Source organism: Pseudomonas sp. BIGb0381 (genome assembly GCF_024809815.1).
Lineage (GTDB): Bacteria > Pseudomonadota > Gammaproteobacteria > Pseudomonadales > Pseudomonadaceae > Aquipseudomonas.
Window position 1 is genome coordinate 1 of the sequence record NZ_JANUEN010000007.1, and the last position, 230,686, is coordinate 230,686.

The 230,686-nt window shown below is 61.3% G+C and carries 206 protein-coding genes and 2 pseudogenes (1 of these 208 cut by a window edge); 100 read left to right on the forward strand and 108 right to left on the reverse strand.

Annotation, left to right across the window (positions count from 1 at the left end; genetic code table 11):
- A partial coding sequence (locus M2397_RS18810) for an AlgP family protein (protein ID WP_259244237.1) occupies positions 1 to 757 on the reverse strand: 757 nt, incomplete at its 3' end.
- A gap of 192 nt (positions 758 to 949) precedes the next feature.
- Between M2397_RS18810 and M2397_RS18815 the strand changes: the two genes are divergently transcribed.
- Positions 950 to 1,627, forward strand: a complete 678-nt coding sequence (locus tag M2397_RS18815; RefSeq protein ID WP_145337433.1) for an FKBP-type peptidyl-prolyl cis-trans isomerase — start codon at positions 950 to 952, stop codon at positions 1,625 to 1,627.
- Between the two features lie 54 nt (positions 1,628 to 1,681).
- Here M2397_RS18815 and rsd read toward each other — a convergent pair whose 3' ends face one another.
- The 8 genes and pseudogenes from rsd to M2397_RS30565 form a co-directional block, all read right to left on the reverse strand.
- Positions 1,682 to 2,140 (reverse strand): sigma D regulator, encoded by a 459-nt coding sequence (rsd, locus tag M2397_RS18820; RefSeq protein WP_131697611.1) that lies wholly within the window; start codon positions 2,138 to 2,140, stop codon positions 1,682 to 1,684.
- A gap of 209 nt (positions 2,141 to 2,349) precedes the next feature.
- Positions 2,350 to 2,871: a disulfide bond formation protein B gene (locus tag M2397_RS18825; RefSeq protein WP_131697612.1), complete on the reverse strand. Its 522-nt coding sequence runs from the start codon at positions 2,869 to 2,871 to the stop codon at positions 2,350 to 2,352.
- Positions 2,872 to 3,108: 237 nt separating this feature from the next.
- Positions 3,109 to 4,350 carry a heme biosynthesis protein HemY gene (locus M2397_RS18830; RefSeq protein ID WP_131697613.1) on the reverse strand — a complete coding sequence of 414 codons (1,242 nt, stop codon included), beginning with the start codon at positions 4,348 to 4,350 and terminating at the stop codon, positions 3,109 to 3,111.
- Between the two features lie 5 nt (positions 4,351 to 4,355).
- Positions 4,356 to 5,480, reverse strand: a complete 1,125-nt coding sequence (locus tag M2397_RS18835) for a uroporphyrinogen-III C-methyltransferase (protein WP_259244238.1) — start codon at positions 5,478 to 5,480, stop codon at positions 4,356 to 4,358.
- 18 nt (positions 5,481 to 5,498) lie between these two features.
- Complete coding sequence (locus M2397_RS18840) at positions 5,499 to 6,257, reverse strand: uroporphyrinogen-III synthase (RefSeq protein ID WP_145337430.1); 759 nt, start codon at positions 6,255 to 6,257, stop codon at positions 5,499 to 5,501.
- Complete coding sequence (gene hemC, locus M2397_RS18845; RefSeq protein WP_131697614.1) at positions 6,254 to 7,195, reverse strand: hydroxymethylbilane synthase; 942 nt, start codon at positions 7,193 to 7,195, stop codon at positions 6,254 to 6,256. Before hemC ends, M2397_RS18840 begins: the two co-directional genes overlap by 4 nt.
- Positions 7,196 to 7,332: 137 nt before the next feature.
- Positions 7,333 to 8,079, reverse strand: coding sequence for a LytTR family DNA-binding domain-containing protein (locus M2397_RS18850; RefSeq protein ID WP_131697615.1), 747 nt, complete (start codon positions 8,077 to 8,079; stop codon positions 7,333 to 7,335).
- Positions 8,076 to 8,192: pseudogene (locus M2397_RS30565) on the reverse strand (sensor histidine kinase); the annotation flags it as partial. The pseudogene M2397_RS30565 and the gene M2397_RS18850, both read right to left, overlap by 4 nt.
- Positions 8,193 to 8,581: 389 nt before the next feature.
- On the opposite strand from M2397_RS30565, the gene argH reads away from it, so the two are divergent.
- Positions 8,582 to 9,976, forward strand: a complete 1,395-nt coding sequence (gene argH, locus M2397_RS18855) for an argininosuccinate lyase (RefSeq protein WP_131697616.1) — start codon at positions 8,582 to 8,584, stop codon at positions 9,974 to 9,976.
- Positions 9,977 to 10,016: 40 nt separating this feature from the next.
- On the opposite strand, the gene M2397_RS18860 is transcribed toward argH, so the two are convergent.
- Complete coding sequence (locus tag M2397_RS18860; protein WP_405046452.1) at positions 10,017 to 10,160, reverse strand: hypothetical protein; 144 nt, start codon at positions 10,158 to 10,160, stop codon at positions 10,017 to 10,019.
- A gap of 91 nt (positions 10,161 to 10,251) precedes the next feature.
- Between M2397_RS18860 and M2397_RS18865 the strand changes: the two genes are divergently transcribed.
- The 3 genes from M2397_RS18865 to M2397_RS18875 all read left to right on the forward strand — a co-directional run bounded on the left by M2397_RS18865 (position 10,252) and on the right by M2397_RS18875 (position 13,895).
- Positions 10,252 to 10,536, forward strand: coding sequence for a hypothetical protein (locus M2397_RS18865; protein WP_065926681.1), 285 nt, complete (start codon positions 10,252 to 10,254; stop codon positions 10,534 to 10,536).
- 95 nt (positions 10,537 to 10,631) lie between these two features.
- Positions 10,632 to 10,886, forward strand: a complete 255-nt coding sequence (locus M2397_RS18870; RefSeq protein WP_145337429.1) for a TIGR02647 family protein — start codon at positions 10,632 to 10,634, stop codon at positions 10,884 to 10,886.
- A gap of 168 nt (positions 10,887 to 11,054) precedes the next feature.
- A complete protein-coding gene (locus M2397_RS18875) occupies positions 11,055 to 13,895 on the forward strand; it encodes a class I adenylate cyclase (RefSeq protein ID WP_145337428.1) in 2,841 nt (946 codons plus the stop codon).
- Here the strand turns inward: M2397_RS18875 and rnk are convergent.
- The 3 genes from rnk to cyaY all read right to left on the reverse strand — a co-directional run bounded on the left by rnk (position 13,892) and on the right by cyaY (position 14,987).
- Positions 13,892 to 14,302, reverse strand: coding sequence for a nucleoside diphosphate kinase regulator (rnk, locus tag M2397_RS18880; protein WP_131697619.1), 411 nt, complete (start codon positions 14,300 to 14,302; stop codon positions 13,892 to 13,894). The genes M2397_RS18875 and rnk overlap by 4 nt on opposite strands.
- 131 nt (positions 14,303 to 14,433) lie before the next feature.
- Positions 14,434 to 14,652 (reverse strand): DUF1289 domain-containing protein, encoded by a 219-nt coding sequence (locus M2397_RS18885; protein ID WP_131697620.1) that lies wholly within the window; start codon positions 14,650 to 14,652, stop codon positions 14,434 to 14,436.
- 2 nt (positions 14,653 to 14,654) lie between these two features.
- Entirely contained in the window at positions 14,655 to 14,987 is a 333-nt protein-coding gene (gene cyaY, locus M2397_RS18890) for an iron donor protein CyaY (protein WP_032884360.1), read from the reverse strand.
- A 238-nt stretch (positions 14,988 to 15,225) separates the two neighbouring features.
- On the opposite strand from cyaY, the gene M2397_RS18895 reads away from it, so the two are divergent.
- The 6 genes from M2397_RS18895 to M2397_RS18920 are packed head-to-tail and all read left to right on the forward strand — an operon-like array spanning position 15,226 to position 19,811.
- Positions 15,226 to 15,396 carry an LPS translocon maturation chaperone LptM gene (locus M2397_RS18895; protein WP_010207449.1) on the forward strand — a complete coding sequence of 57 codons (171 nt, stop codon included), beginning with the start codon at positions 15,226 to 15,228 and terminating at the stop codon, positions 15,394 to 15,396.
- A gap of 9 nt (positions 15,397 to 15,405) precedes the next feature.
- Positions 15,406 to 16,653 carry a diaminopimelate decarboxylase gene (lysA, locus tag M2397_RS18900; RefSeq protein WP_259244239.1) on the forward strand — a complete coding sequence of 416 codons (1,248 nt, stop codon included), beginning with the start codon at positions 15,406 to 15,408 and terminating at the stop codon, positions 16,651 to 16,653.
- 3 nt (positions 16,654 to 16,656) lie between these two features.
- The gene (gene dapF, locus M2397_RS18905; protein WP_131697622.1) at positions 16,657 to 17,487 is read left to right on the forward strand and encodes a diaminopimelate epimerase; all 831 of its coding nucleotides are present in this window, start codon (positions 16,657 to 16,659) and stop codon (positions 17,485 to 17,487) included.
- Between the two features lie 13 nt (positions 17,488 to 17,500).
- Complete coding sequence (locus M2397_RS18910; protein ID WP_131697623.1) at positions 17,501 to 18,217, forward strand: DUF484 family protein; 717 nt, start codon at positions 17,501 to 17,503, stop codon at positions 18,215 to 18,217.
- Positions 18,218 to 18,219: 2 nt separating this feature from the next.
- The gene (gene xerC, locus M2397_RS18915; protein WP_131697624.1) at positions 18,220 to 19,119 is read left to right on the forward strand and encodes a tyrosine recombinase XerC; all 900 of its coding nucleotides are present in this window, start codon (positions 18,220 to 18,222) and stop codon (positions 19,117 to 19,119) included.
- Positions 19,116 to 19,811 (forward strand): HAD family hydrolase, encoded by a 696-nt coding sequence (locus M2397_RS18920; RefSeq protein ID WP_259244240.1) that lies wholly within the window; start codon positions 19,116 to 19,118, stop codon positions 19,809 to 19,811. The genes xerC and M2397_RS18920 overlap by 4 nt, the downstream gene beginning before the upstream one ends.
- 196 nt (positions 19,812 to 20,007) lie before the next feature.
- On the opposite strand, the gene sutA is transcribed toward M2397_RS18920, so the two are convergent.
- The 4 genes from sutA to glnK form a co-directional block, all read right to left on the reverse strand.
- A complete protein-coding gene (gene sutA / locus M2397_RS18925) occupies positions 20,008 to 20,343 on the reverse strand; it encodes a transcriptional regulator SutA (protein ID WP_131697626.1) in 336 nt (111 codons plus the stop codon).
- 102 nt (positions 20,344 to 20,445) lie between these two features.
- A complete protein-coding gene (locus M2397_RS18930) occupies positions 20,446 to 20,871 on the reverse strand; it encodes a secondary thiamine-phosphate synthase enzyme YjbQ (protein WP_065938004.1) in 426 nt (141 codons plus the stop codon).
- Positions 20,872 to 21,070: 199 nt separating this feature from the next.
- Positions 21,071 to 22,408 carry an ammonium transporter gene (locus tag M2397_RS18935; RefSeq protein ID WP_131697627.1) on the reverse strand — a complete coding sequence of 446 codons (1,338 nt, stop codon included), beginning with the start codon at positions 22,406 to 22,408 and terminating at the stop codon, positions 21,071 to 21,073.
- Between the two features lie 34 nt (positions 22,409 to 22,442).
- Positions 22,443 to 22,781: a P-II family nitrogen regulator gene (gene glnK, locus M2397_RS18940; RefSeq protein WP_002555808.1), complete on the reverse strand. Its 339-nt coding sequence runs from the start codon at positions 22,779 to 22,781 to the stop codon at positions 22,443 to 22,445.
- Between the two features lie 421 nt (positions 22,782 to 23,202).
- Between glnK and M2397_RS18945 the strand changes: the two genes are divergently transcribed.
- On the forward strand, positions 23,203 to 23,463 hold the full coding sequence (locus tag M2397_RS18945; protein WP_027608312.1) for an accessory factor UbiK family protein: 261 nt from the start codon (positions 23,203 to 23,205) through the stop codon (positions 23,461 to 23,463).
- A gap of 216 nt (positions 23,464 to 23,679) precedes the next feature.
- On the forward strand, positions 23,680 to 25,176 hold the full coding sequence (locus M2397_RS18950) for a YifB family Mg chelatase-like AAA ATPase (protein ID WP_145337425.1): 1,497 nt from the start codon (positions 23,680 to 23,682) through the stop codon (positions 25,174 to 25,176).
- Between the two features lie 60 nt (positions 25,177 to 25,236).
- Here the strand turns inward: M2397_RS18950 and M2397_RS18955 are convergent, their stop codons facing one another.
- Together M2397_RS18955 and M2397_RS18960 are read right to left on the reverse strand one after the other, a co-directional pair.
- A complete protein-coding gene (locus M2397_RS18955; RefSeq protein WP_259244241.1) occupies positions 25,237 to 27,213 on the reverse strand; it encodes a methyl-accepting chemotaxis protein in 1,977 nt (658 codons plus the stop codon).
- Between the two features lie 178 nt (positions 27,214 to 27,391).
- Positions 27,392 to 28,312, reverse strand: coding sequence for a LysR substrate-binding domain-containing protein (locus tag M2397_RS18960; RefSeq protein WP_131697630.1), 921 nt, complete (start codon positions 28,310 to 28,312; stop codon positions 27,392 to 27,394).
- Positions 28,313 to 28,464: 152 nt separating this feature from the next.
- Between M2397_RS18960 and M2397_RS18965 the strand changes: the two genes are divergently transcribed.
- Entirely contained in the window at positions 28,465 to 29,877 is a 1,413-nt protein-coding gene (locus M2397_RS18965) for a NorM family multidrug efflux MATE transporter (RefSeq protein ID WP_131697631.1), read from the forward strand.
- Here the strand turns inward: M2397_RS18965 and M2397_RS18970 are convergent.
- Complete coding sequence (locus M2397_RS18970; RefSeq protein ID WP_131697632.1) at positions 29,874 to 31,547, reverse strand: bifunctional diguanylate cyclase/phosphodiesterase; 1,674 nt, start codon at positions 31,545 to 31,547, stop codon at positions 29,874 to 29,876. The genes M2397_RS18965 and M2397_RS18970 overlap by 4 nt on opposite strands.
- Before the next feature lie 255 nt (positions 31,548 to 31,802).
- Between M2397_RS18970 and rep the strand changes: the two genes are divergently transcribed.
- Positions 31,803 to 33,812 carry a DNA helicase Rep gene (gene rep, locus M2397_RS18975; protein WP_027608306.1) on the forward strand — a complete coding sequence of 670 codons (2,010 nt, stop codon included), beginning with the start codon at positions 31,803 to 31,805 and terminating at the stop codon, positions 33,810 to 33,812.
- Between the two features lie 58 nt (positions 33,813 to 33,870).
- Entirely contained in the window at positions 33,871 to 34,443 is a 573-nt protein-coding gene (locus M2397_RS18980) for a xanthine phosphoribosyltransferase (RefSeq protein ID WP_145337423.1), read from the forward strand.
- Between the two features lie 136 nt (positions 34,444 to 34,579).
- Here the strand turns inward: M2397_RS18980 and M2397_RS18985 are convergent, their stop codons facing one another.
- From M2397_RS18985 to dadA, 6 genes are all read right to left on the reverse strand, one after another.
- Entirely contained in the window at positions 34,580 to 36,502 is a 1,923-nt protein-coding gene (locus M2397_RS18985; RefSeq protein ID WP_184745189.1) for an acetyl-CoA hydrolase/transferase family protein, read from the reverse strand.
- A gap of 136 nt (positions 36,503 to 36,638) precedes the next feature.
- A complete protein-coding gene (locus tag M2397_RS18990) occupies positions 36,639 to 37,052 on the reverse strand; it encodes a cytochrome c5 family protein (protein ID WP_090401453.1) in 414 nt (137 codons plus the stop codon).
- A 181-nt stretch (positions 37,053 to 37,233) separates the two neighbouring features.
- On the reverse strand, positions 37,234 to 37,782 hold the full coding sequence (locus M2397_RS18995) for a cupin domain-containing protein (protein ID WP_003176893.1): 549 nt from the start codon (positions 37,780 to 37,782) through the stop codon (positions 37,234 to 37,236).
- 116 nt (positions 37,783 to 37,898) lie between these two features.
- A complete protein-coding gene (gene alr, locus M2397_RS19000; RefSeq protein ID WP_259244242.1) occupies positions 37,899 to 38,972 on the reverse strand; it encodes an alanine racemase in 1,074 nt (357 codons plus the stop codon).
- Positions 38,973 to 39,052: 80 nt separating this feature from the next.
- The gene (locus M2397_RS19005) at positions 39,053 to 39,406 is read right to left on the reverse strand and encodes a RidA family protein (protein ID WP_017135862.1); all 354 of its coding nucleotides are present in this window, start codon (positions 39,404 to 39,406) and stop codon (positions 39,053 to 39,055) included.
- The gene (gene dadA, locus M2397_RS19010) at positions 39,378 to 40,679 is read right to left on the reverse strand and encodes a D-amino acid dehydrogenase (protein WP_131697635.1); all 1,302 of its coding nucleotides are present in this window, start codon (positions 40,677 to 40,679) and stop codon (positions 39,378 to 39,380) included. The genes M2397_RS19005 and dadA overlap by 29 nt, the downstream gene beginning before the upstream one ends.
- Positions 40,680 to 40,835: 156 nt before the next feature.
- Here dadA and M2397_RS19015 point away from each other — a divergent pair, with 156 nt between their 5' ends.
- Entirely contained in the window at positions 40,836 to 41,324 is a 489-nt protein-coding gene (locus M2397_RS19015; protein WP_003206849.1) for an Lrp/AsnC ligand binding domain-containing protein, read from the forward strand.
- Here M2397_RS19015 and M2397_RS19020 read toward each other — a convergent pair.
- Positions 41,321 to 41,674, reverse strand: a complete 354-nt coding sequence (locus M2397_RS19020; protein WP_003176897.1) for a YkgJ family cysteine cluster protein — start codon at positions 41,672 to 41,674, stop codon at positions 41,321 to 41,323. The two genes, M2397_RS19015 and M2397_RS19020, sit on opposite strands and share 4 nt — an antisense overlap.
- Positions 41,675 to 41,789: 115 nt before the next feature.
- On the opposite strand from M2397_RS19020, the gene M2397_RS19025 reads away from it, so the two are divergent.
- Positions 41,790 to 43,082 (forward strand): FAD-binding oxidoreductase, encoded by a 1,293-nt coding sequence (locus M2397_RS19025; RefSeq protein ID WP_131697636.1) that lies wholly within the window; start codon positions 41,790 to 41,792, stop codon positions 43,080 to 43,082.
- Here the strand turns inward: M2397_RS19025 and M2397_RS19030 are convergent, their stop codons facing one another.
- On the reverse strand, positions 43,083 to 43,307 hold the full coding sequence (locus tag M2397_RS19030) for a DUF1127 domain-containing protein (RefSeq protein WP_131697743.1): 225 nt from the start codon (positions 43,305 to 43,307) through the stop codon (positions 43,083 to 43,085).
- A gap of 166 nt (positions 43,308 to 43,473) precedes the next feature.
- Here M2397_RS19030 and M2397_RS19035 point away from each other — a divergent pair, with 166 nt between their 5' ends.
- Together M2397_RS19035 and M2397_RS19040 are read left to right on the forward strand one after the other, a co-directional pair.
- Positions 43,474 to 44,898, forward strand: coding sequence for a PLP-dependent aminotransferase family protein (locus tag M2397_RS19035; protein ID WP_167655934.1), 1,425 nt, complete (start codon positions 43,474 to 43,476; stop codon positions 44,896 to 44,898).
- 62 nt (positions 44,899 to 44,960) lie between these two features.
- Complete coding sequence (locus M2397_RS19040) at positions 44,961 to 46,529, forward strand: phospholipase D family protein (protein ID WP_167655933.1); 1,569 nt, start codon at positions 44,961 to 44,963, stop codon at positions 46,527 to 46,529.
- A gap of 12 nt (positions 46,530 to 46,541) precedes the next feature.
- Here the strand turns inward: M2397_RS19040 and M2397_RS19045 are convergent, their stop codons facing one another.
- Together M2397_RS19045 and M2397_RS19050 are read right to left on the reverse strand one after the other, a co-directional pair.
- Complete coding sequence (locus tag M2397_RS19045; protein WP_259244243.1) at positions 46,542 to 47,684, reverse strand: MFS transporter; 1,143 nt, start codon at positions 47,682 to 47,684, stop codon at positions 46,542 to 46,544.
- Between the two features lie 148 nt (positions 47,685 to 47,832).
- A complete protein-coding gene (locus M2397_RS19050; RefSeq protein WP_167655932.1) occupies positions 47,833 to 49,326 on the reverse strand; it encodes an aldehyde dehydrogenase in 1,494 nt (497 codons plus the stop codon).
- A 234-nt stretch (positions 49,327 to 49,560) separates the two neighbouring features.
- Here M2397_RS19050 and M2397_RS19055 point away from each other — a divergent pair, with 234 nt between their 5' ends.
- Positions 49,561 to 49,923, forward strand: a complete 363-nt coding sequence (locus M2397_RS19055; protein WP_259244244.1) for a cupin domain-containing protein — start codon at positions 49,561 to 49,563, stop codon at positions 49,921 to 49,923.
- Between the two features lie 69 nt (positions 49,924 to 49,992).
- On the opposite strand, the gene rpmG is transcribed toward M2397_RS19055, so the two are convergent.
- Positions 49,993 to 50,148 (reverse strand): 50S ribosomal protein L33, encoded by a 156-nt coding sequence (gene rpmG / locus M2397_RS19060; RefSeq protein WP_003176906.1) that lies wholly within the window; start codon positions 50,146 to 50,148, stop codon positions 49,993 to 49,995.
- Positions 50,149 to 50,159: 11 nt separating this feature from the next.
- Positions 50,160 to 50,393: a 50S ribosomal protein L28 gene (gene rpmB / locus M2397_RS19065; RefSeq protein ID WP_003176907.1), complete on the reverse strand. Its 234-nt coding sequence runs from the start codon at positions 50,391 to 50,393 to the stop codon at positions 50,160 to 50,162.
- Positions 50,394 to 50,851: 458 nt separating this feature from the next.
- On the opposite strand from rpmB, the gene M2397_RS19070 reads away from it, so the two are divergent.
- Positions 50,852 to 52,444: an ABC transporter substrate-binding protein gene (locus M2397_RS19070; protein ID WP_131697642.1), complete on the forward strand. Its 1,593-nt coding sequence runs from the start codon at positions 50,852 to 50,854 to the stop codon at positions 52,442 to 52,444.
- A 29-nt stretch (positions 52,445 to 52,473) separates the two neighbouring features.
- On the opposite strand, the gene radC is transcribed toward M2397_RS19070, so the two are convergent.
- On the reverse strand, positions 52,474 to 53,148 hold the full coding sequence (radC, locus tag M2397_RS19075) for a DNA repair protein RadC (RefSeq protein WP_131697643.1): 675 nt from the start codon (positions 53,146 to 53,148) through the stop codon (positions 52,474 to 52,476).
- 143 nt (positions 53,149 to 53,291) lie between these two features.
- On the opposite strand from radC, the gene coaBC reads away from it, so the two are divergent.
- The 4 genes and pseudogenes from coaBC (at position 53,292) to argB (ending at position 57,548) form a co-directional block, all read left to right on the forward strand.
- Positions 53,292 to 54,500: a bifunctional phosphopantothenoylcysteine decarboxylase/phosphopantothenate--cysteine ligase CoaBC gene (gene coaBC, locus M2397_RS19080; RefSeq protein ID WP_259244245.1), complete on the forward strand. Its 1,209-nt coding sequence runs from the start codon at positions 53,292 to 53,294 to the stop codon at positions 54,498 to 54,500.
- Between the two features lie 5 nt (positions 54,501 to 54,505).
- Positions 54,506 to 54,961 carry a dUTP diphosphatase gene (dut, locus tag M2397_RS19085; RefSeq protein ID WP_053127661.1) on the forward strand — a complete coding sequence of 152 codons (456 nt, stop codon included), beginning with the start codon at positions 54,506 to 54,508 and terminating at the stop codon, positions 54,959 to 54,961.
- 241 nt (positions 54,962 to 55,202) lie between these two features.
- A pseudogene (locus M2397_RS19090) lies at positions 55,203 to 56,624 on the forward strand (phosphomannomutase/phosphoglucomutase); the annotation flags it as partial.
- 18 nt (positions 56,625 to 56,642) lie between these two features.
- On the forward strand, positions 56,643 to 57,548 hold the full coding sequence (gene argB, locus M2397_RS19095; RefSeq protein ID WP_017846055.1) for an acetylglutamate kinase: 906 nt from the start codon (positions 56,643 to 56,645) through the stop codon (positions 57,546 to 57,548).
- 79 nt (positions 57,549 to 57,627) lie between these two features.
- Here argB and pyrE read toward each other — a convergent pair whose 3' ends face one another.
- Positions 57,628 to 58,275: an orotate phosphoribosyltransferase gene (pyrE, locus tag M2397_RS19100; RefSeq protein ID WP_027608288.1), complete on the reverse strand. Its 648-nt coding sequence runs from the start codon at positions 58,273 to 58,275 to the stop codon at positions 57,628 to 57,630.
- 82 nt (positions 58,276 to 58,357) lie between these two features.
- On the opposite strand from pyrE, the gene M2397_RS19105 reads away from it, so the two are divergent.
- The gene (locus tag M2397_RS19105) at positions 58,358 to 59,137 is read left to right on the forward strand and encodes an exodeoxyribonuclease III (RefSeq protein WP_003195493.1); all 780 of its coding nucleotides are present in this window, start codon (positions 58,358 to 58,360) and stop codon (positions 59,135 to 59,137) included.
- Positions 59,138 to 59,195: 58 nt separating this feature from the next.
- Here M2397_RS19105 and M2397_RS19110 read toward each other — a convergent pair whose 3' ends face one another.
- Both M2397_RS19110 and rph read right to left on the reverse strand, forming a co-directional pair.
- A complete protein-coding gene (locus M2397_RS19110) occupies positions 59,196 to 59,564 on the reverse strand; it encodes a DUF4870 domain-containing protein (RefSeq protein ID WP_131697647.1) in 369 nt (122 codons plus the stop codon).
- A 22-nt stretch (positions 59,565 to 59,586) separates the two neighbouring features.
- On the reverse strand, positions 59,587 to 60,309 hold the full coding sequence (gene rph / locus M2397_RS19115) for a ribonuclease PH (protein ID WP_124411079.1): 723 nt from the start codon (positions 60,307 to 60,309) through the stop codon (positions 59,587 to 59,589).
- A gap of 216 nt (positions 60,310 to 60,525) precedes the next feature.
- Here rph and M2397_RS19120 point away from each other — a divergent pair, with 216 nt between their 5' ends.
- From M2397_RS19120 to M2397_RS19145, 6 genes are all read left to right on the forward strand, one after another.
- Entirely contained in the window at positions 60,526 to 61,389 is an 864-nt protein-coding gene (locus tag M2397_RS19120; protein ID WP_131697648.1) for a YicC/YloC family endoribonuclease, read from the forward strand.
- A gap of 10 nt (positions 61,390 to 61,399) precedes the next feature.
- Positions 61,400 to 62,020 (forward strand): guanylate kinase, encoded by a 621-nt coding sequence (gmk, locus tag M2397_RS19125; protein WP_131697649.1) that lies wholly within the window; start codon positions 61,400 to 61,402, stop codon positions 62,018 to 62,020.
- A gap of 167 nt (positions 62,021 to 62,187) precedes the next feature.
- Complete coding sequence (gene rpoZ, locus M2397_RS19130; protein WP_017735757.1) at positions 62,188 to 62,451, forward strand: DNA-directed RNA polymerase subunit omega; 264 nt, start codon at positions 62,188 to 62,190, stop codon at positions 62,449 to 62,451.
- A 60-nt stretch (positions 62,452 to 62,511) separates the two neighbouring features.
- The gene (spoT, locus tag M2397_RS19135) at positions 62,512 to 64,617 is read left to right on the forward strand and encodes a bifunctional GTP diphosphokinase/guanosine-3',5'-bis pyrophosphate 3'-pyrophosphohydrolase (RefSeq protein WP_015886535.1); all 2,106 of its coding nucleotides are present in this window, start codon (positions 62,512 to 62,514) and stop codon (positions 64,615 to 64,617) included.
- Positions 64,618 to 64,641: 24 nt separating this feature from the next.
- On the forward strand, positions 64,642 to 65,022 hold the full coding sequence (locus M2397_RS19140) for a RidA family protein (protein ID WP_003176922.1): 381 nt from the start codon (positions 64,642 to 64,644) through the stop codon (positions 65,020 to 65,022).
- Between the two features lie 56 nt (positions 65,023 to 65,078).
- Entirely contained in the window at positions 65,079 to 65,822 is a 744-nt protein-coding gene (locus tag M2397_RS19145) for a hypothetical protein (RefSeq protein ID WP_259244246.1), read from the forward strand.
- Positions 65,823 to 65,886: 64 nt separating this feature from the next.
- On the opposite strand, the gene M2397_RS19150 is transcribed toward M2397_RS19145, so the two are convergent.
- Positions 65,887 to 66,738, reverse strand: coding sequence for an SDR family oxidoreductase (locus M2397_RS19150; RefSeq protein ID WP_259244247.1), 852 nt, complete (start codon positions 66,736 to 66,738; stop codon positions 65,887 to 65,889).
- 187 nt (positions 66,739 to 66,925) lie between these two features.
- Between M2397_RS19150 and exbB the strand changes: the two genes are divergently transcribed.
- The 6 genes from exbB (at position 66,926) to M2397_RS19180 (ending at position 73,694) form a co-directional block, all read left to right on the forward strand.
- On the forward strand, positions 66,926 to 67,897 hold the full coding sequence (gene exbB, locus M2397_RS19155) for a tonB-system energizer ExbB (protein ID WP_145337415.1): 972 nt from the start codon (positions 66,926 to 66,928) through the stop codon (positions 67,895 to 67,897).
- A gap of 6 nt (positions 67,898 to 67,903) precedes the next feature.
- A complete protein-coding gene (gene exbD, locus M2397_RS19160) occupies positions 67,904 to 68,329 on the forward strand; it encodes a TonB system transport protein ExbD (protein ID WP_003195519.1) in 426 nt (141 codons plus the stop codon).
- The gene (locus M2397_RS19165; protein ID WP_131697653.1) at positions 68,326 to 69,075 is read left to right on the forward strand and encodes an energy transducer TonB; all 750 of its coding nucleotides are present in this window, start codon (positions 68,326 to 68,328) and stop codon (positions 69,073 to 69,075) included. Before exbD ends, M2397_RS19165 begins: the two co-directional genes overlap by 4 nt.
- Before the next feature lie 142 nt (positions 69,076 to 69,217).
- Positions 69,218 to 70,138: a hydrogen peroxide-inducible genes activator gene (locus tag M2397_RS19170; RefSeq protein ID WP_015886540.1), complete on the forward strand. Its 921-nt coding sequence runs from the start codon at positions 69,218 to 69,220 to the stop codon at positions 70,136 to 70,138.
- Between the two features lie 8 nt (positions 70,139 to 70,146).
- The gene (recG, locus tag M2397_RS19175) at positions 70,147 to 72,222 is read left to right on the forward strand and encodes an ATP-dependent DNA helicase RecG (protein WP_145337414.1); all 2,076 of its coding nucleotides are present in this window, start codon (positions 70,147 to 70,149) and stop codon (positions 72,220 to 72,222) included.
- Between the two features lie 77 nt (positions 72,223 to 72,299).
- Entirely contained in the window at positions 72,300 to 73,694 is a 1,395-nt protein-coding gene (locus tag M2397_RS19180; protein WP_259244249.1) for an aminoacyl-tRNA deacylase and HDOD domain-containing protein, read from the forward strand.
- A gap of 75 nt (positions 73,695 to 73,769) precedes the next feature.
- Here M2397_RS19180 and M2397_RS19185 read toward each other — a convergent pair whose 3' ends face one another.
- The 13 genes from M2397_RS19185 to tagH all read right to left on the reverse strand — a co-directional run bounded on the left by M2397_RS19185 (position 73,770) and on the right by tagH (position 91,265).
- Positions 73,770 to 74,144, reverse strand: a complete 375-nt coding sequence (locus M2397_RS19185; RefSeq protein ID WP_058424462.1) for a hypothetical protein — start codon at positions 74,142 to 74,144, stop codon at positions 73,770 to 73,772.
- A 124-nt stretch (positions 74,145 to 74,268) separates the two neighbouring features.
- Positions 74,269 to 75,192, reverse strand: a complete 924-nt coding sequence (tagQ, locus tag M2397_RS19190; RefSeq protein WP_167655927.1) for a type VI secretion system-associated lipoprotein TagQ — start codon at positions 75,190 to 75,192, stop codon at positions 74,269 to 74,271.
- A gap of 84 nt (positions 75,193 to 75,276) precedes the next feature.
- A complete protein-coding gene (locus M2397_RS19195; RefSeq protein ID WP_131697657.1) occupies positions 75,277 to 76,986 on the reverse strand; it encodes an SUMF1/EgtB/PvdO family nonheme iron enzyme in 1,710 nt (569 codons plus the stop codon).
- Complete coding sequence (locus M2397_RS19200; protein WP_259244250.1) at positions 76,979 to 78,163, reverse strand: ABC transporter permease; 1,185 nt, start codon at positions 78,161 to 78,163, stop codon at positions 76,979 to 76,981. The genes M2397_RS19195 and M2397_RS19200 overlap by 8 nt, the downstream gene beginning before the upstream one ends.
- Positions 78,163 to 78,867, reverse strand: coding sequence for an ABC transporter ATP-binding protein (locus tag M2397_RS19205; protein WP_131697659.1), 705 nt, complete (start codon positions 78,865 to 78,867; stop codon positions 78,163 to 78,165). Before M2397_RS19205 ends, M2397_RS19200 begins: the two co-directional genes overlap by 1 nt.
- Positions 78,867 to 81,848, reverse strand: a complete 2,982-nt coding sequence (locus M2397_RS19210; RefSeq protein ID WP_184745209.1) for a serine/threonine-protein kinase — start codon at positions 81,846 to 81,848, stop codon at positions 78,867 to 78,869. The genes M2397_RS19205 and M2397_RS19210 overlap by 1 nt, the downstream gene beginning before the upstream one ends.
- On the reverse strand, positions 81,845 to 82,564 hold the full coding sequence (locus M2397_RS19215) for a PP2C family serine/threonine-protein phosphatase (protein ID WP_131697661.1): 720 nt from the start codon (positions 82,562 to 82,564) through the stop codon (positions 81,845 to 81,847). Before M2397_RS19215 ends, M2397_RS19210 begins: the two co-directional genes overlap by 4 nt.
- Entirely contained in the window at positions 82,565 to 83,218 is a 654-nt protein-coding gene (tagF, locus tag M2397_RS19220; protein WP_131697662.1) for a type VI secretion system-associated protein TagF, read from the reverse strand.
- Positions 83,215 to 86,715 (reverse strand): type VI secretion system membrane subunit TssM, encoded by a 3,501-nt coding sequence (tssM, locus tag M2397_RS19225; protein ID WP_131697663.1) that lies wholly within the window; start codon positions 86,713 to 86,715, stop codon positions 83,215 to 83,217. Before tssM ends, tagF begins: the two co-directional genes overlap by 4 nt.
- The gene (locus M2397_RS19230) at positions 86,712 to 88,001 is read right to left on the reverse strand and encodes a DotU family type VI secretion system protein (protein ID WP_167655922.1); all 1,290 of its coding nucleotides are present in this window, start codon (positions 87,999 to 88,001) and stop codon (positions 86,712 to 86,714) included. The genes tssM and M2397_RS19230 overlap by 4 nt, the downstream gene beginning before the upstream one ends.
- Positions 88,002 to 88,007: 6 nt before the next feature.
- Positions 88,008 to 89,342, reverse strand: coding sequence for a type VI secretion system baseplate subunit TssK (tssK, locus tag M2397_RS19235; protein WP_131697665.1), 1,335 nt, complete (start codon positions 89,340 to 89,342; stop codon positions 88,008 to 88,010).
- Positions 89,343 to 89,360: 18 nt separating this feature from the next.
- Positions 89,361 to 89,870 (reverse strand): type VI secretion system lipoprotein TssJ, encoded by a 510-nt coding sequence (tssJ, locus tag M2397_RS19240; RefSeq protein ID WP_131697666.1) that lies wholly within the window; start codon positions 89,868 to 89,870, stop codon positions 89,361 to 89,363.
- Between the two features lie 51 nt (positions 89,871 to 89,921).
- Complete coding sequence (gene tagH / locus M2397_RS19245) at positions 89,922 to 91,265, reverse strand: type VI secretion system-associated FHA domain protein TagH (protein ID WP_259244251.1); 1,344 nt, start codon at positions 91,263 to 91,265, stop codon at positions 89,922 to 89,924.
- Positions 91,266 to 91,659: 394 nt separating this feature from the next.
- Between tagH and tssA the strand changes: the two genes are divergently transcribed.
- The 12 genes from tssA to M2397_RS19305 all read left to right on the forward strand — a co-directional run bounded on the left by tssA (position 91,660) and on the right by M2397_RS19305 (position 109,178).
- Entirely contained in the window at positions 91,660 to 92,679 is a 1,020-nt protein-coding gene (gene tssA / locus M2397_RS19250) for a type VI secretion system protein TssA (RefSeq protein WP_259244252.1), read from the forward strand.
- Between the two features lie 54 nt (positions 92,680 to 92,733).
- Complete coding sequence (gene tssB / locus M2397_RS19255) at positions 92,734 to 93,240, forward strand: type VI secretion system contractile sheath small subunit (RefSeq protein ID WP_017135823.1); 507 nt, start codon at positions 92,734 to 92,736, stop codon at positions 93,238 to 93,240.
- A gap of 2 nt (positions 93,241 to 93,242) precedes the next feature.
- On the forward strand, positions 93,243 to 94,739 hold the full coding sequence (gene tssC, locus M2397_RS19260) for a type VI secretion system contractile sheath large subunit (protein WP_053127606.1): 1,497 nt from the start codon (positions 93,243 to 93,245) through the stop codon (positions 94,737 to 94,739).
- A 169-nt stretch (positions 94,740 to 94,908) separates the two neighbouring features.
- On the forward strand, positions 94,909 to 95,397 hold the full coding sequence (locus M2397_RS19265) for a type VI secretion system tube protein Hcp (RefSeq protein WP_015886558.1): 489 nt from the start codon (positions 94,909 to 94,911) through the stop codon (positions 95,395 to 95,397).
- Between the two features lie 90 nt (positions 95,398 to 95,487).
- Positions 95,488 to 96,003 (forward strand): type VI secretion system baseplate subunit TssE, encoded by a 516-nt coding sequence (tssE, locus tag M2397_RS19270; protein ID WP_027608263.1) that lies wholly within the window; start codon positions 95,488 to 95,490, stop codon positions 96,001 to 96,003.
- Positions 96,000 to 97,859, forward strand: coding sequence for a type VI secretion system baseplate subunit TssF (gene tssF, locus M2397_RS19275; RefSeq protein WP_065937972.1), 1,860 nt, complete (start codon positions 96,000 to 96,002; stop codon positions 97,857 to 97,859). Before tssE ends, tssF begins: the two co-directional genes overlap by 4 nt.
- The gene (gene tssG / locus M2397_RS19280) at positions 97,823 to 98,866 is read left to right on the forward strand and encodes a type VI secretion system baseplate subunit TssG (RefSeq protein ID WP_053127603.1); all 1,044 of its coding nucleotides are present in this window, start codon (positions 97,823 to 97,825) and stop codon (positions 98,864 to 98,866) included. Before tssF ends, tssG begins: the two co-directional genes overlap by 37 nt.
- Positions 98,859 to 101,531, forward strand: coding sequence for a type VI secretion system ATPase TssH (tssH, locus tag M2397_RS19285; protein WP_259244254.1), 2,673 nt, complete (start codon positions 98,859 to 98,861; stop codon positions 101,529 to 101,531). The genes tssG and tssH overlap by 8 nt, the downstream gene beginning before the upstream one ends.
- 157 nt (positions 101,532 to 101,688) lie before the next feature.
- Positions 101,689 to 103,629, forward strand: a complete 1,941-nt coding sequence (locus M2397_RS19290; RefSeq protein WP_131697671.1) for a type VI secretion system Vgr family protein — start codon at positions 101,689 to 101,691, stop codon at positions 103,627 to 103,629.
- 15 nt (positions 103,630 to 103,644) lie between these two features.
- Positions 103,645 to 104,079, forward strand: a complete 435-nt coding sequence (locus M2397_RS19295; protein WP_065946491.1) for a DcrB-related protein — start codon at positions 103,645 to 103,647, stop codon at positions 104,077 to 104,079.
- 12 nt (positions 104,080 to 104,091) lie between these two features.
- Positions 104,092 to 108,555, forward strand: a complete 4,464-nt coding sequence (locus tag M2397_RS19300) for an RHS repeat-associated core domain-containing protein (RefSeq protein WP_259244255.1) — start codon at positions 104,092 to 104,094, stop codon at positions 108,553 to 108,555.
- Positions 108,556 to 108,590: 35 nt separating this feature from the next.
- The gene (locus tag M2397_RS19305; protein WP_259244256.1) at positions 108,591 to 109,178 is read left to right on the forward strand and encodes an immunity 26/phosphotriesterase HocA family protein; all 588 of its coding nucleotides are present in this window, start codon (positions 108,591 to 108,593) and stop codon (positions 109,176 to 109,178) included.
- 104 nt (positions 109,179 to 109,282) lie between these two features.
- Here M2397_RS19305 and M2397_RS19310 read toward each other — a convergent pair whose 3' ends face one another.
- The 3 genes from M2397_RS19310 to M2397_RS19320 all read right to left on the reverse strand — a co-directional run bounded on the left by M2397_RS19310 (position 109,283) and on the right by M2397_RS19320 (position 111,102).
- Complete coding sequence (locus M2397_RS19310) at positions 109,283 to 109,558, reverse strand: HU family DNA-binding protein (protein ID WP_003213368.1); 276 nt, start codon at positions 109,556 to 109,558, stop codon at positions 109,283 to 109,285.
- 191 nt (positions 109,559 to 109,749) lie between these two features.
- On the reverse strand, positions 109,750 to 110,898 hold the full coding sequence (locus M2397_RS19315; protein WP_131697675.1) for an NAD(P)/FAD-dependent oxidoreductase: 1,149 nt from the start codon (positions 110,896 to 110,898) through the stop codon (positions 109,750 to 109,752).
- A 36-nt stretch (positions 110,899 to 110,934) separates the two neighbouring features.
- Positions 110,935 to 111,102 carry a rubredoxin gene (locus M2397_RS19320; RefSeq protein ID WP_003213373.1) on the reverse strand — a complete coding sequence of 56 codons (168 nt, stop codon included), beginning with the start codon at positions 111,100 to 111,102 and terminating at the stop codon, positions 110,935 to 110,937.
- Positions 111,103 to 111,299: 197 nt separating this feature from the next.
- On the opposite strand from M2397_RS19320, the gene M2397_RS19325 reads away from it, so the two are divergent.
- Positions 111,300 to 111,863, forward strand: coding sequence for a chorismate lyase (locus M2397_RS19325; RefSeq protein ID WP_145337396.1), 564 nt, complete (start codon positions 111,300 to 111,302; stop codon positions 111,861 to 111,863).
- The gene (gene ubiA / locus M2397_RS19330; RefSeq protein WP_145337395.1) at positions 111,863 to 112,753 is read left to right on the forward strand and encodes a 4-hydroxybenzoate octaprenyltransferase; all 891 of its coding nucleotides are present in this window, start codon (positions 111,863 to 111,865) and stop codon (positions 112,751 to 112,753) included. Before M2397_RS19325 ends, ubiA begins: the two co-directional genes overlap by 1 nt.
- A 32-nt stretch (positions 112,754 to 112,785) precedes the next feature.
- Here the strand turns inward: ubiA and M2397_RS19335 are convergent, their stop codons facing one another.
- Positions 112,786 to 113,166, reverse strand: coding sequence for a hypothetical protein (locus M2397_RS19335; RefSeq protein ID WP_145337394.1), 381 nt, complete (start codon positions 113,164 to 113,166; stop codon positions 112,786 to 112,788).
- A gap of 154 nt (positions 113,167 to 113,320) precedes the next feature.
- Between M2397_RS19335 and phoB the strand changes: the two genes are divergently transcribed.
- The 3 genes from phoB to M2397_RS19350 all read left to right on the forward strand — a co-directional run bounded on the left by phoB (position 113,321) and on the right by M2397_RS19350 (position 116,984).
- On the forward strand, positions 113,321 to 114,010 hold the full coding sequence (gene phoB, locus M2397_RS19340; protein ID WP_003176964.1) for a phosphate regulon transcriptional regulator PhoB: 690 nt from the start codon (positions 113,321 to 113,323) through the stop codon (positions 114,008 to 114,010).
- Between the two features lie 76 nt (positions 114,011 to 114,086).
- The gene (gene phoR, locus M2397_RS19345) at positions 114,087 to 115,373 is read left to right on the forward strand and encodes a phosphate regulon sensor histidine kinase PhoR (RefSeq protein ID WP_205885705.1); all 1,287 of its coding nucleotides are present in this window, start codon (positions 114,087 to 114,089) and stop codon (positions 115,371 to 115,373) included.
- A 270-nt stretch (positions 115,374 to 115,643) separates the two neighbouring features.
- A complete protein-coding gene (locus M2397_RS19350) occupies positions 115,644 to 116,984 on the forward strand; it encodes a hemolysin family protein (protein WP_131697680.1) in 1,341 nt (446 codons plus the stop codon).
- A gap of 3 nt (positions 116,985 to 116,987) precedes the next feature.
- Here the strand turns inward: M2397_RS19350 and M2397_RS19355 are convergent, their stop codons facing one another.
- The 7 genes from M2397_RS19355 to M2397_RS19385 form a co-directional block, all read right to left on the reverse strand.
- A complete protein-coding gene (locus M2397_RS19355) occupies positions 116,988 to 117,659 on the reverse strand; it encodes a M23 family metallopeptidase (protein WP_145337393.1) in 672 nt (223 codons plus the stop codon).
- Positions 117,660 to 117,916: 257 nt separating this feature from the next.
- A complete protein-coding gene (locus M2397_RS19360; protein ID WP_131697682.1) occupies positions 117,917 to 118,828 on the reverse strand; it encodes a response regulator in 912 nt (303 codons plus the stop codon).
- 168 nt (positions 118,829 to 118,996) lie between these two features.
- Complete coding sequence (phoU, locus tag M2397_RS19365) at positions 118,997 to 119,758, reverse strand: phosphate signaling complex protein PhoU (RefSeq protein ID WP_184745221.1); 762 nt, start codon at positions 119,756 to 119,758, stop codon at positions 118,997 to 118,999.
- Between the two features lie 70 nt (positions 119,759 to 119,828).
- Complete coding sequence (gene pstB, locus M2397_RS19370) at positions 119,829 to 120,662, reverse strand: phosphate ABC transporter ATP-binding protein PstB (protein ID WP_027608247.1); 834 nt, start codon at positions 120,660 to 120,662, stop codon at positions 119,829 to 119,831.
- 133 nt (positions 120,663 to 120,795) lie between these two features.
- Complete coding sequence (gene pstA / locus M2397_RS19375; protein WP_131697683.1) at positions 120,796 to 122,466, reverse strand: phosphate ABC transporter permease PstA; 1,671 nt, start codon at positions 122,464 to 122,466, stop codon at positions 120,796 to 120,798.
- Positions 122,467 to 122,481: 15 nt separating this feature from the next.
- The gene (locus M2397_RS19380) at positions 122,482 to 124,515 is read right to left on the reverse strand and encodes an ABC transporter permease subunit (RefSeq protein ID WP_178116729.1); all 2,034 of its coding nucleotides are present in this window, start codon (positions 124,513 to 124,515) and stop codon (positions 122,482 to 122,484) included.
- 386 nt (positions 124,516 to 124,901) lie between these two features.
- Complete coding sequence (locus tag M2397_RS19385) at positions 124,902 to 125,888, reverse strand: phosphate ABC transporter substrate-binding protein PstS (protein WP_017135798.1); 987 nt, start codon at positions 125,886 to 125,888, stop codon at positions 124,902 to 124,904.
- A 384-nt stretch (positions 125,889 to 126,272) separates the two neighbouring features.
- Between M2397_RS19385 and M2397_RS19390 the strand changes: the two genes are divergently transcribed.
- Together M2397_RS19390 and M2397_RS19395 are read left to right on the forward strand one after the other, a co-directional pair.
- Positions 126,273 to 127,331, forward strand: coding sequence for a helix-turn-helix domain-containing protein (locus M2397_RS19390; RefSeq protein ID WP_184745223.1), 1,059 nt, complete (start codon positions 126,273 to 126,275; stop codon positions 127,329 to 127,331).
- On the forward strand, positions 127,328 to 127,819 hold the full coding sequence (locus tag M2397_RS19395) for a type II toxin-antitoxin system VapC family toxin (protein ID WP_131697686.1): 492 nt from the start codon (positions 127,328 to 127,330) through the stop codon (positions 127,817 to 127,819). The genes M2397_RS19390 and M2397_RS19395 overlap by 4 nt, the downstream gene beginning before the upstream one ends.
- 105 nt (positions 127,820 to 127,924) lie before the next feature.
- On the opposite strand, the gene M2397_RS19400 is transcribed toward M2397_RS19395, so the two are convergent.
- Positions 127,925 to 129,214 (reverse strand): MFS transporter, encoded by a 1,290-nt coding sequence (locus M2397_RS19400; protein WP_131697687.1) that lies wholly within the window; start codon positions 129,212 to 129,214, stop codon positions 127,925 to 127,927.
- Between the two features lie 411 nt (positions 129,215 to 129,625).
- On the opposite strand from M2397_RS19400, the gene M2397_RS19405 reads away from it, so the two are divergent.
- Both M2397_RS19405 and M2397_RS19410 read left to right on the forward strand, forming a co-directional pair.
- A complete protein-coding gene (locus M2397_RS19405) occupies positions 129,626 to 130,030 on the forward strand; it encodes an acyl-CoA thioesterase (RefSeq protein WP_003176975.1) in 405 nt (134 codons plus the stop codon).
- 57 nt (positions 130,031 to 130,087) lie between these two features.
- Entirely contained in the window at positions 130,088 to 130,987 is a 900-nt protein-coding gene (locus M2397_RS19410) for a D-hexose-6-phosphate mutarotase (RefSeq protein WP_259244257.1), read from the forward strand.
- A gap of 24 nt (positions 130,988 to 131,011) precedes the next feature.
- Here the strand turns inward: M2397_RS19410 and M2397_RS19415 are convergent, their stop codons facing one another.
- From M2397_RS19415 to M2397_RS19435, 5 genes are all read right to left on the reverse strand, one after another.
- Positions 131,012 to 131,548, reverse strand: a complete 537-nt coding sequence (locus tag M2397_RS19415; RefSeq protein WP_041161056.1) for a DUF3299 domain-containing protein — start codon at positions 131,546 to 131,548, stop codon at positions 131,012 to 131,014.
- A 78-nt stretch (positions 131,549 to 131,626) separates the two neighbouring features.
- Complete coding sequence (locus M2397_RS19420) at positions 131,627 to 131,872, reverse strand: GlsB/YeaQ/YmgE family stress response membrane protein (protein WP_005792540.1); 246 nt, start codon at positions 131,870 to 131,872, stop codon at positions 131,627 to 131,629.
- A 105-nt stretch (positions 131,873 to 131,977) separates the two neighbouring features.
- Positions 131,978 to 133,063, reverse strand: a complete 1,086-nt coding sequence (locus M2397_RS19425; RefSeq protein WP_131697689.1) for a 5-(carboxyamino)imidazole ribonucleotide synthase — start codon at positions 133,061 to 133,063, stop codon at positions 131,978 to 131,980.
- 11 nt (positions 133,064 to 133,074) lie between these two features.
- The gene (gene purE, locus M2397_RS19430) at positions 133,075 to 133,566 is read right to left on the reverse strand and encodes a 5-(carboxyamino)imidazole ribonucleotide mutase (RefSeq protein WP_003176980.1); all 492 of its coding nucleotides are present in this window, start codon (positions 133,564 to 133,566) and stop codon (positions 133,075 to 133,077) included.
- A gap of 237 nt (positions 133,567 to 133,803) precedes the next feature.
- Complete coding sequence (locus M2397_RS19435) at positions 133,804 to 134,712, reverse strand: LysR substrate-binding domain-containing protein (protein WP_010566930.1); 909 nt, start codon at positions 134,710 to 134,712, stop codon at positions 133,804 to 133,806.
- A gap of 182 nt (positions 134,713 to 134,894) precedes the next feature.
- Here M2397_RS19435 and aspA point away from each other — a divergent pair, with 182 nt between their 5' ends.
- From aspA to M2397_RS19470, 7 genes are all read left to right on the forward strand, one after another.
- On the forward strand, positions 134,895 to 136,319 hold the full coding sequence (gene aspA, locus M2397_RS19440; protein ID WP_025854459.1) for an aspartate ammonia-lyase: 1,425 nt from the start codon (positions 134,895 to 134,897) through the stop codon (positions 136,317 to 136,319).
- A gap of 392 nt (positions 136,320 to 136,711) precedes the next feature.
- Positions 136,712 to 138,157: a sodium:alanine symporter family protein gene (locus M2397_RS19445; RefSeq protein WP_131697690.1), complete on the forward strand. Its 1,446-nt coding sequence runs from the start codon at positions 136,712 to 136,714 to the stop codon at positions 138,155 to 138,157.
- A 77-nt stretch (positions 138,158 to 138,234) separates the two neighbouring features.
- A complete protein-coding gene (locus M2397_RS19450) occupies positions 138,235 to 139,212 on the forward strand; it encodes an asparaginase (protein WP_259244259.1) in 978 nt (325 codons plus the stop codon).
- A 107-nt stretch (positions 139,213 to 139,319) separates the two neighbouring features.
- Entirely contained in the window at positions 139,320 to 143,930 is a 4,611-nt protein-coding gene (locus tag M2397_RS19455) for a hypothetical protein (RefSeq protein ID WP_259244260.1), read from the forward strand.
- Positions 143,931 to 143,992: 62 nt separating this feature from the next.
- Positions 143,993 to 144,985 (forward strand): AraC family transcriptional regulator, encoded by a 993-nt coding sequence (locus tag M2397_RS19460; protein ID WP_259244261.1) that lies wholly within the window; start codon positions 143,993 to 143,995, stop codon positions 144,983 to 144,985.
- Between the two features lie 130 nt (positions 144,986 to 145,115).
- Positions 145,116 to 146,150 carry a histone deacetylase family protein gene (locus M2397_RS19465; RefSeq protein ID WP_184745235.1) on the forward strand — a complete coding sequence of 345 codons (1,035 nt, stop codon included), beginning with the start codon at positions 145,116 to 145,118 and terminating at the stop codon, positions 146,148 to 146,150.
- Positions 146,147 to 147,238: a polyamine ABC transporter substrate-binding protein gene (locus tag M2397_RS19470; protein ID WP_184745237.1), complete on the forward strand. Its 1,092-nt coding sequence runs from the start codon at positions 146,147 to 146,149 to the stop codon at positions 147,236 to 147,238. Before M2397_RS19465 ends, M2397_RS19470 begins: the two co-directional genes overlap by 4 nt.
- Before the next feature lie 97 nt (positions 147,239 to 147,335).
- On the opposite strand, the gene M2397_RS19475 is transcribed toward M2397_RS19470, so the two are convergent.
- Positions 147,336 to 148,877 (reverse strand): PLP-dependent aminotransferase family protein, encoded by a 1,542-nt coding sequence (locus M2397_RS19475; RefSeq protein ID WP_259244262.1) that lies wholly within the window; start codon positions 148,875 to 148,877, stop codon positions 147,336 to 147,338.
- A 90-nt stretch (positions 148,878 to 148,967) separates the two neighbouring features.
- Here M2397_RS19475 and M2397_RS19480 point away from each other — a divergent pair, with 90 nt between their 5' ends.
- The 3 genes from M2397_RS19480 to M2397_RS19490 are packed head-to-tail and all read left to right on the forward strand — an operon-like array spanning position 148,968 to position 150,740.
- Positions 148,968 to 149,606: an FMN-binding negative transcriptional regulator gene (locus tag M2397_RS19480; protein WP_131697697.1), complete on the forward strand. Its 639-nt coding sequence runs from the start codon at positions 148,968 to 148,970 to the stop codon at positions 149,604 to 149,606.
- Positions 149,603 to 150,049 carry a GNAT family N-acetyltransferase gene (locus M2397_RS19485; RefSeq protein WP_131697698.1) on the forward strand — a complete coding sequence of 149 codons (447 nt, stop codon included), beginning with the start codon at positions 149,603 to 149,605 and terminating at the stop codon, positions 150,047 to 150,049. The genes M2397_RS19480 and M2397_RS19485 overlap by 4 nt, the downstream gene beginning before the upstream one ends.
- A 10-nt stretch (positions 150,050 to 150,059) precedes the next feature.
- Positions 150,060 to 150,740: a GNAT family N-acetyltransferase gene (locus M2397_RS19490; RefSeq protein ID WP_027608228.1), complete on the forward strand. Its 681-nt coding sequence runs from the start codon at positions 150,060 to 150,062 to the stop codon at positions 150,738 to 150,740.
- 3 nt (positions 150,741 to 150,743) lie between these two features.
- Here the strand turns inward: M2397_RS19490 and M2397_RS19495 are convergent, their stop codons facing one another.
- Positions 150,744 to 151,643 (reverse strand): homocysteine S-methyltransferase family protein, encoded by a 900-nt coding sequence (locus M2397_RS19495; protein WP_131697700.1) that lies wholly within the window; start codon positions 151,641 to 151,643, stop codon positions 150,744 to 150,746.
- A 112-nt stretch (positions 151,644 to 151,755) separates the two neighbouring features.
- Here M2397_RS19495 and M2397_RS19500 point away from each other — a divergent pair, with 112 nt between their 5' ends.
- From M2397_RS19500 to M2397_RS19510, 3 genes are all read left to right on the forward strand, one after another.
- Positions 151,756 to 152,577, forward strand: coding sequence for an ABC transporter substrate-binding protein (locus M2397_RS19500; protein ID WP_131697701.1), 822 nt, complete (start codon positions 151,756 to 151,758; stop codon positions 152,575 to 152,577).
- Positions 152,574 to 153,377: an amino acid ABC transporter permease gene (locus tag M2397_RS19505; RefSeq protein ID WP_371920965.1), complete on the forward strand. Its 804-nt coding sequence runs from the start codon at positions 152,574 to 152,576 to the stop codon at positions 153,375 to 153,377. The genes M2397_RS19500 and M2397_RS19505 overlap by 4 nt, the downstream gene beginning before the upstream one ends.
- Positions 153,378 to 153,544: 167 nt before the next feature.
- Complete coding sequence (locus M2397_RS19510; RefSeq protein ID WP_167655903.1) at positions 153,545 to 154,855, forward strand: autotransporter domain-containing protein; 1,311 nt, start codon at positions 153,545 to 153,547, stop codon at positions 154,853 to 154,855.
- Between the two features lie 83 nt (positions 154,856 to 154,938).
- On the opposite strand, the gene oadA is transcribed toward M2397_RS19510, so the two are convergent.
- Together oadA and M2397_RS19520 are read right to left on the reverse strand one after the other, a co-directional pair.
- The gene (gene oadA, locus M2397_RS19515; RefSeq protein ID WP_167655902.1) at positions 154,939 to 156,747 is read right to left on the reverse strand and encodes a sodium-extruding oxaloacetate decarboxylase subunit alpha; all 1,809 of its coding nucleotides are present in this window, start codon (positions 156,745 to 156,747) and stop codon (positions 154,939 to 154,941) included.
- Positions 156,748 to 156,758: 11 nt separating this feature from the next.
- Positions 156,759 to 158,174: an acetyl-CoA carboxylase biotin carboxylase subunit gene (locus tag M2397_RS19520; RefSeq protein WP_003213442.1), complete on the reverse strand. Its 1,416-nt coding sequence runs from the start codon at positions 158,172 to 158,174 to the stop codon at positions 156,759 to 156,761.
- Between the two features lie 195 nt (positions 158,175 to 158,369).
- Here M2397_RS19520 and M2397_RS19525 point away from each other — a divergent pair, with 195 nt between their 5' ends.
- On the forward strand, positions 158,370 to 159,344 hold the full coding sequence (locus M2397_RS19525; RefSeq protein WP_131697704.1) for a LysR family transcriptional regulator: 975 nt from the start codon (positions 158,370 to 158,372) through the stop codon (positions 159,342 to 159,344).
- Here M2397_RS19525 and M2397_RS19530 read toward each other — a convergent pair.
- The 3 genes from M2397_RS19530 to M2397_RS19540 form a co-directional block, all read right to left on the reverse strand.
- On the reverse strand, positions 159,274 to 159,471 hold the full coding sequence (locus tag M2397_RS19530; RefSeq protein WP_074848013.1) for a PA3496 family putative envelope integrity protein: 198 nt from the start codon (positions 159,469 to 159,471) through the stop codon (positions 159,274 to 159,276). The genes M2397_RS19525 and M2397_RS19530 overlap by 71 nt on opposite strands.
- Positions 159,472 to 159,695: 224 nt before the next feature.
- The gene (gene hexR, locus M2397_RS19535) at positions 159,696 to 160,562 is read right to left on the reverse strand and encodes a transcriptional regulator HexR (RefSeq protein WP_010168370.1); all 867 of its coding nucleotides are present in this window, start codon (positions 160,560 to 160,562) and stop codon (positions 159,696 to 159,698) included.
- A 161-nt stretch (positions 160,563 to 160,723) separates the two neighbouring features.
- Positions 160,724 to 163,597 (reverse strand): EAL domain-containing protein, encoded by a 2,874-nt coding sequence (locus tag M2397_RS19540; RefSeq protein WP_259244263.1) that lies wholly within the window; start codon positions 163,595 to 163,597, stop codon positions 160,724 to 160,726.
- A gap of 279 nt (positions 163,598 to 163,876) precedes the next feature.
- Here M2397_RS19540 and uvrD point away from each other — a divergent pair, with 279 nt between their 5' ends.
- From uvrD to M2397_RS19555, 3 genes are all read left to right on the forward strand, one after another.
- Positions 163,877 to 166,060 carry a DNA helicase II gene (uvrD, locus tag M2397_RS19545; RefSeq protein WP_131697706.1) on the forward strand — a complete coding sequence of 728 codons (2,184 nt, stop codon included), beginning with the start codon at positions 163,877 to 163,879 and terminating at the stop codon, positions 166,058 to 166,060.
- A 189-nt stretch (positions 166,061 to 166,249) separates the two neighbouring features.
- Positions 166,250 to 167,119 (forward strand): Tim44 domain-containing protein, encoded by an 870-nt coding sequence (locus M2397_RS19550; protein WP_131697707.1) that lies wholly within the window; start codon positions 166,250 to 166,252, stop codon positions 167,117 to 167,119.
- Positions 167,120 to 167,254: 135 nt separating this feature from the next.
- A complete protein-coding gene (locus M2397_RS19555) occupies positions 167,255 to 167,662 on the forward strand; it encodes an SMI1/KNR4 family protein (protein ID WP_017739032.1) in 408 nt (135 codons plus the stop codon).
- A gap of 75 nt (positions 167,663 to 167,737) precedes the next feature.
- On the opposite strand, the gene M2397_RS19560 is transcribed toward M2397_RS19555, so the two are convergent.
- On the reverse strand, positions 167,738 to 169,501 hold the full coding sequence (locus M2397_RS19560; RefSeq protein WP_131697709.1) for a cation:proton antiporter: 1,764 nt from the start codon (positions 169,499 to 169,501) through the stop codon (positions 167,738 to 167,740).
- Between the two features lie 291 nt (positions 169,502 to 169,792).
- Here M2397_RS19560 and M2397_RS19565 point away from each other — a divergent pair, with 291 nt between their 5' ends.
- Positions 169,793 to 170,278 carry an acyl-CoA thioesterase gene (locus M2397_RS19565; RefSeq protein ID WP_003177014.1) on the forward strand — a complete coding sequence of 162 codons (486 nt, stop codon included), beginning with the start codon at positions 169,793 to 169,795 and terminating at the stop codon, positions 170,276 to 170,278.
- A gap of 26 nt (positions 170,279 to 170,304) precedes the next feature.
- On the opposite strand, the gene pdxY is transcribed toward M2397_RS19565, so the two are convergent.
- Complete coding sequence (gene pdxY, locus M2397_RS19570; RefSeq protein ID WP_027608215.1) at positions 170,305 to 171,177, reverse strand: pyridoxal kinase PdxY; 873 nt, start codon at positions 171,175 to 171,177, stop codon at positions 170,305 to 170,307.
- 117 nt (positions 171,178 to 171,294) lie between these two features.
- Here pdxY and M2397_RS19575 point away from each other — a divergent pair, with 117 nt between their 5' ends.
- Positions 171,295 to 171,690: a DUF3301 domain-containing protein gene (locus M2397_RS19575; RefSeq protein WP_065926772.1), complete on the forward strand. Its 396-nt coding sequence runs from the start codon at positions 171,295 to 171,297 to the stop codon at positions 171,688 to 171,690.
- Here the strand turns inward: M2397_RS19575 and M2397_RS19580 are convergent.
- Genes M2397_RS19580 through dksA form a run of 4 tightly spaced genes read right to left on the reverse strand, consistent with a single transcriptional unit; the run spans position 171,684 to position 174,972 of the window.
- Entirely contained in the window at positions 171,684 to 172,646 is a 963-nt protein-coding gene (locus tag M2397_RS19580; RefSeq protein ID WP_259244264.1) for a GTP-binding protein, read from the reverse strand. The genes M2397_RS19575 and M2397_RS19580 overlap by 7 nt on opposite strands.
- 44 nt (positions 172,647 to 172,690) lie before the next feature.
- A complete protein-coding gene (locus M2397_RS19585) occupies positions 172,691 to 173,335 on the reverse strand; it encodes a DUF1826 domain-containing protein (protein ID WP_259244265.1) in 645 nt (214 codons plus the stop codon).
- Complete coding sequence (gene zigA / locus M2397_RS19590) at positions 173,335 to 174,540, reverse strand: zinc metallochaperone GTPase ZigA (protein WP_167655897.1); 1,206 nt, start codon at positions 174,538 to 174,540, stop codon at positions 173,335 to 173,337. Before zigA ends, M2397_RS19585 begins: the two co-directional genes overlap by 1 nt.
- Before the next feature lie 27 nt (positions 174,541 to 174,567).
- Complete coding sequence (gene dksA / locus M2397_RS19595) at positions 174,568 to 174,972, reverse strand: RNA polymerase-binding protein DksA (protein WP_131697713.1); 405 nt, start codon at positions 174,970 to 174,972, stop codon at positions 174,568 to 174,570.
- A 127-nt stretch (positions 174,973 to 175,099) separates the two neighbouring features.
- Here dksA and M2397_RS19600 point away from each other — a divergent pair, with 127 nt between their 5' ends.
- Positions 175,100 to 175,468: a hypothetical protein gene (locus M2397_RS19600; RefSeq protein WP_053127519.1), complete on the forward strand. Its 369-nt coding sequence runs from the start codon at positions 175,100 to 175,102 to the stop codon at positions 175,466 to 175,468.
- Here M2397_RS19600 and M2397_RS19605 read toward each other — a convergent pair.
- Positions 175,465 to 176,676 (reverse strand): N-acetylmuramoyl-L-alanine amidase, encoded by a 1,212-nt coding sequence (locus tag M2397_RS19605; protein ID WP_145337380.1) that lies wholly within the window; start codon positions 176,674 to 176,676, stop codon positions 175,465 to 175,467. The genes M2397_RS19600 and M2397_RS19605 overlap by 4 nt on opposite strands.
- Before the next feature lie 128 nt (positions 176,677 to 176,804).
- On the opposite strand from M2397_RS19605, the gene folE2 reads away from it, so the two are divergent.
- From folE2 to M2397_RS19640, 7 genes are read left to right on the forward strand one after another with little or no spacing between them, the layout of a single operon-like run.
- Entirely contained in the window at positions 176,805 to 177,695 is an 891-nt protein-coding gene (folE2, locus tag M2397_RS19610) for a GTP cyclohydrolase FolE2 (protein WP_131697715.1), read from the forward strand.
- Positions 177,692 to 178,360, forward strand: coding sequence for a metal ABC transporter ATP-binding protein (locus M2397_RS19615; RefSeq protein ID WP_131697716.1), 669 nt, complete (start codon positions 177,692 to 177,694; stop codon positions 178,358 to 178,360). Before folE2 ends, M2397_RS19615 begins: the two co-directional genes overlap by 4 nt.
- The gene (locus tag M2397_RS19620; protein WP_053127510.1) at positions 178,360 to 179,226 is read left to right on the forward strand and encodes a metal ABC transporter permease; all 867 of its coding nucleotides are present in this window, start codon (positions 178,360 to 178,362) and stop codon (positions 179,224 to 179,226) included. Before M2397_RS19615 ends, M2397_RS19620 begins: the two co-directional genes overlap by 1 nt.
- Before the next feature lie 11 nt (positions 179,227 to 179,237).
- Positions 179,238 to 180,116 carry a metal ABC transporter substrate-binding protein gene (locus tag M2397_RS19625; protein WP_145337377.1) on the forward strand — a complete coding sequence of 293 codons (879 nt, stop codon included), beginning with the start codon at positions 179,238 to 179,240 and terminating at the stop codon, positions 180,114 to 180,116.
- Entirely contained in the window at positions 180,113 to 180,526 is a 414-nt protein-coding gene (gene hisI / locus M2397_RS19630; RefSeq protein ID WP_083236315.1) for a phosphoribosyl-AMP cyclohydrolase, read from the forward strand. Before M2397_RS19625 ends, hisI begins: the two co-directional genes overlap by 4 nt.
- Entirely contained in the window at positions 180,523 to 181,083 is a 561-nt protein-coding gene (locus tag M2397_RS19635) for a DapH/DapD/GlmU-related protein (RefSeq protein WP_131697719.1), read from the forward strand. Before hisI ends, M2397_RS19635 begins: the two co-directional genes overlap by 4 nt.
- A gap of 3 nt (positions 181,084 to 181,086) precedes the next feature.
- Positions 181,087 to 182,424, forward strand: a complete 1,338-nt coding sequence (locus M2397_RS19640) for a dihydroorotase (RefSeq protein ID WP_259244266.1) — start codon at positions 181,087 to 181,089, stop codon at positions 182,422 to 182,424.
- Between the two features lie 21 nt (positions 182,425 to 182,445).
- Here the strand turns inward: M2397_RS19640 and M2397_RS19645 are convergent, their stop codons facing one another.
- Entirely contained in the window at positions 182,446 to 182,967 is a 522-nt protein-coding gene (locus tag M2397_RS19645) for a DUF3617 domain-containing protein (RefSeq protein WP_092355965.1), read from the reverse strand.
- A 130-nt stretch (positions 182,968 to 183,097) separates the two neighbouring features.
- On the opposite strand from M2397_RS19645, the gene cls reads away from it, so the two are divergent.
- Complete coding sequence (cls, locus tag M2397_RS19650; RefSeq protein ID WP_167655893.1) at positions 183,098 to 184,537, forward strand: cardiolipin synthase; 1,440 nt, start codon at positions 183,098 to 183,100, stop codon at positions 184,535 to 184,537.
- 77 nt (positions 184,538 to 184,614) lie between these two features.
- Here cls and cfaB read toward each other — a convergent pair whose 3' ends face one another.
- From cfaB to hflK (M2397_RS19690), 8 genes are all read right to left on the reverse strand, one after another.
- Positions 184,615 to 185,799 carry a C17 cyclopropane fatty acid synthase CfaB gene (gene cfaB, locus M2397_RS19655; protein WP_259244267.1) on the reverse strand — a complete coding sequence of 395 codons (1,185 nt, stop codon included), beginning with the start codon at positions 185,797 to 185,799 and terminating at the stop codon, positions 184,615 to 184,617.
- Positions 185,800 to 185,887: 88 nt separating this feature from the next.
- Positions 185,888 to 186,676, reverse strand: a complete 789-nt coding sequence (locus tag M2397_RS19660) for a DNA-binding domain-containing protein (protein WP_131697723.1) — start codon at positions 186,674 to 186,676, stop codon at positions 185,888 to 185,890.
- Positions 186,667 to 187,512: a DUF692 domain-containing protein gene (locus M2397_RS19665; protein WP_259244268.1), complete on the reverse strand. Its 846-nt coding sequence runs from the start codon at positions 187,510 to 187,512 to the stop codon at positions 186,667 to 186,669. Before M2397_RS19665 ends, M2397_RS19660 begins: the two co-directional genes overlap by 10 nt.
- Positions 187,513 to 187,578: 66 nt before the next feature.
- Positions 187,579 to 187,830, reverse strand: a complete 252-nt coding sequence (locus M2397_RS19670; RefSeq protein WP_065937926.1) for a hypothetical protein — start codon at positions 187,828 to 187,830, stop codon at positions 187,579 to 187,581.
- A 117-nt stretch (positions 187,831 to 187,947) separates the two neighbouring features.
- On the reverse strand, positions 187,948 to 189,834 hold the full coding sequence (locus M2397_RS19675) for a cation-translocating P-type ATPase (RefSeq protein ID WP_259244269.1): 1,887 nt from the start codon (positions 189,832 to 189,834) through the stop codon (positions 187,948 to 187,950).
- Entirely contained in the window at positions 189,831 to 190,865 is a 1,035-nt protein-coding gene (hflK, locus tag M2397_RS19680) for a protease modulator HflK (RefSeq protein ID WP_259244270.1), read from the reverse strand. Before hflK (M2397_RS19680) ends, M2397_RS19675 begins: the two co-directional genes overlap by 4 nt.
- On the reverse strand, positions 190,862 to 191,851 hold the full coding sequence (gene hflC / locus M2397_RS19685) for a protease modulator HflC (RefSeq protein ID WP_259244312.1): 990 nt from the start codon (positions 191,849 to 191,851) through the stop codon (positions 190,862 to 190,864). The genes hflK (M2397_RS19680) and hflC overlap by 4 nt, the downstream gene beginning before the upstream one ends.
- Positions 191,852 to 191,860: 9 nt before the next feature.
- Positions 191,861 to 193,765, reverse strand: coding sequence for a protease modulator HflK (gene hflK, locus M2397_RS19690; RefSeq protein ID WP_259244271.1), 1,905 nt, complete (start codon positions 193,763 to 193,765; stop codon positions 191,861 to 191,863).
- 318 nt (positions 193,766 to 194,083) lie between these two features.
- On the opposite strand from hflK (M2397_RS19690), the gene M2397_RS19695 reads away from it, so the two are divergent.
- The 9 genes from M2397_RS19695 (at position 194,084) to pbpC (ending at position 208,586) form a co-directional block, all read left to right on the forward strand.
- A complete protein-coding gene (locus tag M2397_RS19695; protein WP_053127483.1) occupies positions 194,084 to 194,707 on the forward strand; it encodes a CDP-alcohol phosphatidyltransferase family protein in 624 nt (207 codons plus the stop codon).
- A gap of 10 nt (positions 194,708 to 194,717) precedes the next feature.
- A complete protein-coding gene (locus M2397_RS19700; protein WP_259244272.1) occupies positions 194,718 to 196,472 on the forward strand; it encodes a bifunctional alpha/beta hydrolase/class I SAM-dependent methyltransferase in 1,755 nt (584 codons plus the stop codon).
- A 2-nt stretch (positions 196,473 to 196,474) separates the two neighbouring features.
- On the forward strand, positions 196,475 to 197,773 hold the full coding sequence (locus tag M2397_RS19705; protein ID WP_259244273.1) for a phosphatase PAP2/dual specificity phosphatase family protein: 1,299 nt from the start codon (positions 196,475 to 196,477) through the stop codon (positions 197,771 to 197,773).
- Positions 197,763 to 198,206: a hypothetical protein gene (locus M2397_RS19710; RefSeq protein WP_131697731.1), complete on the forward strand. Its 444-nt coding sequence runs from the start codon at positions 197,763 to 197,765 to the stop codon at positions 198,204 to 198,206. Before M2397_RS19705 ends, M2397_RS19710 begins: the two co-directional genes overlap by 11 nt.
- 9 nt (positions 198,207 to 198,215) lie before the next feature.
- Positions 198,216 to 198,836 (forward strand): 1-acyl-sn-glycerol-3-phosphate acyltransferase, encoded by a 621-nt coding sequence (locus M2397_RS19715; protein ID WP_259244274.1) that lies wholly within the window; start codon positions 198,216 to 198,218, stop codon positions 198,834 to 198,836.
- A 1-nt stretch (position 198,837) separates the two neighbouring features.
- Entirely contained in the window at positions 198,838 to 199,770 is a 933-nt protein-coding gene (locus M2397_RS19720) for a phosphatidate cytidylyltransferase (RefSeq protein ID WP_032885177.1), read from the forward strand.
- Between the two features lie 438 nt (positions 199,771 to 200,208).
- Positions 200,209 to 200,409, forward strand: a complete 201-nt coding sequence (locus tag M2397_RS19725; RefSeq protein ID WP_131697733.1) for a DUF3077 domain-containing protein — start codon at positions 200,209 to 200,211, stop codon at positions 200,407 to 200,409.
- A 94-nt stretch (positions 200,410 to 200,503) separates the two neighbouring features.
- Entirely contained in the window at positions 200,504 to 206,308 is a 5,805-nt protein-coding gene (locus M2397_RS19730) for an alpha-2-macroglobulin (RefSeq protein WP_259244276.1), read from the forward strand.
- Positions 206,289 to 208,586 (forward strand): penicillin-binding protein 1C, encoded by a 2,298-nt coding sequence (gene pbpC / locus M2397_RS19735; protein ID WP_259244277.1) that lies wholly within the window; start codon positions 206,289 to 206,291, stop codon positions 208,584 to 208,586. The genes M2397_RS19730 and pbpC overlap by 20 nt, the downstream gene beginning before the upstream one ends.
- On the opposite strand, the gene M2397_RS19740 is transcribed toward pbpC, so the two are convergent.
- From M2397_RS19740 to mnmG, 17 genes are all read right to left on the reverse strand, one after another.
- Positions 208,583 to 208,960: a hypothetical protein gene (locus M2397_RS19740; RefSeq protein WP_259244278.1), complete on the reverse strand. Its 378-nt coding sequence runs from the start codon at positions 208,958 to 208,960 to the stop codon at positions 208,583 to 208,585. The two genes, pbpC and M2397_RS19740, sit on opposite strands and share 4 nt — an antisense overlap.
- Before the next feature lie 60 nt (positions 208,961 to 209,020).
- On the reverse strand, positions 209,021 to 210,853 hold the full coding sequence (gene glmS / locus M2397_RS19745) for a glutamine--fructose-6-phosphate transaminase (isomerizing) (protein WP_131699637.1): 1,833 nt from the start codon (positions 210,851 to 210,853) through the stop codon (positions 209,021 to 209,023).
- Between the two features lie 10 nt (positions 210,854 to 210,863).
- A complete protein-coding gene (locus M2397_RS19750; protein WP_259244279.1) occupies positions 210,864 to 211,631 on the reverse strand; it encodes a DeoR/GlpR family DNA-binding transcription regulator in 768 nt (255 codons plus the stop codon).
- A gap of 228 nt (positions 211,632 to 211,859) precedes the next feature.
- A complete protein-coding gene (gene glmU / locus M2397_RS19755; protein ID WP_131699635.1) occupies positions 211,860 to 213,227 on the reverse strand; it encodes a bifunctional UDP-N-acetylglucosamine diphosphorylase/glucosamine-1-phosphate N-acetyltransferase GlmU in 1,368 nt (455 codons plus the stop codon).
- A gap of 123 nt (positions 213,228 to 213,350) precedes the next feature.
- Positions 213,351 to 213,767, reverse strand: a complete 417-nt coding sequence (locus M2397_RS19760) for a F0F1 ATP synthase subunit epsilon (RefSeq protein ID WP_003195825.1) — start codon at positions 213,765 to 213,767, stop codon at positions 213,351 to 213,353.
- 44 nt (positions 213,768 to 213,811) lie between these two features.
- A complete protein-coding gene (gene atpD / locus M2397_RS19765; protein WP_003177062.1) occupies positions 213,812 to 215,188 on the reverse strand; it encodes a F0F1 ATP synthase subunit beta in 1,377 nt (458 codons plus the stop codon).
- Positions 215,189 to 215,215: 27 nt separating this feature from the next.
- A complete protein-coding gene (gene atpG, locus M2397_RS19770) occupies positions 215,216 to 216,076 on the reverse strand; it encodes a F0F1 ATP synthase subunit gamma (RefSeq protein ID WP_003195829.1) in 861 nt (286 codons plus the stop codon).
- Between the two features lie 50 nt (positions 216,077 to 216,126).
- Positions 216,127 to 217,671 (reverse strand): F0F1 ATP synthase subunit alpha, encoded by a 1,545-nt coding sequence (atpA, locus tag M2397_RS19775; RefSeq protein WP_053127456.1) that lies wholly within the window; start codon positions 217,669 to 217,671, stop codon positions 216,127 to 216,129.
- A gap of 21 nt (positions 217,672 to 217,692) precedes the next feature.
- The gene (locus tag M2397_RS19780; protein ID WP_053127454.1) at positions 217,693 to 218,229 is read right to left on the reverse strand and encodes a F0F1 ATP synthase subunit delta; all 537 of its coding nucleotides are present in this window, start codon (positions 218,227 to 218,229) and stop codon (positions 217,693 to 217,695) included.
- A gap of 12 nt (positions 218,230 to 218,241) precedes the next feature.
- Entirely contained in the window at positions 218,242 to 218,712 is a 471-nt protein-coding gene (locus M2397_RS19785) for a F0F1 ATP synthase subunit B (protein WP_008439543.1), read from the reverse strand.
- Positions 218,713 to 218,767: 55 nt separating this feature from the next.
- On the reverse strand, positions 218,768 to 219,025 hold the full coding sequence (gene atpE, locus M2397_RS19790) for a F0F1 ATP synthase subunit C (RefSeq protein WP_002555987.1): 258 nt from the start codon (positions 219,023 to 219,025) through the stop codon (positions 218,768 to 218,770).
- 133 nt (positions 219,026 to 219,158) lie between these two features.
- A complete protein-coding gene (atpB, locus tag M2397_RS19795; RefSeq protein WP_017736231.1) occupies positions 219,159 to 220,028 on the reverse strand; it encodes a F0F1 ATP synthase subunit A in 870 nt (289 codons plus the stop codon).
- 16 nt (positions 220,029 to 220,044) lie between these two features.
- Complete coding sequence (locus tag M2397_RS19800; RefSeq protein ID WP_131699634.1) at positions 220,045 to 220,452, reverse strand: F0F1 ATP synthase subunit I; 408 nt, start codon at positions 220,450 to 220,452, stop codon at positions 220,045 to 220,047.
- A 148-nt stretch (positions 220,453 to 220,600) separates the two neighbouring features.
- Positions 220,601 to 221,473 (reverse strand): ParB/RepB/Spo0J family partition protein, encoded by an 873-nt coding sequence (locus M2397_RS19805; RefSeq protein ID WP_131699633.1) that lies wholly within the window; start codon positions 221,471 to 221,473, stop codon positions 220,601 to 220,603.
- A gap of 9 nt (positions 221,474 to 221,482) precedes the next feature.
- Entirely contained in the window at positions 221,483 to 222,280 is a 798-nt protein-coding gene (locus M2397_RS19810) for a ParA family protein (protein WP_015886651.1), read from the reverse strand.
- A gap of 18 nt (positions 222,281 to 222,298) precedes the next feature.
- A complete protein-coding gene (gene rsmG, locus M2397_RS19815) occupies positions 222,299 to 222,943 on the reverse strand; it encodes a 16S rRNA (guanine(527)-N(7))-methyltransferase RsmG (protein ID WP_065926803.1) in 645 nt (214 codons plus the stop codon).
- Positions 222,940 to 224,832 carry a tRNA uridine-5-carboxymethylaminomethyl(34) synthesis enzyme MnmG gene (gene mnmG / locus M2397_RS19820; RefSeq protein WP_131699632.1) on the reverse strand — a complete coding sequence of 631 codons (1,893 nt, stop codon included), beginning with the start codon at positions 224,830 to 224,832 and terminating at the stop codon, positions 222,940 to 222,942. The genes rsmG and mnmG overlap by 4 nt, the downstream gene beginning before the upstream one ends.
- A 563-nt stretch (positions 224,833 to 225,395) precedes the next feature.
- Here mnmG and M2397_RS19825 point away from each other — a divergent pair.
- The 3 genes from M2397_RS19825 (at position 225,396) to M2397_RS19835 (ending at position 229,377) form a co-directional block, all read left to right on the forward strand.
- A complete protein-coding gene (locus M2397_RS19825) occupies positions 225,396 to 225,902 on the forward strand; it encodes a sigma-70 family RNA polymerase sigma factor (protein WP_259244281.1) in 507 nt (168 codons plus the stop codon).
- On the forward strand, positions 225,902 to 226,846 hold the full coding sequence (locus M2397_RS19830; protein WP_167655883.1) for a FecR domain-containing protein: 945 nt from the start codon (positions 225,902 to 225,904) through the stop codon (positions 226,844 to 226,846). Before M2397_RS19825 ends, M2397_RS19830 begins: the two co-directional genes overlap by 1 nt.
- Positions 226,847 to 226,938: 92 nt before the next feature.
- On the forward strand, positions 226,939 to 229,377 hold the full coding sequence (locus M2397_RS19835) for a TonB-dependent siderophore receptor (protein WP_259244282.1): 2,439 nt from the start codon (positions 226,939 to 226,941) through the stop codon (positions 229,375 to 229,377).
- A gap of 60 nt (positions 229,378 to 229,437) precedes the next feature.
- On the opposite strand, the gene mnmE is transcribed toward M2397_RS19835, so the two are convergent.
- A protein-coding gene (gene mnmE / locus M2397_RS19840; protein WP_259244283.1) for a tRNA uridine-5-carboxymethylaminomethyl(34) synthesis GTPase MnmE crosses the window boundary here: on the reverse strand, positions 229,438 to 230,686 show its 3' portion. Its footprint extends 122 nt past the window's final position; 1,249 of the gene's 1,371 nt are visible here — the last part of the coding sequence; the start codon falls outside the window, past its right edge; its stop codon occupies positions 229,438 to 229,440.

A 230,686-nucleotide genomic window follows, 5' to 3' on the forward strand; every position in this document is an offset into this window, starting at 1 on the left:
CAGCAGCAGTTTTGGCAGCTGGCTTCGCGGCTGGTTTTGCTGCAGCGGTTTTAGCAACTGGCTTCGCGGCTGGTTTTGCTGCAGCGGTTTTGGCAGCTGGCTTCGCGGCTGGTTTTGCAGCAGCAGTTTTGGCAGCTGGCTTCGCGGCTGGTTTTGCAGCAGCAGTTTTGGCAGCTGGCTTCGCGGCTGGTTTTGCTGCAGCGGTTTTAGCAACTGGCTTCGCGGCTGGTTTTGCTGCAGCGGTTTTGGCAACTGGCTTCGCGGCTGGTTTTGCAGCAGCGGTTTTGGCAGTTGGCTTGGCGGCTGGTTTTGCAGCAGCAGTTTTGGCAACTGGCTTGGCGGCCGCTTTAGCCGGTGCACGAGCACCCAGCACTTTCGCTACGGCTTCCTTCACTCGACCAACGCCCTGGGCCAATTTCAGGCTTTCTTGAGCATCTTTTTTGAGTTGGGAAATGTAGGTGCGGGTTTCAGCTTGACGATCCTTGAGAGCATCCAGCAGGTCTTCGAGTTCTTTTACCGCGTCTTTGGCTTTGGCTTGTGCCTTGGCCTTGCCGGCAGTAGCAGCGTCTTGCAGTTTGGTGCGGGATTTATGCAGCTTTTCTTGCGCTTTACCGCGTTGTTTTTCCAGCTTGGCGAGCAGTTTTTCTGCATCGGCCAACGCTTGGGAACATGCGCTTTCCAGATGTTCGAGCAAGCTGCCCGAAAGTTGTTGGAGTAAATGCAACGGGGTATTTACAGGCTTCTGTTTGGCCGACATGGTTTACCTCCTGGCTGACGTGGGTGCGGCTCATACTAGCCCTCTGCTCTTACCGCCGCTAGGGCATGTTGACAGTATCGTTTGCGTTGCGTTGCAACGTGCGAAAATTCTTATCGATATAACGAAAACAAGCGGCACTTTTTACGCACCGGCACTGGCATAATCCGTCGCACTTTCGGCAGGAGAATGCCCATGTCGCGTTACCTTTTTCTTGTGCTGGGCCTGGCGATTTCTGCGGCCAATGCGAGCGAGCAATCACCGTCAAAAACCACGCCCCAAGACCAGCACGACCTCGCCTACAGCCTGGGCGCCAGCCTCGGTGAGCGTCTGCGCCAGGAAGTCCCGGGCCTGCAGATCCAGGCCTTGATCGACGGCCTCAAACAAGCCTATCAAGGCAAGCCGCTGGTGTTGGATAACGCGCGCATCGAACAGATTCTTGCCCAGCATGAGGCACAGGCCGAAGCCGACGTCCAAACCCCAAAAAGTGAACAGGCGCTCGCCGCCGAGCAGCAGTTTTTAACCAAGGAAAAAGCCGCGAAAGGGGTACGCGAGTTGGCCGATGGAATCCTGCTCACGGAACTGACACCCGGCAGTGGTAACAAGCCTGGCGCGAATGATCAGGTTCAAGTGAACTACGTTGGGCGATTGCCCGATGGCACGGTCTTCGATCAGAGCACACAACCCCAGTGGTTTCGCCTGGACAGTGTGATCAGTGGTTGGAGCAGCGCGTTGCAGCAGATGCCGGTCGGGGCCAAATGGCGCCTGGTGATCCCATCGACCCAAGCCTATGGTGCCGACGGTGCCGGTGAGTTGATCCCGCCCTATACGCCTCTGATATTCGAGATCGAATTGCTCGACACCCGTCACTGACCCAATAAAAAAACGGCGCGCCATGCGCACCGTTTTTTATCTCGCCAGCAATGATCAAGCCTGAGTGGCAGCTTCTTCCTTATGAGCGTTGTGGAGCACTTCGATCAGGCAATCTTCCAGTTCGAAACGCTCATGGAGCAGGCCACCCAACTCCTTGAATTTCTCAGCAACGCACTGGCCGGCATCACACAGGTCGGTGAACGCCAGCAGTTTCTCGGTAATGACATCGATGCGCGGATAAATAGTCTCGGCCAAGTCAAGACCACGCTTATCATCGAAGGCTTCCGCCTCTTTGGTCAGTTGCTCGTAGACACCGAAATGGCCAGCAGACACATAGTCCACCAACACTTCACAGAACTCCTGCAACGGCTTGCGATTCTCAGCCAGCGCCTCGGGCTTGGCGCCAAGAGCATCAAAGGCCCGAACCAGTTCGTGACGTGCCTTCAACCAGCTGTCGATCAGCTTGTGCACCCCACCCCAGCGTTCCTGAGCATTCTGACAACTTTCCAGCATGATGATCTCTCTTCCCTATAGGGGCGCTGCCGCCTGATGCCCACGCAACACTTCAAGGATAAAACAGCAGCGGGACAAGGCCGCGTCTGACAAACGGTTTCAATAACGCGTGCGGGCCAGATTATGCCCCCACGACTATGGCTTCAAGGTACGCAGGAGAGAAAGTTCATACAAGTGTTTAATCCCTTCCTACAAACTGCGGCCTCCGCTCAGCGCCTTGCTGAGCGCAACGGACGACTCAAAAACAGTCGGGAAAACTGCATGACACCGAGGATCAACATGCCCAGGAAGAACAGCAGGCTCCACTCGGGAAGGCTCAGGTCAAACAGCGTCCAGCTTATTTCCATGCAATCGACAGTGCCTTTGACCGTCAATTGCAACGCCTGCCACAGCGACAGGTTTTCGATCATGTGACTGAGACTGGGCCAACAATCGGCGGCTTGATCCGGTGCGGCATTTTGCAGCAGCACCTGCCGTACGGCGGTGATGGCACCCAACAACGCACATGCCATGCTCGTAAACCCATACAGGTAAAAAGTGGAGCGCCTGGGGTTGTGGAGGGCGGCGACCAGATTGATCAGCGTGAAGGCAGCCAGAAAGGCCCGCTGCATCTGACACAGGAAACAAGGGCGTAACGAGGCACCGAACTCAAGATAGAAGGACGCACCCAACGTCAGCGCACCCGCCATGAACGCAAGGAAAAACAAGGAGCGTGAAGGGGCCAAAGACATGCTTTATCCGCATCGCGAGAGGTAGGTCGTTACGTTAGAGGAAAGGCCTGACCCCTTTCAATACGCGCCAGAGCAGACGATTCCGTGAGAACGTAGGGACATCCCGTCAGAGGATGGAAGACTTGAAGCGCATTAGCGTAGGAGTATGCTTCAAAGCCTCTCAGGGCTGGCATATGCGCAGCATTGAAGGGCTGGCTGTCAGACGGATCTGAGCCAGCCCTCGACTTCTTTCCTACATCAAACTCGGGCAGGAACTGGCAGCGGAGACGCCAACAAGCGGTTATCCAATAAGCCCAGGCCTTCCTGGAACAGTTGGTTGCTGCGCTCAGTGTCGCCCAACTGGGCCAACAGCCGCGCCAATTCGGCACAGGCCTCGGGATTACGCTGTACCTGCAGGCTGCTTTCCAGGTAATCCCGCGCCTTGCCCCACAGGCTGTTTTGCAGACACAGACGACCCAACGTCAACAACAGGCTGGCATCGCCCGGATGGTCCTTGAGCCAGCCTTCGGCAAATTTCAATTGCCGGGCCGGGTCACTGCCGCGCAGCAGGCCGTAGAGACGAATCAGGTGGCTGTCGTAGCCGCGCTTGATAGCACCGCGCAACGCCTCCTCCGCCTTGGTATCGGCGCCCAATTGACGCAGTTGTTCGGCATAGGCCAAGACCAGTTGCGGCTCCTGGCGCTGGGCGGAAGTGAGTTGTTGCCAAGCCCGCTCAAGAGATTGCAAGCCGGCTTCGCCCTGCTCTTCGCGCTGGGCCGCCAGGCTCAGGTTCTCCCCCCAGGCACGACGCTCCAGTTCGGCCAATTCGCCGGCAGGCAACACCTTGTCCTTGCGCAGCTCCGGCAACAGACGGATCACCGACGACCAGTCGCCACGCTGCTGGTGCAGGCGCTGCAATTGGCGCAGCACTTGGCCGTTGTGGGGATGACGCTCGTGCATGGCCTGCAAGGTGGTGAGCGCGCCGTCAGTGTCGCCACGGTCCAACTGCAACTGCGCATGGCTCAAGGCAACCGCCAGCTCGGCTTGGGGCTGACGCTCCAGAGCGCGCTCAAGCAAACCGTCCGACTCTTCATAACGGCCCTGCTCATTCGCCGCCCGGGCCGCGCCCAGGTAGTACAGCAATGGCTGGCGCTCGGCTTCGGCGGCACGGTGCAGGTGACGTTCCGCACTGGCCCAACGTCCTTCGGCGAGGTCCATCTGGCCCTGTTCGATGGCAATCTGCACGCGGCGACTGCGGTTACGTCGCGACCACGGGTTAACCACGCCACCCGAGGTGGTGACCAGGCTCAGCAATACGCGGATCAAGTAGATGGCCAGGCCGAAGACAAACACCGCCACCACGGTAGCCCACAGGCTCGACTCGTAGTGCAGCACATGAGGGTAGGTAATCAGCACGTAGCCGGTGTGTTTCGAAATGCCCACAGCCAGTGCCAGGGCGATTGCAATCGCCAGCACCAGGATCACATAGAAACGCTTCATCGGCTCTACTCCTGCTTCGCCGACGTGGCCGCCGGCGTGGACGCTGCCTTGGCTTCGTCAGCAGACAAATGACGACGCTCGAGGTACGCCTGCACTGCGGCCAGGCTCGCCGCCAAATCGGGTGTCACTACCGAGACAGCTTTGGGCTCAAGCTCGGCGATACGCGCCAGCATCGCCTTGCTCTGCGGGTTGTCCTGGTTGAAGTTGTCCTGCAATACGCTGCGTGCTTCACCCAGCGAACGGCTGTACACCGCCGACTCACCATTGAGCGCCGCCCATTGCGCTTGTTCCAGGGCCAGGCTCAGGGCCAGGCGCACTTGGTTCAAGCCCTGGCCGGCAAGCAGCGGCCGGATGTTGTCATCAGGGTTGAAGTCGATGCGGAAGTAGCGGGAGATCTGCTCCCACCACTGGCTCCATCGGTTGTCGGTATCGGTGCTCGGGCGCCCCTGGGATGCGGGCTCGGTCAGTTGATACTCGGGGGCAATGGCCGCCAGTTGCACGACCTGATCACGCAAGGCCGCCAATTGCAGATACAGCCCGGTGCGGTCCGGCTGCTCAGTACTGCGCAACGCGGCAAGGCTCTTGGCCAACTGTTCGCGGGCAGCGTAGGAGCCTGGATCGCTTTGCTCGCGAAGAATCTCGTCGGCACCCTGGACCAGCGCCTGGGCGCTGTTGATGTCCTGCAAGGCAGACAAGCGCAAACTCGCCAGGCGAATCAAGTGTTCGGCCTCAGCCAAGCGCCAATCCTTGCGGCTGGCACCCAGCACGGTTTCCAGGCGCTGGCTCAAGCGCTGCTGGTCACCCTGCAACTGGGCCACCAGGCGACGGCGCTCCTCGAGCTCATCCGCACCCGGCAGCTGCGCCAGGCGTGCAGCCAGTTGCTGCTGGCTTTGCTTGAGGGTCTGGGATTGGTCGTCCAGGGTCTGCACTTGGCCCAGCTGTTGCTGGCTGCTGGCTTGCAGGGCACGGACCTGCCAGATCCCCCAACCGCCGGCGGCAACACCCGCAGCGCCAAGCAGCAGGGCGACAACTGCCAGGCCATTGCCGCGGCGCGGCGCGGTGACCGGTGACTCAACCGGCGCATCAAGTGCGGGTTGGGTTTCATCTTTAGGCAAGGCTGTTTCGCTCACGTATCCGTCCTTTGCGTATCAGAGAGTGGGAACGGCATGACTCCGTAACGCCACTAACAAAGCCGCGGCGCTCGCGCCGCGACAATCCACAACTTTTTCTGCGCCAGCGGCCCGCGCCATCTCGGCGACTCGGGGGCTGGGCACGAACAACGGCAGCTGTGCCACCTGTGGCCAATCGGGTCCGGCCAAGGCTTGCAGGTGCAAAAAACCCTGCCCACTGCTGACCACCAGGCCGTTCAAGCGTTCCAACTGGATGCGCCGGGTCAGTACACCCGTGTCGTAAGTCGGCAGGAAACGGCGATACAACTCCAGGTAGTCGACACTAGCACCTTGCTCGCGCAAACGCTCAGCCAGCAGCTCCCGCCCCCCCTCGCCGCGCAGGATCAAAACCCGCGCACCGGGCCGTGCGATAGCCTCGCGCAACGCAGGCAATTGAAGCAAGGCCTCGCTGTCGTCGCCGGTTTGGGGATAGTGAACGCAGAGGCCGTGATCAGCCAGGACCTGCGCGGTGGCCGCACCGACGCTGAACCACGACAGTTGCGGCCAGGCTTGATCCAACTGTTGCACGGCAAGCCGCGCGGCCGGTTTGCTCACCACGATCACCGCACAATAGCGGCCAAGATCGCCGAAGATGGCCTGTTGTTCGGGGGTAACGGGTAACGGCTCGATGTCCAGCAAAGGCAGGCTGCTGCTGAAGATACCGGCTTCGGACAACGCCGCCGCCAGGGCCGCCGATTCCTCGGCAGGCCGTGTCAGCAGCACTCGCCAGTCGGTCACTGCGGGCCGGCCTCGCCGTAGACCTTTTGCAGAATGGCGCCAGCCCCCTTGTCCAACAGCTCTTCAGCCACCTGGACACCCAGGGCGACGGCATCACGTTGCGGACCACGGACTTCGGCAGTCAGCAGAGTGCCCCCTTCCGGATCCCCAACCAGGCCACGCAGCCACAGGTTTTCACCTTCGAGCACGGCGTAACAGGCGATCGGCACCTGACAGCCACCGTTGAGGTGCTTGTTCAGGGCGCGTTCGGCCGTGACGCGCACTTCAGTATCGTGGTGATCCAGAGGTTTGAGCAGAGCGTGGATTTCACTGTCGGCGGTGCGGCATTCAATGCCCACGGCGCCTTGCCCACCAGCAGGCAGACTGTCTTCGACGCTGATGGCCGAGGTGATGCGGTCTTCGAAGCCCAAACGGATCAGGCCGGCGGCAGCGAGGATGATCGCGTCATACTCACCGGCATCGAGCTTGGCCAGGCGGGTGTTGACGTTGCCACGCAGGAAGCGAATCTGCAGGTCCGGACGACGGGTCAACAATTGTGCCTGGCGACGCAGGCTGGAGGTGCCGACAATGCTGCCCAGAGGCAAGTCATCCAAGGACGCGAAGGTGTTGGAAACGAAGGCATCACGCGGGTCTTCACGTTCACAGATGCAAAACAGGCCCAGGCCTTCGGGGAAGTCCATGGGCACGTCTTTCATTGAATGCACAGCGATGTCGGCTTCGTTTTCCAGCAGCGCTGTTTCCAGTTCCTTGACGAACAGGCCCTTGCCGCCGATCTTCGACAGCGGCGAGTCCAGCAGCTTGTCGCCGCGACTGACCATGGGCACCAGGGTCACCTTGAGGCCGGGATGGGCCTGCTCAAGGCGTGCTTTGACGTATTCGGCCTGCCACAAGGCCAGGGCGCTTTTACGGGTGGCGATGCGGATTTCGCGAGAGGACATGGATCAATCCGTACTGAATAGATACGGCAGATAATAACAGCTCAGGCAAATACGCTTTGATTTGAATCAGCAAGTGCGGGGCCTCCCTGGCCACGTCGCACCGGGATAATGAATACAGTCTCGCCAAAACCCCCGGGCTAAAGCTGCTGCATCATCTTGCGCACGCCGGCGACATGGCGTCGGCTGACAATTAACGCATCCCCGTTAAGCCCTTTGAGGAACAACTGAAAGTGCCCGAGGGGCGTGCGCTGCAGGCGCTCGATCCGCTCGCGGGCCACTAGCGCGTTACGGTGAATACGCACGAAGCGGTCACCGAACTCATCCTCAAGGGCCTTGAGCGGCTCATCTAGCAACACTTCACCGGCCTCATGTCGCAAGGTCACGTACTTGTGATCGGCAATGAAGTAGACCACCTGGTTCAAAGGGATCAGCTCGATGCCTTTGCGTGTGCGGGCACTGATATGGCTGCGCGGCCCGTTACCACTTTGGGCGGCCGGCTGGGTCAGGGCAGCAAGCTGGGTGCGGTTGGGGCGTTCAGCTTTCTTCAGGGCCCTGAGCAAGGCTTCGGCAGTCACCGGCTTGACCACGAAGCTGACACCACTGGCCTCCAGTGTCTGCGCGGCAAACTCTTCCTGCGCCGCAAATAACACCACGGCGGGTGGCGATTCGCGCTCACTCAGTCGGGCGGCAACTTGCAGGCCATCAAGGCCCGGCATGCGGATATCGAGCAACACCACGTCCGGCTTGAGGCTGTCGATCAACGTCAACGCCTCCTCTCCGCTGGTGGCACTCGGTTCAAGGACTGTATAACCCTCGAGATCACTGACCAAACGGCTCAGTCGCTCGCGGGCTTGGGGTTCGTCATCAACGATCAGGACATTCATATAGCGCTGGATTCCTGCGTGAGTCTCGCACAAGGATAGCGTAGACAGGTGCGGTGACTTGCGTCACAGCGATCCACGCTAAGACTAGCGCGAGCGGCAAAAAGTGCCCTGACAGCGGCACCCATATTTACCCGGACCTGTTCAATAGCGCCCAAGACCTGCTGCCTTCGGGCATCGTCGTAGGGTTTGCTGATGCACAATCCGAATACCCCCCTTTTAAATGGATAGTCAGGCTCTGACCGCATTACCCGACTTTGGTGCATTCACACACTATCAGTCCAACTGTAGACGCTCGCCGAGACGATATTGCTCAATCGTCAAATATCGTATCAATAAGCAGCTGCCTCCAGTCTCGTCCTGGACGCGGTCGGCGGCAAGGCACTTAGCCATCCTTTGCACAAATAAAAATGCCGACGACCCGCAGCACCGCCTCCAAGGGCAACCCTGTTATTATCGCCGCCACACTTTCATGCCTCTTAATAAGCAGACCACGAGCGAATCCATGAGCACCGACAAGACCAACCAGTCCTGGGGCGGCCGCTTCAGTGAACCCGTCGACGCCTTCGTCGCCCGCTTCACCGCCTCCGTCACCTTTGACCAGCGCCTGTACCGCCACGACATCATGGGCTCCATCGCCCATGCGACGATGCTGGCCAAGGTCGGCGTGCTGACCGACGCCGAGCGCGACAGCATCATCGATGGCCTGACCACCATCCGCGGTGAGATCGAAGCCGGTACGTTCGACTGGCGTGTCGACCTGGAAGACGTGCACATGAACATCGAGGCCCGCCTCACCGACCGTATCGGTGTGACCGGCAAGAAACTGCACACCGGTCGTAGCCGTAACGACCAGGTGGCCACCGACATCCGCCTGTGGCTGCGCGACGAAATCGACCTGATCCTGGCCGAAATCACCCGCTTGCAGAAAGGTTTGCTGGAGCAGGCTGAGCGTGAGGCGGACACCATCATGCCCGGCTTCACCCACCTGCAAACCGCACAACCGGTGACCTTCGGTCACCACCTGCTGGCCTGGTTCGAAATGCTCAGCCGCGACTACGAGCGCCTGGTGGATTGCCGCAAGCGCGCCAATCGCATGCCGCTCGGCAGCGCCGCCCTGGCCGGCACCACGTACCCGATCGACCGTGAGTACACCGCGCAACTGCTGGGCTTCGACGCCGTCGGCGGCAACTCTCTGGACGGCGTATCGGACCGCGATTTCGCCATCGAATTCTGCGCCGCCGCCAGCATTGCGATGATGCATCTGTCGCGTTTCTCCGAAGAGCTGGTGCTGTGGACCAGTGCGCAATTCCAGTTCATCGACCTGCCAGACCGCTTCTGCACCGGCAGCTCGATCATGCCGCAAAAGAAAAACCCCGACGTGCCCGAGCTGGTGCGTGGCAAGAGCGGCCGTGTATTCGGCGCACTGATGGGCCTGCTGACCCTGATGAAAGGCCAGCCTTTGGCCTACAACAAGGACAACCAGGAAGACAAGGAACCGCTGTTCGACGCCGCCGACACCCTGCGCGATTCGCTGCGCGCGTTTGCCGACATGATCCCGGCGATCAAGCCCAAGCATGCGATCATGCGTGAAGCGGCCCTGCGCGGTTTCTCCACGGCGACTGACCTGGCGGACTACCTGGTACGCCGTGGCCTGCCGTTCCGCGACTGCCACGAGATCGTTGGCCATGCGGTGAAGTACGGCGTGGACACCGGCAAGGACCTGGCGGAAATGAGCCTGGAAGAACTGCGCCAGTTCAGTGACCAGATCGAACAGGACGTGTTTGCCGTGTTGACCCTGGAAGGCTCGGTGAATGCCCGTAACCACGTGGGCGGTACCGCGCCGGCGCAGGTGAAGGCAGCCGTCTTGCGCGGCCAGGCCCTGCTCGCCAGTCGCTAAAAAAAATGTGTGAGGGGGGCAAGCCCCCTCACACACTTGATCACTTTTTGGCCGCATTCATCGCCATGAACGCCGGCATCGCTGCTTCCCTGTCCGCCGCCACCTTCTGCGCATTGGGCATGGCAGGCAGCCTCTCCAGAAACAGCTTCTCGCCCACCGCACAGGCGAGGTTCACGCTGTACATGAAGCCGCTGCAAGCGTTATAGCCCGCCTGGCCAGCAGCATCACCTGCCTGAATGGGGGTAGACTGGCGCCCTTTCCTTGAGGAGCCTGCCATGAGCGAGCCGACCGATATCGACAGCGACGAAGAAGAGTTCACCGAAAACACCTTGATCGAAGCGATCGAAAACCAGATCGAAAGCGACAACCCACCTGCCGCCAAGGCCACTTTCAACAAACTGACTCTGGTGGGTTATGAGCGTGAGGAGATCCTGAATCTCATGGCTCATGTGTTGGCTTTCGAGATCGACGCGATGCTGGATGATGACCGCGCATTCAATACCGAATGGTATGAAACAGCGCTGCGGGCACTGCCTGAGCTGCCTCCCGAAAAGGAATAATCCCGGCACACCGCAACACGCTGGACAGTTCGGCAAAGTGCGTTCACCTTATGGTCTGCTAGCCTCTAATAAATTTTAGAAAGTCTGGAGTCCTTATGTCGTATACCCCTGAGTTGGTTGCCGAACTGGAAATCCTTGCACTCTTCAACCTGGGTAGCTCCCAGGAAGGTCTGAAAGTCCACCAGACCGCCGCTCCCACTGCCATCGCTGCTGCCCGGCGCCTGTATGACAAAGACTTGATCGACCAGCCAGATGGCGGTTATCTGACCAGCCTTGGCCGGGATGCTGCCGAGCACGCACAAAGCCTGCTGACTATTCTGACGACCGCCGCGACCAAAGAAGCCGCCTGATACTTGATACCGCCCATGGAGTCCGCCCCGTGCGGATTCCGAGGGCGTTGCTGTGGGAACGAGAAAATTCTGACGTCAAAAACCATTTCCCTCTAAACCTCCTGCACTACTGAATGTAAACTCCTACATGGCCGCCCATGTCGGGCCCTGCGAGCCACCGAGTTCGACATGACCCGCACCCATGAAATCCGCCCTGACCTGGACGAAGGCATCGACCGCAAGGTGCTGGCCCAATTGCGCGCGCGCTTCATGGCCCTCAATGAAGGTCGCATGGCTCGTGCCGTCGAAGGGCTGACGCCGCGCCAGCAAAGCGTGCTGACCCTGCTGCCGCTGTTTTTTCACGTCAATCATCCGCTGTTGCCAGGTTACGTATCGGGCAGCACGCCAGCCGGGCTGTCGAACTTCGAGCCCGACGCCCAGGCCCTGACCGAAGCCCAGCGCTTGACCCGCTCGTTCTCTTACAAGCCGCGTCCGGTTAATCAACCCAAACCGATCCATGGCCTGTTCCTGATGGGCAGCCTCGGCACCCTGGCCCAGGCCGATCAGAGTGACATGGATGTGTGGGTGTGCCACGCCCCCGACCTGGGTGAAAACGAGCTCGCGGAGCTGCGCAAAAAATGCCAACTGCTGGAAGCCTGGGCCCTCACGATGGGCGCCGAGGCACACTTCTTCCTGATCGAGCCGACGCGCTTCGTACTCGGCGAGCGCGATACGCAGCTGAGCTCCGACGACTGCGGCACGACCCAGCACTACCTGTTGTTGGACGAGTTCTACCGCACAGCCATCTGGCTGGCCGGGCGCACGCCGATCTGGTGGCTGGTGCCGGTGTATGAAGAAACCCGCTATGCGGAATTCACCCACACACTGATCTCAAAACGTTTTATCCGCGCCGATGAAACCCTCGACCTCGGCCACCTGGCGCGCATCCCTCCCGGTGAATTCATTGGTGCCGGGCTGTGGCAACTGTTCAAGGGCATCGAGTCGCCGTACAAATCGGTACTCAAGCTGCTGCTGACCGAGGTCTACGCCAGCGAGCACCCGAACGTGCATTGCCTGAGCCTGCGCTTTAAGCGCGCGGTGTTCGCCAACCAGATGGACCTGGATGAGCTGGACCCGTACATCGTGGTGTACCGCCGTATCGAGGAATACCTCCGGGCACGCAACGAGCCCGAGCGCCTGGAACTGGTGCGCCGCGCCTTGTACCTGAAGGTCAACCGCAAACTCAGCGCCGGTCAGCGCAATGCCAGCTGGCAACGGCTGTTGCTGGAACGCCTGGCCCATGAGTGGGGCTGGGACCAGCGCCAACTGGCGCTGCTGGACAGCCGCAGCCAGTGGAAAGTACGCCAGGTGGCCTCCGAGCGCCGGGCCCTGGTCAGCGAGCTGAACTACAGCTATCGCTTCCTGACCCAATTCGCCCGTACCGAACAGACCGTCAGCCTGATCAACAAGCGTGACCTCAATGTGCTCGGTCGGCGCCTATACGCAGCCTTTGAACGCAAGGCGGGCAAAGTCGAATTCATCAACCCCGGCATCGCCCCGGACCTGGCCGAAGACACCCTGACCCTGGTGCAATCGCCCAACCGCAAGGAGCCCGGCCAGCACCACTGGGGCCTGTACAACGGCAACCTCACGGCCCTGGAGTGGGAGCACTTCGCGCCGATCAAGCGCAGCCGCGACCTGCTGGAAATGCTCACCTGGTGCCACCGCAACGGCGTCATCGACAGCAGCACCCGCCTGGCGCTGCACCCCGGCACCAGCGACATGACCGAATTCGAGCTGTTCAACCTGCTGGGCAGCCTGCAACAGACGATCGCCCTTCCCCTGGCCAGCGTTGATGAAGCGCGCCTGCTGCGCTCGGCGGTGCCCGAGGAAGTGTTGCTGCTGATCAACGTCGGCGTCGACCCACTCAAGCATCATCGCGACCTGAATATCCTGATGACGACGGAGCGCACCGATTCCCTGAGTTATGCCGGTGTGCGCGACAACCTCGTACTGACCCTGGACCAGGTCACCCTCAACAGTTGGAACGAGGTGATGGTCAGCCGCTACGACGGCCCGCACGCCCTGCTCGATTGCCTGCGCGACTACCTCAATCAACTGCCGTCAGATCACTTGCCACGCCTGCGGGTACGCTGTTTTTGCCATAACCGTGCGCAATTCATTGCCCAGCGCGTGGAAGAAGTCTTCGATACCGCGCAAAACCTGCTGCTGGGTCAAGGCAACCACCGCTACTTGCTCCAAGTGCAGCAGCACTATCACGTGATGGAGTTGATGCCGGGCCAGGCCACCCACGTATCGCTGGCGACCCAGGATGCACTGGTCGCCTATCTCAGCGAGGAGCTGGCCAGCTACAGCCCGCTGCATCTGGATGCCATGGCCCTGGAAGACCACGACCTGGCGCTGTTGCTGCCCATGGGCATGGCCGATTGCGTGCAGGTGTTCTACCGGGTCAATGAAGGCTTCGCCGAGCTGTATGTGCTGGATGAGTTCAACGCGCTCTGGCAGCAGAGCTTGCCGTTTCATGATGAGCAGAGCCTGTTGGCACCGCTGCAGCGCTTTTTGCAGTCGATCATCTATCGCCGGGAAGCGCTGTCGCCTTTGGATACGCAACAACCGTTGGGCGAGGTGCAAACCTTGTACTACCAACTGTTGCCGTCGGGAGGCACGCGCGCGCGCGGCGTCGAGCCGCGGCCGGCCCCGCAAAATCCCGCCAACAAACCGTTTTATGACGTGCAGGCGATTATCGGCAAGGCGGCGCAGGGCCAGGTGGGCATTACCCTGTACTGCAATCAGCGGGAATTTTCAGAACTGGAATTCGGCGACCAGCTCTTTGCCGTGGTCGCCCAGGAGATCGTCGGTCAACGCCGGGAAGCCGAGCGCTACCGCTGCTACATCACCGACCTCGACCTGTCGGGGCTGCTCGGTGATGTGCAAAGCCCAAGCAATTTGTATCTGCGCTACAAGGCCGAGCTGGAGCTCGCGCTGAATGAAGCGCTGAGCCAGATTTAGAGAGGGAAGGCACCGCCATCTTTCGGCTGGCCTTCAACGCTGAGCAGTTCAAGCTTGAGGGTCTTGCCACCCGGTGCCGGCCAATCGATGTGCTGCCCTACCTGCAAGCCAAGCAAGGCACTGCCCACCGGGGCCAGGACCGAAATCTTGCCTGCATCTGCGTTCGCATCTTTCGGGTAGACCAGGGTCAGGTGGTAGTCCTTGCCGCTGCCTTGCTCACGGCAATGAACGCTGGAGTTCATGGTCACGACCGTTGCAGGCACTTCATCGTGGCCAACCACTTCTTCGGCGCGGTCGAGTTCGGCTTGCAGCGCAATAACGCCCGGCTGCGTCTCGTCCATACGGTCGATCAATTGCTCAAGACGCTGCACATCAAGACGGGTGAGGATGATGGAAGGTGCGGTCATGATTCAGGCAGACTCCTTTTTTCTGCACAAAAAAGCAAAACCCCGCCAGGAAAAGGCGGGGTTCTCACGGGCCTCGATGAGTTGAGGCGTACCCGGACACTATCACAGCAGCGCAAATAAACAAGACAGGCTCAAGACGCCGCCTTGCGTTGCTCGGCCTGGGCCACGATCACTCGGCGCCGCTGATCATCGGCGGAGCGCCATTCACGGATGTCTTCCACATGGCGGAAGCAGCCGAGGCAGACTTTTTGCTCGTCCAGGCGACACAAACTGATACAAGGTGACGGCACCGCCGGGCTGACATTACTGAACAGCGGCTTGGGCGGGCGTACGAGTGCAGGCTGGCTCACGATCAGATCTCGTCAAAGTCCAGCTCGGCGCCGGTATATTCGTGGACCAGGCGCGTGAGCATCTCGCCCAACAACTCTTCACTCTTGTCGCACTGCCATTTGCCGCTTTCTTCGTCGTAGTCGAAGTGAACGCCACCGGAGCGCGCCGCCAGCCACAGCTGACGCAGCGGTTCCTGGCGACTGAAGATCAGTTGCTGGCCACTCTCGAACTTGACGGTCAGCACGCCGGCCGAGTTTTCCAGGTCCACATCCAGGCCGCTATCGTCAAAAATATCTTCCAGCGCCTGCTGGGTCGCATCCACCAGGTCGTGAAAACGGGCTTCGGTCAAACTCATTGTGGCAACCTCAAAAGTGTCTGGTTTTGCTCAAGCGCCGCACGATACGGGCGAGCCTCGCCGATTGCAAAGGATACCGATTTCAGCACGATTGACGGCGTGAAATATCCTCAACCAGCGTAGTCCGCTTCCCGACCATCTCGGCAAACCCCCGCCGGACGGGTATTTCAGCGCATAGGCAAGCTGGCGGGTGGTCGGTATACTCGGGCGCAATTAATGCATATTCAAGGATTTCGCCATGAAGCGCCTGATCTCTTCCCTTGCTGCGCTCGTCGCGGTCGCTTGCCTCGTTAGTGCCTGTGGTCAAAAAGGCCCGCTGTACCTGCCCGATGACAGCAAAGACCCGAATGAACAGGCGCAATCGTCGCAAAAGCCATCCAAAGCGCATAAGCACGACACCTACGAATAAGGGAACTCCATGGACGCTTTTAACTACCGGGACGGCGAGCTGTTCGCGGAAGGCGTGGCGTTGTCCGCGATTGCCCAGCGCTTTGGTACCCCGACCTACGTGTACTCCCGTGCGCATATCGAAGCCCAATACCGCTCGTTCACCGACCCTCTCGAGGGCGTACCGCACCTGGTGTGCTACGCAGTCAAGGCCAACTCCAACCTGGGTGTACTGAATGTCCTGGCGCGTCTGGGCGCCGGTTTCGACATCGTCTCCCGTGGCGAGCTGGAACGGGTCCTGGCCGCCGGCGGCCAGCCCGACAAGATCGTGTTCTCCGGCGTCGGCAAGAGCCGCGAGGACATGCGCCGGGCCCTGGAAGTCGGCGTGCATTGCTTCAATGTCGAATCCACCGACGAGCTGGAGCGCCTGCAAGTCGTCGCGGCCGAGGTGGGCGTTCGTGCGCCGATCTCCCTGCGCGTCAACCCGGACGTCGATGCCGGCACCCACCCGTACATTTCCACCGGTCTCAAAGAGAACAAATTCGGCATCGCCATTGCCGACGCCGAAGACGTGTACATCCGCGCCGCCCAGCTGCCGAACCTGGAGGTGCTGGGTGTCGACTGCCATATCGGCTCGCAACTGACCACACTGCCACCGTTCCTGGATGCCCTCGACCGCCTGCTGGCATTGATCGACCGCCTGGGCGAATGCGGCATCTACCTGCACCACATCGACCTCGGCGGTGGCGTGGGCGTGCGTTATCGCGATGAAGAGCCCCCGGCGATCGCCGACTATATCCAGGCCGTGCGTGAGCGCATCGAAGGCCGCGACCTGACGCTGATGTTCGAGCCGGGCCGCTATATCGTCGCCAACGCCGGCGTGTTGCTGACCCAGGTCGAGTACCTCAAGCACACCGAGCACAAGGACTTTGCCATCGTCGACGCGGCGATGAACGACCTGATCCGCCCTGCGCTGTACCAGGCCTGGATGAATGTCACCGCGGTGACGCCTCGCAACAGCGAAGTGCGCGCCTATGACATCGTCGGCCCGATCTGCGAGACCGGTGACTTCCTGGCGAAGGATCGTCAACTGGCCCTGGAAGAAGGCGACCTGCTGGTCGTGCATTCGGCCGGTGCCTACGGGTTTGTCATGAGTTCCAACTACAACACCCGCGGGCGTACCGCCGAGGTGCTGGTGGACGGTGATCAAGCGTTTGAAGTGCGTCGCCGCGAGACGGTAGCCGAGTTGTATGCTGGCGAAAGCCTGCTGCCGGAGTAAGCCATGCTGCTGCGTTTTACCAAGATGCACGGGCTGGGCAACGATTTCATGGTCCTCGACCTGGTCAGCCAGCACGCGCACATCCTGCCCAAGCACGCTAAACAGTGGGGCGACCGGCATACCGGGATTGGTTTCGACCAATTGTTGATCGTCGAGGCGCCAAGCAACCCGGAGGTGGATTTCCGTTATCGGATCTTCAACTCCGACGGCTCCGAAGTGGAACAGTGCGGCAACGGTGCGCGCTGCTTTGCACGCTTTGTGCTGGACAAGCGCCTGACCGCCAAGCGGCAGATTCGCGTCGAGACCAAGAGCGGTGTGATCGAGCTGGATATCCGCAGCGACGGCCAGATCAGCGTCAACATGGGCGCGCCACGCCTGGTGCCGGCGGATATTCCGTTCCAGGCCAGCGAGCAGGCCACCAGCTATGCAGTGGATGTCGACGGCAAGATCGTCGACCTGGCGGCCGTCTCCATGGGCAACCCCCATGCCGTGCTGCGGGTCAACGACATCAACACTGCGCCCGTGCATGAACTGGGGCCGAAGATCGAACACCACCCGCGCTTTCCGGCGCGGGTCAATGTGGGCTTCCTGCAGGTGATCGACCGTTCCCGCGCGCAATTGCGTGTGTGGGAACGCGGCGCCGGCGAAACCCAGGCCTGCGGTACAGGTGCTTGCGCCGCTGCCGTGGCCGCGATCAGCCAGGGGTGGATGGATTCGCCGCTGTTGATCGACCTGCCCGGTGGACGCTTGTCCATCGAATGGGCAGGCCCTGGCCACCCGGTGATGATGACCGGGCCGGCCTCGCGCGTATACGAAGGACAGGTCCGTCTATGAGTGAGCCAAGCCAATGACCGATAAGCCTCAAGTGCCCGCACAAGCAACCCCGAGCGAAAGTCTGGAGGCCGCTGCCGTCGCGGCGTACCTTGAGGCTAATCCGGACTTCTTCGTCGAACACGAAGAACTGCTGCCGGCCCTGCGCATCCCCCACCAGCGTGGCGATACCGTGTCGCTGGTGGAGCGACAGATGAAGATCCTGCGCGAGCGCAATATCGAAATGCGCCACAAGCTCTCGCACCTGATGGATGTCGCCCGCGACAACGACCGTCTGTTCGAGAAAACCCGCCGCCTGATTCTTACCCTGATGGACGCCGGCAGCCTGGAAGAAACGGTGATTGCCGTGGAAGACAGCCTGCGCCAGGACTTCCAGGTGCCTTTTGTCAGCCTGATCCTGTTCAGCGACAACCCGATGCCGGTAGGTCGCTGGGTCAGCGGCAACGACGCACAAACCGCGATCGGCGGCCTGCTTTCCGAAGGCAAGACCATCAGCGGCACCTTGCGCGAGCATGAACTGGACTTCCTGTTCGGCGCCGAACAGCGCAAGCAGATCGGCTCTACCGCCGTAGTCGCCCTCAGCCATCAAGGCCTGCACGGCGTACTGGCCATTGCCAGCCGCGATCCCGCGCACTACAAAAGCTCGGTGGGCACGCTGTTCCTGACCTATATCGCCGAAGTGCTGGGCCGAGTATTGCCGCGCTTCACCACCGCCCTTCGCGCGGTGCGCTAGCCATGGAACGGCAACTGGACGCTTATTGCGCTCACCTGCGCAACGAGCGCCAGGTGTCGCCCCATACGCTGGAAGCTTACCGACGGGACTTGAACAAGGTCCTGGCCTACTGCGAAAAACAGCAGATCGCCAGTTGGAAGGCCCTGGATATCCAGAGCCTGCGCAGCCTGATCGCAAGGTTGCACCAGGCGGGCCAGTCCTCACGCAGCCTGTCGCGCCTGCTGTCGGCGGTGCGTGGCCTCTATCACTACCTCAATCGCGAAGGCCTCTGCGACCACGACCCGGCCAATGGCCTGGCTCCGCCGAAAGGCGAGCGACGCCTGCCCAAGACCCTGGATACCGACCGCGCCTTGCAATTGCTCGATGGCGCCGTGGAGGACGACTTCCTCGCCCACCGCGACCAGGCGATCCTCGAACTGTTCTACTCTTCAGGCCTGCGCCTGTCGGAGCTGACGGGGCTGAACCTCGATCAACTGGACCTGGCCGACGGCCTGGTGCAGGTGCTCGGCAAGGGCAGCAAGACCCGGGTGCTGCCGGTAGGCAGGAAAGCCCGCGAAGCCCTGCAAACCTGGCTGCCGCTGCGCGCCCTGGCCAACCCGGTGGACGACGCGGTGTTTATCAGCCAGCAAGGCCGGCGCCTGGGGCCACGGGCCATCCAGGTTCGGGTCAAGGCCGCGGGCGAGCGCGAGCTGGGGCAGAACCTGCACCCGCATATGCTGCGGCACTCCTTTGCCAGCCATATGCTGGAATCGTCCCAGGATCTGCGCGCCGTGCAGGAACTGCTCGGCCATTCCGACATCAAGACCACGCAGATCTACACCCATCTGGACTTCCAACATCTGGCAACGGTCTACGACAGCGCCCATCCACGGGCCAAACGCATCAAGGGCGGCGACTCATGAGTATCAAGCTGATCACCTTCGACCTGGACGACACGCTCTGGGACAACGTACCCGTCATCATCGGCGCCGAAGCGTCGATGCGCGAATGGCTGGCCACCTACGCCGCCAAAGTTGGCGACCTGCCCCTGGAGCATTTTGCCAGCCTTCGCCAGCAGGTACTGCAACGTCATCCCGAACTCAAACACCGCATCAGCGTCCTGCGCCACCGAGTCTTGATGCATGCGTTTGAAGAGGCCGGTTACCCACAGCCTGAGGCCACGGAAATGGCCGATGTGTGTTTCGAAGCGTTCATTCACGCCCGCCATCAGCTCACGCCATTCCCAGAAGCCGAGCCGATGCTGCAAGCACTGCGCCAGCACTTTCTGCTGGGTGTGATCACCAATGGCAATGCCGATGTGCAGCGTGTTGGCCTGGCGGACTATTTTCACTTTGCGCTGCGCGCTGAAGATATTGGCATCGCCAAGCCGGATGCGCGGCTGTTCCAGGAAGCGCTGCAGCGCGGCGGAGTAGATGCCAGTGCGGCGGTGCATGTTGGCGACCACCCCGGGGACGACATTGCTGGGGCGCAGCAGGCGGGGCTGCGGGCGGTGTGGTTTAACCCGTCGGACAAGGTGTGGGAAGGGGATAAACTCCCGGACGCACAGATTCGCAGCCTGACGGAGTTGCCGGCGTTACTTCGTAGCTGGCAGTAATACGGGTGAGAAAAATGTGGGAGGGGGCTTGCTCCCGATAGCGGTGTATCAGTCTCCCGATGTATTGACTGACCTACTGTAATCGGGAGCAAGCCCCCTCCCACACTTGATTGGGGGGTGACCTGTAGCCGGTTATTACAGGCATGAAAAAACCCGCAGCGACGGCGGGCTTTTTCTTGCAAGCAGGTGGCTGACCTTAGATAGGTCGGCTGCCGTACTTGTTATCCGGCTTCTTGGGCGGGTCTGCAACCACATTGGGCTCGACTTCAACCACTTTGCCGCCTTTGGCAAGAAACTCTTCCATCGCACGGGCCAGCGCATCGCGCTCTTTATTCTTGGCTTCAACGCTCGGCAATTCATCTACCGAAACAGCAGCCTTGGCTTTGCCCTTGGCTTTGGGAGCCGCGTCATCGCCACCACCGTCATCGGCCTCGTCAGCAACGTCGTCAACTGCTGCCGCATCAAGACTATCTTCGGCCTCGTCGTCGTCACCTACTTCGAGGTCGTCGTTTTCCAGATCATCGTCGCTCATGTTCTACCTCATGACTTGCGAAAAGCAGATTAGTTATAGCCCAGCTTCATCCTCTGTCGAGGTCACCGGGGAAAAATCAACATCCACCGGATAACCAGTGGCTTATGCCCCATCACCGTGCAAGGTGGCGAGGACTTTACGAGCACCGCCATGATCACGGTGCTCGCCCAGATAAACACCTTGCCAGGTCCCTATCGCCAAGCGGCCGGCCTTGACCGGCAAACTCAGCTGGCAGCCCAGGAGACTGGCCTTGAAGTGCGCCGGCAGGTCATCCGGACCTTCGTCGTTGTGTTCGAACCCGGCGCGGCCCTGCGGCACCAGCGAGTTGAAAAAACGCTCGAAGTCACGACGAACCGCCGGATCGGCATTCTCGTTGACGGTCAACGAGGCCGAGGTGTGCTGCAGCCACAGGTGCAACAGGCCCACGCGGCAGGCCTTCAGTTCAGGCAAACCGGCAAGCAACTCGTCAGTCACCAGGTGAAAGCCCCGGGGCTTGGCCCGCAGGGTAATCAGGGTCTGTTGCCACATACAGTTCTCCGCCCATCGGCGCGCATTCTAGCGCGCTCTGGGAAAAAACAAAGTGCCGAATACGCCTACATGCCTGTAAGACATTCGCACGGTGGAAAGTGCATGACAAACTCTGCGCAAAAACCGGCACAGCTTGTTATGACTGACAAACGCCAGGCAAAAAAATGCCCGGCAAGCCGGGCATCTTTTTTTCGCGTACTTACAGGTTGTAGCCGCGTTCGTTGTGTTGCGCCAGGTCGAGGCCGACAGCCTCTTCCTCTTCGGTGACACGCAGGCCCATGACCATGTCCAGCACCTTGAGGATGACGTAGGTGACAATGGCCGTGTAGATCACGGTGAAGCCGACACCTTTGCACTGGATCCAGACTTGAGCTGCAATGTCAGTCACGGTGCCGAAGCCGCCCAATGCAGGGGCTGCAAACACACCGGTGAGGATCGCACCGACGATACCGCCGATACCGTGCACGCCGAATGCGTCCAGGGAGTCGTCATAGCCCAGTTTGCGCTTGAGGCTGGTGGCGCAGAAGAAACAGATCACACCGGCCACCAGGCCGATCACCAGAGCGCCCATCGGGCCAACAGTGCCAGCGGCCGGCGTAACGGCTACCAGACCAGCCACGACACCCGAGGCGATGCCCAGTGCGCTTGGCTTACCGTGAGTGATCCACTCGGCGAACATCCAGCCCAGGGCTGCAGCAGCGGTAGCAATCTGAGTCACCAGCATCGCCATACCGGCGGTGCCGTTGGCCGCAGCCGCAGAGCCGGCGTTGAAGCCGAACCAGCCAACCCACAGCATGGCAGCACCCACCAGGGTGTAGCCCAGGTTGTGAGGCGCCATTGGTGTGGTCGGGAAGCCTTTACGCTTGCCGAGCACGATGCACGCCACCAGGCCAGCAACACCGGCATTGATGTGCACCACGGTGCCGCCGGCGAAGTCCAGCACGCCCCAGTCCCATAGCAGGCCACCGTTGCCGCTCCACACCATGTGGGCGATTGGCGCATAGACCAGAGTGAACCAGATAGCCATGAAGATCAGCATGGCGGAGAACTTCATGCGTTCGGCGAACGCACCGACGATCAGTGCCGGGGTGATGATGGCGAAGGTCATCTGGAAGGTGATGAACACTGCTTCCGGGAACAGCGCAGCCGGCCCGGTGATGCTGGCCGGGGTCACACCCGCCAGGAACGCCTTGCCCATGCCGCCGAAGAAGGAGTTGAAGTTGACCACACCCTGTTCCATACCCGTGGTATCGAACGCGATGCTATAGCCGTAGACGACCCACAGGATGCTGATCAGGCCCGTGATGGCGAAGCACTGCATCATTACCGAAAGAATGTTTTTGGAGCGCACCATGCCGCCGTAGAACAGCGCCAGGCCTGGAATGGTCATGAACAGCACCAGCGCAGTGGATGTGAGCATCCAGGCGGTGTCGCCGGAATTGAGGACTGGAGCAGCCACTTCGTCTGCCGCCATGGCCAGGCTTGGCATTACGATGGACAACAGGGCTCCGAGCCCTGCGAATTTACGCAGAGTCATATTGTTTTCTCCTGGGGCGTTGGGGTTTGGCGGCTTAGATTGCGTCGGTATCGGTTTCGCCGGTACGGATGCGAATAGCCTGTTCCAGATTGACCACGAAGATCTTGCCGTCACCGATCTTGCCGGTGTTGGCGGCCTTGGTTATCGCCTCGATAACCCGGTCAAGATCCTTGTCGTCAATAGCGACATCAATCTTCACCTTCGGCAGGAAATCGACTACATATTCCGCGCCGCGATACAGCTCGGTGTGACCCTTCTGCCGACCGAAGCCCTTGACCTCAGTAACGGTAATGCCCTGCACGCCGATCTCGGACAACGACTCGCGTACATCGTCCAACTTGAACGGCTTGATGATGGCAGTGACTAGCTTCATGAAAACTCTCTCCCGAATTGGTGGACTTGCCCCAGGAAAACAAACCCGTCTCAAGTCTAAGCGCAGTGCCTGGCTTTGTAACGCATCGTCGCAGGGCAGTTGCCATTACGACGCCAGCGAACCACTGGTGACGAAACCTGTACCCCTGATCCGTCGGCGCACTGCATTCGTCACAGCGACTGCATCAGTGCATGGGTCATGATCGTCTAAGCAGAAACCTTGCCAGCTCCGTAAAAATCACTGAAATCAGTCCTTTGCCCACTCAAGCCCACCAGCGGGGCTATCTGGCGACGACAATGCGCACTAAAACAGCGCATAGCCGCCCAGCCTGATGCGCGAAAAGCGTGCGACTCAGACCGTAAAAAAGACTATAGACGCTGCGTGATACACTGCCCGCCAACAGTTTTCCGGAATATTCCCCATGCTCGCGCCCAAAGACCTCCTCGACGCCCTGAGCGGCCACGCCTCTCGTCTGTTCAGCGGCGACACCCCGCTGCCCCGCAATGAAATCGAAAGCCAGTTCAAGGCCTTGCTGCAAAGCGGTTTCAGCAAGCTCGACCTGGTGAGCCGGGAAGAGTTTGATAGCCAGATGGTGGTTCTTGCCCGCACCCGTGCGCGGTTGGAGAGCCTGGAGGCGAAAGTTGCAGAGCTGGAAGCGCGGTTGACCCCTCCTGCTGAATAAATGCGATCAGTGTGGGAGGGGGCTTGCTCCCGATGGCGGTGTATCAGCCGGTATCAATGCTGACTGAAACATTGCTATCGGGAGCAAGCCCCCTCCCACATTTGCTCAACCTTTTGTTCTGGATACGTTCTGTAAAACCTCCCCGCCTCGCTCTTCCCCACCTCGTCTACCCTTGAAAAACCGCAGGAAGCGGCCTCCCCTTTTCAAGGAACGAGCATGTCCCTCGCCATCGTCCACAGCCGCGCCCAGATCGGCGTCGAAGCCCCTGCCGTCACCGTCGAGGTGCATATGGCCAATGGTCTGCCGTCCCTGACGCTGGTGGGGCTGCCGGAAACCGCGGTCAAGGAAAGCAAGGACCGCGTACGCAGCGCCATTCTCAACTCCGCGTTGCAATACCCTGCCCGCCGGATCACCCTCAATCTAGCGCCCGCCGACCTGCCCAAGGACGGCGGCCGTTTTGACCTGGCGATTGCCCTGGGAATCCTGGCGGCCAGCGTGCAGGTGCCGGCGCTGATGCTCGATGACGTGGAATGCCTGGGGGAACTGGCGCTGTCCGGCGAGGTGCGCGCCGTGAAAGGGGTGTTGCCGGCGGCGTTGGCGGCACGCAAGGCCGGGCGCACCGTGATAGTGCCGCGGGCGAATGCCGAGGAGGCGTGCCTGGCGTCGGGGTTGAAGGTGATTGCGGTGGACCACCTGCTGCAAGTGGTGGCGCACCTGAATGGGCATGTGCCGATCGAGCCATACAAGTCCGATGGTTTGATGTACTTGAACAAGCCCTATCCGGACCTGAGTGAAGTCCAGGGCCAGCTCGCGGCCAAACGAGCGTTGCTGATTGCGGCAGCGGGCGCGCATAACCTTTTGTTCAGTGGGCCGCCCGGCACCGGCAAGACCTTGCTCGCCAGCCGCCTGCCAGGTTTATTACCGCCGTTGAGCGAACAGGAGGCGCTGGAGGTTGCCGCGATTCAATCGGTTGTAAGCCTGGCACCGCTGAGCCACTGGCCTCACCGGCCGTTTCGCCAACCGCACCATTCGGCATCAGGCCCGGCACTGGTGGGCGGCGGCTCAAAACCACAGCCAGGAGAAATTACCCTGGCTCATCATGGGGTGCTGTTTCTCGATGAGCTGCCGGAATTTGATCGAAAGGTGTTGGAAGTGCTGCGTGAACCGCTGGAGTCGGGGCATATCGTGATTTCCCGCGCTCGCGACCGAGTGAGTTTCCCGGCGCGCTTCCAACTGGTCGCGGCGATGAACCCCTGCCCTTGCGGCTATATGGGCGAACCCAGCGGGCGCTGTCGCTGTACGCCGGAGCAGATTCAGCGGTATCGCAACAAGCTCTCAGGACCGCTGCTGGACCGGATTGACTTGCACCTGACCGTGGCGAGGGAAACGACAGCGCTGAACCCGATCCAACAGATGGGCGAGGATACCGCCCATGCCTCAGCGCGGGTCGCCCAGGCTCGCGAGCATCAGCAAAAGCGCCAGGGCTGTGCGAATGCCTTTCTTGATCTGCCGGGGCTGCGCGAGCACTGCAAGCTCGCGAAGGTGGATGAAAGCTGGCTGGAAACGGCCTGTGAACGACTGACCCTATCGCTGCGCGCGGCCCATCGACTGCTCAAGGTGGCACGCACCCTGGCGGATCTGGATCAGGTAGATACCATTACCCGCGACCACCTGAAAGAGGCCCTGCAATACCGCCCGGCGGCGATCACTTAAGCTTGGCGCAGAGCCAAATGTGGGAGGGGGTAAGCCTCCCACATTTTGTACAGCGGTGGCTCAGCGAAACCGATCCACCTCATGGCGCAGGCTCGCCGCCAATGTCTCCAGTTCCTTGGCGGTAATCGCCAGGTTGGACACCACTTCCCGCTGCTCGCTGTTGGCAAGCGCGATGCTCTGCAGGTTGCTGCTGAGCAAGGTCGCGGTGCTGCTCTGCTCTTGGGTGGCGGTGGTAATCGCGGCGAATTGCTGGCCGGCCGAGCGACTTTGCTCGTCGATACGTGCCAGGGCCGAGGCCACGTCGGCGTTGCGCGACAGGCCTTCCTGCATCAGCGCGTTGCCTTGCTCCATGGTGCTGATAGCGTTGCCGGTTTCCTTCTGAATGCTCTGGATCATGCCGGAAATTTCATCGGTGGCTTCACGGGTACGCGACGCCAGGTTACGTACTTCGTCGGCCACCACAGCAAACCCACGGCCTTGCTCCCCTGCGCGGGCGGCTTCAATGGCGGCGTTGAGCGCCAGCAAGTTGGTCTGTTCGGCAATCGAGGTGATCACGCCGACGATCCCGCCGATTTCCTGGGAGCGCTGGCCGAGGGTGTTGATCACCGTGGCCGTGCTGTTCAGGGCGGTGGCGATGTGTTCCAGCGACGACGACGCTTCCCGCATCGAGGTGCGGCCAATGCGGGTCTGCTGGGCGTTTTCCTGGGCCAGGCGTTCGGTATTGCCCATGTTGTCGGCGATATTCAACGACGTGGCGCTGAACTCCTCTACCGCGCCGGCCATGCTGGTGATTTCGCCGGATTGCTGCTCCATGCCCTCATAGGCACCGCCGGACAAACCGGATAAGGCCTGGGCGCGGCTGTTGACCTCTTCGGCTGCGTTACGGATATGCGAGACCATGGTCGACAGCGCTTCGCCCATCTGGTTGAAGCTGCGCGCCAGTTGGCCGATTTCGTCATGGCTGGACACGTTCAAGCGCGCGCTCAGATCGCCCGCCCCCAGGGACTCGGCCTGACGCACCAGGTCACTCAGGGGCTGCAACTTGCTGCGCAGCAGCCAGACCGTGGCGCCCACCGCCAGCAACATCGCCAGCACGCTGCCGATCACCAGGCGAATACCCACGGCCCAGGTCACAGCGCGGATTTCAGCTTTCGGCATGCTCGCGACTACAGCCCACGGACCACCTTCGAACGGTACCGAAACGCTATAGAAATCTTCGTTCTTGTCGCTCCAGAAGCGGCCTTTGCCTGGGGTCTTGGCCAGGTCCAGCATCACCGCCACCGATTGATCCAGCGCCTGCACACCGGCGGGTGGCACCAGCCAGTGCTTTTGCTCATCCAGCAGCGCAAGGGAACCGGTCTGGCCAATTCGGAAACGCTTGAGGTTTTCGAATTGGGCGTTCTGCGCATCGGTGTAGTCAAAACCGATGAACAGCACGGCGATGACCTTACCGCCGCTGTCACGCACCGGGCTGTACTGGGTCATGTAGGAGCGATCGAACAACACCGCCCTGCCGATGTAGGTCTGCCCACCCACAACGCGCTGATAGGCCGGGCCCTGACGGTCGAGGACGGTGCCGATGGCGCGGTTGCCATCCTGCTTGGTCAGGGACGTGCTGATCCGGATGAAGTCGTCGCCACTGCGCACAAATACGGTGGCCACGCCGCCGGACATTTGCTTGAACTCATCCACTTCATCAAAGTTGTTATTCAGCACCTCGCTGCCCAGGTACAGGCTGGGCGTCTGAACACCGGCTACGGTCACGGGTTGGTCCGCATGCACGCTCAACCCGGCGCCGAAGCGCTTTTCAAACAGCCCGCTCAAACGCTGAGTGCTCTCGCGCAAGGTGCCGTGGAAGGTATTGAGCTGGTCGGCGAGCAGACGCGCCTCACTGGCCAGGTGTTCCTCGCGGGTGTCGAGGTTAGCGGAGTCGAGGGAACGCAAGGCAAACACCGTACTGCCGCTGATAACGACAGCCAGAATCACGGCTAACGCGAGGCCTAACTGGGAGGCAATCCGGGCGCGAGGTTGAGACATGACAGCTCCTGGCCGAGGCCAGGATCATCCTGATCTCATAGCGCTGCTCGGCAAATTATCTGATGGGAAACGTTGGTGCACGATAGTTCCAACACACCTACTTCGGCTGGCCGCAGCAATACTTGAGCGATTCACAGGGGTATGACGCAAACGGTTGCGAACCAACGCTTCCACCCCTTCAGTCGAGGCGCTCTACCGCAGGCAACACCATCGCCTGCACCTCGCCTTGCAGAAAATCCGCCAACCGTCGCAAGCGCTCGCCGCCAGGGCGGGTTTTTGGCCACACAAGGTAGTAATTTTCCCCACTGGCCACCGCCGTCGGCCACGGCAGGCTCAATCGTCCCTGGGCGACGTCTTCAGCCACCATCAGCAAATCGCCCATGGACACGCCGTAGCCCCGCGCAGCAGCGATCATGCCCAGCTCCAGGGTGTCGAACACCTGCCCGCCCTTGAGTGACACTTGGGACGACAGCTGCATGCGCTCCAGCCAGTTGCGCCAGTCTCGCCGGTCGGGCGTGGGGTGCAGCAATTCGGCGGTGGCCAGGCGCGCGGCATCCCAAGGTCCATCCTCCAGCAGGTTCGGCGCACCGACAGGAATCAACAGCTCCGGGAACAGGTAACGGGCCTCCCAATCCGCTGGAAAATGCCCATCGCTCAGCAGCACCGCACAGTCGAAAGGCTCCTGATTGAAGTCCACCTCGTCCACGCTCATCCAGGCGCTGGTCAGTTGCACCTCATTGCCCGGCTGCAGCGCCCGGAAGCGGCTGAGCCGCGCGAGCAGCCAGCGCATGGTCAATGTGGAGGGGGCCTTCATGCGCAGGATGTCATCTTCGGCATTCAAGGTATGGCAGGCCCGCTCCAGCGCCGCAAACCCTTCGCGCACGCCGGGCAACAACAGGCGCGCCGCCTCAGTGAGCTGCAAGGCGCGGCCGTTGCGCTGGAACAGGCGGCAGGCGAAATGCTCTTCGAGCGTGCGGATATGTCGGCTCACCGCACTTTGGGTAATCGACAGCTCCTCCGCAGCGCGGGTGAAGGAGCTGTGCCGGGAGGCCGCTTCAAAGGCACGCAACGCATAAAGAGGAGGAAGACGACGAGACATTGGGAAAGCTCCGACAGCACAGTGCTGAAACCCTACCAGAATCAATCAGACATGAGTTTTAATCATGCAAACCATCGCATTTATCCCTTTGTGCAATGGGCTGGAAGCGCCGAGAATCAACCCCTCCCCAACCCTCTGACTTTTTGAGCGTGATGATCATGCAGCATCCGGCACGTACCGAACTCTGGGCCATTCTGCGGCTGTCAGGGCCGTTGATTGCCTCACAGTTGGCACACATGCTGATGGTGTTGACCGACACCCTGATGATGGCGCGCCTGAGCCCCGAAGCCCTGGCCGGTGGCGGCCTGGGCGCGGCGAGTTATTCTTTCGTCGCGATTTTCTGCATCGGCGTGATTGCCGCCGTGGGCACCTTGGTTGCGATCCGCCACGGCGCGGGTGATATCGAAGGCGCCACCCGCCTGACCCAGGCCGGGCTGTGGCTGGCCTGGCTGATGGCCTTGGCGGCGGCCCTGCTGCTGTGGAACCTCAAGCCGGTGCTGCTGATGTTCGGCCAGACCGAAACCAACGTGCACTCGGCAGGGCAATTTCTGACCATGCTGCCGTTCGCCCTGCCTGGCTACCTGAGCTTCATGGCCCTGCGCGGTTTCACCAGCGCCATCGGCAAGGCCACTCCGGTGATGGTGATCAGCCTCGGCGGCACGGTGGTCAACTACCTGCTCAACCACGCGCTGATCGAAGGCATGTTCGGCCTGCCCAAGCTCGGCTTGATGGGCATTGGTTTAGTCACGGCCATTGTCGCCAACAGCATGGCGCTGGCGTTGATGTGGTACATCCGCAGCAACCGGGCTTATGCAGCCTACCCGCTGGGCACCGGGCTGCTGCGCCTCAACACCCAGTACTTGCGCGAGCTGTGGCGCCTGGGCCTGCCGATTGGCGGTACCTATGCGGTGGAGGTCGGGCTGTTTGCCTTTGCTGCACTGTGCATGGGCACCATGGGCAGCACGCAGTTGGCAGCGCACCAGATCGCCCTGCAAATCGTGTCGGTGGCCTTTATGGTGCCCGCGGGGATGTCCTACGCGGTGACCATGCGCATCGGCCAGCACTACGGCGCCGGGCAATTGCTGCATGCGCGCATGGCCGGGCGCGTCGGCATAGGCTTTGGCGCGGCAATAATGCTGGGATTTGCCGCCGTGCTGTGGCTGTTTTCAGACCCGCTGATTGGACTGCTAATCGACCACGACAACCCGGCGTTCCACGATGTGATCGTCCTGGCCGTCAGCCTGCTCGCCGTCGCCGCCTGGTTCGAGCTGTTCGACGGCGTGCAAACCATTGCGATGGGTTGCATTCGCGGGCTCAAAGACGCCAAGACCACCTTCCTGATCGGTGCAGGCTGCTACTGGTTGATTGGCGCGCCTTCAGCCTGGTTGATGGCCTTCACGTTGGGCTGGGGTCCCACCGGCGTGTGGTGGGGCCTGGCGCTGGGCCTGGCCTGCGCCGCGATTAGCCTGACCTGGGCGTTTGAAGCGAAGATGAAGCGGATGATTCGCCGGGAAGGCCAGGAGCCCGAAGCCGACACCGGCTTTCAGGCTGCACAGGTCGACTAGAGCCCCTCGCTCACGCAGGTGCGCTGGCCATTGCCGAAGGTCAGGTATTCCACCAACTCCGGCAACGGCAGCGGCTTGCTGATCAGGTAACCCTGGGCCTGGTCGCAGCCGAACAGCCGCAACAGCGCCAGTTGCTCGGGGGTTTCCACACCTTCGGCCACCACTTCCAGATTGAGGTTGTGCGCCAGGTTGATCATGGCGTGCACCAGCTTACGGTTTTCCTCACGCTCTTCCATGCCGCCGACGAAGCTCTTGTCGATTTTCAACAACGCAATCGGCAGGCTGTTGAGGTGCACGAACGATGAGAAACCGGTGCCGAAGTCATCCAGGGAAAACCGCACGCCCAAACGGCCAAGGGCGTCCATGGTCTGCTTGACCAGGTCACTGCGGCGCATCACGGCGGTTTCGGTCAGTTCGAATTCCAACCATTGCGCTTCCACGCCGCGCTCGCTGATCAGCCGGCTCAGCGTAGAAAGCAGCTGGCTGTCCTGGAACTGGCGAAACGACAGGTTTACCGCCATATGCAGCGGCGGCAGGCCGCGTTCGCGCAGGTCTTGCATGTCACGCAAGGCCCGGGAAATCACCCAGTAACCCAACGGTACAATCAGCCCACTCTGTTCGGCCAGTGGCACGAATTCACTCGGCGGCAACAGGCCACGCTCGCCGTGGCGCCAACGCACCAGGGCTTCCAGGCCAACGATATGCCCGTCGTCCAGGTCGAGGCGCGGCTGGTAATGCAGCTCCAGCTCATCGCGGCGCAAGGCACGGCGCAGCTCGCTTTCCAGGTCGGCCAGGCTGCGCGCGTTGCGGTTGATGCGTTCGTTGAAGATATGAAAGGTACAGCCCTGGGTGCTCTTGGCTTGCTGCATGGCGATATGGGCGTGCCACATCAGCGGGTCGGCGCCGGCACGCGCCCGGGCATGGGCCACGCCCAGGCTGCAGCCGATCAGCAGGCTTTCGCCATCCACCCAATAAGGCTCGGCCATGGCTTCGGTGATGCGCTCGGCCATCCACTCCGCACGCTGGGGCGCGCGACGCGTATCGATCAGCAGGGCGAATTCGTCGCTGCCCAGGCGCGCCAGTTGATCGCCGGCTTCGAGCTGGCTCTTAAGCCGCGAGACCACTTGCAGGATCAGGCGGTCGCCGGCCTGGTGGCCGAGGGCATCGTTGGCATGGCGGAAATTATCGAGGTCCAGGTGACCGAGGGCCAGGCCGCGACCTTCGTTCTCGGCCAACCGTGCGGCCAGCAGGGTCTGGAAGCCCTGGCGGTTGGCGATGCCGGTGAGCGGGTCCTGTTCGGCCAGGCGCTGCAGAGTGTTTTCCAGCACACCACGCTCACGCACATGGCGCAGGCAACGACGCAGGGTGTCAGCGTCCAACGCATTGCGGATCAGCCAATCACTGACGCCCAGCGGCGAAACCAGCGGTTCCTGCTCCAGCAACAACACGCACGGCAAGCTGCAACGGCCAGGGCCGGGTTGCAGGCTGGGCGTGGTCAACAGCACGGCGCTGTCGTCGTCGTCGAACAGACGACTCACCGAGTCCCAGTTTGGCGCGCTGATCAGCACAGCCCCATCGCCCATCGGCGCCAGGCACTCGCGCAACAACGCTGCCCACTCAGGCGTATCGGCCAGTAGCAGCAAACGCAAGGGTTCGACAGGCGTAGACAAGCTAGCTCCCTAGACTCTGCAAAAATTCGTTGGCGGCGGGCATTATGACGTGCGGCCTGATAATCACCAATGATAGGGGCTATCAAATACGCAGGCTGTAAGCAATTGTCTTAAAAACCCAGACATCCTGCGGCAAAGTATCAAAAGCGGCAAATTTAGATCGAGTGGTACGTCACACCGTCGATCCAGGGCAGCAGAATCTTGCCAGCCTGTTAAAATGCCCGCCCTTTTGAACAACGACTCCCTGAATTCCGTATGTCCCGACTCAATCCCCGGCAGCAAGAAGCCGTGAACTACGTCGGCGGCCCTCTATTGGTGCTCGCCGGTGCAGGCTCCGGCAAGACCAGCGTGATCACCCGCAAGATCGCGCACCTGATCCAGAACTGTGGCATCCGCGCCCAGTACATCGTCGCCATGACCTTTACCAACAAGGCGGCGCGGGAAATGAAAGAGCGCGTCGGCACCCTGCTCAAGGGGGGCGAAGGCCGTGGCCTCACGGTGTGTACCTTCCACAACCTGGGCCTGAACATCATCCGCAAGGAGCATGTGCGGCTGGGCTACAAGCCGGGTTTCTCGATCTTCGACGAGACCGACGTCAAGGCCCTGATGACCGACATCATGCAGAAGGAATACGCGGGCGACGACGGCGTCGACGAGATCAAGAACATGATCGGCGCCTGGAAAAACGACCTGATCCTGCCGCCCGAAGCCCTGGAAAATGCACGCAACCCCAAGGAACAGACCGCCGCCATCGTCTACACCCACTACCAGCGCACACTCAAGGCGTTCAACGCGGTGGACTTCGACGACCTGATCCTGCTGCCGGTGAAGCTGTTCCAGGAACACGCCGACATCCTCGAAAAGTGGCAGAACAAGGTGCGCTACCTGCTGGTGGACGAATACCAGGACACCAACGCCAGCCAATATTTGCTGGTGAAGTTGCTGATCGGCACGCGCAACCAGTTCACCGTGGTGGGCGACGACGACCAGTCGATCTACGCCTGGCGCGGCGCCCGCCCGGAAAACCTGATGCTGCTCAAGGACGACTACCCGTCCCTGAAAGTGGTGATGCTGGAGCAGAACTACCGCTCCACCAGCCGCATCCTGCGTTGCGCCAACGTGCTGATCTCGAACAACCCCCACGAGTTTGAAAAACAACTGTGGAGCGAGATGGGCCACGGCGATGAGATCCGCGTGATCCGCTGCCGCAACGAAGACGCCGAAGCCGAGCGCGTGGCCGTGGAAATCCTCAGCCTGCACCTGCGCACCGACCGGCCCTACAGCGATTTCGCGATCCTCTATCGCGGCAACTACCAGGCCAAGCTGATCGAACTGAAGTTGCAGCACCACCAGGTGCCGTATCGCCTGTCAGGCGGCAACAGCTTTTTCGGACGCCAGGAAGTGAAAGACCTGATGGCCTACTTCCGCCTGATCGTGAACCCGGACGACGACAACGCCTTCCTGCGCGTGATCAACGTGCCGCGCCGCGAGATTGGTTCTACCACCCTGGAAAAGCTCGGCAACTACGCCACCGAACGCAAGATCTCGATGTACGCCGCCACCGACGAAATCGGCCTGGGCGAACACCTGGACACGCGCTTCACCGATCGCCTGTCGCGCTTCAAGCGCTTCATGGACAAGGTGCGCGAGCAGTGCGCCGGCGAAGACCCGATCAGCGCCCTGCGCAGCATGGTCATGGACATCGACTATGAAAACTGGCTGCGCACCAACAGTTCCAGCGACAAGGCCGCGGATTACCGCATGGGCAACGTCTGGTTCCTGATCGAAGCGTTGAAGAACACCCTGGAAAAAGACGAAGACGGCGAAATGACCGTCGAAGACGCCATCGGCAAGCTGGTGCTGCGCGACATGCTCGAGCGCCAGCAGGAAGAGGAAGACGGCGCCGAAGGTGTACAGATGATGACCTTGCATGCGTCCAAGGGCCTGGAATTTCCCTATGTGTTCATCATGGGCATGGAAGAGGAAATCCTCCCGCACCGCTCCAGCATCGAAGCCGACACCATCGAGGAAGAACGGCGTCTGGCCTACGTGGGCATTACCCGCGCACGTCAGACACTGGCCTTCACCTTTGCCGCCAAGCGCAAGCAATACGGCGAAATCATCGATTGTGCCCCCAGCCGTTTCCTGGACGAGCTGCCGCCGGATGACCTGGCCTGGGAAGGCAATGACGACACCCCGACCGAGGTGAAGGCCGTTCGCGGCAACACCGCCCTGGCGGATATACGCGCGATGTTAAAGCGCTAGAATCGACTACTTTTTAATCTACTTTCGGCGCACAACCCGCCATTAGAGGAAGCTTTCCGTGGAAGCACTGCACAAGAAAATTCGCGAAGAAGGCATCGTGCTTTCCGATCAGGTACTCAAGGTCGACGCCTTTCTGAATCACCAGATCGACCCGGCGCTGATGAAACTGATCGGCGACGAATTCGCCGCGCGGTTCAAGGACGCGGGCATCACCAAGATCGTCACCATCGAAGCGTCGGGCATCGCGCCGGCAATCATGACCGGTCTTAACCTTGGCGTACCGGTGATTTTCGCACGCAAGCAGCAGTCCCTGACCCTGACCGAAAACCTGCTGTCGGCGACGGTGTATTCCTTCACCAAGAAAGTCGAAAGCACCGTGGCGATCTCGCCGCGTCACCTGACCAGCAGCGACCGCGTACTGGTGATCGATGACTTCCTGGCCAACGGCAAGGCATCCCAGGCGCTGATTTCGATCATCAAGCAGGCCGGTGCGACCGTTGCCGGTTTGGGGATTGTGATCGAGAAGTCGTTCCAGGGTGGCCGTGCGGAGTTGGATGCGCAGGGTTATCGGGTTGAGTCGCTGGCGCGGGTGAAGTCGCTGGCCGGTGGCGTCGTCACCTTCATCGAGTAATTTGCTACGAGGTGAACACGGATCAAAATGTGGGAGGGGGCTTGCCCCCGATAACAGTGGTTCGGCCAACACATTTGGGACTGATACGCCGCTATCGGGGGCAAGCCCCCTCCCACATTTGGCTTTGTGTTGGTTTTTAGTGTGCGGTTGCTTGTAAGCCAGCGAGCAATAGGCGCTGATAGAGATCCTCTTTCAGCCCCTCCGGTTTATCCAACCGCATCCGCCTCAAATGCGCTGGAAACGCCTCCGGCTCCGGTGCATCCAGTGCCGCCTTGCCCAACTCCAGAATCTCCGTCAGCTTGAATTTGCTCTTGAGCCAGTTCAAGGCGCGCAACAGATCCCGCTCTTCGTCCGTGAAATCGCTGCCCAGCGGATACTCCGGGAACAGCCGCCGATGCCGCGCCTGGATACCCTGGAGCCGCTCCGGGGTGTTGTCGCTGAAGCGAGGATCGAGCTGGAAATCCTTGGGCAACTTGCCAGCCTTTTGCGCTTGTTCGATCAAGTCGGCCTGGAAGCGTGAATCGGTGATGTTGAGCAACGCCTCGATCACCTTGACATCCGTCTGCCCACGCAGGTCGGCAATGCCGTACTCGGTGATGACGATGTCCCGCAGGTGGCGGGGAATGGTGCAATGCCCATACTCCCAGACGATGTTGGAACTGACCTCCCCCGCCGACTCACGCCAACTGCGCAGGATCAGGATTGAGCGCGCGCCCTCCAGCGCATGCCCCTGAGCCACAAAGTTGTATTGCCCACCCACGCCGCTGAGCACGCGACCGTCCTCCAACTGGTCGGCCACGCCTGCGCCCAGCAACGTCACCGTGATCGCGCTGTTGATAAACCGTGCATCCTGGCGCTGCAGTCGCTTGAGCGCTTCCTGGCCGTACAGCTCGTTGATGTAGCTGATGCGGGTCATGTTGAATTCCAGGCGCTTGGCGTGGGTCATCTCCTGCAAGCGCTGGTAAAAACTGCGCGGCCCCAGGAAGAAACCGCCGTGGATCGAAACGCCGTCGGGCTGCGCCGCATCGTCCAGCAAACCGGCGTTGGCTTGTTCCTGAGTGGCCACATCCGGGTAGACCTTGCGCCGGATAATCCCCGCATCCGCCAGCACCAGCAGGCCGTTGACGAACATTTCGCTGCAACCGTAGAGCCCACGAGCGAAGGGATCGACACCACCTTCACGACTGATCAGCGGGGCCCATTGGTACACATCCAGGTCAGTCAGTAGCAGGCGATAAGCTTCGTTATCGGCCTGGCGCGCCAGCAAAGCGGCGGTCAGTGCGTCGCCCATGGAGCCAATACCGATCTGCAAGGTGCCTCCATCGCGCACCAGGGTGCTGGCGTGCAAGCCGATGAAATGGTCCTGGAACCCCACCGGCATGTTCGGCGTGGAGAACAACGTGCTGCTGTCCTTTGCATCGATCAGGTAGTCGAACGCGTCCATGCCCAACTCGGAGTCGCCCGGCATGTACGGCAACTCGGTGTGGACCTGGCCAACGATCAAAACGGTTTCGCCCGCTTCACGGCGCTTGGCGATCATGGGCAGCAGGTCGAGGGTGATGTCGGGGTTGCAGCTCAGGCTCAGACGGTCCGGGTGTTCCGCGCTGCTCGCAACCAGTTGTGCCACCAGGTTCAGGCCAGCGGCGTTGATGTCGCGGGCGGCGTGGCTGTAGTTGCTGCTGACGTAATCCTGCTGGGCCGACGTGCTGTGCAGCAAACTGCCGGGCTGCATGAAGAACTGCTGCACATGGATATTCTTCGGGAGGCTGTCTGAGTGCAGCGCGGCCAGAAACTCCAACTCTGGGTAATCACCAAACACCCGCTCGATAAAGGGTTCGAGAAAGCGCTTCTGCAAGCCATCGCCCAAGGTCGGGCGGCCCAGGCTCAACGCGGTGTAAATCGTCAGCGCCCGCTCCGGCAGCTTGGCGATACGCCGGTACAACGCATTGGCGAACAGGTTGGGCTTGCCCAGCCCCAGGGGCATGCCCATGTGGATATGCGCCGGTAGCCGCGCGAGTACGTCGTCAACTGCTTGCTCGATTGAACACAACTGCACCATCCGACCCTCCTGAACATTCCATGATTAGGGGTTGGACAGAGAGTGGCGGGTCTTTGCTGCAAAGAACAGCCTCGAAACACAAATTACGGGCACAAAAAAGCCGCTCGTAAGCGGCGTTTTTGGCGAAGATCGGCGGTTACAGGCCGGACATCTTCTTGATTGCACCTTTAAGCTCATCATCCGAGCAATCAGCACAGGTGCCTTTTGGCGGCATGGCGTTGATACCGGTGATTGCCTTGGCCAGGATGCCATCGAGGCCGCCCTGGTGGTCGGCGCGCTCTTTCCAGGCCGCGGTGTCGCCAATTTTCGGCGCGTTCAACAGGCCGGTGCCGTGGCACGCGTTGCAGTGTTTGGCGATCACTTCATCTGGCGTTTTCGCTCCGCCGCCGCCGCCCGCTGCCACAGCGACTTCCATCCCCTTGCATTCCTGCCCCTGGACGCACACCTGGCCCACAGGCTCCAGGCGCTTGGCAATGTCGTCATTAGTCGCAGCTTGAGCGCTGACAGCCCATAGGGCCAGTACGGTTGCTGGTGCAGCCAGCATTTTCATAATTAGATTCACGCGTTCACCCTCAATGGTGGCTATTCACGCCTGCGGCCACGGTTTCGCAGGCGGCGAAAGTATAACGGTTAGCCCGTCCGGCCGAAACAACCCTATTAAACAAAGGGAGATTCAGTCTCGCGGAATGCTGCTCGGGTGTCTCTGCAACGCTGGCAGGACGCCTCTTTTGTTAAAAGTTCGCGGGTGTGGCTGCGCTGATTAGTCGCGCCGGCACATCGAACGGATTACGGAAACGATGGGGCTTGGTGCTTTCAAAGTAGTAGCTATCGCCGGCTTCGAGCACAAAAGTTTCAAGACCGACCACCAACTCCAAACGGCCTTCCACCAGAATCCCGGTTTCTTCGCCCTCGTGGGTGAGCATTTCTTCGCCCGTATCGGCGCCCGGCGGGTAGATTTCGTTGAGAAACGCGATCGCCCGGCTCGGGTGAGCACGACCCACCAGTTTCATGGTGACGGCGCCATCAGAGATGTCGATCAGCTCATTGGCTTTATAGACGATCTGCGTCGGTATTTCCTGGAGGATCTCCTCGGAAAAGAACTCGACCATGGACATGGGGATGCCGCCCAGCACCTTGCGCAAGGAACTGATCGAGGGGCTGACACTGTTTTTTTCGATCATCGAAATGGTGCTGTTGGTGACGCCCGCGCGCTTGGCGAGCTCACGCTGGGAAAGACCCTTCAGCTTACGGATGGATTGCAGTCGTTCGCCGACGTCCAATGCGGGAGCCTCCTAGGATTCTGGCTTTGTTGTAATTGAGCGTTATCATGGCGACAGCGTTCAGTATTTACAACACTTGGGCCTAAATCCCAGGGAGCGGTGTTCGTACCTGACGGTCAAGCGCCGGAATAGAGCCTTGGCACACGACGCAGGTTGCAGAAGATCTGGTACGGGATGGTCTCGGCGGCGACGGCGACGTCATTGGCGAGGATGGTTTTGCCCCACAGCTCCACGGTGGAACCAAGACCCGCCTCAGGGACGTCCGTCAGATCGATGCACAGCATGTCCATGGACACGCGACCCAGCAATTGGCTGCGCTGCCCCGCCACCAGCACCGGCGTGCCGGTGGGCGCATGGCGGGGGTAGCCGTCGGCATACCCCATGGCAACCACACCGATACGCATCGGTTTGGGCGTGATGAACCGGGCGCCGTAACCCACCGGCTCGCCGGCTGGCAGTTCACGCACGCAGATCACTTTCGATTCCAGGGTCATCACCGGCTGCAAACGCGCGGCCAAGGCCTGGTCCTCACCAAACGGTGTGGCGCCATAAAGCATGATGCCCGGACGCACCCAGTCGCTGGATACGCTCGGCCAGCCCAGCACCGACGGCGAGTTGCGCAGGCTGACCTCAGCCACCAGCCCTTGGCGCGCCGCATCAAACACCGCCACTTGCTCGTCGCTGCTGACGCAATCGAGCTCATCGGCGCGGGCAAAATGGCTCATCAACACAATCTTTGCGACTTTGCCGCTGGCCAGCAGGCGCTGGTAAGCCTCGTGGTAATCCTTGGGGTGCAGGCCAACGCGGTGCATTCCCGAATCCAGCTTGAGCCAGATGGTCAGCGGCTTGAGCAGGCTGGCCTGTTCGATGGCCTCCAGTTGCCACAGCGAATGCACCACGCACCAGAAATCATGCTCGACGATCAGCGGCAACTCGTCGGCTTCGAAAAAACCTTCCAGCAGCAGCACTGGCTCGCGAATACCGGCGGCGCGCAGCTCCAACGCCTCCTCGATACACGCCACGGCAAACCCATCGGCCTCGGCTTCCAGCGCCTGGGCGACGCGCACGGCACCATGGCCGTAGGCGTCGGCCTTGACCACCGCGAGGGCCTTGGCGCCCGTGACTTCACGGGCCAATTGGTAGTTGTGGCGCAGGGCTTGGAGGTCGATCAGGGCACGGGCAGGACGCATGGCGGCAGGCTTCTAGGCGGCAAAGTGAAGAAAAAACCGGCACCGATCAACAACCTCAGCACCGGAAGAGGGATCGTTGTTTAAGGCAGCGCGGCCACGACGGACAGCTCTACCAGAATTTCCGGTTCGCACAGCTTGGCCTCAACCGTGGCGCGGGCCGGGGCGACACCTTTGGGCAGCCACTTGTCCCACACCGCATTCATACCCGCGAAGTCGGCGTCGATGTCCTTCAGGTAGATCGTCACCGACAGCAGCTTGGTTTTGTCGGTGCCGGCCAGGTCCAGCAAACGCTCGATATTGGCCAGGGTTTCACGGGTCTGCTGTTCGATCCCGGCGTTCATGTCGTCACCGACTTGCCCGGCCAGATACACGGTACCGCTGTGAACAACGATCTGGCTCATGCGCTCATTGGTGAGCTGGCGCTGGATTGACATGCTTTGCGGACTCCTGGTGGTTGCCATAACGGGAAATATCGAGGCCTTCGGCGCTGATCTGCGGCGTTTTCTTCGCCATCAGGTCGGCCAGCAAGCGACCAGAGCCACACGCCATGGTCCAGCCGAGGGTGCCGTGACCAGTATTCAGGAACAGATTCTTGAACGGCGTGGCACCGACAATCGGCGTGCCGTCGGGTGTGGTCGGGCGCAGGCCGGTCCAGAAAGTGGCTTCGGTCAGATCGCCGCCCTGAGGATAAAGGTCGTTGACGATCATCTCCAGGGTTTCACGTCGCCGCGGGTTAAGCGACAGGTCAAAACCGGCTATTTCGGCCATGCCGCCGACGCGGATGCGGTTGTCGAAACGGGTGATCGCGACCTTGTAGGTCTCATCCAGAATGGTCGAGGTCGGGGCCATTGCCGGATTGGTGATGGGCACCGTCAGCGAGTAACCCTTGAGCGGGTACACCGGCGCCTTGATCCCCAGCGGCTTGAGCAGCTTCGGCGAATAACTGCCGAGGGCCAGTACGTAGCGGTCGGCGGTTTCCAGCTTGCCGTCGATCCACACACCGTTGACGCGCTCGCCCGCGTAGTCGAGGCGCTGGATATCCTGTTCGAAGCGGAATTCCACGCCCAGTTGCTTGCACATTTCTGCCAGGCGGGTGGTGAACATCTGGCAATCGCCGGTCTGGTCATTCGGCAGACGTAAAGCACCGGCAAGGATATCGGTGACGCTGGCCAGGGCAGGCTCAACGCGGGCGATACCGGCGCGATCGAGCAGTTCGAACGGCACGCCGGACTCTTTCAAAACGGCAATGTCTTTAGCGGCGCCATCAAGCTGGGCCTGGGTGCGGAACAGCTGCGTAGTCCCCAGGCTGCGGCCTTCGTACCCAATACCGGTTTCCGCACGCAGTTCGTCGAGGCAGTCACGACTGTACTCGGACAGGCGGACCATGCGCTCTTTGTTCACCGCATAACGGCTGGCGGTACAGTTGCGCAGCATCTGCGCCATCCACAGGTATTGGTCGATATCGGCGGTGGCCTTGATCGCCAGCGGCGCGTGGCGTTGCAACAACCACTTGATGGCCTTGAGCGGCACGCCCGGCGCGGCCCATGGCGAAGCGTAGCCTGGGGACACCTGGCCGGCGTTGGCGAAACTGGTTTCCATGGCAGCGGCGGGCTGACGGTCGACTACGACGACTTCAAAGCCGGCCCGCGCCAAATAGTAGGCACTGGTCACACCAATGACGCCGCTACCCAAGACCAGAACGCGCATTTTTATATCCTCATCGCGGGCTTGGCCGCTGACGTGTGTTATTCGAGCAATGATGGGCGCAGTATAAAAAGCAATCGCCAGTGCATTTCACTATATAAATGCCTATATTTGGCGACAATTCTCGGCAATAACCCTTTTCACAGAGGCGTATCCCCTATGCGTACCAACACCCAGACCAAGCGGGAGCTGGACAAGATCGACCGCAACATCCTGCGCATCCTGCAAGCCGACGGGCGAATTTCGTTCACGGAACTGGGGGAAAAGGTCGGGCTGTCCACCACGCCGTGCACCGAGCGGGTGCGGCGGCTGGAGCGCGAGGGGATCATCATGGGTTATAACGCGCGGCTCAATCCGCAGCATTTGAAGGGGAGTTTGCTGGTATTTGTCGAGATCAGCCTCGATTACAAATCCGGTGACACCTTTGAAGAGTTCCGCCGCGCCGTGCTGAAACTGCCCCATGTGCTGGAGTGCCACCTGGTCTCGGGTGACTTCGACTACCTGGTGAAAGCGCGCATTTCCGAGATGGCCTCGTACCGCAAATTACTCGGCGACATCCTGCTCAAGTTGCCCCATGTGCGGGAATCGAAGAGCTACATCGTGATGGAAGAGGTGAAAGAGAGCCTTAACCTGCCTATTCCTGATTAAACCAGCACCTGCCGGGTACTCGCCATGTACTCATGGATCTGCTTCTCCACCCGAGGGTGAATCAGCTCTACGGGCCCGCGCCCATTGGGGCATGGCAAGGTCTTCGTGGTACCGAACAGCCGACAGATCAGCGGCCGTTCGTCATACACGGTGCAGCCGTTGGGCCCCAGGTGCACGCAGTTCAGTTCATCCATCGCCGCGTCCTGCTCGGCAGCGGTCTTGCGCGGCAGGCGCGACATTTCCTCCGGCGAAGTGGTGACCGGCCCACAGCAGTCGTGGCAGCCGGGGACGCACTCGAACGAAGGAATCTGACGGCGCAGCGCGCTGATTTTCTGACTATTGCAACTCATCGAAACACGTACCGAACGGCGAATAGAGGTGGATTCTGAAGCAAAACGCCCTGCGCAGACAGCTTCGTCCGACCGCTGTATCCTGCGTCAAATTTTCCAAACAGGGATGCTCCCCATGACTGCCAGCGCCCGGCACACCGCTTCCTACTACGCCGCCAGCAGCGTACCGCAACCCGATTACCCAGCGTTGACGGGCGAAGTGAGCGCCGATGTGTGCGTGATCGGCGGCGGTTTCTCCGGGCTCAACACGGCCCTGGAGCTGGCGGAGCGCGGCTTCAGCGTGGCGCTGCTGGAGGCGCGCAAGATCGCCTGGGGCGCCAGCGGGCGCAATGGCGGCCAGTTGATTCGCGGTGTCGGTCATGGCCTGGAGCAGTTCACCAACGTGATCGGCACCGATGGCGTGCGCCAGATGAAGCTCATGGGTCTGGAGGCCGTGGAAATCGTGCGTGAACGCGTCGAACGCTACCAGATCCCCTGCGACCTGACCTGGGGCTACTGCGACCTGGCCAACAAGCCTCGCGACCTGCAAGGCCTGGCCGAAGACGCCGAAGAACTGCGCAGCCTGGGCTATCGCCACGAAGTACGTCTGTTACAAGCGAGCGACATGGGCAGCGTCATCGGCTCCGACCGCTATATGGGTGGCATGATCGACATGGGTTCCGGCCACCTGCACCCGTTGAACCTGGCTCTCGGCGAAGCCGCCGCCGCGCAGCAATGGGGTGTGCAGTTGTTCGAACAGTCGGAAGTCACGCGTATCGACTACGGCCCCGAGGTCAAGGTGCACACCACCCAAGGCACTGTGCGCGCCAAGACCCTGGTGCTGGCCTGCAATGCCTACCTGAATGGGCTGAACCCGCAATTGAGCGGCAAGGTGCTGCCCGCCGGCAGCTACATCATCGCCACCGAACCGTTGAGCGAAGCACAAGCCGCCAACCTGCTGCCGCAGAACATGGCGGTGTGTGACCAGCGCGTGACGGTGGATTACTTCCGCCTGTCCGCCGACCGCCGTCTGTTATTCGGCGGCGCCTGCCACTACTCCGGACGCGACCCCAAGGACATCGGCGCCTACATGCGGCCAAAGATGCTGCAGGTGTTCCCACAGCTGGCCGACGTGAACATCGACTACCAATGGGGCGGCATGATCGGCATCGGCGCCAACCGCCTGCCGCAAATCGGCCGCTTGGCGGACCAGCCCAACGTGTATTACGCCCAGGCCTACGCAGGCCATGGCCTCAACGCCACGCACCTGGCGGGCAAGCTGCTGGCCGAAGCCATCAGTGGCCAGCAGCAGGGACGTTTCGACCTGTTCGCCCAGGTGCCGCACATCACCTTCCCCGGCGGCAAGCACCTGCGCTCGCCGCTGCTGGCCTTGGGAATGCTCTGGCACCGCCTCAAAGAGCTGGTCTGATCAATCACGCCAGAAAGGCTTCAGGCCTTCCTGGCGGGCTTGCTCTGGGGTCAACCCGACATCGCGCAATTGCTCGCGGCTCAAGTGCAGCAAGGCCTTGCGCGTATGGCGGCGGTGCCAGAACAGACCCCAGCGGCTGATCTCGCGCGGCGACGTCGCCCGCTCTTGCCCAGCCTGCAATTCCTGACTGTGTAACATCAGCCGCACATCGCTCATGCCGTTCATTTTGCTGCCCCTCATTTGCTTGTTGCCATGAGTGACTAGAATGGGCGAGCAGGCAAAACCATTACAGATTCAACCCACCTTTATTAAATCCATACAGACACTGCCTGTACGCGGCTGAATCCTGTATTTTCCCCTTATCTGTACTGGTCCCCCGGGAGCGACCGCCATGACGCTTTACGTCAACCTCGCCGAATTGCTGGGCACGCGCATCGAACAGGGGTTCTATCGCCCCGGTGATCGACTGCCGTCCGTACGCGCCTTGAGCGTCGAGCACGGGGTCAGCCTGAGCACCGTGCAGCAGGCTTATCGGTTGCTGGAAGACAATGGCCTGGCGATGCCCAAGCCCAAGTCTGGGTACTTTGTACCGGTGGGCCGGGAGTTGCCGGCGCTGCCCGAGGTCGGCCGCCCGGCCCAGCGCCCGGTGGAAATCTCACAGTGGGACCTGGTGCTGGAACTGATTCGCGCCGTTCCGCGCAAGGATGTCATACAGCTGGGTCGCGGCATGCCGGATGTATTGTCACCCACCCTCAAGCCCTTGCTGCGCAGCCTGGCTCGCGTCAGCCGGCGCCAGGATCTGCCGGGGCTGTATTACGACAATATTCTCGGCTGTATGGAACTGCGCGAGCAAATCGCCCGACTGTCACTGGATTCCGGCTGCCAGCTGACTGCCGAGGACATCGTGATTACCACCGGCTGTCACGAGGCGCTATCCGCCAGCATCCACGCCATCTGCGAGCCTGGCGATATCGTCGCGGTGGACTCGCCCAGCTTCCACGGCGCCATGCAGACCCTCAAGGGCCTGGGCATGAAAGCCTTGGAAATCCCCACCGACCCGATCACCGGCATCAGCCTCGAAGCCTTGGAACTGGCGCTGGAACAGTGGCCGATCAAGGTCATCCAGTTGACCCCCAACTGCAATAACCCGCTGGGCTACATCATGCCGGAAGCGCGCAAACGCGCGTTGCTGACCCTGGCCCAGCGCTTTGACGTAGCGATCATCGAAGACGATGTGTATGGCGAACTGGCCTACAGCTACCCGCGCCCGCGCACCATCAAATCCTTTGACGAAGACGGTCGCGTGCTGTTGTGCAGCTCATTCTCCAAGACCCTGGCGCCGGGCCTGCGCATTGGCTGGGTCGCGCCCGGCCGGTACCTGGAGCGGGTACTGCACATGAAGTACATCAGCACCGGCTCCACCGCCACGCAGCCGCAGATCGCCATTGCCGAGTTTCTCAAAGGGGGCCATTTCGAACCCCATTTGCGACGGATGCGCACACAATACCAGCGTAATCGCGACGTGATGCTCGACTGGGTCAACCGCTACTTCCCTGCCGGCACACGCGCCAGCCGCCCACAAGGCAGCTTCATGCTGTGGATAGAACTGCCGGAAGGTTTCGACACCCTCAAGCTCAACCGCGTGCTGGTGGAACAAGGCGTACAGGTGGCGGTGGGAAGCATCTTTTCCGCGTCGGGCAAGTACCGTAACTGCCTGCGCATGAACTACGCTGCCAAGCCAACCGCCCAGATTGAAGAGGCCGTGCGCAAAGTCGGTGCTGCCGCGATCAAGATGCTGGCCGAAGTGGTGGACTGACCTTTCGCGAGAAAACGCCGTCATATGTCGACTACCGCCCTGACCTGGAAGCGACTCCCTTGATGATTCGACGGCTTTTACCGTTTTTCCTGTTGGGAGCCCTGGCCTTGAGCGGCTGCGCCACGGTGAGTACGCCGCGCATATCCAGCGATGCCCTGCCGGCCGCCCAGTCGTCGTTCGGCCGCTCGATCCAGGCCCAGGCCGCGCCGTATCAAGGACGCTCGGGCTTTCGCCTGCTACCCAACAGCAGCGAAGCCTTTATGGCCCGCGCCGAGTTGATCCGCAACGCCCAGACCAGCCTCGACCTGCAGTACTACATCGTGCACGACGGCATCAGCACACGGATGCTGGTGGATGAACTGCTCAAGGCCGCCGACCGAGGCGTGCGCGTGCGCATCCTGCTGGACGACACCACCAGCGACGGCCTTGACCAGATCATCGCCACCCTCGCCGCCCACCCCAAGATCGAGATTCGCCTGTTCAACCCTCTGCATCTGGGGCGCAGCACCGGTGTGACACGGTCAATGGGCCGTCTTTTCAATCTGTCGCTGCAACACCGGCGCATGCACAACAAGCTGTGGCTGGCGGACAACAGCGTGGCCATCGTCGGCGGGCGCAACCTGGGGGATGAGTATTTCGACGCCGAGCCCAACCTGAACTTCACCGATATCGACATGCTCAGCGTCGGGCCGGTGGCAGAACAACTCGGGCACAGTTTCGATCAGTACTGGAACAGCGCCCTGAGCAAACCCATTGATGACTTTGTCTCCAATATGCCCTCCAAAGGTGACCTGGCCGCCGCGCGCCTGGGCCTGGAAGCATCGCTGGCCGAGTCGCGCCAGCAGAAGCACGCGCTGTATGCACGCTTGCGCACCTACCAGACCCAGCCACGCATGGACACCTGGCGCCGCGAACTGATCTGGGCCTGGAACCAGGCACTGTGGGACGCGCCGAGCAAGGTCCTGTCCAAGGCCGACCCGGACCCGCACCTGCTGCTGACCACCCAACTGGCCCCGGAGCTGGAAGGCGTCAACCATGAGCTGATCATGATCTCGGCGTACTTTGTGCCAGGGCAACCTGGGCTGGTGTACCTCACCGGCCGCGCCGATGCGGGTGTGTCGGTAAGCTTGTTGACCAACTCCCTTGAGGCTACCGACGTTCCGGCGGTACATGGCGGCTATGCACCGTACCGCAAGGCGTTGCTGGAGCACGGCGTGAAACTCTACGAATTGCGCCGCCAACCGGGCGATCCGAGCGCAGGCAGCGGGCCGCACCTGTTTCGTCGCGGCACGTTCCGTGGCTCGGACTCGAGCCTGCACAGCAAGGCGATGATCTTTGATCGGACGAAGTCGTTTGTGGGCTCTTTCAATTTCGACCCTCGCTCCGTGCTGTGGAACACCGAAGTCGGCGTGCTGGTGGACAGCCCGGAGCTGGCGGAACACGTGCGCAACCTGGCGCTGCAAGGCATGGCGCCGGCCTTGAGCTACGAGGCGAAGTTGCAGGACGACAACGTGGTGTGGGTGACCGAGGACAACGGCCAACTGCATACCCTAACCCGTGAGCCGGGCAGTTGGTGGCGGCGGTTCAATGCCTGGTTCGCCACCTCGGTCGGCCTGGAGCGCATGCTCTAGGAACAGCGAGGATCAAGCCGGCTGAGCGGCACCAAATGCACCTTGGCGCAGCAACAGCACCACCAAACCCAAGGCCCCGACCGCCATCAGCAACGGCAGCGCGTGCCCGCTGATCCATTGGCTGCCGGCGCCGGCCACCAGCGGACCGATCAGGCAGCCGATTCCCCATAACTGCGCGATGTGGGCATTGGCACGCACCAGCGCATCGTCACGATAACGCTCGCCGATCAGAATCAGCGACAACGTGAACAACCCGCCAGCACTGGCGCCGAACAGCACCCATAGTGGCCAGATGAGCAGCGTGTGCATCAGCAATGGAATCGCCAGGCTCGATGCCAGCAACAGCAGTGCGCAACTCAAAAACAGCGTGCGTCGTGACAGATAATCCGCCAGCGCACCGATGGGCAGTTGCAGCAGGGCGTCACCGACCACCACCGTGCTGACCATCGCCAAGGCAATTTCGGCAGTGAACCCCTGTTGCAGGCAATACACCGGCAGCAGCGTCAGGATCATCGCCTCAAACGCGGCGAACAGCGCCACCGCCCAGGCAATCGCCGGCAGGCTCAGGCAGAAGCGCCACAAATCCGCGAAGGTCACGCTGAACGATTCGGCACTGGGCGCACCGGAGCGACCCAGCAATGCCAGCGGAGCCACCACCAGCAGGCCAACGCCGACCCAGAAACCATAGTCATGGCCGGTACCGATCACGCCCAGCAGCAACGGCCCCGAGAGCTGGCTCAAGGCATAACTGCAGCCATACAGCGCCACCAGCCGGCCACGCCACTGCTCCACCACCAACTGGTTGATCCAGCTTTCACCAAGGATAAACACGATGGTCAGGATCACCCCGATCATCAGGCGCAGCACCAGCCATATCGGGTAGCTGGGCAGAATGGCCAGCAAACCGATGGACACCGCACCGGCCCAAAGGCACAGACGCATGAGGTTCGCGGTGCCGAGCCAGGCGGCCAGGCGGCTGGAGACCTTGGCGCCAAGCAATACGCCAAAGGCCGGCATGGCGGCCATTACGCCAATAGCGAAACTGCCGTAGCCCCAGCCCTCAAGGCGCAGGGAGACCAGAGGCATGCTGACACCCAGGGCCAGGCCGACACTGAGCACCGAGGCCAGGACGGCGAAATAGGTCGCCCAACGCATTGCCACGCTCCTGTGGATAATCATGGGTTCACACAAAACAGTGTGGGAGGGGGCTTGCTCCCGATTGCGGTGGATCATTGAGCACTGTTAGTGCCTGACACACTGCTATCGGGGGCAAGCCCCCTCCCACATTTGCCTGCGGTGTTGCTTACAGCTTGATCCAGGTCGCCTTCAGCTCGGTGTACTTGTCGAACGCATGCAGCGACTTGTCGCGACCATTACCCGACTGCTTGAAGCCGCCAAACGGTGCGGTCATGTCGCCGCCATCGTATTGGTTGACCCACACGCTACCGGCGCGCAGGGCCTTGGCGGTGAGGTGCGCCTTGGAAATGTCCGATGTCCACACCGCAGCGGCGAGGCCGTATTGGGTGTCGTTGGCGATCTTGATCGCTTCTTCGGCACCGTCAAAGGTGATCACCGACAGCACCGGGCCGAAGATCTCTTCCTGGGCGATTCTCATGGCGTTGGTCACACCGTCGAAAATCGTCGGCTCGACGTAGGTGCCGCCCGTCTCTTCCAGGATGCGCTTGCCACCCGCCACCAACTTGGCGCCGTCGGCGTGCCCCGCTTCGATATACGAGAGCACGGTGTTCATCTGCTGGGTGTCCACCAGCGCACCAACGGTGGTCGCCGGATCCAGCGGGTTGCCGGGTTTCCAGCCTTTGAGGGCCTCAATCACCAGCGGCAGGAAGGTGTCCTTGATCGAACGCTCCACCAGCAGGCGCGAGCCGGCCGTGCAGACTTCGCCCTGGTTGAAGGCGATGGCGCTGGCAGCGGATTTGGCGGCAGCCTGCAGGTTCGGAGCATCGGCGAACACGATGTTTGGGCTCTTGCCGCCGGCTTCCAGCCAGACGCGCTTCATGTTCGATTCGCCGGAGCGGATCAACAGTTGCTTGGCGATCTTGGTCGAACCGGTGAACACCAGTGTGTCGACGTCCATGTGCAGCGCCAGCGCATTGCCGACGGTGTGGCCGTAGCCCGGCAGCACGTTGAACACGCCTTTCGGAATACCGGCCTCAACAGCCAGGGCCGCGATGCGAATGGCGGTGAGTGGGGATTTTTCGGACGGTTTGAGGATCACCGAGTTACCGGTGGACAGCGCCGGGCCGAGCTTCCAGCAGGCCATCATCAGCGGGAAGTTCCACGGCACGATGGCCCCCACAACGCCGACCGGCTCGCGGGTCACCAGACCCAACTGATCATGCGGGGTGGCAGCGACTTCGTCGTAGATCTTGTCGATTGCCTCACCGCTCCAGCTCAGGGCATTTGCCGCGCCGGGTACGTCAATGTTCAGGGAATCGCTGATCGGCTTGCCCATGTCCAGGGTTTCGAGCAGCGCCAGCTCTTCGGCATTGGCCTTGAGCAGCGCGGCGAAACGGATCATGGTGGCTTTGCGTTTGGCCGGCGCCAGGCGCGACCACACACCGGAATTGAAGGTGGCGCGGGCGTTTTCTACGGCGCGCTGGGCATCGGCGGCGTCACAACTGGCCACGCTGGCCAGCAGGCGACCATCGACCGGGCTGATGCATTCGAAGGTGTCACCGGAAACAGCAGCGGTGTATTCGCCATTGATGTAGGCGCGGCCTTCGATTTTCAGATCCTTGGCACGTTGTTCCCAGTCGGCACGGGTCAGGGTGGTCATGCGAGTGTCCTCCTCTTATTGAATATAAGGGCCAGGCGATGTCCCCCGGCAGCCTCAAAGAATGCTTGCCCGCCAGCCAGCCAGCTGTTCGGCTCAAAGGCAGCTGCCACCCTAAACCAGCGGCCGGGGATGTTTCAATATATTTGACATAACGCCGGTAAACGCCCTTGCGATGTTCATTTTAATAAACATAGACTTTGGGCTCTCCAACCCCAGGCCAGACGGGACACGCACATGAGCATCCAGGACATCGTCGACTTCAGCCAAGCCAACACCGCCCCAGACCGCTACCGCCCTGCCGCCGAAAAAATCCTCAAGGGCGATCCCGAACAAACGGTGTACAACCATTACAACAGCCCGTGCGGCCAGATGAACGCCGGGGTCTGGGAAGGTGAAGTTGGGCAATGGAAGGTCAACTATACCGAGCATGAGTATTGCGAGATCGTGCAGGGCGTCTCTGTATTGCGCGACACCGAGGGCAATGCGAAGACCTTGCGTGCTGGCGACCGTTTTGTAATCCCCGCCGGCTTCAACGGCACCTGGGAAGTGCTGGAGCCGTGCCGTAAGATCTACGTGGTGTTCGAGCAGAAAGCCTGATCAGTAAATCCGGCGCAAAAAAAAGCCCGTATCGTGAGATACGGGCTTTTTCACAAGGAGGAAAATCAATTACTTGATTTTGCCTTCTTTGTAGATCACGTGCTTGCGAACGCGCGGGTCGAACATTTTCTTTTCGAGCTTGTCCGGGGTAGTACGCTTGTTCTTGTCGGTAGTGTAGAAGTGACCAGTACCGGCGCTAGAGATCATTCGAATCAATTCACGCATGATAGAGCTCCTTAGATCTTGCCAGCGGCGCGGATTTCGGCCAGCACGACAGTGATGCCACGCTTGTCGATAATACGCATGCCTTTGGCAGATACACGCAGGCGAACAAAACGTTTCTCTTCTTCAACCCAGAAGCGGTGATGCTGCAGGTTCGGCAGGAAACGACGACGGGTTTTGTTATTTGCGTGGGAAATGTTATTCCCAGTCACCGGACCCTTACCGGTAACTTGACAGACTCTCGACATGCCTCAGCCCTCTAAAACCACATGCCCAACCCGGCATGGGTTGGCCGCTTAATCTCTCAGTCATTTGGCGCCAGGCGCCGCGTTTCTTTAGGGTCTTACCGGCTACACCTACAAGCGAAGGAACCGGGCCCCTAGAAAAGAGCGCTGCTTTATACCAGAAAGACCCATGTGCAACAACAGCCCGTGTATTTTTACCGGCGTAAATCTCGGCGACAGACGTCCGAACCGTTGCCAGGAGGGGCCGCTGTAACAGCCGACCGCTCGTCGCACAGATTGATTTACAGCGCTCGCGCACGCAGTTAAGCGCACGGCGAAACGCGCTGAGGCACCATCAAAACAGCATTTAGGGCAAAAGCACAGGCAAAAATGGGCTAGTCATTTATCAATCAGACCACTACGGTAGGACTTTTCCAGACTGCACTCGCAGATGGGCCTTCGATCTGCAAAGGAAACCGAACATGCGCCTCGCTGCCCTACCGCTATTGCTAGCCCCTCTATTTATCGCGCCGCTGGCCTCTGCCGCCAGCAACTTGAGCGTCTGCACCGAGGCCAGCCCCGAAGGGTTCGATGTGGTGCAATACAACTCGCTGACCACCACCAACGCCTCGGCAGACGTGCTGATGAACCGCCTGGTGGACTACGACGCGGCCAGCGGCAAACTGGTGCCAAGCCTGGCGGACAGTTGGGACGTCTCGCCGGATGGCCTGACCTATACCTTCAAACTGCACCCGGACGTGAAATTCCATCGCACCGAGTATTTCACCCCAAGCCGCACCCTGACCGCCGAAGACGTGCGCTTCAGCTTTGAACGCATGCTCGACCCGGCCAACCCTTGGCACAAGATCGCTCAGAGCGGCTTCCCCCACGCCCAGTCCCTGCAATTGCCAATACTGGTCAAGAAGATCGATGCCCTCGACCCGCTGACCGTGCGCTTTACCCTCGATCACGCCGACTCCACCTTCCTTGCGGCCCTGAGCATGGGCTTCGCCTCGATCTACCCGGCGGAATACGCCGACAAACTGCTCAAGGCCGGCACGCCGGAGAAGCTCAACAGCCAGCCGATCGGCACCGGGCCGTTCATCTTCAGCCGTTTCCAGAAAGATGCCGTGGTGCGCTACAAGGCCAACCCGGACTACTTCGCCGGCAAACCGGCTGTGGATAACTTGATCTTCGCCATTACCCCGGACGCGAACGTGCGCCTGCAGAAACTGCACCGCAACGAATGCCAGATCGCCCTGTCGCCCAAGCCCCTGGATGTGGGCGAGGCTGAAAAGGACCCCGCACTCAAGGTAGAAAAAACCGCAGCATTCATGACCGCATTCGTGGCCATCAACAGCCAGCACCCTCCACTGGACAAGCCCGAGGTGCGCCAGGCCATTAACCTCGCCTTCGACAAGGGCAGCTACCTCAAGGCCGTGTTCGAAGGCACCGCCGAAGCGGCCAACGGCCCTTACCCGCCCAATACCTGGAGCTACGCCAAGGACTTGCCGGGTTATCCACAGGACCTCGCCAAGGCCAAGGCCTTGCTGGACCGCGCCGGCCTCAAGGACGGCTTCAAGACCACCCTCTGGACGCGCCCCACCGGCAGTCTGCTGAACCCTAACCCGAACCTCGGCGCACAACTGCTGCAGGCGGACCTGGCCAAGATTGGCATCCAGGCCGAGATCCGCGTGATCGAATGGGGCGAGCTGATTCGCCGGGCGAAAGCGGGTGAACACGACCTGCTGTTCATGGGCTGGGCCGGCGACAACGGCGACCCGGATAACTTCCTGACCCCGCAGTTTTCCTGTGCGGCGGTTAAATCCGGCACCAACTTCGCCCGCTACTGTGATCCGGCGCTGGACAAGCTGATCAGCGCCGGCAAGACCACCAGCGAACAAGGCGTACGCAGCAAGCTGTATCAGCAGGCCCAGGCGCAGATCCAACAGCAGGCGCTGTGGTTGCCGCTGGCGCACCCGACGGCGTTCGCCCTGGCGCGCAAGAACGTCGAGGGCTATCAGGTGAGCCCGTTCGGGCGCCAGGACTTCTCGAAGGTCAGCGTCAAGCCCTGAGAACCAGTCCCGCCCCCCAGGGGGCGGGCTTACATCCAGCCATACTCCGCCATCGACAACGGATCACCGTCCCCCACGATGATGTGATCCAGTACCCGCACATCCACCACTTCCAGGGCCTTTTGCAGCAGCTTGGTCAATTTTCGATCAGCCGCGCTGGGCTCCGCGATCCCTGAAGGATGGTTGTGACACAAAATCAACGCCGCTGCGTTATAGGCTAGGGCGCGCTTGACCACTTGCCGGGGGTAGACCACGGCTGTGTCGATGGTCCCTTCGGACAACGCCTCGAACCCCAGCACACGGTGCTTTGAATCAAGAAACAGACAGCCGAAGATCTCGTGAGGCTCATGACGCAACAACGCCTTGAGGTAGTCGCGCACCGCCACCGGGTTTTCCAGCACCGAATCGCTGCGCAGGCGTTCGGCCAGATGGCGCCTGGACATTTCCAGCACCGCCTGCAACTGCGCGAACTTCGCCGGCCCCAAGCCCAATTGCTGGCTGAAAAGCGCCTGGCTGGCTTCCAGCAGCGGGCGCAAACCGCCAAATTGCGCCAGCAGATGGCGCGCCAGGTCCACCGCGCTCCTGCCGGTTACCCCGGTGCGTAGGAAGATCGCCAGCAATTCAGCATCGGACAGACTCGCCGCGCCCCACTCCAAAAGCTTCTCTCGCGGCCGCTCTGCCGCCGGCCAATCACGAATACTCATCCCACCTCCCTGTGCATGTGCGCCGCTGTTGCGGGGCGGACGCTGTGTTATCGTAGGCCCTCTTTTTTGCGTGCGATTTCACCTGGGGAGGGGGCATCGCAGGCGTCACTGAACTGGCTTCACTGAACTGGAAAGGCAAACCAATGCAGCGTCTGTATCGGAAACGCATCGTTCTCGGCGTCGGCGGCGGCATTGCCGCCTACAAGAGCGCAGAGCTGGTCCGCAGGCTTCTCGACCAGGGCGCCGAAGTGCGCGTGATCATGACCCGCGGCGGCAGTGAGTTCATTACCCCGCTGACCATGCAGGCCTTGTCCGGACACCCGGTTCACCTGGACCTGCTGGACCCGGCAGCCGAAGCCGCCATGGGTCATATCGAACTGGCCAAGTGGGCCGACCTGGTGCTGATCGCTCCTGCCACCGCCGACCTGATCGCGCGCCTGGCGCAGGGCATTGCCGATGACCTGCTGACCACCTTGGTACTGGCCACCGACGCCACCGTCGCCATCGCCCCGGCCATGAACCAGGCCATGTGGCGTGACCCTGCGACCCAGGCCAACACCCAACTCCTGCAAAGCCGTGGCCTCAAGGTGTTCGGCCCGGCCTCCGGCAGCCAGGCCTGCGGTGACGTCGGCATGGGCCGCATGCTCGAAGCCACCGACCTGGCACTGTGCGCCGCCGAGTGCTTCCAGCACCTGGCCCTGACCGGCAGGCACGTGCTGATTACGGCAGGCCCAACCCAGGAAAACATCGACCCGGTGCGCTACATCACCAACCATAGTTCAGGAAAAATGGGCTTTGCCTTGGCCGAAGCAGCGGTCGAGGCAGGCGCACGCGTGACCCTGATCACCGGTCCGGTGCACTTGCCGACCCCCGATCGCGTCACGCGAATCGACGTAGTCAGCGCTCGGGACATGCTGGCCGCCTGTGAGGCCGCCATCCCCTGTGACCTGTTTATCGCTTCGGCAGCGGTTGCAGACTACCGCCCGGAAGTCGTCGCCCCGCAAAAGCTCAAGAAAGACCCCACAAGCGGTGACGGCCTGCTCCTGCAAATGGTGCGCAACCCGGATATCCTGGCCACCATCGCCACGCGTCCGGACCGCCCGTTCAGTGTCGGCTTTGCCGCCGAGACCGAGCACCTGCTGGACTACGCCGCACGCAAACTGAAAGACAAAAACCTCGACCTGATCGTTGCCAATGATGTCGCCAACCCGAGCATCGGCTTCAACAGCGAGGAAAACGCCTGCAGCGTGATCGACCGCGAGCTGCACGCCACTCTTTTCGCCCAGACCAGCAAAGGCAAGATTGCCCGCCAACTGATCTCTTTTATCGCCCAACGGCTGAACCAGGTTTAATTTCCATGCACGCTTTGCAAGCCAAGATCCTCGACCCCCGCATCGGCACCGAATTCCCGCTGCCGGCCTACGCCACCCCAGGCTCCGCCGGCCTGGACCTGCGTGCGATGCTCAAGCAAGACACCGTCCTTGAACCGGGCCAGACCCTCCTGATCCCCACCGGACTGTCGATCTACGTCGGCGACCCAGGCCTGGCGGCGCTGATCCTGCCGCGCTCCGGCCTGGGCCACAAACACGGCATCGTGCTGGGCAACCTGGTGGGCCTGATCGATTCGGACTACCAAGGCGAGTTGATGGTGTCGTGCTGGAACCGTGGCCAGACGGCGTTCAACATCGTTGTCGGCGAGCGCATTGCCCAGCTTGTACTGGTGCCGGTGGTGCAGGCGCACTTCGAACTGGTGCAGGATTTCGACGAAACCCAACGCGGCGCAGGCGGTTTTGGGCATTCCGGCAGTCACTGACTAAGCTGAGCCTGGCCGGGCGCTTTTGTCCGGCTCGACGCCCCCCGCAAGGCTTTTCAGGATGAAGAATGCGCGGACTTTATCAGCGAGATTTCCCCATTGAAATCAACGCATTACGCAGAAAAAAAGACAGGAGCCAAGCTCCGATGGCACTTTTGCACCACGAACTCTCTGCCGAAAACACCGTCATACCCTTCAGTTTGAGCCTGCCGGTCAGCCACATTAAGGCCAGCCTTGCCCCCTTGAGATGGAGTTTCCCCCCGCGATGAGTACCGCAGCCCGAGTAGCCCCGACATTCCCCGACAGCATCTTTCGCGCCTATGACATTCGTGGCGTAGTACCCAAGACCCTGACCGCCGAAACCGCCTACTGGATTGGCCGCGCCATTGGTTCCCAGAGCCTGGCCCAGGACGAGCCGAACGTTTCGGTCGGTCGTGACGGTCGCCTGTCCGGTCCGGAACTGGTGGAACAACTGATCCAGGGCCTGGCCGACAGCGGCTGCCATGTCAGCGATGTGGGCCTGGTGCCCACCCCCGCGCTGTACTACGCCGCCAATGTACTGGCCGGCAAATCCGGGGTGATGCTGACCGGCAGCCATAACCCGTCGGACTATAACGGCTTCAAAATCGTCATCGCCGGCGACACCCTGGCCAACGAGCAGATCCAGGCCCTGCACACCCGCCTGAAGACCAACGACCTGACGAGCGGCAAAGGCAGCATCACCAAAGTTGACATCCTGCAGCGCTACTCTGACGAAATCACCCGCGACGTCAAACTCGCACGCCGCCTCAAAGTGGTGGTGGACTGCGGCAACGGCGCGGCCGGCGTGATCGCCCCGCAGCTGCTCGAAGCCCTGAACTGCGAAGTGATCCCGCTGTTCTGCGAGGTCGACGGCAACTTCCCCAACCACCACCCGGACCCGGGCAAGCCAGAAAACCTGGTGGACCTGATCGCCAAGGTCAAGGAAACCGGCGCTGACGTCGGCCTGGCCTTCGACGGTGACGGCGACCGTGTGGGCGTGGTGACCGAAACCGGCGAAATCGTATTCCCGGACCGCCTGCTGATGCTGTTTGCCCGCGATGTGGTGGCGCGCAACCCGGGTGCCGAGATCATTTTCGACGTGAAGTGCACCCGCCGCCTCACCCCGCTGATCAAGGAATATGGCGGCCGTCCGCTAATGTGGAAGACCGGTCACTCGTTGATCAAAAAGAAAATGAAGGAAACCGGCGCGCTGTTGGCCGGCGAAATGAGCGGCCACGTGTTCTTCAAGGAGCGCTGGTTCGGATTTGACGACGGTATTTACAGCGCCGCCCGTCTGCTGGAAATCCTCAGCAAGGAAAAATCCACCGCGGAAGAGCTGTTTCAGACCTTCCCGAATGATATTTCTACGCCAGAGATCAATATCCATGTGACCGAAGAGAGCAAATTCAGCATCATTGACGCACTGCACGATGCGCAATGGGGTGAAGGCGCCAACCTGACCTCCATTGATGGTGTGCGAGTCGATTACGCCAAAGGCTGGGGCCTGGTTCGCGCGTCCAACACCACACCGGTGCTGGTGCTGCGTTTCGAGGCGGATACCGAGGCTGAGTTGCAGCGCATCAAGGACGTGTTCCACGCCCAGTTGAAACGTGTTGCCCCTGATCTCCAATTACCGTTCTGATTTTAACCGGAGCCCTGAATGACCCTCGAACGCGAAGCCGCTGCCAACACCGCCAAGGTCCTGTCCGAAGCGTTGCCTTACATTCGACGCTACGTCGGCAAGACGCTGGTGATCAAGTACGGCGGCAATGCCATGGAAAGCGACGAGCTGAAAACCGGCTTTGCCCGCGACATCGTGTTGATGAAAGCCGTGGGGATAAACCCCGTGGTGGTCCACGGCGGCGGCCCGCAAATCGGCGACCTGCTCAAGCGCTTGTCGATCGAGAGTCACTTCATCGATGGCATGCGCGTCACTGACGCGCAGACCATGGACGTGGTGGAGATGGTCCTCGGCGGCCAGGTGAACAAAGACATCGTCAACCTGATCAACCGTCACGGCGGCAGCGCCATTGGCCTGACCGGCAAGGACGCCGAGCTGATCCGTGCGAAAAAACTGACCGTTACCCGTCAGACGCCGGAAATGACCCAACCGGAAATCATCGACATCGGCCAGGTGGGCGAAGTGATCGGCATCAACACTGACCTGCTGAACCTGCTGGTCAAGGGTGACTTCATCCCAGTGATCGCGCCGATCGGCGTGGGTGCCAACGGCGAGTCCTACAACATCAACGCCGATCTGGTGGCGGGTAAAGTGGCCGAAGCGCTGAAAGCTGAAAAGCTGATGCTGCTGACCAACATTGCTGGCCTGATGGACAAGCAAGGCAAGGTGCTGACCGGCTTGACCACTCAACAAGTGGACGAGCTGATCGCCGACGGCACCATCTACGGTGGCATGCTGCCGAAGATCCGTTGCGCACTGGAAGCAGTGCAAGGCGGCGTCGGCAGCTCGCTGATCCTGGATGGCCGTGTGCCGAATGCGATCCTGCTGGAAATTTTCACCGATACCGGTGTGGGCACGCTGATCAGTAATCGCAAGCGCCCTTAAAGCACTAAAAAGCCCCACCCCTTGTAGGAGCGAGCTTGCTCGCTCCTACAAGGGGTGGGGCTTTTTTATGGTTCAGCGGTTACTGAACGCCGAACTGCTCGCGATACGCCTTAACTGCCGGCAAGTGCTGCTTGAGCTGCGGATCATCCTCCAGGAACTGCAACACCTGGTTCAACGACACGATGCTTACCACTGGAATACCGAAATCACGCTCCACTTCCTGGATCGCCGACAACTCACCGTTGCCTCGCTCCTGGCGGTTCAGTGCGATCAATACACCGGCGGCCTTGGCGCCGTCCTGGGACGCAATGATCTGCATAACTTCACGGATAGCCGTACCGGCCGTGATCACGTCATCGATGATCAATACATCGCCGGTAAGCGGCGCGCCCACCAGGCTACCGCCTTCGCCATGAGCCTTGGCTTCCTTGCGGTTGAAGCACCATGGCAGATCGCGCCCATGATGTTCCGCCAGGGCCACGGCTGTTGCAGCTGCCAGGGGGATACCCTTGTAGGCCGGGCCAAACAGCACGTCGAAGGAAATACCGCTTTCAACAATGGCTGCCGCGTAGAAACGACCCAACTGAGCCAGGGCCGACCCCGAGTTGAACAAGCCTGCATTGAAGAAGTACGGGCTGGTGCGCCCGGACTTGAGGGTGAACTCACCGAAGCGCAAAACCCCGCGATCGATGGCAAAACGAATGAAATCGCGTTGATACGCCTGCATGAAAAAAGCCTCAGATACCACGGATTTAGCTAATTAGGTAGACGGCGTGTATCATACACGCACGCGATTTTTGGGGCCATTTATGCGGATCATCAGTGTGAACGTTAATGGTATTCAGGCTGCAGTCGAGCGTGGTTTGCTCAGTTGGCTGCAAGCTCAGAATGCCGACGTCATCTGCCTGCAGGACACCCGCGCCTCCGCCTTTGAACTGGACGACCCAGCCTTCCAACTGGATGGCTACTTCCTTTATGCCTGCGATGCCGAAGTGCCCACCCAAGGTGGCGTGGCTTTGTACTCGCGGTTGCAACCCAAGGCGGTCATCAGCGGCCTCGGCTTCGAGACAGCCGACCGCTACGGGCGCTACCTGCAAGCCGATTTCGACAAGGTCAGCATCGCGACCTTGCTGCTTCCTTCGGGGCAGAACGGCGATGAAGACTTGAACCAAAAGTTCAAGCTAATGGACGATTTCGCCCGTTACCTGGATAAACAGCGACGCAAACGTCGCGAGTACATTTATTGTGGCTCGCTGTACGTGGCGCAACAGAAGCTGGATATCAAGAACTGGCGCGACAGCCAGCAATCCCCAGGTTTCCTGGCGCCGGAACGGGCCTGGATGGACGAGATTGTCGGCAACATGGGCTATGTGGATGCCCTGCGCGAAGTCAGCCGCGAAGGCGACCAGTACAGCTGGTGGCCAGACAATGAACAGGCTGAGATGCTCAACCTGGGCTGGCGCTTCGACTACCAGTTGCTGACCCCTGGTCTGCGCCGGTTCGTACGCAGTGCACGTTTGCCGCGCCAGCCGCGCTTCTCGCAGCACGCGCCGCTGATCGTGGACTACGACTGGACACTGACCATCTAAGGTCTTTATCCAGGCACAAAAAAACCGACATCGCTGTCGGTTTTTTTGTGGGTGTTCATTATTTGACCAGGCGCCAGGTCCACGGGTAGCGATAGGCAGTGCCGTTGTTGGCCTTGATGCCACCGATGATCGTCAGCACCAGCGCTGCCACCACCAGGATCAACATCAGCAGAAAGCCGATCACCACGAACCCCAGCACCATGCAGACCAGCCAGGCGATGGCCACCGTGATCTGGAAATTCAGGGCTTCCTTGCCCTGATCATCGATAAGCGGGTCCATATCCTTCTTGATCTGCCATACGATCAGCGGCCCCAACAGGCTGCCGAAGGGGAATACCAACCCCAGGAACGCCGCGAAGTGACACAACATCGCCCACTGGCGAACTTCCTTGGTCGGTGCCGGAACCGGCAATTGACTGTCACTCATGGCGCTTCTCCTTGAAGCCGGCTTAGTCAGCCAGTGCGGCGTTCTGCAGTTCGAAGATCTCAGTCATGCCTTTCTGGGCGAGGGCCAGCATGGCGTTCAGCTCGGCCGGCTGGAATGGCGCACCTTCGGCGGTGCCCTGCACTTCGATGAAACCACCGGTGCTGGTCATCACTACGTTCAGGTCGGTCTCGGCAGCCGAGTCTTCCAGGTAGTCCAGGTCCAGCACCGGCTCGCCCTGGTACATGCCCACCGATACGGCGGCGATCATCTGCTTCAGCGGGTCGCCGCCTTTCAGGCCGCCACGCTTCTTGATGACTTTAAGCGCGTCAACCAGCGCCACCATGGCGCCGGTGATGGACGCAGTACGCGTACCGCCATCGGCCTGGATCACGTCGCAGTCGACGTAGAGGGTCACGTCGCCCAGCTTGGTCATATCCAGGGCCGCGCGCAGGGAACGTCCGATCAGGCGCTGGATTTCCAGGGTGCGGCCGCCTTGCTTGCCACGGCTGGCTTCACGCTGGTTACGTTCGCCGGTGGCGCGCGGCAGCATGCCGTATTCGGCGGTCAACCAACCCTGGCCCTGGCCTTTAAGGAAACGCGGCACGCCATTTTCAACGCTGACGGTGCAGATAACCTTGGTATCGCCAAACTCGACCAGTACGGATCCCTCGGCGTGTTTGGTGTAGTTGCGGGTGATGCGGATCGAGCGGAGCTGATCGGCAGCGCGACCACTTGGACGTTTCATAGGGGATACCTGTACAGAGGACGAAAAACTGCCGAGCATTATAGAGCCGCGAGTCGATTCGGGGCACTGCTAAAAATCTGGTTACGAATGGTCAGCCTATCGCCCATTGCTTGGGCGCACTCGCCCCACTGCGCTACAATCCCGCGCCTTCGCAGCCTGTCGGCTTCAATTTACCCATCAGCCCGCTTTCGCGGGACTGCATCGCGAGGTACCTCCATGGTGCACAGCATGACCGCCTTCGCCCGCGTCGAAAAAGCCGGCGCCCAAGGCACCCTGAGCTGGGAGCTGCGCTCGGTCAACAGCCGCTACCTGGAGCCGCACCTGCGCCTGCCGGAATCCTTCCGTGACCTCGAAGGCGCCGTGCGTGAGGCACTGCGCCAGGGTATCTCCCGCGGCAAGCTGGAATGCACCCTGCGTTTTACCGAAGAAACCACCGGCAAGCCGCTGCAGGTGGATCGCGAACGCGCTGCGCAACTGGTCGCTGCCGCCGAAACCATCGCCGGCCTGATCAAGCAACCCGCTGCGCTGAACCCTCTGGAAGTGCTGGCCTGGCCCGGCGTTCTGGTGGCTGACGCCACCGATCCGCAAGCCCTCAATGCCGAAGCCCTCGCCCTGTTCACCCAGGGCCTGAAGGAACTTAAGGCCGGCCGCGAGCGCGAAGGCGCCGAACTGGCCCGCCTGATCAACGAGCGCCTGACCTCGATCGAGGAAGACGTGGTGATCCTGCGCGAGCTGGTGCCGCAGATGCTTGCAACCCAGCGCCAGAAGGTCCTCGACCGCTTCACCGACATGAAGGCCGACCTCGACCCTGTGCGCCTGGAACAGGAAATGGTCCTGCTGGCACAAAAGAGCGACGTCGCCGAAGAGCTCGACCGCCTGAGCACCCACATTCTTGAAGTGCGCCGCGTACTCAAGTCCGGCGGCGCCGCCGGTCGGCGCCTGGACTTCCTGATGCAGGAACTCAACCGCGAAGCCAATACACTGGGCTCCAAGGCTTTCGATCCGCGCAGCACCACGGCTGCGGTCAACCTCAAGGTGTTGATCGAGCAGATGCGCGAACAAGTACAGAATATTGAGTAAGGCAACCTCCATGACCCACAGCACCGGTACCCTTTACATCATTTCCGCCCCTTCGGGCGCGGGCAAAAGCAGCCTGGTCAAGGCGCTGACCGACACCAACGATCAGATCCGTATTTCGGTGTCCCACACCACCCGCGCCATGCGCCCGGGCGAGGTGAACGGCGTGCACTATCACTTCGTCGAGCGCACTGAGTTCGTGAAGATGATCGAACACGGTGACTTCCTGGAGCGCGCCGAGGTGTTCGGCAACCTCTACGGCACCTCGCAAAGCCACCTGCAGCAGACCCTGGACGAAGGCCACGACCTGATCCTGGAAATCGACTGGCAGGGCGCCGAGCAAGTGCGCCAGCTGATGCCCAAGGCGCGCTCGATCTTCATCCTGCCGCCATCGCTCGAAGCCTTGCACCAGCGCCTGACCAACCGTGGCCAGGACAGCGACGAGATCATCGAAGGCCGCATGCGGGAAGCTGTCAGCGAAATGAGCCACTATGTCGACTACGACTACCTGATCATTAACGACGATTTTTCCCACGCGCTGGATGACCTGAAGGCGATTTTCCGCGCCAATCAGCTCCAGCAGAAGCGTCAACAGCAGCGTTTCGGCAAATTACTCGCCGAATTGCTCGGCTGATTGGCCCTTCCCAAAACCGCTGCAAGGGCTTTACATTGGCGCTTGCAGCGGTTTTGCGAGGGCCTGCGAAAAATCAGCGCTTCCCTAAACGCTGGTGATTTTTTAAACTGCTCAGTCCGCTCGCCCAACCGGGCAGCGCGCATCTTGCATTCGCTCCGAGGAATATCATGGCCCGCGTAACCGTTGAAGACTGCCTAGACCACGTGGCAAACCGCTTTGAGCTGGTCATGCTCTCTACCAAGCGTGCCCGTCAACTGGCCACTGGCGGCAAAGAGCCCCTGGTCCAGTGGGAAAACGACAAGCCTACCGTTGTAGCCCTGCGTGAAATCGCTGAAGGCCTGATGAGCTACGAGTTCATCGCCAACGCTGAAATCGTTGAAGACGAACCGCTGTTTGCAGCGTTCGAGGACGAGTCCAACGAGGCCGTCTAAGCCTATGCCTGGTCGACGTAGCACGGCGCGGGGTCACAGCCTTCGGCAGGAGTTCACACTTTGCCGAGCATAGACGCCCTCGCCGATCGCTTATCGACCTACCTCGGCCCCGACCAGGTCAACCTGGTCCGCCGAGCGTATTTCTACGCCGAACAAGCCCACGACGGCCAACGCCGCCGAAGCGGTGAGGCGTACGTCACCCATCCTCTTGCGGTGGCAAATATTCTCGCCGACATGCACATGGACCATCAGAGCCTGATGGCCGCGATGCTGCATGACGTGATCGAAGACACCGGTATTGCCAAGGAAGCGCTCAGTGCGCAATTTGGCGAAACCGTGGCCGAACTGGTCGACGGGGTCAGCAAACTGACCCAGATGAACTTCGAGACCAAGGCCGAAGCCCAGGCGGAAAACTTCCAGAAAATGGCCATGGCCATGGCCCGGGACATCCGGGTGATCCTGGTAAAGCTGGCCGACCGGCTGCACAACATGCGTACGCTGGAAGTGCTGTCCGGCGAAAAACGCCGGCGCATCGCCAAGGAAACCCTGGAAATCTACGCGCCCATCGCCAACCGGCTGGGCATGCACGCCATTCGTATCGAGTTCGAAGACCTCGGCTTCAAGGCCATGCACCCGATGCGCTCGGCGCGTATCTACCAGGCGGTCAAGCGCGCCCGGGGCAATCGCAAGGAAATCGTCAACAAGATCGAAGAATCCCTGAGCCATTGCCTGGCGATCGACGAGATCGAGGGCGAGGTCAGCGGCCGGCAAAAACACATCTACGGCATCTACAAGAAGATGCGCGGCAAGCGCCGGGCCTTCAACGAGATCATGGACGTGTACGCGTTCCGCATCATCGTGGACAAGGTCGATACCTGCTACCGCGTGCTGGGCGCTGTACATAATCTGTACAAACCCCTGCCGGGGCGCTTCAAGGACTACATTGCCATCCCCAAGGCCAACGGCTATCAATCGCTGCATACCACGCTGTTCGGTATGCACGGGGTGCCGATCGAGATCCAGATCCGCACCCGCGAAATGGAAGAGATGGCCAACAACGGCATCGCCGCCCATTGGCTGTACAAATCCAGCGGCGACGAGCAACCCAAAGGCACCCATGCCCGTGCCCGCCAGTGGGTCAAGGGCGTGCTGGAAATGCAGCAACGTGCCGGCAACTCCCTGGAATTTATCGAAAGCGTGAAGATCGACCTGTTCCCGGACGAGGTCTACGTGTTCACGCCCAAAGGCCGGATCATGGAGCTGCCCAAAGGCTCCACCGCGGTCGACTTTGCCTACGCGGTGCACACCGACGTCGGCAACAGTTGCATTGCCTGCCGGATCAACCGTCGTCTCGCGCCGCTGTCCGAACCGCTGCAAAGCGGCTCCACGGTCGAGATCGTCAGTGCACCCGGCGCGCGCCCGAACCCGGCGTGGCTGAACTTCGTAGTTACCGGCAAGGCGCGCACACACATCCGCCACGCGCTGAAACTGCAGCGCCGCTCCGAGTCCATCAGCCTCGGCGAGCGCCTGCTGAACAAAGTACTCAACGGCTTCGACAGTGCCTTGGACAAGATTCCGCAGGAGCGCGTGCAAGCGATGCTCCACGAGTACCGCCAGGAAACCATCGAAGACCTGCTGGAAGATATCGGCCTGGGCAACCGCATGGCCTATGTGGTCGCCCGCCGTCTGCTGGGTGAAGGCGAACAACTGCCAAGCCCGGAAGGCCCGCTGGCGATTCGCGGCACCGAGGGCCTGGTGCTCAGCTACGCCAAATGCTGCACGCCGATCCCTGGCGACCCGATTGTCGGCCACCTGTCGGCTGGCAAGGGCATGGTCGTTCACCTCGACAACTGCCGCAACATCACCGAAATCCGTCACAACCCGGAAAAATGCATCCAGCTCTCGTGGGCCAAGGATGTCACCGGCGAATTCAACGTCGAGCTGCGCGTTGAGCTGGAACACCAGCGCGGTCTGATCGCCCTGCTGGCCAGCAGCGTCAACGCGGCCGACGGCAATATCGAGAAAATCAGCATGGACGAGCGCGATGGTCGCATCAGCGTGGTCCAGCTGGTGGTCAGCGTGCATGACCGCGTGCACCTGGCCCGCGTGATCAAGAAACTGCGCGCCTTGACCGGTGTGATCCGCATTACCCGCATGCGTGCGTAGCCCATCCATTACAAGGAGTCATTCATGACCAAGACCGTTATCACCAGCGACAAGGCCCCAGCCGCCATCGGTACTTACTCCCAGGCTATCAAGGCGGGCAACACCGTCTACATGTCCGGCCAGATCCCGCTGGACCCAAAGACCATGGAACTGGTGGAAGGCTTCGAAGCCCAGACCGTACAGGTCTTCGAAAACCTCAAGTCCGTGGCCGAAGCTGCCGGCGGCTCGTTCAAGGACATCGTCAAGCTGAACATCTTCCTCACCGACCTGAGCCACTTCGCCAAGGTTAACGAGATCATGGGCAAGTACTTCGAACAACCTTACCCAGCCCGTGCCGCCATTGGCGTTGCAGCCCTGCCAAAGGGCGCGCAGGTTGAGATGGACGCAATTCTGGTCATCGAGTAAAACACCCGGCGCAGCCTCCACAGGCTGCGCCGACTTCGTTTTAAAAGGATTTCATGATGCGCAAAGCGCTTGTAGCCTCTTCGTTGCTCGCCCTGCTCCTCGGCGGCTGTGCCAGCAACCCTGCCGATCTGGATGTGAGCGGCACCTGGATCAACCAGGTCGCCATCGATGCGGCAGCCAAAGGCGGCCCTTTGCGTGAATCGTTGCAAAGCTATGGTCCGAACCTCGAATGGGAGGTCAACCCCAAGGCCTCGCAGGCGCGCTACTACAACGGCTTTGAAGTGGCCGAAGGCAAGTTGCTGGGCGAGAAATCCGGTGCCTGGAGCGTGGATTTCTACGGCAGCTCCGCCACCGAACTCAAGCGCAAAGGCAAGCAACTGCTGCAGTCCGCCAACGACAATGAGCCCGAGCAACTGTTCGCCCGCGCCAAGGCCCCTGCACCGGAAGGTGCGCCACTGGGTGCCAACTTCGAACGCGCACTCTACGCAGCCTATATGGGCGGCGACTGGAAGATCACCGACGGCTTCGGCAACGGCGCCACTGTCCAGTTCCAGCCTGACGGCAAGGTCGCCGGTTTGCCCAATGCTGATCGGTACTCACTGTGCCTGGCCGGCGATTGCGCCTCCATGAGCGGTGGCTACGACAGCATGTGGCTGCAACTCAACGGCGTGGGCAACCCCTGGATCTTCGTGCGCAAGGGCAAGCAGCTGGAGATCTTCCAGGCGGTCAACACCGCACAGGCGGACGAAGTGCCTTCGTTTACGCCGGGTCCTCGCCAATGGCTGCTTGAAAAACAATAGCAGTCATCAACCAGCTCCAAATGTGGGAGGGGGTTGGCCCCCTCCCACATTTTTAAACCGCATTTCAGCCTTTAAGAATGGCTGCATACCCTTCGCGGTAGGTCGCATACGTGGGTGTCCACCCCAGCGCCTTTATGCGGGCATTGCTGCATTGCTTGCTGCCGGCACGCCGCACACTGGCGTCCTCGGACCACTCAGTTACGCCCAGGTAATCACGCAACCAGGCCACCACCTCCGCCAAAGGCGCCGGTGCGTCGTCGACGCCGATATAGACCTTATCCAGCGAACCGCCCTGCTCCACGTGGCGTAGCAAAAATGCCAGCAAGCCCGCCGCATCATCGGCGTGTATACGGTTGCCGTATAAAGGTGGATCAAGCGCTACACGGTACCCCTGGCGCACCTGGGTCAGCAGCCATTCGCGACCAGGACCGTAAATACCGGTCAGCCGCACGACGCTCGCGGGAATGCCACTGTTAAGTGCCACCTGCTCGGCCTCCAGCATGACTTGCCCGGAATAACCTTTGGCCTGGGTTTCGGAGGTTTCATCGACCCACTCCCCATTCTGCTGCCCGTATACGCTGCTGCTGGACACAAACAGCAGGTGCTTGGGCTCCTGGCCGTAATCCTTCAGCCACTCCAGCACATGCTGCAACCCTTGCACGTAAGCGGCGCGATAACCGGCCTCATCGTGGTCGGTCGCGGCGGCGCAGTACACCAGGTAATCCACCCCGCCGATCGGCCAGGTGTCAGGACAATCCTTGTTGAACAGGTCGCCGGCAATGCCGATCACCCCATCGGGAAGGCGTGAAATATCGCGCCGCAGGCCATAAACCTCCCATTCCGAGGCGAGCAATTGGCTAGCCAACCGACTACCCACATCGCCACAACCGGCAATCACAACAGAAGGCACAAACATCACAAGACTCCGCTCTTAAAGGTCTAGATTAGCCCTCGCAGATGACCGACGGCCAGAAAAAGGGCAAATAAAGTTACTGTATTACTTCTGTTAACAAGAATTACTTGCAATAATAACCGCCCATTTGTCCTCGACCCCTTGGGTCTGGAAGGACGATCACTCATTTTTTCTCTCAGGTCCGGCCAGCATGACACGTAATACAACCCCCGCTTCGCCAACCAAGCCTCACAGCCCATCCCGCGCCTGGCGTGCGATTGCTGCGCTGCTGTTCAGCGTACTGCTGGCACCGACCGCCGCATTCGCTGACGCCACCGCACCCGCCACTCCGGCTGCCACCGAGCAGAATGCCGCCACCCCGGCCGCTCCCGTCGCAGCCCCAGCCCCTACTGACACTGCCGCTCCTGCCGCGGCCGATGACACCGGTGTAGTGCTGGAAGAAGACAACACCCTGGGCATGGCCCACGACCTGTCGCCGTGGGGCATGTACCAGAATGCTGACGTGGTGGTAAAAGCCGTGATGATCGGCCTGGCCATCGCCTCGATCATTACCTGGACCATCTGGATCGCCAAGGGTTTCGAGCTGCTGGGCGCCAAGCGCCGTCTGCGCACTGAAATCGTCCACCTGAAAAAGGCCACCACCCTCAAGGAAGCCAGCGAAAGCGCGACCAAGAAAGGCACTCTGGCCAACACCCTGGTGCACGACGCGCTGGAAGAAATGCGCCTGTCGGCCAACGCCCGCGAAAAAGAAGGCATCAAGGAGCGCGTGGCTTTCCGCCTGGAGCGTCTTGTTGCAGCCTGCGGCCGTAACATGAGCAGCGGCACCGGCGTACTGGCGACCATCGGTTCCACCGCGCCGTTCGTCGGCCTGTTCGGTACCGTCTGGGGCATCATGAACAGCTTCATCGGCATCGCCAAAACCCAGACCACCAACCTCGCCGTCGTTGCCCCCGGCATCGCCGAAGCCCTGCTGGCAACCGCCCTGGGCCTGGTCGCCGCGATTCCTGCGGTAGTGATCTACAACGTCTTCGCCCGTTCGATTGCCGGCTACAAGGCCCAGGTATCGGACGCGTCGGCAGAAGTCCTGCTGCTGGTCAGCCGCGACCTCGATCACCTGCCTACCGAGCGCAGCTCGCAACCGCACATGGTGAAAGTGGGGTAATCGGCCATGGGCCTGCATTTGAATCAAGGCGACGACGAACTCGTCGAGAACCACGAAATCAACGTCACACCGTTTATCGACGTGATGCTGGTGCTGTTGATCATCTTCATGGTGGCCGCACCGTTGGCCACCGTGGATATCAAGGTTGACCTGCCCGCCTCCAGCGCCAAGCCTGCGCCGCGGCCGGAGAAACCGATCTTCCTCAGCGTCAAGGCGGATCAACGCCTGTTCCTGGGCGAAGAAGAAGTCAAAGCCGAAACCCTGGGGCCGGTGCTCGATGCCAAGACCCAAGGCAAGAAGGACACGACGATCTTCTTCCAGGCCGACAAGGGCGTGGACTACGGTGACCTGATGAGCGTGATGGATGCCCTGCGGGCAGCCGGCTACCTCAAGGTCGGCCTGGTCGGACTTGAGACGGCAGCCAAGAAATGATCACGACGCGCCACAAACTGACGCGTTATGGCACCAGCCTCGCCGTCGTGCTGGGCGTGCATGCCGTCGCGATTGCCATCGCGCTCCACTGGTCGGCGCCGCGCACGGTGCAGTTGCCGCCGGCAGCCATGGTCATCGACCTGGCCCCGATGCCTGCCCCCCCGCCGCCGGCGCCGCCGAAAGTGGTAACGCCACCGCAACCGCCTGCACCGGTGGAAGAGCTGCCCCTGCCAAAACTGGCCGAGGCACCCAAGCCAACGATCCAGGTGCCCAAACCGGTCAAGCCAAAGCCCAAGCCGCAACCGCCAAAGCCGGTGGAGAAAAAGATCGAGCCGCCCAAGGAGAAACCCTCCGAGGAACCGCCGAGCGATGCTCCGCCGACCAAAGCACCGGCTGAAAAATCGGCCCAGCCGGCTCCCGGCCCATCGCCGCAGCAGATCGCCGCCAAAGCGTCCTGGGAAGGCGCCCTGCTGGCACACTTGCAGAAGTACAAGAAGTACCCGCCAGGTGCCCAGGCCCGTGGCAAGGAAGGCCTGAACCGCCTGAAGTTCGTCGTGGATGCCGACGGTAACGTGCTGTCCTACGAGTTGGTGGGCCGTTCCGGCAACGCCGACCTGGACCGCGCCACCCTGGACATGATCCGTCGTGCCCAGCCGCTGCCCAAGCCGCCGGCCGATATGCTCAAAGGCGGCAGCATCGAGATCGTTGCACCGTTCGTGTACAACATCGAAAAACGTCGTCGCTGAAAATGAAGGTGGCGAGGGACACCCCTCGCCACTCTCAGCAAAATCCCGCGCATTCCCCCCTCAATCCCCAGCAAAGTTCTGATAACGTGCGTCTATCGATTGCAGCCGGTATGCTTGGCCCGCAACCTCATGGACGCCCGCTATGACTCTCACAGAATTACGCTACATCGTTACACTCGCCCAAGAGCAACACTTTGGCCACGCAGCCGAGCGTTGCCACGTCAGCCAGCCGACGCTGTCGGTGGGCGTGAAAAAGCTTGAAGACGAACTCGGTGTGCTGATTTTCGAGCGCAGCAAAAGCGCCGTGCGCCTTACCCCGGTGGGCGAAGGCATCGTTGCCCAGGCCCAGAAGGTGCTCGAGCAAGCCCAGAGCATTCGTGAACTGGCCCAGGCGGGCAAGAACCAGCTGACCGCGCCGCTGAAAGTCGGCGCCATCTATACCGTCGGCCCATACCTGTTCCCGCACCTGATCCCGCAACTGCACCGCGTCGCACCGCAGATGCCGTTGTATATCGAAGAAAACTTCACCCACGTGCTGCGCGACAAACTGCGCAACGGCGAGCTGGACGCGATCATCATCGCCCTGCCGTTCAACGAAGCGGATGTGTTGACGCTGCCGCTCTACGACGAGCCGTTCTACGTGCTGATGCCCGCCTCCCACCCGTGGACGCAGAAAGACACCATCGACGCCGGCCTGCTCAACGACAAGAGCCTGCTGCTGCTCGGCGAAGGCCACTGCTTCCGCGACCAGGTGCTGGAAGCCTGCCCGACCCTGACCAAAGGCAACGACGGCGCCAAACACACCACCGTGGAATCCAGCTCCCTGGAAACCATTCGCCATATGGTCGCCTCTGGCCTGGGCATCTCGATCCTGCCGCTTTCGGCAGTGGACAGCCATCACTACGCCCCTGGTGTGATCGAAGTGCGTCCACTCACGCCACCGGTGCCGTTCCGCACCGTGGCGATCGCCTGGCGCGCCAGCTTCCCACGGCCCAAAGCGATTGAGATCCTCGCCGACTCGATCCGCCTGTGTTCGGTGGCCAAGCCGCCTGCTGCGAGCTAAGTAAACGTATGACTGAGCTGTCGCAGGTGTCGGTGACGGCACTCAAGGGTGTCGGTGAAGCCATGGCCGAGAAACTGGCCAAGGTCGGTCTGGAAAACCTCCAGGACGTGCTGTTTCACCTGCCCTTGCGTTATCAGGATCGCACCCGCGTGGTGCCCATCGGCCAACTGCGTCCGGGGCAGGATGCGGTGGTCGAAGGCACCGTCAGCGGCGCCGACGTGGTGATGGGCAAGCGCCGCAGCCTGGTGGTGCGCCTGCAGGACGGCACCGGTGGCCTGAGCCTGCGCTTCTACCATTTCAGCAATGCGCAGAAGGAAGGCCTCAAGCGTGGCACCCGCGTGCGCTGCTACGGCGAAGCGCGGCCCGGCGCCTCGGGCCTGGAGATCTACCATCCGGAGTACCGCGCCATTACCGGCGATGAACCGCCACCGGTGGACACCACCCTCACGCCGATCTACCCGCTCACCGAAGGCCTGACCCAACAGCGCCTGCGCCAGTTGTGCATGCAGACCCTGAGCATGCTTGGCCCACAGAGCCTGCCCGACTGGCTGCCCCTGGAACTGGCCCGCGACTACCAACTGGCGCCGCTGGCCGATGCGATCCGCTACCTGCATCACCCACCCGCGGATGCCGATGTCGACGAGCTGGCCCTCGGTCATCACTGGGCCCAGCACCGCCTGGCGTTCGAAGAACTGCTGACTCACCAACTGTCCCAGCAACGCCTGCGCGAAAGCATGCGCTCCCTGCGTGCGCCGGCCATGCCCAAGGCCACGCGCCTGCCTGCGCAATACCTGGCTAACCTCGGCTTTGCGCCGACGGGTGCCCAGCAGCGTGTGGGCAATGAAATCGCCTACGACCTCAGCCAGCACGAGCCGATGCTGCGCCTGATCCAGGGCGACGTAGGCGCGGGCAAAACCGTAGTCGCGGCCCTCGCCGCCCTGCAAGCCTTGGAAGCCGGTTACCAGGTGGCGCTGATGGCGCCTACCGAGATCCTCGCCGAGCAGCACTTCATCACGTTCAAGCGATGGCTCGAGCCCCTGGGCCTGGAAGTCGCATGGCTGGCCGGCAAGCTCAAGGGCAAGACGCGTGCAGCGGCGCTGGAGCAGATCGCCGGCGGCGCACCGATGGTGGTGGGCACCCATGCGCTGTTCCAGGACGAAGTCCAGTTCAAGAACCTGGCCCTGGTGATCATCGACGAACAGCACCGCTTCGGCGTGCAGCAGCGCCTGGCCCTGCGCCAGAAAGGCGTGGGCGGGCGCATGAACCCGCATCAGCTGATCATGACCGCCACCCCGATCCCGCGCACCCTGGCCATGAGCGCCTACGCCGACCTCGACACCTCGATCCTCGACGAACTGCCCCCCGGCCGCACACCGGTCAACACCGTGCTGGTCACCGATACGCGCCGGGTCGAAGTGATCGAACGGGTACGCGGCGCCTGCGCCGAAGGCCGTCAGGCGTACTGGGTGTGCACGCTGATCGAAGAGTCCGAGGAGCTGACCTGCCAGGCCGCCGAGACCACCTATGAAGACCTCACCAGCGCCTTGGGCGAACTCAAGGTCGGGCTGATCCACGGGCGCATGAAGCCTGTGGAAAAGGCGGCGGTGATGGCTGAATTCAAGGCCGGCAACCTGCAACTGCTGGTCGCTACCACCGTGATTGAAGTGGGCGTGGACGTGCCCAACGCCAGCCTGATGATCATCGAAAACCCCGAGCGCCTGGGCCTGGCGCAATTGCACCAACTGCGCGGTCGCGTCGGCCGGGGCAGCGCCGCCAGCCACTGCGTGCTGCTCTACCACCCGCCGCTGTCGCAGATCGGCCGCCAGCGCCTGGGGATCATGCGCGAAACCAACGACGGTTTTGTCATCGCCGAAAAAGACCTCGAGCTGCGCGGCCCCGGCGAAATGCTCGGCACCCGCCAGACCGGCCTGCTGCAATTCAAGGTCGCCGACCTGATGCGCGACGCCGACCTGCTGCCCGCCGTGCGCGACGCGGCGCAAGCACTGCTGGAGCGTTGGCCGGATCACGTCAGCCCGCTGCTGGATCGCTGGCTTCGTCATGGGCAGCAATACGGCCAAGTGTGACGCTTGGCGCACTTATCCGACCTACAGTTGTATCAAGCTGGTTATACTTCGGTGAATGTAGGAAATTGGATCAGGCCATGTCAGAAGTTGCCCTCGCCACAGCCCCACTGACCGCACCGCCGGTCATTCGGGCTTTGCTCGCAAAACTCGCCATCAGCTACACGGAAGTCATCGAACATCCGGGCCTGAATCCTGCGCAAAAAGTCCAGGTCGTATTGCTGGAAGACGCGGTGGGCGCCCTGATGGTGCTGTTCCCGCAGAGCCAGCTGCTGGACCTCAACCGCCTCACCGAACTCACGGGTCGCCGCCTTACGGCCGTGGCGCCGGATCGCGTCGCGCGCATGCTGGGCAAGCACGACCTGAGCCTGCTGCCGGGGCTGCCGGCACTCACCAGTTCGCCGTGCCTGTACGAAGGCAGCCTGCTCAATGAACCGAGCCTGCTGGTGCATTCGGGTGAAGCCGGGCTGCTGCTGGAAATCGCCAGCGACGCCTTCAAGACCATGCTCACCAAGGCCAGCGCCGCCCAGTTCGGTGAGCCACTGAGCAATATCCGCCCGAACCTCGACCGCCCCAATGATGACCGTGAGGAAATCACCCAGGCGATGCAGGCGTTCACCGCCCGTCGCATCCAGCAACGCCTGGAAGCGACCATCGAGATTCCCCCGCTGGCCGACACCGCACAGAAGATCATCAAGCTGCGCGTCGACCCCAATGCCACCATCGACGACATCACCAGCGTGGTCGAAACCGATCCGGCCCTGGCCGCCCAAGTGGTGAGCTGGGCCGCGTCGCCTTATTACGCATCGCCGGGCAAGATCCGCTCGGTGGAAGACGCCATCGTGCGCGTGCTGGGTTTTGACCTGGTGATCAACCTCGCACTGGGCCTGGCCCTGGGCAAGACCTTGAGCCTGCCCAAGGACCACCCGCACCAGGCCACGCCGTACTGGCACCAGTCCATCTACACCGCCGCCGTGATCGAGGGCCTGACCCGCGCCATGCCCCGCGCCCAGCGCCCGGAAGCCGGCCTGACCTACCTCGCCGGCCTGCTGCACAACTTCGGCTACCTGCTGCTGGCCCATGTGTTCCCGCCGCACTTCTCGCTGATCTGCCGCCACCTGGAGGTCAACCCGCACCTGTGCCACAGCTATGTGGAGCAACACTTGCTGGGCATCAGCCGCGAGCAGATCGGCGCCTGGCTGATGCGCTACTGGGACATGCCGGACGAACTGTCCACCGCCCTGCGCTTCCAGCACGATCCGACCTACGATGGGCAATACGCCGAGTACCCGAACCTGGTGTGTCTGGCCGTGCGCCTGTTGCGCAGCCGGGGGATTGGCTCCGGGCCGGATGAGACCATCCCGGACGAACTGCTCGAGCGTCTGGGGCTGACGCGTGACAAGGCAGAGGAAGTGGTCTCCAAAGTGCTGGATGCCGAGGTGCTGTTGCGCGAATTGGCCTCGCAGTTCAGCTAGGGCTGAATCTGGCGCCTATCAGATAGCTATCGGGGGCTTGCCCCCGATGAATCCAACTCGATCTACCTGAAAGCCCTACTTCTTTTTCTTCGGTTTCAAATACTTGGTCAACCCCTGGAACCAGATCACCAGCGCCGGGTTGCCCTTGATCTGGATCGACTTGTCCTGAATCCCTGTCATGAACGCCAGTTGCTTGTTCTTCGCCTGCATCGTGGCGAAGCCGTAGGCGGCATCCTTGAACGCGATAGCAAACGCCGGCGTCGGATGGACACCCGAGCGGCTGGTGATGCGTTGGTCTTTGACGATGAAGTGACGGGCAACCTTGCCGTCGAGGGTCTGCAACTGGAACGCCAGGTCTTTGTCACCCAACTGTTGCTGGAAGGCAGGATTGGTGCGGCTGGCTTTGCCCATCATCAGGCCCAGCACCCACAGGAGAAGACGAAATTTCATGCACACGGCCTCGGTGTAATTATTGAGTGGCCGCAGCAGTTTAACGAATTGCAAAAAGAACGCTACCGATCTTGCGCATTAGCGGAAGATCGGCTGGCGTTTGACGCTTATAGCAGCATGTTACTTAAACGTTAGGGCAAGGCACCGGCGCCCAGTCGGCCAGGTTTGGATCGCGGCAAGTGCCTTCGATCTGCGCTTTACCGGCGCTGGCGACCTGCTTGCTTTCAGCTTGCTTGGCCTGCACGGTCTGGATGCTCTTCTCGGTAGTCACTGCTTCTTGAGGCACGACTGGCAGCACTTTCTTTTTCGCCGGCTTGACGGCTTTCTTGCCTTTAGCCGGCGGGGTAGCGGGTGCGGTGTCGGCGGTGGCCACGGTGACCACGTCGTTACGCTGCACGCCAACCTGCTGCAGGTCTTTCTCGTAGGCCTGGGTGTAGTTGTTCAGGTCTTCGGCGGCTTTGCCGTTGACCGCAACGATCAGGTCATTGGATTCCTTCAGGCCCGAGACGATTTCCGCCAGGCGCTTGCGGCCTTCGGTGTCGTTGACGGTCTTGGCTTTGCGATCACTCACCAACTTGGTGAATGCGCTCTGGTAGCACTGCTGGGACGCCTTGGCGTACGCGGTGCTGCGGTCGATGTCGGAGGCGCTTTTGTTCACGTCAGCCGCATACGAGGCGATGCGCTGGTTGTCATCGGCGATCTGCTTCTGACGCTCGGTGTAGTAACCCGCTGCGCCGCCGGCCAGGGCACCGCCCGCTGCGCCGATGGCGGCGTTACGGCCGCGTTTTTCCTTGTCGCCGGTCAGGGCGCCGAGCAATGCACCGCCGGCCGCGCCGATGGCTGCACCGGTGACCACCGACTTGGTCATGTTCGAGTCGGTGGCGCGCAAGTGCTGCACCGGCTCGTAGCAGTTGGGGTAGTACTCGACCTTGGTGCTGGACGCGACCTTGGAGGACGGCGACGTGGCGCAGCCTGTCAACACGGTGCTGAAGCCAGCGGCAATCAGCAAAAGATGACGCTTGGAAACCGCCTTACGGGAAAAAAGCATAGGTTGTGTTCTCTTCTAAGTTTGACTTGCCCAGCACGGCCACTGCCGCCTGAGTCCCTTCCAAGCTCGCCATACAGCCAGCGATCAGCGCTGACCGCTCGCTGCGAGCAATTCCTTCAAGATCGTCGCCGGGTCGGCCCGCTGTTGTTTGCGGTAGTTGCCGACATGGCGAACGAACAGTGTTGCGCGCGTCACCAGGCTTTTGCCGAGCACTGGCTTGCGATCCAACTCTTCCTTGATCCGTTGAAACTGCGCCTGGATCACCGCATCGGTGTAGCGCGTGCCGGTGGCCAGGTTGTCAATATAGATCGCCACCGCGCCATCGAGAGCGCTGCGCCCGTTGTCGATGGCCGTGGCAAACAGCGCCGCGCTGGCCTCGTCCTTATTGTCCAGGGCCTGCTGGCGACTCTTCTGCAGGTTGGCCAGGCGGATGTTGTAGTTGCCAATGGTCTCGGCCACCAACGCGGCCGACTGAATCAGGTTGCCCGCGGCCTCTTCGCGTTGCTGGGCGATCAGCGAGACATTGCGCTTGAGCTCTTCATTGACCAGACCCAGCTCGGCTTGCAGCTTGGGGTCGACGCTGGCGGCGATGATGCTGTCCAGGCGCTTGGTCGGGTCCTGGGCGTCGTCGATGGCATCGGTCAGCGAGGCCAGGCGGCCCTCTTTCTGCCATTGCGCGAACAGCTCCTTGTAACGCGAGCGCGGTGCTGACAAGGCACCAATCGCCACGCGGAATCCGGTGGTCTCATTGCTTTGTTCGGTGCCGTCGGCGGCGAACAGCGGGTATTCGCGGCGCATGCCGGTAAACAATGTGCCCTCGCCTTCCAGGTAGTTGCCGCCCTTGACCACAAAGCCGCCGTAAGTGCCCTGGCGACGACCGGCGTGCACCAGCTGGAAGGACTCCTGGACCATTTCCGCGGCGTTGCCAATCACGTCGAACATGCCGATCGGATTGGGCAATTTGGTGCCGATGGGCATCAGGCGCGCGGCCTGGCCGGTGCCGCCTGCGACTTGGTTGAACACCGCGTAATCAGCCAGCGGGCCGTCGCTGTCGCTGCCTTCGACGCGGCGTGGAAACAGGCGCCCTTCGAGATCCTGACGGCTCACCGCCTGGCCGCCACGCGCGGCGAACTCCCATTCCACTTCGGTGGGCAGGCGTACAAAGCCCAGGCCGCCATCTTCTGCCGACGAACCGCGCCCGCTCACCGGCAGCAAGTCGCGGTGGTATTTCATCAGCCAGGCGCTGTACACCGCCGAGAAGCGCTCAGCTTCAAAGCGCGACAGCTTCACCTTGGGCAAACGCCCGGCCATGCCGGTGGGTGCATCGCACGCAGGCGCCGGCTCGCCACTGGCCAGCGACTGCGCCTGGGCCATCACCTGGGCGTACTGGCGTGCGGTCACTTCGTACTTGCCGATGAAGTACAGCATGGGTTTGAGCGGGGTCTTGGCGTCGGTCTTCGGCATCAGGGGCGCGATGACTTTGTTCCAGTCTTTCGGCAAGTCCTTGAGGGTGAACTGGCCGTTGATAAAGTCGCGGCGATAGCCGGAAATGAACGACTGCTGATAACCCGCCTCGCCTTCGGCGAAGGGGTAGCCGAGGCTGATCTCGCGGTCATCCAACGTCCCTTGGGCCAGCACGTAGGCGTAGCGGAACACCATATTGCCTTCGCACGGCAGCGGCAGGCTGACGTCATCGGGCAACGGCTTGGGGTTGTCGAGCTTGTCGCTTGCCTCATCGGCCCAGGCCATCGAGGCCAGGCTCAGCGCCACAACGGCGCCCAGTAACTTATACATCTCTGATTCCTTCAGAAGCCTGGATACGCGCCACTCGCCAACCACCACAGGCTGCCGCCACGGCGCTGACGCCAAGGACTGCAACCAGGGCCAGGCCATAGTGACGCGCCAACAGGTGGCTGGCGTATTCGCCCGGCACCTGCACAAATAGTTTATTCACAGCTGTTTCGGCCAGGCCATACAGCCCGGCACTGAGCAAGGCGGCAAACCCTGCGCTGTACAGCGCTTGCAGCATCACAAACAGCAACAGCGCGCCGGTGGAAAACCCCAACAGGCGCAACACCGACAACTCTCGACGCTTGCGTGCCACAGCCGCCAATGCCCCGGCGAAGATCGCCGCAAACGCGCCCGCCAAGGCCAGCCCGGCGATGATCCAGAAGACGATCGACAGGTTGCGGCTCAGCGACTGCACCTGCGCGATGGTCTGTGCCTGGGTCGATACCAACAGATTCTGCCCGGCGAAAAACACCCGCAACGGCTCCACATCGGTGAGGCTGCGCGCATACAAGCGAAACGCCGGATACACCCGCTGTTCGCTCACCGCGACCTCATCACCCGCCCAACCCAACGCTGGCACCGCGCGGCCATCGCGGTAATCTTCCGCCGCTTCCAGCAATCTCAAATCGGCAAACAATCCGTCCCGAGCGAAGGCTTCCAGCGGCAGCACCGCCAGTACCTGCAAGCGCGTGCGCTGGGCTTCCACGCGCCCGGCCACCTGCCGCGCAAAGATGGTCTCCAGCCAATCCCCCGGCCGCGCCGCAAGCTTCTCGGCAGCGGTATGGCTCAGCACAATCTGGTCCAGGCCCTTGGGCATCGGCAGGCCGTTCAGCAACGGATCACGCGCCGCCGTCGGCAGCATTTCCAGGGTCAGCGTGCCCACCTGTGCCGTCGCCGCAATCTGCCGCGTGCGCGGTAAGGCGAACGCCACATCGCTGCGTTGGCCGAGCTGTTCGACAAATGCGCTGCTGAATCGACCACCGCCCAACGGAATAATTTCACGGGTGGCCGGATCGGTCTCCAAACGTTCGGTCAAACTGCTAACCAGTCCAAATTTCAGGCCGAATAACACCAGCAACGGCGCGATCACCGCCACCAGCGCCAACACCGAACAGGCCGACAGCCAGGCATCGTTGCGGTAATCCTGCCAGGCCAGGGACGCCACCAGGGGGATGCGCATCAGCACGCCTCCCCGAGGGTCGCGGTGACGCCGCCGTCGGTGTCGCGCCGACAACTGATGCGCCGCACCTGCAAGCCACTGGCACGGGCCAGGGGTTCGTCATGGGTGGCGATCACACAGGCGGCGCGGTGCTCGCGGGCCTGGGCCAGCAGGGCCTGCATCACGCGCTCGGCATTCAGCGGGTCAAGGGACGCCGTCGGCTCATCGGCCAGCACCAATTGCGGTGCATGGGCCAGGGCGCGGGCGCAGCTCACCCGTTGGCGCTGGCCCACCGACAACGCGGCCGGCTTCTTGGCCAACTGGTCGCTGATCTCCAGCTGTTCAGCCAGGCGCGTCACGCTGCCATCGTCTTTCAAGCCCAGCAGTTGCCGGGACAGCGCGATATTGCTGCGCACATCCAGAAAACCCAGCAGCCCGCCGGTTTGCAGCACATAGCCCAAGTGCTGGCTGCGCAGCGCGGCCAGGGTGGATTGCTGATCGGCGCGCCACAGCCCGCCAATGTCCTGCTGATTGAAGTCGAACCGGCCCACCTGATCCGGCGCCAGTACCAGCGCCAACAGGTCCAGCAAGGTGCTCTTGCCGCACCCACTCGGCCCGACAATCGCCAACTGCTCCCCGGCACGCAGGTGCAGCGCCGGGATCACCAGGCTGTAACGCTGGCTCCCGATCCCCCGGCTCTTATGCACCGCGCTCAGGTTCAGCATTACGGCAGTGTCGACAAGGGCACGCGGTACAACGCATCGCCCGGCTCGGCATCGCCGAAACGGACCCAGTTGGCCACGTCATTGTGGAAGGTTTCGTAGAGGCGGATTTTCGAATCCAACTCGTCGATAAAGTCTTCCTGCTCGGCCACGCTCAACGACAACCACAGATCCTGGGTCATGTTCAGCGACTTGCTGCGGTACGGCAGGCCTTCCAGGTATTCGCCAAGAAGACCGCCGTCGGCCAGGTTGCCACCCTTGCGCAGGGCCTGCGGATCGCGGCTCATATAGGCCGAGGCGCTGGCGATTTCCTGGAAGAAATCCTTGGGCGAGGTCTGGGTCTTGCGCGCCGCATCGACGATCAGTTTCAGCGACTGTTGCAGGTCGTTGAGCTGCAATTTGGTCAGCATCACGCACACCTGGAACGCCGGCAGCGCGGGGTTGGTCAGGTCGCGGTCGGCGGTCCAGGCACTGACCAGCTGCGGCGCCTGGCTCGCGCTCTTGCGACCGAGGAAGTCCATGTGCATCGCATAGCCGACCGCTGCGGATTTGTCCGCCAGGCTCGGCGCGGCACTCAGCAGCGGCACCGGTTGCGGGGTATTGCTGCGTACCTGATGCACGAGGTTGGCGAACACGCTGCCGATCTCGTCGACGCGCTCGCCCAGCTTGCGTACGTCGCCACCCGGAACCGCGGTGTACAGGTCGCCGATCTGCGGGTTGGCGTCGGCCGTGAGGATGCGGTACTGGCTCTCGGCGCCGGCGTGGGTTTTCTTGCCGGCGTCGGTGCGCAGGTGCAGCGCGTAGATCTTGATCTGCTTGCCCAGCGCGGCCTGGCGCACTTCAGCTTCGTTCATCTGGGTGGCGGCAAACGGGTCGTTCTTGCGCAAGGCACCGGCATCGGTGACCAGCAGGATGATACGCCCGCCATAGCCGGACCAGTCCATGCCGTCCACGGCCTGCATCACGCCGGCAAACGCGTCCTCGTTGAAGGAGTGGCTGGACACGGTAGACGCCTTGACCTGGCGCGCCATGTCGAGGAAGCGTTGCGGGTCGCGGCCCTGGTCGAGGCTGATCAGGGTCTTGGCCACGTATTCCAGGCCCGGGGTTTTCTTGATGCTGCTACGGAAACCGACCATGCCGAAGCTGACACTGTCCAGCTCGCCACGCTCGGCGATGCGGGTTTGCAGCTCGTGCACGACGTCGCGGATCTGGTCGATGTAGGGCTGCATGGAGACCGTGGTGTCCACTACCAGCACCACCGCCGTGCGGAAGGCATCAGCATTGGCGTTGATCACCGGCGTCGCGGGCTTGGCCGCCGCGCTGCTGCCTGGGTCGATGGAGGCGATGTTAAGCAACTGCACCGGCTGGCCGTTCTCGTCGAAGCTCTCCTTGGCGTCGAAAATCGGCAGCAGGTAGAACTGGTTCTGCGGCACCGCGCTGGCGGACGGCTCCAGGGCCAGGACCTGGCCGTTGTCTTCGCGGTTCTTCTGCGCCTTGGCCAACACGCCTTTGGCGGCGGCAGGGTCGGCCAGCAGTTTTTCCACTTCAGCGGATTGACGCAGGAACATCACCGGCGCCCGGCCAGAGCGCTCGGTGAATTTAAGCACGAGGCTTTGCTTCCAATCGCTGACCTGGGCGGCCGGCAACCAGCCATCGCTGCGGCCATCGGTGGCGGCACCGACGCGCACCCACGGGCTGCCGTCGACGTCTTTGCGCTGGTACACATAAAGCACCGAAAACGCCGGCAGGGCCTTGCCCGGCGCGCTGCCGGCGTCATTCGACAGTTTGGCGCCGGGCTTGCTGAGGACGCGCTGGAACAGGGTCTTTTTACCGGCCATCAACAACGGACGTTGGCCGCCGTCCACTTCGGCCACCGCCACGGGTGGCGTTGCCTGGGGCACTTCGGCTGCCGCCGCAGGTGGCTTGGCCGGCTCATCACTGCCGCTCAACCACCAGTAGCTGCCACCACCAATGGCCAATGCGACGGCCACCGCCACGGCGGCCAGTGCCAACACCGGCCCACGCCGCTGCTCGGACACGGCGTTATGCTGGGTCGGCGTCACCACCGGTTGGCGCACCGGTTGCGGTTGGGGTTTATCGGTCGGGATGTCGATCGTGACCGGTGTCATGCCCGCCAGGTCAAAGCTCAGCGGAATCGGCAACGGCCGCACCAGCGTGGCCTCCGGCGAGTCCGTCGGCAGATTGTCCAGCGCCTGCAGCAGCGCCGCCGCATCCGGGAAACGCTCCGCCGGGTCCTTGGCCAACAGCTTGCGCAGCACGCCCTGATAACGGCCGTGGTGCACCGGCAATTCCGGCAAGGGTTCGGTCAGGTGCGCCAGCGCCGTGGACAGCGCATCGTTGCCGTTGTACGGCAGCTTGCCGACGAGGATTTCATACAGCACCACGCCCAGCGCATAGAGGTCGGCACGGCCATCGATCTCCTGGCCCCGCGCCTGCTCCGGGCTCATGTAGCTCGGTGTGCCCACGGCAAAACCGGCCTGGGTGAACTGGGTGCGGTCGTCCAGGGACTTGGCAATACCGAAGTCCGAGAGCACCGCCGTGCCATCGGCGCGGAACAGGATGTTTGCCGGCTTGACGTCGCGGTGCACCAGCCCCTGGGCATGGGCGTAACCCAAGGCCGAGGCGATCTGGCGGATCAACGTAATGCCCTGCTCCGGCGTCAGGCCGGCAGCGATGCGCTCCTTGAGCGTGCCGTTGGGCAGGTATTCCATGGCCATGTAATACAGCTCACCGACATTGCCGATGTCATGGATGGTCACCGTGTGCGGGTGGGACAGCCGCGCCAGGGTCTTGCCCTCGCGCAGGAAACGCTCGCAGAAACTCGGGTCGGCCGCCAGCGCCGCCGCCATCACCTTCAACGCCACCTTGCGCTCCAGGGAGCGCTGGGTCGCCAGGTACACGCTGGCCATGGCGCCTTCGCCGATCTCGCCTTCGATGTCGTAGCCCGGAATCACAATGTTCATGCCGATACCTTCACGACGATGGCGGTGATGTTGTCCGGCGCGCCGCGGTTGAGCCCCAGGTGCACCAGGCTGCGCACGATTTCGTCCGGCGCGTCGTGGCTGAGCACTTCGCGGATTTCACGGTCTTCAACGGTTTTGTTCAGGCCATCGCTGCACAGCAGGTAGCTGTCGCCGGGAGCGATCAGCAGGTCGACCACCGCCAGCTCCAGTTGGGCTTCCACGCCGATGGCGCGGGTGACGATATTGGCGCGCGGGTGCACGCGGGCATCGGCTTCGCTGAGCAGGCCGCTGTCTTGCAGGTCCTGCACGTAGCTGTGGTCGCGCGAGATGCCTTCGAGCACGCCGTCGCGCAGGCGGTACAGGCGGCTGTCGCCGGCCCACAGGCACACACCGCGCAAACCGCGTGCAGCGAGCACCACCACCGTGCTGCCCATCATGGCCACGCCACGGTTGGCGGTTTCTTCACGCACGGCGGCGTTGATGCGGATCAGGTCATTGCGCAAGGCCGCCGAGTACTCATCGAGGGAGCGCCCCATCGGCACACTGCGCAGGCTGTCGACGATCAGGCTACTGACATAATCCCCCGCCGCATGCCCGCCCATGCCGTCGGCCACCACCCACAGGCGATTTTCCGGCAGGTCCAGGCACGCGTCTTCGTTGACCTGCCGGACCATGCCCACATGGCTTTTGCTCGCGGATTTGTACGTCGACCCCATCTACACCACACCTTCTTGTCCGAGCAAAAACTGCGCAAAATCGCCGGCGGCAGGCAGGCCCTGACACCGCAATAAACCAGGGGAAATCGTCTGTGAACCACGTCCCCACCAGAGGCTCGCACCGTCGCAGGCCTGTTCGGCGAGCGCGGTCATGCGCTGGTGCGGCACGCTGGCCGCCACACGTTGCAGGCCGGCGAAACGGCTGTCGACCGCGCGCGGCTCTGTCGCCGGCAAGCCCAGGTCGTCGAGGCCAGCGTTGAAGCGTTCGAATGTGGCGCCGGCATCCAGGGTGCTGAGCAGCAGCTCTTCAGCCTGCTCGAACCAACTGTCCGGCCCGCCCACCAGGGACGCAGGGTTGATGTCGTGATCAAGCAAGGTGACCACCGCCAGCGGGAAATAGCGCCCGACCCGGTCAATGCTCGGCATCACTACGCCCGCCGCCGCGTCCGGCCCACACACGCCGGGCGCCAGCACAAAGCGCCACAGAGGGCTGACCAGGTACGCATTGAGCCAGCCGGCGCCGAGGCTGTTCTGGCTGGCGAGCAACCCCGCCGCCAGCCAGCTGTCCCACGGGCCGATAAAGCTCTGGGGCAAAGCGCGGCTGACGAAGTCACCGCGGCTGGCCAACTTGCCGTAGAAGCCCAGCGTCGTCATAGCCGCTCCGGCAGGCTGAAGCCACTGAGCACGCGGCTCTTGAACGGGTTGAAGGCGCTGTTGGCGCGCAACTCGTAGGCGATGCTTGCACCGTCGACCCGCAGGCGCAGGTTGAAGCGATCCGGCGAGTTACCGGCGGTGAGGTCCGACTGTTCCAGCAAGCGGAACCAGGCCCACGGCCCGTCGAGCGTCACGCCCGAGCGGCCACTGGCCGACGGCGGCATGATCGAGATACGCACCACGCCAATGCTGCCGGGGTTCGGCCATTGCATCGCCACCGGGCGGCTTGGGCCGTGGTCGTAGCTCAATTGCTGGCCGTCGAGGTCGAGCAGGAACTGGGTGATGGTCGGGTCCATCGACACCGGCTTGAGTTCGAAACGCACGATCGGTTGGGTACCCCCGGAGCGGAAAAACGCATCGCGGATCGTTGCGGCACGTTGGAAGGTTTGCAGCACGCCCGGCGCAATCCCGAGCTTCTGCGCCGCGCCCGGCTGCCAGCGCCAGGTCTGTGCCGAGGTGTCCACGTACGGCTGCAGGTATTTGCGGAAGTAGTTGTCCATCACCCCGCCCACGCCGAAGAACTGGCCGAAGTCATCCAGGGTCGCATCCCGCGCGCTGCCCGGCGACATCGGGTAACGGCCGGCCAGGGACTGGCGGTACACATTGACCACTTCGCTGACCCATGCCGCGTTCAGCTGGTTACGCACTCCGCCCATCATGCTGTTGGTGGTGGAGTTGACCACCGACTTGACCATGCCCTGCACCAGCGGCGGTTGGCGCTCAGCGTTCAGGCTGACCCGTGTGGCTGCAGCCGCCGCCTGGTTCTTCGCCTCGCCAAGCAAGGCATCGCCGCTGGCACCGACCATGGCGCTGACCTGCACATACAGCGCGTTCATGTCCGACAACAGGCCGTCGATGGCTGCCGGTTCGCCTTCGTTCTTGCTGACGATGCTGTTGAGTTCGGCAAAGTGCGCGGTCACCGGATCATCCGCTGCCGCCGGCGCATTGGCCGTCGGTTGCTCCTGGCCGAGCAAGTTGCCGAGGCGCTCCTTGAGCTTGTCGACGCCGCCTTCCACCGGCACGCCTTTGGCGGCCAATTGGCGTTCCTCAGCTTGCAGATCGGTTTCCTTGGCCACAGCCACCAGCAGTTTTTTCAGTGGCGAGCTCGGGCCGGAAATCACCCGCAGCACATCGGCCGCCTGGGCCACGCTGGTGATCGGCACAAAGTCGATGTCGGCGAGCAACGCATCCCACTGGCGCTGGTAGTCCTGGAAGTACAGGCGGCGCACATCGGCGGCGAGGCTGACCACGTTCTGCTGATCGGCCTGCTCGCGGCCCAACACCCACTGTTCTTCAGCCAGGGTGCCGGTCTGGTTCAGGCTGCTCAGCAAAAACGCCTGGCGATAGCCCTTGGCGGTGAAAAAGCCACTCAACGGCTCGCCCAACGGCTTGCCGCTTTTACGGCTGAACACCAGCGCGGCATCACGGCCAGCGGCTTCGTTGATACGGAAGTCCGGGATGCCTTCAGGCAGTTTCTGGCGTTTGACCCGGTCGTAGACGCGCTGGGCCACCGGCAGTTGTTGCAACTGGCGACGCAGATCGTCGATCAGGCGTGGGTCAAGGCGCGCACTTGGCGGATGGCGTTCAAACAACGCCTGCAAGTGCCCGGTCAACGCCTGGCGCTGATCGGCCGGTAGGTCGCGCGGCAGGTTGCGGTCCCAGTCGAGGGCGATCCAGGCCTTGATGAAGTCCGGGTCGTAATGCTCGCTGTCGGCGAGCATCAGGTAGGCCTTGAGGCCTTCGTAGAGGAAGTCGGAGTTGCCGCCGCCGTGCAGTTGCTCCTCGATGCGCGTCACCAGGCGCGGCGCAAACACGGCGATCAACAGTTTGCGATAGACACTGGCGGACTCGGCTTCGAGCATATCGCCCTGATACAGCCCCAGGCCTTCGGACCAGCTCGGCGAATCGCCCGCCAGGTGCTTCACCGCATTGAGCAGCGGCAGCACCGCGAGCACTTCACGCTGCGCCGGGCTCAGGTTCTGTACGGTCTGGCCCAGCGGGGCGACCTTCTGGTCGACCTGGGCGATATACGCCTGGTTGGCGCGATAGCTCACCCACCACAGGCTGCTGACCACGATCACCAAGGCCACGGTGGCTGCGAGTACACCGCGTGCAATCCACTTGCGCCGGCGTTCGACTTTCGGGTTCACACCCACCAGTCCACGCTCGGCAAAGGCCACGGCGGTGAAGAGTTTTTCGATGAAATAACTGCGCCCGGTGCCGCTTTGACGCGCCAGGTGCTGGCGGTCCAGGTTCATGCTCTGGGCCATGGCGCCGATCAGGCGGTCAATCGGGCTGCCTTCCTGGGTGCCGCTGGTGAAGTACACGCCGCGCAGCAACACACGTTCTTCAAAGGCATTGGGTTTGAACACGCCTTCGAGGAAGCTTTGCAGGCAGTCCTTCAATGCGCCGAACTGCTGCGGGAAGCCGTAGATCAGGTCGCGCCGCGCCGGGTCGCGCTCCTGTTGCAGGCGCTCCACCAGACGTTCGTTGAGGCGCTGCTCCAGACCGGCGAATTCGCTTTGCAGGTGCGCCAGCGGGCTGTCGCTGTTCTTGCCGTCATCGAGGGCAAAGGTCATGCCCCACACCTGGGCGCGCTCTTCCTTGCTCAGGTTGTCGAAGAACTCCATGAAGCCCGGCACCAGGTCGAGCTTGGTCAGCATCAGGTAGATCGGGAAACGCACGCCCAATTGGGTGTACAGCTCCTGGATACGCAGGCGGATCGCCGCCGCATGGGCCGCGCGTTCGGCATCGGTGCCCAGCAGCAGATCCGACAGGCTGATGGCGATAAAGGCGCCATCGATCGGGCGGCGCGAACGCTGCTTTTTCAGCAGGTCGAGAAAGCCCAGCCACGCGGCCTTATCCACCGTGGAGTTGCTGTCCTGGGTGGTATAGCGGCCGGCGGTGTCGAGCAATACCGCCTGATCGGTAAACCACCAGTCGCAGTTACGCGTACCGCCGACGCCGCGCACCGCCCCGGCGCCCAACTGGGCCGCCAACGGAAAGTGCAGCCCGGAGTTGACCAGCGCCGTGGTCTTGCCCGAACCCGGCGGGCCGATGATCACGTACCACGGCAGCTCGTAGAGGTTGCGGCGTTCGTCGCCACCAAGCTTGGCCTTTTTCAGCAGTGCCAGGGCTTCGTCCATGCGCTGGCGCAGGGTGGTGAGCTCTTCGGCGGTGGCCACGCTGTTGGGGTCGGCCGGGGTTTCGGCAGCCAGGCTGCGCATCACTTCGGCGGCTTGGCGCCGCGCCTGGATGATGCGGAACACGCGGTAGGCGATCCACACCGCGAACACCAGGATGATCAGCGCCCAGCGCCGGCCTTCCGGCACCAGCACATCGAGCAACGGCCCCACAAACCAGATGATCAGGCTCAGGGCGATCAGGCCCAGCACGGGGATCACCCAGCGAATCATGAAACTGAAAAACGCCTTCACTCGACGCCCTCCGCCAATACGGTGATTTCAACCCGACGATTGCGGGCACGGCCTTCGGCAGTCGCGTTGGTCGCCAACGGCTCGGTGTCGCTCCTGCCTTCGGCACTGAAGCGATCGGCCTGGCCGGTCTTGGCCGCGAGGATCTCCAACACCGACTTGGCCCGCGCTTCGGACAGGGCCCAATTGGATGGGAAACGCAGCGTGGCAATCGGGCGGTTGTCGCTGTGCCCGGTGACCCGCACCTGGCCCTTGACCTTGCGGATGGCGTCGGCGATGCGCAGCATCAGCGGTTGGTAGTCATCGACGATGCTTGAGCTGGCGGATGCAAACAGCTCATCGCCTCGAATGGTGACGACAGAACGGTCGACCTGGTCTTCCACCGCGACGCGACCGGCCTTGATGTCTTCCGCCAGGAAGCCGGCCAGGCGCGGACGCTCAATCACTTTGGGCTGCGCCACGGGACGGTCAATGGCCTGCACCGGGATCTCACCCAGTGCATGGATATTTTTGAACACCGGCTCCGCCTGCGCCGCGAGCAGCATGCGCAAGGTGAACAGCAAGGCCAGCAACAACGCCAGGCCAATCGCCACGGCGATCCACGGCGGCATGAACTGCGCCAGCCGATCACGCGCCACGGTGACGCCGCGCCAATGCGGCGACAGCTCGCGCTCGTGGTCACCGCGCGCGCTGCGAATCGCCGCCGCCGTGCGCTCACGCAAGGCTTCCAACTGGCTGCGACCGTCGTTCATCACGCGGTAACGGCCTTCGAAACCCAGGCACATGCACAGGTACAACAGCTCCAGCAGGTACAGGCGCTCACGTGGACTTTGCAGGCAGTGGTCGAGCAACTGGAAGACTTTTTCGCCCCCCCAGGCTTCGTTGTGCACGGTGATCAACAGGCTCTGCTTGCCCCAATCGCTGGTGCTGCCCCACGGCGTGCTCAACACCGCCTCATCGAGGGCGGTGCACAGTGCGTAACGCGCCAGCAGCACTTCGTTGCGTGCCACGCCAGCGGCTTCGGCGCGCTCTTCGAACTGGCGCAGGTAGGCCAGCAACTGCGCGCGCAAGCTGGCCGGCGCCGGGTGCGCGATGGTGTTGCGCAGGCGCGTCAGCAGCGCCAGCAGCGGGCCGGCGGCACTTTCCAGCGGGTTCAGGCCCTGGCTTTTGCCGGTGAGGATCGGCGCGGCCGGCATCGACAGCGGGGCCGGTTCGGCACGCGCGGGTTCCGGCGCACGGCCACCCGGGCGCGGCATGAACTGGGTGCGGTCGTCATCATTGGGATGCATCGCGGATTATCCTCGGATCGCCCAGAAGGCCAGGTTCAAGCCCGGGAACTGCCCGGCGATGTGGAAGGCAAAACCACCGGAATTGCTCAACTGTTGCCAGTGCTCGCTGCCCCGATCCAGCTCGTAGTAGGTCGAGCCTGCGTGGTACGGCAATTGGCGCGGCGCCACCGGCAACGGTACCAGGCCGATACCCGGCAGTTGCAGGTTGACCATGTCGCGGATGTGCTCCACCGCGCCGACCTTGCTCTGCTGGCCGAAGCGCGCACGCAAGGTTTCGCCGGGCACGTCGGCGCGTACCACCAGGATGAAGCTGGCGCTGTCGAGCAGGGTCTTGTCCGCCAGCATCGCCACGTGGATGCCATAGGCTTTTTCCACAATGGGAATCGGCGTGGCCTTGCTGTCGATCAGCATCGACAGCGCCTCACGCAACGCAGCCATCACCGGCGCGAAACTCAGGGCCAGGTCGTCGTGCTGGTATTGCGGGTATTCCTGGGGACGACGGCCCGAGGTGGAGAAAGTCGAGAACTCACCGGCCAGGCTGACCAGTTCGCTGAAGAAGCGCTCCGGGTGCAGCGGGCTCAACTGGCTGAAATGCTGGATCAACGGCTGGGCGCGGTTGACCAGTTGCAGCAGCATGAAGTCGGCGATCTCCGACGCTCCCCCCGCACCCGAGGCAACCACGCGACCGGCCAGGGCTTCGCCGCGCTGGTGCAACAGGCCCAGCAGTTCGCTGCGAAACGCGCTCAGCGGTTTGCTGGCGGCCACGTCCAGCACGGGTGGGATGTAGCTGTCGTCGAGGACCAGCGCACGGTCGGCGCGCTTTTCCTTGATGCGCACCAGGCCCACGGCGGCGTAGTCACTGATGCCATCCTGGGCAGTCAGCAAGCGCAGGGCCCGGGACCCCACGGCCACCGGCGCGCGGTTTTCGAACGGGGCGTTGTCATCGCGCACTTCGCGCACCTGGCTCACGTAACGCGCGGCTTCCAGGGCTTCGCCTTCATCCACGGTGTCGCGGGCACCCGCACGCTTGAGGGGCAAGGCCAGGTAGACCAGGCCATCGCGCAGGTTGTCGTCGATGTTCAGCGGGCTGGGCGCCAGGTCATCCTGGGGGATATTGAACGGCGTGCCGTCGGGCAACAGGCCGCGCGCCGAGACAATGGCCAGCTTGCCCTGGGCCAACAGGCCCTGGTCGATCAGCAACTCGGAGAACCCCCAGGCGCCGGCGGACAACGGGCGGCTGCGGGCGTCGATCAGGTTTTCCAGGTAACGGTCATGCTGCTGGAAGTGCTGCGTTCCGATGAACATGCCTTCCGACCAGACCACGCGATTGTTCCAGGACATGGGGGCTCCGATTGCTTCTTATTGGGCAGGGCTGGATGGGGTGACCACGACGTCGGCGCGCACGGCACGTACATCGAGGCTGATCTGGTATTCGGTGTATTGGCGCGCCGGCACGTTGATCACCGTGCGCCATTGCGCGCGGTCCAGCTCGCGATAACCCACCAGCAAGCCGATCTGGCGTGTGGAGGGGTCGAGGTCGCGCTGGATGCTCAGTTGCTGGCCGGGTTGCACCATGACTTCGTCCTGGTCCAGCAGGTCCAGGCCGAGGGTCGATTGCGCACGGTCGGCCAGGGCGAAGTAATCGGAGCGGGCGAAGGTGGCGGCGTTCTTCAGTTCGAAAATGCGCACCCGCACCGGGGCGGCCTGGCCGTTGGCGCCGGGGTTAAGCCCGGCAATGGCGTGGAAATGCAACTCGACGGCGGCGGTGTCCGCTTCAGCCTCAGCGGCTGCTTCGGGTTTGGCCGCGTCCTTGCTACACGCGGTCAGCAGCAGCGCGGTGGCGGCTGCGAGTAAAAACCTGGGAATCATCCTGCGTCCTCAATGACGTACTGAGCTATCCGTTAATCCATGTGTTGCGTGTCAACGGCGCTGTCGTGCGCTGTGTTCTTCATAGGCCCGGCTGAATTCGCGGCCGAACAGGTCCTGGAAATCTTCCTGGGCCTCGCGGGAAATATTGCTGTAAAGCTCGGTGAACTGCTGCCAGTACTGGGCCTGGCGCGAGCCGGCGAACAGGTTCGACAGCCCGCCGGGCTTGCCCATGCGCTCTTCCAGTTGTGCCGGTTCAAAGCGCGTGAGCAGGTGCTTGATCGCCGCTTCCACGCCGGCCATCACCGCCAGCTGGTGGGCACGCAGATCATCAAAACTGTCGCGCACGGCGAGGTCCGGTGCCATAAACGCCTGGTTGCCGTGGCGAAGCAAAAGCAGTAACGCTTCGTCGGCATTCGGTGCGAATTTCAACGGATTGTTTTCAGCAGGCTGGATCATCGTCTGCTGCATGCGGAACTCACCCTTGAGGCTGGCGCGGGCACGCAACACGTCGATCAGGCCTTCGACCATCAGGCGATAGCTGCGGCCGATGTTTTCCATTTGCGCCTCAGCCTGGGCCTTGTCCAGGCGTAACTGGTCCAGGCCGGCACCGCGCAGGAAGGCTTGCAAGAGGTCGGGTTGTTGGCTGTCTGCCACGGGGAGCGCTGGCTCGACCACGGGTGGCGGCTGGATGATCGGTACGGGTGCAGGGGCAGGTGGCGTTGGCATTGGCGGCGCACTAGCCATCGGCGCCGGCGTGTCGCCAAACAGGTCCCAGTCTTCGGGAATCACCGAGCCCGGGACCACTGGTTTCTCAACCACGGGCACCGCCACTGGCGTGGGCGGGCGGAAGTCGTGTTGTTCGCTGGGAACGTGGTCAGCCACAGTGGGCGGCGGCACGGCGGTGGGGCTGAGGAAGTCGAACAGGTCCGGCAGCGTGTCCATCGACGAAGCGCCTTGGAACTGCGGAGCGATCACCGGCGTTGGCGCGGGTTTGCTCGCCACGGCCCCCATCAGGGCTTCAAAACTGTTCGGTGACTCACCGGCGAATGGCTGGCTGTCGACAGCCTGCATGTTGAAGTCGATACGCGCCTGGATCTCGTAATCGCCGATGCGGATCAGCTCACCGTCTTGCAAGGGTTCGCTGTTACCTCGACGCATACGAATACCGGCGTTAACCAACTCCACACCATTTGTACTGTTATCGGTTAAATAATAACGGCCATCTTTGTATTGAATAACGCAGTGTTGCGAAGAAACCAACCGCTCAGGATCAGGCAATACCCAGTCATTATCCGAGCTGCGGCCGATAGCCATCGAGCCCTGATTCATGGACTTTTCCGAGCACTGCCCGGGGGTAATCTTGTGATAACTAGTGATAGTCAAACACAGCGACATCTTGCCTCCTTGCTGATACTTCGCGCGCAGTCGACCCCAGGGACAACGATTCCCGGGAGATCCCCATCGGGTCGTGTAATCGACCGTCCAAAACCTGCTGATGCCAGCATGATCGCTGATCTTAACTGGGCTCCATGACAAAAATCCTATACCGGTGCGCCGTTCGACCCACCAGTCGCACAGGTTGTTAAGCACCGCACATCTGTCACAGAGAGCGAATAGCTTACCTTGACAAGGCATAAGTACTACACCAAAAATGCACAACTTCTTGAATACCAGTGATGGCGCATTAGTGGCATCTTGCCTATATGACCAAGAAAACATGCAAAGTTCCTTGCGCAACTAATGCATGCATTGCCCGTTATCTAACGGGCTGATAGGGAGATCAATTTCAGTGGATGTGCCGTTGCTGCTCACCGCCGTTTCCGCAACTTCGCCCTGTGGCGAAGACATGGAATATGACGCGGATTTTCTCCAACTGGAGCGTGATGCCAAGGGCCAACCCGAGCGCAGCATGGGCGATTCGATCCTGCCCGCCGAGCCGCCGGAATGGCGCGGCATCCAGCAGCAGAGCCTCGATTTGCTGCAGCGCAGCAAAGACCTGCGCATCACCCATTTCCTGCTGCAAAGTTCCCTCGCCCTCCAGGGTGTGGCCGGGCTGGCAAACGTCCTTACGCTGATCAACGCGCTGCTGCGCGAATACTGGGCCGACCTGCACCCGCGCCTGGATGCCGACGACGATAACGACCCCACCGTCCGTATCAACGCCCTCTCCGGCCTGACCAGCGATGGGACCATTCGTCTGCTGCGCGAGAGCATTCTCACGCGCTCGCGCACCTTCGGCCCTGTGAGCCTGCGCGCCGCGTTGAATGCCAGCGGCCTGATGAGTTTCCCCGACGAACAGCTCGGCGCCCAGCAGCTCAACGCCGCGTTCCTCGACAGCGACCCCGAACAACTGCAAGCCACCCGCGACGCCTTGAGCACCGCGCGCGCTGCCTGCGAAGCCATCGAACAGCAAGTCAGCGACCAAGTGGGCTCCGCCCAAGGCGTGGACCTGAGCCTGTTGAAGCAACCGCTCAAGCAAGCGCTGCAGGTGCTCAGCCAGTGTGTTCCGAACAGCGATACCAGCAGCGAACCCGAGGCCGTCAGTGACGACAATGCCCCCTCGGTCGACTTCGCCGCTGCCCCCGCCGCACCTCGCCCCACCGGCGACATCACCAACCGTGATGACGTGCTGCGCAGCCTCGACAAGATCCTTGCGTATTACACCCGGCACGAGCCTTCGAGCCCGCTGCCGGTGTTGCTGAACCGGGCCAAGCATCTGGTGCACGCCGACTTCGCGGCCATCGTGCGCAACCTGATTCCCGATGGCATGTCCCAATTTGAAAACCTGCGCGGCCCGGACGGCGAGTAAGCCGCCCGACTGTGCAGTAACAACACCGTCGCTCAAGCGACCAGGAGCAGCAACGTGGCGAAGCAAAGTTCTCAGAAATTCATCGCGCGCAACCGCGCGCCTCGAGTGCAGATCGAGTACGACGTCGAGCTCTACGGCGCCGAGAAAAAGGTCCAGCTGCCCTTCGTGATGGGTGTGATGGCCGACCTCGCCGGCAAGCCTGCCGAGCCTCTGGCACCGGTGGCCGACCGCAAGTTCCTTGAAGTGGACGTCGACAACTTCGACTCGCGCCTCAAGGCCATGCAGCCGCGTGTGGCGTTCCACGTACCCAACGAGCTGACCGGCGAAGGCAACCTGAGCCTGGACATCACCTTCGAAAGCATGGACGACTTCAGCCCGGCCGCCGTGGCCCGCAAGGTCGACTCGCTCAAGCAACTGCTCGAAGCCCGCACCCAACTGGCCAACCTGCTGACCTACATGGACGGCAAGACTGGCGCTGAAGAAATCATCATGAAGGCGATCAAGGACCCGGCACTGCTCCAGGCACTTGCCAGCGCGCCTAAGCCTGCAGGGGACCAGTAATCATGACTGACAATACCGCCCGCGAAGGCGCCCAGAGTCTGGGTGCAACCGAGGAAACCAGCGAGTTCGCATCCTTGTTGATGCAGGAATTCAAGCCCAAGACCGAGCGTGCCCGCGAAGCCGTGGAAACCGCCGTGCGCACCTTGGCCGAACAGGCCCTGGCGCAAACCGACCTGGTGTCCAATGACGCGATCAAGTCGATCGAATCGATCATCGCCGCCATCGACGCCAAGCTCACCGCCCAGGTCAACCAGATCATCCATCACAAGGATTTCCAGCAGCTGGAAAGCGCCTGGCGTGGCCTGCACTACCTGGTCAATAACACCGAGAGCGATGAGCAGCTGAAGATTCGCGTGCTCAACATCTCCAAGCCGGACCTGCACAAGACCCTGAAGAAGTTCAAGGGCACCGCGTGGGACCAGAGCCCGATCTTCAAGAAGATGTACGAAGAAGAGTACGGCCAGTTCGGCGGCGAACCGTATGGTTGCCTGGTGGGCGACTACTACTTCGACCAGTCGCCACCGGACGTGGAACTGCTGGGCGAGCTGTCCAAAGTCTGCGCCGCCATGCACGCCCCATTCATTGCTGCGGCGTCGCCGACCGTGATGGGCATGGGCTCGTGGCAGGAACTGTCGAACCCGCGCGACCTGACCAAGATCTTCACTACCCCGGAATACGCCGGCTGGCGCTCGCTGCGTGAATCGGAAGACTCGCGCTACATCGGCCTGACCATGCCTCGCTTCCTGGCGCGCCTGCCCTATGGCGCCAAGACCGACCCGGTGGAAGCCTTCGCCTTCGAAGAAAACACCGACGGCGCCGACAGCTCCAAGTACACCTGGGCCAACGCGGCCTATGCAATGGCAGTGAACATCAACCGTTCGTTCAAGCACTACGGCTGGTGCTCACGCATCCGTGGCGTGGAATCCGGCGGTGAAGTGGAAAACCTGCCGGCCCACACGTTCCCTACCGATGACGGTGGCGTGGACATGAAGTGCCCGACCGAAATCGCCATCAGCGACCGCCGTGAAGCGGAGCTGGCGAAGAACGGTTTCATGCCGCTGCTGCACAAGAAAAACACCGACTTCGCCGCGTTCATCGGCGCCCAGTCGTTGCAGAAACCGGCCGAATACGATGACCCGGACGCCACCGCCAACGCCAACCTGGCCGCGCGCCTGCCGTACCTGTTCGCCACCTGCCGTTTCGCTCACTACTTGAAGTGCATCGTGCGCGACAAGATCGGCTCCTTCAAAGAAAAGGACGAGATGCAGCGCTGGTTGCAGGACTGGATCCTCAACTACGTCGACGGTGACCCGGCGCACTCCACCGAAACCACCAAGGCCCAGCACCCGTTGGCCGCCGCCGAGGTGATAGTGGAAGACGTCGAAGGCAACCCGGGGTACTACAACTCCAAGTTCTACCTGCGCCCGCACTACCAGCTCGAAGGGCTGACCGTGTCGCTGCGCCTGGTATCGAAGCTGCCTTCGGCTAAAAGCGCCTAACCCACGGATGAGCTGGCTCTTCTGTGGGAGGGGGCTTGCCCCCGATAGCATCACTGGGGTGTGACGACACACCGAGGTGCCTGCATCGGGGCAAGCCCCCTCCCACACAAAAGCACTGCCCATTTGGAGTCACTCAAATTCAGTGGCAAGAGCCACACAGGGAGAAAACATGGCTGTTGATATTTTCATCAAGATCGGCGACATCAAGGGCGAGTCCATGGACAAGGCCCACAAGGACGAAATCGACGTGCTGAACTGGAGCTGGGGCATGGCCCAGTCCGGCAACATGCACGTGGGCGGCGGCGGCGGCGCGGGCAAGGTGAATATCCAGGACCTGTCGCTGACCAAGTACGTCGACAAGGCCTCGCCGAACCTGATGATGCACTGCGCCAGCGGCAAGCACATCGACAAGGTCAAGCTGACCGTGCGCAAGGCCGGTGGTGAAAGCCAGGTCGAGTACATGGTGATCAACCTGGAAGAAGTGCTGGTAACGTCCCTGAGCACCGGCGGTTCGGGCGGCGATGACCGCCTGACTGAAAACGTCACCCTGAACTTCGCCCAGGTGATGGTCGACTACCAGCCGCAGAAAGCCGACGGCACCAAAGACGGCGGCGCGATCAAGTTTGGCTGGAACATCCGTTCCAACACCAAGCGCTGATAGCCCTGGGGCCGTGGCCCTGCGCCACGGCACTACGGTCTCAAGTGCAGCCTTTTGTTCCTCTCGCAACCCGTCCGTGGAGCTGCTTTGGTGGTAACTGAAATCGCTTCCCGCGACCGTCTGCAACCGTCCCTGCTGGACCGGTTGACCGACGACGACCCGACCAATCCCAAGGAAAGCGCCGATAAACGCGTGCTGTCCCTGACCCAATTGAAAGCCTCGGTGCTGCGCGACCTGGCGTGGCTGCTCAATACCACGTCGTTGCTCGATGCCGATGCCACGCTGCACACACAGGCAGGCACCTCGGTGGTCAATTACGGCCTGCCGGCGCTGGCGGGCAACAGCGTTTCCAGCGTCGACATCAAGGCCCTGGAAGCCCTGATCTACCAGGCGATTGCCACCTTTGAACCGCGCATCCTGCGCCATACCCTGCGGGTGAAGGCCCGCGTCGGCCATGGCGAGATGAACCACAACGCCCTGAGTTTCGAGATCGAAGGCGACCTGTGGGCACAGCCGGTGCCCTTGCGCCTATTGCTGCAAACCGACCTGGACCTGGAGTCCGGCCACGTGCGCGTGGTCAACGCCGACCAGCGGAGACGCCCATGAACCCGCGCCTGCTAGAGCTGTACAACCAGGAACTGCACCACGTGCGCGAAAGCGCCGCCGAGTTCGCCAAGGAATACCCGAAGATTGCCAGTCGGCTGACCCTGTCCGGTATGGACTGCGCCGACCCGTACGTCGAACGCCTGCTCGAAGGCTTTGCCTACCTCACCGCCCGCGTGCAGCTCAAACTCGACGCCGAGTACCCGACCTTCACCCACAACCTGCTGGAAATCGCCTACCCGCACTACCTGGCGCCGACGCCGTCGATGACCGTGGTGCAATTGCACACCGACCCCGACGAAGGTTCCCTGGCCAGCGGCTTCCCGCTGCCGCGCGACACCGTGTTGCGCGCCGCCCTGGGCCGCGAAACCCAGACCTGCTGCGAGTACCGCACCGCGCACCCGGTGACGCTGTGGCCGTTGCAGGTCAGCAACGCCGAGTACTTCGGCAACCCCGCAGCCGTGCTCGGGCGCCTGGCCGCCAGTGAGCCGAAAGCCAAGGCCGGCCTGCGCCTGACCCTGCGCACCGGCGCCGAATTGCCGTTCAACAGCCTCGACCTGGACAACCTGCCGCTGTACCTCAGCGGTGCCGACGAGCAGCCGTTCCGCCTCTACGAACAACTACTGGGCAACGCCTGCGCGGTGTTTGCGCGCAAGCCCGGTGGCGATTGGGTTGAGCGCCTGCCGCAGGATGCGCTGCGCTCGCGGGGTTTCGACGACGCCGATGCGGCCATGCCGGTCGTCGCGCGAGCCTTCCAGGGCTATCGCCTGTTGCAGGAATACTTCGCCCTGCCCCACCGCTTCCTGTTCGTCGAATTCGCCGAGCTGAGCCGTGCGGTCAAGCGTTGCGACGGCCAGGAGCTGGAGCTGATCGTGCTGTTCGACCGTCACGAGCCGAGCCTGGAAGGCAGCGTCGGCGCAGCGCAGTTTTTGCCGTTCTGCACCCCGGCGATCAACCTGTTCCCGAAGCGCGTGGACCGCATCCACTTGTCCGATCGGGTCAACGAACACCATGTGATCGCCGACCGCACACGGCCAATGGATTTCGAGATTCACTCGCTGAGCGGCATCACCGGCCACGGCACCGGGCCAGAGCAGCCATTTTTGCCGTTCTACGCGGTACGCGATCCATCCCGTTATGGCCGCGACCAGGCGTACTACACCGTGCGCCGCGAGCCACGGGTGCTGTCCAGCGACCAGCGCCGCAACGGCCCGCGTTCCACCTATGTGGGCAGCGAAACCTTTGTCAGCCTGGTCGACAGCCGCCAGGCGCCGTATCGCCACGACCTGCGCCAACTCGGCGTGACCGCGCTGTGCACCAACCGCGACCTGCCGTTGTTCATGAGCGTGGGCAACGGCAAGACCGACTTCACCCTGGCCGACAGCGCGCCGGTGTTATCCGTGCGTTGCGTCGCCGGGCCAAGCCGCCCACGCGCCAGCCATGCCCATGACGCCAAGGCCTGGCGCCTGATCAGCCAGTTGTCGCTCAACTATTTGTCCCTGAGTGAACAAGGCCAGGGCGCGGCGGCATTGCGCGAACTGCTGCGTCTGTATGGCGACAGCAATGACGCGGCGCTGCAATTGCAGATCGAAGGCTTGCGCGACGTCAGCAGCAAGGCCGTCACCCGGCGCCTGCCGATGCCCGGCCCGATTGTGTTTGGTCGCGGCCTGGAAATTACCTTGGAGTTCGATGAAAACGCGTTTCGCGGCACCGGCGTGTTCCTGCTTGGTGCGGTGCTGGAACGCTTCCTGGCACGCTACGTGTCGATCAACAGTTTTACCGAGACGGTGATCCGTACCACCGAACGCGGCGAGATCATGCGATGGAAAGCCAAGCCCGGGCGTCGTCCGACCCTGTGAGTACGTTGGATGCGATGCATCAGGAGCCCTGGGAATACGATTTCTTCCAGGCGTTGCGGCGTATCGAGTGCGAATCGCCCGAGCTGCCGCGCCTGGGCCATTCCCTGCGTTTGGCGGATGACCCGTTGCGCCTGGGGCAACAGGCCGATTGCACCTTCGCCCCGGCGACCCTGGCCTCGGTCGATCCCGGTGGCGACGGCAAACCGGCACGGCTGGAACAGTTCTTCTTCGGCCTTGGTGGCCCCAACGGTCCGTTGCCGCTGCATATCACCGAGTACGTACGCGAGCGTCAGCGCAACAACGCCGACAGTACCAGCAAGCAGTTCCTGGACGTGTTCCACCACCGTCTGCTGAGCCTGTTTTACCGGGCCTGGGCCGAGGCGCGGCCGACGGTCAGCCACGACCGCCCGGACGATGACTACTGGTCTGCACGCCTCGCCGCCTTGAGTGGACGGGGCATGCCGAGCCTGCTTAACCAGGGGCTGATCCCCGACACGGCGAAGCTGCACTACAGCGGCCACCTGTCGGCGCAAACCCGCTACCCGGACGGTTTAAAAGCGATCCTCGGCGAGTATTTCGGCCTGCCGGTGGAGATCGAAGAATACGTCGGCCAATGGCTGGAACTGCCCGAGCGCAGCCGCGTGGGCGTGAGCGCCAACCAGCTGGGCGTGGACTTCTGCCTGGGCAGCCACGTGTGGGACCGCCAGCATAAATTCCGCATCCGCCTGGGCCCGCTCAAGCTGGACGACTACATGGGCATGCTGCCCGGCAGCCAGCCGTTCAACGAGCTCGTGGCGTGGGTGGCCGAGTACCTGGGCCATGAATTGGACTGGGACTTGAACCTGGTTCTGCAACAACCCGAAGTACCGGCGCTGCAACTCAATGGCCAGTTCCGCCTGGGCTTTAATACCTGGCTCGGCTGCCCTGCGGTTGATGCCAACGACCTAATCCTGGCCCGGCATTACGCCGATCAAGCCACCACCTCAAGGAATCCAGAGCATGGGTGAAATCAGTCGCGCCGCACTGTTCGGCAAACTCAACAGCGTGGCCTACAAGGCCATCGAAGCCGCCACCGTGTTCTGCAAGCTGCGGGGCAACCCGTACGTGGAACTGGCCCACTGGTTTCACCAGTTGCTCCAACTGCAGGACTCGGACCTGCACCGCATCATCCGCCAGTTCAACGTCGAGCCGGCGCGCCTGGCCCGTGACCTCACCGAAGCCCTGGACCGCCTGCCGCGTGGCTCGACGTCGATCACCGACCTGTCGTCCCACGTGGAAGAAGCCGTGGAACGCGGCTGGGTGTACGGCAGCCTGATGTTCGGCGAAAGCCAGGTGCGCACCGGTTACCTGGTGCTGGGCATCCTCAAGACGCCAAGCCTGCGCCATGCGCTGCTGGGGTTGTCTTCGGAATTCGACAAGATCAAGGCCGAAGCCCTGAGCGAGCGTTTTGACGAATACGTCGGCGACTCGCCGGAAAACGCCCTGACTGCCAGCGACGGTTTCAATGCCGGCGCCGTGCCGGGTGAGGCCAGCGGCGCCATGGCACCGAGTGCGATGGGCAAGCAGGAGGCGCTCAAGCGTTTCACCGTCGATCTGACCGAACAAGCGCGCAGCGGCAAGCTCGACCCGATCGTCGGCCGTGACGAAGAGATCCGCCAGTTGGTCGACATCCTCATGCGCCGCCGCCAGAACAACCCGATCCTCACCGGTGAGGCCGGTGTGGGCAAGACCGCCGTGGTCGAAGGTTTCGCCCTGCGCATCGTCGCCGGTGATGTGCCGCCGGCGCTCAAAGACGTGGAACTGCGCAGCCTTGATGTCGGCCTGCTGCAAGCCGGCGCGAGCATGAAAGGCGAGTTCGAACAGCGCCTGCGCCAGGTCATCGAAGACGTCCAGGCCTCGCCCAAGCCGATCATTCTGTTTATCGACGAAGCCCACACCCTGGTGGGTGCCGGTGGCGCTGCCGGTACCGGTGATGCGGCCAACCTGCTCAAACCTGCCCTGGCCCGTGGCACCCTGCGTACCGTGGCCGCGACTACCTGGGCCGAGTACAAAAAGCACATCGAGAAAGACCCGGCCCTGACCCGCCGCTTCCAGGTGGTACAAGTGGCCGAGCCGTCGGAAGACAAAGCGCTGTTGATGATGCGCGGCGTGGCCTCGACCATGGAGAAACACCACCAGGTGCAGATCCTCGACGAAGCCCTGGAAGCGTCGGTGAAGCTGTCCCATCGCTATATCCCGGCGCGCCAGTTGCCGGATAAATCCGTGAGCCTGCTGGACACCGCCTGTGCCCGCGTCGCCATCAGCCTGCACGCGGTGCCGGCCGAAGTGGACGACAGCCGCCGCCGCATCGAAGCCCTGGAAACCGAGCTGCAAATCATCGCCCGCGAGCATGCGATCGGCATTGCCATTGGCGCACGCCAGAGCAACAGCGAAGCCCTGTTAAGCGCCGAGCGTGAGCGCCTGGCGACCCTGGAAAGCCGTTGGGCCGAAGAGAAAACCCTGGTGGATGAATTGCTCGCCACCCGTGCAACCCTGCGCGAAAAGGCCGGGGTTGTGGACAGCGATGCAGGTAACAACGAGAGCGATGAATTGCGTGCGCAACTGGTCGACCTGCAACAACGCCTCACTGCGCTGCAAGGCGAAACCCCGCTGATCCTGCCGACCGTGGATTATCAGGCCGTGGCCTCGGTGGTCGCCGACTGGACCGGTATCCCGGTGGGCCGCATGGCCCGCAACGAACTGGAAACCGTGCTCAACCTCGACCAGCACCTGAAGAAGCGCATCATCGGCCAGGACCACGCCCTGCAGATGATCGCCAAGCGCATCCAGACCTCCCGCGCCGGCCTCGACAACCCGAGCAAGCCGATTGGCGTGTTCATGCTGGCCGGCACCTCCGGCGTGGGCAAGACCGAAACCGCCCTGGCCCTGGCCGAAGCCATGTACGGCGGTGAGCAGAACGTGATCACCATCAACATGAGCGAATTCCAGGAAGCCCACACGGTGTCCACCCTCAAGGGCGCGCCACCGGGCTATATCGGCTACGGCGAAGGCGGCGTGCTGACCGAAGCGGTGCGGCGCAAACCCTACAGCGTGGTGCTGCTGGACGAGGTGGAAAAAGCCCACCCGGACGTGCATGAGATCTTCTTCCAAGTGTTCGACAAGGGCGTGATGGAAGACGGTGAAGGCCGGGTGATCGACTTCAAGAACACCTTGATCCTGCTGACCACCAACGCCGGTACCGAGCTGATTTCCCGGGTCTGCAAAGACCCGGCGAACATTCCCGAGCCGGAAGAAATCGCCAAGGCCCTGCGCCAGCCATTGCTGGAGATCTTCCCTCCCGCCTTGCTCGGCCGCCTGGTGACCATTCCGTACTACCCGCTGAGCGACGAGATGCTCAAGGCGATCACCCGCCTGCAACTCAACCGCATCAAGAAGCGCGTGGAGAATACGCACAAGGTCGCCTTCGACTACGACGACGCGGTGGTCGACCTGATCGTCTCGCGCTGCACCGAGACCGAAAGCGGCGGACGCATGATCGACACCATTCTCACCAACAGCCTGCTGCCGGACATGAGCCGTGAATTCCTCACGCGCATGCTCGAAGGCAAGGCATTGGCGGGTGTGCGTATCAGCAGCCGGGATAATGAGCTGCACTACCAGTTCAACGATTGACCTGAAGAAACACAATCTAAATGTGGGAGGGGGCTTGCCCCCGATGGCGGTGAATCAGTCGCCTGATACATCACCTGACACACTGCTATCGGGGGCAAGCCCCCTCCCACATTTGCAGCCGGTTTCTTCAGCTATTACGCAATTTACGGGTTAACCGATGCTATTCAACCAAGCCTCACGCCTGGCCAAGATCACCAGCCCCCTCGGGCCGGATGTGCTGCTGCTCAATGAAATGGGCGGCGGCGAAGAGCTGGGCCGCCTGTTCAACTATGAGCTGCAACTGACGTCCCTGGACGCCAACATCGACCTCAACCAGTTGCTGGGCAAGCCGATGAGCGTGGGCCTGCAACTGGCGGACGGCGGTGAGCGGCATTTCCACGGCATCGTCGCGCGGTGCAGCCAGAACATCGACCAGGGCCAGTTCGCCAGCTACCAGGTGACGCTGCGCCCCTGGCTGTGGCTGCTGAGCCGTACGTCCGACTGCCGGATTTTCCAGAACCTGAGCATCCCGCAGATCATCAAGCAGGTGTTCCGCGACCTGGGGTTCTCCGACTTCGAAGACGCCCTGAGCCGGCCGTATCGCGAGTGGGAATACTGCGTGCAGTACCGCGAGACCAGCTTCGATTTCGTCAGCCGCTTGATGGAGCAGGAAGGTATCTACTACTTCTTTCGCCATGAACAGGACCGCCATGTGCTGGTGCTGGCCGACGCCTATGGCGCCCACACCACGGTGCCGGGCTATGCGTCGATCCCGTATTACCCCAAGGACGAGCAGCAGCGCGAACGCGACCACATGCACAACTGGCACCTGGCGCAGGAGGTTCAGCCGGGTTCGCTGGAGCTTAACGACTACGACTTCCAGCGCCCCAGCGCCAGCATCGACGTGCGTTCGGCCATGCCGCGCCCGCACACCGCCGGCGACTACCCGCTATACGACTACCCCGGCACCTACGTGCAAAGCGCCGACGGCGAACACTACGCGCGCACCCGCATTGAAGCCCTGCAAACCCTGCATGAGCAGATCGAGTTCAGCGGCAACGCCCGCGGCCTCGGCTCCGGCCATCTGTTCAGCCTCACCGGCTTCAGCCGCCAGGACCAGAACCGCGAATACCTGATCGTCGGCTGCCGCTACTACATCGTTCAGGAAAGCCTGGAAAGCGGTGGTGGCTCAGGCTCGGCGCAGTTCGAAAGCAGCCTGACCTGCATTGACGCCCAGCAAAGCTTCCGCCCGCTCGCCACCACCCACCGGCCCATCGTCAAAGGCCCGCAAACCGCGCTGGTGGTCGGTCCCAAAGGCGAGGAAATCTGGACCGACCAATACGGCCGCGTGAAGGTGCACTTCTACTGGGACCGCCACGACCAATCCAACGAAAACAGCTCGTGCTGGATCCGCGTGTCGCAATCCTGGGCCGGCAAGAACTGGGGCTCGATGCAGATTCCACGGATCGGCCAGGAAGTGATTGTCAGCTTTCTTGAAGGTGATCCGGACCGTCCGATCATTACCGGGCGGGTGTACAACGCCGAGCAGACGGTGCCGTACGACCTGCCGGAAAACGCGACCCAGAGCGGCATGAAGAGCCGTTCGAGCAAGGGCGGCACGCCGGCCAACTTCAATGAAATCCGCATGGAGGACAAGAAGGGGTTGGAGCAGTTGTATATCCATGCCGAGCGTAACCAGGACGTTGTTGTCGAGGTAGACGAAAGTCATTCCGTCGGGCACGACCGCAATAAAAGTATCGGCCATAACGAGACGGTGACCATCGGCAACAACCGCCTGCGCATCGTCAAGCAGGAAGACATCCTCTCGGTGGGCCAGAGAAAGACCGACAGCATCAGCCAGAGCTACGTCATCGAAGTGGGCGAAAACCTGCGCCTGGTCTGCGGCGAAAGCATCCTGGAGTTGAATGCCAGCGGGCAGATCAACCTCACCGGCGTGAACATCAGCTTCTATGCCAGCGGCGATGCCGAGTTCAATACCAAGGGCGTGCTGCACCTCAATAACGGCGGCGGCCCTGGAGCCACGCCCGATGGACAGGGCCAGAAAGCCAGCATCGACGCCAATATCAAAGCCGCGTTCCCCGCGCCGAAAAGCTCCTGACGAGACCCGTTTGCCATGACGTACCGAATCAACGAATTCCAGTTCCAACTGCCGGCGAGCGAGCTGCAGGACGCGACGATCAATATCCTCAAATTCCCTGAGCTGGGCACATCCCTGATCGTCAGCCGCAGCCTGCTGGCCGACGGCGAAACCTTGCACAGCAACTTCAACGACCAACTCCAGCGCCTGGAAAAACAGGTGCAGGACTTGCGCTACCAACCGGGTGTCGATGTGCGCTTGGGCGCCGCGCAAGAGGTGGAAGGCATCGAGCTGCGCAGCCAGTTCAACAAGGGCAATGACAAGGTGTTCCAGTATCAGCTGGCCTTGGTGATACCGGGCACACGCAAGATGCTCGCGTTGAGTTATGTGAAGGCGGATACGCTGGGGGATGCCGAGGCGGCGCATTGGGCCTTGATCAAAAACTCGCTGTCGTTTGACGCTATTTCCTGATGAGTTGCCTGCATGTCTGACGCGTTATGGGCAGCCCGGATGGGCGATGCGCTCTCCCACACCTCGATGATGGCCGACATCCTTGGCGGTGTGCTGGAGGTAGCGGCCAATATCGCTATCACCGCCGTGGCGACTGCGGCGGTAGTTGCCGCCACCGGAATTACCGTGGCCACCGGCGGGCTCGGCTGTTTCCTGCTGGGCGCGGTGGTGGGCACGATTGTCGGCTTGACCATGAGCAAGACCGGGGCGGACAAAGGCTTATCGAATTTATGCGAGAGCTTCAGCAATGCGCTGTTTCCGCCCACGGTGCAGGCGAACATCCTCACCGGTTCCACCAACACCCTGACCAACAATATTCCGGCCGCGCGCGCCGCCGGGGCGATCAGTTCTCACGTCGCACCCGCCGGCACTGAACTGGAAGAACCCGCACCCGAGCCGGAAGCCAGCTACCTGGACATGGCCGAGAGCTTCTTCTCGCAGATGTGGCGCCCTACGGTAGCCACGCCTGCGCCTGGCGCCGAACCCAAGCCGCTGGATCTGGTCGCGTGCATGAAGCACCCGCCGATGCCGCCGCAGTTTCTGGCCGAGGGCTCGGACAAGGTCACGATCAACGGCCAGCCGGCGGTGCGCAGTGGTGATCGCAGTACGTGCGATGCGACCGTGGTGTCGTCCGGATTGATTTCATCGAACGTGACCATCGGCGGCGGGTCGGTGGTGGTGCGTGAGATTCGCAGCGGCAAGACACCGGGCGTCGGGCTGGCGGTGACGGCGTTGTTGATGCTCAAGGGCGGTAAGGGCAAGTTCTTCAGCAAGCTACCGTGCATGTTGATCGGCGGCGCAACCTCGATGGCCGTGAGCAGTGCGATGGGGGCGATGGCCAATGCGGCCATGGGCTCGTCGAACCCGGTGCATGCGGCCACCGGCGCCAAGGTGTTGGGCGGCGATGATGAGCTGGATTTCGTACTGCCTGGCATCCTGCCGATTGATTGGCAGCGTTTCTACAACAGCCGTGACGAACGCACAGGCAGCCTGCTCGGCGCAGGCTGGAGCGTGCCGTATGAAGTGTGCGTCGACATCCAGCCTCACCCCGACGGCGGTGAAACGCTGGTCTACACCGATGAACAGGGCCGACCCATCGACATGGGCAGCATTCCCCTGGGCGGTGCGGTGTTCAGCGCCGGTGAAGGGCTGGCCGTGCGCCGACACCTCAACGGGCAGTTGCTGATCGAAAGCGATGATGGTCTGTATCGCTTATTTGAGCCTTCCGCCAACCCGGCGTTGCTGCGCCTCAGCCAGCTCGGCGACCGCAACGACAACCGCATCCATCTTGATTACGACGAAGCCGGGCGACTGATCCGGCTGCGCGATACGTTCGACCTGGTGCAAGTGGAGTTGATCCGCGATCAAGGCCACTTGGTGCGGCTCGAACGGCTGTACCCCGATCAGCGCCGCGAAGTACTGGTCAGCTATGACTATGACACCGCCGGCAACCTGGCGCTGGTGCGCGACGCCACCGGCCAGATGCAGCGGCGCTTCAGCTACGATGCCGGCCAGCGCATGGTCGAGCACCAGTTGCCGACCGGTCTGCGCTGTTTCTACGAATGGGCCTTGGTTGAAGACGTGGAATGGCGGGTGGTCCGGCACTGGACCGACGAAGGCGACGCCTACCAGTTCGACTATGACTTGCAGGCCGGTGTCACGCGGATTACCGACGGCTTGCAACGCGTCAGTACTCGCCACTGGAACACCCAGCACCAGATCGTTCGCTACTCCGATAACCTCGGGCAAACCTGGCTGTTCGAGTGGAACGAAGAGCGCCAATTGCTCAGCGCCACCGATCCGCTGGGCGGGCGCTATGCCTACAGCTACGACGACGCCGGTAACCTGATCGGCGAGACCGACCCGCTGGGCCGCAGCGACTCGACCTTGTGGCTTGAGCACTGGGCACTCCCGCTGGTGGAGACCGACGCCGCCGACAATAGCTGGGCGTATCGCTACGATCAGCGCGGCAACTGCATCGCCGAAACCGATCCGCTGGGCTACGTCACCCGCTACCGCTATGACGATCACGGCCAGGTCGTGGAGATCATCGACGCCACCGGCAAAAGCAAAAAGCTGCGCTGGAACCCGTTCGGGCAGTTGGTTGAGCATATTGATTGCTCGGGTTACCCGACGCGGTTCAGTTATGACGAGCGCGGTTATTTGCAGGTCATTACCGACCCGCTAGGGGAACGAACAACCTTCACATACGACACGATGGGCAGGATGCTCAGCCAGCAGTTGCCAGATGGTCGTATCGAGTATTTTCAACGCAACGCCTGCGGACAATTGACGGTCCATACCGACCCGTCAGGCCACTCGACTCATTATCAGTACAACCCCCGCGGGCGCATTCGCCAGCGCACGGATGCGCACGGCCGCAAAGTGCAATTCAGCTATGACAGCTACGCACGGCTGCAAGCACTGACCAATGAGAATGGCGAATGTTATCGTTTCACGTGGAATGCCAATGATCGCCTGGTCGAGCAGCGCGACCTAGATGGCAGCGCCCATCACTATGACTACGATGCATTGAACAGCATCACCAGCGTCACTGCTTTACCAACTCACAACAGCAACGCGTCAGGTATCCCTGAACAGCCTATTGTTCACTATTTGGAGCGTGACGCTGCTGGGCGCCTGGTTGTCAAAATCACCGACGATGGTCGCACGGATTATTTATACGATCTCCTCGATCAATTGATCGCAATCACGTTCATGGACGCCCAGGGCAACGAACAAAAATTAAGTTATCGCTATGACGCCCTCGGCCAGCCACTCGAAGAGCAAAGCTCGGCCGGCAGTTTGAAACATCGCTATGACGAATTGGGCAATCTGACCCAGACCCAATTACCCGATGGTCGCTGGATCAACCGTCTGTACTACGGCAGTGGTCATTTGCACCAGATCAACCTCGACGGCCAAGTCATCAGTGACTTCGAGCGGGACCGCCTGCATCGTGAAGTACTTCGCACACAAGGTCAGATCAGCACCCGCACTGAATATGATCGAGGCGGGCGGTTGCGCGCCCGTGTACGGTATCCAAGTACCCTGCCGCGACCACTGACGGGAATGAGCTCGACATACTTCGACTTTGATCCCAGCGACAACCTGATCGCCCGCCACGAACAAAAAGCAGGAATTGCACACCAACAGTCGTTTCACTACGACGCCACTGATCGCATCATTGCCAGCCAGAATCCAATACATGGAACGCAGGAAAGCTTTGCTTATGACGCAGCGGCCAACCTTCTGGATGGTCCCCTGCCGGGTGTAGGCCTGGTGGTACATAACAAATTAATGACCTACCAAGACAAGCGTTACCGGTATGACAGTTTCGGTCGGCTGGTTGAAAAACGTAGTGCTCGTCGCGCCGTTCAACTATTCAAGTACGACGCTGAAAGCAGAGTGGTCGAAATACGAAATCAGCACGCCGCCAATGAGACTGTCATCACAATGACCTACGACCCTTTAGGTCGTCGGATTACAAAAACCGAACAAAACAGCAACGGTAATACGCTTGGTACCACTCGTTTTGTCTGGGACGGGTTGCAACTGATACAAGAGCACCGTAATAACCAGACCAGCCTTTATCTTTATGACGACGGGAGCTATGAAGCACTGGCACGTGTTGATGGCCTGGGCCCACTGCAAAGAATCAGGTACTACCACAACGATCCTAACGGACTGCCGCACGAATTGACGGACCATGATGGGCACCGCGTATGGCAGGCCAGTTATTACGCTTGGGGTAATACCGCCGAGGAAACCAGAGAATCTTCTTACATCGAAGAACAGAACTTGAGGTTTCAGGGGCAATACTTGGACCGGGAAACCGGTTTGCACTACAACACGTTCAGGTTTTACGACCCCGATATAGGTCGGTTTATCACGCCGGACCCCATAGGACTCGCCGGTGGCTTGAACCTCTATCAGTACGGGCCTAATCCGATGGGCTGGTGTGATGCGTGGGGGCTGGCAGGCAGTCCAACCACAGCGACTCATATCACCTACCTGGGCGTCGACAAAGCGACCGGCAAACCATATGTCGGTTATGCCAGCATGCAAGGCAAACAGGTAGGTTCAGACGTGTTGAACTATCGCTACGGGTCAAATTTCGATCGCTTTGGCGGCCAAGCACCTCAAGTCCTGCATACCGCCTACGGCCAGGATGGCAAGGACACCACCCGAGGGCTGGAACAACGAGTGTATGAAGGCTTGGGAGGAAAAGATGGAACCGCCAACGCACAAAACCCCGTCGGCAAAGGAAATGGCCGAAGGAAAGAATACCTGGCTGCGGCGGATAAACATTTGTCTCAGACAGACTCAGGCAAAGCACTGGATAAACGCATAAAAGCCGCGAATAAAACCAAGGGCAAAGCCCCTGTCAAAGTCGCCGGCAAAAGCAGAGGTGCGAGAGCAGGCCGCTGCTCGTGAATATCATCAATGACTATTGAAAATGGAGTAGGCCCATGGCCAAGCGCATCCTCTGGAAGGAAGGCGATCTAGTCAGCCTCAAATTGCGAGATGACTTATACACCGTAGGCCAGATGATCAAGAACTCCGTCATGCGCTTCTACGATGTGAGAAGCGTGGACGGCGTCTGGACCGATCTTGCGCTGGACAACAGTATGATCCTGTTCAGTGGTTTTGTCGGCAAGGTGGTGACCCAGAGATTGGCAGCGGAAAAACTAATTTCCGTCACGCCATTTAGCCTTTCGGATCATGAGCGTTATTGGCTCAGGCCCCACGTCAGCTTTGAGGGCGGCTTTCCGTTTCGAGATGCTGATCTTGTTGACCTCGGCATCGGCTGCGATGCTGATTACAGCCTGGTACCTGCACTAAAGGAAGATCTGCAACTTTCGGACAGTCGCGACATTATCGAAAAGTATGAGTTGACCAACATGTGGGGAGATGAGGACCTCAGCGACAGACTGTGTCGCTACTTCGATACCGGTGTTAACCGGGATGATTTGAAATATGAAGTCTTTCCGGGGCTCTGGAACGATCGTGAAAGCCTCAGGCCTTTAACCCGACGACTGCCTTTGCCGTTGAGATAGACAAGCAGTGTTTAGGTGGTTTGAAGCATTAAAAAAGGGCACCCGACCCAGTCGGCGTGCCCACTCTTCTTACCGCCCCGCCTCCCTTCGAGACGGTACTGCCATTACGGGTTGACGCTGTCTTTGAGCGACTTGCCCGGCTTGAACGCAACAGTGTTGCTCGCCTTGATTTTCACGGGCTCACCGGTTTGCGGGTTTTTGCCGGTGCGGGCGCCACGGTGGCGTTGCAGGAAGGTGCCGAAACCAACCAGGGTGACGCTGTCCTTGCGGTGCAGGGCGCCGGTGATTTCTTCGAGAACGGCGTTGAGGACGCGGTTGGCCTGTTCTTTGGTGAGATCCGCTTTTTCAGCGATGGCGGCTGCGAGTTCTGGTTTACGCATATATGAAGCCTCTTTGACGGTTTTTTGTTGTTATGTCCGTGCTGCTCTCTAACGGAACAGCGGCCAAGGCGCCGCAGGCTCTACTCTGCGGCAGACGGGAGTGAGGATGGCATGCCCTCGTACGCCGCGCCAGTCTCGCGGCGCCCTTTCTAGGGTAAAAAATGTGCTTATTCCGACAGAACGACCGGTATTTACGCCAGCAACGGCGGAAGTTCTTTGTTGAGGGCGAGTTTTTCCATCACGGCGCTGCCGGTCAGCGCGTAACCCAGCAGGCGGCCGCTGGCGTCGCGGCACAGGGCCTTGATGTCGGCGCCCTGGCCTTCGACGCTCCATACACCTTCTGTGCCCCGTGGCGGCGGCGAGACCACCAGCGGGCAGACCGGCGTTTTCACGGTGACCGGCATTGGGCCGTAGCTGACAGCGGTGGCGTTACCGGCCAGGGTCTGGGCCAAGGCGCGGGCGCAGCTCATCAACGGCATCACGTACAGCAGGTTCAGGCCGTCAACTTCGGCGCAGTCGCCCAGGGCGTAGATATTGGCGTGGGAGGTCTTGAGGTGGCGGTCCACCATGATCCCGCGGTTGGTCTGCAGGCCGGCGGCGGCGGCCAGGTCGACACGCGGGCGCAGGCCGATGGCCGAGACCACCAGGTCGCAGTGGACCACCTCACCGTCCGACAGGTGCGCTTCCAGGCCGTCAGCGGTGCGCTGCAGGCGGTTGAGCACCGGGCCCAGGTGGAAACGCGCCCCCAGCCCTTCCAGACCGGCCTGTACCGCTGCAGCCGCCGCCGGGTGCAGCAGGGTCGGCATGACTTGCTCGCACGGCGCCACCAGGTCGATCTCATAGCCGCCGAGGATCAGGTCGTTGGCGAACTCACAGCCGATCAGGCCGGCGCCGAGCAGCAGCACGCGGCGCTTGCCGGCAGCGGCGGCGCGAAAGCGGGCGTAATCTTCGAGGTCATTGATGGGGAAAACCAGCTCAGCGGCGTCTCCTTCGACTGGTACGCGCACGGTTTCTGCGCCCCAGGCCAGGACCAGATCACGATAGACCACCGCTTCTTCACCGATCCACAGGCGTTTGTGACCGGGATCGATGCCGCTGACGCGGGTGTGGGTGCGCACTTCGGCCTTGAGTTGCTCCGCCATGGCACCGGGTTCGGCCATGCTCAGGCCATCGGCTTCCTTGTTCTTGCCAAAGCCGGTGGAAAGCATGGGTTTGGAGTAGGAGCGCCCGTCATCCGCGGTGATCAGCAGCAATGGGGTTTCGCTGTCGAGCTTGCGAAACTCCCGGGCCACGTTGTAGCCGGCCAATCCTGTGCCGATGATCACGACAGGTGCGTTCATTCCTTTCTCCTTGTAGTACGGTTCTGAAACTGAAAATTAGCCGATTTCGATCATTTCGAAATCCATTTTGCCGACGCCGCAGTCCGGGCACAGCCAGTCTTCCGGTACGTCCTGCCACAGAGTGCCCGGAGCGATACCATCATCCGGCCAGCCGTCTTTTTCGTCATAGATCAGGCCGCAGACTACACATTGCCACTTCTTCATTTACTTGCTTCCTCAGGGTCCAGGCTGGTTGGCCGGCGGTCGATGGATCCAGCATTGCCGCACGGCTCAGGGCGTTTTGTACTGATCGGGGCCGGCAGATGCAAGCACGATCGACGCAAGGCGCCCGCGCAGCCCGGCAAAAGATCAGGACGCCATGGTAAGCTCGCCGCCTCTTTTGCTGCCAATACTGACGCACCGTGCCGCACTCAATCGCCCTTCCCGATGCTTGCCAATGGTTGACCCAGAGCCTCCTGAGCCCTGCGCCCGCGCCCTTGACCCTCAACTGGCTGTTCGACGAAGGCTCGCTGACCCGCCGGCTGACGTGGCTGTCCAACGATGGCTTCAGCGTGACGCCGCTGTTCGAAGGCTGGCAGCCGCTGCGCGATGATGAATGCGCGGCGCTGCATATGCCCCCGGCCAGCATCGGTTGGGTGCGCGAGGTGTATTTGCGTGGGCATGGCCAGCCGTGGGTATTTGCCCGCAGTGTGGCGGCGCGCAGTGCATTGCAGGGCGACGGCTTGCAGATGGACGAATTGGGCAGCCGTTCCCTGGGCGAATTGCTGTTTTGCGACCGCGCGTTCACCCGCCAGGCCATCGAGGTGTGCCATTACCCTCGCCAGTGGCTGCCGACCACGGACCAGTCCGACGGGCTGTGGGCACGCCGCTCACGCTTCGATCGTGGGGCGCTGAGCGTGCTGGTGGCGGAAGTCTTCCTGCCGAGTTTCTGGCACGCGCTGCATGACCATCCGGAGAACTGCTGATGTATCAACGTCTGCTCAAATCCTTGAACCGCCTGAACCCCAGGGCCTGGGATTTCATTCAGTTGACCCGCATGGACAAGCCCATCGGCATCTACCTGCTGCTGTGGCCGACGCTGTGGGCGCTGTGGATCGCCGGCAAGGGTTCGCCGTCCCTGGCCAACATCGTGATTTTCGTGCTGGGCGTTACGCTGACTCGCGCTGCCGGTTGCGTCATCAATGACTGGGCGGACCGCAAGGTCGACGGCCATGTGAAGCGCACCGCGCAACGCCCGCTGGCAAGCGGCAGGATCAGTTCGAAAGAGGCCCTGGTGTTCTTTGCGGTACTGATGCTGATCAGCTTCCTGCTGGTACTGCTGACCAACGCCACAACCATTTGGTTATCGCTGGGCGGCCTGGCACTGGCGGTCAGCTACCCGTTCATGAAGCGCTACACCTATTACCCGCAGGTGGTGTTGGGCGCGGCGTTTTCCTGGGGCATGCCGATGGCGTTCACCGCCGAAACCGGCCACCTGCCCGCCACCGCCTGGCTGCTGTATATAGCCAACCTGCTGTGGACGGTGGGCTACGACACCTATTACGCAATGACCGACCGCGACGACGACTTGAAGATCGGCGTCAAATCCACTGCGATTCTGTTCGGCGATGCCGACCGGGTGATCATCCTCACCCTGCAAGGCCTGGCGCTGCTGTGCCTGTTGCTGGCCGGCGCACGGTTTGAGCTGGGCGGTTGGTTCCACCTGGGGTTGCTGGCGGCGGCAGGCTGCTTTGCCTGGGAGTTCTGGTACACCCGCGACAGGGACCGGATGAAGTGCTTCAAGGCGTTTTTGCACAACCACTGGGCCGGGTTGGCGATTTTTATCGGGATTGTGGCGGATTACGGGTTTCGATGAGGGGCCAGGCCCCTCACCGCTAGCGGGCTGAATCAGGGCTTGGCGACTTTCCAGGCCCCGTCCATTTTGCCGTCGCCGGTCATGTCGCCGGCCTTTTTGTCCATCACAAAGGTATAGAGAGGCTTGCCGTTGTAGGCCCATTGGCCCTTTTGATCGTCACGGGTGATAACGGTCCACTTGCCCATGGGTTTGTCGGTGGACTCGGCCATCAACGGCGGCCAGTTGGTGGCGCACTTGTCGTTACACATGGACTTGCCATCGGCGTCCTTGGCGAAGGTGTAGAGCGTCATGCCCTTATGATCCACCAACATCCCGTCTTTCGTCATCGCCGGGTCTGCGGCAAATGCCAGTGTCGGCAGTGTCAACGCCGCCGTGACCAGAAGGGCCTTCCAGGAAAAAGTACTGTGATTCATCGGAACCTTCCTTTTGTGGTTGTCAGGATTCGGACCCAAAGCGTAGTCCAGAGTGCCGCTAATTGCCCGAGCGACTAAATTACTGTCACACGACTGCAATATTTCCGTTATCTAATGCGGCGCAAGACAGTTAAATGACAAGAGGATTTTAGGCATGGTTGGCAGGAGCATTCTGATTGTTGACGACGAAGCGCCCATCCGCGAGATGATCGCCGTTGCGTTGGAAATGGCCGGCTATGACTGCCTGGAGGCGGAGAACTCCCAGCAGGCCCATGCCATTATCGTCGACCGCAAGCCGGACCTGATCCTGCTGGACTGGATGCTGCCCGGCACCTCCGGCATCGAACTGGCCCGCCGCCTCAAGCGCGATGAGCTGACCGGGGATATCCCGATCATCATGCTCACCGCCAAGGGCGAAGAGGACAACAAGATCCAGGGCCTGGAAGTCGGCGCCGATGACTACATCACCAAGCCGTTTTCCCCACGGGAGCTGGTAGCGCGCCTGAAGGCCGTATTGCGCCGGGCCGGCCCGACCGATGGCGAAGCGCCTATTGAAGTCGGCGGCCTGCTGCTGGACCCGATCAGCCACCGCGTGACCATCGACGGCAAGCCGGCCGAGATGGGCCCGACCGAATACCGCCTGCTGCAATTTTTCATGACCCACCAGGAGCGCGCCTATACCCGTGGCCAGTTGCTGGACCAGGTGTGGGGCGGCAACGTGTATGTGGAGGAGCGCACCGTTGACGTGCATATCCGCCGCCTGCGCAAAGCCTTGGGTGACGCTTACGAGAATCTGGTACAAACCGTGCGCGGCACCGGCTACCGGTTTTCAACCAAAGGCTGAGCCAGCCCTTCCTTAACAGCTGACAAGGACGCATGTTTAAGTGAACCAAAACTGGCATGGCACCCTGATCCGCCACATGCTCCTGTTGATCACCGCCTGCCTGTTGGTAGGCCTGGTCAGCGGCTATTACGGCTGGAGCCTGGCCATTGGTATCGCCCTGTACCTGGGCTGGACCCTCAAACAATTGCTGCGCCTGCATGAATGGCTGCGCCAGCACAAACCCGACGAAGCGCCACCTGACGGCTACGGCCTGTGGGGTGAGGTGTTCGACAGCATCTACCACCTGCAACGCCGCGACCAACGGGTACGCGGGCGCCTGCAAGCGGTGATCGACCGGGTGCAGGAGTCCACCGCCGCGCTCAAAGACGCGGTGATCATGCTCGACAGCGATGGCAACCTGGAATGGTGGAACCGCGCCGCCGAGACCCTGCTGGGCCTCAAGACCCCCCAGGACAGCGGCCAGCCAGTGACCAACCTGGTGCGCCACCCACGCTTCAAAGAGTACTTCGAGCAGGAAAACTACGAGGAAGCGCTGGAAATCCCCTCGCCGACCAACGACCGCGTGCGTATCCAGCTGTACCTGACGCGCTACGGCAACAACGAACACCTGATGCTGGTGCGCGACGTAACCCGCATCCATCAACTGGAACAGATGCGTAAAGACTTCGTCGCCAACGTTTCCCACGAATTGCGTACGCCATTGACGGTGATCTGCGGCTATCTGGAGACGCTGCTGGACAACGTCGACGAGATCAACCCGCGCTGGAGCCGTGCCCTGCAGCAAATGCAGCAGCAGGGTTCACGCATGCAGACCCTGCTCAACGACTTGCTGTTGCTGGCCAAGCTTGAAGCCACGGATTATCCGTCGGACAACCATCCGGTGGCCGTACAAAGCCTGTTGCAGACCATCAAGAATGACGCCCAGGCCCTGTCGGGCGAGCGCGGGCAGCAGATCAGCCTGGATGCCGACCCGCGAGTGTTGCTCAAAGGCAGCGAAGGCGAATTGCGCAGCGCGTTCTCCAACCTGGTGTTCAACGCGGTGAAGTACACCCCGGACAAGGGCACTATCCGCATCCGCTGGTGGGCCGACGAACAAGGCGCACACCTGAGCGTGCAGGACTCCGGCATCGGCATCGACGCCAAGCATCTGCCGCGCCTGACCGAGCGCTTCTACCGCGTCGACTCCAGCCGCAACTCCAACACCGGCGGCACCGGGCTGGGCCTGGCCATCGTCAAGCATGTGCTGCTGCGCCACCGTGCGCGCCTGGAAATCAGCAGTGTGCTGGGGCATGGCAGTACGTTCACCTGCCATTTTCCGCCAGCGCAGATGACCCGTTCGCGGCTCGTCGGAAATGATGAATAACTCGAACACAGCACGAAACCAAATGTGGGAGGGGGCTTGCTCCCGATGGCGGTGCACCAGTATCAGATATGCTGACTGACACACTGCTATCGGGAGCAAGCCCCCTCCCACAATTGGAATTGTGCTGTTTCGAATAAGGCATTCCACACCCCACCCGGCGGCAACCACTAGGCAAGCGCCCCGTCAGCCGCTACATTGGCCGACTTGCGCCTGCCTTCCAGGCCCTTCTGTCCCCCCTTATTGAACACACGGAACCTGCAAAACCCAATCATGGACCCTTCCCCTGGTATCACCCTCGCCACACTCTTCGCCGATTTCGGCATGATTCTTTTTGCTCTGATCCTGGTACTGCTCAACGGTTTTTTCGTTGCGGCGGAATTTGCCATGGTCAAGCTGCGCTCGACCCGGGTCGAGGCCATCGCCCACACCAACGGCTGGCGCGGGCAGATCCTGCGTACCGTACACAGCCAGCTCGATGCTTACCTGTCGGCCTGCCAGCTGGGTATCACCCTCGCCTCCCTGGGCCTGGGCTGGGTCGGTGAGCCGGCCTTTGCGCATATCCTGGAGCCGCTGCTGGGCGCCGCAGGCGTCGAATCGCCGGAAGTGATCAAGGGCGTGTCGTTCTTTGCCGCGTTCTTCGTGATTTCCTACCTGCACATCGTGGTCGGTGAACTGGCACCCAAGTCCTGGGCCATTCGCAAGCCCGAACTGCTGTCACTGTGGACGGCGGTGCCGCTGTACCTGTTCTACTGGGCCATGTACCCGGCGATCTACCTGCTCAACGCCAGCGCCAATGCGATCCTGCGCATTGCCGGCCAAGGCGAGCCTGGCCCGCACCACGAGCACCATTACAGCCGCGAAGAGCTCAAGTTGATCCTGCACTCCAGCCGTGGCCAGGACCCGAGCGACCAAGGCATGCGCGTACTGGCCTCCGCCGTGGAAATGGGCGAGCTGGAAGTGGTGGACTGGGCCAACTCCCGTGAAGACCTGGTGACCCTGGACTTCAACGCCCCGCTCAAGGAAATCCTCGCACTGTTCCGCCGCCATAAGTTCAGCCGTTATCCGGTATATGACGCGGTGCGCAACGAGTTTGTCGGCCTGTTGCACATCAAGGACCTGCTGCTGGAACTGGCGGCCCTGGACCACATCCCAGAATCGTTCAACCTGGCCGAACTGACCCGCCCGCTCGAACGTGTGTCGCGGCACATGCCGTTGTCGCAGTTGCTGGAGCAGTTCCGCAAAGGCGGCGCGCACTTTGCCCTGGTGGAAGAAGCCGACGGCAAGATCATCGGCTACCTGACCATGGAAGACGTGCTGGAAGTGCTGGTAGGCGATATTCAGGACGAACACCGCAAGGCCGAGCGCGGCATCCTCGCCTACCAGCCCGGCAAACTGCTGGTACGGGGCGACACGCCGCTGTTCAAGGTGGAACGCCTGTTGGGTGTCGACCTGGACCACATTGAGGCCGAAACCCTCGCAGGGCTGGTCTACGACACGCTCAAACGGGTACCGGAAGAGGAAGAAGTGCTGGAGGTTGAAGGCTTGCGGATCATCATCAAGAAGATGAAAGGGCCGAAGATCGTACTGGCCAAGGTCCTGCTGCTGGATTGACCCTCAATTGCCCAATGCAAAATTGGGCAATGTCCCCACCGGCTGGTTGAATTCGTAAGGGATCGACACCAGCCCGGCCTCGCTACTCTGCTGCACCACGAAGTGCAGGTGCGGCCCGCTGCTGTTGCCGGTATTGCCCGACAACCCCAGCGCGCTGCCCACTGCTACGCGCTGCCCCGCCCTGACGCTGACCGAACCTTGCTTGAGATGCAGGTACACGCCCTGGGTACCGTCATCATGCTGCACGCGCACGAAATTGCCCGACGCATCGTTGCCGCGTCCGATCTGGCTATTCTCGATTTTCACCACCACACCGCTACGCGCCGCAATGATCGGCGTGCCTTCGGGCATGGCAATGTCCATGGCGTAGCGGCTTTTGGCGTCGGTGTGGCTGAAACTGCCGTTGGGGCCTTGGGTCAGACGGAACGGACCGCCACGCCAGGGCAAGGGGTAGCGGTAGGCTTGTTGTGGGTAACCAGGTTTGGGTCTGTCGAGTGCTGGCCGTTGTACGCGCTCGACCCTGCGTTCTTGAATCACGAACGCCTGGGCACCGGGGGTTTGCCGGTCGCTGAAGAACACCATGCCGTTGGCATCGGTGGATTTGTAGAGGGTCATGGCCTGGGTCGAAGTGGCGACCGCAGCCAACGTGCAGGACAGCAAGAGGCGAAGAACCATGGCGCGAACCTGCCGGAGTGAATGAACAGCAAGCTAACAACGGTTGATGACAATCTTGTAGTGAGCGGGCTCGCCCCGCGCTGGGCTGCGCAGCAGCCCCGAAACCAGGCGCAGAGGAGTGCCTGATACACCGCATTCGTCTTCGTCAGGGGCGCTTCGCACCCCAACGCGGGACAAGCCCGCTCGCCACAGAGGCCCCAGTTTGCTGCGCGCCAGCGCTATGTCGAAGAGGTAGTGGGACCTCCCTCACCACAAGGTCAGGCACCCGGCACAAAATGCTTCTGCGCCGTACCACGCGCAATCAGGCGGGAGATGTAGTCGAGCTTCTGCGCGTCCTGATCAATAAAGCGGAAGGTCAGTTGCAGCCAATCGCTATCGGGCTTGGGCTCGAAGGCGACGATGGCGTGCAGGTAACCGTTGAGACGGGCCACCTCAGCGTTGTCGCCCTGTTCCAGGTCGAGCACGGCACTTTCCAGCACCTGAGGCAGGACCTCACCGCGACGCACCACCAGCAGCGCCTCCTTGATGCTCAGCGCCTTGATCACGCATTGCTGGGTGCCGCTGGACAGGCGCAACTGGCCCTGGCCACGGCCGCCAGTGGGTGCAGCGCCTGGCGCTTGGACCGGCGGGGCGTTGTTAAGCAGGCCTTTGTTTGGCGCAGACGCGGCAGCCGCGACGGGGGCGGCACGTACGGCTTCTGGCTTGCCACCGGTCAGGGCGCTCAGGGAATCATTGCCGAAGGCCGAGTTCATCTTGGTCGGCGCGCTGGCGACCAGGGCATCGAGGCGACCAACCTTGTGCAGGGCCTGTTTGACCTTGTTCAACAGTTGCTCGTTGGTAAACGGTTTGCTGACGTAGCCGGAAACCCCGGCCTGGATCGCCTGGACCACGTTCTCTTTGTCACCACGGCTGGTCACCATCACAAACGGCATGGACTTGAGGTGCGGTTGCTCGCGGCACCAGGTCAACAGCTCCAGGCCGGACATCTCCGGCATTTCCCAGTCGCACAGCACCAGGTCGAAGCTCTCGCGCATCAGGATGGTCTGGGCCTTCTTGCCGTTTACCGCATCTTCAAGCTTGATCCCGGGGAAGTAGTTGCGCAGGCACTTCTTCACCAGGTCGCGGATAAACGAGGCGTCATCCACCACCAATACACTGACTTTACTCATCGACCCTTCATCCTATAAAAACTTCGGCACGCAAAACGCCTGACTGATGGCATTTTGCCAAAACTCTGTAGTCACGTTCGGACTTTCTTTTACCCGACTCGCAAAAAAATCGGGGGCCGCAAACGAAAACGCCCGACCAAAGGCCGGGCGTTAATTTCTCGGGCAACCTTACTTATCGTCAGATTCACCCGAAACATTAGGGATTTGATCGGCTGAACCTTCAACTTCGGCCTTCATGCGCTTGAGGCCCATGTGCCGTACGTCGGTACCGCGCACCAGGTAGATCACCAGTTCCGAGATATTGCGCGCGTGATCACCGATCCGCTCCAGGGAACGCAGCACCCAGATGATGCTCAAGACCCGCGAGATAGAGCGCGGGTCTTCCATCATGTAGGTGGCCAGCTCACGCAGGGCGGTCTTGTATTCACGGTCGATGACCTTGTCGTACTGCGCCACCGACAACGCCAGGTCGGCGTCAAAGCGCGCAAAGGCATCAAGGGCATCACGCACCATGTTGCGCACCTGGTCGCCGATGTGACGCACTTCGACATAACCGCGCGGCGCTTCACCCTCTTCGCACAGCTGGATGGCACGGCGGGCGATCTTGGTGGCTTCGTCGCCGATCCGCTCGAGGTCGATCACCGACTTGGAGATGCTGATGATCAAGCGCAGGTCGGATGCCGCCGGCTGGCGACGGGCGAGAATGCGCAGGCATTCTTCGTCGATGTTGCGTTCCATCTGGTTGATCTGGTCGTCGATCTCGCGCACTTGCTGGGCCAGGCCCGAGTCAGCCTCGATCAGCGCGGTCACGGCGTCGTTGACTTGCTTCTCCACCAGCCCGCCCATCGCCAGGAGGTGGCTGCGCACTTCCTCGAGCTCGGCGTTGAACTGCGCGGAGATGTGGTGGGTAAGGCCTTCTTTACTAATCATGTTGGCGTCCTTGGAGCGTCCGGTAAGGTGCGGAGAACCGCAGCGTCAGTGCAATCAGAACCACAGCTTCCTAGCCGTAGCGACCGGTGATGTAGTCTTCGGTCTGCTTCTTCGCCGGATTGGTGAACAGGGTGTCGGTATCGCCGAACTCCACCAGCTTGCCCATGTACATGAACGCGGTGTAGTCGGAAACCCGCGCCGCCTGTTGCATGTTGTGGGTCACGATGACGATGGTGAACTTGGACTTGAGCTCGTAGATCAGTTCTTCGACTTTCAGCGTCGAGATCGGGTCGAGTGCCGAGCACGGTTCGTCGAGCAACAGCACTTCCGGCTCCACGGCGATGGTGCGCGCGATCACCAGGCGTTGCTGCTGGCCGCCGGACAGGCCGAGTGCCGACTCGTGCAGGCGGTCCTTGACCTCGTCCCACAGCGCCGCGCCTTTAAGGGCCCACTCAACCGCTTCGTCGAGGATGCGCTTCTTGTTGATGCCCTGGATGCGCAGGCCGTAGACCACGTTTTCGTAGATGGTCTTGGGGAACGGGTTAGGCTTCTGGAACACCATGCCCACGCGGCGACGCAGCTCGGCCACGTCTTCGCCCTTGCGGTAGATATTGGTGCCGTAGAGGTTGATGGCCCCGTCCACGCGGCAGCCGTCGACCAGGTCGTTCATGCGGTTGAAGGTACGCAGCAACGTGGACTTGCCGCAGCCGGACGGGCCGATGAAGGCGGTCACGCGCTGCTTGGGGATGTTCATGCTGACGTCGAACAGCGCCTGCTTGTCACCGTAGTACAGGCTCAGGCCCGGCACTTCGATGGCCACAGTTTCCTGGGCCAAGCTCAGGCTCTGTTTGTCGCGACCCAGGGCAGACATGTTGATGCCGTGGGAATGGGTGTCGTGTTGCATGGGATGCTCCCTGTGCTGTTGTGTGGGAGGGGGCTTGCCCCCGATAGCGGTGCATCAGGAACATGTGTGCTGGCTGGCACACCGCAATCGGGAGCAAGCCCCCTCCCACAAATAAGTCCGCGTTCAATTCAGATTAGCTGTCCAGCGCCTTGTACTTCTCGCGCAGGTGGTTACGAATCCACACCGCCGACAGGTTGAGCGTGGCGATCACCAGCACCAGCAGCAAGGCGGTGGCGTACACCAGCGGCCGTGCGGCCTCGACGTTAGGGCTCTGGAAACCGACGTCATAGATATGGAAGCCCAGGTGCATGATCTTCTGGTCCAGGTGCAGGTACGGGTAGTTGCCGTCCAGCGGCAGCGACGGGGCGAGTTTCACCACGCCGACCAGCATCAGCGGCGCCACTTCACCGGCGGCGCGGGCCACGGCGAGGATCATGCCGGTCATCATCGCCGGGCTGGCCATCGGCAGCACGATCTTCCACAGCGTTTCCGCCTTGGTCGCGCCCAGCGCCAGGGAGCCTTCACGCACCGTACGCGGAATCCGCGCCAGGCCTTCTTCGGTGGCCACGATCACCACCGGTACCGCCAGCAGCGCCAGGGTCAGCGAGGCCCAGAGCAGGCCCGGTGTACCGAAGGTCGGTGCCGGCAGCGCTTCGGCGAAGAACAGACGGTCGACCGAGCCACCCAATACATACACGAAGAAACCCAGGCCGAACACGCCGTAGACGATGGCCGGTACACCCGCCAGGTTGTTCACGGCGATGCGGATAATCCGCGTCAGGGTGTTCTGCTTGGCGTATTCACGCAGGTATACCGCCGCCAGCACGCCGAACGGGGTCACGATCATCGCCATGATCAGGGTCATCATCACGGTGCCGAAGATGGCCGGGAAGATCCCGCCTTCGGTGTTGGCTTCCCGCGGGTCATCGCTGAGGAATTCCCACACTTTGCTGAAGTAGAAACCGATCTTGGTCACGGTACCCATGGCGTTCGGCTGGTAGGCGTGCACCACTTTGCCGATGCCGATTTCAATTTCCTTGCCGTTGCCATCGCGAGCGGTCAAAGCGTCGCGGTTGAACTGGGCGTGCAGGTCGGCCAGGCGAGCTTCGATGTCCTGGTAGCGGGCGTTGAGCTCGGCGCGGTCGGCATCCATGTCGGCCTGGGCGGCGGCGTCGAGCTTGCCTTCCAGCTCAAGCTTGCGGCCGTGCAGGCGAATGCGTTCGAGGCCGGCGTTGATCGCGCCGATGTCGGATTTCTCCAGGGTCTTGAGCTGGGCCGCCAGCTTGTTAACGCGGTCCACGCGGGCTTGCAGCTCAGGCCATGCGGCCTCGCCTTCGGCGATGACCTTGCCATCCTGCTTGACGTTGACCAGGGTGCCGTAGAAGTTGCCCCACTCACGACGCTCGATGGTCATCAGGTTTTTCGGCGTGGTCTGGTCCTTCAACCACTCGCCGACGATCCAGGTGAAGTCGTTGCCGTTCAGGTCACGGTTGCCGACCTTGATCAGCTCGCGGGTCATGAATTCAGGGCCCGCATCGGGCACCGGCAGGCCAGCGCTTTTCAGGCGCTCGCGCGGCACTTCTTCTTTCTGCACCACTTCGCCGATGACGATATGGTTTTCCTGGCCCGGCACGTTGTAGTTGGCCTGGATCAGGTCAGCCGGCCAGAAGTGGCCCAGGCCACGCACAGCAATCACCGCCAGCAAACCAATGGTCATGATGACCGCGATGGACACCGCGCCACCGCTGATCCAGACGCCGGGAGCGCCGCTCTTGAACCATCCATTCAGGGAGTTCTGTTTCACAGACTTCTACCTTTCTTAAAGCGACGAGTATTTCTTGCGCAGACGCTGACGAATCAGCTCGGCGAGGGTGTTCATGATGAACGTGAACAGCAGCAGCACCAGCGCCGAGAGGAACAGCACGCGGTAATGACTGCCGCCGACCTCCGACTCGGGCATTTCCACCGCGACGTTGGCCGCCAGGGTGCGCAGGCCTTCGAACAGGTTCATCTCCATCACCGGCGTGTTACCGGTGGCCATCAGCACGATCATGGTCTCGCCCACGGCGCGCCCCATGCCGATCATCAGCGCCGAGAAGATGCCCGGGCTGGCGGTCAGGATCACCACGCGGGTCATGGTCTGCCACGGCGTGGCGCCCAGGGCCAGGGAGCCCAGGGTCAGGCCGCGCGGTACGCTGAACACGGCGTCTTCGGCGATGGAGTAGATGTTCGGGATCACCGCAAAGCCCATGGCCAAGCCGACCACCAGGGCATTGCGCTGGTCGTAGGTAATGCCCAGGTCGTGGGAGATCCACATGCGCATATCGCCGCCGAAGAACCAGGTTTCCAGGTACGGGCTCATGTACAGCGAGAGCCAGCCCACGAACAGGATCACCGGGATCAGGATCGCGCTTTCCCAACCGTCGGGAACCCGCAGGCGGATGGATTCAGGCAGGCGGCTGAAGACAAAGCCGGCCACCAGGATGCCAATCGGCAACAGCATCAGCAGGCTGAAGATCCCCGGCAGATGCCCTTCGACATACGGCGCCAGGAACAGGCCGGCGAAGAAGCCGAGGATCACCGTCGGCATCGCTTCCATCAATTCGATCACCGGCTTGACCTTGCGGCGCAGGCTCGGGGCCATGAAGTAAGCGGTGTAGATCGCCGCGGCAACGGCCAGGGGCGCCGCCAGCAGCATGGCGTAGAACGCCGCCTTCAGCGTACCGAAGGTCAATGGCGCCAGGCTCATCTTGGGTTCGAAGTCGGTGTTGGCGGCGGTCGATTGCCAGACGTACTTAGGCTCGTCGTAGTTTTCGTACCAGACCTTGCTCCACAACGCACTCCAGGACACTTCCGGGTGCGGGTTGTCCAGCAGCAGCGGCTGCAGCTTGCCGCCGGCTTCGACGATCACGCGGTTGGCGCGAGGCGACAGGCCGAACACGCCCTGGCCGTCGACCACCGGATCCACCAGCAGGGTGCGGTGGGCAGTGCTGTGGAACACGCCGAACGTGCCGGAAGCGTCGAGGGCAGTGAAGCCTTTGCGACGCTCTTCGGCGGTGATTTCCACGATGGGCGCGGTGCCCATCTGGAAGGTGCGAATCTGCTTGAAACGCTGCTCGCCATCCGGGTCACGGGCCATGAACCACTGGGCCAGGCCGCCTTTGGAGTTACCGACGATCAGCGAGATACCGCCCACCAGCTGGGTGCTGGCGGTGATTTCGGCGTTGCCGTCTTCGAGCAGTTTGTAGCGACCGTTGAGGCTCTTGTCGCGCAGGCTGAACACATCCGCCAGGGCGCGGCCGTTGATCACATACAACCACTGCTGGCGCGGATCAATGAAGATCGCCTTCACCGGTTCGGTCATTTGCGGCAGCTCGACACGCTTCTGCTCGCTGGTGACTTCACCGGTCATCATGTTTTCTTCGCGGCTCAGGGTCAGCACGTTCAAGTACGAACCGGCCGAGCCTGCCACCACCAGCGACGTATCGGTGGCATTGAGGGCGACGTGCTCCAACGGGCGACCGGCATCGTCGAGCACGATCGGCGTTTCACCGTAGGGGTATTCAATCGCAGGCGTGATGGTTTTCTTGCCGTCCGGGTACGACACCTTATAGGTGTGGCGGAACACCAGGGACTGGCCATTGGACAATCCGAGGATCACCAGCGGGCTGCCCGGCTGATCTTCACCAATGGAAGCAACGCTCACGCCCGGCGCAAGCGGCAGGTCGACACGCTTGAGTTCGGCACCGGTCGTGACATCAAAGAACAGCGCCTGGCCCTTGTCGGATACCCGCATGGCGACCTGGTTCTGCTCTTCCAGGGAGATCAACAAAGGCTTGCCGGCGTCCTGCATCCAGGCGGGCGTCAGTGCGTCTTCCTTGGTCAGCGAGGCGCCTTGGAACAAAGGCGCGACCACATAGGCGAGGAAAAAGAAAATCAGGGTGATGGCACCGAGAACGGCGAGGCCGCCAACCAGCACGTACCAACGGGTCAGACGGTCCTTGAGCGCGCGGATGCGGCGCTTGCGTTGCAGCTCAGGCGTATTGAAATCAATGCGCTTGGGGGGAGAAGTTGTCGTCATGGTGGAATTGGCCAGATCATTCATGCGCACACCCTAGCGATCCTGTATGACAGAAAGATGACAATGCAGTGACGCAGGAAATCCGCCGCGAAGCAGGGCTGGCAGCGGATTGAAAATTAGTGATGCGGGAACCGGCGTACCGGCTCCCGCAGAGGCAATCAGTTGCCTTCTTTCAGGCCCAGGTCAGCCAGTGCCTTGGCGGCAACTTTGGCTGGCAGTGGGATGTAGCCGTCTTTCACTACAACTTCCTGGCCCTGTTTGGACAGAACCAGTTTCACGAACTCGGCTTCCAGCGGGGCCAGAGGCTTGTTCGGGGCTTTGTTGACGTAAACGTAGAGGAAACGCGACAGCGGGTATTTGCCGTTCAGGGCGTTTTCTTCGCTGTCTTCGATGAAGTCAGTGCTGCCTTTCTTGGCCAGGGCCACGGTCTTCACGCTGGCGGTCTTGTAGCCGATGCCCGAGTAACCGATGCCGTTCAGCGAGGAGCTGATCGACTGCACGACCGAAGCCGAGCCGGGTTGTTCGTTCACGTTAGGCTTGTAGTCGCCTTTGCACAGGGCTTCTTCCTTGAAGTAGCCGTAGGTGCCGGATACCGAGTTACGACCGAACAGTTGCACTGGCTTGTTGGCCAGGTCGCCGGTCACACCCAGGTCGCCCCAGGTTTTCACGTCGGCTTTGGCGCCGCACAGACGCGTCGAGGAGAAGATCGCGTCGACTTGCTCCATGGTCAGGTGCTGGATCGGGTTGTCCTTGTGCACGAACACAGCCAGGGCATCCACGGCAACCGGGATAGCGGTTGGCTTGTAGCCGTACTTCTGCTCGAAGGCAGCCAGTTCGGTGTCCTTCATCTTGCGGCTCATCGGGCCCAGGTTGGAGGTGCCTTCAGTCAGCGCAGGTGGCGCGGTGGCGGAGCCGGCAGCTTGAATCTGGATGTTGACGTTCGGGTATTCCTTTTTGTAACCCTCGGCCCACAGGGTCATCAGGTTGGCCAGGGTATCGGAACCGACGCTGGACAAGTTGCCCGACACACCAGTGGTCTTGACGTACGCCGGGATTGCCGGATCAACACCTGCGGCCACCGCGTTGGCGGTCGCAACGCCAGCAGCGACAAAAGTCATTGCCGCCATCAAACGTTTCAGTTTCATGCCTTGCTCCTAGCAGATAGGGATAGTTGGATCGGGGCCAAGTATCGAGAGGCCGTGTGAACACTCTATGTCTGAAATATGACAATTGGATGAAAGGCCAGCATTGGGCGAGCATTCGCAGTCAAGAAGAAAACGGTCGGCAATACAGGCTGGAGCGGCGAGATGAACGTAATGAGTCCCTGGTTTGAAACCTCTCTGCAATTGCTGATCGGAGATTTCCCACAGCTATTTAGGGTTGTTGCTCGGAACTCGCCTTACTAACCTCCCCGCGCCGCTGCAAATTCAGCGGCCGGGACTGCAGTTAAAACCTGACCGCTTCACGGCGCACCTTAGGTTGACAAAACAAAACCAAAGAATAGTCTTGTCAACCTAAGGAGACCTCACATGATCAATGACCGAATTCGCCGCGCAAGGTTATTGCGTGGCCTGTCGCTGGAAGCACTGGCACTGCGTCTCGGCGATATAACCAAGCAAGGCCTGAGCAAATATGAAAAAGGGTTGAGTACCCCAAACTCTCAGCGCCTTCTGCAGTTGGCAAAAGCACTGGAGGTGAGCCCCGAGTATTTTTTTCGTACTCAGGCACTGCCACTCGCGCCGCTGGAGTTCCGCAAGCTTGCGAAGATGCCTAAATACCGTCAGGTCCAGGTCGAGGAACAGATTCGAGAGCATCTGGAACGCTATATATCTCTGGAGGAGTGTTTCGATCCACAAGATATCAAGACTGCCGAAACCCCAGCCCAAATGCTCCCAGTCTCTTCCATAGAGGAAGCGGAACGAGCGGCGGATGAGCTCCGCAAGTATTGGGATATAGGTGAAGATCCTATTGCTCATCTGACTGAACAGTTGGAAGAGCACGGCATTAAAGTGGTGATGCTGGATGGGCCGGACGATTTCGATGGCGCTTGCGCAGCCACCCATGACGGCGAACATGTGTTGATCGCTTTAAATGCTCAGAGAGCAGGTGAACGTATTCGCTTCACCGCTGCTCATGAATTGGGTCACTGGGTGATGAAATTGCCTGATGATATGCCCGAGCGCGATAAAGAAAACTGCTGTCACCGCTTCGCAGGAGCGTTCCTTTATCCCTCTAAAAGCGTTACCGGAGATTTTGGGAATCACCAACGCTCCCGTGTCCACCCTAGAGAACTACTGATTGTTAAGCGCCAATATGGGCTCTCAATGCATGCAGCGCTTCGTCGATTGAAGGACCTCAAACTGTTAGGGGAAAGCGGCTACAAGTCCCTGACCATTCAATTCAGTAGCAATGGCTGGCGCAAAGCAGAACCTGAGCCGTTACCTTGCAAACCACCTCAGCGCTTTGAGTCACTCGTTTTCTGGGGGTTAGCGGAAGGCCTTATCACCAAATCACGAGCGGCCGAATTGCTGCGGCGTCCTGTGAGGGCTCTAGACCCCAATTTTCTGGGCTCACTGGAGAGTGCATGAGCCTGATCTATATCAGCGACACCAACATCTGGATTGATTTCAGGAACGCTGGATTGCTGGAGCATATGTTCAGGCTGCCATTTACCCTCTGCTGCACCGATTTCGTCATGCACGAGCTTGAGGATTTCCCTCATGAAGAACTGCTCGCCCAAGGGCTGGTTGTCGAATCATTTGACGAGGGAGGCGTGCAGAAACTCTTAGGACTTAAGGTCGAACACAACAACAGTTCCTTGGCCGACGTTTCTTGCTACCTACTGGCACATACAACCGGAAGACCCTTACTCACTGGCGATGGGAAGCTACGTCGCCAGGCAATTCGAGATGGACTGCAGGTGCACGGCGCACTTTGGCTACTCGACCTCATGGTCGAACATCAAGTCCTCAATGCTATTGGCGCAGCAACGGCACTCGAACAGATGCTGGCAGGCGGCGCCCGCTTGCCAGCATCAGAATGTCAAATACGGATCTCTGGCTGGAAAGTTATATGAAACTCAACTCGGATATTGAATATCCATCCAGCACTTATAAAAATCACCCTGTCCATCTGGCAAAGTAGACATTTAGCCTCTACATAGCCTGCTGCTGATCTGATATTACCGCCCGCGCTTCCACAGATACCCACCCACAACCATCCCCATCACACACAGGACAGCCACGTAGTAAGCCGGGCCCATAGGGCTTTCCTTCATCAGCAGCGACACCGCCAGCGGCGTCAGCCCGCCGAACACGGCGTAGGCGACGTTGTAGGAAAACGACAAGCCACTGAAGCGCACCACGGGTGGGAAGGCTTTCACCATCACGTAAGGCACCACGCCAATGGTGCCGACGAACAGGCCGGTCAAGGCGTACAGCGGGAACAGCCAGTCCGGGTGGGACATGAGGCTGTGATACAGGGTCCAGGAGGTCGCCAGCAGCAGTGCGCAACCGCTCACCAGTACACGACCGGCACCGAAGCGGTCGGCCAGGGCACCGGAGGCGATGCAGCCCAGGCTCAAGGTCACGATGGCCAGGCTATTGGCTTGCAGCGCAACGGTCGGGCTGAAGTGGTAGAGGGTCTGCAGCACGGTCGGGGTCATCAGGATGACCACCACGACGCCGGCCGACAACAGCCAGGTCAGCAGCATCGACAAGACGATGGCACCACGGTGGTCGCGCAGCACGGCACGCAATGGCAGCTCGGCGGCCAGGGTCTTGCGTTGCTGCATTTCGGCGAAGATCGGCGTTTCATGCAACCAGCGACGCAGGTACACCGACAGCAGGCCGAACACGCCGCCGAGCAGGAACGGAATACGCCAGGCGTAATCCGAGACCTGCTCCGGGCTATAAATAGTGTTGATTGCAGTGGCCACCAGCGAACCCAGCAGGATACCGGCGGTAAGGCCGCTGGTCAGGGTACCGCAGGCGTAGCCGATATGGCGCGGCGGTACGTGTTCGGAGACGAAGACCCAGGCGCCCGGGACTTCGCCGCCAATCGCTGCGCCTTGGATGACACGCATCAGCAGCAGCAGGATCGGCGCCCACAGGCCGATCTGCGCGTAGGTCGGCAGCAGGCCCATGATCAGGGTCGGTACAGCCATCATGAAAATGCTCAGGGTGAACATTTTCTTGCGGCCCAGCAGGTCACCGAAGTGCGCCATGATGATGCCGCCCAGCGGGCGTGCCAGGTAACCGGCGGCGAAGATGCCGAAGGTCTGCATCATCCGCAGCCATTCAGGCATATCGGCGGGGAAAAACAGTTTTCCGACTACGGTGGCGAAAAACACGAAAATGATGAAATCATAAAACTCCAGCGCCCCGCCCAAGGCAGACAGCGACAGGGTTTTGTAGTCGTTGCGGGTCAGCGGGCGCGACGGTTGCGCACTGCTTGCGGGCACGGAGGACATGGCAAGGCTTCTCTTATAGTAGTCAGCTTGATAAGGACGGCACGCCCGGGACTGGCGGCGGGTCTGGCAAGATAGCAAATCGCTTGTAAAAGCACAGCGCCAGGAGAACAGTTGCGCGTAAAAGCCGCGATACAGCGCCTATTTACCGACCAAATGAGCGCCGGGAGGTCGTCGTGGCGCCAGGGTCTCGATATACTCGGCCCTTGCAGGCTCAAGACCCGCATCCTTGAGGGGCTGCTGTGCCAAAACGCCGTTGGGTGCCATCCAGCCGGTTTGGCAGAGTTTCCCTTTAGTACGCCTTACGAGAAACGTATCGAACGGAGTATGTTTGTGCTGAAACGTTTTTCCATCAGTCGGCTATCCACTTTGCAACATCTATAAAAAGCGTCACGGGTCAGAGGCACCCCCGGCATGATCGAACTCGAACAAGAAGATCCTATCCCGCAAGGCGATCTCGCCCTGCAAATCACCGCGCTCCCGCGTGAAACCAACGGTTTTGGCGATATTTTCGGCGGCTGGCTGGTCGCGCAGATGGACCTCGCCGGTACCGCCATGGCCAGCAAGGTCGCAGGCGGGCGTGTGGCCACCGTGGCCATTGATCGCATGGCGTTCCTGGTGCCGGTGGCGGTGGGCGCGCAATTGTCCTTCTATACCCAGGCCCTGGAAATCGGCCGCAGCTCGATCCAGATGATGGTCGAAGTGTGGAGCGACGACCCATTGTCCAGCGAATGGCGCAAGGTGACCGAGGCGGTGTTTGTATTCGTCGCTATCGATGGCAGCGGCCGCACACGTTCGGTGCCTTCGCGCGCGCGTTAAACCTCGCGGGATTTTGACGGTCCATTGCCCCATTGCCCGCCATTGAGAGTGCCTGTTATGCCTACGCCCCACGTTGAGACCATAAAGATCGACGAACTGGACTGCTGGCGCATCCGCCACAACGGCGCCGAGCTGATGATTGCCCAGCAGGGCGCACATATATTCAGTTACGGGCGCGAGGGCGAGCAGCCGCTGATTTGGCCGAACCCCGAGGCGGTGTTCAAGAAAGGCAAAGGCATCCGCACCGGCGTACCGGTGTGCTGGCCATGGTTTGGCGTATTTGACCGCAACCCGCACAGCGTAAAGGCGATGCGCCAAAGTGATCAGCCTGCGGGCGCTCACGGTTTCGCGCGTACCGCGACCTGGGCATTGGCCGGGACCACGCTTGAAGGCCAAGCGCTGCGGGTGGACCTGCAACTACCGGTTCCTGCAGGCGGCTTCCCCGGCTGGCCCCACCAGGTCGACCTGACCCTGAGCCTGCTGCTGGACGATCAACTGCACATCCGCCTGACCAGCCACAACCGTGGCGACGACACTGTCACGCTCAGCCAGGCGCTGCACACCTACTTCGCCGTGAGCGACGTACGCAACGTGCAGGTCGACGGCCTGGACGGCTCGGCATACATCGATACCGCCGATGGCTGGAGCGAGAAGACGCAAACCGGCCTGCTGCACTTCAGCGCCGAGACCGACCGCATCTACCTCGATACGCCCTCATCGCTGAACATCGTCGATAAGGACTGGCAGCGCCGCATACAGCTCACCAGCCAAGGCTCGAAATCGACCGTGATCTGGAACCCCTGGACTGAACGCGCCAAGGCCTTCGACGACATGGCCGACGATGGCTGGCAAGGCATGCTGTGCGTCGAGACGGCGAATGTGCTGGATGATGTGGTGAGCCTGGCCCCAGGTGAAAGCCACATGCTGGGCGTGAGCATTACCGGTATCTCCCTGTAAACCCGCATTGGGTTCTGCGTAAGCTTAGAGATCGGATTCCTTTACGACCCGTACTTTCCCAGCATCCAGCGCATACGCCGCATCCGCCAGGTCGTTATTCACCTTCTCCACCTTCAACGTACCGGTAACCCACAGCGGCGTGTAGATGTCATCCAGCTTCAGCCCCTTGGGATAACGCACCAGCACCAACTGGTTAGGCGGCGGTGGCGGCACGTGGATGCAGGCGCCCGGGTACGGCACCAGGAAGAACAACGTGCTGCGACCCTTGGCGTCGGTTTCCAACGGCACCGGATATCCGCCGATACGGATGTTCTTGCCGTTCATGGCGGCCACGGTCTTGGTGGAATACATCACCGCCGGCAAGCCTTTGCTCTGCTTCAGGCCACCTTTGTCGGTGAACGTGCCTTGGGCTTCGGGGGAGTTGTGGTCGATCTCGGGCATGGCCTCGAGGGCCTTCTGGTCCGACAGCGGCATCAGGTCGAGCCAGTCGGTTTCCGGCAGTTCGCCGGCGTGTGCCAGGCCAGAGCCCAGCAAGAGAAGAGTCAACAGAAAACGGCGCATGGAGAGGCTCGGCAAGTAACAAGTGCCGAGCATTCTAGCCCTCTGCGCCTGCGCAGCGCAGAGGACTTTGTCGGCTGATTACTTCTTTTTGATCAGGCCGTAGATCACCAGCAGCACAATGGCGCCGACCAGTGCGCCGATAAAGCCTGCGCCTTGACCCGCCTGGTAGATGCCCAGTGCCTGACCACCGTAGGTCGCGGCCAGGGAGCCGGCGATACCCAGCAGGATGGTCATGATCCAGCCCATGCTGTCGTCGCCGGGCTTGAGGAAACGCGCCAGCAGGCCGACGATCAAGCCGATAAAGATGGTTCCGATAATACCCATGGCATTTCCCTCTGAATGAAGTGAGCTATGCCAAAGCCTAGACAGGCTTTGGCACCCTGCAATCAGAGGACGGCGATAACCGAATGGTTCCCGCCGACCCCAGGGTTATTGCTCGGCGATCAGCGCTTCGACCTTGAGGATCTGCGCTTGCAGCGTTGCGCGGTCCTTGCAGCGCAGGTTGGCGTGGCCGACCTTGCGCCCGGCCTTGAAGGCCTTGCCGTAGTGATGCAGGTGGCAGTCTTCGATCGTGATCACGCGCTCCACCGGCGGTACCACGCCGATGAAGTTGAGCATCGCGCTCTCACCGACCTTGGCCGTGGAACCCAGCGGCAAGCCCGCGACTGCGCGCAGGTGGTTTTCGAACTGGCTGCACTCGGCGCCTTCGGTGGTCCAGTGCCCGGAGTTGTGCACACGCGGGGCGATTTCGTTGGCCTTGAGACCACCGTCGACTTCAAAGAACTCGAACGCCATCACACCGACGTAATCCAGCTGTTTGAGCACACGGCTGGAATAGTCTTCGGCCAGGGCCTGCAAGGGGTGATCGGTGCTGGCCACGGACAGCTTGAGGATGCCGCTGTCGTGGGTGTTGTGCACCAACGGGTAGAAGCGGGTCTCGCCATCACGGGCACGCACGGCGATCAACGAGACTTCGCCGGTGAAGGGCACGAAGCCTTCCAGCAGGCAGGCCACGCTGCCCAGTTCGGCGAAGGTGCCGACCACATCGGCGGCGGTGCGCAGGACTTTCTGGCCCTTGCCGTCGTAACCCAGGGTGCGGGTTTTCAGCACGGCCGGCAGGCCAATGCTGGCGACGGCGGCGTCCAGGTCCGCCTGGGACTGGATATCGGCGAAGGCTGGGGTCGGAATGCCCAGGTCCTTGAACATGCTCTTCTCGAACCAGCGGTCACGGGCGATGCGCAAGGCTTCAGCGCTCGGGTACACCGGTACGAACTGCGACAGGAAGGCCACGGTTTCGGCCGGCACGCTTTCAAACTCGAACGTCACCAGGTCGACTTCATCGGCCAGTTGGCGCAGGTGGTCCGGGTCGCTGTAGTCAGCGCACAGGTGTTCACCCAAGGCTGCCGCACAAGCGTCCGGCGCCGGGTCCAGGAAAGCAAAGTTCATCCCCAGCGGGGTGCCCGCCAAGGCCAGCATGCGGCCCAGTTGGCCGCCACCGATTACACCGATTTTCATCGTCAACAACCTCAGGCGATACGTGGGTCTGGATTGTCCAGCACGCTGTCTGTCTGTTCAGCACGGAATTTCTTCAGCACCGCGTGGAACTGCGGGTGCTTGGCGCCCAGGATGCTGGCGGACAGCAGGGCTGCGTTGATCGCGCCGGCCTTGCCGATCGCCAGGGTGGCCACCGGGATACCGGCCGGCATCTGCACGATGGACAACAGCGAATCGACGCCCGAGAGCATTGCCGACTGCACCGGTACGCCAAGCACTGGCAGGTGAGTCTTGGCCGCACACATGCCCGGCAGGTGCGCTGCGCCGCCGGCACCGGCGATGATCACCTCGATGCCACGGGATTCTGCTTCATCGGCATACTGGAACAGCAAATCCGGGGTGCGGTGGGCAGAGACCACTTTCACTTCATACGGAATGCCGAGTTTTTCCAGCATATCGGCGGTGTGGCTAAGGGTGGACCAATCGGACTTGGAGCCCATGATCACGCCAACCAATGCACTCATCGTCGTGCCTCTTCTCTCTGGGCGCCCGCAGGCGCGTCAAAAAACAACAAGCCACGCGGGAAATCCGGCGTGGCTTGGTGTACGAATTTTGGCCGGTTGGACCGGCCGAAGGCCGCGCAGTATACCGTAATAATCCAGATAAACAGCCCCTGGAATGACCATCTGTCCAGCGGCGCAAACCGGCGGTTTTATTGACTTAAGAGTCAGCCAAATAACCACAAAACCCTGTGGGAGGGCTCAGGTATTCTGCGCCGCCCCACCTTCCAACTTACGCCACAACAACCGCACATTCGCCTTGCGCACCAAAGCGCAGCGATACAGCCGAATCTCCAGCGGCACATGCCATTGCGGCCCACCGCACACCACCAGTTCGCCTCGAGCCAGTTCGGCACGCACGCTCAACTGCGGCACCCAGGCGATGCCCAGGCCTTCGAGGGCCATGCTTTTGAGGCTGTCGGCCATCGCGGTTTCGTAAACAGTAGTGAAGCGCAGCGCGCGCTGGCGCAGCAATAGGTGCACCGACCGGCCGAGGAACGCGCCAGCGCTGTAGGCCAGCAACGGCACACTGCCCTCGCCTTCCAGATCGAACAACGGCTTGCCATCCGCATCCGCCGCGCACACAGGGAGCATTTCGGTGTTGCCCAGGTGCAGCGAAGGGAAGATTTCGGCGTCCATCTGCATGGCCGCATCCGGGTCGTAGAAGGCCAGCATCAAATCGCAACCGCCTTCGCGCAGGGCGTGCACGGCGTCACCGACGTTGGTGGCAACCAGCCGTGTGGCGATGTTCAGGCCTTCGTTGCGCAGTTGCGCGATCCAGCGCGGGAAGAACCCCAACGCCAGGGAGTGAGCAGCGGCCACTTGCATGACCTCGCCCTGCCCGCCTTCCAGGTGATGCAAATGGCGCAGCACTTCACCGAGCTGTTCGACCACGGTGCGTGCAGTGACCAGGAACAGCTGCCCCGCCGCCGTCAGCTCAACCGGCGTGCGCGAGCGGTTGACCAGGGTCAGGCCCAGTGCGGCCTCAAGACTGCGGATACGTCGACTGAACGCCGGCTGGGTGACAAACCGCCGCTCCGCCGCCTGGGAAAAGCTGCGTGTCGCCGCCAGGGCGCTGAAGTCTTCCAGCCATTTGCTCTCAAGGTTCATCGCTGCCTCCCACGGATACGCACCATCTTGGCACACACGCCCGCCATGATAGCCGGGTCACACGCGCATTATGCCGTTTATGCATAGGCCAGTGTTTAACAGCATTGGCCCAAAATCCCCTACAGGCCTAGCATTCGCAGCGTTCCGGCCTGTTCCGGGTCCATATCGAGATGATTTCCGTCATGTCCTCCGCTGCATCATTCCGCACAGAAAAAGACCTGCTTGGCGTACTCGAAGTACCTGCCCAAGCGTATTACGGCATCCAGACCCTGCGAGCGGTGAATAACTTCCGCCTCTCGGGCGTTCCGATTTCGCATTACCCGAAATTGGTGGTCGGCCTGGCAATGGTCAAGCAAGCCGCCGCTGACGCCAACCGCGAGTTGGGCCAGCTCAGCGAAGCCAAGCACGCTGCCATCAGCGAAGCCTGTGCCCGCCTGATCCGCGGCGATTTCCACGAAGAGTTCGTGGTGGACATGATTCAAGGCGGCGCCGGCACTTCAACCAACATGAATGCCAACGAAGTCATCGCCAACATCGCGTTGGAGGCCATGGGCCACAACAAGGGCGAGTACCAATACCTGCACCCCAACAACGACGTGAACATGGCGCAGTCGACCAACGACGCCTACCCGACCGCGATCCGCCTGGGTCTGCTGTTGGGCCATGACGCGCTGCTGGCCAGCCTCGACAGCCTGATCCAGGCGTTCGCCGCCAAGGGCGTCGAGTTCAGCCACGTGCTGAAAATGGGCCGCACCCAACTGCAAGACGCCGTGCCGATGACCCTCGGCCAGGAATTCCGCGCCTTCGCCACCACCCTCGGTGAAGACTTGGCCCGCCTGAAAACCCTGGCGCCAGAGCTGCTGACCGAAGTGAACCTGGGCGGTACCGCCATCGGTACCGGCATCAACGCCGACCCGCGTTACCAGGCCCTGGCCGTACAACGCCTGGCCGTTATCAGCGGCCAGCCAGTGGTCCCGGCTGCCGACCTGATCGAAGCCACCTCCGACATGGGCGCCTTCGTGCTGTTCTCCGGCATGCTCAAGCGTACCGCCGTGAAGCTGTCGAAGATCTGCAACGACCTGCGCCTGCTGTCCAGCGGCCCACGCACCGGCATCAACGAGATCAACCTGCCGGCGCGCCAGCCAGGCAGCTCGATCATGCCCGGCAAGGTCAACCCGGTGATCCCGGAAGCCGTGAACCAGGTTGCGTTCCAAGTCATCGGTAACGACCTGGCCCTGACCATGGCGGCCGAAGGCGGCCAGCTGCAGTTGAACGTGATGGAGCCACTGATCGCCTTCAAGATCTTCGACTCGATCCGCCTGCTGCAGCGCGCCATGGACATGCTGCGCGAACACTGCATCGTCGGCATCACCGCCAACGAAGCCCGCTGCCGCGAACTGGTGGAACACTCCATCGGCCTGGTCACCGCGCTGAACCCGTACATCGGCTATGAAAACGCCACCCGCATCGCACGTATCGCCCTCGAAAGCGGCCGCGGCGTGCTGGAACTGGTGCGCGAAGAAGGCTTGCTCGACGACGCCATGCTCGACGACATCCTGCGCCCCGAAAACATGATTGCCCCACGCTTGGTCCCGTTGAAGGCCTAAGTGTTTGTTGCACCGCTCACCAGGTTGAGGGACTAGACACCTCTCACCTTTTGAGGGCCTGAAGGCTCGTTCTTCAGGCCCTTTTTTTTGCCTCAAGGTTGTGAAATGACGCCCATAAAAAATCCAATATCGCCCTGCAAACCCTCCTTGCCTGTAACAGCGTGGCTGAAACCTTTAATCAGCCCGAGCAGACGGATCACGTTCGCCTAGGTATAGTGCCGCCCCTCTTCGCGCCTGCGGCCGTCGGTAACGAGGCCCGGATACACGCGATAGCGCATGAATAACAACACCCGCAAAAGGATTGGGGTCGAACCGTCGCGCACTGCCTGGTGCTATGCGAAGGGTAGGACCGTCCTGCGTTTGCCATTAGAAAAATCAGCGAGGAACACTCCATGCTCGAAGTCATCAACGACTTCCTCTCAGGGAAAGTACTGATCGTGCTCATTGTCGGGCTCGGCGGTTATTTCACGATCCGCTCGCGTTTCGTTCAATTGCGTCACTTTTTCCACATGTTTTCGGTGTTTCGCGACAGCCTGAAAAACAGCTCCGACCAACTCAGCTCGTTCCAGGCGCTGATGCTCAGCCTGGCCGGCCGCGTCGGTGCCGGTAACATCGCGGGTGTCGGCATTGCCGTGACCCTGGGTGGCCCGGGTGCCGTGTTCTGGATGTGGGTCACCGCGCTGGTGGGCATGTCTTCGAGCTTTATCGAGTGCTCCCTCGGCCAGTTGTACAAGCGCACTGACGCGGAAGGCACCTACCGTGGCGGCCCGGCCTATTACATCCAGCACGGTTTGCAGAAGCGCTGGCTGGGTATGGTCATGGCGTTCCTGCTGCTGGTGACCTTCGGCTTTGCCTTCAACGGCCTGCAAGCCCATGCCGTGACCCACTCGCTGAACAATGCTTTCGGCCTCGACACCACCTACACCGGCCTGGCCCTGGCGGCATTGCTGGGCCTGGTATTCATCGGCGGGATCAAGCGCATCGCTTCGATCGCCGACCTGCTGGTGCCGGTCAAGACCCTGATCTACATCGCTGTGACCCTCTATGTGATCGTGCTGCAATTCGACCACGTACCGGCCATGCTCGCGACCATCGTCAAAAGCGCCTTCGGCCTGGACCAAGCCTTCGGTGGCCTGGTGGGCAGCGCGATCATCATGGGTGTGAAACGCGGCGTGTTCGCCAACGAAGCCGGTCTGGGCAGTGCGCCTAACGTAGCGGCCGTCGCTTCGGTAGAACACCCGATCGCCCAAGGCGTGGTCCAGGCGTTCAGCGTGTTCCTCGACACCTTCGTGATCTGCACCTGCACCGCGTTGCTGATCCTGCTCTCCGGCTTCTACACCCCAGGCTTTGAAGGCGACGGCATTGCCCTGACCCAGAACTCCCTGGCTGCCGTAGTGGGTGACTGGGGCCGCATGTTTATCTCGGTGGCCCTGGCGTTGTTCGTGTTCACCTCGATCATGTACAACTACTACCTGGGCGAGAGCAACCTGCGCTTCCTGGTGGGCAACAACCGTAAGGTGCTGATGGGCTATCGCGCGCTGGTGCTGGTGCTGATTTTCTGGGGTTCGATCGAGAACCTGAGCACCGTGTTCGCCTTCGCCGACATCACCATGACCATGCTGGCGTTCGTCAACCTGTTCGCCCTGGCGTTCCTGTTCAAGATTGCCATGCGCATCCTGAACGACTACGACAACCAGCGCGCGGCAGGCATCAAGACTCCGGTGTTCGACTCCAGCCAGTTCCCTGACCTGGACCTGGACCGCAAGGCCTGGCCGGCCAATCCGGTAAAACCGCAAGCGGCCCCAGCGGCTGAACTGAACGCTCAAGTGCAACGCTGAGCGTAGACAGATGACACGCCGCCTGGCCTTGGGCATGCTCTGGGCCCGGCGGCGTTTTTCGTTCAGGAGATTCTTTGATGCAACCAGCTAACAACATCATGGTGCTCTACACCGGTGGCACCATCGGCATGCAGGCCAGCGCCAATGGCCTGGCCCCCGCCTCCGGTTTTGAAGCGCGCATGCGCGAACAGCTCGCCAACGCCTCAGTACCCGCCTGGCGCTTCCGGGAAATGTCCCCGCTGATCGACAGCGCCAACATGACCCCCGCCTACTGGCAGCGACTGCGCAGCGCCGTGGTCGAGGCCGTTGACGAGGGCTGCGACGCCGTGCTGATCCTGCACGGCACCGACACCCTGGCCTACAGCGCGGCAGCCATGAGCTTTCAATTGCTGGGTTTGCCGGCACCGGTGGTGTTCACTGGCTCGATGTTGCCGGCCGGCGTACCCGACAGCGATGCCTGGGAAAACGTCAGCGGTGCCCTGCTGGCGTTGGGCGAAGGCCTGGCACCCGGCGTACACCTGTTCTTCCACGGCGCGCTGATGGCACCGACCCGCTGCGCGAAGATCCGCAGCTTTGGTCGTCATCCGTTTGCCGCGTTGCAGCGCAACGGCGGCGTGGCCAAGGCCGAAGCGCTTCCCGCCGCCCTGGATTACCGCCAGTCCAAGGCCCTGGCGAATGTCGGCGTGTTGCCGCTGGTCCCGGGCATCGGCGCAGCGCAACTGGATGCACTGGTCGACAGCGGCATCCAGGCGCTGGTGCTGGAATGCTTCGGCAGTGGCACCGGGCCCAGCGACAACCCTGCGTTTCTCGCCAGCCTCAAGCGAGCAGAAGAAAACGGCATCGTGGTCGTGGCAATCACCCAATGCCATGAAGGTGGCGTGGAGCTGGATGTGTACGAAGCCGGCAGCCGCTTGCGCAGCGTGGGCGTGCTGTCCGGTGGCGGCATGACCCGCGAAGCCGCGTTTGGCAAGCTCAATGCCTTGATCGGTGCGGGCCTGCCCAACGCCGAGATTCGCCGCCTGGTCGAACTGGACCTGTGTGAAGAGCTGCGTTGAGATTCGATACATAGTCACTCTCACCAGCGACCTGTCGGTGCCTAGCATGGAAAACCCGAGCCTCTGCCTCGGGTTGTTTCCATCAACCGGCACGACAGGAACCCCTCATGACCTCTGCAACCCCCACCGCCCAGAAACAGCTCAAGAACAATGACCCGACACTGGAGCTGATTGCTCAATTCTACGCAGGGCCTTCCTTCAGAGAGGCCGCCACCGAATTATTGCGCCAGGCACTGAATGAACAATACGCAACCCTGAACATCGACCCGGGCAGCACCTTGATGGGCGTGCCGACCTGGCACCTCCTCGACGACCAGATCGTTGCCGGGCCGCCCGAGTATCACGCACTCAGTGACCTGCTGGTCCGCCAGGCGGTACTGGCGATACCGACGCTGTGCATCGAGGGAGAGCACTTTCTCACACGGTACCCGCTCACCGATCCGCCTGTGCATTTGCCCGTGCGCACGACCGATGTTGCGAAAATCCTCAACACCAGAGCCCCGGTCATGCTCTGCGCTTTCCAGGAGCACCTGGTCAACTTCTGGAACGATAGCAACGCCAAAGGCCCGCGCTGGCAGGAACTGTCCAACACCCTGCGTAATGGCTGGAACGTCCAGGAAGTTGAAGCATGGGACGAAACCGACTGCGCCCTGGCACGCCGACTGTTTCACCTGCCCGAACGCGCCACTCGACAAATCGATGATCCCTATGCGAGCAAAGCCTGCATGATCGAAATCGAACAGACGGACGGCACACAGAGCAAGGGATTCAAAGCGTTGCAGATCGCGTTACTGTCGGGCCGGCATCAGGAACGCACGATCATCCTCAGCTACTCACTGCTCAAGGGCTACGAGAAATTCGACTCTCTGGAGCAATTGGGCAAATCGCTGCCGGACCATCTCGGACCACAGGCAAACCGCCCTTCACTCAACTGGCGCTTGTTCGAGCCCGAAGGCGATTTTTTTGATCATCTGGCCTGCGCCTACGTCGCTCAGCAAGTTGACGCTGTCGGCGCCATGAGTTTTTCAGAACTGCGCGAAGACAGTCCGAGCAAGGTCAACAACGCTTTGAATTCAACCCCGGGACCGGACACTGCGCCCGCACAAAAAGGGCCTGGGCTTGAGTGGTATCGCGACGCCTTGCCCGATTGGCTGAGCAGCGCCTCGACCAGTGACCTCAACCGCTACGCACGTCTGCTCAAGGACCTGGCGGCGCTTAACAGCGCGCATGCCGGCGCGTCCTACCTGGAGGACATCCCCGGCATCGAGAAGTACGCCCTTGACCAAATCAAGGATCAGATTCTCCTGGACCACCCAACCGCCGGGCACCTGTCTTTTGAAAAAATCCTCGTGCGCGTCAAGAGCCTGGAAACCTGGGGTTCCTTCATTGTTCCGGGCGTCTACAACACAACCACCTTCACACTCGTGGAGCTGGCCCTGCAGAACCTGATTGCGCTGCCCCTGGGCAACAAAACGATTGAGCTGGATAACGCAGTGGCACTGCCCGAATGGATGACCGTCGACTACGTGGAGAACGTTATTCAGCAGGTCAATATCGGCAAGACCTACCCCGAGCTGATCAACACTAAATTGCTGGACCTGCGCCAGGAGTCCGCGCGCCGCAAAGCGCTGTACACCCAACACATGCGCATCCAACTGCCGCTGATGGCGCTACAGAGCAAGCTTCGTCAGCAGGACGGGATTAATGAACTGGGATACCGCTACATCGCCGCGCTGATGGAACTCGACACCCATGAACACAACGTGGATGGCCAGGCTATTGTCATGCGCCAATTGGCCTTTGCCCCTAAACGGCGCAGTGCAGGGACCTACGACGAGGTGGCCAACATGTATGTCATCGGCCCGTCCGATCCTGCTGCCGGTCCCTGCCTGCTCTACCGCCCATTGTTCAACCCGCCGCTGGTTCAATACGCCTCGCCTGCCAACCTTATCTACGCCGTGACGCAGTCGCCCGAATTGCGCAACTCGGTACTGGCCTGGCTGCCCGACGCTGTGCGCGAAGACTACGCCAACTACGTATTCCCAGGGGACCTGCCCTCTCCCTGGGCCGTTGCGGACTATCTGGTGGAGCCTGACAAACTGTGGACCCTGAGCGGCCCGATGGTGCTGGGCAACGCCGTGCTGAACGATGACCTGCTCGCCACGCTGTTCACTGCCAACGCCCAGGCATTAGTGACCCTGGCCGATCGCCAGTCGGTCTCCAACGCCGAAAGCCGCTGGGCAACGCTCAAGCAGGCTGGCTGGAACCTGCTCAATGCAGTGCTGCCATTCCTCAGCCCGACCCTGGGCACCGCCTTGTGGATCTGGCAGGTTCTCGATCAACTGCAACAGTTCGTCGATGCCGAACAGCAACAGGACAAACCCGCGCAATGGGCTGCCATCACCGACGTCCTGCTCAATCTGGGCCTGGCGATCACCCTGCATATCGCCACACGGCATCAGCACACCGGCAAAGCACTCGCCACCCAGCGTGAGACAGAACCGCCGGCTGAAAAAACCGTCGCTAAGGCGATCGTCGTCAAGCAGTTGGCCGACAACGCATCATCCAACCTGCCTGCCGACACTATTTCCCCGCTGAACATCAGTGGCGCGGTCAACCGCCGCACCGAACAACTACGCGCCCTGCTGGAGAGCTTCAAGGTCGAAAAACCCGCGACGCTGAGTAGCCCCATCACCAAGGCAGGTACTCACCAACACCTCTACCGTTCAGGCCAGAAATACTACGTACCCGTCGGCCAACGCTGGTTCGAGGTATCAGCGCAACCGGACGAGCCAGTGTTCATCATTGATCCAACTAAACCAGAACGTATCGGCCCGGCCCTGATCCACAATGCTCTAGGCCAATGGTTTATCGACAGTCGCCTGCGCCTGCGTGGCGGTGGCCCCAAACGCGCGATCAGACGCGCCAGCCTGCAGGCCACGGAAACTGCCAAGCAGTTGCGCGAAAAACTGCAAGCGTTTGAGAACTCAAAAAAAACGTTGTCGCTGGACCTGCAACGAGCCCGCACGGAAATGACCGAAGCGCTCGAGACCTCGGCCGACGAGCAACGCCAGCACTATCTGCAAAAACTCGCCACCCAGCATTCGGACTATGAAACGGCCCTGCAACAACTCAAGCAACTGCACGTATTTGATCCCATCCCAGACTATCAGCCCAGGGCCATCGCCTATTTGAATGCCCAACTGGAATTATCCGAAGTGGGTATCAAGGAGGTCCAAAGCACATTCACTCCAGCCTTTCGCAAGGTACTGGAGCAGATCGAACGCCAGGCCCGCGTCCCTCAGGAACGGCATATCGAAGATGCGCGACAACTCACCAGGTTGAATCAGGACATGATCGAGCGCCTGGATTACGTGCACTCACGCTTTGAACAACTACGCCAACTGTCCTCCGAGGGCTTGCACCAGATCCAGCTGCGGAAAAAGCGAATGCCTTCCTACAGCAGTGATGACCTCAAGGCCTTGCAGGTGACCATGTCGCGCAACCTGTGCCTGGATGAAGCCTCTGTTGATAGCGCGCCTGAGGCCTGGGCCGCATTGGACAAGATCGTCGATACCGCTGACATTGCGGTCCAGGCCCTGCGCGATACCTTGTTTGAGCGCAGCGAAGCACGTCTGGATGAACGTATTGAAGCGCTGGGCAGCCTGATCGAACAATTCGCGGTCATCAATGAACGTCTGGAGGACCTGCCACAAGACTTCGCCGACGCCGTCGTTCCCGAACAGCTGGAATCCCTACGTCAGAAAATGCGCGCCTACTCCCAGGATGCGCAGCAGCAACTGACGCTGTTGCATGTCGACCGCGACGCCCTCAGGAGCCGACCCACACCGCCACCCACACCGCCCAGGGCGCAGAAAAAATTCATCAATACCCGCTACAACGGCGTATTGATCGGCGAGCCGCGAATGACCTCCGTCGGGCTTGAGACCGATCTGGTGGATATCAAGTCGCCCATCACTCAACAAATCATCGCGACCTACCACAAAAAAGATCAGGGGTTGTGGGTCCAGCGCGTTACCACGCCACCGCCATCGCATCCTGCGACACCGCAGATCCAGACAGTCCTTGATAAGGCCCAGGTCTTTCTCGACGGCCTGACGGCGTTCAAGGAGCGTGCCGACGAGCAGGCGAAAAAGACGGCGCGTACCGCCATCGGTATCGAGTACCTGTATCACCAGCACGCCCTGCTGCTGGAAGAAACCGGCCAGGCCATTGAACAAGCCTTGTCACGACCGCAACTCGGCACTCAACAGCAGCGCTCTGCGGCCATCCTCAGCCGAAAACTCAAGGAGGCCGCGGCCGAACTCTACCAAGACGCCGCCCAGCACATACGGCGCATGATCAAGGAACGGCCACCCACTATTGCCGGCGTGGAATGGCTCCAGCAGCGCCGCGAAATCACCCTGAAGAAAACCAAGAGTCGACAGCGGCTCAAGAGCGCCAGACCGAACTACCTGGATGAGTACACCATCACGGACCGTGTTACCCATGACGTACTCTGGTATGCCCACTTTCACTATTCGACGTCCTGGACGCAATCCAAGGCGTTCATCAAGGCCCGCTTGAAAACACCCGCTCAGCGCAACCTGGGCCTGACTACCGACACCCCCAACGGCTTGGACTCGCAGGAACTGCTTAACTATTACCGTAGCGAAATCAACTTGGAACAGGCACGCCGACTATTCTTCGGCCTCTGATCAACGGGTGCCTGCGGCATGGGAATTGCTCCCTCCAAGCAATATTTGCAGGGATCCGCCCTATGCTGCACTCACACCTGACCACCTTGAACGCTGTTTCGCTGGTGCTCGAGACGTTCAACACCGAAGGCATAAGCCACGAGGTGCTACTGGCCGGCAGCGGCATCGCGGTTGTAGACCTGCACCAACCCGATACACGGATCACCACGCGCCAGGAGATGCAGGTCTGCGCAAATGCAGTAGCCCTGCGCCAGGACCTCGGCCTGGAACTGGGGCAACGCATGCACGTGTCGGCCTACGGCATACTGGGCTATGCGCTGCTGACCAGTGCCACCTTCGGTGACGCTTTGCGCTTGGCACTGCGCTATCCGGCGCTCTTGGGAACACTTTTCGAGTTGACCCTTGAGGAAGATGGCCAGTGGGTCTGGTTCAACGCCTGCGATTATCGGGAGGATCCGGCGCTGGCCGCATTCAATATCGAGTTGTGCCTGGCGTCGCTTAAGGTGATCTGCGACGACTTGCTCGGCCATCCGTTGCCGTTGCTGGGGGCTCGTTTCGATTACCCGGCGCCCGCCTACAGCGCTCGCTATGGCGAACGCTTCGCCTGCCCGTTGCAGTTCCAGGCGGGTAGCAATGCTTTTGCCTTCGACCGTCAGTGGCTCGATCAACCGTTGCCTCTGGCCGATGCCATCACCCATCGCGCTATGGCTGAGCGCTGCCGCAAGCAAAACACCGAGTTCACCGGGCGCCAGGCATGGTTGGGCCGCGTACGTCACCTGCTTGCCACGCAACTGCATGCCGCACCAGGGCTGGACAGGCTCGCCGAACAGTTGAAGTGCTCGCCACGCACCTTGCGCCGCCACCTGCATGATCTGGGCAGCAGTTATCAGGAACTGCTCGATGAGCTGCGCTTCGAGCAGGCCAAGCAGTGGCTGGCCGACGATGCGATGCCGATCCACCGCATTGCCGAGCAACTGGGCTTCAGTGAAACCGCGAGCTTCCGGCATGCCTTCGTGCGCTGGAGCGGCGTCGCGCCGAGTCAGTTCCGGCCATAAGCCCCGGCGGGCGAATAACGGACAGTGCCGTTGGCCATATTTATCCCGTTTTGGCCGCTCCTGCCGTTCTCTTGTCGCACCGACGAGGCAACACTGCAAGGCACCTTCCTGAGTCTTCGAGAACAACAACATGCTGACGATCTACTCGGACGATCACCATCTGCACCATGGCCGTTGCGAATTGATGGACGGGCAATTGATGCCCTGTTTCGAAATGCCCTCCCGCGCCGACCACGTGTTGCAACGGGTGAAAGACCGCCAACTGGGGCCCGTGCGCGCACCTCATGATTTCGGCCTGACCCCCTTGGCACGCGTTCACTCCCCGGCCTATCTGGACTTCTTCAAAGGCGCCTGGGAACGCTGGACCGTCTTCGGCCAGGAAGGCGACCTGCTGCCCTACACCTGGCCCGCCCGGACCTTGCGCCGGGTATTGCCCACCAGCCTGCATGGCCAACTGGGTTACTACAGCTTCGACGGCGGCGCGCCCATCACCGCCGGTACCTGGCAGGCGGCCTACAGCGCAGCGCAGGTGGCGCTGACCGCGCAGCAGGCGATCCAGGCCGGTGCGCCGGCGGCGTTTGCCCTGTGCCGCCCACCGGGACACCACGCCGCCAGCGACCTGATGGGCGGTTACTGCTACCTCAACAATGCAGCCATCGCCGCCCAGGCCTTTCTCGATCAGGGCTATAAAAAAGTCGCGATCCTCGATGTGGATTACCACCACGGTAATGGCACCCAATCGATTTTCTATGAGCGTAGCGATGTGCTGTTCACCTCGATCCACGGGCATCCGGAAGCCGAGTTTCCGTTTTTTCTCGGCTATGCCGATGAGCTCGGCGACGGGGCCGGAGAGGGTTTCAACTTCAACTATCCGTTGCCGGCCGGTTCGGGCTGGGACACCTGGAGCGCCGCACTGGAACAGGCTTGCCAGGCCATTGAGGGCTACGGCGCCGACGTGATTGTGGTGTCCCTGGGCGTCGATACTTTCAAGGACGACCCCATCTCGCAGTTCAAACTCGACAGCCCGGATTATCTGGCGATGGGCGCGCGCATCGCCCGCCTGAGCCGGCCGACGCTGTTCGTGATGGAAGGCGGCTACGCGGTAGAAGAAATCGGCATCAATGCCGTCAACGTTCTCGAAGGTTTTGAAGGGGCAGTCGAATGAATCTGTTCAAGTCGCTTGTGCTCTGCACCGCCGTATTAAGCACCGCCGCGCACGCTGAAGAAAAAAACCTGCGGGTCTACAACTGGTTCGACTACATCACTCCCAAGGCTCTGGAAGACTTCAAGGCCCAAAACCCGTCGATCAAACTGGTCTACGACATCTTCGACACCAATGAAGCCCTGGAAGCCAAGCTGCTCACCGGCAATTCCGGCTATGACGTGGTGGTGCCGTCCAATGTGTTCCTGGCCAAGCAGATCGAGGCCGGCGTGTTCCAGCCGCTGGATCGCAGCCAGCTGCCGAACTGGAACCACCTCGATCCCAAGTTGATGAAGCTGATCGAAGCCAACGACCCCGGCAATAAATTTGCCGTGCCCTACATGTACGGCACCATCCTGATCGGCTTCAACCCCGACAAGGTCAAGGCCGCATTGGGCGCCGATGCACCGGTGGACAGCTGGGACCTGATCTTCAAGGAAGAGAACATCAGCAAGCTCAAGCAATGCGGCGTGGCGCTGCTGGATTCACCCTCGGAGATCCTGCCGCTGGCCTTGCAGCACCTGGGCCTGGACCCCAACAGCAGCAACCCCAAGGACTATGAAAAAGCCGAAGCGTTGCTGATGAAAATCCGCCCGTACATCACCTACTTCCACTCCTCCAAATACATGGCCGATATCGCCAACGGCGACATCTGCGTCGCCGTCGGCTACTCCGGCAGCTTCTCCCAGGCCGCCAACCGCGCCAAGGATGCCAAGAACGGCGTGATCGTCGATATGCGCCTGCCCAAGGAAGGCGCACCGATCTGGTTCGACATGCTGGCCATTCCCAAGGGCGCGAAGAACCCGCAGGACGCCTACACCTTCATCAACTACCTGCTGCAACCGCAAGTCATTGCGCCCATCAGTGATTTCGTCGGCTACCCCAACCCGAACAAAGACGCGACCGAGCAGGTGGACCCCGCGATCCGCAACAACCCCAACCTGTACCCAACCGAGGCGGCGATGGCCACGCTCTATACCTTGAAACCCTTGGGACGCGACGCCGAACGCGCCAGGACGCGCGTCTGGACCAAGATCAAGTCCGGGACCTGATCGGCATGTTCAGCGCAGTGTGGACGAGTGCGCACCCGCCGCCGCGCACTCGCTGACTCTGCCGCTGGCCCGCTGCTTGTTTTCCCAACACTGATGGTCAACCGAAGTGCCAGGCCCTGCGCAACGTTGCCAGGGCCTCGGCGACGGCCGCTTCGGGTACGGCAGCAAAGCCCAGCACCAGGCCGGCGCGCTGGTCTTCCGGGGGGGTGGATTGCGCCAGCCAGTAACTGCTTAACCCATTGATTTCGACGTCCACGGCACGGGCCTGCTCAAGCAGCTGTTGCTCGCGGGCCAGGCTGTCCACGCGCACGGTCATGTGCAGCCCTGCGGCAATGACGGGCAACTCGCCGACACCCGGCAAACCGCGCGGCCACCCGGCGAGCAAGGCATTGCGCCGGCTCAATGCCGCACGCCGCATCCGACGGATATGCCGCTGGAAGTGTCCGGCCGCCATGAATTCGGCCATCACGGCTTGGGTGCTGACTTCCGAGTGGCGCATATCCACCGCACGGCGCCGCGAGAAGGCATCGACCAGGCCAGGCGGCAACACCAGATAGCCCAGGCGCAAGGCCGGGAACGCGACTTTGCCGAAGGTGCCGACGTAGAGCACACGCCCACTGCGGTCCAGCGCGGCCAGGGGCGCCAGCGGTGCGCCGCTGTAGCGGTATTCGCCGTCATAGTCGTCCTCCACGATCCAACCGCCGGTGCGCTCGGCCCAGGCCAGCAACTCCAAACGCCGCGCCAGGCTCATCACCACGCCCAGGGGGTATTGATGGGAGGGCGTGACATAGGCCAGGCGGCAATTGACCAAGGTATTCAGGACCTGGCAATCGATGCCGTCGCTGTCCACCGGCACGCCCTGCAGATTGGCACCGGCCAAGGCGAATGCGTGGCCTGCGGCGCGATAGCCCGGGTTTTCCACTGCCACCCCGTCACCTGGCTCTACCAGCAACTGTGCACAAAGGCTGATTGCCTGCTGTGCGCCGCTGGTGATCACTATTTGCTCAGCCGTGCACTGCATGCCCCGCGAACTGCGCAGGTACGCCGCGATCAACCCGCGCAGCCGCGCATCGCCTGCCGGGTCGCCGTAGCACAATTGCTCCATGTCGGGTTTGCGCCAGAACGCCCCATTGAGCTTGGCCCAGACCTCAAACGGGAACAGATCGAAAGCCGGCACGCCCACGCGAAACGCCTTGGGCGGACCCGCTGGCGGTTGTGGCAAATGGTTATTTCGCACGCGCCCCAAGGCCGACCTGTGGATAACTTCGCCAGCGAGATCTTCCGGTAAGTCGGCCCATTTTGTGGATAAGGCTGGGGATAAGTCTGTTGATAACCCTGTGGACACTTTTGTGGATAGTTTTTTCGGGCTGGGCAGTTGGGCGACATAGGTACCGTCACCCACGCGGCCTTCGATAAAACCTTCGGCGTACAGCTGATCGTAGGCACGCACCACGCTGTTACGGGAAATCGCCAGGGCCGCCGCCAAGTCACGGCTGGCGGGCAAGCGCGTACCGCTGACCAGCCGGCCATCCAGCACGCGCTGGCGTAAGGCTTCATAGAGTTGGCGTGTCAGGCCTTGCCGCCGATCCAACTCAATACCGGCAGGGTTGAACGACAGCGGCGGCTCTACGGAAAGCATCGAATTGGACCTATTAAATTGAGGTTAGATGGCTCTTACAACGAACCATTAGCCTGCCTAGGATGCAGGCATTCGCCAAGGAAAATATTGATGTACACACCTCGCGCCTTTGCCCTCGAAGACTTGCCCGAAATACAGCAACTGATCCAGCACACGCGCCTGGCGCAGTTGGTGACCATGGGTGAGCAAGGCCTGCAGGCCAGCCACCTGCCGCTGCTGCTCAATCCCGATGAAGGCCCCAATGGCACGCTGTACGGGCACCTGGCCAAGGCCAATCGGCAGTGGCAAGACCTGCAAAACGGCAGCGAAGCCCTGGTGATCTTTGCCGGCGCCGAGGCCTACGTCAGTCCGGCGTTTTACCCGGCCAAGGCTGAGCACGGCAAAGTGGTGCCCACCTGGAATTACATCGCGGTGCATGCCTATGGCAAGGCCGAGGTGTTTACCGATGCCGAACGGGTGCTCGGCGTGGTCAGCGCCCTCACCGACCGCCACGAGGGCAACCGCGCCCAGCCCTGGAAAGTCAGCGACGCCCCGGCTGATTACATTGACGGCATGCTCAAGGCCATCGTCGGCTTCAGCCTGCCGATCGAGCGCCTGATCGGCAAACGCAAGCTCAGCCAGAACCGCAGCGCGGCGGACATCGCCGGTGTGCGCGACGGGCTGGCCGCCAGCGCCGATATACGCGACCAGACCCTCGCGCGCTTTATTCCCCAAGGAGTTTCAGAATGAGCCAGATCGACATCCGCCAGGTCACCGCGGCCGACCACGCCGCCTGGCTGCCGCTGTGGCAGGCGTACTTGACGTTCTACAACACCGAACTGCCGGACGCCGTCAGCCAGAGCACCTGGCAGCGCCTGATCGATCCCAATGAGCCGACCCACTCCGCGTTGGCCTGGCAGGATGGCAAGGCGGTGGGCATGGTCAATTTCATCTACCACCGTTCCAACTGGAGCATCGAAAACTCCTGCTACCTGCAGGACCTGCTGGTGGACCCGGCTCAGCGCGGCACTGGTGTCGGCCGTAAACTGATCGAGTTCGTCTACGCCACTGCCAAGGCCGACGGCTGCTGCAAGGTCCACTGGCTGACCCACGAGACCAACGCCACCGCGATCCAACTCTACGAGCGCATCGCCGAACGCCCTGGCTTCATTCAATTTCGCAAAGGTCTTTAAGGAGCGCAGCATGTCTACTTCCCTCGCCGACTGGAAAGGCGCCCCGGCGCCCACCGCGCAACTGCTCGAAGGGCGCTTTATCCGCCTGGAAAAACTCGACCCGGCGCGCCACGCCGATCAATTGTGGCAAGCCCTCGAAGGCCCCGGTGCCGACCCCAAGCTGTGGGACTACCTGCCTTACGGCCCGTTTGCCGAGCGCGCCGCGTTCGATGCGTGGTTGAACAACCATGCGGCGAATAGCGATCCGTATTTCTTCAGCGTGGTCGACCGTGCGTCCGGCCAGGTGCAGGGCATCCTCAGCCTGATGTCCATCGTCCCGGCCCAGGGCCGTATCGAAATCGGCCATGTCACCTTCGGCGCGCCGATGCAGCGCTCACCCAAAAGCACCGAGGCGGTGTACCTCTTGGCCAAATACGCCTTCGAGCAGGGCTACCGACGCCTGGAGTGGAAGTGCAACAACGGCAACGCCCGCTCCAAATATGCGGCTGAGCGGTTGGGGTTCAGTTTTGAAGGGGTGTTTCGCCAGCATATGGTGGTGAAGGGGCAGAACCGGGATACGGCCTGGTATTCGATTCTGGATTCGGAGTGGCCGACGGTGGGCGCGGGGTTTGAGGCGTGGTTGTCCGAGGCGAACCAGGCAGGTTCCGGGCAGTTGAAGGGCCTGGCGGAGTGTCGCCGCCAGGCGCTTTAAGGCTTAGACCAGCTTCTGGGCCAGCACCGCAATGTGCTCCGGCCCGATCCCGCAGCAACCGCCCAAGTGGCTGGCACCACGCTTTTGCCAGTCCGCGGCCCACTGCAGGTAGCCCGGTGGGTCGAGATCCTCGCGCAAGGGGTCCAGGCCGTCGTTGGCCGTGGCTTCCTTGGGCTGTGGCGGGAAGGCGTTGGCGTAGGCGCCGATCTGAATCGCCACGCCCAGCCGCTCGAAGGTTTGGCGCGCGGCATCGATCGCCGCGCCGATCACTTCCGGCTGGCTGCAATTGAACAACAACACTTGCACGCCCAGCTGCGCCGCCGCTTCGGCCGCGTCCGCCACCGGTTCGCCGGAACGCAGGCGCGGTACATCGTCGGTGTCTTCATCTTTCAAGGTAAACGACAGCCAGAACGGCTTGCCATCCTTCGGCAGACCCGCATGAATCGCCCGCGCTTCGACGATTGAGCTCTGGGTCTCCGCCAGCCACAGATCGACATGGGGTGCCAGGCCCTGCACCAGCGGTGTCAGCAATTCAGACACGCGCTGCGGCTCGAACAGGTCGGGACGATACGAACCAAACAACGGCGGCAACGAGCCGGCCACACGCACGGCTTTGCCCGAAGCCTGCACCGCCCTTCTGGCCAATTCACCCGCCAGTGCCGCCAGGGCCTGGCCTTCGGCAGCAAACCGCGCCTCACCGATATGAAACGGCACCACCGCGTAGCTGTTGCTGGTAATCACGTTGGCGCCGCTGTCGATATAGGCCGCATGCACCGCCTCCACCGCCTGCGGTGCTTCGCTCAAGGCCAGCGCCGACCACTCCGGCTGCCTGAAGGGCGCACCGCGTCGTTGCAGTTCACGGCCCATGCCGCCGTCCAGAATTACTGTGCTTACTGCGCCCATATGCTTTTTACTCATAAGCTTATGAAAATAACTCACTATGAGAGTCGTTCTTATAACTATTTAATACGTTCAATTCGGTTCATAACAACTCTTTTTTATTCAGGTGCCCACTTTGAAACTTAAACCGCTATTGGCCTTGGGCCTGACGATGCTTGCTGCCTCCACCCAAGCCTTTGGCGGCGCGACCCTGGACCGGATTGAGAAGAAGAAAGAACTGGTGGGCGTGCTGATGGAAAGCTACCCGCCGTTCTCGTTCCTCAACGACCAAAACCAACTCGACGGCTTCGATGTCGATGTGGCCAAGGCCGTCGCGCAAAAGCTCGGTGTGAAACTGCGTCTGGAAACGCCGTCGTGGGACGTGATCGCCGCTGGCCGCTGGAGCGGTCGCTACGACATCTGCATCTGCTCCATGACCCCGAGCAAGGCCCGCGCCGAGGTGTTTGATTTCCCGGTGGAGTACTACGCCTCCCCCGCCGTAATCGTGGTCAATGCCAAGGATGACAGCATCCATGGCGCCAAGGACCTGAGCGGTAAAAAGGTCGGGCTCACCAGCGCCTCCAGCTACGAAAGCTATCTGAACAAGAACCTGGTGATCGAAGGCGCCGAAGACACTCAACTGCAGTACCCGTTCGAGGACGTGCAGATCGCCCCGTACGACACCGATAACGTCGCCTTCCAGGACCTCGGCCTGGGCGCCGGTGTGCGCCTGGATGCAATCCTCACCAACCTGGTCACCGCCCAGCCGCGCCTGAACGAAGACAAACGCTTCAAGCTCGCCGGCGCGCCGCTGTACGCCGAACCCAATTCGGTCGCCATCGAAAAAGGCGACGCCCAGTGGGACGCCAAGGTGCGTGAGGTGTTTGCCCAGTTGAAACAGGACGGCACCCTGAGCAAACTGTCGCAAAAATGGATCGGTGCCGATATCAGCCAATGAGTGTTCCTCCAAAACCTGCGCGCGCCCTGCTGGGCTTTCGCACGCGGCTTTACCTGACCTGGGCGGCCCTGTTCGCCCTGTTTGCCAGTTTCTTCCTGAGCTTTGACCTGAAGTTCTCGATCATCCTCGACAAGCTGCCCAACCTGGTTGGCCTGCACCTGGCCCCCAATGGCTTCCTGCAAGGCGCAGCGCTGACGCTGTTCCTGTGCCTGTGTTCGATTGCCGCTTCGTCGGTGCTGGGCTTTGTCACTGCGCTCGGGCGCTTATCCAAGAGTGCCGTGGCCTTTGGCATAGCCAGCTTTTACGCGTCGTTTTTCCGTGGCACGCCGTTGCTGATCCAGATCCTGCTGATCTACCTCGGCCTGCCGCAGCTGGGCCTGGTGCCGGGTGCCATCGTCGCGGGGATCATCGCGCTGTCGCTGAACTACGGCGCTTACCTGAGCGAAATCTTCCGCGCCGGTATCCTGGGCGTCCCTCATGGGCAACGGGAAGCCGCGCTGGCCCTGGGCATGCGCGACAGCGCGATCTTCTGGCACGTCACCCTGCCCCAGGCCATGCGCACCATCATCCCGCCGGCGACCAACCAGTTCATCTCCATGCTCAAGGACTCGTCACTGATCTCGGTGATGGGCGTGTGGGAAGTGATGTTCCTGGCGCAATCCTACGGGCGCTCCAGTTATCGCTACATCGAGATGCTCAGCACCGCGGCAATCATCTATTGGATCATGTCCCTCGGGCTGGAACTGATCCAGGCGCGGATGGAACGCCATTTTGGCAAGGGGTATGTAAAGCGAGGGTGAGGTCAGTAAAGTAACCATCGACCGCAACCTTACGGTGCCAATCCTGCTGCATTCTTTTTCGCATCAGGCTAGAGACATCTCCCGCAAACGAGCACTGCCTGGCCTGACAGTTATCCTCCGAGTGCCCCGCTAAATTCCCCGCCTCATACATCAAGAGGTGGGTTTACATGCCGCTCATTCAGAAACAACTCGTACTCGCCATCACCCTCGCGCTGGGGGCCACCTGTGCTCAATACGCACAGGCACGGGGCGACATGGAGCCAGACAGCGAATGGTTCGATCCGCTCGCGGAGCACAGTGAGAAAAGCCCTCATGAACCGGCCCTGCCCGCGCCCGAAGACTTCTACTTCGCTGACCATGCCACCAGCCGCAATGGCCTGAGCGTCGCCCGTGTGCTCGACGCCGCGGTGGATGACCTGCTGGCGTCGGACGAACTGAACGAGTGGGAAAAATACCGACTTGAGCAATACGGCGAGTACCTGGGCAGCCTGGAGCCAGGGCGATTGGGCGCGGTACTGGAACAATTGGCGGGTAGCCAGAACGCCAACCTGGGCAGCGCCACCCAAAACAGCATGAAACAATTGAACGCCAGCCTGCTGTCCGCAGTACGTCAGCTGGATAACGACACCGACGAGGGCAGCCGTGTATGGCTCCAAGCCTTGGGCGGCGCCGGCACTCTGGATGCTCAACACGGAAGCTTTGGTTTGAAGCAACGCAGCCAAGGCTTGCTGCTGGGCGCCGACTGGTCGGCCGACAATGCCTGGCGACTCGGCGTGATGGGCGGTAAGTCGGGCAGTGACCTGAGCGCCAAACGTTTCAAAGGCGAACTGGACAGCTGGCATCTGGGCGCTTATGCGGTGCGCCAGGACGGGCCGCTGGCACTGCGCCTGGGCGCGCTCTACAGCAGGCATAGCGGGCAGAACCAACGCAATGTCGATTTCGACTTCATCAATTACCGCGAACACCTCACGGGTAAGTACAAAGCGCGGAGCCAAAACGCCTTCGCCGAACTGGGCTATCAGTTTCATACAGGTGGCTTACGCGCCCAGCCCTTTGCCGCACTGGGTTTCCAGCGTTATCAGCGCGACCGCTTCGTGGAGAAGGGTGGCGATAGCGCGCTGGACGTTGGTGCACAGACCCAGCAAAACTTCAGCAGTACCTTTGGCCTGCGTTTGACCCGCGACTTTGCCTTGGGCAACCAAATCACGCTCAAACCGCACCTGAGCACCAGCTGGAAACACCTGTATGGCGACGTCGGCAGCCATGTGCGCCAGTCCTTCGCCGGGGAAAAACGCGAGGACTTCGACAGCTCGTTCACCATCGGCGGCACCTCACTGGACCGTAACAGCCTGGCGCTGCGTACCGGCCTGGACATGGCGCTGTCGGACACACACAGCGTGGGCCTGGCCTATTCCGCCGAGTTCGGCAGCCACAGCCGCAATCAAGGGGTGATGGGCCAGTGGGCGATAGCGTTCTGAGCCATGACGTAGCCTGATCATCAGGCAAAAAAAAGGGGAGCACCTGCCCCCCCGAGGATTAAACGGTCGTGTCGAAGGCTGGATCAGCCTTCGATTTCAATCAGGATTTCGCCAGGGTTCACCCGGTCGCCTTTGGCCACGTGAACGGCGGTCACCTTGCCGGCAATCGCAGCCTGCACTTCGGTTTCCATCTTCATCGCTTCGGTGATCAGCACGGCCTGGCCGGCCTTGACCACATCGCCTTCCTTGACCAGCACATCGACGATATTGCCCGGCATCGCCGTGCTGACATGCCCCGGCTCGCTGGCCTGCTTGCGCTTGCTGCCGCCACCGCCGACGAATTCGTTGAGCGGTTCGAACACCACTTCTTCCGGCATGCCGTCGATGGACAGGTAGAAGTGGCGTTTGCCTTCGGCTTTCACGCCGACCCCGGTGATGTCCACGCGGTAGCTTTCGCCGTGCACGTCGATGACGAACTCAGTCGGCACGCCTTCACCACCGGCACGGGCCACGCCGCCGGCCTCAGGGATAGGCAGCAGCACCTCTGGCGTCAGGGTGCCGGCGTCGCGTTCCTCGAGGAACTTGCGCCCGATGTCCGGGAACATGGCGTAGGTCAGCACGTCTTCTTCGGACTTGGCCAATGCGCCGATTTCGCCGCGCAGCTTGGTCATCTCCGGCTTGAGCAGGTCGGCTGGGCGCACGTCGATCACTTCTTCGCTGCCGATGGCCTGGCGACGCAACTTCTCGTTCACCGTGCCCGGCGCCTTGCCGTAGCCGCCTTGCAGGTACAGCTTCACTTCGTTGGTGATGGTCTTGTAGCGCTCACCGGCCAGCACGTTGAAGAACGCCTGGGTGCCGACGATCTGCGAAGTCGGGGTCACCAGGGGCGGGAAGCCGAGGTCTTCACGCACCCGTGGAATTTCAGCCAGCACTTCGCTCATGCGGTTGAGAGCGCCCTGCTCTTTCAACTGGTTGGCCAGGTTGGAAATCATCCCGCCCGGTACCTGGTTGACTTGCACACGGGTGTCGACGGCGGTGAATTCGCTTTCGAACTGGTGGTACTTCTTGCGCACGGCATAGAAGTACAGGCCGATCTCTTGCAGCAGCTCCAGGTCGAGGCCGGTGTCGAATTCGCTGCCTTTAAGGGCGGCGACCATCGACTCGGTGCCCGGGTGGCTGGTGCCCCAGGCGAAGCTGGAGATCGCGGTGTCGATATGGTCGGCACCGTTTTCGATGGCCTTGAGTTGGCACATCGCAGCCAAACCGGCGGTGTCGTGAGAGTGGATAAAGATCGGCAGGCTCTGCTCGGTTTTCAGCGCCTTGACCAGCTCACCGGTGGCATACGGAGTCAGCAGGCCGGCCATGTCCTTGATCGCGATCGAGTCGCAACCCATGGATTCCAGCTGCTTGGCCTGGGCCACAAAAGCCTCGACGGTGTGCACCGGGCTGGTGGTGTAGGCGATGGTGCCCTGGGCGTGTTTGCCAGCGGCTTTTACCGCCTCGATGGCCACGCGCAGGTTACGCACGTCGTTCATGGCATCGAAGATGCGGAATACGTCGATACCGTTGACGGCAGCCTTGGCCACGAAGGCCTTGACCACATCGTCGCTGTAATGGCGGTAGCCCAGCAGGTTCTGGCCACGCAGGAGCATTTGCAGGCGCGTGTTAGGCAACGCGGCGCGCAGTTTGCGCAGGCGCTCCCACGGGTCTTCCTTGAGGAAGCGTACGCAGGCGTCAAAGGTGGCGCCGCCCCAGACTTCCAGGGACCAGTAGCCGACTTTGTCGAGCTTGTCACAGATCGGCAGCATGTCGTCGGTGCGCATGCGGGTCGCCAGCAACGATTGGTGGGCGTCGCGCAGGATAGTGTCGGTTACGAAGATTTTCTTGCTCATTATTATGTTCCTCACAGGCCTGCGTGGGCGGCGATGGCGGCGGCGATGGCCAGGGCCAGCTCTTCGGGTTTGCGCTTGATCGAGTAGTTGGTCAGCTCAGGGTGGCTTTCCACAAAACTGGTGTTGAACTGGCCGCTGCGGAATTCCGGGTTACGCAGGATTTCCTGGTAATAGGCGGCAGTGGTCTTCACGCCTTGCAGGCGCATGTCGTCCAGGGCACGCAGGCCGCGGTCCATGGCTTCTTCCCAGGTCAACGCCCAGACCACCAGTTTCAGGCACATGGAGTCGTAGAACGGCGGGATGGTGTAGCCGGTGTAGATCGCTGTGTCGGTACGCACGCCGGGGCCGCCGGGCGCGTAGTAACGGGTGATCTTGCCGAAGCTTGGGAGGAAGTTGTTCTTCGGGTCTTCGGCGTTGATGCGAAACTGCAACGCGAAGCCACGGTGCTGAATGTCTTCCTGCTTTACCGATAACGGCAGGCCTGAGGCGATGCGGATCTGCTCGCGGACAATGTCGATCCCGGTGATTTCTTCGGTGATGGTGTGTTCCACCTGCACCCGGGTGTTCATCTCCATGAAGTACACCTCGCCTTCGGCGAGCAGGAACTCCACGGTGCCGGCATTCTCGTAGCCCACGGCCTTGGCCGCGCGCACCGACAGGTCGCCGATGTAGGCGCGCTGTTCCGGGGTCAGTTGCGGGCTCGGAGCGATTTCGATGAGCTTCTGGTTGCGGCGCTGGATCGAGCAATCGCGCTCGAACAAGTGCACCACGTTGCCGAAGCTGTCACCAAGGATCTGCGCCTCGATGTGCTTGGGATTGACGATGCATTTTTCCAGGAACACTTCCGCCGAGCCGAAGGCCTTGGTGGCTTCGGAGATCACGCGGGGGAAGGCTTGTTCGAGTTCTTCACGGCTGTTGCAGCGACGGATACCGCGACCGCCACCACCGGAGGTGGCCTTGAGCATCACCGGGTAACCAATGCGGTCGCCTTCGGTGAGGGCCTCGGCGATGTCGGCAACGTTGCCTTCGGTACCGGGCGTAACCGGCACGCCGGCCTTGATCATGCTGCGGCGGGCTTCAGTCTTGTCGCCCATGCGGCGAATCACTTCAGCCGAAGGGCCGATGAATTTAATTCCACGTTCGGCGCAGATATCCGCCAGCTCGGCGTTTTCCGACAGGAAGCCGTAACCGGGGTGCAGCGCATCACAACCGGTTTCCACCGCCAGGTTCACCAGCTTGCGCGGGTTCAGGTAGCCGGCCAGCGGCTCGGCGCCAATGCTGTGGGCTTCGTCGGCACGCTTGACGTGCAAGGCATGGCGGTCGGCGTCCGAGTAAACCGCGACCGAGCGAATGCCCATCTCGGCGCATGCACGCACGATTCGTACGGCAATTTCACCACGGTTGGCGATCAGGATCTTTTTTATCACTTGGAAATTCCCTTGAGCCGATTGCTGCGTTCTTCGACCCGCTGGAGCCGGGTCGGCGCGTGACCAAATGTTTCAAGCCAGTCGCAGGCACACACTAAGCCCGTGGAGGGATTAACAAAAATCAATAATTATTGGGTCGTGCATAAGTAAAGACTTATAGTTGGCCGGCCGGCCTGGGGAGAGAGGAATCGAATAATGCGTAAGTCTTTGATGCGTATGACATTGCGTCAATTGCAGATCTTCAATGAAGTGTGTGATTTGCGCTCCTACAGCCGCGCCGCCGAGGAAATGTCTCTCACACAACCGGCCGTTAGCCTGCAAATTCGCCAGCTGGAAGAGCTGATCGGCCAGCCGCTGTTCGATTATGTCGGCAAAAAGCTCTACATGACCGAAGCTGCCGAAGCCTTGCAACGGGCCAGTCGGGATATCTTCGGACGCCTGGAAAACCTCGATATGCAGCTGTCGGACATGCAGGGTTCTTTGCAAGGCCAGCTAAAGCTCGCGATTGAGTCCAGCGCCAAGTACTTCGTGCCGCACCTGTTCGCCGCGTTCAAGCGCCAGCATCCCGAAGTACAGCTGCACCTGACCGTGGTCAACCGCGCCCAGGTGATTCGGCGCCTCTCCGACAACCGCGACGACCTGGTGATCATGTCCATGGTGCCCCAGGACATGGGCCTGGAATTCCTGCCGTTTCTCAACAACCCGATCGTGGCCGTGGCCCCACCCGATCATCCCTTGAGCCTGCAAGGGCCGCTGCGCTTGCAGGACTTGGAACCCTACACGCTGTTGCTGCGCGAACCGGGTTCCGGCACACGGCTGGCTTGCGAGGAGTATTTCAAGGAGAAACGCGTGCACTTCACCCAGACGGTGGAAGTGGCCTCCGCCGAGGCGCAACGTGAATGCGTCTGCGCCGGCCTTGGCGTGGCCTTGCTGACGCGCCACGCGGTCAATATGGAACTGGCCACCGGCGGGCTCAAGGAGCTGCCGGTGGAAGAACTGCCGCTGTACCGCAGTTGGTGCCTGGTGCAGGCCAAAGCCAAGCGCCTGTCACCGGTGGCCCATGCGTTCCTGGGCTTTATCCGCAGCGAACGGGTGCAGATCAGCGCGTTGGCTGAACGTTTCGCTGGGCAGCCGCGGGCGCCTGCCAATGGAGTTCCGGGTAGTCACTGATGCTCTGCTGCAGCTGACGCTGGTCGCAGCGGTCTTCGATTGCGCGACGGAACGCCATGCGGCGCTGGTCTTCCTGCTGACGACGGGTTTTGACGGAGCTGTTGCTGTCTTCGTAGGGCCGGGCCATTTGGAGTCTCCCAATGCGAGTACGGGGAGTACAGGATGGGTTGTAGCGATGACGGTTTAACGGCGTAGGGGTTACAGGACGATGAATCTTCCGAATAGGTAAACAATCCAAATGTGGGAGGGGGCTTGCTCTCGATTACGGTACATCAGCCGATTTCTCTTTGACTGACCCACTGCTATCGGGAGCAAGCCCCCTCCCACATTTTGAGCGTGTATGGCCCTGGATCAGTCGTCGAGGGCTTTGACGGACTTGGGCGACAACCGCAGGCTGCGCAAGCTGCGCTTGACGCTCTTGAGGTGGTTGACCAGGCTCGGGCCCCGCGCCATGGCCACGCCCATCGCCAGCACGTCGATCACCACCAGGTGAGCGATACGCGAGGTCAGCGGGGTGTAGATCTCGGTGTCTTCGTGCACATCGATCGCCAGGTTGACCGTGGACAGCTCCGCCAACGGCGTCTGGCTCGGGCACAAGGTAATCAACGTCGCGCCGCTTTCACGCACCAGGTTGGCGGTGATCAGCAGGTCTTTGGAGCGGCCCGACTGGGAAATGCAGATCGCCACGTCGGTCGGCTTCAAGGTCACCGCCGACATCGCCTGCATGTGCGGGTCGCTGTAGGCCGCCGCGGTCAGCAGCAGGCGGAAAAATTTGTGCTGGGCGTCGGCCGCCACCGCACCGGACGCGCCGAAACCATAGAACTCCACACGCTGGGCCTGGGACATGGCGGTCACCGCCTTTTGCAACTCCACCGGGTCAAGCTTCTCGCGCACCTCCATGAGCGTGTGCAAGGTTGTGTCGAAGATTTTCAGGCTGTAGTCGGCGACGGAATCGTCTTCGTGAATCGCAAATTGGCCGAAGCTCGCGCCGGCGGCCAGGCTCTGGGCCAGCTTGAGCTTCAAGTCCTGGAATCCGGAGCAACCGATGGCGCGGCAGAAGCGCACGATGGTCGGCTCGCTGATGCCCACACTGTGGGCCAGATCGGCCATGGAACTGTGCATCACGGCCGCAGGGTCAAGCAGCACGTGATCGGCAACCTTGAGTTCCGATTTGCGTAACAGGTGGCGCGACTGGGCGATATGTTGCAACAGGTTCAAAGGGCAGGACTCTTGTTATTGGCGGGGCCAGGGATGTAGCAAGCTTGTAGTTATACTACAAGAATTGTCGTTTTGCCCGCCCGATGCATCACTAAATCGCCCTGATGCCCTTTGAATCAGCGGGTAGCTGCCTTGTAGCCATATGGGCGTGAGGACTGTCTTCAGGGAAAATCTGCATTGCTGCGTAACAAATCTGCCAGCCCCTCGGCCTCCATCGGCCGACTGATCAGGTAGCCCTGCACCTCATCGCATCGTTCTGTACGCAGGAAATCCAGCTGCTGCTGATCTTCCACGCCTTCGGCCACCACCTTGAGCGCCAAGCCGTGCGCCATCGCAATGATCGCTCGGGTAATAGCGGCGTCTTCCCGCCCCTGGCCGAGGCCGCGGATAAAGGTCTGGTCGATCTTCACGTAATCCACAGGGATACGCTTGAGGTAACTGAGGGATGAATAGCCGGTGCCAAAGTCGTCGATCGCCAGCTTCACGCCCAGGTCCCGCAGTTGCTGGAAGGTCGCAATGATGTGTTCAACACTGTCGAGCAACTGGCTTTCGGTCAGCTCCAGCTCAAGGTATTGCGGGTCCAGGCCGGTCTCTTCCAATACCTGGCGCACCAGGCTGACCAGCTTGCCCTGGCGCAACTGGTGCACCGAGAGGTTCACCGACACGCGGATCGGTGCCAGACCCTGGCGCTGCCACTCACAGGCCTGCCAGCACGCCTGGCGCAGCACGAATTCGCCCAGCGGTACGATCAGGCCCGTTTCTTCGGCCAGGCCGATAAAGTCGCCTGGCGGCACCATGCCCCATTGCGGGTGCTCCCAGCGGATCAGCGCTTCGGCAGCGTTAAGCTTGCCCGTGGCCAGGCACAGTTTCGGCTGGTAGAACACCGTGAGCTGGCGCTCATCAATGGCCTTGCGCAGATGGTTTTCCAGCTGCAAACGCTCCAGGGTGCTGGCTTGCAGGCTGTCGGTGTAGAACTGGAAGTTATTGCCGCCCAGGTGCTTGGCGTGCTGCATGGCCATGTTCGATTGACTGACCAGCGCAGAAATTTCCCGCGCGTTATCCGGCAACAGACTGATCCCCATCGACGCACTCACCACCAACTCATGCCCTTCTACCGTCACCGGCACCCGCAGCTTGGCCAGCAGCCGCGTGGCCACTCGGGCCAGGCTCGACAGGTTGCCGTAGGCGTCGAACAGCACGGCGAATTCATCGCCGGACAAACGCGCGATGGTGTCGGCCTCGGGCAAGGCATTGATCAACCGACGGGCCATTTTTTGCAGCAACTGGTCGGCCACTTCATGACCCAGGCTGTCATTGAGCAACTTGAAGCGGTCGAGGTTGATATGCAGCAACGCCAGGCTGCGCCCGCCTTGGCGTACACGCTGATGCGCCTCGCGCAGCCGTTCGCGGAACAACGAGCGGTTGGCCAGGCCGGTCAACTCATCGTAGTGGGTGAGGTAGCGCATGCGCTCCTCGGATTCGCGCCGCGCTGACAGATCGGCGAAGAAGCCCACGATATGGCTGACGTTTCCGCGAACATCACGCACTACATTCAGTTGCAGCCACTGTGGATACAGCTCACCGTTCTTGCGTGTTTCCACCAACTCGCCCTGCCAGGTGCCGTGGCTGAGCAAGGCTTGGCGGATCACCGGGAAGTGGCGCCGGGCATCACGGCTGCTGGGCAGCTCGACGACATTGCGACCGAGCATATCGTCGATTTCAAAGCCGGTGACGCGGCTGAAAGCCTGGTTGACCGCGATCAGCGCGTAGTCCGGGTCAAGGATCACGATGCCTTCGCTGGCTGCCTCGAATACGGTCGAGGCCAACCGCTGCTGCTCTTCCAGGGCTTTGCCGGCGCTGATGTCGCGGCGGGTGCCGAGCATTCGAATCACTCGCCCGCTGGGTGCACGCTCCACGGCGCGACCGCGGTCTTCGATCCACACCCAGTGGCCATCGCCGTGGCGCACGCGGTATTCCACCTGGTAATCCTCAGTGCGTCCTTTAAGGTGCTCCACCAGCGCCCGCTTGAGCAGCGGCAGGTCGTCAGGGTGCAGGCGCGGCTTGAGGTGACCGAGCATGGCCGTGACGTGCTCGGGCTCCAGGCCGAACAGCTCCTTGAGCTGGGTGTGATGAACCTCGTCGGTTTGCAGGTTCCAGTCCCACAGGCCCAGTTCACTGGCTTGCAGGGCCATGGCCAGGCGCGCCTCGCTTTTATTCAGGGCAAGGCTGGCGGCGTCCAGTTCCTGGCTGCGTTGCGCCATGCGGTCCTGCAGGCCGACTTGCGCCTCACGCAGCTCCTGCTCAACCTGACGCCGCTGCTCGACTTCGCGCACCAGATCCTGATTCAGTTGCTCGCTGCGCTGCTGCGCCTGCTGCAGATGCTCGATCAATGCCTGGTTCTGGAACCGCCGCAACAGCCCACGCTGGATCAGGCGATTGACCTGCCACGCCACCACACTCAGGGACGCCAGCAGGATCAGGCCAAGCACACCCCAGCCCTGTTGCTGCGGGGCGCCACTCCAGAACAGATAGACGATCGCCGGCACCAGGCAGGGCAAGGCAAAGGACAAGAACGCCGGAAAGCTCACTGCGTAGGCGACGCTGGCTGACAACGTCGCCGCACCGATCAGGCCGAACACCCAGGCCTGCTGGATAAAGCTGTCGACCGGCACCAGGGCGATGGCTGCGGTGGCCAAGGTCAGGCCACTGACCGCCGAGCCGAGCATGAACATGCGCCGCCAGATCGGTTGGGCCTGCCGGCTGGGCATGGCTGAATCAAAGGCTGCCACCTGGATCACGCGCATCGCCACCAGGGCCAGCAGCCAGACCAGCCAGATGCTGTCCAGCAGGTATTGCTTGGGGTTCCATAGCAGCCAGGCGCAGACCAGGCCGTTGACCAGCATTAATAAGGTGGGCAGCAATGAGCCCTGATAGAGCAGGCGTGTGCGCTCGACCGCCATCTCGGTGGCGTAATGTTTGCGGATAACCTGCGCGGGCGCCGCCGAGGGGCCGAGCAGGTCGTTGCTGAGAGTCATAGGCAGTGTTCTTATAATGGTGAGCCCGAAACGTCGACGGAGCATACACAAGCAAGCGCTTGGGCCAAACTGCTCCAGATCATAAAAATCATGCAGTGATTGGCCGCAAACCTTGGTGCCAGACCCCTTGAGCAAGACACCGCGCGGGCTGTGGGCCATGACTTACCGGTCATCAGTCACGCCGGAATGTTTGCCCCGGTGGGATCACGCGTGACGTTTTGCGTCGACCACCCGGCATTGGGATTTGCCCGAGTCTCCTTAGGCCCATAGAATGCGCCGATGCGCGATGATCTCTCTCTTTTGCTGAACTCTCTCAACGATGCCCAACGCCAGGCCGTAGCGGCCCCCGTTGGCCGTCAGTTGGTCCTGGCCGGTGCTGGCTCCGGTAAAACCCGAGTGCTGGTGCACCGTATCGCCTGGTTGATCCAGGTCGAGAACGCGTCCCCGCACTCCATCCTGTCGGTGACCTTCACCAACAAGGCCGCTGCCGAGATGCGCCATCGCATCGAGCAGTTGATGGGCATCAGCCCGGCCGGCATGTGGGTGGGCACCTTCCACGGCCTGGCACACCGCCTGCTGCGGGCACACTGGCAGGAAGCGGGCCTGGCCCAGACCTTCCAGATCCTCGACAGCGATGACCAGCAACGCCTGGTCAAGCGCGTGATCCGCGAGCTGGGTCTCGACGAGCAGCGCTGGCCGGCGCGCCAGGCCCAGTGGTTTATCAACGGCCAGAAAGACGAAGGCCTGCGCCCGCAGCACATCCAGGCCAGCGGCGATTTGTTCCTGGCCACCATGCGCAGCATCTATGAGGCCTACGAGGCGGCCTGCGCACGCGCCGGTGTCATCGACTTCTCCGAGCTGCTGCTGCGCGCCCTCGACCTGTGGCGCGACAACCCGGGCTTGCTGGCCCATTACCAGAAACGCTTCCGTCACATTCTGGTGGACGAATTCCAGGACACCAACGCCGTGCAGTACGCCTGGTTGCGCCTGCTGGCCAAGGGCGGCGACAGCCTGATGGTGGTGGGCGACGACGACCAGTCGATCTACGGCTGGCGTGGCGCGAAAATCGAGAACATCTACCAGTATTCCGAAGACTTCCCGGACGCGGTCACCATCCGCCTGGAGCAGAACTACCGCTCCACCGCCGGCATCCTCAAGGCCGCCAACGCCTTGATCGCCAATAACACCGGGCGCCTGGGCAAAGAGCTGTGGACCGACGGTGGCGAAGGCGAAGCGATCAACCTGTACGCCGCGTTCAACGAGCACGATGAAGCACGCTACGTGGTGGAAACCATCGAAAGCGCACTGAAAACCGGCCTGGCGCGCAGCGACATCGCGATCCTGTACCGCTCCAACGCCCAATCGCGGGTGCTGGAAGAGGCTTTGCTGCGCGAGCGCATCCCGTACCGCATTTATGGCGGCCAGCGCTTCTTCGAGCGTGCGGAAATCAAGAACGCCATGGCTTACCTGCGTTTGCTCGAAGGCCGTGGCAACGATGCGGCGCTGGAGCGGGTCATCAATATCCCGGCGCGCGGCATCGGTGAGAAAACCGTCGAGGCGATTCGCGACCACGCGCGCCATGCCGATGTGTCGATGTGGGAGTCCATGCGCCTGCTCATCGCCAATAAAGGCCTGACGGGGCGTGCTGCTGGCGCGCTGGGGGTATTTGTCGAGCTGATCGAGAACCTCGCCGCCAAATGTTCGGAAATGCCCCTGCACCTGATGACCCAGACGGTGATCGAGCAGTCCGGGCTGATTGCCTATCACGAAGCGGAAAAAGGCGAGAAAGGCCAGGCCCGGGTAGAAAACCTTGAGGAACTGGTCAGCGCCGCCCGCGCGTTCGAAAACACCGAGGAAGACGAAGAGTTGACTCCGCTCGCCGCTTTCCTCGGCCATGCATCCCTGGAAGCCGGCGACACCCAGGCCGATGAGCATGAAGACAGCATCCAGTTGATGACCTTGCACAGCGCCAAGGGCCTGGAGTTCCCGTATGTGTTCCTGGTGGGCATGGAAGAAGGCCTGTTCCCCCACAAGATGAGCCTGGAAGAGCCCGGCCGCCTTGAGGAAGAACGCCGCCTGGCCTACGTAGGCATCACCCGCGCGATGCAGAACCTGGTGATGACCTACGCCGAGACCCGACGCCTCTACGGCAGCGAGACCTACAACAAGGTGTCGCGCTTCGTACGTGAAGTGCCGAAGGGCCTGATCCAGGAAGTGCGCCTGTCCAACAGCGTCAGCCGCCCGTTCGGCGGCGGTCAGCAGCAGAACTCCAGCAGCATGTTCGCCGGTTCCGAGATTCCGGAAACCCCGTTCAGCCTGGGCCAGCAGGTCAAGCATGCGATCTTCGGCGAAGGGGTGATTCTCAACTTCGAAGGCGCCGGTGCCCAGGCACGGGTGCAGGTGAACTTCGCCGAAGGCAGCAAATGGCTGATGATGGGCTACGCGAAGCTCGAAGCGGTCTGAAACATTTGCCAACATGAAGGTTATTGGCCCGCCCTTGTTTTCAACGAGCGCGGGCCAATATCTGTAATAAGTCCTACAGACCATTCTGATTCGGTCTTACGCAAAAGCCCGAAACATTATGTCGCTAGCCACTGTCACTACACCTGTGCAACATGGCGCGCGTGCAATCCACAAATGGGAATTCCCTTTATGAAACGTTTTCTTAGCATCGCCATGGCGTTGTGCATCGGCCTGACGATGAGCCTCGACGCCAACGCCAAACGCTTCGGTGGCGGCAAAAGCTCGGGCGCGGCACCGACTCACCAGACCAGCCAAATGGCTCCATCCGCCGGTGCAGGCGGTGCTGCCGCGACCGCAGGCGCAGCCGGTGCTGCTGGCGCCGCTGCCAAGGCCGGCGGTGCTTCGCGCTGGTTGGGCCCTCTGGCCGGTATCGCGGCCGGTGGCCTGCTCGCTTCCATGTTCATGGGCGACGGCTTCCAGGGCATGCAGATCTTCGACATCCTGATCATGGCGGTCATCGCCTTCCTGGTCTTCCGTTTCATCGCCGCCCGTCGCCGCAAGCAGCAGGAGCAGCTGGCTCCAGCCGGCGCGCCGATGCAGCGTGAAGTGTTCGAACAGAAGCCAGCCATGGGTTCGATCTTCGGTGGTTCGGCAGCGCCTGCCGCAGCCCGCCCGGTGATCAACGCACCGGCCTGGTTCAACGAAGAGCGTTTCATCGAAGCGGCCCGCAGCCACTTCCAGTCCCTGCAGCAGCATTGGGACGCCAACGAAATGGACAAGATCTCCGAGTTCGTGACCCCACAACTGCTGGAGTTCCTCAAGCGCGAACGCGCCGACCTGGGCGACGGCTTCCAGTCGACCTATATCGACGACCTGCGCGTGCAACTGGACGGTGTGGATGATCGTGCCGACAAGACCATCGCAACGTTGACCTTCAGCGGCGTGTCGAAGACTTCGCGTTTCGACCAGGGTGAAGTGTTCAGCGAAAGCTGGAACATGGAACGTGCCCCAGGCGACAACCAGCCATGGCTGGTCGCCGGTATCCGCCAGAACGGCTGATACCCACGCGCTTGAGCAAGCCGTAACAAAAAACCCCGGACCTGTCCGGGGTTTTCTATTTCACGGTTGCACTTATAGCAAGCTACTGTATAAAACCCCCCTATAAACCGCGCCATCAGCAAGAGGATCCCGGACGTGGAAGAAATCATCGAACAATTGCGTGAAGCCAACGAACCGGTCCCGGTTCCCCTGGAACTGCCTGATGAAGATCAGTTGGTGGAAATCGAAGAACAGCTGTTCATCGACATCCCGTTTGTCTTTCGCGAGTTCCTGCTGACCGTCAGCGATGTCGTGTACGGCAGCCTGGAGCCGGTGACCGTCACCGACCCGCAGTCGCACACCTACCTGCCGGACGTGGCCGCCAACGCATGGGATGCCGGCGTTGACCGCAGCATGATCCCGATCTGCCAGGACGGCGACGATTACTACTGCGTCGAAGAAGACGGCACCGTGGTGCTGTGGTCCGGCGAAGAAGAACTCGTCACCGAAGAAACCTGGGAGTCGGTGTGGCACTGGGCGCGGGACGTCTGGCTGGAAAGCTGACACCTGATCCCCCTGGCGAACGGGCTTGCTGTAGTGAGCGGGCTTGTCCCGCGCCGGACCTCGTAGCGGCCCCCACTAGTGCTCCGGCGTATCCTTATGGTTATCCAGCGTCTCCAGCAAGGCGACCTGCATCCGCGTATGCACACGGATGAACCATCGCCAGAGCACGGCCGCCACCGCCGCCGTGACTGCGGCAATCAGCACCAGCAACTTGTTGGTCGGCAGAATACTGGCCGACAAAGCTGCCAATAGCACAAAGATCACCAGCAGCGACAAAATCGGGATCAGCTCCGCAATCACCCGTCGCACCCGCTGGGTATGTCGCCCGGCCATTTCCGGTTTCACGCTCATCTCCGCCAGCAACATCGACAGCGCCTTGAGCTTGCGGTACGCCGCAATCAGGAACGGCAGCGACAACAGCAATGCCCCACCCCAGATCAACGCCTTCTGCCAACTTGGATCACTGATCCAACCCTCCAGATACCCGCCAATGCGCACCGCGAAAAAGCTTCCGGCGAAGAAAATCGCGATCACCAACGCCAGGTTAACGCCCACCTGCAGGATGATCTTGCGGATCATCGACGCCAGCATTGCGCCCTCGCCCTGAGGCTGAATACTGCGCAACCATTCGCCGTACATGCCAAACACCCGGCTCATGCGCTTTGGCATCACGGCGGCGATCTTCAATGACAAAGGGTCGGCAGCGCGAATCAGGTATGGCGTGAGCAGTGTAGTGATCGCCGAAACGGCCACCGCCACCGGATACAGGAAGTCGCTGGTGACCTGCAAGGTCATGCCCAGCGCGGCGATAATGAAGGAAAACTCGCCAATTTGTGACAGCCCCATGCCTACGCGCAATGAGGTACGGCCGTCATTACCGGCGATAAAGGCACCCAGGCCGCAGGACAGCATCTTGCCCAACACCACGGCCACGGTGATCACCGCGATCGGCCAGGCGTATTGCAGGAGAATCTGCGGGTCGATCATCAAGCCGATCGCCACGAAGAAGATCGCGCTGAACATGTCGCGAACCGGCTCGATCAGGCGCTCGATCTTAACCAACTGCCGGGATTCGGCCATGATCGCGCCGATCAGAAACGCCCCCAGCACCATGCTGTACTCCAGCTTGACCACCAGCAGGCAGAAACCGAAACACAGGCCCAGTACGGTGATCAGCAGCATTTCGTTGCTTTCGAACTTGGCCACGTAGGCCAACAGGCGCGGCACCAGCAAAATACCGATGACCAACGCGACGATCATGAACAGCGAGAGCTTGCCGACCGTGGAGAACACCTCGCCGGAACTCACCGTACCGCTGACGGCGATGCTCGAGAGCAAGGCGATGATGCCAATGCCGAGGATGTCTTCCACAATCAGCACACCAAAAATCAGTTGGGCGAAGCGCTGGTTTTTCATCTTCAGGTCATTGAGTGCCTTCACGATGATGGTGGTGGAGGAAATTGCCAGGATCGCGCCGAGGAACAGCGAGTCCATGGTGTTCCAGTCGAACCAGCGGCCAATCTCGTAGCCGATCCAGATCATCAGGATGATTTCCAGGAAGGCCGCGATAAACGCCGTGGCCCCCACCTTGAACAGTTTGCGCAGGCTGAACTCCAGGCCCAGGCAGAACATCAGGAAGATGACCCCCAGCTCGGCGAGGGTCTTGATGGTGTCTTCGTCGTGGATCAGGCCGAACGGCGGTGTGTGCGGGCCAATGATGAAGCCGGCGACGATGTACCCCAGCACCACGGGTTGCTTGAGGCGGTGAAACAGGACGGTGACCACCCCTGCCACCAGCATGATCACGGCCAAGTCCTGAATAAAGCTGATGGCGTGCATGGCGAGGGGCTCCTTGAGGGTACTGGCGCTTTTCCCACTTCCGCACGCGCCTTTGAAAAATCGCAAAGTGCGGAAGGAAAAGTCTGCCTTAATCGTAAGAAATGCCCTGAGATGGGCTTTTGAAGGTTAACACCGCGACTTCCGCCGGAAAGCCGGTGCAATATATGGAAACAGATCGGTGAACGCGTGACGGCAAGCCGCCCACCGGCGTCCCGTAAGGGATGGCGCTGCAAAGATCCCAGCACCCGCAGAGGTGCCCCCCAACCAATGCCTACAACCCGTGAGTGTGCTATGGAACCCGGAAACGCCCAGCTGTCGATGACGGTATTGATGACCCCTGACATGGCCAACTTCTCAGGCAATGTCCACGGCGGCACCTTGCTCAAGTACCTCGACGAAGTGGCCTACGCCTGCGCGAGCCGTTATGCCGGTCGCTATGTGGTGACGTTGTCGGTGGATCAGGTGATTTTTCGCGAGCCGATCCATGTCGGCGAGCTGGTGACATTCCTTGCATCGGTCAACTACACCGGCAATACGTCGATGGAAGTGGGCATCAAGGTGGTGACCGAGAACATCCGCGAGCGCTCGGTACGTCATACCAACAGCTGTTTCTTCACCATGGTGGCCGTGGACGACCAGCGCAAACCCGCTGCCGTACCGCCGCTGCAACCGCACAACAGCGAAGACAAGCGCCGGTTCGTGCAGGCCCAGCAGCGCCGGCAGATCCGCCAGGAGCTGGAGAAGCGCTACCAGGAAATCAAGGCGGACGCGCTGTAAGTCCGGGACTGTAAACCCTCCCGCACTTACAGGCTGATCGGCGTCGCCTCGAAACGTACGCGAGGATGGGCGATGCGGTCCTGGGCGCGTACCAGTTCCAACTCGTAACTGGCGCAGGCCTGGGTTTCCAGCAGCACTTCGTGCACCGCCGCGGCCGTGAACTCAAAAGCCGCCAGCAGACTGTCACCCAGCAACACCCGCGCCAGGAACAGCCCCGACGTCAGGTCGCCCACGCCCACCGGCTGGCGCGGGAACGCCAGCAGCGGCCGACGCAGGTGCCAGCTGCCCTCGGCGGTTACCAGCAGCATCTCGAAACCGTCCGGCAACTTGCCCGGGTAATCCAGGTGCTTGACCAGTACCGCCTTCGGGCCACGGGCCAGCAATGCCTTAGCCATGCCCAGGCAGTCGAACAGCGATTGCGGCTTACGCCCGGCAAAGCTATCCAGTTCCAGTTGGTTGGGGCACAGGAAGTCGGCCATGGCCGCAGCTTCATCCAGCAGGAAATCGCTGACTTCCTGCGGCACGATGCAGCCCTTTTCCGGATGGCCCATCACCGGGTCGCACAGGTACAGGGCCTTGGGGTTGATGGCCTTGATGCGCGCCACACCGGTAAGAATCGCGCGGCCCTGATCCGCACTGCCCAGGTAGCCGGACAGGATCGCATCGCAGTTGCCCAGCTCGCCGATGGCGGCAATGCCTTCCACCAGCGCAGGAATCTGCTGCGGCGCCAACACTTCGCCCGCCCACTGACCATACTGCGTATGGTTGGAGAACTGCACCGTGTTCAGCGGCCAGACATTTACCCCGACCCGCTGCATGGGGAACACGGCGGCGCTGTTTCCGGCGTGGCCAAAGACCACATGAGACTGGATCGCAAGCAGATGAGGTGTGCGTTTCATGCAGGGGATTTCCGTAAAGCCATTGAAATTCTGGCCGCGCAGTATGCGACTAAACGCAGCCTGTACGACAGGCCGACGACACAGTTAAGCTGCTCTCACTTTGTTGGAGTTTTTCGCATGCTCACCCTGGGAAACATCTTCGTGTTGATGCTGCTGGCGACCGGTGCCGCCTGGGTATGGCACAACCACGGCCTGCGAGAGCGGGCGCTCGCGCGGGTCAAGCAGCATTGTGCCAAGCTCGATATCGAATTGCTCGACGGCGCCGTGGCGTTAAAGCGCATCGGTTTTGTGAAGGATGCCAACGGTCGGCGGCGTCTGGCGCGTATCTACAATTTCGAGTTCACCGTCACAGGCGAGACTCGTCACAGCGGGACCATCACACAATTCGGTGCCCACAGCGCGCAGATCGAACTGGCGCCCTACCCGTTCGAGGTCAAGGAAGCGCTGCCCAGCGCCAATGTGATCGAGCTGAGCCAATGGCGCCAGGACCACGCCACCAAGAACCGTCAGTAACGGCAGGCAGCCAGTGCGGCCTGCAATGCGGCCACGTCCTGTGGTGCGCTGAAGATCAGTTCGATACGTGAGTCGCGACGCCATTCGCTGGGTTGCCAGACGAGCGGGCTGTTATCCACAGCGTTGGCCGAGATCCACCCATCACGGCTGTGGATAACCAGTTTGGCGCGGCACCACTCTAGCCCTGTCAGCCACAGGTGCAGACGCTCGGAATCGAATTGCTGGCTCGGGTGCCAGCGCCAACCGATACTCCAACCGCCCTCCTGGGCCTGACTCAGGCAGATCGGCACTGCCGGATCGCTCCAGATAGCCGGCAATTGAGCCAGCCCCTTAGGCACGGCGAAGTTATCCACAGCAGCTTCAGCCTGTGCCTTCAAGCCTGGCAGTTTGCCGAGCGGCACGTGCGCCTGTTGGGTCCAATAAATATCGCGGTCGGGTAGCTGTCGTTCGACCGCCTCGCGTTGCCCAGCATCCAGCCCCTCATCCTTGTTCAGCACCAACAGTCCGGCACTGGCCAACGCTTCCTGCTGCGTTGGCGGTAAGGGTTTGCCCGCTGCCAGCGCCTGGGCATCCAGCACCAGCACACAGGGCTGAACCGCCAGCACCTGCTGCCACGGCGCTTCGCGCAACTGCTTGAGCAACTGCGCAGGATGGCCCAGGCCCGAGGGTTCGATAAACAACCGATCCGGCTTGGCCTTACGCAGCAACCGGCCCAGGCCTACCTGGAACGGTGCGCCATTCACACAGCAGAGGCAGCCACCGGCAACTTCACCGAGGGCAATGCCGTCGTCATCCAGGGTCAGCAGTGCAGCGTCCAGGCCGATCTGGCCGAACTCGTTGATCAACACCGCCCAGCGCTCGTTGGCCGGGCGTTGGGCGAGCAGGTGCTTGATCAGGCTGGTCTTGCCGGCGCCCAAGGGCCCGGCAATTACGTGGGTGGGAATGTTCTGCAGCATGAGAGCCATCGTTCGGACCGTGTAGAGCGTTTGATCCTACGCGGTTACGCGAGCCAATCCAGCGTCAGAATCAATCGGCGCTCATCCGCTTTCAGCGCGGGGGAGCGATGGATCAGGCCGTGGTCTTCGTTGCCATGCCATTTAGTGCCTTTGAGCAGCGCCACTTCACCGCACTGGATCTGTTCGATGCGCTGGCTCGGTTCGGCGTCCGGTTGGCTGAGCTTGCGGCGGTCCATCGCCCCTTCGCGCAACCACTGGCTGCCGATGCCGGCATAGGTGGTGATCAGCCGCACCGGCACATGGTCAACGTGAAAACGGGGGCACATGGCTTTATCCAGCAACCGCAGGCGCACACCGATGCGCTTGGCGCCGAGCAGGCACGCAAAGGCGCTGACCAGCCACGACACATCGGCGATAAAACCTTCGTAGCCTTCAAGATCGCGGTAACTGGACGCCAGACCGCGCAAGTTCGGCTCGGCGTCCTCTCTGTTGAGTTCGATCACCAAGGACTCGGCCAACGGCTCATTGAGCGCCACCAGCAAAGTGCCGAATTCGGCGATATGCAACGGCAATTGACGCTGCCACAGCGCCAGGTTCACGCCATCTTCGAGAATATCGGACAGCGCCAGCGGGGTGTCACCACTGGTCTGGCGAACCACGGGGCGCAAGGGGATAACCGGTGCCAACATCAGGCAACCTCTTCGTACCAGGGACCAAACGGATCAGCCAGCAGGCGCCAACCTTCGACGCCCAGGGCCATTTCTTCATCGGTGAGCAAGCACGCGTCCAACTCGGTACGCATCCGCGCGAAGTCGATGTTCTGTCCGATAAACACCAGTTCCTGACGGCAGTCGCCGGTACTGAGCTGCCAGTTACCCATGATTGCCGCGACGCTTTCTTCGTCTTGGGGCCATTGGCTTTTCGGCACAAAGCGCCACCAGCGTCCGGCAAACCCATGGCGCATCAAGCCACCGGCCTGGGACCAACTGCCGGCATCCTGATGCTTGCTGGCCAGCCAGAAAAAGCCCTTGGAACGCAGCAATTTACCGTTGACCCAAGGCCGGTCGATAAAGTCGAAGAAGCGTTGCGGATGGAAGGGGCGCCGTGCGCGATAAGCGGTGGACGCGATGCCGTACTCTTCGGTTTCCGGCACATGTTCACCACGCAACTCCTGCAACCAGCCTGGCGCTTGCGCGGCGCGTTCGAAGTCGAAGCGGCCGGTGTTGAGGATCTTGTTCAGCGGCACTTCGCCCATGACCATCGGGATGATTTCCGCCTGGGCATTGAGGCGCTCAAGGATCGCCATCAGCTCTTCGCGCTCACAGCTGCTGATCAGGTCGATCTTGCTGATCAGGATCACGTCGGCGAATTCGATCTGCTCAATCAACAGGTCGGTGATCGAGCGTTCGTCCTCCTCTCCAAGGGTTTCGCCCCGTGAGGCGAGGCTTTCGGCAGCCTGGTAGTCGAGCAGGAAGTTCATGCCGTCGACCACGGTGACCATGGTGTCCAAGCGCGCGATGTCGGCCAGGCTTTGCTCGTTTTCATCACGGAAGGTGAAGGTTTCAGCCACCGGCAACGGCTCGGAGATACCGGTGGATTCGATCAACAGGTAATCGAAGCGACCTTCCTTGGCGAGTTTTCCGACTTCTTCGAGCAAGTCTTCACGCAAGGTGCAGCAGATACAGCCGTTGCTCATCTCCACCAGTTTTTCTTCGGAACGGTTGAGGGTGACGTCACGCTGCACCTCGCTGCCGTCGATGTTGATTTCGCTCATGTCGTTGACGATCACCGCCACGCGCAGGTTTTCGCGGTTGCGCAGGACGTAGTTGAGCAGCGTGCTTTTACCGGCGCCGAGAAAGCCGGACAACACGGTAACGGGGAGACGATTGGGCATCAGGTAATCCTCATCAGGGTTGGCCGGTCAAATCGCCCGTTTATGGCGTTCGCGCAGCTCTTGACGTTCTTTGGCTTCGATACACAGGGTGGCGGTGGGGCGCAGCAGCAGACGTTGCAGGCCGATGGGCTCACCCGTTTCGCGGCACCAGCCGTACTCGCCACGGGCGAGCAGTTCGAGGGCGTCGTCGATCTTGTCGAGCAGCTTCTTTTCCCGCTCCAGCAAGCGCAGTTGCCACTGGCGCTGTTCTTCGGCGCTGCCCACATCGGCCGGATCGCTGTTGGGCTCCTGCTCGCGCAGTAACAGGAATTCGCCCTCGATGCGCGCTTGCAGTTCATTGCGCTGAGTCAGCAACAGTTCGCGGAAAAAGCCCTGCTGGGCTTCATTCATATAGTCGGCGGGCGGCTGGGCCAGCAGGTCTTGTTCGGTCATAGGGAATGGGTCACGGGTCAGGCTGTGCTTTAATGTTATAGTATAACAATACAAATAAGCCAATCCCCCTTGCTCGTTGCGACGAAGGGCGCAATGCTTGAACACTTCCCAGCCCCCGAGATCCCTTATGAAATACCTGGTGTGCGCCCTGTTACTGGCAGCGGCAGGGCCTGCCTGCGCCCAAGCGCCAAGCTTGCTGGCCAATTGCACGCGCAGCGCCAACCTGTTGGCCTGTGTGGACCCGCTGGGCAATGCCTACAGCGTAGCGACGGTGGGCACCACCACGTATTTGCGCGGTTTCGAGGTGGTCGGTAAACGTTATTGGGCACAAACCAACAGCCGCTACGGGCAACTGACGTTCTTTACCGGCCTGGCGTCGGATGGGGAGGCATGGGTCGGCTACACGCGGCGGGTGGGCTGGACCACGATCAACCGGTTTTCCAGCTCCGGAGGCGCCACTGCCAAGTTCACGTGCAGCCGAATTACCGGCTGTTAGGCCTGAGCGTTCTTCTGTTCCTGCACCCAGGCCATGTAGCTGTTCATCGGCGGGTTCTTCTGGAAGTATTTTTTCAGGCCTTCGAACAAGCCATCCGCAACCGCTTGTTGATGGCGCGCCGTCACCAGGCGCTGGGCGTCCTGGGCGTTGGAGATAAAGCCGGTCTCCACCAGGATCGACGGCACGTCCGGTGACTTGAGCACCGCGAACCCCGCCTGTTCCACACGTTTCTGATGCAGGCTGGTGATGCTTTGCAGGCTCCCCAACACCGAGCTGCCCAGTTGCAGGCTGGACGCGATGGTGGCGTTCATCGACATATCAAGAATCACCCCGGCCAGCATCGGATCCTTATCCTTGAGATTGAGCAACGTGGTGGCGCCCAGCAAATCCGCGCCGTTTTCACGCTGGGCCATAAAGCGCGCCGTGGCCGAGGTCGCGCCGCCCTCCGACAGCGCATACACAGAGGCGCCCGAGGCCGTGAGCCGTGGCGCGGCATCGGCATGCACCGAGATGAACATATCGGCCTTGTGCTGACGGGCGATGTCCACGCGCTTGCGCAGCGGCACAAAGAAGTCGTCGTTACGCACCAGTTTCACGTCAAAACCCTTTTCACGTTTCAAGCGCTTGGCCAGCAGTTGGGCGATCGACAGCACCACATCTTTTTCGCGCTGCCCCTTGGACCCGACAGCACCGGGGTCTTTGCCGCCGTGGCCGGGGTCGACCACCACAATGATGTCGCGCTTGGGGTGCGCCTTGTCCACCGAAGCCACCAAGGGCACGGCTTCAGCAGCGATTTGACGCGGTGCACGGGTGGCGCTGGTCAGGTCCAGCACCAGGCGATGCCCCTGCCCGTCCTGAGGCGGCAATACAAAGCTGTTGAGCTGCATCGGCGCGGCCAGGTCAAGCACGATGCGTGTATCCGCCTTGCCGAAATGCCCCGAGCGAATCGAGGTGATCCCGCTGTTCTTCAGCTCAAGTTGAGAAAAGTCACCACTGAGGCCTGCGCCGCTCAAGTCGATGATCAGGCGTTCCGGGGCAGTCAGGGAGAACGTCTTGTATTGCACTGGGCCGCTTAGGTCGAACACCAGCCGCAGCTTGTCGTCCGAGCGCCACAGGCGTGCATTGCGGATCTGGGTCGCGTGGGCGGCGAACGGCAAAGCAAACAAAGGGCTGGCCAGGAGCAGGTGGAGGAGCTGACGTCTGTGCATGACAAATACCGCGAATAAAGGAGCGTCCGTACTCGACATGACTGAAAAAAGGTCGGGGCAGAAAATTCATCGTCGACTCTATTGTTATACTATAACATGTCGAATTATTTCCAACGATGGACCTGCTTATGAATGCGCTGACTCTGCCGGATATTGCCGCGCAGGCTTCACGCCAAGCCTTGCCACTCGACTGGGTGGGCATGTGCGGCATCGCCCTGCCGATCCTCATCGATGGCCAGCGCCTGACCGCCACCGCCGATGCCGGCGTCAGCCTGGACGACGGCACCGCCCGTGGTATTCATATGTCGCGCCTTTACCTGGCGCTGGAGATGCTCGACCAGCAGCCCATTACACCCGCACTTCTGCGCAATGTACTGCAGCGGTTTCTCGACAGTCATGAAGATTTATCTAAGAACGCCTACCTGCGTCTGCACACGAATTTACTGCTGAAACGCCCCGCGCTGGTCAGCCCACTGGCCGGCTGGAAGGGCTACCCGGTGAGCATCGAGGCGCGCCTGGAAAACCAGATGTTCCACGTGGAACTAAAAATTGACGTTACCTATTCTTCAACCTGCCCCTGTTCCGCTGCCCTCGCCAGGCAGTTGATTCAGCAGCAATTTCTCCAAGACTTCGGCAACACGCCATTGCTGCATGAAGACGTATTGACCTGGCTCGGCAGCGCCAACGGTATCGTCGCCACGCCCCACAGCCAGCGCAGCAGCGCGCAGTTGCACGTGCACCTGCAAGGCGATCACCTGCCACTGACCGAGCTGATCAACGCTGCCGAAGCCGCCCTCGGCACAGCCGTACAAACCGCCGTAAAACGCGCGGACGAACAAGCCTTCGCCCTGGCCAACGGGCAGAACCTGATGTTCTGCGAAGACGCCGCACGCCGCCTTAACCTCGCCTTGAAACGCTCGGATGCCGTCAAAGCCTTCCACCTCAAAGTGATCCACGCCGAAAGCCTGCACGCGCACGATGCCGTGGCTGAAAGCCGCTGGACGAGAAACCCTTCATGATCAGTTGCACCGCCTTGCGCTGGGGCGCCCCCGGCCAACCGCTCACTCCCGCCGTGGATTTCACCCTGGAAAAAGGCAGCCTCACCGGTGTGATCGGCCCCAACGGCTGCGGCAAAAGCAGCCTGCTCAAAGTCATCGCTGGCCTGCAAAAACCGTTGGCGGGCAAAGTGACCGTGGATGTTCCACGCCGAGGTGGCCTGTCGTTCCTGCCCCAGCAACAGCACCTTGACCGTCAGTTCCCCATCAGCCTGCAAGAACTGGTCGCCGCCGGTCTATGGGGCACACGGCTCACCCCGCAACAACGCAGCGAACGCCTGCAAGCGGTACTGGAAGACTGGTGCCTCAGCGGTCTGGAACAGCGCCCGCTGATGGCGTTGTCAGGCGGCCAACTACAACGCGCATTGCTCGCTCGCATGAGCCTTGCCGAGTCGCCAGTGTTACTGCTTGACGAGCCCCATGCCGCTCTGGACGAAGAAGGCCAGGCGCTGTGCTGGAACCACATCCACGCCTGGCACGCCGAAGGCCGAACGTTGGTGGTGGTGTGCCATGACCTCGCCTCCGTACGCCATCACACCCAGCAAGTGGTGCAAATCAAAAGCAGTGGCTGTGTGTTCGGCCCCAGCAAAGAGTTGATCCGCCCGCAGCCTCACATGCAGGTGGCCTGATGCACTTCGCCGCCCACCTGTGGATGCCCTTCCTCGACTTCGTCTTCATGCGTCGCGCCCTGATCGGCGGGCTGGTGCTCGCCTGCAGCACCGCTCCGCTCGGCGTATTTCTGATCCTGCGCCGCATGAGCCTGATCGGTGACGCCGTCGCCCACGGCATATTGCCCGGCGCCGCACTGGGCTTCTGGTTCGCGGGCTTGAGCCTGCCCGCGCTGACCATCGGCGGCCTGGGCGCGGGCCTGAGCATGGCCGGCCTGTCGGCGTGGATCACCCGCCGCACCGGCCTGCGCGAAGACGCCAGCCTCGCCGCTATCTATCCCATCTCCCTCGCCGCCGGCGTATTGATCCTGGGCCTGGCCGGCAAGCGCCTGGACCTGCTGCACCTGCTGTTCGGCTCTGCCCTGGCCGTCGACGAAACCACCCTGACCGGCATGCTCTGGGTCTCCGGGTTCAGCCTGATCGCCATGGCGCTGATCTACAAACCGCTGCTGCTGGACACCCTCGACCCGCTGTTCCTGCAAACCGTCAGCCGCCTTGGCCCCCTGGCCCACGGCTTGTTCCTGACCCTGGTGGTACTGAACCTGGTGATTGGCTTCCAAGCCATCGGCGCCTTGATGGTGGTGGGATTGATGATGTTGCCGGCCATCGCTTCACGCTTCTGGAGCCGGCGCCTGCCGGTGTTGATCGCTGTATCGGCGGTGCTGGGATGCCTGTCGGTGTGGTTGGGTTTATTGCTGTCGTTCTACTTCTCGCTGCCCAGCGGCCCGGCGATTGTGCTGGTGGCTGGCGGTGGGTACCTGCTGTCCGTGGTCTTCGGTCCGGTGCACGGCTTGCTGCGCCGCCCGCCTTTGCTTACATCCCAATGAGGTGTTTCCCGATGCGCGCTCTACTCGTGCTGTTCAGTCTGCTGCTGCCGCTGTCGATGGCCCAGGCCGCCGACAAACTCCAAGTGGTTACCAGCTTCAGTATTCTCGATGACATCACCCACCAGATCGGTGGCGAGCACATCCAGATCAGCAACATGGTCGGCCCCGACGCCGATGCCCATACCTACGAGCCAACCCCGGACGACGCCAAGGCGCTGCTCAAGGCCAAGGTGATCATCAAGAACGGCCTGGGCTTCGAGCCGTGGCTGGATCGCCTGGTCACCAGCACCGAAACCAAGGCCACGGTGGTCACCGCCAGCAAAGGTGTGATCTCCCACACCATGGAGGAAGACGGCGAAACCATCCCCGACCCGCATGCCTGGCACAACCTGGCCAACGCCGAAATCTATGTGAACAACATCACCAAGGCGCTGGTAGCTGCCGACCCGGCCAACAAGGCCGACTACCTGCGCAACAGCCAAGCCTACCTGAAGGAAATCTACCGCCTGCTGGCCGAAGCCAAGACCAAATTCGGCGCGCTGCCGCCGGGTAACCGTCGCATCGTTACCTCCCATGACGCCTTCGGCTACCTGGGCCAGGCCTATGGCATCCAGTTCCTGGCGCCGCAAGGCCTGTCCACCGAACGTGAACCGTCGGCCGCCGAAGTCGCCGCGCTGATCACCCAAATCCGCAAAGACAAGGTCAAGGCCGTGTTCATGGAAAACATCAAGGACTCGCGCCTGCTCAAGCAGATCGCCGATGAAAGCGGCGCGCAGATTGGCGGCACGCTGTACTCCGACGCCCTGGCTGCAGAAGGGCCGGCGAGCACCTTCATCGGGCTGTTCGAGTACAACCTCAACACCCTGTGCGCAGCGTTGAGCAAGCCATGACCCTGAGCATGCTCGAACTGGAAGGGGCTGCCGTCGGCAGCCGCTTTCCACTTGCAGCCGTGCTCGACGCCCTGCCGTGGAACAGCGACGGCCTGATCGCCGCCATCGCCCAGCAACACGGCAGCGGCGAAGTGTTGATGTTGGCCTGGATGAATCGCCAGGCCCTCAACGAAACACTGGCTACCGGGCAGGTCTGCTATTGGTCGCGCTCGCGCCGACAGCTGTGGCGCAAAGGCGAGAGCTCCGGCCACTGGCAACAGTTGGTGGAAGCGCGCCTGGATTGTGACGGCGACGCGGTACTGCTGATCGTCGACCAGCAAGGCCCGGCCTGCCACACCGGCCGCCACACCTGTTTCTACAACGCCATCGACGGCGCCTACGTTCACATCATTACGGAGCCAGTTGCATGATCCGCAAGAACCCTTCCGGCGATCTGCCGGTGATTGCCGAATCGGCCTACGTCGACAAGACCGCGATCATCTGCGGCAAAGTCATCATCGGCGAGAACGTGTTTGTCGGCCCCTACGCCGTGATCCGCGCCGACGAAGTCGACGCCAGCGGCGCCATGGACCCGATCACCATCGGCGCCAATTCCAATATCCAGGACGGCGTGGTCATCCACTCCAAGTCCGGCGCGGCGGTGACGATAGGAGCATTTACATCCATCGCGCATCGCTCCATCGTCCACGGCCCCTGCACCGTCGGCGACCGCGTGTTTATCGGTTTCAACAGCGTGCTGTTCAACTGCGCCGTCGGCGATGGATGCGTGGTGCGCCATAACTCGGTGGTCGACGGCCGTGACTTGCCCGTCGCCTTCTACGTGCCCTCCACTACCCGTATCGGGCCGAATACCGACTTGTCGCAATTCCCGCCGGTGAGTGTCAGCGCCTCGGAGTTTTCCGAAGACGTGGCACGTACCAACGTCGACCTGGTGCGCGGTTACAAAGCCCTGCAAAACGAGTTCTGAGCCATGAGCCGCCTGCTGATCCGCAATGCCCGCCTGGTGAATGAAGGCCAGGAGTTCGATGCCGACGTGCTGGTCGTCAATGGCCGTATCGAGAAGATCGCCAGCAGTATCGAGGGGAACACCGCGCCGGTGGCCATCGACGCCCAAGGCCAGTGGCTGCTGCCGGGCATGATTGACGATCAGGTGCATTTTCGCGATCCGGGCGCGCCGGACAAGGGCAGCTTCTACAGCGAGTCCCGCGCGGCCGTGGCCGGCGGCATTACCAGCGTGATGGACATGCCCAACACCCAGCCCGCCACGCTGAACCTGGAAGCCCTGGCCGATAAAAAGCGCCGCGCGGCCCTGCACTCGGTGGCCAACTATGGCTTTCACTTCGGCGTCAGCAACGACAACCTCGACACCGTCGCCGCCCTCGACCCACGCGAAGTGGCCGGGGTCAAAGTGTTCATGGGCGCCTCTACCGGCAATATGCTGGTGGACGATCCACGGATCCTGGAACGGCTGTTTGCCGAGGTGCCGACCATCCTCCTCGCCCACTGCGAACACACGCCGAGCATCCAAGCCAACGAGCAGCGCATGCGTGAGCGCTTTGGTGACAAGATCCCCGCCGTCGCCCACCCGCTGATCCGCGATGCCGAAGCCTGCTATCGCTCATCCTCCTTCGCCGTGGAATTGGCCAAGCGTCACGGTACACGCCTGCACGTGCTGCACCTGACCAGTGCCCGCGAGCTGGAATTGTTCGAAGACAAACCGCTGGCGCAAAAACGCATTACCGCTGAAGTCTGCGTGCATCACCTGCTGTTCGATGACCACGACTATCACCGCCTCGGCCACCAGATCAAATGCAACCCGGCGATCAAGACCCGCGCCGACCGCGACGCCCTGCGCCTGGCCTTGCTGAGTGATCGTCTGGATGTGATTGGCACTGACCATGCGCCGCATACCTGGGCGCAAAAACAGTTGGGGTATCGTGAAGCGCCCTCGGGTTTGCCCCTGGTGCAACACGCGCTGCCTGCGCTGTTGGAGTTGGTGGCCGATGGGCTGCTGCCCCTGGCCACCCTGGTGGCCAAGACCAGCCACCGTGTCGCCGACCTGTTTGCCATCCCCGACCGGGGTTATCTACGCGAAGGGTATTGGGCCGACCTGGTGCTGATCAAACCGGAGCCCGAGGGAAAGCCGGTCAGGGATGAGCCGATTCTTGCCCGCTGTGGTTGGACGCCGTTCGCCGAACGTCGCTTTCGCCACAGTGTGAGCACCACCTTGGTCTGCGGCCACCTGGCCTGGCACAACGGCCAGGTAGTCGACAGCTGCCAGGGTTTACCCCTGCATTTCCTAAGGTAGGAGCGCGCTTGCTCGCTCCTATTAAGCGCGAGGCTTGACCGTACCGCAATCGGTGCCCAGCCATTGGGCGTGGGTATCCAGGCTGCCCTTCTGCTGAACGCCGGTGGCATTGAAGGTGCCGTTGACGGTGGTGGTGAATTCTTTCTGGCTCTGGAAGGTAGCGACGCCGGTGCCCTGGGCTTTCGGGCAACTGAAACGGAATTTCCACTGGTTACCGGTCTTGTCGGTCACTTCCTGTTTGCAGCCCGATTGCGGGTCGGTCAGGGGGATTGAATCAGAGGCGACCTGTGCCGGGGTGAGGCACACCTGCACGCCTTTGCCGGCCATGGTGATGCCTTGCTTTTCCAGCATGGCGCGCTGTTCGGGGGTCATCTGTTGCTTGAGCTGACCGAGGATCAGCGACAGGTCCGGCAGGTCCTGGTTATCGACTTTCATGTTGCTGGTGGTCAATTCCCACAAGCCCGGCGCCAGCATCTGCGCCTGCGCTGCCACCGGCAACGACAAACCAACAACCATGGCCAAACCAAGCAGACGAGCATTCATCGGGTAACTCCTGGGCAATTGTGGGCGTTAGACGCCACAAAAGTGCCAGTGTTGCACGGCAAATAAAATAGCGACATTCGCAGCCGTTCATGGTCTGTTAGGCATTGGATTGCCTGGAGTACCGTCGTCCATGGATTTCTTTGGCCCGCACCTGCTCGCCTACTTCATCGCCACGCTGCATTTTCTCGGGACTCTCGCCGCGATCCACGCGGTGCTGACCGTCAGGACCGCCCAAGGCTCGATCGCCTGGGCCCTGTCGCTGATGTTCATGCCCTACCTCACGCTGATCCCCTACCTGATTTTTGGCCGCAGCACCTTCGACGCGTACATCCAGGCCCGCCGCCAGGCCAATCAGGAAATGCACACCGCCATCGCCGAGCTGAACTGGCGCCCATGGGTCGAAGAAGCCCTCGCCGCGCGTAATTCCAGCGCCTACGCCTCACTGCGTGCCATGCCCAAACTGGGCCGCATGCCGTGCCTGGCGAACAACGAAGTGCGCTTGCTGATCAATGGCGACGCCACCTTCGGTGCGATCTTCGAGGCCATCCGCAACGCACAAACCGCCGTACTGTTTCAGTTCTTCATCATCCATGACGATGAACTCGGCCGTCAGTTACAGGCTTTGTTGAAGGAAAAGGCCGCCCAAGGCGTGGGCATCTACGTACTGTACGACCGTATCGGCAGCCATGCCCTGCCCCATCGCTACGTGCAATCGCTGCGCGACGCCGGGGTGCAGGTCAAGGCATTCGCCACCCGCAGCGGTTGGCTCAATCGTTTCCAGGTCAACTTCCGCAACCATCGCAAGATCGTGGTGGTGGACGGTGTCACCGGGTTTGTCGGTGGGCACAATGTGGGCGATGAATACCTGGGCAAAAAACCGCCGCTGGCGCCGTGGCGCGATACCCATGTGCAAGTTACCGGCCCAGTAGTGGCGTGCCTGCAGGAGTCGTTTGCCGAGGACTGGTTCTGGGCCGCGCGCGAGCTGCCGCCGCTGATCCTGCCGGACGCCTACCCCGAAGACGGCGTGCTCTGCCAATTGCTCGCCAGCGGCCCGGCCGACCCGTATGAAACCTGTTCGCTGTTTTTCGTCGAGGCTATCCACGCGGCAACCGAGCGCGTGTGGATCACCAGCCCGTATTTCATCCCTGACGAAGCGGTCTTCGCCGCCCTGCGCCTGGCGGTCCTGCGCGGGGTGGATGTACGTCTGCTGCTGCCATCGCGGCCCGACCACCGCATCGTGTACGCCGCGTCCAGCCTGTATGCGATCGAAGCGGTGCGCGCCGGTGTCCGGGTGTTCCGCTACACGCCGGGTTTTCTGCATCAGAAGGTGGTGTTGGTGGACAGCGAGATCAGCGCCATCGGCAGTGCAAACATGGATAACCGTTCGTTCCGGCTGAATTTCGAAGTGATGTTGCTGACGGTCGACGAAGCCTTCGCCAAGCAGGTGGAGCAGATGCTGCTGGACGACTTCGCCCTGGCCCATGAAGTGAGCCAGGAAGAAAGCCGCGAGACCCGCCGCCTGCAACAACTGGGCATGCGGGTGGCGCGCTTGATCTCACCGATTCTCTAACAGCCAATGCGGTAAAAAATGTGGGAGGGAGCAAGCCCCCTCCCACATTTGGATCTCCACCTTTCTGGAACATCAGCTCAGCGATAGATATCCTCCCGCGTCCACGGCAGTTCATGGCTGCCATCCGCGTGAGGCTTCACCGCGAGAATCTGGTGCAGGTTGATCCAGCCCCGCGCAAACGCATAAGCACACCCGGCCAGGTACAGCCGCCAGATGCGCAACGCTTGCTCCGGCACCAGTTTCGCCGCCGCTTCCAGGTTGTCTTCCAGGCGCTCGCTCCAATGGTCCAGGGTGCGCGCGTAATGCAGGCGCAGGCTTTCGACGTCGACCACTTCCAGCCCGACTTCACTGATCTCAGCGGTCATCATCGCCAAATGGGGCAGTTCGCCGTTGGGGAACACATAACGCTCGATAAACTCCCCAGCGCCACGGCCCACGGGCCGGCCGTCGGTGTGCTTGGCGGTAATGCCATGGTTCATCACCAGGCCGCCTTCGCGCACGGCACCAAACAGGGTCTTGCAGTATTGCGCCAGGTTGGCGTGGCCGACGTGTTCGAACATGCCCACGCTCACCACTTTGTCGAAACGACCATCCTGGGGTAGATCGCGGTAGTCGAGCAGTTGCAGGTCGATCCGGTCTTCCAGGCCCTCGGCTTTCACCCGCTCCTTGGCCAACGCCAACTGCTCTTTACTCAGGGTGATGCCAAACACCTTGACCCCGAACTCCCGCGCCGCAAACCGCGCCAGCCCGCCCCAGCCACAGCCTACGTCGAGCAGGTATTCGCCTGGCTGCAAACGCAGTTTGCGGCACAGGTGGCGGAATTTGTCTTGCTGGGCCTGGTCGATGGATTCGCTGCCGGTTTCGAAATAACCGCAGGAGTACGCCATGTCCTGGTCCAGCCATAGCTGGTAGAACCCGTTGGACAGGTCGTAATGGTAGGAAATGGCCGCGGCGTCGGTGGCCTTGTCGTGGATCGAGCGCGCCGGACGACTCCCCTCGTCGTCGTCAATCAGGGCATGACTCAGTTCGTCACACACCCGGATCACTTCAGTGATGGAGCCTTCCAGCTCCAGTTTGCCCTCGACGAAGGCTTCGCCCAACGAGTCGAGCGTGGGGTGGGACAGTTTGGGCACGACCGTGGGGTCCTTCACCACGATGGTCACACTGGGCTCGGGGCCCAAGTTGAATTCATGGCCATCCCAGAGTCGAAGACGCAGCGGCAGCTGTAGATTCTGTAAGGCCGGTGGAAGTTGCGCGAGCATGAGTAGTCCCCCCCTTATTTCAGACGTCTGGAATGAGGGTAGACCATCCCGAGAAAAAGTAGGAGGCTATCGATTTGATAGCGTTCTTCTATGGGGCTCGGCGCTGGAGCAAACCGTCCTGGATCCACTGTTTCAGCCATGTCACCGCTTGCAGTGGTGCACCCTCTCCATAAGTGACTGCCAACTCTGCACACAGTTCTGAAAAATCCCAGCCGGTGGTCACCATCCCCGCCAAGGCGCAGGCCTCGAAGGGTTCCAGGCTGCGGTAACGGCATACATTCTGGTGGCGCCACACCACGCAGATGTGTGCCGGATCAAGCACCTCGCTGCCTGGGAAACTGGATTTATCCTTGCTGGATCGCCAGATCGCCAGCGTGTTGAAGCGGCAGAGTAACTGCTGCACTGAAGGCGCCAGGTTGACCTGTAGACCCGGCCACTCTTCGGCAGGCAACAACGCCATGTCGTCCAGCATCAGCAACCGCCCTTCGGGCGCGTCAAACGCCAGGGTGAACGCCCACTCCAACCGCGCCAGCTCGGCCAGCGGCGCGCTTTGTTCGGCCACCAGATGCTCAAGGATAAACGCCGCAAACCGCTCCCCCAGCCAGCGCAAACTGTAATGCGCAGAGGGATGGCGGCGAACATAGGCTTCGCTCAGCAACGCAAACTCATCATCCCCCAGCCAATACCGGATGGCACCGAAGTCATGTCGCAGCACGTCCTGCAACCGCGAGAGGTAGGCATTGTGATAAATCGCCAGGCCCGTTTCCACATCCAGTGTCGGCCCACCAAGCAACGTGGCGGCGAAATCACTGCTGGCAACCGGCGTCTCGGATAACAGGTGCCGTTCAAAAGCCAACTGCCAATCGGTCAGGCGCATAACGCTCTCCTGGCCAGGGCGGTGGCCCCCAGTTCGCGGGCCTTGCTCAACTCGGTGAGCAGTTCTTCGAGCGGCGGGAAATGGTCATCGCGCTCCAACAATGTCGAGACCGGCCCCACGTGCTCCAGGGTCTGTTGATACAGCGCCCACACCGGATCGCACACCGGATGGTCGTGGGTATCGACCACGTAGTCGCCGTAATCCATATGCCCCGCCAAATGCAGCTGGCGGATGCTGTCGGGCGGCAGGTTGCGGATGAAGGTCCAGGCATCGAAGCCATGGTTGCGTGCACTGACATACACATTGTTAACGTCCAGCAGCAACTGGCAGCCCGACAGGTGGGCCAGGGCATTGAGGAATTCCCATTCGGTGAATTCATCCGCCTTGGCACGCACATAGCTGGAGACGTTTTCCAGCACCAGCGGGCGCTGCAACACATCCTGCACTTGGCGAACGCGAGCAGCCACGTGGTAGAGGCTTTCTTCGGTGTAAGGCAGGGGCAACAGGTCGTGCAACTGGTGCGCGCTGCCACGGCTCCAGCAAAGGTGATCGGAAACCCACGCCGGCTGGATGCGCTCGGCCAGGGATTTGATTTGCTTCAGGTAATCGATATCGAGGGCATGAGGCCCACCAATGGACAGGGACACACCGTGCATCACCAGAGGATAGCGCTCGGCTATTGCGTCCAGGTAGTACAAGGCCTTGCCGCCCTGGACCAGATAATTCTCGGAGATCACTTCGAACCAATCCACCGGCGGCGATTGTTCAAGGATCTGTTGATAGTACTCACTGCGTAAACCCAGGCCGTAACCAAGGCTCGGAAGGGAAACAGGCATAGGACACTCCAGGGAAAAGTGTCCGCAGCGGTGGGTGCAGCCGCTGCGGTTGCACTCGGTGGCCGGTTACTCGCCGACGGTGCCGCCTTTCTGGTCGCACATGGCCTTGCTCATGGACAGGAAGCCCTGGCCCTTGCAAGCTCCCTGGCCTTTGCAGGCGTGGTCTTTGGTCTTGCAATCGTTCTGGCCTTTGCAGGCGTTGACGCCATAGCAGTGAACGGTGGCGTCTGCAGCTTGTACCTGGGTAGCAACACCAGCAAACATGGTGGCGGCAGCCATCGCCAGCGCAGCACCAGCAGCAGCGGATTTAATCTTCATTCTTGTATTCCTCATGATCGGTAGTGGCGTCGGCCTGAACGGATTGCCCAGTCTCGACACTGCACTAGAGTGAGGCCCCACATCGGCGTTACAGCCGTGTGCAAATATTCCCGAAAATTAATCCTCAAGCTTCGACAGCGGTTCCTGAAACCGCAGCAAACGCCCGGCATTGCCCAGTACCAGCAAGGTGCTGAGGTTATGCAACACCGCCGCAATCATTGCCCCCGCAGCACCCAACCAGCCAAAGGCGGCAAACACCACGATGGCCAAGGTCCAGCCCAGGCCGATGACCACGTTAACCTGCAACGTACGCCGGCACTGGCGACTCAAGCGCACACAGGTGCCCAGGCGCCGCAGGTCGCTGCCGATCAACACCACATCCGCCGAGGCCAGCGCAATGTCCGCCCCGCCCGCGCCCATGGCCACGCCGACCACCCCAGCCTTGAGCGCCAGGGAATCGTTGATCCCATCACCGACCACCATGGGCCGGAAGCCGCTGCCGATTTCCCCCAGCACGCGGTTGAGCTTGTCCTCGGGCAATGCCTGGGCTTCGACATCGCTGATGCCCACGTCCAGCGCCAGGCTGTCGGCCACGCTTTGACGGTCGCCAGTGAGCAGCAGTTGGCGACCCAGGCCCAAATCCCGCAACTCTTGCAGGGCTTGGCGCGCCTCCGGCTTGACGCTGTCGGCCAGCAGCAGCCAGGCCAGAAACTGCCCGTTCAGGGCCAGCCCGGCAATCGGGCCGTCATGGTCAGGCACGGCGGTGGTGACAATACCCAATTGCTCGAACAACTCGGGACGGCCCAACGCCGCTTCGCCCTGCTCGGTCTGTGCCACAACGCCCAAGCCCTGGCGCTCGCGAATATCCGTGAGCGCCAGCATTTGCGCCTGAGTCGCCAACCCCGCCAACGCACGGCTGACCGGGTGGCTGCTGGCCGAACCGAGGCTGGCCGCAAGGTTGAGCAGCGCCTGGCGATCGGTCAATGCGCTCTCGATGGACTGCAAACGCAGGGTGCCAAAGGTCAGGGTGCCGGTCTTATCCACCACCAGCGAGGTCAGGTCCGCCAACTCTTCGAGGAACGCCGAGCTGCGAATCAGGATCCCGTGCCGGGCCGCGACGGCGATGCCGGCAATCGCCGTCGCCGGTGCCGACAGCACCAGGGCGCAAGGGCACGCCGCCACCAGCACCGCGAGCATCGCCTGGGCGTCATTGGTCACAAACCAGGTCACTGCCGCCAGCAGCAACACCAGCACCATATAGCTGCCCGCGTAACGCTCCAGCAGCCGCGTGATCGGCGGCTTGGAACGTTCGGCGTTCTGCATCAGCGCGATGACTTTGCCCAGGGTCGACTCATTGCCGGTGCGCGTCACTTGCAGACGGAGCAGGCCATCGAGGTTGATCGCCCCGCCAAACACCTGCACCCCCACACTGGCTTCCAACGGCACCGACTCGCCGGTGATCGGCGCCGTGTCCAGGCTCGCCTGGCCCGACAGCACCACGCCATCGGCAGGCACGCGATCACCGGCCCGCACTTCGACGATATCGCCGGTGCTCAGCGTGCCGTTATCCACTTCGATGATGCTGCCGTCGGCCTGCACCCGCCGCGCATGGCTGCGGGTCAGTTTACCCAGGGCATGAATCGCCTCCTGGGAGCCGATCACGCTGCGCTCTTCCAATACGTGGCCGAAGATCATGATGATCGGCAGCAGCGCGGCGGTCAGCAGATCGCCGGTGGCCCAGGCGCCGAGCATCGCCAGGGCGATCAGTTGGTCGGTAATGCCATGCAGGCTGGGAAAACGCAGGCTGTACCAGGCCGAGCGCATCACCGGCACCGCCACCAGCAACGAGGCCACACCGAGCAGCAACTGGCTGACGCCCGTCTGGTCCGGCGCCAGCCAGCGCCATACCAGGCCCAGCATCAGCAAGCCCAGGGCGAGCATGGCCAGGGTCAATTGCCGGGCAGCGCTGCGCTGTTCGGCGGAGGTCAGCATGGGTGCGCTCATTGTTCGGCTCCCTGGATGATCAAGCGGGAGTCGTCTTTAGGATCGACCGTGGTCACCGAGCCCGCCTGGCCGAGAATCTTCGGCATACGCTCGCGGTACAGGCGCAACAGCAAGCCTGGGTCTTTGACCTGGGCCAGGCTGGCGACCGTAGCGGTTTGCGCCTGGGCATTGGCCAGGCGTTCACTGGCCTGGGCGTGGGCGACCTGCACCAGGCGGTCGGCCTGCTGGTTGGCGGTCTGGGTGAGTTTTTCCGCTTCGGTCCGGGCGTTTGCCACGACTTTGTCGGCTTGTTGACTGGCGGTGAGTACGGCGTTGAACGCGTTCACCGCCGGGCCCGGCAGGCTCGATTGCACATCCACCCGCGTCACCTCGATGCCCAACCCCAGGCCGGTGGCGGCCAACTCGGCCAGGCGCTTGTTGATGCCTTGCACCAAGTCACCCCGCAGCCGCTCGCGACGCTCGGCGGCGCCGTTGTCGGTGCCGATCAATTCGGGGCGCGCCACCAGGATCGTGTCCAGATCGCGCGCGGCCGTCAGGGCCACGGCGCTGCGGGTCACCAGGCGATCCAGGGCAGGCAGCACATGCGCGCCCTGCAACACAAAGGCGTAGGGCTCGGTGACCTTGTAGAACACCCGCACATCCAGCTGCACCACTCCGGCATCGCCGGTCAGCAAATAGCCAGAGCCGGCCAGGGCGTCGCTCAAGGGCGTGGCGAAACTGGCCACGCGATCCGCCTGCACCGCCGCATCGGAACGCAACAGGTTCTCCACCCGACGCTCGATCACCCGGTCGGCCGCCGGCAATAACACCACCTGCTCGAACGGCTGCGGCCAGGCCAGCAGCAGCCCGGCATTCTGGATGCGGTCGAGGGCGCCGAAGTGCAGCACCACGGCGCGGTTCTGCGGGTCGATCTGCCGCACATTGGAAAACGCCCACGCCAACGCCGCCAACACGGTCACCGCGTACAACGCCAGGAACGTCAGGCGCCCGGCCTGGATCCAGGGGCTGTCCGGGCTGTCACGCTCGGTCATGGCTGAACGTCCTTGGGCCCGTCCACCAACGCGCGAAAGGGCGCGGCGTCGGTGCGCAGGATGATCTTGGTGCCGGGGGACACGACCGTGCCCAAGGTGTCCAGGGAGCGCAGCAGGTTATACAGCTGCGGATTGCCGGCATAGGCACGCCCATAAATCTGCGCGGCCTCGACCCGTGACTGGGCTTCGATGTCGGCGGCTTTCACCGTGGCGTCGGCCTGCACGATGCGCGCGTCACGCTCAGCCGCGGAGCGAATCTGCGCGGCCTCGCGCTTGCCCACGGCCGTGCGTTCGGTGGCGATAGTTTCACGCTCGGCACGCATGCGGTCGACGGTGGCGGTCAGCGTGACCGACGGCAACGTCAGGCGCTCGATCCCCACCTGCACCACACGCACGCCATAGGTGGTGAGCAATTGTTGATCAATCTGCTGGCGCAGCTGCGCCTCGAAATCGGCGATGCGCACCTGGCTGGCGTCGGTGTTGATCAAGCTCGACAGGTCAAAGCTGGCCGCCGTGGTTTCCAACGCCGAGCCGACGAAGGTGCGAATCTGCCGCGCCGCCTCATCCGGCTGGTTCTGCACGGCGCGCATAAAGCGCTGCACATTGTCGGCATCGCCCTGCACCTGCCACGCCACATAGGCCTGCACGATAATCCGCAGGCCGTCGCGCGTGCCCACATCCTGCAAGCCGCTGGAGGTGGTGCGCAGGCGCAAGTCCACCGGGATCGCCGCTTCGAACGGCGCCGGCCAGCGCCAGCCCAGGCCCGGTTCCAGCAACACCCGCGACGGGTTGCCAAAGCGGGTAATCACCGTGGCCTCGCCGGAGCGCACCTGCATCAGGCTCGCCGCCGCCACCGCAAACAGCACCAGCAACACCGCCCAGGCCGTGCGACGCCAAGGGAAAGGACCCGCCGCCTGTTCATCACCGTGATGATGGTGATGGTGGCCGTGGTGGTGACCATGATCGTGAGAATGAGCGCTCAACAGACAGACTCCTTATTGAACGGCTTTACGCGGCAGCGAAGGGTCGGCCGGTAAAGTAAAAGAACGCAGATCAATCGTCGGTGCACCTTCGGCGCCCAGGCGGTGATCCAAAATAAGCAGCTTGGCGTGGGCCAGGCCCAGGCTGAGTTGGCCCAGGTACTGTTCCAGCACAAAGGCCCGACCGGCCGTGGCGTAGGCCTTTTGTTCGGCGGTAAAGCGCAGGTCGGCCGCTTGGGCGCCGGCATTCACTTCGCGGGCAGTGGCCAAGGCCTGGTCGCGGGCGGTGCTGGCTTGCAGCAAGGCCTGGTTGGTGTGTTCGCTGGCAGCGCCGCGCTCGCGGGAAATCAGGGCCTGGGCGCCGATCTGCGCGGCTTGCACGCCGTGGTAGGCGTTGGCGGCGCCGGCCGGTGGGTGGATCGCTTCCACGACGGTGGCGAGGATTTCCACACCGCTGTCGAGTGTCTGCAAGTCCGCCTGCACGGCGCGGCCGATTTCGTCGGCCAGGCGGGTGCGTTGTTCGCCGAGCAATTCGTCGAGGGTACGCGAAGCAAAATCGTGCACCAGGATGCGGCTGGCGGTGCTGCGAATCAGGGTCGGCACATCCGCACTGTTATAGGTGGCGGCGAGTGCGGCCTGATCGGTGAGGCCGATGCGGTAAACGAAGCGCACATCCATGTTGACGATCTGGAAGCTCTGTTTATCGCCGCTGCTGCTGGCGATCACCTGGGATTTGTCATTCACATGGCTGGCGTCCCACAACCGATTGGCAATCAGCGGCGCCGGGCCTTCGGCAGGCGCCAGCTCAGGAGTAGAGGCTTCGCTGACGCTGGTGGCCAACTCATGCACCACACCGTTCTCCACGTTGATCACGCGGCCCAAGGGCCACGGCAACCCGGCATGCAGGCCAGGGCCGAACACCTCGACGGGCTTGCCAAAGCGCTCATAAATCCCACGGCCTTGCAGAGGCACTTCATGCACGCCGGTCAGCGCCCAGCCGACCGCCAGCACCACCAGCAACACCGGCAAAAACGCGCGGCGCATGTAGGTAAACGCCCAGATCTGGCGCAGGTCGATGCCGAAGCGGTTATGTAATTCGTGCTGCAACGCCAGCAGCGGTTGTGGCGGCCAGCGCAGCAACCCGGCGATGAAGCTTTGCGCCATCAGGCGTGGTTCAAGGCGCGGCTGGCGCGGGCTGAACAGCGACAGCACGCCTCTTAATAGAAACTCCAGCGCCACCAGCGCCGGCAACAGCCCGACCAGCACCGCCAGGCGCAACGGCCAGACCGACTCATCCCCCGCAAACAGCAGGCAAATGGCGCTGACCACCAGACAGATAATCGCGACCCGACTCAACTGCGCCAGTTGCGCGGCTTCCGGCCACTGGGCCGTGGTTTCCTGAGCCAGGCGCCGTTCGAACACCAGCAAGCCGAACGCCAACGCCAGCGCCAATGCCGCCCCCACGCTGGCCGCTTGGCCGACAGGCGCCGAGGGCAGGGCCAGGTTCCAGAATTCGATGATGCTGACCAGCGCCAGCAGCGACCAGCCGCCCAGCCACAAGACCGGGGCGCCAATCTGCCGGCCAAAGCGCCCCACAAGGCGTGCGTAACGACCCGTTTCTTCAACGGGTAATTCGGCCGTCGGCTCCTCCAGCGCCTGGGCACGCCAATCGGCTACCCACCACGCCGACTGCAGCCCTGCCACCAGCACCAACAGGGCCGATGCGCAGTTGATCAACACCACCGGCCAGATCGACACAGGTGCAAACAGCGCGACAAACAACGCCAGCACCCAACCGACAATGGCCAGCACCGTCAGGCTGATACCGGCTTGCCGCAATCGGCGGGCATGGAACAGCCCCTGCTGAAAACGCGGCAGGCCTTCAACCGAAGCGCCGTCCGCCTCTAGATCCACTTGCATCCACTCACGCCCGCTCGTACACAATTCGTTACGATATAACACGCGGCGTGAAATTTTTGTTCGTTAAACAGCGTTTTGAACATGGCAAAAATCTCTTGTGGGAGGGGGCTTGCTCCCGATGGCGCTGGATCAGCCGGCACATGCATCAACAGGTAGACCGCCATCGGGGGCAAGCCCCCTCCCACATTTGTCCTTCAGTGCTTTCAAGATCGTGACTAAACCCCCATAAACACGAGCCATCACTGGTACAGGCCATGAATAATCGGCACACTCCAGACAGTTTTTCGCGGGCTCTCGGACAAGGAAGCGTCACCCCTCATGATTTCGATCTATCAGCTCAAACCGCGTTTTCAGAACCTGCTGCGCCCACTCGTGCAGCGCCTCTATGACAACGGCACCACCGCCAACCAGATCACCGTGCTGGCCGGGGTCATTTCCCTGTTGGTCGGCCTGTTGATCGCCAGCTTCGCCCAACACCTGTGGCTGTTTGCGCTGATCCCGCTGTGGATGATCCTGCGCATGGCCCTCAACGCCATCGACGGCATGCTCGCCCGGGAATTCGGCCAGCAGTCGCGTTTGGGCGCCTACCTCAATGAACTGTGCGACGTGATTGCCGACAGTGCGCTGATCCTGCCCTTCGCGCTGATCCCCGGCGTGAGCCTGGTGCCGGTGCTGCTGGTGGCGCTGCTGGCGGTGTTCAGTGAATACGCTGGCGTGCTGGGGCCGATGGTCGGTGCGTCACGGCGCTATGACGGGCCGATGGGCAAGAGTGACCGTGCGTTTGTCCTCGGCGTGCTGGCCACCGGTGTGGCGCTCGGCTGGCTCGGCGCCGGCTGGGTCGACACGGTGATGTGGCTGGTCGCCGCCCTGCTCGCCTACACCCTGGTCAACCGGGTGCGCCAGGGCCTGAAAGAAGAACAACACATCTCCCCTTCTGCATAAGGATTTTGCAATGCGCGAACAGCAAGAGCACACCTTCAGTACCCATGACGGCGTCGAGCTTTTCTACCGTCATTGGCCGGCCAGCGCGCCTGCGGACGGCGAGCCGCGCAAGGCGATCCTGCTGTTTCACCGTGGCCATGAGCACTCGGGCCGTATCGCGCACCTGGTGGATGAACTGGACTTGCCGCAGTTCGATTTCTTCGCCTGGGACGCCCGTGGCCACGGCCAATCGCCTGGCGAGCGCGGCGACAGCCCGAGCTTCGCCACCAGCGCCCGCGATGTGCAGACCTTCCGCGACCATATCGGTGCCACCTATGGCATTGAGGAAGAAGAGTGTGCCGTGATCGCCCAAAGTGTCGGCGCGGTGATCGCAGCCACCTGGGTGCATGACTACGCGCCGAAAATCCGCGCCCTGGTGCTCGCGTCCCCGGCGTTCAAGGTCAAGCTGTACGTGCCCTTCGCCCGGCCGGGCCTTGCGCTCATGCGCAGGTTTCGCGGCAACTTCTTCGTCAACAGTTACGTCAAGGCAAAGTTCCTCAGCCATGACCCGGAGCGCGTGGCGTCCTACGACAGCGACCCGCTGATCACCAAGGCCATCTCGGTGAACGTGCTGTTGGGCCTGTACGAAGCCGCCGACCGGGTTGTCGCCGATGCCCAGGCGATTCAGGTGCCGACCCAACTGCTGGTCTCGGGCTCCGACTTTGTGGTGCACCGCAAACCCCAGCAGCAATTCTTCGACCGCCTTGGCAGCCTGAAAAAAGAACTGCATATCCTCCCCGGTTTTTTCCACGACACCCTCGGCGAGCGTGACCGCGCGGTGGCCGTGAGCAGCGCCAGGCGTTTTATCCTGCAGAACTTCGCGCAGCCGCTGGATCGCGCATCCCTGCTGGACGCCGACAAACTGGGCGCCACCTGCGCCGAATCCGAATCCCTCGCAGCCCCCTTGCCACGCAACTCCCTGCGCGACCTGTACTGGCGCCTGACCCGCGCCAGCATGGGCCTGGGCAAGAACCTGTCGGACGGCGTAAAGCTGGGCTTCGACACCGGTTTCGACTCCGGCAGCACCCTGGACTACGTGTACCGCAACACGCCCACCGGCAAAGGCGGGTTGGGCCGCATGATCGACACCAACTACCTCAACTCCATCGGCTGGCGTGGCATTCGCCAGCGCAAGCTGAACGTCGAGGAACTGCTGCGCCTGGCCATGGCGAAGCTGCGCGCAGAAGACCGCGAAGTGCGCATCGTCGACATCGCTGCCGGTCATGGGCGCTACATTCTTGAAGCGTTGCAGGGCGTGTCGCCGCTGCCGGAATCGATCCTGCTGCGCGACTACAGCGACATCAACGTGCGCGACGGTGGCGCGCTGATTCGTGAGAAAGGCCTGGGGGACATCGCGCAGTTCGTCAAAGGCGATGCGTTTGACCGCTTGGATTTGGCGGCACTGCAACCCAAGCCAACGCTGGCGGTGGTGTCCGGGCTGTATGAATTGTTTGCCGAAAACGCCATGGTCGGTGGTTCGTTGGCCGGCCTGTCTGAAGCCGTGGAGCCCGGCGGTTACCTGGTCTACACCGGCCAACCGTGGCACCCGCAGTTGGAACTGATCGCCCGCGCACTGACCAGCCATCGCCAGGGCCAGGCCTGGGTGATGCGCCGTCGCAGCCAGGCGGAAATGGATCAACTGGTGGAAGCGGCAGGCTTTCGCAAGATCACCCAGCGTGTGGATGAGTGGGGCATCTTTACCGTGTCCCTGGCCCAGAAGATCTGACCATGCGCGAACCCGGTTTATTGAAACCAGCGGTCCTGTGGCTGCTGCTGTTGGCGCCGCTGTTTTTCAGCACTTACGGCTTCGCCACCTGGGTCACCAGCCAGCGCAGCGACGTCGGCACCCTGGTGTTCGACTGGGAAACCCATATGCCGTTCTGGGCCTGGACCATCGTGCCCTATTGGTCCATCGACCTGCTTTACGGTTTCTCCCTGCTGCTGCCCACCAGCCGCCATGAGCTGAAGCAACACGCGCTGTGCTTGCTGAGCGCGCAGGTCATCGCCGTGAGTTGCTTCCTGATCTGGCCGCTGCGCTTCACCTTCGAGAGGCCGGAACTGGATGGCGTGTTCGGCTGGCTGTTTGCCGTGCTGGCGGGGTTCGACAAACCGTTCAACCAGGCGCCCTCGCTGCATATCGCGCTGCTGGTGATCCTGTGGGTCATGTATCAGCGCCACACCCAAGGGTTATGGCGCTGGCTGGTGCATGGCTGGTTCGCCTTGATCGGTATTTCGGTGCTGACCACTTATCAACATCACTTTATCGACTTACCCACAGGCGCCCTCGCCGGCTGGATCTGCGTGTGGCTGTGGCCGGTGGAACATCCAAGCCCCCTGCTGAATGCACGGCTTACCCGAGATTCGAAGCGCTGGCGCTTGGGCCTGCGCTACGGCCTGGGGGCGTTGGCACTGGCAGTTCTCGCGTTTTCCCTGGGCGGCGCCTGGTTATGGCTGCTCTGGCCGGCGGTGTCCCTGGGTTTGATCAAGGTGAATTACCTGGTGCTCGGCGCGTCGGGCTTTCAGAAACGCGCCGATGGCCGGCTCACGCCTGCGGCGCGCTGGCTGTATGCACCCTATCTGGCCGGGGCGTGGATAAATTCGCGCCTGTGGACACGCAAACACCCACAGCCGGACCTGATTGTGGATAACGTGTGGCTTGGGCGGATTCCCAGTGCGAAAGAGCAGGATTCATTCAGCGCCATCGTCGACCTCTGTGCCGAGTTGCCGATTAATCCACAGGGCCGCGCGTATCAAAGCATCCCCGTGCTGGACCTGATTGCCCCGACACCCACCGAATGCCAGCAAGCCGCCGAGGCCATCGAGCGCCTGCGTTCAAGCGGCCCGGTGCTGGTGTGCTGCGCCCTTGGCTACTCACGCAGCGCCACCGCGGTCGCCGCCTGGCTGCTGCACAGTGGGCGCGCCGCCACGGTGGACCAGGCGCTGGCTATTATTCGTACAGCGCGGGCCCATGTGGTCCTGCATCCTGCTCATCGTCAAGCGTTGGAGGGTTTGCCTCATGCCCGCTGATATGGAACTCCAGGTGGTCGCCAGCCTGCTGCGCCGTGGCCGTTCACTGGATCAGTTATCCACAGGCCTGACCGTGGCCGGTGTGTTATTTGGTCTCGCCCAGTTGCTGATGGCGAGTGTTTCAACCATCTGCCTGCTGCTCAGCCTGTGGATGATTATCCTGGGGCTGCTGCAAAAGTACTGGGCGCTGCGCGTTGCCTTCGACGCCGACCTGTTCGCCCTGCTGGCCCGCGATACCGAGCGCACCCCGGACCTCGACCAAGCTCTGCAAGCCCTCGGCCTGCAATCGCCCAAGCGTGCCGGCCGGCCCTGGACCGAGCGCCGTCGCGGTGCCCTCAAACTGTTGCGCAAACAAGCCTGGCTGCTGGGCGCGCAAGCGCTGCTGACCCTCGCCGTGATCCTCGCCAGCCCCTGGCTGCCTTTCGCCGGATAAGGAATCCCCATGTTCGAACCCGTCGTCGCCACGCTCATTACCTCCATGGCCCGCACCGTCACCGGCGCCCGCAGCCTGTGGCTGGGTTGCGCGCCAGTGCCGGTGCAACGTATCTATTTCGCCAACCACAGCAGCCACGGCGACTTCGTTCTGCTGTGGGCCTCGCTGCCGCAAAACCTGCGCAAATTCACGCGCCCGGTGGCCGGCAGCGATTACTGGAATAAAAGCGCCCTGCGCCGCTACATCATCAACCGCGTGTTCAATGGTGTGCTGATCGACCGCGAGCGCAAAGTCCCTGTGGATAACCCCTTGCAGCCCATGCTCGCCGCGCTGGAAGGCGGCGACTCGCTGATCATCTTTCCCGAGGGTACGCGCAACCTGGAGGACGGCTTGCTGCCGTTCAAAAGCGGCATCTACCATCTGGCCAACAGTTACCCACAGGCCGAATTGATTCCGGTGTGGATCGCTAACCTCAACCGGGTCATGCCCAAGGGCCGCGTCCTACCGCTGCCTTTGCTGTGCACCACCAGCTTCGGCGCTCCATTGCAATTGGAAGAAGGCGAAGACAAAGCCGCGTTCCTTGCCCGAACCCGCGATGCCCTGCTCGCCCTCGCCCCGGAGCACTCCTGAGATGGATAGCCAAACCCTGATGTTATTTGGCGGCATCGGCGCGATCCTGGTGCTCGCCTCGCTGATCGGCCTGATCCTCAAACTGCGTACCCGTGGCACGCCCAATGCGGTGATCGACAACCTCAACGCCCGCATCAACGCCTGGTGGGTGATGGTGGTGGTCATCGGCATCGCTTTCTGGCTCGGTACCGGTGCGGTGATCCTGCTGTTCTACGCGGTGTCGTTCTATGCCCTGCGCGAATTCCTCACCCTCACACCCACCCGGCGCAGCGACTACCCGGCCCTGGTGGCCGCGTTCTACCTGGCATTGCCGCTGCAATACCTGCTGATCTACTCGGACTGGTACGGGCTGTTCTCGATCTTTATCCCGGTGTATGTGTTCCTGCTGCTGCCGATCCTCGCCTCCCTGGGCGGCGACACCACGCACTTCCTGGAACGCGCCTCCAAGGTGCAATGGGGCCTGATGATCGCGGTGTTCTGCGTGTCGTTCGTGCCCGCACTGCTGACCCTCGACATCCCCGGCTACGAAGGCCGCAACCTGCTGCTGATCGCCTACCTGGTGATCGTGGTGCAACTTTCGGACGTGCTGCAGTACGTGTGCGGCAAGCTGTTCGGCAAACACAAGATCGCGCCCAACCTGTCGCCATCAAAGACTGTGGAAGGCTTTGTCGGCGGGATTCTGTTGTCATCCCTGATCGGCGCGGCGCTATGGTGGACCACGCCGTTCAACCCGTGGCAATCGTTCCTGATCGCCTTGCTGATCAACCTGCTCGGCTTCGCCGGCGGCATCGTCATGTCGGCAATCAAGCGCGACCGGGGGGTGAAGGACTGGGGGCATATGATCGAAGGGCACGGCGGGATGCTGGATCGGCTGGATTCGGTGTGTTTTGCGGCGCCGATTTTCTTCCACCTCGTGCGCTACTGGTGGACCTGACCCACACCCCTCTCAAGCCCAATGAAGATCAAACTGTGGGAGGGGGCAAGCCCCCTCCCACATTGGTTTTCTGGTGTTATCGAGGTTTAAGCAAAGTCTGAAAGCGCTGCTCCTACCTCTCGCTTCTCTTTATTTCGCAGGACATTTCCGAGAGAATCCCAGCCGCTTGTGCCCTGCCTTTTCGGTGGCTAGTCTGCGTTCGTCACTGCCAATTCAGTGACCGGGTTTAGTCGCTCGGGAAAGATTTACATTGGGCGCACAAGCGCCATCTCAAGCATGGCGTTTTTTTCTGCCAACGCTTTATGGTGGCTGTGCGCAGGGCACCTTCGGGTGCGCCGGGTTCCCAATGTTCCGGTCGACTAACCTGCGTACAGCTGCCACCCCATCGTTTAGTCGCGACTCGTGGCAGCTCCAATTACCTACATTGGAGTTACCGCAATGAGCAAAGTAAAACCCGGTCCGCCCCATCCCTTTTTCATCCCCCACCCCGAAATCAGCTTCGAAGACGCACTGGTCTACGCCTCAGACCTGCTCCACTGTGCCGAACAGTTGCGCGACTCGCCCAAAGCCGCAGGACACCTCATGGAAATGGCCAGAGTGATGGTCGACCGCTCATTGGAATGCATGGGGCCCCGCTGACGCGGTAAACATCCCCGCCGTGCGGCGTATCGGCGTCATCTTTTGTATCAAAGACGCGTGTAAGATACGCCGCACTTAGCCAGGGATGCTCACCATGTTCGATTCGCTCAAAGCCGTCAGCCGTCGTGTTGTCGGTGTGTTTCTGACTGTGGTGGGGGCCGTTTTTGGCCAATGGCATCCGCCGCTATGGCTGCGCGCTATCGGCCGTGGCCTGGTGAACCTGGGCAACAAAGCCCGCGCTTATCCGCGCCAGGCCGGTGCCGGCGTATTGGGCCTGGTGCTGCTGGCGGCCGCTGGCTTCTATGGCTGGCACTGGTACTCCAACCTGCCGCAGCCCCACACCGTGGGCTATTCGCTGCACAAACCCAATCTGACTGACTACACCCAGCAACCGCCGGTTGTGGATAACTTGCAAGTGCGTTTTGCCGAATCGGTGGCCCCGCTGGCCGCCATTGGCAAGCCGGTCACCGAGGGCATCACCCTCAAACCTGGCGTGGCCGGTACCTGGCGTTGGTCCGATGACCGTACTCTGCTGTTCGTACCGGAGAAAGACTGGCCCATCGAAGCGGGTTACACCCTTGATCTGGCCAGGAAAGGTTTGCTGGCCGATGGCGTACTGCTCAGCCAGTACAGCAGCCAGTTCTCCACCCAGCCATTCCGCGCCACCCTGGCACACAACGAGTTGTATCAAGACCCGTCGAACCCGACGCTGAAACAACTGGTGGCGACCTTCCATTTTTCCCATCCGGTCGATGAAGACAGCCTGCGCAAGCGCGTCTCCGTAACCCTCGGCAAAGGCCTGGCCTACCGCGACGCCCAATTGCCCAACCGCCCGGAAATCAGCTTCGACGAGACCAAGCTGAACGCCTACGTACGCTCCGCCGCCCTGGCCACGCCGCTGGAAAGCACGCCGGTCAGTGCCAAGCTGGATGAAGGCATCAAGGCCCGCAACGGTGGTAACGCCAGCACCGCGCCACTGGTGGCGGAAGTCACCGTGCCTGGCCGCTATCGCCTGACCTTTACCGGCGCCGAAGTGAGCTTTGTGGATAACGAGCGCGGCGAGCCTGAGCCGGTGCTGATGTTCAGCAGTTCCAGCGCCGTGGCCGATGACACCATTGCCGGTAAGGTCCAGGCCTGGCTGCTGCCGGAAAAAGCCCAGGACGACACCCGTCCCTATAACAGCAACGACATAGATGACGCCCTGCTGGCCCGTAGCACCAAGGTCACGCTGACCCACGTGCCCAGCGTCGAACCGCTGAACACCCTGCACGCCTTCAAGTTCAAGGCCCCGGCCGGCCGTGCGCTGTATGTGCGCGTGCCCGCCAACCTGGAAGCCATCGGTGGCTACCTGGCGAAAAACCCGACGGCCTCGCTGATCAGCATGCCGGCTTATCCGCGCACCTTGCAGTTCCTGTCCGACGGCGCGCTGCTCAGCCTCAATGGCGAAAAACGCCTGGGCTTCATGGCTCGTGGTGTACCTGGCGCCCATGTGGAAATCGCACGCTTGCTGCCCAACCAATTGCAGCACCTGGTGGACCAGAGCAGCGGCAGCTTTGCCCGGCCCAATTTCGGCAACGAGTACTTCGACCGCATGGTTGAACGCCAGTCCCTGGATATTGCGCTGTCGTCCTCGGACCCGGCGAAAACCGTCTATGACAACGTCGATCTGAGCCACTACCTCACCGCCAACGGTGGCCGTCGCGGTATTTTCGTGCTCAAGCTCAGCCCTCAGGATGAGCCGGCCGAGCGCACGTTCGACTATTCGCGCAGCACCACCTCTGACCTGCGCTTTATCGTGGTCACCGACCTCGGCATCATCGCCAAGCGCTCCAGCGATGGCAGCCATGACGTGTATGTGCAGTCCATCGGCAACGGTTCGCCGGTGTCCGACGCCCAGGTCGACATCATTGGCCGCAACGGTCTGCCCGTGAGCAGCGGCCACACCGACGGCGAAGGCCACGTGCATTTCGCCAAGCTGGATGAACTGCGCCGTGAGAAGACACCGCTGATGTATGTGGTCACTCGCGGCAATGACCAGTCGTTCCTGCCGATCGCTCGTCAGTCGCAGCAGCTGGATTTGTCACGCTTCGACGTAGGCGGTTTGGAAGAAGACGGCGCGATTGATCGCCTCAGTGCCTACCTGTTCACCGACCGTGGCCTCTACCGCCCTGGCGAAACCGCGCACCTGGGCATGATCGTGCGCAGCGGCAACTGGAAAGGCGCCCTGCAAGGCCTGCCCGTGGAGTTGCAGATCACCGACCCACGCGGTCTTGAAGTGATTCGCCAGCCGCTGAAGCTGTCTGCCAGCGGTTTTGAAACCTTTGATTTCCCCAGCAGCGAAGTCGCCCCCGCCGGTGACTACACCGCGACCTTGCAGTTGATTGGCCAGAAACAGACCCGCACCGACCTCGGCAGTGTCAGCTTCAAGGTCCGCGATTTCGAACCGGACCGCATGAAGGTCAACCTGAGCCTGCACGACACCCCGGTGCAGGGCTGGATTCCACCGGACCAGGTGGTGGCCAAGGTCACCGCGATGCACCTGTTCGGCGCCCCGGCGGCCGGCCGTCGCGTCACCGCAAAGATGTCCCTGAGCCCGACGCTCGCGGCATTTGAGCGTTATCCCGACTACCGTTTCCGCCTCAACGATTCCCTGGAAGAGGCCAGCACCGAAGACCTGGCCGAGACCACCGCCGACGACAACGGCCAGGCAGTACTCGATCTCAACCTGCAACGCTTTGCCAACAGCACCTATCGCTTGCAGGTGATGACCCAAGTGTTCGAGGCCGAAGGGGGTCGTAACGTGGCGGCACAAAGTGCGTTGCTGGTGTCGTCCTCCCCCTATCTTGTGGGTGTGAAAAGTCAGGACTCGCTGTCGTACGTCGCCAAGGATGCCCCGCGCCAGGTGCAATGGATGGCCGTCGCGCCCGACCTCACCCCGCTGGCGGTGGATGGCCTGACCAGCGAAGTGGTCGAACACCGCTACGTGTCGGTACTGGTGAAACAGTCCAACGGCACCTACAAGTACGAGTCGCGCATCAAGAACATCAGCCAGCCGGCCTCACCGCTGGTGATGACCAAGGACGGCGCCAGGCAGACCCTGAACACCGCCACCCCTGGCGATTTCACCCTGCAAGTGAAGGACGCCAACGGCAACCTGCTCAACCAGATCGACTACAGCGTGGCCGGACGCGGGAATACTTCGCGCTCCCTGGAACGCAACGCCGAGCTGCAACTGCGCCTGGATAAACGCAGCTACGCCACCGGCGATGAGATCGCGATCAGCATCCGCGCGCCTTACACCGGTGCGGGCCTGATCACCATCGAGCGGGACAAGGTCTACACCCAGCAGTGGTTCAAGGCCGACAGTACCAACAGCGTGCAACATATCCGCGTGCCTGCGGGGCTTGAGGGCAATGCCTACGTCAACGTGCAGTTTGTGCGCGACATCGGCTCGTCCGAGGTTTATATGAGCCCGCTGTCCTACGGGGTGGTGCCGTTCAGCATCAACCTGGATGCACGGCGCATGGCGTTGAAGGTCGAGGGCCCGACGAAAATCGAGCCGGGGCAGACCCTCGACATCAAGGTCAACGCCGACCGCCCCGGCCGCGCGGTGGTGTACGCGGTGGACGAAGGCATCTTGCAGGTAGCGCGCTACCAGACGCCGGACCCGCTGGGTTTCTTCTTCCAGAAGCGTGCGCTGGAAGTCGGCACCAGTCAGATCCTGGACCTGATCCTGCCGGAATTCAGCCGCCTGCTCAGTGGGGCTGCGCCCGGTGGCGATACGGAAGGCGCCCTGGCCAACCACCTCAACCCATTTAAGCGTAAACATCAGCCGCCAGTGGCCTGGTGGTCCGGGCTGGTGGACTTGCCCGCCGGTGAAACCGTGCTGCATTACCAGGTGCCCGACAGCTTCAACGGCAAGCTGCACCTGTTCGCGGTGGCAGTGGATGCCGACAGCGTGGGCGTCAGCGAGGCCAATACCGAGGTCCGTGGCCCGATCGTCATCACGCCGAACGTGCCAGCCTTCGTGGCGCCGGGTGATGTGTTCAACGTCAGCGCCGGGGTATTCAGCAACCTCGAGGCTGCGGCGGACGTGAAGTTTGAAGTGCAGACCAGCGACGGCCTGGTGGTGCAGGGCGACAAAGCCAGTACCTTGTCCCTGCAACCGCGTAAGGAGGGCACCGCCGAGTTCAAGATCAAAGTCGGCGAAACCCTCGGTTCGGCGGATTTGCGCTTTGTTGCAGTGTTGCCGGATGGCAAGCGGATCCAGGTGGCGGAAACCACTTCGATTCGCCCTCTGAGCGAGCATCGCGTGGCCCTGAGCCTGGGTCGCTTCGACAGCGCCAGCAAAGAGCTCAAGCCCACCCGTGAACTGTTCAGCCAACTGCGCGACGTGCAACTGGGCGTGGCGGCCTCGCCGCTGGTATGGGCCAACGGCCTCAAGCATTACCTGGATGACTACGGCTATGCCTGCACCGAGCAACTGGTGTCCAAGGCCATGCCGGCGTTGATCTGGGGCGGTACCGCACCCGAAGCCGAACACGCCTTCAGCGCAGCGGTGCGCATGCTGCGTCAGCGCCAGAACCAGGCCGGTGGTTTCGGTTTGTGGGCCGCCAACCCGGATGTGGCGCCCTACGCCAGCCTGTACGCCACCGATTTCCTGATCGAAGCCAAGGAACGCGGGCTGCCGGTGCCCGAAGACCTGCTGGTGCGCGCCAATAGTTATCTGACGGACTTGGCCAACGGCCCGAGCGAAGGCCTGTCTGAATTGCGCAACCGCGCCTACGCCAGTTACCTGTTGAGTCGTCAGGGGATTCTGGTGAGCGGCGCCTTGAGCGATATACGCGAACGCTACGAAAGCTACTTCAAGGACAGCTGGCAGAACGACCTTGGCGCCGCCTACCTGGCGGCCAGCTACAAACTGCTCAAGCAGGATCGCCAAGCCGACACCTTGTTCCGCAAGATCCCTTGGCGTTCGCTTGTGGATAAGTGGGACAGCGATGGCCTGTATTACGACCCGCTGGTCCACGATGCCGAGCACCTGCACCTGCTCGCTCGCCATTTCCCCGAGTTGCTGGACGATGTTCCTACAGCCCTGCTGGATAAACTCGGCAAACGCCTCAACGAACAGCGCTACAACTCGCTGTCGGCGGCGCTGTTGCTGCGCGCCCTGGACAACTACGGCCAGCGCGCGCAAAGCGAGATGACCCTCAAGGCCACCGCCTGGCTGGGCGACAAGCAGCAACAACTGCTGGAAATGGCCGGCCAGCCACCCCGAGCGGCTGTACCGAGCGCCACGCAAAAACTGCTGATGGAAAAATCCGATGGCCCGGCGGCGTTCTACATGCTCAGCGAAGCCGGTTTCGATAAGGGTGCCAAGCTCAAGCCAATCAGCAACGGGCTGGAGATCATCCACGAATACCTCGACCTCAAAGGCGAGCCGGTGAGCACAGTGGCGGTGGGCGATGAGTTCCTGGTGCGCTTGCGCCTGCGTGCCACCGACCGTGACCAGGTGCAGCAAGTGGCCGTGGTCGACCTGCTGCCCGGTGGCGTCGAGCCTGTGTATAACTTGCCGCCGGAGCCGGAAACCGCCAGCAGCGAGGAAAGTGAAGGCGAAGAGTCCGATTACGTCGAAGAAAGCGATCAGGAAGCCGATGCCTGGCAAGCGCCGATCGGCGAAACCGAGCTGAGCAACTGGCAGCCGGACTACGTGGATGTGCGTGATGATCGGGTGGTGTTGTACGGCACGGCGCTGCGCGACGTAGGCACTTTCGTCTATCGCGTACGCGCCACCAACGCCGGCACGTTCAATACGCCACCGGCCTACGCCGAAGGCATGTACGAAACCACCCTGCAAGGGCGCGGCAAAGTAGGCCAGCTTGAAATTACCAAGCCTTAAACACCTGGCGCCGCTGCTGGCAGCGGCGCTGGTGCTGGCGGGGCTGCGGCTGTGGCCCCACGCTCCGCTGGAACAGGCTGTGACGTCGTCACGGGTGGTGTTGGCCGATGACGGTTCGCTGCTGCGCATGACCCTGGCGGATGACGGCCAATACCGTTTATGGCTACCGCTGGAGCGCATCTCGCCGTCACTGGTGGAGGCCTTGCTGCTCAAGGAAGACCGCAATTTCTATTGGCACCCGGGGATCAATCCCCCGGCGTTGCTGCGCGCGGCCCTGGCCACCTACAGCGGCGGCCAGCGTCAGGGCGGCTCGACCTTGAGCATGCAATTGGCGCGGCGCCTGTGGGATCTCAACACCCGCCAGGTACCCGGCAAATTGCAGCAGATGGCCTTGGCCCTGTGGCTGGAGGCGCGCTACAGCAAGCACGACATCCTTGAGGCGTACCTGAACCTGGCGCCCATGGGCGGCAATATCGAAGGCGCCGAAGCGGCCAGTCGCATCTACTTTGGCAAGGCGGCCGCGCAGTTGTCGTTGTCCGAAGCCTTGGCGCTGGCGGTGATTCCCCAGCAGCCGGGGCGGCGCGCACGCTTTGGGCCGTCACTGCAAAACGCGCGACTGCGCTTGATGAATGACTGGCGTGAAACTTATCCACAAGACCCGCGTAACGACAGTTTGCTCGACCTGCCCCTGGAAGCCCGCAACCGCCAGCAGATCCCGTTTCTGGCGCCGCATCTGAGCGAGCAGTTATTGGCATCCCAGTCAGGCAACGAACTCAACAGCACCCTCAACCTGCCCCTGCAGCAATTGCTCGAACGCCTGATCAGCGGCTTTATCGCCGAGCGGCGCAGCACCGGTGTGGAAAATGCCACGGCCATCCTGATCGACAGCCGCGACCAGAGCGTCAAGGCGCTGGTGGGCTCGGCGGACTACTTATCCACAGGCATCCACGGCCAGGTCAACGGCGTGTTGTCACGCCGTTCGCCGGGGTCGACCCTCAAGCCGTTTCTCTACGGGCTGGCGCTGGATCAAGGGGTGATCCACCCCATGAGTATCCTCAAGGATTTGCCCAGTAACTTCGGCTACTTCCAGCCGGAAAATTTCGACGGCAGTTTTGTCGGGCCTCTGACCGCACGGGATGCGTTGATCCGTAGCCGCAATATCCCGGCGGTGTGGCTGGCCAGCCAGGTGAAGTCGCCGTCGTTGTATGGGTTGCTGCAACGCGCCGGGATCAAGGGCCTGCGCGCAGAAAGCCATTACGGCCTGGCCCTGGCCCTCGGTGGCGGTGAGATGACACCGGAAGAGCTGGCGCGGCTGTATGTGATGCTGGCGGGCGACGGCCATCTACGGCCGTTGCGCTATTTACAGGAGCAACCCCAGGCCACCGGCCCGCAGCTCCTCACCCCGCAGGCCGCCTTCATGGTGCGCGACATGCTGCGCCGCAACCCGCGACCGGATGGCCTGCCCGCGCGGCACTGGCGCACCGCCTGGAAAACCGGCACATCCTGGGGTTTCCATGATGCGTGGAGCGCGGGCCTGGTCGGTCCCTACGTGCTGGTGGTGTGGGTGGGCAACTTCGATGGTCGACCCAACCCGGCGTTTATCGGTGCCAAGACCGCTGCACCGCTGTTCTTCCGCATCGCCGACGCCCTGCCCCTGGCCTTGCCCAACGTCGTGATCAAGGCCGACAAACCACCCGCCGGCCTGGTGCGCATCGACGTCTGCGCCGCCTCGGGCGAATTGCCCAACCGCTGGTGCCCACAAACCCGCAAGACCTGGTACATCCCCGGTGTTTCACCGATTCGCGTGTCCAACCTGCACCGCCCGGTACTGATCGACACCCGTACCGGCAAGGCCGCGTGCCCGCCGTTCGAGGCGCAATACACCCGCGAGGAAGTCTTCGAATTCTGGCCCAGCGACATACAACGCCTGTACCGCGCCGCCGGCCTACCCCGCCGCACGCCACCCAACGTGATGAAAAACTGCCAGCCCAACCGCATCAGCGACCAGAGCGAAGCCCCGCAGATCCGCTCGCCGCTGACTCAAGTGAGTTATCAGTTGCGCCTGTCCCAACCCCAGGAAAGCATCCCGCTGAACGCGAATGCGGCCAGCGATGCGGCGACGCTGTACTGGTTTGCGGATCAAACCTTGATCGGCCAGGGCCCGCCGCAAGCCACATTGAACTGGCGGCCGGGTAAGTCGGGGGAGTATCGGCTGCGGGTCAGTGATGATCAGGGGCGTAGTGCGAGCCGGGGGTTGAGGGTGGAGTTTGTGCCTTAGGAGTGGCCATCGCACTCTGCAAGCTCCACGTAGTTCGACTCCCCACCTCCTGTCGCCCCCGACAACCAACCCCACACGAAACTCAGCGTGGTACGCCCGGCAGCATCGACGCCGATGATGCCCCGGGACCAGCCGGCCAGCAGCTCACCCTCCAGCGTCAGGCACTGATACAGCAGCTCGATAGCTTCTGGGCCTGTGACGCGGCCGACCTGCGTACCCAAGCGAATTCGGCCACCTTGGTAGGTGCCGGAAATGGCATCGCCGTCGACAAGGTAATGAAACACCGTGCCCGCGCCGGATAGCCCGTGGGTGTTATTGGCGACGGTGAATCGGCGGTTGTGCAAACGCTCGTGGATTTGCGAGAGGGTGTTCATCGAAGGCGCGTCCTTTCGCGGGTACCTGGAGACCCGGGCGGGCCTCCAGGGTAGAGCGGATTACTCCACCGTCACCGATTTCGCCAGGTTACGCGGCTGGTCAACGTCGGTGCCTTTGAGCACGGCGACGTAGTACGACAGCAGCTGCAGCGGGATGGTGTAGAGGATCGGCGACAAGGTGTCGTGGATGTGCGGCATGTTGATGACGTGGGTGCCTTCGCCGTTGGTCATGCCGGCTTTTTCGTCGGCGAACACGATCAGTTGGCCGCCACGGGCGCGGACTTCCTGCAGGTTGGACTTGAGCTTCTCCAGCAGTTCGTTGTTCGGCGCTACGGTGACCACCGGCATGTCGTCGTCCACGAGGGCCAACGGGCCGTGTTTGAGCTCACCGGCCGGGTAGGCTTCGGCGTGGATGTACGAAATTTCCTTGAGCTTCAGCGAGCCTTCCATCGCCACCGGGTACTGCGCGCCACGGCCGAGGAACAGGGTGTGGTTCTTGTCGGCGAACAGCTCGGCGACTTTTTCCACGGTGCTGTCCATGGCCAAAGCTTCGCCCAGACGGGTCGGCAGGCGGCGCAGTTCTTCCACCAGGGTGGCTTCGACGCCGGCAGCCAAGGTGCCGCGGACCTGGCCCAGGGACAGGGTCAGCAGCAACAGGCCGACCAACTGGGTGGTGAACGCTTTGGTGGATGCCACGCCAATTTCGCGACCGGCTTGGGTCAGCAGGGTCAGGTCGGACTCACGCACCAGGGAGCTGATGCTGACGTTGCAGATCGCCAGGCTGGCAAGGAAGCCCAGCTCTTTGGCGTTGCGCAGCGCGGCCAGGGTGTCGGCGGTTTCGCCGGACTGGGAGATGGTCACGAACAGGGTGTCGGGCTGCACCACCACCTTGCGGTAGCGGAACTCACTGGCGACTTCGACCTGGCACGGGATGCCGGCCAGTTCTTCCAGCCAGTAACGGGCAACCATACCGGCGTGGTAGCTGGTACCACAGGCCACGATCTGCACATTGCGCACTTTGGCGAACAGCTCCGCAGCCTGTGGGCCGAAGGCGTTGACCAGCACTTGCTTGTCGCCAAGGCGGCCTTCCAGGGTGCGCTGTACCACGGCCGGTTGCTCGTGGATTTCCTTGAGCATGAAGTGGCGGAACTCGCCCTTGTCGGCGGCTTCTGCACCGTCGCGGTACTGCACGGCTTCGCGCTCGACGGAATTGCCGTTCACGTCCCAGATCGCCACGCTTTCACGGCGAATGTCGGCAATATCGCCTTCTTCCAGGTACATGAAGCGGTCGGTGACCTGGCGCAGGGCCAGTTGGTCGGAGGCGAGGAAGTTCTCACCCAGGCCCAGGCCGATTACCAGCGGGCTGCCACTGCGGGCGGCAACTACGCGGTCCGGTTGGCTGGCGCTGACCACGGCCAGACCGTAGGCGCCGTGCAGTTCCTTGACCGTGGCCTTGAGGGCGGTGGTCAGGTCACTGTGGTCCTTGAGCTTGTGGTTGAGCAGGTGGGCGATGACTTCGGTGTCGGTGTCCGAGGTGAATACGTAGCCCATGCTCTTGAGCTGTTCGCGCAGCACTTCGTGGTTTTCGATGATGCCGTTGTGCACCACGGCCAAGTCACCGGAGAAGTGCGGGTGGGCGTTACGCTCGCACGGTGCGCCGTGGGTAGCCCAGCGGGTGTGGGCAATCCCCAGGCGACCTACCAGCGGCTCGCCGGCCAATGCCTGCTCCAACTCGCTGACCTTACCTGGGCGGCGCACGCGCTCAAGCTTGCCAGCATTGGTGAAGACGGCCACACCTGCGCTGTCGTAGCCGCGGTATTCCAGGCGCTTGAGGCCTTCGAGCAGGATGGCAGTAACGTTACGTTCGGCAACTGCGCCAACAATTCCACACATGGTGCTTCTCCTAGATGATTGCCGCGCATATCAGCGTAATGCCGCGGGCTTGGATCTGGTCGCGGGCCTCAAGCGGCAGGCGATCATCGGTAATAAGGGTATGGACGCTGCTCCAGGGCAGTTCCAGGTTGGGAATCTTGCGGCCGATCTTGTCGGATTCGACCATCACCACCACTTCACGGGCGACCTCGGCCATCACACGGCTCAGGCCCAGTAATTCGTTGAAGGTGGTGGTGCCACGCTGCAGATCGATGCCGTCGGCGCCGATGAACAGTTGATCAAAGTCGTAGGAACGCAATACCTGCTCGGCGACCTGGCCCTGGAACGAGTCCGAATGCGGGTCCCAGGTGCCGCCGGTCATCAACAGCACCGGCTCGTGTTCCAGTTCGCTCAAGGCGCTGGCCACGTGCAGGGAGTTGGTCATGACCACGAGGCCGGGCTGATGGCCCAGTTCCGGGATCATGGCGGCGGTGGTGCTGCCGCTGTCGATGATGATGCGGGCGTGTTCACGCAGACGCGTCACGGCAGCAAGGGCTATCGCACGCTTGTAGGCCGAGATTGGCTGGGCGGGGTCGCCCACCAGTTCCTGAGGCATGGTGATCGCACCACCGTAGCGGCGCAGCAACAGGCCGTTACTTTCTAGGGCGGCCAAGTCCTTGCGGATAGTGACTTCCGAGGTTTCGAAACGCTTGGCCAATTCGTCCACGCTGACTTCGCCCTGTTCGTTGAGCAAGGTCAGGATGTTGTGGCGCCGTTGGGGTGTATTTCGTTTCGACATGGTGATGATAAGTTTCGTTTCGAAAGATAACGAAAGCAATCAAAACCTATTGGCAAGATATCGTCAAGCGTCGGAACCAGATTTTTCGAACAACACACGACAAATGTGGGAAGGGGCGAGCCCCCGATTGCGGTAGATCGGTCGACTAAAACATTGACTGGAAATCCGCCATCGGGGGCGAGCCCCCTCCCACATTTGGATAGCACTGCTGATGAGGCTGTGGATAACTCAGGTCTTTTTGATTTTGACCGGGCGTTTCCAGCCGTCGATATTGCGTTGGCGGGCGCGGGCCACGGCCAGCTGGGACTTATCCACATCCTGGTTGATGGTTGAGCCCGCTGCCGTATTCGAACCATCGCCGATCGTCACAGGTGCAATCAGCGAGTTGTTGGAACCGATGAATACGTCCTCACCAATCGTCGTCTGGTACTTGTTGGCACCGTCGTAGTTGCAGGTGATTGCGCCAGCGCCGATGTTGCTGCGTGCACCAATCACCGCATCACCGAGGTAGGCCAGGTGGCCGGCCTTTGCGTCGTCGCCCATCCGTGCGTTCTTCAATTCGACAAAATTACCGACGTGCGCCCTGGCGCCCATCACGGTGCCCGGACGCAACCGCGCAAACGGTCCGGCATCGCTGCCCTCGCCCATCACGGCACCGTCGATATGGCTGTTGGCCTTGATCACCACGCCCTTGCGCAGGGTGCTGTCCTTGATCACGCAGTTCGGGCCGATGACCACGTCGTCTTCGATGATCACGCGGCCTTCGAGGACCACGTTGATATCGATCAGTACGTCGCGGCCCACGCTGACCTCACCGCGTACATCGAATCGAGCCGGGTCGCGCAGGGTCACGCCCTGGGCCATCAGGCGGCGGCCTTCACGCAGTTGGTAGTGACGTTCGAGCTCTGCAAGCTGCTTGCGATCATTGGCGCCCTGCACTTCCATTGGGTCGTGAGGCTGTTCGGTGGCGACCAGCAGGCCATCACTCACGGCCATCTCGATCACATCGGTGAGGTAGTACTCGCCCTGGGCGTTGTTGTTGGACAGACGGCTCATCCAGTCGGCGAGCTTATTGGCAGGCACGGCGAGAATACCGGTGTTGCCTTCGGTGATAGCCCGCTGGGCTTCACTGGCGTCCTTGTGCTCGACGATCGCCGCGACCTTGCCGTCGGCACCGCGCACGATGCGCCCGTAACCGGTGGGGTCATCCAGCTCAACGGTGAGCAGGCCCATCTGGCCGGGCACCACATGCTTGAGCAGGCGTTGCAGGGTTTCCACTTCGATCAGCGGCACGTCACCGTAGAGGATCAGCACGGTGTCGGCGGTAATGAACGGCACAGCTTGCGCGGTGGCGTGGCCGGTTCCCAGTTGTTTGTCCTGCAATACGAAATTCAGGTCATCCGCAGCCAGGCGTTCGCGCACCACATCGGCGCCATGGCCGATCACTACGTGGATACGTTGTGGGTCCAACTGGCGAGCGCTGTGGATAACATGCCCAAGCATGGAATTACCCGCGACAGGGTGCAGCACCTTGGGCAGGGCCGAACGCATGCGGGTGCCTTGGCCTGCGGCGAGAATGACGATTTCAAGAGACATGAATGGCTACCAATCCTGGGCGGTCCGGCTTCAGACCAGAGATGTGTTTTGCTAAATAAAGAAAAAGGGTAGCCGAGGCTACCCTTTTTAATCAATCGCGCATAAGCATCACGGCGTGGCCGCTTACTTCTTGCGGATCTGCTGGAGCGTGCGCAGCTGAGCTGCAGCCTCGGCCAGACGTACAGCAGCAGCGCTGTAGTCGAAGTCCGCACCCTTTTCGTTCAGGGCCTTCTCGGCAGCCTTGACGGCTTCCTGAGCGGAGGCTTCATCCAGATCGCCAGCACGTTGCACGGTGTCGGCAAGTACCTTGACCATGTTCGGCTGAACCTCGAGGAAACCACCGGAGATGTAAAACACCTCACGTTCCCCGCCTTGCTTGGTCAGAGTGATCGGACCTGGCTTCAAGCTGGTGATCAGCGGTGCGTGGCCCATGGCGATACCAAGATCACCCAGGTCACCGTGCGCTGTCACAAACTCCACCAGACCGGAGAAGATTTCCCCTTCCGCGCTGACGATATCGCAATGGACTGTCATAGCCATCTGATTGCCTCAACCTGATGAGCGCCCGTTTCCGGGCGCTTGGATTACAGTTTCTTGGCTTTCTCGATCGCTTCTTCGATGCCGCCGACCATGTAGAACGCTTGTTCTGGCAGGTGGTCGTAGTCACCGTTGAGGATGCCTTTGAAGCCAGCAATGGTGTCTTTCAGGGAAACGTATTTACCCGAAGCACCGGTGAAGACTTCAGCCACGAAGAACGGCTGCGACAAGAAGCGCTGGATCTTACGAGCACGGTTTACCAACTGCTTGTCGGCTTCCGACAGCTCGTCCATACCCAGGATCGCAATGATGTCCTTCAGTTCTTTGTAACGCTGCAGCACGTACTGAACGCCGCGAGCGGTGTCGTAGTGCTCCTGGCCGATCACGTTCGGGTCCAGCTGGCGCGAAGTCGAGTCGAGTGGATCGACCGCTGGGTAGATACCCAGGGAAGCGATGTCACGGGACAGAACGACGGTGGCGTCCAAGTGGGCGAAGGTGGTCGCAGGCGATGGGTCGGTCAAGTCATCCGCAGGTACGTATACCGCTTGGATCGAAGTGATCGAACCTTCCTTGGTCGAAGTGATACGTTCTTGCAGAACGCCCATCTCTTCAGCCAGGGTCGGCTGGTAACCTACTGCGGAAGGCATACGGCCCAGCAGTGCGGATACTTCAGTACCGGCCAGGGTGTAACGGTAGATGTTGTCGACGAACAGCAGAACGTCGTTACCTTCGTCACGGAACTTCTCGGCCATGGTCAGGCCAGTCAGTGCTACGCGCAGACGGTTTCCCGGCGGCTCGTTCATCTGACCGTAAACCAGTGCCACTTTGTCCAGAACGTTGGAGTCCTTCATCTCGTGGTAGAAGTCGTTACCCTCACGAGTACGCTCACCCACACCGGCGAACACGGAATAACCGCTGTGCTCGATGGCGATGTTACGGATCAGTTCCATCATGTTTACGGTCTTGCCTACACCGGCACCACCGAACAGACCGACTTTACCGCCCTTGGCGAACGGGCAAACCAGGTCGATAACCTTGATGCCGGTTTCCAGCAGGTCGTTGCCGCCAGCTTGTTCCGCGAACGAAGGTGCTGGACGGTGAATGCCCCAGCGCTCTTCGGTGTCGATCGGGCCAGCTTCGTCAATCGGGTTGCCCAGTACGTCCATGATCCGGCCCAGGGTCGCTTTACCGACCGGTACGGAGATGGCTGCGCCAGAGTCGATTACGTCCAGACCGCGCTTCAAGCCTTCGGTGGAACCCATCGCAATGGTACGAACTACGCCGTCGCCCAGCTGCTGCTGAACTTCCAGAGTAGTTTCCGCGCCTTGTACTTTCAGCGCGTTGTAGATGCTCGGTACGCTGTCGCGTGGAAATTCCACGTCGATAACGGCGCCGATGATTTGAACGATACGTCCGCTACTCATAGCTGGATCCTCTGAATATTTGAACCGTTAAACCGCGGCAGCGCCGCCGACGATTTCCGAGATCTCTTGGGTGATCGCAGCCTGACGCGCCTTGTTGTAGATCAGCTGCAAATCGCTGATCAGATCACCGGCGTTATCGGTAGCGTTTTTCATCGCGATCATCCGCGCCGCTTGTTCAGCTGCGTTGTTCTCGACCACCGCCTGGTACACCTGCGACTCCACGTAGCGCACCATCAAGCCGTCAAGCAGCTCTTTGGCGTCTGGTTCGTAGAGGTAGTCCCAGTGGTGCTTGAGTTCCTGATCCGGAGTCGCCACCAGTGGAATCAATTGCTCCACGGTTGGCTGCTGGGTCATGGTGTTGATGAACTTGTTGGATACCACGGAGAGGCGGTCAATCCGGCCTTCCAGGTACGCATCCAGCATCACCTTCACACTGCCGATCAAATCATTGATCGACGGCTCTTCACCCAGGTGGCTGATAGCTGCAACGACGTTACCGCCGAAGTTGCGGAAAAAGGCCGCACCCTTGCTACCAACAACACACAGATCGATCTCGACGCCGTTTTCGCGGTTTACCGCCATGTCCTTGACCAGGGCCTTGAACAGGTTGGTATTCAAACCACCGCACAAACCACGGTCACTGCTCACTACCACATAACCCACACGCTTGACGGCGCGTTCGATCATGAATGGGTGGCGGTATTCCGGGTTGGCGTTGGCCAGATGCCCAATTACCTGGCGGATACGCTCCGCATAAGGACGGCTAGCAGCCATGCGCATTTGTGCCTTGCGCATTTTGCTGACCGCCACTTTTTCCATGGCGCTGGTAATTTTTTGCGTGCTTTTGATGCTCGCAATCTTACTGCGAATCTCTTTTGCGCCTGCCATGTAACACCTATCAGGTTAGCAAGCGGGAGCCTTGCGGCTCCCGCTGCGGCTTACCAGGTTTGGGTGGCCTTGAACTTCTCGATACCGGCTTTCATGCCAGCGTCGATATCGTCATTGAAGTCACCCTTCACGTTGATCTTCGCCATCAATTCGGCGTGATCGCGGTTGAAGTAAGCAATCAGCGCTTGTTCAAAGCTGCCGACCTTGGCGATTTCAACGTCGGTCAGGAACCCACGCTCAGCGGCATACAGCGACAACGCCATGTCAGCGATCGACATTGGGGCGTATTGCTTCTGCTTCATCAGCTCGGTAACGCGCTGACCATGCTCAAGTTGCTTACGGGTCGCTTCGTCCAGGTCAGAAGCGAACTGGGCGAATGCCGCCAGTTCACGGTACTGAGCCAGAGCGGTACGGATACCACCGGAGAGCTTCTTGATGATCTTGGTCTGAGCGGCACCACCCACACGGGATACCGAAACACCGGCGTTCACTGCAGGGCGGATGCCCGAGTTGAACATGGCCGATTCCAGGAAGATCTGACCGTCGGTGATGGAAATCACGTTGGTCGGAACGAACGCGGAAACGTCGCCAGCCTGGGTTTCGATGATCGGCAGCGCGGTCAGGGAACCGGTTTTGCCGGTCACTGCGCCGTTGGTGAACTTCTCTACGTACTCTTCCGAAACGCGGGATGCGCGCTCCAGCAGACGGGAGTGGAGATAGAACACGTCGCCTGGGTAAGCTTCACGGCCTGGTGGACGGCGCAGCAGCAGGGAAATCTGGCGGTAAGCCACTGCTTGCTTGGACAGATCGTCATAAACGATCAGCGCGTCTTCACCGCGGTCGCGGAAGAATTCACCCATGGTGCAACCGGAGTACGGTGCCAGGAATTGCAGCGCAGGAGATTCCGAAGCACTGGCAGCCACGATGATCGTGTTGGCCAGGGCGCCGTTTTCTTCCAGCTTGCGAACCACGTTGGCGATGGTCGATTGCTTCTGACCGATCGCTACGTAGACGCAGAAAATGCCGCTGTTCTTCTGGTTGATGATCGCGTCGATCGCCAGAGCGGTTTTACCGATCTGACGGTCACCGATGATCAGCTCACGCTGGCCACGGCCGACAGGGATCATGGCATCGACAGCCTTGTAGCCAGTCTGTACAGGCTGGTCTACCGACTTACGCCAGATCACGCCTGGAGCAACTTTCTCGACCGCGTCGGTCTCGGTGTTGCCCAGTGGACCTTTACCGTCAACAGGGTTACCCAGTGCGTCGACTACGCGACCCAGCAGTTCCTTACCAACCGGAACCTCCAGGATGCGGCCTGTGCACTTGGCGCTCATGCCTTCAGCCAGACTGGTGTACGCGCCCAATACAACGGCACCTACGGAGTCTTGCTCCAGGTTGAGGGCCATACCGAAGACGCCGCCCGGAAACTCGATCATCTCGCCGTACATAACGTCGGCCAGACCGTGAATCCGCACGATGCCGTCAGATACGCTGACGACAGTGCCTTCGTTACGGGCTTGGGAGGTCACATCGAGCTTGTCGATGCGGCCCTTGATAATTTCACTTATTTCGGAAGGATTGAGTTGCTGCATTGCTCTGCTGCCCCTTCAAACTCAAGATTTCAATGCTTCGGCAAGATTCGCGAGTTTGCCGCGAATCGAGCCATCGATAACCAGGTCGCCGGCGCGAATGACAACACCCCCAATGAGGGATGGGTCTTCCGCAACTTGCAGGCGCACTTCCCGGTCGAGTCGTGCACTGAGAACCTTGGCGAGTTTGTCTTGCTGTTCTTGGTTCAATGCAAAAGCACTGGTCACTTCAACGTCTACCGATTTCTCTTGCTCGGCCTTGTACAGGTCGAACAGAGCGGCAATCTCCGGCAAAAGCAGGAGACGGTCGTTTTCGGCGATGACGTTGATGAAGTTCTGCACTTTCACATCAAACTTGTCGCCGCACACTTCAATAAAAGTGGCGGCCTTGTCTGCGCTCGTCAGTCGCGGGGCCTTGAGCACGCGCTGCATGGTGTCGTCTTGCGACACTGCTGCAGCCAGGCCGAGCATGGCTGACCAAGAGGCCAGCTGCTGGTGGGCCTGGGCGTGCTCGAAGGCTGCCTTAGCGTAAGGTCGGGCCAACGTGGTCAATTCTGCCATGATCGCCCTCGCTTAAATTTCAGCAGCCAGTTTGTTAACCAGCTCCGCGTGCGCGTTTTGATCAATTGTGGCACCCAGGATCTTCTCAGCACCGCCGACGGCCAGAGCACCCAATTGGGCACGCAGCGCATCTTTGACACCGTTCAGTTCCTGCTCGATCTCGGCTTGAGCCTGAACCTTCACACGGTCAGCGTCGATACGGGCTTTTTCAACAGCCTCTTCAACGATCTGGTTACCGCGTTTCTTGGCTTGCTCAATGATTTCGGCTGCTTGAGCTTTCGCTTCGCGCAGTTGCTGACCCGCTTTATCTTGGGCCAACTCCAGGTCGCGAGCTGCTCGTGCGGCAGCGTCCAGTCCATCCGCGATCTTCTTTTGACGTTCGTGCAAAGCCGCGATGACCGGAGGCCATACGAACTTCATGCAGAAAACGACAAAAATCAAGAACGCTAAGGACTGACCAATAATGGTTGCATTAATGTTCACGCCAATACCTCGCTCATTCGTTGCACAACACACCAATCACTCGAGAAACGAGTGATTAACCGGCGAGTTGACCAACGAAGGGGTTCGCGAAGGTGAAGAACAGAGCGATACCAACGCCGATCATGGTCACGGCGTCGAGCAGGCCGGCAACGATGAACATTTTAACTTGCAGCATTGGAACCATTTCTGGCTGACGCGCTGCGCCTTCCAGGAACTTGCCGCCCAGCAGGCCGAAACCAATGGCAGTACCCAGGGCGCCCAGGCCGATCAACAGTGCAACAGCGATAGCGGTTAGACCAACTACAGTTTCCATCTTTCCTCCCGACTTTTACGTCGTATGGTTTAGGTTTTTTAGATTTTAAAGCGGTAAAACAAATCGTTTCATAGCCCTGGTGGGCCACCTTCCCGTTTCACCGGGAAGGACATCAGACTAGTCGAGACTGGTCTTAATGGTTCTCTTCGTGCGCCATCGACAGGTAGACGATGGTCAGCATCATGAAGATGAAGGCCTGCAGGGTGATGATCAGGATGTGGAACACAGCCCACGCCCACTGCAGAACAATGCCCAGGCCGCTAAGCCAGAGCAGGCCGCTGCCGAACATCACAGCGATCAGAATGAACACCAGCTCGCCGGCATACATGTTGCCGAACAGTCGCAGGGCCAGGGAGATCGGCTTGGCGATCAGGGTGACGAATTCCAGCAGGAAGTTCACCGGGATCAGCAGGGCTTGAACGAAGATGTTCTTGCTGCCGAACGGGTGCAGGGTCAGTTCGCCAATGAAGCCGCCGATGCCCTTGATCTTGATGCTGTAGAAAATAATCAACGCAAATACCGACAGGGCCATGCCCAAGGTAGCGTTCGGGTCAGTGGTCGATACGGCACGGAATGGAATGTGCGGATCGCCGGAAATCGCCATGGCCAGCTGAGGAATCCAGTCAACCGGGATCAGGTCGACGGCGTTCATCAGGAACACCCAGACGAAGATGGTCAGTGCCAGCGGTGCAATCACCGGGCTACGGCCATGGAAGCTGTCTTTCACGCTGCCATCGACGAATTCGACCAATACTTCAACGAAGTTCTGCAAAGCACCTGGCTGACCGGAAGTTGCCTTCTTTGCCGCCATGCGGAAAATCAGGACGAAGATCAGACCCAAAGCGACCGACCAGCCCAGAGTATCCAGGTGGAAAGCCCAGAAGCCCATTTCTTTGGCCTCTGCTGCGGAGTGGGCAAAGCCCCAGCCGCCGTTGGGAAGCTGACCGAAGGTCAGGTTCTGCAAGTGGTGCTGGATATAGCCCGAAGCGGTTGTTTCTGCCATGGTTGCCTCAAACGCCCTAAGGTTTCGAAAGTCTTGTTTTCATTAGCAGGGGAGCGAACCAGCTGACCAGTTGGGTCAACACGAAGACGCCGAATACAGCCAGCGGCGCCAATGGCTTCACACCTGCAAAGGTCAGTGCAAACAGCACTGCCGTCAAAATCAGTTTCCCCGCCTCGCCGGCATAAAAAGACCGGACGATAGCCTGGGCTGCTCGGGCGCCGGAAAACCGAAAGGCCCTGTGAGCAAAATACATATTGGGCAGCAAGGCTATCAGGCCTCCGCAAAGTCCTGAATATCCGGCTACGACTCCATGCCAGTACCAAAGCGCCAATGCGGCGATCAGCAAAATGACAAATTGAGCCAATAAAACCGGAAAAACAGCCAAGCGATGGAAGGGCGACGTGTTTGGCGTGCGGGTTTCCATCACTCTTGCTCCTCAATAGTCGGCTGCCGGAAATCAATAACTTGGCATAATTTGTGCCGACAAAATGCGCGCAGAGTATAGGGGCGGTTCTGCCCCTATTCAACTGCCGGGTAGTGATTTCCGATCACGCGCTACATAAGCAAATGTTTCAGCGGATGTGGGCAAGGACGCCCTGAAGCTCATCAAGGGAGTTATATCCGATGACCAATTGTCCTTTGCCTTTCTTGCCGTGGCGAATTTGTACCGCAGAGCCCAGGCGCTCGGCCAGGCGCTGCTCCAGGCGCGCAATATCCGGATCAGGTTTGGCCGCTTCGACCGGTGCAGGTTTGCCGCTGAGCCACTGGCGAACCAGGGCCTCGGTCTGACGAACGGTGAGCCCTCGTGCGACAACGTGTCGCGCCCCTTCAACCTGTTGATTTTCCGGTAACCCGAGCAAAGCACGGGCGTGACCCATCTCGAGGTCGCCATGGGACAACATGGTCTTGATGACCTCCGGCAGCGCGATCAGGCGCAGCAAGTTGGACACGGTGACACGGGATTTACCCACGGCCTCGGCGACCTGTTGCTGGGTCAGCTGGAACTCCTGCTGCAAACGCTGCAGGGCGATCGCTTCTTCGATCGGGTTGAGGTCTTCACGCTGGATGTTCTCGATCAACGCCATGGCGATGGCGGTTTCATCCGTTACATCGCGCACCATCGCCGGGATGGTGTCCTTGCCGGCCTGCTGGCTGGCCCGCCAGCGGCGTTCACCGGCGATGATTTCAAAGCGGCCGCCGCCGATCGGGCGAACCACAATCGGCTGCATCACGCCCTGAGCCTTGATCGAATTGGCCAGTTCTTCCAGCGCCTGGGGATCCATGTCCCGGCGTGGCTGATATTTGCCGCGCTGGATCAGGTCCAGGGGCAGGTGCTGCAGCTCACGTTCGTCAGCCTGCACCGCCTGTTCTTCAAGCGATGTGACGGTCGGACCACTCAACAGTGCATCCAGTCCACGTCCGAGACCTCGTTTCTTGACGGCCATGGGGATTCCTTAAGTTGGCTGGGCTGCAGCGGTGCGTGAGTTGCGGCGTTGACGACGAACCATCTCGCCGGCCAATGCCAGGTAGGCAATGGCACCACGCGAAGTCTTGTCGTACGCCAACGCCGGCATGCCATAGCTCGGCGCTTCGGCCAAGCGGATGTTACGTGGGATCACGGTGTCGTACAGCTGCTCGCCAAAGTGTTCCTTGAGCTGGGCCGACACATCGTTCATCAGGCTCAGCCGCGGGTCGAACATGGTGCGCAGCAGGCCTTCGATCTGCAGGTTCGGGTTGAGCAACTCGGCGATACGCTTGATGTTATCCACAAGGTCGCTCAACCCTTCCAGCGCGTAGTACTCGCACTGCATGGGAATAATCACCCCATCGGCCGCCACCAGTGCGTTAAGCGTGAGCATCGACAGCGACGGTGGGCAGTCGATCAAAATGTAGTCGTAGTTCTCGCGGATCGGTGCCAAAGCGCTGCGCAGACGGCTCTCCTTCATCTGCATTTCCAGCAGCACCACTTCCGCCGCGGTCAAATCGCGGTTGGCCGGCAGCAGTTGATAACCGCCATGCTCGGAGTAGTGCATGGCCTGGGCCAGGTCGCACTCGCCAATCAGCAAGTCGTAGACCGAGTTTTCCAAGCCGTGTTTATCCACACCGCTACCCATGGTGGCGTTGCCCTGTGGATCGAGATCGATCAACAGCACCCGGCGCTTGGTGGCGACCAGAGATGCTGCGAGGTTGATGCAGGTGGTGGTTTTGCCCACGCCACCTTTCTGGTTCGCTATCGCGAATACCTTAGCCATTCTTGCTCGTGTTCCCAATCATGCCGTGCGGCGCAGTATCAGCAGATGGCGTTGGCCTTGGCAACCGGGTACGGCCAAGGCGTGTTCGCTATCGAGGTGGAAGTCTGCCGGCAATGCTAACAGCTCATCGCTTGGATGGACGCCCTTCATTGCCAGCCAGCGGGTGTCACGGTCGCCCAGGTGACGGGTCCAGTTGCTGAAGTTCTCCATGCTGCTGAACGCCCGGGAAACAATTCCGTTGAAGGGCAGTTCAGGCGTGAAGGCTTCGACGCGACTGTGGATAACTTGCAGGTTATCCAGCTTGAGCTCGAGTTTGACCTGGGTCAGGAAACGAGTTTTCTTGCCGTTGCTGTCCAGGCAGGTCACCTGCGACTCGGGAAACAGGATAGCCAGTGGAATGCCAGGCATACCGCCACCACTGCCCACGTCAAGCCAACGACCGTTTTCGATAAATGGCATCACGCTCAGGCTGTCGAGCAAGTGACGGGAAACCATTTCGTCGGGATCACGCACGGCCGTCAGGTTGTAAGCCTTGTTCCATTTGATCAACAGGGCCAGGTAACCCAACAGCAAATCGTGCTGGGCTTCGGTCAAGTCCACGCCCAACTGGCGCGCACCTGTGGATAACTCTTCGGCGTGTTGCGAGGTGACCAACGAACTCAAGCGCTTTGCTCCAACTGACGGCCCGCGCCGCGTTTTTTCAAGTGAATCATCAACAGCGAAATGGCTGCCGGGGTGACGCCGGGGATACGTGAAGCCTGGCCGAGCGTTTCGGGGCGAGTTATCCCCAGCTTGCTTTGGATTTCTTTCGACAATCCGGAAATGCCGGTGTAGTCGATATCCACAGGCAGCTTGGTGTCTTCACTGGCGCGCAGACGAGCGATCTCGTCCTGCTGGCGGTCAATGTAACCGGCATACTTGGTTTTGATTTCGACCTGCTCGGCAACCTGTGGATCATCTGCGCCGCCGCCGGTCACTTCGACCAGACCCGCGTAATCGATCTCCGGGCGGGACAGCAGGTTCAGCAGGTTGTACTCGTGGGTCAGCGGCGTGCCGAATTTTTCCGCAATCGCGTCGCCCTGCTGGGTGCCCGGGCGAACCCAAGTACTTTTCAGGCGTTGCTCTTCGAGCTCGATGCTTTCGCGTTTTTTGCAGAAGGCGGCCCAACGGGCATCGTCGACCAGGCCCAGTTCACGACCTTTTTCGGTCAGGCGCAGGTCGGCGTTGTCTTCGCGCAGGATCAGGCGATATTCCGCTCGGGAAGTAAACATCCGATACGGTTCCTGGGTTCCCAGGGTAATCAGGTCATCGACCAACACGCCGATATACGCTTCATCGCGACGCGGGCACCAGCTGTCTTTGCCCTGTGCACGCAATGCGGCGTTGGTCCCGGCCAGCAAACCTTGGGCGCCGGCTTCTTCGTAACCGGTGGTGCCGTTGATTTGGCCAGCGAAGAACAGACCGCCGATCACTTTGGTTTCAAGGCTGTACTTCAGGTCACGCGGGTCGAAGTAGTCGTATTCGATGGCGTAGCCCGGTCGCACGATGTGTGCGTTTTCCATGCCGCGAATCGATTGCACGATCTGGATTTGCACATCGAACGGCAGGGAAGTGGAAATCCCGTTTGGGTACAACTCGTGGGTGGTCAGCCCTTCAGGCTCGATGAAGACCTGGTGGCTTTCCTTGTCGGCAAAGCGGTGAATCTTGTCTTCGATCGACGGGCAGTAACGCGGGCCAATCCCTTCGATCACCCCGGAGTACATCGGCGAACGGTCGAGGTTCGCGGCAATGATTTCGTGAGTTCGGGCGTTGGTGTGGGTAATCCAGCAGCTCACCTGTTTGGGGTGTTGCTCTTTGGAACCCATGAACGACATCACCGGAATCGGTGTGTCGCCGGCTTGTTCGGTCATCACCGAAAAATCCACGGAACGTCCGTCAATACGCGGCGGGGTCCCGGTTTTCAGCCGACCGACGCGCAGCGGCAATTCGCGCAGGCGTTTTGCCAGGGCAATCGACGGCGGATCACCGGCGCGGCCACCCGAATAGTTCTGCATACCGATGTGGATAAGTCCGCCGAGGAACGTACCGGTGGTCAACACCACGGATTCTGCGAAGAAACGCAGGCCCATTTGGGTGACAACACCGCGAACCACGTCCTGTTCGACGATCAAGTCATCGGCGGCTTGCTGAAATATCCACAGGTTGGGCTGGTTTTCAAGGGTTTCGCGGACCGCGGCCTTGTACAGGATGCGGTCTGCCTGGGCTCGAGTGGCACGCACGGCCGGGCCTTTGCGGCTGTTGAGCACACGAAATTGAATACCACCCTTGTCGGTGGCCTCGGCCATCACGCCACCAAGGGCATCGATTTCCTTGACCAGATGGCTTTTGCCGATCCCACCAATGGCAGGGTTGCAACTCATGGCACCGAGGGTTTCCACGTTATGCGTCAACAACAGGGTTTTTACGCCCATGCGTGCTGACGCCAGTGCTGCCTCGGTACCGGCATGACCGCCGCCGATGACGATCACTTCAAAACGGGAAGGGAAATCCACCACGCACCTCGTGCCTGCTTATGTAGGTAATCAGGAGTTGTTTGTTGAAAGGGTTTTGGAGCTTTGGCGGCAAGTATAGGGACTTCGCCCTTCCTAAAGAACCCTTTGCACAAAATTTAACCAGCTGTGGATGAATCACAGACAATAGAAATTAAAAGAGAGAAAGTTATTAAATCTTTGTTTTTATGTTTATTTCTACTGAGCACGTTTTCTGTGGATAGATCTCTACAGGCCTTTATTTACAATGTGTACAGCGATTCAAAAGTCTGTGGTCATGTGCCAATGAGGCCCTTGGATAAGTGCTTTAAGCCTGTGGATTAAACAGGTGGTTATCCACAGAGGGGTTTTTACTCAGGTTTCAAGCCCTGTTATCAACTGGGCACAGGGGCGGTTATTCACAGGGCTTAATCCACAGAACTCCGTGCAATGGTGTGAATTTCGCCCACGATGAAGCCCACCGAATCTTTCTATTGGGGGGAAGCACGTCAAAAAAGAGATCTATTGTGAGAAAACAGCGAGGCAGTTAATAATAGCGATTATCATTAACCTACCTTGTCATGCCTATGTCCCCTTCTTCACACACGGCTGCGGTTCAGAACATCTACGAGCAGCACCATTCCTGGTTGCACGGGTGGCTCAAAGGTAAGTTGCATAACGCCTGCGATGCAGCCGATGTGGCGCACGATACGTTCGTGCGCATTTTGGGTGGGCGGCATGCGGCGCAGATTGTTGAACCGCGGGACTACCTGGCGACCATCGCAAGGGGCCTGGTGATTGATCGTTATCGCCGGCATGGCATCGAGCAGGCCTACAAGCAAACCTTGGCCGAACGGCCCGAAACCACGGCCATCAGTGAAGAAGACAAGGCCATCATTATCGAGACGCTGGTGGCTGTGGATAAAGCCCTGTCCGCACTCGGCGAGCGAGCGCGACGGATCTTTCTGTTGTCGCAGATCGAGGGGCTGACTTATCAACAGATCGCCGATCAACTGCAGGTGTCGCTGACCACGGTGAAGAAGCACATGATCCGCGCATTGACTGAATGCTCGCTGATCGTGGCCAGCCTGTAATGGCCGCCCCCGATCGCAAGACCTTCGAGGCCGCTGCTAACTGGTATGTACAGTTTCAATCCCAAACGCCTACGGCTGCTGAACGCCTTGCCTGGCAACAGTGGCTCAACGGCGATCCGTCCCATCAGGCGGCATGGAACCAGATGGAGCAATTGCAGCGCAGTCTCGGCGCCCTGCCCCAGGATTTCACCCGCCGGGCATTGTCGACCACGCAACAACGTCGTCAGGTGTTGAAGTGGATGTTGGTAATGGGCGGTACCGGGTGCCTGGGGTGGAATGTTCAGCAACATACCTCCCTGGGAAATGTATGGGCCGACTACCGGACGTCTGTGGGTGAGCGCCGGCGCGTCGTATTGGCTGACGGCACACGGATTGATCTGAATACCAGCACGGCGATTGACGTGATATTCGATGGGCACCAACGTTTGATCCGGCTGCGTGAAGGCGAAGTACTTATCCACACCGGGAAGTTGGGCGGGCAGACGCCCTTTTATGTCGAAACCCGCCAAGGCAGAGTCCAGGCACTGGGTACACGGTTTACAGTGCGCCAGTTGCCGGATTCCACACGTGTCGGTGTTCTGGAGGATCGCGTAAGTGTGTCCCCTGGTGACCAGCCCGGCCATGCTCGACTGCTCGGTGCCGGTGAAAGCGCTGACTTTGATCGTCAAAACGTGGGGCTTGACCACACGTATAGCGGGTCCCAGGCAGCCTGGGTCGATGGCCAGCTGATCGTATTGGATGCTCGCCTCGGGGATGTGATCGAAGACCTTGCCCGCTACCGTCCCGGTGTCCTGAAATGCGACTTGGCTTGTGCACGTCTACGTGTTTCCGGGACCTTCCGCCTGGATTCCACCGATGCGGTACTGGCGAATCTGCAGGCAACCTTGCCTATTCAGGTGAAATACTTCACTCGCTATTGGGTTTCGGTGAAGCGAATCGCCTGATCGCAAAAAATATCCTCACAAAGGGTTATCTTTTTTTTACCTGACACGGCCCTAAAGGTAATTACGACGCCACCTTCAGGGCTTATCCACCTATGCGCCTTCGCACCAAGCTCCGCCAGCGACTTTCCTACCACGGTATGACGTGCAGCCTGCTGCTCGGCACGGCAGCCACAGCCGGTGTTTTGCTATCCAGTGACGCCATGGCCGCCAGCGCGGTGCAGCATTACGTCATTGCGGCCGGTCCCCTGGACAATGCCTTGAGTCAATTTGCCGCCAGGGCGAATGTGATTCTGTCTTTCTCGCCCCACCAAACCGCGCGCTTGAACACAACCGGGCTGGAAGGTGACTATTCGGTTGAGCAAGGTTTTGCACTGTTGCTGCAGAACTCGGGGTTACAAGCGCTGGTCCAGGCGCCTGGCAGCTATGTCCTGCAGGCCATTCCTACAGGACAACTCACGCTCGCGCCCACCACGGTCAGCACTTATCAACAGGCGGGGTTCAATCAAGAGATTGCCGGGGATGTGGGCTACAAAGCGCAAAACAGCCGTATCGGTACCAAGACCAGCACGCCTTTGTCGGAAACACCGCGTTCGGTATCGGTCGTCACCGGCCAGCGCATCAAAGACCAGAAGTCGCAGACCCTGACTGAAGTATTGGGTTACGTGCCAGGTATCTTCGCACCGCCCTTTGCTGCTGGCGACGGTCTTGCGGGGGACTTGTTCTTTATCCGCGGTTTCAATGCCACGGATTACGGCTACGGCCTGCTGCGAGATGGCCTGCGCGTACAAGGCAATCGGTACGACACCACCAGTGAGCCCTATGGCCTGGAACGGGTCGAAATCTTTCGTGGGCCTTCTTCCCTGCTGTACGGTGAAAACGCGCCTGGCGGTTTAGTGAACCTGGTGAGCAAACATCCGACTGCCACGCCGCAAGGTGAAGTGCAGCTCGGTTATGGCTCGAATAATCGGCGTCAGTTGGGTGTGGATATCTCTGGTCCACTCAACGACAGCGGCAATATCCTTGGCCGGGTTGTGATGCTTGGCCGCAAGTCTGACACGCAGACTGACCATGTTCCTGATGATCGCCTGTATATCGCGCCTTCACTGACCCTGAATTTCGACGATTTCAACACGCTCACTCTGTTGGCCAATTACCAAAAGGACCACACCAATCTCGAACTTGGCCTACCCGCTGCGGGGACCTTGCTTACAAATCCAAACGGAAAGCTGTCCAAGCACACCATGCTCGGCGACCCAGACTGGAATACGTTCGAACGTGAAGCCTGGAGCAGCGGATACGAATTCAGCCACAGCTTCAATGATGAGTGGCAGTTCCGACAGAACTCGCGGTACATGCAATCGCGCATAAACCGTCACGAAACCTGGCCGAGCACATTGAACAATGGCGGTTTCGGCACCCAACTGAACATGACGGCCTACGACCGCTACAACAAGTCGATGGTCTACTCCCTGGATAACCAGTTGGAAGGCAAATTCCAGGTCGGGGGCCTGGAAAATACGGTGCTGTTCGGCGTCAGTTATGACCGCACCTCGTTCAACCAGGATTGGGACGCAGGTTTCGCCGGAACCATCAATATGTATAACCCCGTGTACCTGCGTGAGCCGCTTACCCCGGTGGCTGTGCAAAACACCTTGCTCGAGCAGCAGATGAAGGGTGTTTATGCACAAATCCAGAGCAAGTATGACCACTGGTTGTTCCTGCTGGGCGGCCGCCAGGACTGGGTCGACAGTGATTTCCGCGACAAGGTCAACAAGGCCAGCAACACCGGCTCCGAAGACCGCAAGTTTACCTACCAGGGCGGGGTGATGTACCAGTTCGACAACGGCCTGACGCCGTACGTCAGCTACTCCACCGCATTTGTGCCTGTACAGCAGATCTCCAACGCCGGTTCACCGTTGAAGCCGATCACCAGCAGTCAGTACGAAGTGGGTGTGAAGTACGAGCCGGTCGGCTGGGATACAGCGATGACCCTGTCGGTGTATGACTTGCGCAAGGAAGACGACACCTACCTCGACGCCACCACCAACAGCTACCGCCAGGTGGGCGAAAGCCGGGCCAAAGGTGCCGAGGTCGAGGTGAACAGCAATATCACGCCCAACCTGAATGTGACCGCAGCCTACACCTACACTGACGCTCGTATTACCAAGGACTCGGCTACCTCGCTGGTTGAGGGGCATCAGATGACGGGGGTTCCGCGCAACCAGGCCTCGGCGTGGGGCAAGTACCGCTTTCTCGATGGCCAACTCAAGGGTTTGTCCCTGGGCGGCGGTGTGCGCTATTTCGACAGTACGTTTTCTTACACCCAGCCAAGCCTGTACGGAAAGCTGGATGCTGGGAGCGTCACTCTGGTGGACGCAGCCGTGGGCTATCAGATCGACAAGCACTGGTCAGTGGACGTGAACGCCAAGAATCTGTTCGACAAGGAGTATGTTTCTGGCTGCAACGACGCGGGCCGCTGCTATTGGGGTGACAGTCGTACACTGCTTGGCACTGTTTCGTACAACTGGTGAAGGATGAAGGCCTGAAGAATCAAAATATTCTTCAGGCCTTCATCGCGGGCAAGCCAGCTCCTACTTGCCGATACAGAAGCTGGAGAAGATCCGTCCCAGCAGATCATCCGAGCTGAACGCGCCGGTGATTTCTCCCAACAGCTGCTGCGCCTGACGCAAGTCCTCAGCCAACAGCTCACCAGCCCCCGCCAAGGTCAATTGAGCCCGACCGTGCTCCAACGCTGCACTTGCGTGACGCAGCGCCTCCAGATGCCTGCGACGTGCACTGAAGCTGCTTTCCGAGGTCTGCTCGTACCCCATGCAGGCCTTGAGGTGGTCGCGCAGCAACTCCAGTCCATCACCGGCCGATTTCGCACTCAGGCTGATGGTGACATGGCCATCCTCGCTGGTTTCCATCGCTATGGCTTCACCGGTCAGGTCAGCCTTATTCCGAATCAAGGTGACTTTGGACGGGTCTGGCCGTTGCTCAAGGAATTCCGGCCACAGTGCGAATGGATCTACAGCTTCCGGCGCCGTGGCATCTACCACCAGCAACACACGGTCCGCCTCACTGATAGCCTTGAGCGCACGCTCGACGCCGATCTTTTCCACCTGGTCGTCGGTGTCGCGTAAACCCGCGGTATCGACCACGTGCAACGGCATGCCATCAATGTGGATATGTTCGCGCAAAATGTCCCGGGTAGTACCGGCAATCTCGGTGACGATGGCAGCTTCTCGACCCGCCAGGGCGTTCAGCAGGCTGGATTTGCCGGCATTGGGGCGCCCAGCGATCACCACCGTCATGCCGTCGCGCAGCAACGCGCCCTGCCCGGCTTCACTCAGGACTGTGGATAATTCATCGCGGACCTTATCCAGCATCGCCAATACATGGCCATCGGCAAGGAAGTCGATTTCCTCTTCAGGAAAATCAATCGCCGCCTCGACGTAGATGCGCAGGCTTATCAACTGTTCGGTCAAGTTATGCACACGCAGGGAAAAAGCGCCCTGCAAAGAGCGCAATGCGTTGCGTGCTGCCTGTGCAGAACTGGCCTCGATCAAGTCGGCAATTGCTTCAGCCTGTGCCAGGTCGAGCTTGTCGTTAAGGAATGCCCGCTCACTGAATTCTCCAGGACGGGCCAGGCGGCAACCCAGTTGCAGGCAGCGCTGCAGCAACATATCCAGAACGATCGGGCCGCCATGCCCCTGCAATTCCAGTACGTCTTCACCCGTGAAGGAGTTGGGGCCCGGGAAATACAGGGCCAGGCCTTCGTCCAATACTTCTTCATCAGAGCCCAGGAACGGGCCGTAATGGGCATAGCGCGGCTTTAAC

Coding starts and splice junctions, on each gene's coding strand:
- M2397_RS18815 (WP_145337433.1), top strand. CDS start 950: ATGTCGCGTTACCTTTTTCTTGTGCTGGGCCTGGCGATTTCTGCGGCC.
- rsd (WP_131697611.1), bottom strand. CDS start 2,140: ATGCTGGAAAGTTGTCAGAATGCTCAGGAACGCTGGGGTGGGGTGCAC.
- M2397_RS18825 (WP_131697612.1), bottom strand. CDS start 2,871: ATGTCTTTGGCCCCTTCACGCTCCTTGTTTTTCCTTGCGTTCATGGCG.
- M2397_RS18830 (WP_131697613.1), bottom strand. CDS start 4,350: ATGAAGCGTTTCTATGTGATCCTGGTGCTGGCGATTGCAATCGCCCTG.
- hemC (WP_131697614.1), bottom strand. CDS start 7,195: ATGTCCTCTCGCGAAATCCGCATCGCCACCCGTAAAAGCGCCCTGGCC.
- M2397_RS18850 (WP_131697615.1), bottom strand. CDS start 8,079: ATGAATGTCCTGATCGTTGATGACGAACCCCAAGCCCGCGAGCGACTG.
- argH (WP_131697616.1), top strand. CDS start 8,582: ATGAGCACCGACAAGACCAACCAGTCCTGGGGCGGCCGCTTCAGTGAA.
- M2397_RS18860 (WP_405046452.1), bottom strand. CDS start 10,160: ATGTACAGCGTGAACCTCGCCTGTGCGGTGGGCGAGAAGCTGTTTCTG.
- M2397_RS18865 (WP_065926681.1), top strand. CDS start 10,252: ATGAGCGAGCCGACCGATATCGACAGCGACGAAGAAGAGTTCACCGAA.
- M2397_RS18870 (WP_145337429.1), top strand. CDS start 10,632: ATGTCGTATACCCCTGAGTTGGTTGCCGAACTGGAAATCCTTGCACTC.
- M2397_RS18875 (WP_145337428.1), top strand. CDS start 11,055: ATGACCCGCACCCATGAAATCCGCCCTGACCTGGACGAAGGCATCGAC.
- rnk (WP_131697619.1), bottom strand. CDS start 14,302: ATGACCGCACCTTCCATCATCCTCACCCGTCTTGATGTGCAGCGTCTT.
- cyaY (WP_032884360.1), bottom strand. CDS start 14,987: ATGAGTTTGACCGAAGCCCGTTTTCACGACCTGGTGGATGCGACCCAG.
- M2397_RS18895 (WP_010207449.1), top strand. CDS start 15,226: ATGAAGCGCCTGATCTCTTCCCTTGCTGCGCTCGTCGCGGTCGCTTGC.
- lysA (WP_259244239.1), top strand. CDS start 15,406: ATGGACGCTTTTAACTACCGGGACGGCGAGCTGTTCGCGGAAGGCGTG.
- dapF (WP_131697622.1), top strand. CDS start 16,657: ATGCTGCTGCGTTTTACCAAGATGCACGGGCTGGGCAACGATTTCATG.
- M2397_RS18910 (WP_131697623.1), top strand. CDS start 17,501: ATGACCGATAAGCCTCAAGTGCCCGCACAAGCAACCCCGAGCGAAAGT.
- xerC (WP_131697624.1), top strand. CDS start 18,220: ATGGAACGGCAACTGGACGCTTATTGCGCTCACCTGCGCAACGAGCGC.
- M2397_RS18920 (WP_259244240.1), top strand. CDS start 19,116: ATGAGTATCAAGCTGATCACCTTCGACCTGGACGACACGCTCTGGGAC.
- sutA (WP_131697626.1), bottom strand. CDS start 20,343: ATGAGCGACGATGATCTGGAAAACGACGACCTCGAAGTAGGTGACGAC.
- M2397_RS18930 (WP_065938004.1), bottom strand. CDS start 20,871: ATGTGGCAACAGACCCTGATTACCCTGCGGGCCAAGCCCCGGGGCTTT.
- M2397_RS18935 (WP_131697627.1), bottom strand. CDS start 22,408: ATGACTCTGCGTAAATTCGCAGGGCTCGGAGCCCTGTTGTCCATCGTA.
- glnK (WP_002555808.1), bottom strand. CDS start 22,781: ATGAAGCTAGTCACTGCCATCATCAAGCCGTTCAAGTTGGACGATGTA.
- M2397_RS18945 (WP_027608312.1), top strand. CDS start 23,203: ATGCTCGCGCCCAAAGACCTCCTCGACGCCCTGAGCGGCCACGCCTCT.
- M2397_RS18950 (WP_145337425.1), top strand. CDS start 23,680: ATGTCCCTCGCCATCGTCCACAGCCGCGCCCAGATCGGCGTCGAAGCC.
- M2397_RS18955 (WP_259244241.1), bottom strand. CDS start 27,213: ATGTCTCAACCTCGCGCCCGGATTGCCTCCCAGTTAGGCCTCGCGTTA.
- M2397_RS18960 (WP_131697630.1), bottom strand. CDS start 28,312: ATGTCTCGTCGTCTTCCTCCTCTTTATGCGTTGCGTGCCTTTGAAGCG.
- M2397_RS18965 (WP_131697631.1), top strand. CDS start 28,465: ATGATCATGCAGCATCCGGCACGTACCGAACTCTGGGCCATTCTGCGG.
- rep (WP_027608306.1), top strand. CDS start 31,803: ATGTCCCGACTCAATCCCCGGCAGCAAGAAGCCGTGAACTACGTCGGC.
- M2397_RS18985 (WP_184745189.1), bottom strand. CDS start 36,502: ATGGTGCAGTTGTGTTCAATCGAGCAAGCAGTTGACGACGTACTCGCG.
- M2397_RS18990 (WP_090401453.1), bottom strand. CDS start 37,052: ATGAAAATGCTGGCTGCACCAGCAACCGTACTGGCCCTATGGGCTGTC.
- alr (WP_259244242.1), bottom strand. CDS start 38,972: ATGCGTCCTGCCCGTGCCCTGATCGACCTCCAAGCCCTGCGCCACAAC.
- M2397_RS19005 (WP_017135862.1), bottom strand. CDS start 39,406: ATGTCAATCCAGCGCCAGCTCACCAATGAGCGCATGAGCCAGATCGTT.
- dadA (WP_131697635.1), bottom strand. CDS start 40,679: ATGCGCGTTCTGGTCTTGGGTAGCGGCGTCATTGGTGTGACCAGTGCC.
- M2397_RS19015 (WP_003206849.1), top strand. CDS start 40,836: ATGCGTACCAACACCCAGACCAAGCGGGAGCTGGACAAGATCGACCGC.
- M2397_RS19020 (WP_003176897.1), bottom strand. CDS start 41,674: ATGAGTTGCAATAGTCAGAAAATCAGCGCGCTGCGCCGTCAGATTCCT.
- M2397_RS19025 (WP_131697636.1), top strand. CDS start 41,790: ATGACTGCCAGCGCCCGGCACACCGCTTCCTACTACGCCGCCAGCAGC.
- M2397_RS19030 (WP_131697743.1), bottom strand. CDS start 43,307: ATGAACGGCATGAGCGATGTGCGGCTGATGTTACACAGTCAGGAATTG.
- M2397_RS19035 (WP_167655934.1), top strand. CDS start 43,474: ATGACGCTTTACGTCAACCTCGCCGAATTGCTGGGCACGCGCATCGAA.
- M2397_RS19040 (WP_167655933.1), top strand. CDS start 44,961: ATGATTCGACGGCTTTTACCGTTTTTCCTGTTGGGAGCCCTGGCCTTG.
- M2397_RS19045 (WP_259244243.1), bottom strand. CDS start 47,684: ATGCGTTGGGCGACCTATTTCGCCGTCCTGGCCTCGGTGCTCAGTGTC.
- M2397_RS19050 (WP_167655932.1), bottom strand. CDS start 49,326: ATGACCACCCTGACCCGTGCCGACTGGGAACAACGTGCCAAGGATCTG.
- M2397_RS19055 (WP_259244244.1), top strand. CDS start 49,561: ATGAGCATCCAGGACATCGTCGACTTCAGCCAAGCCAACACCGCCCCA.
- rpmG (WP_003176906.1), bottom strand. CDS start 50,148: ATGCGTGAATTGATTCGAATGATCTCTAGCGCCGGTACTGGTCACTTC.
- rpmB (WP_003176907.1), bottom strand. CDS start 50,393: ATGTCGAGAGTCTGTCAAGTTACCGGTAAGGGTCCGGTGACTGGGAAT.
- M2397_RS19070 (WP_131697642.1), top strand. CDS start 50,852: ATGCGCCTCGCTGCCCTACCGCTATTGCTAGCCCCTCTATTTATCGCG.
- radC (WP_131697643.1), bottom strand. CDS start 53,148: ATGAGTATTCGTGATTGGCCGGCGGCAGAGCGGCCGCGAGAGAAGCTT.
- coaBC (WP_259244245.1), top strand. CDS start 53,292: ATGCAGCGTCTGTATCGGAAACGCATCGTTCTCGGCGTCGGCGGCGGC.
- dut (WP_053127661.1), top strand. CDS start 54,506: ATGCACGCTTTGCAAGCCAAGATCCTCGACCCCCGCATCGGCACCGAA.
- argB (WP_017846055.1), top strand. CDS start 56,643: ATGACCCTCGAACGCGAAGCCGCTGCCAACACCGCCAAGGTCCTGTCC.
- pyrE (WP_027608288.1), bottom strand. CDS start 58,275: ATGCAGGCGTATCAACGCGATTTCATTCGTTTTGCCATCGATCGCGGG.
- M2397_RS19105 (WP_003195493.1), top strand. CDS start 58,358: ATGCGGATCATCAGTGTGAACGTTAATGGTATTCAGGCTGCAGTCGAG.
- M2397_RS19110 (WP_131697647.1), bottom strand. CDS start 59,564: ATGAGTGACAGTCAATTGCCGGTTCCGGCACCGACCAAGGAAGTTCGC.
- rph (WP_124411079.1), bottom strand. CDS start 60,309: ATGAAACGTCCAAGTGGTCGCGCTGCCGATCAGCTCCGCTCGATCCGC.
- M2397_RS19120 (WP_131697648.1), top strand. CDS start 60,526: ATGGTGCACAGCATGACCGCCTTCGCCCGCGTCGAAAAAGCCGGCGCC.
- gmk (WP_131697649.1), top strand. CDS start 61,400: ATGACCCACAGCACCGGTACCCTTTACATCATTTCCGCCCCTTCGGGC.
- rpoZ (WP_017735757.1), top strand. CDS start 62,188: ATGGCCCGCGTAACCGTTGAAGACTGCCTAGACCACGTGGCAAACCGC.
- M2397_RS19140 (WP_003176922.1), top strand. CDS start 64,642: ATGACCAAGACCGTTATCACCAGCGACAAGGCCCCAGCCGCCATCGGT.
- M2397_RS19145 (WP_259244246.1), top strand. CDS start 65,079: ATGCGCAAAGCGCTTGTAGCCTCTTCGTTGCTCGCCCTGCTCCTCGGC.
- M2397_RS19150 (WP_259244247.1), bottom strand. CDS start 66,738: ATGTTTGTGCCTTCTGTTGTGATTGCCGGTTGTGGCGATGTGGGTAGT.
- exbB (WP_145337415.1), top strand. CDS start 66,926: ATGACACGTAATACAACCCCCGCTTCGCCAACCAAGCCTCACAGCCCA.
- exbD (WP_003195519.1), top strand. CDS start 67,904: ATGGGCCTGCATTTGAATCAAGGCGACGACGAACTCGTCGAGAACCAC.
- M2397_RS19165 (WP_131697653.1), top strand. CDS start 68,326: ATGATCACGACGCGCCACAAACTGACGCGTTATGGCACCAGCCTCGCC.
- M2397_RS19170 (WP_015886540.1), top strand. CDS start 69,218: ATGACTCTCACAGAATTACGCTACATCGTTACACTCGCCCAAGAGCAA.
- recG (WP_145337414.1), top strand. CDS start 70,147: ATGACTGAGCTGTCGCAGGTGTCGGTGACGGCACTCAAGGGTGTCGGT.
- M2397_RS19180 (WP_259244249.1), top strand. CDS start 72,300: ATGTCAGAAGTTGCCCTCGCCACAGCCCCACTGACCGCACCGCCGGTC.
- M2397_RS19185 (WP_058424462.1), bottom strand. CDS start 74,144: ATGAAATTTCGTCTTCTCCTGTGGGTGCTGGGCCTGATGATGGGCAAA.
- tagQ (WP_167655927.1), bottom strand. CDS start 75,192: ATGCTTTTTTCCCGTAAGGCGGTTTCCAAGCGTCATCTTTTGCTGATT.
- M2397_RS19195 (WP_131697657.1), bottom strand. CDS start 76,986: ATGTATAAGTTACTGGGCGCCGTTGTGGCGCTGAGCCTGGCCTCGATG.
- M2397_RS19200 (WP_259244250.1), bottom strand. CDS start 78,163: ATGCGCATCCCCCTGGTGGCGTCCCTGGCCTGGCAGGATTACCGCAAC.
- M2397_RS19205 (WP_131697659.1), bottom strand. CDS start 78,867: ATGCTGAACCTGAGCGCGGTGCATAAGAGCCGGGGGATCGGGAGCCAG.
- M2397_RS19210 (WP_184745209.1), bottom strand. CDS start 81,848: ATGAACATTGTGATTCCGGGCTACGACATCGAAGGCGAGATCGGCGAA.
- M2397_RS19215 (WP_131697661.1), bottom strand. CDS start 82,564: ATGGGGTCGACGTACAAATCCGCGAGCAAAAGCCATGTGGGCATGGTC.
- tagF (WP_131697662.1), bottom strand. CDS start 83,218: ATGACGACGCTGGGCTTCTACGGCAAGTTGGCCAGCCGCGGTGACTTC.
- M2397_RS19230 (WP_167655922.1), bottom strand. CDS start 88,001: ATGCATCCCAATGATGACGACCGCACCCAGTTCATGCCGCGCCCGGGT.
- tssK (WP_131697665.1), bottom strand. CDS start 89,342: ATGTCCTGGAACAATCGCGTGGTCTGGTCGGAAGGCATGTTCATCGGA.
- tssJ (WP_131697666.1), bottom strand. CDS start 89,870: ATGATTCCCAGGTTTTTACTCGCAGCCGCCACCGCGCTGCTGCTGACC.
- tagH (WP_259244251.1), bottom strand. CDS start 91,265: ATGTCGCTGTGTTTGACTATCACTAGTTATCACAAGATTACCCCCGGG.
- tssC (WP_053127606.1), top strand. CDS start 93,243: ATGACTGACAATACCGCCCGCGAAGGCGCCCAGAGTCTGGGTGCAACC.
- M2397_RS19265 (WP_015886558.1), top strand. CDS start 94,909: ATGGCTGTTGATATTTTCATCAAGATCGGCGACATCAAGGGCGAGTCC.
- tssF (WP_065937972.1), top strand. CDS start 96,000: ATGAACCCGCGCCTGCTAGAGCTGTACAACCAGGAACTGCACCACGTG.
- tssG (WP_053127603.1), top strand. CDS start 97,823: ATGGAAAGCCAAGCCCGGGCGTCGTCCGACCCTGTGAGTACGTTGGAT.
- tssH (WP_259244254.1), top strand. CDS start 98,859: ATGGGTGAAATCAGTCGCGCCGCACTGTTCGGCAAACTCAACAGCGTG.
- M2397_RS19290 (WP_131697671.1), top strand. CDS start 101,689: ATGCTATTCAACCAAGCCTCACGCCTGGCCAAGATCACCAGCCCCCTC.
- M2397_RS19295 (WP_065946491.1), top strand. CDS start 103,645: ATGACGTACCGAATCAACGAATTCCAGTTCCAACTGCCGGCGAGCGAG.
- M2397_RS19300 (WP_259244255.1), top strand. CDS start 104,092: ATGTCTGACGCGTTATGGGCAGCCCGGATGGGCGATGCGCTCTCCCAC.
- M2397_RS19305 (WP_259244256.1), top strand. CDS start 108,591: ATGGCCAAGCGCATCCTCTGGAAGGAAGGCGATCTAGTCAGCCTCAAA.
- M2397_RS19310 (WP_003213368.1), bottom strand. CDS start 109,558: ATGCGTAAACCAGAACTCGCAGCCGCCATCGCTGAAAAAGCGGATCTC.
- M2397_RS19315 (WP_131697675.1), bottom strand. CDS start 110,898: ATGAACGCACCTGTCGTGATCATCGGCACAGGATTGGCCGGCTACAAC.
- M2397_RS19320 (WP_003213373.1), bottom strand. CDS start 111,102: ATGAAGAAGTGGCAATGTGTAGTCTGCGGCCTGATCTATGACGAAAAA.
- ubiA (WP_145337395.1), top strand. CDS start 111,863: ATGTATCAACGTCTGCTCAAATCCTTGAACCGCCTGAACCCCAGGGCC.
- M2397_RS19335 (WP_145337394.1), bottom strand. CDS start 113,166: ATGAATCACAGTACTTTTTCCTGGAAGGCCCTTCTGGTCACGGCGGCG.
- phoB (WP_003176964.1), top strand. CDS start 113,321: ATGGTTGGCAGGAGCATTCTGATTGTTGACGACGAAGCGCCCATCCGC.
- phoR (WP_205885705.1), top strand. CDS start 114,087: ATGCTCCTGTTGATCACCGCCTGCCTGTTGGTAGGCCTGGTCAGCGGC.
- M2397_RS19350 (WP_131697680.1), top strand. CDS start 115,644: ATGGACCCTTCCCCTGGTATCACCCTCGCCACACTCTTCGCCGATTTC.
- M2397_RS19355 (WP_145337393.1), bottom strand. CDS start 117,659: ATGGTTCTTCGCCTCTTGCTGTCCTGCACGTTGGCTGCGGTCGCCACT.
- M2397_RS19360 (WP_131697682.1), bottom strand. CDS start 118,828: ATGAGTAAAGTCAGTGTATTGGTGGTGGATGACGCCTCGTTTATCCGC.
- phoU (WP_184745221.1), bottom strand. CDS start 119,758: ATGATTAGTAAAGAAGGCCTTACCCACCACATCTCCGCGCAGTTCAAC.
- pstB (WP_027608247.1), bottom strand. CDS start 120,662: ATGCAACACGACACCCATTCCCACGGCATCAACATGTCTGCCCTGGGT.
- M2397_RS19380 (WP_178116729.1), bottom strand. CDS start 124,515: ATGCAGGACGCCGGCAAGCCTTTGTTGATCTCCCTGGAAGAGCAGAAC.
- M2397_RS19385 (WP_017135798.1), bottom strand. CDS start 125,888: ATGAAACTGAAACGTTTGATGGCGGCAATGACTTTTGTCGCTGCTGGC.
- M2397_RS19390 (WP_184745223.1), top strand. CDS start 126,273: ATGATCAATGACCGAATTCGCCGCGCAAGGTTATTGCGTGGCCTGTCG.
- M2397_RS19395 (WP_131697686.1), top strand. CDS start 127,328: ATGAGCCTGATCTATATCAGCGACACCAACATCTGGATTGATTTCAGG.
- M2397_RS19400 (WP_131697687.1), bottom strand. CDS start 129,214: ATGTCCTCCGTGCCCGCAAGCAGTGCGCAACCGTCGCGCCCGCTGACC.
- M2397_RS19405 (WP_003176975.1), top strand. CDS start 129,626: ATGATCGAACTCGAACAAGAAGATCCTATCCCGCAAGGCGATCTCGCC.
- M2397_RS19410 (WP_259244257.1), top strand. CDS start 130,088: ATGCCTACGCCCCACGTTGAGACCATAAAGATCGACGAACTGGACTGC.
- M2397_RS19415 (WP_041161056.1), bottom strand. CDS start 131,548: ATGCGCCGTTTTCTGTTGACTCTTCTCTTGCTGGGCTCTGGCCTGGCA.
- M2397_RS19420 (WP_005792540.1), bottom strand. CDS start 131,872: ATGGGTATTATCGGAACCATCTTTATCGGCTTGATCGTCGGCCTGCTG.
- M2397_RS19425 (WP_131697689.1), bottom strand. CDS start 133,063: ATGAAAATCGGTGTAATCGGTGGCGGCCAACTGGGCCGCATGCTGGCC.
- purE (WP_003176980.1), bottom strand. CDS start 133,566: ATGAGTGCATTGGTTGGCGTGATCATGGGCTCCAAGTCCGATTGGTCC.
- M2397_RS19435 (WP_010566930.1), bottom strand. CDS start 134,712: ATGAACCTTGAGAGCAAATGGCTGGAAGACTTCAGCGCCCTGGCGGCG.
- aspA (WP_025854459.1), top strand. CDS start 134,895: ATGTCCTCCGCTGCATCATTCCGCACAGAAAAAGACCTGCTTGGCGTA.
- M2397_RS19445 (WP_131697690.1), top strand. CDS start 136,712: ATGCTCGAAGTCATCAACGACTTCCTCTCAGGGAAAGTACTGATCGTG.
- M2397_RS19450 (WP_259244259.1), top strand. CDS start 138,235: ATGCAACCAGCTAACAACATCATGGTGCTCTACACCGGTGGCACCATC.
- M2397_RS19455 (WP_259244260.1), top strand. CDS start 139,320: ATGACCTCTGCAACCCCCACCGCCCAGAAACAGCTCAAGAACAATGAC.
- M2397_RS19460 (WP_259244261.1), top strand. CDS start 143,993: ATGCTGCACTCACACCTGACCACCTTGAACGCTGTTTCGCTGGTGCTC.
- M2397_RS19465 (WP_184745235.1), top strand. CDS start 145,116: ATGCTGACGATCTACTCGGACGATCACCATCTGCACCATGGCCGTTGC.
- M2397_RS19470 (WP_184745237.1), top strand. CDS start 146,147: ATGAATCTGTTCAAGTCGCTTGTGCTCTGCACCGCCGTATTAAGCACC.
- M2397_RS19475 (WP_259244262.1), bottom strand. CDS start 148,877: ATGCTTTCCGTAGAGCCGCCGCTGTCGTTCAACCCTGCCGGTATTGAG.
- M2397_RS19480 (WP_131697697.1), top strand. CDS start 148,968: ATGTACACACCTCGCGCCTTTGCCCTCGAAGACTTGCCCGAAATACAG.
- M2397_RS19485 (WP_131697698.1), top strand. CDS start 149,603: ATGAGCCAGATCGACATCCGCCAGGTCACCGCGGCCGACCACGCCGCC.
- M2397_RS19490 (WP_027608228.1), top strand. CDS start 150,060: ATGTCTACTTCCCTCGCCGACTGGAAAGGCGCCCCGGCGCCCACCGCG.
- M2397_RS19495 (WP_131697700.1), bottom strand. CDS start 151,643: ATGGGCGCAGTAAGCACAGTAATTCTGGACGGCGGCATGGGCCGTGAA.
- M2397_RS19505 (WP_371920965.1), top strand. CDS start 152,574: ATGAGTGTTCCTCCAAAACCTGCGCGCGCCCTGCTGGGCTTTCGCACG.
- M2397_RS19510 (WP_167655903.1), top strand. CDS start 153,545: ATGCCGCTCATTCAGAAACAACTCGTACTCGCCATCACCCTCGCGCTG.
- oadA (WP_167655902.1), bottom strand. CDS start 156,747: ATGAGCAAGAAAATCTTCGTAACCGACACTATCCTGCGCGACGCCCAC.
- M2397_RS19525 (WP_131697704.1), top strand. CDS start 158,370: ATGCGTAAGTCTTTGATGCGTATGACATTGCGTCAATTGCAGATCTTC.
- M2397_RS19530 (WP_074848013.1), bottom strand. CDS start 159,471: ATGGCCCGGCCCTACGAAGACAGCAACAGCTCCGTCAAAACCCGTCGT.
- M2397_RS19540 (WP_259244263.1), bottom strand. CDS start 163,597: ATGACTCTCAGCAACGACCTGCTCGGCCCCTCGGCGGCGCCCGCGCAG.
- uvrD (WP_131697706.1), top strand. CDS start 163,877: ATGCGCGATGATCTCTCTCTTTTGCTGAACTCTCTCAACGATGCCCAA.
- M2397_RS19550 (WP_131697707.1), top strand. CDS start 166,250: ATGAAACGTTTTCTTAGCATCGCCATGGCGTTGTGCATCGGCCTGACG.
- M2397_RS19560 (WP_131697709.1), bottom strand. CDS start 169,501: ATGCACGCCATCAGCTTTATTCAGGACTTGGCCGTGATCATGCTGGTG.
- M2397_RS19565 (WP_003177014.1), top strand. CDS start 169,793: ATGGAACCCGGAAACGCCCAGCTGTCGATGACGGTATTGATGACCCCT.
- pdxY (WP_027608215.1), bottom strand. CDS start 171,177: ATGAAACGCACACCTCATCTGCTTGCGATCCAGTCTCATGTGGTCTTT.
- M2397_RS19575 (WP_065926772.1), top strand. CDS start 171,295: ATGCTCACCCTGGGAAACATCTTCGTGTTGATGCTGCTGGCGACCGGT.
- M2397_RS19580 (WP_259244264.1), bottom strand. CDS start 172,646: ATGCTGCAGAACATTCCCACCCACGTAATTGCCGGGCCCTTGGGCGCC.
- M2397_RS19585 (WP_259244265.1), bottom strand. CDS start 173,335: ATGTTGGCACCGGTTATCCCCTTGCGCCCCGTGGTTCGCCAGACCAGT.
- zigA (WP_167655897.1), bottom strand. CDS start 174,540: ATGCCCAATCGTCTCCCCGTTACCGTGTTGTCCGGCTTTCTCGGCGCC.
- dksA (WP_131697713.1), bottom strand. CDS start 174,972: ATGACCGAACAAGACCTGCTGGCCCAGCCGCCCGCCGACTATATGAAT.
- M2397_RS19600 (WP_053127519.1), top strand. CDS start 175,100: ATGAAATACCTGGTGTGCGCCCTGTTACTGGCAGCGGCAGGGCCTGCC.
- M2397_RS19605 (WP_145337380.1), bottom strand. CDS start 176,676: ATGCACAGACGTCAGCTCCTCCACCTGCTCCTGGCCAGCCCTTTGTTT.
- folE2 (WP_131697715.1), top strand. CDS start 176,805: ATGAATGCGCTGACTCTGCCGGATATTGCCGCGCAGGCTTCACGCCAA.
- M2397_RS19615 (WP_131697716.1), top strand. CDS start 177,692: ATGATCAGTTGCACCGCCTTGCGCTGGGGCGCCCCCGGCCAACCGCTC.
- M2397_RS19620 (WP_053127510.1), top strand. CDS start 178,360: ATGCACTTCGCCGCCCACCTGTGGATGCCCTTCCTCGACTTCGTCTTC.
- M2397_RS19625 (WP_145337377.1), top strand. CDS start 179,238: ATGCGCGCTCTACTCGTGCTGTTCAGTCTGCTGCTGCCGCTGTCGATG.
- hisI (WP_083236315.1), top strand. CDS start 180,113: ATGACCCTGAGCATGCTCGAACTGGAAGGGGCTGCCGTCGGCAGCCGC.
- M2397_RS19635 (WP_131697719.1), top strand. CDS start 180,523: ATGATCCGCAAGAACCCTTCCGGCGATCTGCCGGTGATTGCCGAATCG.
- M2397_RS19640 (WP_259244266.1), top strand. CDS start 181,087: ATGAGCCGCCTGCTGATCCGCAATGCCCGCCTGGTGAATGAAGGCCAG.
- M2397_RS19645 (WP_092355965.1), bottom strand. CDS start 182,967: ATGAATGCTCGTCTGCTTGGTTTGGCCATGGTTGTTGGTTTGTCGTTG.
- cls (WP_167655893.1), top strand. CDS start 183,098: ATGGATTTCTTTGGCCCGCACCTGCTCGCCTACTTCATCGCCACGCTG.
- cfaB (WP_259244267.1), bottom strand. CDS start 185,799: ATGCTCGCGCAACTTCCACCGGCCTTACAGAATCTACAGCTGCCGCTG.
- M2397_RS19660 (WP_131697723.1), bottom strand. CDS start 186,676: ATGCGCCTGACCGATTGGCAGTTGGCTTTTGAACGGCACCTGTTATCC.
- M2397_RS19665 (WP_259244268.1), bottom strand. CDS start 187,512: ATGCCTGTTTCCCTTCCGAGCCTTGGTTACGGCCTGGGTTTACGCAGT.
- M2397_RS19670 (WP_065937926.1), bottom strand. CDS start 187,830: ATGAAGATTAAATCCGCTGCTGCTGGTGCTGCGCTGGCGATGGCTGCC.
- M2397_RS19675 (WP_259244269.1), bottom strand. CDS start 189,834: ATGAGCGCACCCATGCTGACCTCCGCCGAACAGCGCAGCGCTGCCCGG.
- hflK (WP_259244270.1), bottom strand. CDS start 190,865: ATGACCGAGCGTGACAGCCCGGACAGCCCCTGGATCCAGGCCGGGCGC.
- hflK (WP_259244271.1), bottom strand. CDS start 193,765: ATGCAAGTGGATCTAGAGGCGGACGGCGCTTCGGTTGAAGGCCTGCCG.
- M2397_RS19695 (WP_053127483.1), top strand. CDS start 194,084: ATGATTTCGATCTATCAGCTCAAACCGCGTTTTCAGAACCTGCTGCGC.
- M2397_RS19700 (WP_259244272.1), top strand. CDS start 194,718: ATGCGCGAACAGCAAGAGCACACCTTCAGTACCCATGACGGCGTCGAG.
- M2397_RS19705 (WP_259244273.1), top strand. CDS start 196,475: ATGCGCGAACCCGGTTTATTGAAACCAGCGGTCCTGTGGCTGCTGCTG.
- M2397_RS19710 (WP_131697731.1), top strand. CDS start 197,763: ATGCCCGCTGATATGGAACTCCAGGTGGTCGCCAGCCTGCTGCGCCGT.
- M2397_RS19715 (WP_259244274.1), top strand. CDS start 198,216: ATGTTCGAACCCGTCGTCGCCACGCTCATTACCTCCATGGCCCGCACC.
- M2397_RS19720 (WP_032885177.1), top strand. CDS start 198,838: ATGGATAGCCAAACCCTGATGTTATTTGGCGGCATCGGCGCGATCCTG.
- M2397_RS19725 (WP_131697733.1), top strand. CDS start 200,209: ATGAGCAAAGTAAAACCCGGTCCGCCCCATCCCTTTTTCATCCCCCAC.
- M2397_RS19730 (WP_259244276.1), top strand. CDS start 200,504: ATGTTCGATTCGCTCAAAGCCGTCAGCCGTCGTGTTGTCGGTGTGTTT.
- M2397_RS19740 (WP_259244278.1), bottom strand. CDS start 208,960: ATGAACACCCTCTCGCAAATCCACGAGCGTTTGCACAACCGCCGATTC.
- glmS (WP_131699637.1), bottom strand. CDS start 210,853: ATGTGTGGAATTGTTGGCGCAGTTGCCGAACGTAACGTTACTGCCATC.
- M2397_RS19750 (WP_259244279.1), bottom strand. CDS start 211,631: ATGTCGAAACGAAATACACCCCAACGGCGCCACAACATCCTGACCTTG.
- glmU (WP_131699635.1), bottom strand. CDS start 213,227: ATGTCTCTTGAAATCGTCATTCTCGCCGCAGGCCAAGGCACCCGCATG.
- M2397_RS19760 (WP_003195825.1), bottom strand. CDS start 213,767: ATGGCTATGACAGTCCATTGCGATATCGTCAGCGCGGAAGGGGAAATC.
- atpD (WP_003177062.1), bottom strand. CDS start 215,188: ATGAGTAGCGGACGTATCGTTCAAATCATCGGCGCCGTTATCGACGTG.
- atpG (WP_003195829.1), bottom strand. CDS start 216,076: ATGGCAGGCGCAAAAGAGATTCGCAGTAAGATTGCGAGCATCAAAAGC.
- atpA (WP_053127456.1), bottom strand. CDS start 217,671: ATGCAGCAACTCAATCCTTCCGAAATAAGTGAAATTATCAAGGGCCGC.
- M2397_RS19780 (WP_053127454.1), bottom strand. CDS start 218,229: ATGGCAGAATTGACCACGTTGGCCCGACCTTACGCTAAGGCAGCCTTC.
- atpE (WP_002555987.1), bottom strand. CDS start 219,025: ATGGAAACTGTAGTTGGTCTAACCGCTATCGCTGTTGCACTGTTGATC.
- atpB (WP_017736231.1), bottom strand. CDS start 220,028: ATGGCAGAAACAACCGCTTCGGGCTATATCCAGCACCACTTGCAGAAC.
- M2397_RS19800 (WP_131699634.1), bottom strand. CDS start 220,452: ATGGAAACCCGCACGCCAAACACGTCGCCCTTCCATCGCTTGGCTGTT.
- M2397_RS19805 (WP_131699633.1), bottom strand. CDS start 221,473: ATGGCCGTCAAGAAACGAGGTCTCGGACGTGGACTGGATGCACTGTTG.
- M2397_RS19810 (WP_015886651.1), bottom strand. CDS start 222,280: ATGGCTAAGGTATTCGCGATAGCGAACCAGAAAGGTGGCGTGGGCAAA.
- M2397_RS19825 (WP_259244281.1), top strand. CDS start 225,396: ATGTCCCCTTCTTCACACACGGCTGCGGTTCAGAACATCTACGAGCAG.
- M2397_RS19830 (WP_167655883.1), top strand. CDS start 225,902: ATGGCCGCCCCCGATCGCAAGACCTTCGAGGCCGCTGCTAACTGGTAT.
- M2397_RS19835 (WP_259244282.1), top strand. CDS start 226,939: ATGCGCCTTCGCACCAAGCTCCGCCAGCGACTTTCCTACCACGGTATG.